The 230,686-nt window shown below is 43.5% G+C and carries 212 protein-coding genes, 2 tRNA genes, 9 pseudogenes and 1 riboswitch (2 of these 224 running past the window's edge); of the genes and pseudogenes, 136 read left to right on the forward strand and 87 right to left on the reverse strand.

Annotated features, from left to right (window positions below):
* Positions 1 to 423 carry the 5' portion of a PTS sugar transporter subunit IIA gene (locus P4S58_RS03640; RefSeq protein WP_102962746.1) on the reverse strand. Its footprint begins 21 nt before the window's first position, so only the first 423 of its 444 coding nucleotides appear in the window; its start codon is at positions 421 to 423; its stop codon lies beyond the left edge, outside the window.
* Positions 424 to 672: 249 nt separating this feature from the next.
* Between P4S58_RS03640 and P4S58_RS03645 the strand changes: the two genes are divergently transcribed.
* Entirely contained in the window at positions 673 to 1,698 is a 1,026-nt protein-coding gene (locus tag P4S58_RS03645; protein ID WP_102962745.1) for a LacI family DNA-binding transcriptional regulator, read from the forward strand.
* A gap of 166 nt (positions 1,699 to 1,864) precedes the next feature.
* On the opposite strand, the gene P4S58_RS03650 is transcribed toward P4S58_RS03645, so the two are convergent.
* Entirely contained in the window at positions 1,865 to 3,112 is a 1,248-nt protein-coding gene (locus tag P4S58_RS03650) for a hypothetical protein (protein WP_337162930.1), read from the reverse strand.
* Between the two features lie 323 nt (positions 3,113 to 3,435).
* On the opposite strand from P4S58_RS03650, the gene P4S58_RS03655 reads away from it, so the two are divergent.
* From P4S58_RS03655 to P4S58_RS03685, 7 genes and pseudogenes are all read left to right on the forward strand, one after another.
* The gene (locus P4S58_RS03655) at positions 3,436 to 3,825 is read left to right on the forward strand and encodes a helix-turn-helix transcriptional regulator (RefSeq protein WP_337162931.1); all 390 of its coding nucleotides are present in this window, start codon (positions 3,436 to 3,438) and stop codon (positions 3,823 to 3,825) included.
* Between the two features lie 342 nt (positions 3,826 to 4,167).
* Positions 4,168 to 4,848 (forward strand): inovirus Gp2 family protein, encoded by a 681-nt coding sequence (locus P4S58_RS03660; RefSeq protein ID WP_337162932.1) that lies wholly within the window; start codon positions 4,168 to 4,170, stop codon positions 4,846 to 4,848.
* Positions 4,849 to 4,908: 60 nt separating this feature from the next.
* Positions 4,909 to 5,583: an inovirus Gp2 family protein gene (locus tag P4S58_RS03665; protein ID WP_337162933.1), complete on the forward strand. Its 675-nt coding sequence runs from the start codon at positions 4,909 to 4,911 to the stop codon at positions 5,581 to 5,583.
* Positions 5,584 to 5,636: 53 nt separating this feature from the next.
* Positions 5,637 to 6,236 carry an inovirus Gp2 family protein gene (locus P4S58_RS03670; RefSeq protein WP_337162934.1) on the forward strand — a complete coding sequence of 200 codons (600 nt, stop codon included), beginning with the start codon at positions 5,637 to 5,639 and terminating at the stop codon, positions 6,234 to 6,236.
* Positions 6,237 to 6,310: 74 nt separating this feature from the next.
* Positions 6,311 to 6,511: an AlpA family transcriptional regulator gene (locus P4S58_RS03675; protein ID WP_024700457.1), complete on the forward strand. Its 201-nt coding sequence runs from the start codon at positions 6,311 to 6,313 to the stop codon at positions 6,509 to 6,511.
* Positions 6,512 to 6,592: 81 nt separating this feature from the next.
* A complete protein-coding gene (locus tag P4S58_RS03680) occupies positions 6,593 to 7,039 on the forward strand; it encodes a ribonuclease HI (protein ID WP_337162935.1) in 447 nt (148 codons plus the stop codon).
* A gap of 299 nt (positions 7,040 to 7,338) precedes the next feature.
* Positions 7,339 to 7,507, forward strand: a pseudogene (locus P4S58_RS03685) (RNase H family protein); the annotation flags it as partial.
* A gap of 210 nt (positions 7,508 to 7,717) precedes the next feature.
* Here P4S58_RS03685 and P4S58_RS03690 read toward each other — a convergent pair.
* Positions 7,718 to 8,140, reverse strand: a complete 423-nt coding sequence (locus P4S58_RS03690; RefSeq protein ID WP_277432910.1) for a MarR family winged helix-turn-helix transcriptional regulator — start codon at positions 8,138 to 8,140, stop codon at positions 7,718 to 7,720.
* 98 nt (positions 8,141 to 8,238) lie between these two features.
* On the opposite strand from P4S58_RS03690, the gene P4S58_RS03695 reads away from it, so the two are divergent.
* From P4S58_RS03695 to istB, 5 genes are all read left to right on the forward strand, one after another.
* The gene (locus tag P4S58_RS03695) at positions 8,239 to 8,748 is read left to right on the forward strand and encodes a DUF2798 domain-containing protein (RefSeq protein ID WP_337162936.1); all 510 of its coding nucleotides are present in this window, start codon (positions 8,239 to 8,241) and stop codon (positions 8,746 to 8,748) included.
* A 74-nt stretch (positions 8,749 to 8,822) separates the two neighbouring features.
* Positions 8,823 to 9,134 carry a DUF3861 domain-containing protein gene (locus P4S58_RS03700; protein WP_277432908.1) on the forward strand — a complete coding sequence of 104 codons (312 nt, stop codon included), beginning with the start codon at positions 8,823 to 8,825 and terminating at the stop codon, positions 9,132 to 9,134.
* Positions 9,135 to 9,358: 224 nt separating this feature from the next.
* Complete coding sequence (locus P4S58_RS03705) at positions 9,359 to 10,384, forward strand: hypothetical protein (RefSeq protein ID WP_337162937.1); 1,026 nt, start codon at positions 9,359 to 9,361, stop codon at positions 10,382 to 10,384.
* Between the two features lie 124 nt (positions 10,385 to 10,508).
* Positions 10,509 to 12,041 carry an IS21 family transposase gene (istA, locus tag P4S58_RS03710; protein WP_337162938.1) on the forward strand — a complete coding sequence of 511 codons (1,533 nt, stop codon included), beginning with the start codon at positions 10,509 to 10,511 and terminating at the stop codon, positions 12,039 to 12,041.
* A 10-nt stretch (positions 12,042 to 12,051) separates the two neighbouring features.
* Entirely contained in the window at positions 12,052 to 12,792 is a 741-nt protein-coding gene (gene istB / locus P4S58_RS03715; protein ID WP_337162940.1) for an IS21-like element ISVch3 family helper ATPase IstB, read from the forward strand.
* Between the two features lie 645 nt (positions 12,793 to 13,437).
* Here the strand turns inward: istB and P4S58_RS03720 are convergent.
* Positions 13,438 to 14,325, reverse strand: a complete 888-nt coding sequence (locus tag P4S58_RS03720) for a LysR family transcriptional regulator (protein ID WP_337162942.1) — start codon at positions 14,323 to 14,325, stop codon at positions 13,438 to 13,440.
* Between the two features lie 107 nt (positions 14,326 to 14,432).
* Between P4S58_RS03720 and P4S58_RS03725 the strand changes: the two genes are divergently transcribed.
* On the forward strand, positions 14,433 to 15,299 hold the full coding sequence (locus tag P4S58_RS03725) for an MBL fold metallo-hydrolase (RefSeq protein ID WP_337162943.1): 867 nt from the start codon (positions 14,433 to 14,435) through the stop codon (positions 15,297 to 15,299).
* Positions 15,293 to 15,946 (forward strand): DsbA family protein, encoded by a 654-nt coding sequence (locus P4S58_RS03730; protein WP_337162945.1) that lies wholly within the window; start codon positions 15,293 to 15,295, stop codon positions 15,944 to 15,946. Before P4S58_RS03725 ends, P4S58_RS03730 begins: the two co-directional genes overlap by 7 nt.
* 369 nt (positions 15,947 to 16,315) lie before the next feature.
* Here P4S58_RS03730 and P4S58_RS03735 read toward each other — a convergent pair whose 3' ends face one another.
* Positions 16,316 to 16,864 carry a DUF1349 domain-containing protein gene (locus tag P4S58_RS03735; protein ID WP_102281779.1) on the reverse strand — a complete coding sequence of 183 codons (549 nt, stop codon included), beginning with the start codon at positions 16,862 to 16,864 and terminating at the stop codon, positions 16,316 to 16,318.
* A 16-nt stretch (positions 16,865 to 16,880) separates the two neighbouring features.
* Positions 16,881 to 17,909 (reverse strand): radical SAM protein, encoded by a 1,029-nt coding sequence (locus P4S58_RS03740; protein WP_102281777.1) that lies wholly within the window; start codon positions 17,907 to 17,909, stop codon positions 16,881 to 16,883.
* Between the two features lie 246 nt (positions 17,910 to 18,155).
* Between P4S58_RS03740 and P4S58_RS03745 the strand changes: the two genes are divergently transcribed.
* The 3 genes from P4S58_RS03745 (at position 18,156) to P4S58_RS03755 (ending at position 19,255) form a co-directional block, all read left to right on the forward strand.
* On the forward strand, positions 18,156 to 18,446 hold the full coding sequence (locus tag P4S58_RS03745; protein WP_102281775.1) for a putative quinol monooxygenase: 291 nt from the start codon (positions 18,156 to 18,158) through the stop codon (positions 18,444 to 18,446).
* Between the two features lie 76 nt (positions 18,447 to 18,522).
* Positions 18,523 to 18,888, forward strand: a complete 366-nt coding sequence (locus P4S58_RS03750) for a TSUP family transporter (protein WP_337162946.1) — start codon at positions 18,523 to 18,525, stop codon at positions 18,886 to 18,888.
* Positions 18,863 to 19,255, forward strand: coding sequence for a sulfite exporter TauE/SafE family protein (locus P4S58_RS03755; RefSeq protein ID WP_337162947.1), 393 nt, complete (start codon positions 18,863 to 18,865; stop codon positions 19,253 to 19,255). The genes P4S58_RS03750 and P4S58_RS03755 overlap by 26 nt, the downstream gene beginning before the upstream one ends.
* 15 nt (positions 19,256 to 19,270) lie before the next feature.
* Here the strand turns inward: P4S58_RS03755 and P4S58_RS03760 are convergent, their stop codons facing one another.
* Positions 19,271 to 20,188, reverse strand: a complete 918-nt coding sequence (locus tag P4S58_RS03760) for a LysR family transcriptional regulator (RefSeq protein WP_337162948.1) — start codon at positions 20,186 to 20,188, stop codon at positions 19,271 to 19,273.
* 374 nt (positions 20,189 to 20,562) lie between these two features.
* Between P4S58_RS03760 and P4S58_RS03765 the strand changes: the two genes are divergently transcribed.
* The 6 genes and pseudogenes from P4S58_RS03765 to P4S58_RS03790 all read left to right on the forward strand — a co-directional run bounded on the left by P4S58_RS03765 (position 20,563) and on the right by P4S58_RS03790 (position 25,523).
* Positions 20,563 to 20,853 carry a putative quinol monooxygenase gene (locus tag P4S58_RS03765; protein WP_102281769.1) on the forward strand — a complete coding sequence of 97 codons (291 nt, stop codon included), beginning with the start codon at positions 20,563 to 20,565 and terminating at the stop codon, positions 20,851 to 20,853.
* Positions 20,854 to 20,924: 71 nt separating this feature from the next.
* The gene (locus P4S58_RS03770; protein ID WP_337162949.1) at positions 20,925 to 22,007 is read left to right on the forward strand and encodes an L-dopachrome tautomerase-related protein; all 1,083 of its coding nucleotides are present in this window, start codon (positions 20,925 to 20,927) and stop codon (positions 22,005 to 22,007) included.
* 202 nt (positions 22,008 to 22,209) lie between these two features.
* Positions 22,210 to 22,977 (forward strand): glycine betaine ABC transporter substrate-binding protein, encoded by a 768-nt coding sequence (locus P4S58_RS03775; RefSeq protein WP_337164500.1) that lies wholly within the window; start codon positions 22,210 to 22,212, stop codon positions 22,975 to 22,977.
* 144 nt (positions 22,978 to 23,121) lie between these two features.
* The gene (locus tag P4S58_RS03780; protein ID WP_337162950.1) at positions 23,122 to 24,147 is read left to right on the forward strand and encodes a zinc-binding alcohol dehydrogenase family protein; all 1,026 of its coding nucleotides are present in this window, start codon (positions 23,122 to 23,124) and stop codon (positions 24,145 to 24,147) included.
* A gap of 27 nt (positions 24,148 to 24,174) precedes the next feature.
* A complete protein-coding gene (gene grxB, locus P4S58_RS03785) occupies positions 24,175 to 24,810 on the forward strand; it encodes a glutaredoxin 2 (RefSeq protein ID WP_337162951.1) in 636 nt (211 codons plus the stop codon).
* A 15-nt stretch (positions 24,811 to 24,825) separates the two neighbouring features.
* A pseudogene (locus P4S58_RS03790) lies at positions 24,826 to 25,523 on the forward strand (nitroreductase family protein).
* 206 nt (positions 25,524 to 25,729) lie between these two features.
* Here the strand turns inward: P4S58_RS03790 and P4S58_RS03795 are convergent.
* A pseudogene (locus P4S58_RS03795) lies at positions 25,730 to 25,958 on the reverse strand (hypothetical protein).
* Positions 25,959 to 26,065: 107 nt separating this feature from the next.
* Between P4S58_RS03795 and P4S58_RS03800 the strand changes: the two are divergent.
* Positions 26,066 to 26,317 carry a hypothetical protein gene (locus P4S58_RS03800; RefSeq protein ID WP_337162953.1) on the forward strand — a complete coding sequence of 84 codons (252 nt, stop codon included), beginning with the start codon at positions 26,066 to 26,068 and terminating at the stop codon, positions 26,315 to 26,317.
* Between the two features lie 43 nt (positions 26,318 to 26,360).
* Here the strand turns inward: P4S58_RS03800 and P4S58_RS03805 are convergent, their stop codons facing one another.
* From P4S58_RS03805 to P4S58_RS03815, 3 genes are all read right to left on the reverse strand, one after another.
* The gene (locus tag P4S58_RS03805) at positions 26,361 to 27,881 is read right to left on the reverse strand and encodes an EAL domain-containing protein (protein ID WP_337162955.1); all 1,521 of its coding nucleotides are present in this window, start codon (positions 27,879 to 27,881) and stop codon (positions 26,361 to 26,363) included.
* Between the two features lie 23 nt (positions 27,882 to 27,904).
* Positions 27,905 to 28,567 (reverse strand): hypothetical protein, encoded by a 663-nt coding sequence (locus P4S58_RS03810; RefSeq protein WP_337162957.1) that lies wholly within the window; start codon positions 28,565 to 28,567, stop codon positions 27,905 to 27,907.
* A gap of 248 nt (positions 28,568 to 28,815) precedes the next feature.
* Positions 28,816 to 30,051, reverse strand: coding sequence for a sensor domain-containing diguanylate cyclase (locus P4S58_RS03815; protein ID WP_337162958.1), 1,236 nt, complete (start codon positions 30,049 to 30,051; stop codon positions 28,816 to 28,818).
* A 114-nt stretch (positions 30,052 to 30,165) separates the two neighbouring features.
* Between P4S58_RS03815 and P4S58_RS03820 the strand changes: the two genes are divergently transcribed.
* The 4 genes and pseudogenes from P4S58_RS03820 to P4S58_RS03840 all read left to right on the forward strand — a co-directional run bounded on the left by P4S58_RS03820 (position 30,166) and on the right by P4S58_RS03840 (position 33,791).
* Positions 30,166 to 30,327: an integrase core domain-containing protein gene (locus tag P4S58_RS03820; RefSeq protein ID WP_102969538.1), complete on the forward strand. Its 162-nt coding sequence runs from the start codon at positions 30,166 to 30,168 to the stop codon at positions 30,325 to 30,327.
* A 657-nt stretch (positions 30,328 to 30,984) separates the two neighbouring features.
* A pseudogene (locus tag P4S58_RS03830) lies at positions 30,985 to 31,204 on the forward strand (RNase H family protein); the annotation flags it as partial.
* A 578-nt stretch (positions 31,205 to 31,782) separates the two neighbouring features.
* Positions 31,783 to 33,333 (forward strand): sensor domain-containing diguanylate cyclase, encoded by a 1,551-nt coding sequence (locus tag P4S58_RS03835; protein ID WP_337162959.1) that lies wholly within the window; start codon positions 31,783 to 31,785, stop codon positions 33,331 to 33,333.
* A 224-nt stretch (positions 33,334 to 33,557) separates the two neighbouring features.
* Positions 33,558 to 33,791, forward strand: coding sequence for a hypothetical protein (locus P4S58_RS03840; RefSeq protein ID WP_337162960.1), 234 nt, complete (start codon positions 33,558 to 33,560; stop codon positions 33,789 to 33,791).
* Positions 33,792 to 34,048: 257 nt separating this feature from the next.
* Here the strand turns inward: P4S58_RS03840 and P4S58_RS03845 are convergent, their stop codons facing one another.
* The 11 genes from P4S58_RS03845 to P4S58_RS03895 all read right to left on the reverse strand — a co-directional run bounded on the left by P4S58_RS03845 (position 34,049) and on the right by P4S58_RS03895 (position 43,401).
* Entirely contained in the window at positions 34,049 to 35,710 is a 1,662-nt protein-coding gene (locus P4S58_RS03845) for a methyl-accepting chemotaxis protein (RefSeq protein ID WP_337162961.1), read from the reverse strand.
* A 731-nt stretch (positions 35,711 to 36,441) separates the two neighbouring features.
* Complete coding sequence (locus P4S58_RS03850) at positions 36,442 to 36,669, reverse strand: hypothetical protein (protein WP_337162962.1); 228 nt, start codon at positions 36,667 to 36,669, stop codon at positions 36,442 to 36,444.
* A gap of 47 nt (positions 36,670 to 36,716) precedes the next feature.
* On the reverse strand, positions 36,717 to 37,085 hold the full coding sequence (locus tag P4S58_RS03855; protein WP_193305669.1) for a hypothetical protein: 369 nt from the start codon (positions 37,083 to 37,085) through the stop codon (positions 36,717 to 36,719).
* A 30-nt stretch (positions 37,086 to 37,115) separates the two neighbouring features.
* The gene (locus P4S58_RS03860; RefSeq protein WP_337162965.1) at positions 37,116 to 37,850 is read right to left on the reverse strand and encodes a WYL domain-containing protein; all 735 of its coding nucleotides are present in this window, start codon (positions 37,848 to 37,850) and stop codon (positions 37,116 to 37,118) included.
* Positions 37,851 to 38,168: 318 nt separating this feature from the next.
* Positions 38,169 to 38,612: a DUF2787 domain-containing protein gene (locus tag P4S58_RS03865; RefSeq protein WP_332189008.1), complete on the reverse strand. Its 444-nt coding sequence runs from the start codon at positions 38,610 to 38,612 to the stop codon at positions 38,169 to 38,171.
* Between the two features lie 50 nt (positions 38,613 to 38,662).
* Positions 38,663 to 39,100 (reverse strand): DUF2787 domain-containing protein, encoded by a 438-nt coding sequence (locus tag P4S58_RS03870; protein ID WP_337162966.1) that lies wholly within the window; start codon positions 39,098 to 39,100, stop codon positions 38,663 to 38,665.
* Positions 39,097 to 39,570 (reverse strand): RadC family protein, encoded by a 474-nt coding sequence (gene radC, locus P4S58_RS03875; RefSeq protein ID WP_337162967.1) that lies wholly within the window; start codon positions 39,568 to 39,570, stop codon positions 39,097 to 39,099. The genes P4S58_RS03870 and radC overlap by 4 nt, the downstream gene beginning before the upstream one ends.
* 200 nt (positions 39,571 to 39,770) lie before the next feature.
* Positions 39,771 to 40,301, reverse strand: coding sequence for an ankyrin repeat domain-containing protein (locus tag P4S58_RS03880; protein ID WP_337162968.1), 531 nt, complete (start codon positions 40,299 to 40,301; stop codon positions 39,771 to 39,773).
* 19 nt (positions 40,302 to 40,320) lie between these two features.
* On the reverse strand, positions 40,321 to 41,778 hold the full coding sequence (locus tag P4S58_RS03885; protein WP_337162969.1) for a catalase: 1,458 nt from the start codon (positions 41,776 to 41,778) through the stop codon (positions 40,321 to 40,323).
* A 269-nt stretch (positions 41,779 to 42,047) separates the two neighbouring features.
* Positions 42,048 to 42,389, reverse strand: a complete 342-nt coding sequence (locus tag P4S58_RS03890; protein ID WP_337162970.1) for a carboxymuconolactone decarboxylase family protein — start codon at positions 42,387 to 42,389, stop codon at positions 42,048 to 42,050.
* A 31-nt stretch (positions 42,390 to 42,420) separates the two neighbouring features.
* Complete coding sequence (locus P4S58_RS03895) at positions 42,421 to 43,401, reverse strand: SLAC1 anion channel family protein (RefSeq protein WP_102969260.1); 981 nt, start codon at positions 43,399 to 43,401, stop codon at positions 42,421 to 42,423.
* 211 nt (positions 43,402 to 43,612) lie between these two features.
* On the opposite strand from P4S58_RS03895, the gene P4S58_RS03900 reads away from it, so the two are divergent.
* From P4S58_RS03900 to P4S58_RS03950, 11 genes are all read left to right on the forward strand, one after another.
* Positions 43,613 to 44,086, forward strand: a complete 474-nt coding sequence (locus tag P4S58_RS03900; protein WP_102969261.1) for a Dps family protein — start codon at positions 43,613 to 43,615, stop codon at positions 44,084 to 44,086.
* 73 nt (positions 44,087 to 44,159) lie between these two features.
* A complete protein-coding gene (locus P4S58_RS03905; protein WP_337162971.1) occupies positions 44,160 to 45,533 on the forward strand; it encodes a sigma-54 interaction domain-containing protein in 1,374 nt (457 codons plus the stop codon).
* A 196-nt stretch (positions 45,534 to 45,729) separates the two neighbouring features.
* Positions 45,730 to 46,164: a NifB/NifX family molybdenum-iron cluster-binding protein gene (locus P4S58_RS03910; protein WP_180980456.1), complete on the forward strand. Its 435-nt coding sequence runs from the start codon at positions 45,730 to 45,732 to the stop codon at positions 46,162 to 46,164.
* A complete protein-coding gene (locus P4S58_RS03915) occupies positions 46,157 to 46,492 on the forward strand; it encodes a DUF5320 domain-containing protein (RefSeq protein WP_337162973.1) in 336 nt (111 codons plus the stop codon). Before P4S58_RS03910 ends, P4S58_RS03915 begins: the two co-directional genes overlap by 8 nt.
* A 71-nt stretch (positions 46,493 to 46,563) precedes the next feature.
* On the forward strand, positions 46,564 to 46,896 hold the full coding sequence (locus tag P4S58_RS03920) for a NifB/NifX family molybdenum-iron cluster-binding protein (RefSeq protein WP_102969265.1): 333 nt from the start codon (positions 46,564 to 46,566) through the stop codon (positions 46,894 to 46,896).
* A gap of 64 nt (positions 46,897 to 46,960) precedes the next feature.
* A complete protein-coding gene (locus P4S58_RS03925) occupies positions 46,961 to 47,809 on the forward strand; it encodes an ATP-binding protein (RefSeq protein ID WP_337162974.1) in 849 nt (282 codons plus the stop codon).
* Positions 47,806 to 48,336 (forward strand): 4Fe-4S dicluster domain-containing protein, encoded by a 531-nt coding sequence (locus P4S58_RS03930; protein WP_337162975.1) that lies wholly within the window; start codon positions 47,806 to 47,808, stop codon positions 48,334 to 48,336. Before P4S58_RS03925 ends, P4S58_RS03930 begins: the two co-directional genes overlap by 4 nt.
* 41 nt (positions 48,337 to 48,377) lie before the next feature.
* A complete protein-coding gene (locus tag P4S58_RS03935; RefSeq protein ID WP_443089006.1) occupies positions 48,378 to 48,680 on the forward strand; it encodes a hypothetical protein in 303 nt (100 codons plus the stop codon).
* 20 nt (positions 48,681 to 48,700) lie between these two features.
* A complete protein-coding gene (locus P4S58_RS03940; RefSeq protein ID WP_102969268.1) occupies positions 48,701 to 49,039 on the forward strand; it encodes a NifB/NifX family molybdenum-iron cluster-binding protein in 339 nt (112 codons plus the stop codon).
* Positions 49,040 to 49,048: 9 nt separating this feature from the next.
* Entirely contained in the window at positions 49,049 to 49,915 is an 867-nt protein-coding gene (locus P4S58_RS03945) for an MBL fold metallo-hydrolase (protein ID WP_337162976.1), read from the forward strand.
* A gap of 69 nt (positions 49,916 to 49,984) precedes the next feature.
* Entirely contained in the window at positions 49,985 to 51,682 is a 1,698-nt protein-coding gene (locus P4S58_RS03950) for an FAD-dependent oxidoreductase (protein ID WP_337162977.1), read from the forward strand.
* Between the two features lie 126 nt (positions 51,683 to 51,808).
* Here the strand turns inward: P4S58_RS03950 and P4S58_RS03955 are convergent, their stop codons facing one another.
* Positions 51,809 to 53,206: an SLC13 family permease gene (locus tag P4S58_RS03955; RefSeq protein ID WP_337162978.1), complete on the reverse strand. Its 1,398-nt coding sequence runs from the start codon at positions 53,204 to 53,206 to the stop codon at positions 51,809 to 51,811.
* Between the two features lie 124 nt (positions 53,207 to 53,330).
* Here P4S58_RS03955 and P4S58_RS03960 point away from each other — a divergent pair, with 124 nt between their 5' ends.
* On the forward strand, positions 53,331 to 54,128 hold the full coding sequence (locus tag P4S58_RS03960) for an AraC family transcriptional regulator (RefSeq protein WP_337162980.1): 798 nt from the start codon (positions 53,331 to 53,333) through the stop codon (positions 54,126 to 54,128).
* Between the two features lie 207 nt (positions 54,129 to 54,335).
* Here P4S58_RS03960 and P4S58_RS03965 read toward each other — a convergent pair whose 3' ends face one another.
* Both P4S58_RS03965 and P4S58_RS03970 read right to left on the reverse strand, forming a co-directional pair.
* Positions 54,336 to 55,565: an integrase domain-containing protein gene (locus tag P4S58_RS03965; RefSeq protein WP_337162982.1), complete on the reverse strand. Its 1,230-nt coding sequence runs from the start codon at positions 55,563 to 55,565 to the stop codon at positions 54,336 to 54,338.
* Positions 55,566 to 55,730: 165 nt separating this feature from the next.
* Positions 55,731 to 55,806: transfer RNA gene (locus tag P4S58_RS03970), tRNA-Asn, on the reverse strand.
* A gap of 628 nt (positions 55,807 to 56,434) precedes the next feature.
* On the opposite strand from P4S58_RS03970, the pseudogene uvrB reads away from it, so the two are divergent.
* The 3 genes and pseudogenes from uvrB (at position 56,435) to luxU (ending at position 60,480) form a co-directional block, all read left to right on the forward strand.
* Positions 56,435 to 58,464 (forward strand): annotated as a pseudogene (uvrB, locus tag P4S58_RS03975) (excinuclease ABC subunit UvrB).
* Positions 58,465 to 58,723: 259 nt separating this feature from the next.
* A complete protein-coding gene (gene luxO, locus P4S58_RS03980; RefSeq protein WP_042486207.1) occupies positions 58,724 to 60,124 on the forward strand; it encodes a quorum-sensing sigma-54 dependent transcriptional regulator LuxO in 1,401 nt (466 codons plus the stop codon).
* A 2-nt stretch (positions 60,125 to 60,126) separates the two neighbouring features.
* Positions 60,127 to 60,480, forward strand: coding sequence for a quorum-sensing phosphorelay protein LuxU (luxU, locus tag P4S58_RS03985; protein WP_102962743.1), 354 nt, complete (start codon positions 60,127 to 60,129; stop codon positions 60,478 to 60,480).
* 99 nt (positions 60,481 to 60,579) lie between these two features.
* On the opposite strand, the gene yvcK is transcribed toward luxU, so the two are convergent.
* On the reverse strand, positions 60,580 to 61,470 hold the full coding sequence (gene yvcK / locus P4S58_RS03990; protein ID WP_102962796.1) for a uridine diphosphate-N-acetylglucosamine-binding protein YvcK: 891 nt from the start codon (positions 61,468 to 61,470) through the stop codon (positions 60,580 to 60,582).
* Positions 61,471 to 61,720: 250 nt separating this feature from the next.
* Positions 61,721 to 61,870, forward strand: a riboswitch (molybdenum cofactor riboswitch).
* On the opposite strand from yvcK, the gene moaA reads away from it, so the two are divergent.
* From moaA to udp, 7 genes are all read left to right on the forward strand, one after another.
* A complete protein-coding gene (gene moaA, locus P4S58_RS03995) occupies positions 61,858 to 62,847 on the forward strand; it encodes a GTP 3',8-cyclase MoaA (RefSeq protein WP_042486200.1) in 990 nt (329 codons plus the stop codon). (Overlaps the previous riboswitch by 13 nt.)
* 77 nt (positions 62,848 to 62,924) lie before the next feature.
* Positions 62,925 to 63,431: a molybdenum cofactor biosynthesis protein B gene (gene moaB / locus P4S58_RS04000; protein WP_337162983.1), complete on the forward strand. Its 507-nt coding sequence runs from the start codon at positions 62,925 to 62,927 to the stop codon at positions 63,429 to 63,431.
* 12 nt (positions 63,432 to 63,443) lie between these two features.
* A complete protein-coding gene (moaC, locus tag P4S58_RS04005) occupies positions 63,444 to 63,923 on the forward strand; it encodes a cyclic pyranopterin monophosphate synthase MoaC (protein WP_102962741.1) in 480 nt (159 codons plus the stop codon).
* Positions 63,920 to 64,165 carry a molybdopterin synthase sulfur carrier subunit gene (gene moaD / locus P4S58_RS04010; protein ID WP_102969275.1) on the forward strand — a complete coding sequence of 82 codons (246 nt, stop codon included), beginning with the start codon at positions 63,920 to 63,922 and terminating at the stop codon, positions 64,163 to 64,165. Before moaC ends, moaD begins: the two co-directional genes overlap by 4 nt.
* 1 nt (position 64,166) lies before the next feature.
* On the forward strand, positions 64,167 to 64,622 hold the full coding sequence (gene moaE / locus P4S58_RS04015) for a molybdopterin synthase catalytic subunit MoaE (protein ID WP_042486189.1): 456 nt from the start codon (positions 64,167 to 64,169) through the stop codon (positions 64,620 to 64,622).
* Positions 64,623 to 64,778: 156 nt separating this feature from the next.
* On the forward strand, positions 64,779 to 65,195 hold the full coding sequence (locus P4S58_RS04020; protein ID WP_042486187.1) for a CBS domain-containing protein: 417 nt from the start codon (positions 64,779 to 64,781) through the stop codon (positions 65,193 to 65,195).
* 266 nt (positions 65,196 to 65,461) lie between these two features.
* The gene (udp, locus tag P4S58_RS04025) at positions 65,462 to 66,220 is read left to right on the forward strand and encodes a uridine phosphorylase (RefSeq protein WP_042486185.1); all 759 of its coding nucleotides are present in this window, start codon (positions 65,462 to 65,464) and stop codon (positions 66,218 to 66,220) included.
* 83 nt (positions 66,221 to 66,303) lie between these two features.
* On the opposite strand, the gene P4S58_RS04030 is transcribed toward udp, so the two are convergent.
* Together P4S58_RS04030 and metG are read right to left on the reverse strand one after the other, a co-directional pair.
* Entirely contained in the window at positions 66,304 to 67,110 is an 807-nt protein-coding gene (locus P4S58_RS04030) for a hypothetical protein (RefSeq protein WP_042486183.1), read from the reverse strand.
* A gap of 263 nt (positions 67,111 to 67,373) precedes the next feature.
* On the reverse strand, positions 67,374 to 69,437 hold the full coding sequence (gene metG, locus P4S58_RS04035; RefSeq protein ID WP_102962739.1) for a methionine--tRNA ligase: 2,064 nt from the start codon (positions 69,435 to 69,437) through the stop codon (positions 67,374 to 67,376).
* Between the two features lie 159 nt (positions 69,438 to 69,596).
* On the opposite strand from metG, the gene apbC reads away from it, so the two are divergent.
* The 3 genes from apbC to P4S58_RS04050 all read left to right on the forward strand — a co-directional run bounded on the left by apbC (position 69,597) and on the right by P4S58_RS04050 (position 73,814).
* Entirely contained in the window at positions 69,597 to 70,670 is a 1,074-nt protein-coding gene (apbC, locus tag P4S58_RS04040) for an iron-sulfur cluster carrier protein ApbC (RefSeq protein ID WP_102969276.1), read from the forward strand.
* A gap of 208 nt (positions 70,671 to 70,878) precedes the next feature.
* Entirely contained in the window at positions 70,879 to 71,520 is a 642-nt protein-coding gene (udk, locus tag P4S58_RS04045) for a uridine kinase (protein ID WP_042486176.1), read from the forward strand.
* Between the two features lie 152 nt (positions 71,521 to 71,672).
* The gene (locus P4S58_RS04050; protein WP_337162987.1) at positions 71,673 to 73,814 is read left to right on the forward strand and encodes an AsmA family protein; all 2,142 of its coding nucleotides are present in this window, start codon (positions 71,673 to 71,675) and stop codon (positions 73,812 to 73,814) included.
* Positions 73,815 to 73,901: 87 nt separating this feature from the next.
* Here the strand turns inward: P4S58_RS04050 and cobO are convergent, their stop codons facing one another.
* The gene (gene cobO / locus P4S58_RS04055; protein WP_337162989.1) at positions 73,902 to 74,507 is read right to left on the reverse strand and encodes a cob(I)yrinic acid a,c-diamide adenosyltransferase; all 606 of its coding nucleotides are present in this window, start codon (positions 74,505 to 74,507) and stop codon (positions 73,902 to 73,904) included.
* Positions 74,508 to 74,592: 85 nt separating this feature from the next.
* Between cobO and P4S58_RS04060 the strand changes: the two genes are divergently transcribed.
* Positions 74,593 to 75,060 carry a low molecular weight protein-tyrosine-phosphatase gene (locus tag P4S58_RS04060; protein WP_337162990.1) on the forward strand — a complete coding sequence of 156 codons (468 nt, stop codon included), beginning with the start codon at positions 74,593 to 74,595 and terminating at the stop codon, positions 75,058 to 75,060.
* 47 nt (positions 75,061 to 75,107) lie between these two features.
* Here the strand turns inward: P4S58_RS04060 and P4S58_RS04065 are convergent, their stop codons facing one another.
* The 4 genes from P4S58_RS04065 to P4S58_RS04080 all read right to left on the reverse strand — a co-directional run bounded on the left by P4S58_RS04065 (position 75,108) and on the right by P4S58_RS04080 (position 79,483).
* Complete coding sequence (locus P4S58_RS04065; protein WP_102969280.1) at positions 75,108 to 76,397, reverse strand: outer membrane protein transport protein; 1,290 nt, start codon at positions 76,395 to 76,397, stop codon at positions 75,108 to 75,110.
* Positions 76,398 to 76,702: 305 nt separating this feature from the next.
* Positions 76,703 to 77,962: an outer membrane protein transport protein gene (locus tag P4S58_RS04070; protein ID WP_102969281.1), complete on the reverse strand. Its 1,260-nt coding sequence runs from the start codon at positions 77,960 to 77,962 to the stop codon at positions 76,703 to 76,705.
* A gap of 242 nt (positions 77,963 to 78,204) precedes the next feature.
* Entirely contained in the window at positions 78,205 to 78,927 is a 723-nt protein-coding gene (locus P4S58_RS04075) for a DUF3379 family protein (RefSeq protein WP_102962735.1), read from the reverse strand.
* Positions 78,920 to 79,483, reverse strand: coding sequence for a sigma-70 family RNA polymerase sigma factor (locus P4S58_RS04080; protein ID WP_102969282.1), 564 nt, complete (start codon positions 79,481 to 79,483; stop codon positions 78,920 to 78,922). Before P4S58_RS04080 ends, P4S58_RS04075 begins: the two co-directional genes overlap by 8 nt.
* A 643-nt stretch (positions 79,484 to 80,126) precedes the next feature.
* Here P4S58_RS04080 and fadI point away from each other — a divergent pair.
* The 3 genes from fadI to P4S58_RS04095 all read left to right on the forward strand — a co-directional run bounded on the left by fadI (position 80,127) and on the right by P4S58_RS04095 (position 84,279).
* Positions 80,127 to 81,434 carry an acetyl-CoA C-acyltransferase FadI gene (gene fadI / locus P4S58_RS04085; RefSeq protein ID WP_042486261.1) on the forward strand — a complete coding sequence of 436 codons (1,308 nt, stop codon included), beginning with the start codon at positions 80,127 to 80,129 and terminating at the stop codon, positions 81,432 to 81,434.
* On the forward strand, positions 81,434 to 83,557 hold the full coding sequence (gene fadJ / locus P4S58_RS04090; RefSeq protein WP_102969283.1) for a fatty acid oxidation complex subunit alpha FadJ: 2,124 nt from the start codon (positions 81,434 to 81,436) through the stop codon (positions 83,555 to 83,557). The genes fadI and fadJ overlap by 1 nt, the downstream gene beginning before the upstream one ends.
* Before the next feature lie 173 nt (positions 83,558 to 83,730).
* Positions 83,731 to 84,279, forward strand: a complete 549-nt coding sequence (locus tag P4S58_RS04095; protein ID WP_102953804.1) for an NAD(P)H nitroreductase — start codon at positions 83,731 to 83,733, stop codon at positions 84,277 to 84,279.
* Positions 84,280 to 84,351: 72 nt separating this feature from the next.
* Here the strand turns inward: P4S58_RS04095 and P4S58_RS04100 are convergent, their stop codons facing one another.
* A complete protein-coding gene (locus P4S58_RS04100) occupies positions 84,352 to 85,227 on the reverse strand; it encodes a LysR family transcriptional regulator (RefSeq protein ID WP_042486152.1) in 876 nt (291 codons plus the stop codon).
* Between the two features lie 237 nt (positions 85,228 to 85,464).
* Between P4S58_RS04100 and P4S58_RS04105 the strand changes: the two genes are divergently transcribed.
* The 7 genes from P4S58_RS04105 to recR all read left to right on the forward strand — a co-directional run bounded on the left by P4S58_RS04105 (position 85,465) and on the right by recR (position 91,266).
* Positions 85,465 to 86,568, forward strand: a complete 1,104-nt coding sequence (locus P4S58_RS04105) for a response regulator (protein ID WP_042486149.1) — start codon at positions 85,465 to 85,467, stop codon at positions 86,566 to 86,568.
* Positions 86,569 to 86,779: 211 nt separating this feature from the next.
* Entirely contained in the window at positions 86,780 to 86,911 is a 132-nt protein-coding gene (locus P4S58_RS04110) for a hypothetical protein (RefSeq protein WP_102940142.1), read from the forward strand.
* Between the two features lie 18 nt (positions 86,912 to 86,929).
* Positions 86,930 to 87,322 carry a YbaN family protein gene (locus P4S58_RS04115; protein WP_258006776.1) on the forward strand — a complete coding sequence of 131 codons (393 nt, stop codon included), beginning with the start codon at positions 86,930 to 86,932 and terminating at the stop codon, positions 87,320 to 87,322.
* Between the two features lie 137 nt (positions 87,323 to 87,459).
* Positions 87,460 to 88,005 carry an adenine phosphoribosyltransferase gene (gene apt / locus P4S58_RS04120; protein WP_042486144.1) on the forward strand — a complete coding sequence of 182 codons (546 nt, stop codon included), beginning with the start codon at positions 87,460 to 87,462 and terminating at the stop codon, positions 88,003 to 88,005.
* A gap of 89 nt (positions 88,006 to 88,094) precedes the next feature.
* Positions 88,095 to 90,239 carry a DNA polymerase III subunit gamma/tau gene (gene dnaX, locus P4S58_RS04125; protein WP_102969285.1) on the forward strand — a complete coding sequence of 715 codons (2,145 nt, stop codon included), beginning with the start codon at positions 88,095 to 88,097 and terminating at the stop codon, positions 90,237 to 90,239.
* A gap of 80 nt (positions 90,240 to 90,319) precedes the next feature.
* On the forward strand, positions 90,320 to 90,649 hold the full coding sequence (locus tag P4S58_RS04130; protein WP_042486139.1) for a YbaB/EbfC family nucleoid-associated protein: 330 nt from the start codon (positions 90,320 to 90,322) through the stop codon (positions 90,647 to 90,649).
* Between the two features lie 14 nt (positions 90,650 to 90,663).
* The gene (recR, locus tag P4S58_RS04135; protein ID WP_042486136.1) at positions 90,664 to 91,266 is read left to right on the forward strand and encodes a recombination mediator RecR; all 603 of its coding nucleotides are present in this window, start codon (positions 90,664 to 90,666) and stop codon (positions 91,264 to 91,266) included.
* A 53-nt stretch (positions 91,267 to 91,319) separates the two neighbouring features.
* Here recR and aqpZ read toward each other — a convergent pair whose 3' ends face one another.
* Positions 91,320 to 92,021: an aquaporin Z gene (gene aqpZ / locus P4S58_RS04140; RefSeq protein ID WP_102969286.1), complete on the reverse strand. Its 702-nt coding sequence runs from the start codon at positions 92,019 to 92,021 to the stop codon at positions 91,320 to 91,322.
* A 121-nt stretch (positions 92,022 to 92,142) separates the two neighbouring features.
* Positions 92,143 to 92,391, reverse strand: coding sequence for a YkgJ family cysteine cluster protein (locus P4S58_RS04145; RefSeq protein ID WP_102969287.1), 249 nt, complete (start codon positions 92,389 to 92,391; stop codon positions 92,143 to 92,145).
* A gap of 164 nt (positions 92,392 to 92,555) precedes the next feature.
* Here P4S58_RS04145 and P4S58_RS04150 point away from each other — a divergent pair, with 164 nt between their 5' ends.
* Positions 92,556 to 92,996 (forward strand): YcgN family cysteine cluster protein, encoded by a 441-nt coding sequence (locus P4S58_RS04150; protein WP_102969288.1) that lies wholly within the window; start codon positions 92,556 to 92,558, stop codon positions 92,994 to 92,996.
* Positions 92,997 to 93,205: 209 nt separating this feature from the next.
* Here the strand turns inward: P4S58_RS04150 and P4S58_RS04155 are convergent.
* Positions 93,206 to 93,631, reverse strand: a pseudogene (locus P4S58_RS04155) (phage integrase); the annotation flags it as partial.
* Positions 93,632 to 93,716: 85 nt separating this feature from the next.
* On the opposite strand from P4S58_RS04155, the gene P4S58_RS04160 reads away from it, so the two are divergent.
* Complete coding sequence (locus P4S58_RS04160) at positions 93,717 to 94,739, forward strand: hypothetical protein (protein WP_337162997.1); 1,023 nt, start codon at positions 93,717 to 93,719, stop codon at positions 94,737 to 94,739.
* On the opposite strand, the gene P4S58_RS04165 is transcribed toward P4S58_RS04160, so the two are convergent.
* The 5 genes from P4S58_RS04165 to rlmA all read right to left on the reverse strand — a co-directional run bounded on the left by P4S58_RS04165 (position 94,645) and on the right by rlmA (position 99,208).
* Entirely contained in the window at positions 94,645 to 96,198 is a 1,554-nt protein-coding gene (locus P4S58_RS04165; protein WP_102968113.1) for a DUF4041 domain-containing protein, read from the reverse strand. The two genes, P4S58_RS04160 and P4S58_RS04165, sit on opposite strands and share 95 nt — an antisense overlap.
* A gap of 56 nt (positions 96,199 to 96,254) precedes the next feature.
* Positions 96,255 to 96,755: a hypothetical protein gene (locus P4S58_RS04170; protein ID WP_102968114.1), complete on the reverse strand. Its 501-nt coding sequence runs from the start codon at positions 96,753 to 96,755 to the stop codon at positions 96,255 to 96,257.
* 31 nt (positions 96,756 to 96,786) lie between these two features.
* Complete coding sequence (locus P4S58_RS04175) at positions 96,787 to 97,485, reverse strand: hypothetical protein (protein WP_337162998.1); 699 nt, start codon at positions 97,483 to 97,485, stop codon at positions 96,787 to 96,789.
* A gap of 290 nt (positions 97,486 to 97,775) precedes the next feature.
* Entirely contained in the window at positions 97,776 to 98,132 is a 357-nt protein-coding gene (locus P4S58_RS04180) for a hypothetical protein (protein WP_102968116.1), read from the reverse strand.
* 257 nt (positions 98,133 to 98,389) lie between these two features.
* Positions 98,390 to 99,208 (reverse strand): 23S rRNA (guanine(745)-N(1))-methyltransferase, encoded by an 819-nt coding sequence (rlmA, locus tag P4S58_RS04185; RefSeq protein ID WP_102968171.1) that lies wholly within the window; start codon positions 99,206 to 99,208, stop codon positions 98,390 to 98,392.
* A 285-nt stretch (positions 99,209 to 99,493) separates the two neighbouring features.
* On the opposite strand from rlmA, the gene P4S58_RS04190 reads away from it, so the two are divergent.
* Positions 99,494 to 101,377, forward strand: coding sequence for a methyl-accepting chemotaxis protein (locus P4S58_RS04190; protein WP_102968117.1), 1,884 nt, complete (start codon positions 99,494 to 99,496; stop codon positions 101,375 to 101,377).
* Between the two features lie 101 nt (positions 101,378 to 101,478).
* Here the strand turns inward: P4S58_RS04190 and P4S58_RS04195 are convergent, their stop codons facing one another.
* Entirely contained in the window at positions 101,479 to 102,363 is an 885-nt protein-coding gene (locus P4S58_RS04195) for a D-hexose-6-phosphate mutarotase (RefSeq protein ID WP_337163000.1), read from the reverse strand.
* A gap of 131 nt (positions 102,364 to 102,494) precedes the next feature.
* Positions 102,495 to 103,490, reverse strand: a complete 996-nt coding sequence (gap, locus tag P4S58_RS04200) for a type I glyceraldehyde-3-phosphate dehydrogenase (RefSeq protein WP_042486118.1) — start codon at positions 103,488 to 103,490, stop codon at positions 102,495 to 102,497.
* Positions 103,491 to 103,826: 336 nt separating this feature from the next.
* On the opposite strand from gap, the gene msrB reads away from it, so the two are divergent.
* The gene (gene msrB, locus P4S58_RS04205) at positions 103,827 to 104,231 is read left to right on the forward strand and encodes a peptide-methionine (R)-S-oxide reductase MsrB (RefSeq protein ID WP_102968119.1); all 405 of its coding nucleotides are present in this window, start codon (positions 103,827 to 103,829) and stop codon (positions 104,229 to 104,231) included.
* A gap of 42 nt (positions 104,232 to 104,273) precedes the next feature.
* On the opposite strand, the gene P4S58_RS04210 is transcribed toward msrB, so the two are convergent.
* A complete protein-coding gene (locus P4S58_RS04210; RefSeq protein ID WP_042486112.1) occupies positions 104,274 to 105,095 on the reverse strand; it encodes a DUF2989 domain-containing protein in 822 nt (273 codons plus the stop codon).
* 192 nt (positions 105,096 to 105,287) lie between these two features.
* Between P4S58_RS04210 and P4S58_RS04215 the strand changes: the two genes are divergently transcribed.
* Entirely contained in the window at positions 105,288 to 105,572 is a 285-nt protein-coding gene (locus tag P4S58_RS04215) for a YeaC family protein (protein WP_042486109.1), read from the forward strand.
* A gap of 106 nt (positions 105,573 to 105,678) precedes the next feature.
* On the opposite strand, the gene ansA is transcribed toward P4S58_RS04215, so the two are convergent.
* Both ansA and sppA read right to left on the reverse strand, forming a co-directional pair.
* Positions 105,679 to 106,692, reverse strand: a complete 1,014-nt coding sequence (gene ansA / locus P4S58_RS04220; protein ID WP_042486106.1) for an asparaginase — start codon at positions 106,690 to 106,692, stop codon at positions 105,679 to 105,681.
* Positions 106,693 to 106,812: 120 nt separating this feature from the next.
* Complete coding sequence (sppA, locus tag P4S58_RS04225; protein ID WP_102968120.1) at positions 106,813 to 108,660, reverse strand: signal peptide peptidase SppA; 1,848 nt, start codon at positions 108,658 to 108,660, stop codon at positions 106,813 to 106,815.
* 207 nt (positions 108,661 to 108,867) lie between these two features.
* On the opposite strand from sppA, the gene P4S58_RS04230 reads away from it, so the two are divergent.
* Positions 108,868 to 110,871 (forward strand): NADPH-dependent 2,4-dienoyl-CoA reductase, encoded by a 2,004-nt coding sequence (locus tag P4S58_RS04230; protein WP_102962721.1) that lies wholly within the window; start codon positions 108,868 to 108,870, stop codon positions 110,869 to 110,871.
* A 60-nt stretch (positions 110,872 to 110,931) separates the two neighbouring features.
* On the opposite strand, the gene purU is transcribed toward P4S58_RS04230, so the two are convergent.
* Positions 110,932 to 111,765, reverse strand: coding sequence for a formyltetrahydrofolate deformylase (purU, locus tag P4S58_RS04235; RefSeq protein WP_102968121.1), 834 nt, complete (start codon positions 111,763 to 111,765; stop codon positions 110,932 to 110,934).
* A 197-nt stretch (positions 111,766 to 111,962) separates the two neighbouring features.
* Between purU and P4S58_RS04240 the strand changes: the two genes are divergently transcribed.
* The 8 genes and pseudogenes from P4S58_RS04240 to rnd all read left to right on the forward strand — a co-directional run bounded on the left by P4S58_RS04240 (position 111,963) and on the right by rnd (position 119,867).
* Complete coding sequence (locus tag P4S58_RS04240) at positions 111,963 to 112,172, forward strand: hypothetical protein (protein ID WP_042486091.1); 210 nt, start codon at positions 111,963 to 111,965, stop codon at positions 112,170 to 112,172.
* A gap of 159 nt (positions 112,173 to 112,331) precedes the next feature.
* Positions 112,332 to 114,263: an ATP-dependent DNA helicase gene (locus P4S58_RS04245; protein WP_102968122.1), complete on the forward strand. Its 1,932-nt coding sequence runs from the start codon at positions 112,332 to 112,334 to the stop codon at positions 114,261 to 114,263.
* 8 nt (positions 114,264 to 114,271) lie between these two features.
* The gene (gene tsaB / locus P4S58_RS04250) at positions 114,272 to 114,973 is read left to right on the forward strand and encodes a tRNA (adenosine(37)-N6)-threonylcarbamoyltransferase complex dimerization subunit type 1 TsaB (protein ID WP_102968123.1); all 702 of its coding nucleotides are present in this window, start codon (positions 114,272 to 114,274) and stop codon (positions 114,971 to 114,973) included.
* Positions 114,974 to 115,062: 89 nt separating this feature from the next.
* Positions 115,063 to 115,357: pseudogene (locus P4S58_RS04255) on the forward strand (chromosome partitioning protein ParA).
* A 37-nt stretch (positions 115,358 to 115,394) separates the two neighbouring features.
* Positions 115,395 to 115,958, forward strand: coding sequence for a Slp family lipoprotein (locus P4S58_RS04260; protein ID WP_102953859.1), 564 nt, complete (start codon positions 115,395 to 115,397; stop codon positions 115,956 to 115,958).
* On the forward strand, positions 115,955 to 116,815 hold the full coding sequence (locus tag P4S58_RS04265; protein WP_102962718.1) for an alpha/beta fold hydrolase: 861 nt from the start codon (positions 115,955 to 115,957) through the stop codon (positions 116,813 to 116,815). Before P4S58_RS04260 ends, P4S58_RS04265 begins: the two co-directional genes overlap by 4 nt.
* Positions 116,816 to 116,957: 142 nt before the next feature.
* A complete protein-coding gene (fadD, locus tag P4S58_RS04270) occupies positions 116,958 to 118,646 on the forward strand; it encodes a long-chain-fatty-acid--CoA ligase FadD (protein WP_102968125.1) in 1,689 nt (562 codons plus the stop codon).
* 103 nt (positions 118,647 to 118,749) lie between these two features.
* Positions 118,750 to 119,867: pseudogene (gene rnd, locus P4S58_RS04275) on the forward strand (ribonuclease D).
* Between the two features lie 76 nt (positions 119,868 to 119,943).
* Here rnd and minE read toward each other — a convergent pair.
* The 3 genes from minE to minC are packed head-to-tail and all read right to left on the reverse strand — an operon-like array spanning position 119,944 to position 121,713.
* Complete coding sequence (gene minE / locus P4S58_RS04280) at positions 119,944 to 120,207, reverse strand: cell division topological specificity factor MinE (protein ID WP_042486075.1); 264 nt, start codon at positions 120,205 to 120,207, stop codon at positions 119,944 to 119,946.
* Positions 120,208 to 120,216: 9 nt separating this feature from the next.
* Complete coding sequence (minD, locus tag P4S58_RS04285; RefSeq protein ID WP_102962716.1) at positions 120,217 to 121,029, reverse strand: septum site-determining protein MinD; 813 nt, start codon at positions 121,027 to 121,029, stop codon at positions 120,217 to 120,219.
* Between the two features lie 21 nt (positions 121,030 to 121,050).
* Positions 121,051 to 121,713, reverse strand: a complete 663-nt coding sequence (gene minC, locus P4S58_RS04290) for a septum site-determining protein MinC (RefSeq protein ID WP_042486069.1) — start codon at positions 121,711 to 121,713, stop codon at positions 121,051 to 121,053.
* A 191-nt stretch (positions 121,714 to 121,904) separates the two neighbouring features.
* On the opposite strand from minC, the gene P4S58_RS04295 reads away from it, so the two are divergent.
* Together P4S58_RS04295 and P4S58_RS04300 are read left to right on the forward strand one after the other, a co-directional pair.
* Positions 121,905 to 122,186, forward strand: a complete 282-nt coding sequence (locus P4S58_RS04295) for a YcgL domain-containing protein (protein WP_042486066.1) — start codon at positions 121,905 to 121,907, stop codon at positions 122,184 to 122,186.
* A gap of 20 nt (positions 122,187 to 122,206) precedes the next feature.
* Positions 122,207 to 123,178, forward strand: coding sequence for a lytic murein transglycosylase (locus P4S58_RS04300; RefSeq protein ID WP_042486063.1), 972 nt, complete (start codon positions 122,207 to 122,209; stop codon positions 123,176 to 123,178).
* A 67-nt stretch (positions 123,179 to 123,245) separates the two neighbouring features.
* Here P4S58_RS04300 and folD read toward each other — a convergent pair whose 3' ends face one another.
* The gene (gene folD, locus P4S58_RS04305; protein WP_102965506.1) at positions 123,246 to 124,106 is read right to left on the reverse strand and encodes a bifunctional methylenetetrahydrofolate dehydrogenase/methenyltetrahydrofolate cyclohydrolase FolD; all 861 of its coding nucleotides are present in this window, start codon (positions 124,104 to 124,106) and stop codon (positions 123,246 to 123,248) included.
* Positions 124,107 to 124,306: 200 nt separating this feature from the next.
* Between folD and P4S58_RS04310 the strand changes: the two genes are divergently transcribed.
* Together P4S58_RS04310 and P4S58_RS04315 are read left to right on the forward strand one after the other, a co-directional pair.
* Positions 124,307 to 124,383: transfer RNA gene (locus P4S58_RS04310), tRNA-Arg, on the forward strand.
* Positions 124,384 to 125,119: 736 nt separating this feature from the next.
* Entirely contained in the window at positions 125,120 to 126,370 is a 1,251-nt protein-coding gene (locus P4S58_RS04315; protein WP_102968126.1) for a dicarboxylate/amino acid:cation symporter, read from the forward strand.
* Between the two features lie 54 nt (positions 126,371 to 126,424).
* Here the strand turns inward: P4S58_RS04315 and P4S58_RS04320 are convergent, their stop codons facing one another.
* The 3 genes from P4S58_RS04320 to P4S58_RS04330 all read right to left on the reverse strand — a co-directional run bounded on the left by P4S58_RS04320 (position 126,425) and on the right by P4S58_RS04330 (position 129,649).
* Entirely contained in the window at positions 126,425 to 127,345 is a 921-nt protein-coding gene (locus P4S58_RS04320; protein ID WP_102968127.1) for a DMT family transporter, read from the reverse strand.
* A complete protein-coding gene (locus tag P4S58_RS04325) occupies positions 127,327 to 127,947 on the reverse strand; it encodes a LysE family translocator (RefSeq protein WP_042486858.1) in 621 nt (206 codons plus the stop codon). Before P4S58_RS04325 ends, P4S58_RS04320 begins: the two co-directional genes overlap by 19 nt.
* Positions 127,948 to 128,116: 169 nt before the next feature.
* Positions 128,117 to 129,649: a bifunctional GNAT family N-acetyltransferase/carbon-nitrogen hydrolase family protein gene (locus P4S58_RS04330; RefSeq protein WP_102940066.1), complete on the reverse strand. Its 1,533-nt coding sequence runs from the start codon at positions 129,647 to 129,649 to the stop codon at positions 128,117 to 128,119.
* A 500-nt stretch (positions 129,650 to 130,149) separates the two neighbouring features.
* On the opposite strand from P4S58_RS04330, the gene P4S58_RS04335 reads away from it, so the two are divergent.
* The 7 genes from P4S58_RS04335 (at position 130,150) to P4S58_RS04365 (ending at position 138,595) form a co-directional block, all read left to right on the forward strand.
* On the forward strand, positions 130,150 to 131,619 hold the full coding sequence (locus tag P4S58_RS04335; protein ID WP_102968128.1) for a protein adenylyltransferase SelO: 1,470 nt from the start codon (positions 130,150 to 130,152) through the stop codon (positions 131,617 to 131,619).
* Between the two features lie 140 nt (positions 131,620 to 131,759).
* Positions 131,760 to 132,488, forward strand: coding sequence for a response regulator (locus P4S58_RS04340; RefSeq protein ID WP_102968129.1), 729 nt, complete (start codon positions 131,760 to 131,762; stop codon positions 132,486 to 132,488).
* A 5-nt stretch (positions 132,489 to 132,493) separates the two neighbouring features.
* Complete coding sequence (locus P4S58_RS04345; RefSeq protein WP_102953867.1) at positions 132,494 to 133,948, forward strand: ATP-binding protein; 1,455 nt, start codon at positions 132,494 to 132,496, stop codon at positions 133,946 to 133,948.
* Between the two features lie 24 nt (positions 133,949 to 133,972).
* Complete coding sequence (locus P4S58_RS04350; RefSeq protein WP_102968130.1) at positions 133,973 to 135,220, forward strand: ABC transporter substrate-binding protein; 1,248 nt, start codon at positions 133,973 to 133,975, stop codon at positions 135,218 to 135,220.
* A gap of 276 nt (positions 135,221 to 135,496) precedes the next feature.
* The gene (locus P4S58_RS04355; protein WP_102962709.1) at positions 135,497 to 136,495 is read left to right on the forward strand and encodes a DctP family TRAP transporter solute-binding subunit; all 999 of its coding nucleotides are present in this window, start codon (positions 135,497 to 135,499) and stop codon (positions 136,493 to 136,495) included.
* Between the two features lie 72 nt (positions 136,496 to 136,567).
* Entirely contained in the window at positions 136,568 to 137,230 is a 663-nt protein-coding gene (locus tag P4S58_RS04360; protein WP_042486838.1) for a TRAP transporter small permease, read from the forward strand.
* Between the two features lie 3 nt (positions 137,231 to 137,233).
* Complete coding sequence (locus P4S58_RS04365) at positions 137,234 to 138,595, forward strand: TRAP transporter large permease (protein WP_042486833.1); 1,362 nt, start codon at positions 137,234 to 137,236, stop codon at positions 138,593 to 138,595.
* 88 nt (positions 138,596 to 138,683) lie between these two features.
* Here P4S58_RS04365 and P4S58_RS04370 read toward each other — a convergent pair whose 3' ends face one another.
* Positions 138,684 to 140,024 (reverse strand): sigma-54-dependent transcriptional regulator, encoded by a 1,341-nt coding sequence (locus tag P4S58_RS04370; RefSeq protein WP_102962708.1) that lies wholly within the window; start codon positions 140,022 to 140,024, stop codon positions 138,684 to 138,686.
* Between the two features lie 14 nt (positions 140,025 to 140,038).
* Complete coding sequence (locus P4S58_RS04375; RefSeq protein ID WP_102968131.1) at positions 140,039 to 141,832, reverse strand: sensor histidine kinase; 1,794 nt, start codon at positions 141,830 to 141,832, stop codon at positions 140,039 to 140,041.
* A gap of 524 nt (positions 141,833 to 142,356) precedes the next feature.
* Here P4S58_RS04375 and tig point away from each other — a divergent pair.
* The 13 genes from tig (at position 142,357) to pyrF (ending at position 156,885) form a co-directional block, all read left to right on the forward strand.
* Positions 142,357 to 143,661: a trigger factor gene (tig, locus tag P4S58_RS04380; protein ID WP_102968132.1), complete on the forward strand. Its 1,305-nt coding sequence runs from the start codon at positions 142,357 to 142,359 to the stop codon at positions 143,659 to 143,661.
* A gap of 107 nt (positions 143,662 to 143,768) precedes the next feature.
* Complete coding sequence (gene clpP, locus P4S58_RS04385; RefSeq protein ID WP_042486819.1) at positions 143,769 to 144,395, forward strand: ATP-dependent Clp endopeptidase proteolytic subunit ClpP; 627 nt, start codon at positions 143,769 to 143,771, stop codon at positions 144,393 to 144,395.
* Positions 144,396 to 144,478: 83 nt separating this feature from the next.
* Positions 144,479 to 145,759, forward strand: coding sequence for an ATP-dependent protease ATP-binding subunit ClpX (gene clpX, locus P4S58_RS04390; protein WP_042486817.1), 1,281 nt, complete (start codon positions 144,479 to 144,481; stop codon positions 145,757 to 145,759).
* A 150-nt stretch (positions 145,760 to 145,909) separates the two neighbouring features.
* A complete protein-coding gene (gene lon, locus P4S58_RS04395) occupies positions 145,910 to 148,264 on the forward strand; it encodes an endopeptidase La (RefSeq protein WP_042486814.1) in 2,355 nt (784 codons plus the stop codon).
* Between the two features lie 191 nt (positions 148,265 to 148,455).
* A complete protein-coding gene (locus tag P4S58_RS04400; RefSeq protein ID WP_042486811.1) occupies positions 148,456 to 148,728 on the forward strand; it encodes an HU family DNA-binding protein in 273 nt (90 codons plus the stop codon).
* Between the two features lie 154 nt (positions 148,729 to 148,882).
* The gene (ppiD, locus tag P4S58_RS04405) at positions 148,883 to 150,742 is read left to right on the forward strand and encodes a peptidylprolyl isomerase (RefSeq protein ID WP_102962707.1); all 1,860 of its coding nucleotides are present in this window, start codon (positions 148,883 to 148,885) and stop codon (positions 150,740 to 150,742) included.
* Between the two features lie 202 nt (positions 150,743 to 150,944).
* Positions 150,945 to 151,202: a ComEA family DNA-binding protein gene (locus tag P4S58_RS04410; RefSeq protein ID WP_258006726.1), complete on the forward strand. Its 258-nt coding sequence runs from the start codon at positions 150,945 to 150,947 to the stop codon at positions 151,200 to 151,202.
* 242 nt (positions 151,203 to 151,444) lie between these two features.
* Positions 151,445 to 152,125, forward strand: a complete 681-nt coding sequence (gene cmk, locus P4S58_RS04415; protein ID WP_042486803.1) for a (d)CMP kinase — start codon at positions 151,445 to 151,447, stop codon at positions 152,123 to 152,125.
* Positions 152,126 to 152,230: 105 nt separating this feature from the next.
* Positions 152,231 to 153,901 (forward strand): 30S ribosomal protein S1, encoded by a 1,671-nt coding sequence (rpsA, locus tag P4S58_RS04420; RefSeq protein WP_042486800.1) that lies wholly within the window; start codon positions 152,231 to 152,233, stop codon positions 153,899 to 153,901.
* Between the two features lie 307 nt (positions 153,902 to 154,208).
* Positions 154,209 to 154,487 carry an integration host factor subunit beta gene (ihfB, locus tag P4S58_RS04425; RefSeq protein ID WP_042486798.1) on the forward strand — a complete coding sequence of 93 codons (279 nt, stop codon included), beginning with the start codon at positions 154,209 to 154,211 and terminating at the stop codon, positions 154,485 to 154,487.
* 129 nt (positions 154,488 to 154,616) lie between these two features.
* On the forward strand, positions 154,617 to 154,904 hold the full coding sequence (locus tag P4S58_RS04430) for a LapA family protein (protein ID WP_042486796.1): 288 nt from the start codon (positions 154,617 to 154,619) through the stop codon (positions 154,902 to 154,904).
* A gap of 12 nt (positions 154,905 to 154,916) precedes the next feature.
* Complete coding sequence (gene lapB, locus P4S58_RS04435) at positions 154,917 to 156,086, forward strand: lipopolysaccharide assembly protein LapB (RefSeq protein ID WP_042486793.1); 1,170 nt, start codon at positions 154,917 to 154,919, stop codon at positions 156,084 to 156,086.
* A gap of 103 nt (positions 156,087 to 156,189) precedes the next feature.
* Positions 156,190 to 156,885, forward strand: a complete 696-nt coding sequence (gene pyrF / locus P4S58_RS04440) for an orotidine-5'-phosphate decarboxylase (RefSeq protein ID WP_042486789.1) — start codon at positions 156,190 to 156,192, stop codon at positions 156,883 to 156,885.
* A gap of 43 nt (positions 156,886 to 156,928) precedes the next feature.
* On the opposite strand, the gene miaE is transcribed toward pyrF, so the two are convergent.
* Both miaE and P4S58_RS04450 read right to left on the reverse strand, forming a co-directional pair.
* A complete protein-coding gene (gene miaE, locus P4S58_RS04445; RefSeq protein ID WP_042486786.1) occupies positions 156,929 to 157,699 on the reverse strand; it encodes a tRNA isopentenyl-2-thiomethyl-A-37 hydroxylase MiaE in 771 nt (256 codons plus the stop codon).
* 71 nt (positions 157,700 to 157,770) lie between these two features.
* Positions 157,771 to 158,535 (reverse strand): hypothetical protein, encoded by a 765-nt coding sequence (locus P4S58_RS04450; protein ID WP_042486783.1) that lies wholly within the window; start codon positions 158,533 to 158,535, stop codon positions 157,771 to 157,773.
* A gap of 313 nt (positions 158,536 to 158,848) precedes the next feature.
* Here P4S58_RS04450 and cysB point away from each other — a divergent pair, with 313 nt between their 5' ends.
* Positions 158,849 to 159,823 (forward strand): HTH-type transcriptional regulator CysB, encoded by a 975-nt coding sequence (cysB, locus tag P4S58_RS04455; RefSeq protein WP_042486780.1) that lies wholly within the window; start codon positions 158,849 to 158,851, stop codon positions 159,821 to 159,823.
* Positions 159,824 to 159,877: 54 nt separating this feature from the next.
* Positions 159,878 to 161,080 carry a methyltransferase gene (locus tag P4S58_RS04460; RefSeq protein WP_102968133.1) on the forward strand — a complete coding sequence of 401 codons (1,203 nt, stop codon included), beginning with the start codon at positions 159,878 to 159,880 and terminating at the stop codon, positions 161,078 to 161,080.
* 44 nt (positions 161,081 to 161,124) lie between these two features.
* On the opposite strand, the gene ald is transcribed toward P4S58_RS04460, so the two are convergent.
* On the reverse strand, positions 161,125 to 162,249 hold the full coding sequence (gene ald, locus P4S58_RS04465; RefSeq protein ID WP_042486774.1) for an alanine dehydrogenase: 1,125 nt from the start codon (positions 162,247 to 162,249) through the stop codon (positions 161,125 to 161,127).
* Positions 162,250 to 162,405: 156 nt separating this feature from the next.
* Here ald and lrp point away from each other — a divergent pair, with 156 nt between their 5' ends.
* Together lrp and P4S58_RS04475 are read left to right on the forward strand one after the other, a co-directional pair.
* On the forward strand, positions 162,406 to 162,900 hold the full coding sequence (gene lrp, locus P4S58_RS04470) for a leucine-responsive transcriptional regulator Lrp (protein WP_004726475.1): 495 nt from the start codon (positions 162,406 to 162,408) through the stop codon (positions 162,898 to 162,900).
* Positions 162,901 to 163,088: 188 nt separating this feature from the next.
* Positions 163,089 to 165,956 carry a DNA translocase FtsK gene (locus tag P4S58_RS04475; protein ID WP_102968134.1) on the forward strand — a complete coding sequence of 956 codons (2,868 nt, stop codon included), beginning with the start codon at positions 163,089 to 163,091 and terminating at the stop codon, positions 165,954 to 165,956.
* 71 nt (positions 165,957 to 166,027) lie between these two features.
* On the opposite strand, the gene dsbB is transcribed toward P4S58_RS04475, so the two are convergent.
* A complete protein-coding gene (dsbB, locus tag P4S58_RS04480) occupies positions 166,028 to 166,504 on the reverse strand; it encodes a disulfide bond formation protein DsbB (RefSeq protein ID WP_373279115.1) in 477 nt (158 codons plus the stop codon).
* A 140-nt stretch (positions 166,505 to 166,644) separates the two neighbouring features.
* A complete protein-coding gene (nhaB, locus tag P4S58_RS04485) occupies positions 166,645 to 168,237 on the reverse strand; it encodes a Na(+)/H(+) antiporter NhaB (protein ID WP_042486761.1) in 1,593 nt (530 codons plus the stop codon).
* Positions 168,238 to 168,877: 640 nt separating this feature from the next.
* Between nhaB and fadR the strand changes: the two genes are divergently transcribed.
* Positions 168,878 to 169,717, forward strand: a complete 840-nt coding sequence (gene fadR, locus P4S58_RS04490; protein WP_042486759.1) for a fatty acid metabolism transcriptional regulator FadR — start codon at positions 168,878 to 168,880, stop codon at positions 169,715 to 169,717.
* Between the two features lie 46 nt (positions 169,718 to 169,763).
* Here the strand turns inward: fadR and P4S58_RS04495 are convergent, their stop codons facing one another.
* Complete coding sequence (locus P4S58_RS04495) at positions 169,764 to 170,924, reverse strand: DUF1887 family protein (RefSeq protein WP_337163017.1); 1,161 nt, start codon at positions 170,922 to 170,924, stop codon at positions 169,764 to 169,766.
* Between the two features lie 177 nt (positions 170,925 to 171,101).
* Complete coding sequence (locus P4S58_RS04500; protein ID WP_042486756.1) at positions 171,102 to 173,093, reverse strand: methyl-accepting chemotaxis protein; 1,992 nt, start codon at positions 173,091 to 173,093, stop codon at positions 171,102 to 171,104.
* A 265-nt stretch (positions 173,094 to 173,358) separates the two neighbouring features.
* On the opposite strand from P4S58_RS04500, the gene hinT reads away from it, so the two are divergent.
* The 7 genes and pseudogenes from hinT (at position 173,359) to P4S58_RS04535 (ending at position 179,321) form a co-directional block, all read left to right on the forward strand.
* Entirely contained in the window at positions 173,359 to 173,709 is a 351-nt protein-coding gene (gene hinT / locus P4S58_RS04505; protein WP_042486751.1) for a purine nucleoside phosphoramidase, read from the forward strand.
* Between the two features lie 43 nt (positions 173,710 to 173,752).
* Positions 173,753 to 175,168 (forward strand): COG3014 family protein, encoded by a 1,416-nt coding sequence (locus P4S58_RS04510; protein WP_443089015.1) that lies wholly within the window; start codon positions 173,753 to 173,755, stop codon positions 175,166 to 175,168.
* Entirely contained in the window at positions 175,168 to 175,557 is a 390-nt protein-coding gene (locus tag P4S58_RS04515; protein ID WP_237292362.1) for a YcfL family protein, read from the forward strand. The genes P4S58_RS04510 and P4S58_RS04515 overlap by 1 nt, the downstream gene beginning before the upstream one ends.
* 20 nt (positions 175,558 to 175,577) lie before the next feature.
* The gene (lpoB, locus tag P4S58_RS04520) at positions 175,578 to 176,168 is read left to right on the forward strand and encodes a penicillin-binding protein activator LpoB (protein WP_102953885.1); all 591 of its coding nucleotides are present in this window, start codon (positions 175,578 to 175,580) and stop codon (positions 176,166 to 176,168) included.
* 35 nt (positions 176,169 to 176,203) lie between these two features.
* Positions 176,204 to 177,057: pseudogene (locus P4S58_RS04525) on the forward strand (phosphotransferase).
* A gap of 100 nt (positions 177,058 to 177,157) precedes the next feature.
* The gene (ycfP, locus tag P4S58_RS04530; protein ID WP_042486738.1) at positions 177,158 to 177,697 is read left to right on the forward strand and encodes an alpha/beta hydrolase YcfP; all 540 of its coding nucleotides are present in this window, start codon (positions 177,158 to 177,160) and stop codon (positions 177,695 to 177,697) included.
* 334 nt (positions 177,698 to 178,031) lie between these two features.
* A complete protein-coding gene (locus tag P4S58_RS04535; RefSeq protein WP_102965536.1) occupies positions 178,032 to 179,321 on the forward strand; it encodes an NAD(P)/FAD-dependent oxidoreductase in 1,290 nt (429 codons plus the stop codon).
* Between the two features lie 105 nt (positions 179,322 to 179,426).
* On the opposite strand, the gene P4S58_RS04540 is transcribed toward P4S58_RS04535, so the two are convergent.
* From P4S58_RS04540 to P4S58_RS04555, 4 genes are all read right to left on the reverse strand, one after another.
* The gene (locus tag P4S58_RS04540; protein WP_337163021.1) at positions 179,427 to 179,966 is read right to left on the reverse strand and encodes a GNAT family N-acetyltransferase; all 540 of its coding nucleotides are present in this window, start codon (positions 179,964 to 179,966) and stop codon (positions 179,427 to 179,429) included.
* A gap of 58 nt (positions 179,967 to 180,024) precedes the next feature.
* Positions 180,025 to 180,798, reverse strand: a complete 774-nt coding sequence (locus P4S58_RS04545; protein WP_337163022.1) for a peptidoglycan binding protein CsiV — start codon at positions 180,796 to 180,798, stop codon at positions 180,025 to 180,027.
* Positions 180,799 to 180,867: 69 nt separating this feature from the next.
* Entirely contained in the window at positions 180,868 to 184,329 is a 3,462-nt protein-coding gene (gene mfd, locus P4S58_RS04550) for a transcription-repair coupling factor (protein ID WP_337163023.1), read from the reverse strand.
* 8 nt (positions 184,330 to 184,337) lie between these two features.
* Positions 184,338 to 184,907 carry a PilZ domain-containing protein gene (locus P4S58_RS04555; protein WP_102940662.1) on the reverse strand — a complete coding sequence of 190 codons (570 nt, stop codon included), beginning with the start codon at positions 184,905 to 184,907 and terminating at the stop codon, positions 184,338 to 184,340.
* Positions 184,908 to 185,156: 249 nt separating this feature from the next.
* Here P4S58_RS04555 and lolC point away from each other — a divergent pair, with 249 nt between their 5' ends.
* Genes lolC through lolE form a run of 3 tightly spaced genes read left to right on the forward strand, consistent with a single transcriptional unit; the run spans position 185,157 to position 188,288 of the window.
* Positions 185,157 to 186,365 carry a lipoprotein-releasing ABC transporter permease subunit LolC gene (lolC, locus tag P4S58_RS04560; protein ID WP_180980280.1) on the forward strand — a complete coding sequence of 403 codons (1,209 nt, stop codon included), beginning with the start codon at positions 185,157 to 185,159 and terminating at the stop codon, positions 186,363 to 186,365.
* The gene (gene lolD, locus P4S58_RS04565) at positions 186,358 to 187,044 is read left to right on the forward strand and encodes a lipoprotein-releasing ABC transporter ATP-binding protein LolD (RefSeq protein ID WP_102965541.1); all 687 of its coding nucleotides are present in this window, start codon (positions 186,358 to 186,360) and stop codon (positions 187,042 to 187,044) included. Before lolC ends, lolD begins: the two co-directional genes overlap by 8 nt.
* The gene (lolE, locus tag P4S58_RS04570) at positions 187,044 to 188,288 is read left to right on the forward strand and encodes a lipoprotein-releasing ABC transporter permease subunit LolE (RefSeq protein ID WP_102968142.1); all 1,245 of its coding nucleotides are present in this window, start codon (positions 187,044 to 187,046) and stop codon (positions 188,286 to 188,288) included. The genes lolD and lolE overlap by 1 nt, the downstream gene beginning before the upstream one ends.
* Before the next feature lie 148 nt (positions 188,289 to 188,436).
* Here lolE and P4S58_RS04575 read toward each other — a convergent pair whose 3' ends face one another.
* The gene (locus P4S58_RS04575; protein ID WP_042486712.1) at positions 188,437 to 188,952 is read right to left on the reverse strand and encodes a DUF2062 domain-containing protein; all 516 of its coding nucleotides are present in this window, start codon (positions 188,950 to 188,952) and stop codon (positions 188,437 to 188,439) included.
* 8 nt (positions 188,953 to 188,960) lie between these two features.
* On the opposite strand from P4S58_RS04575, the gene P4S58_RS04580 reads away from it, so the two are divergent.
* The 5 genes from P4S58_RS04580 to kdsB are packed head-to-tail and all read left to right on the forward strand — an operon-like array spanning position 188,961 to position 194,917.
* A complete protein-coding gene (locus tag P4S58_RS04580) occupies positions 188,961 to 191,204 on the forward strand; it encodes a DNA internalization-related competence protein ComEC/Rec2 (protein ID WP_102968143.1) in 2,244 nt (747 codons plus the stop codon).
* A 32-nt stretch (positions 191,205 to 191,236) separates the two neighbouring features.
* Positions 191,237 to 192,985, forward strand: coding sequence for a lipid A ABC transporter ATP-binding protein/permease MsbA (gene msbA, locus P4S58_RS04585; protein WP_102968173.1), 1,749 nt, complete (start codon positions 191,237 to 191,239; stop codon positions 192,983 to 192,985).
* Positions 192,986 to 192,994: 9 nt separating this feature from the next.
* Entirely contained in the window at positions 192,995 to 194,002 is a 1,008-nt protein-coding gene (lpxK, locus tag P4S58_RS04590) for a tetraacyldisaccharide 4'-kinase (protein WP_102968144.1), read from the forward strand.
* Positions 193,983 to 194,162 (forward strand): Trm112 family protein, encoded by a 180-nt coding sequence (locus tag P4S58_RS04595; protein ID WP_102940655.1) that lies wholly within the window; start codon positions 193,983 to 193,985, stop codon positions 194,160 to 194,162. Before lpxK ends, P4S58_RS04595 begins: the two co-directional genes overlap by 20 nt.
* Positions 194,162 to 194,917, forward strand: coding sequence for a 3-deoxy-manno-octulosonate cytidylyltransferase (gene kdsB / locus P4S58_RS04600; RefSeq protein ID WP_102968145.1), 756 nt, complete (start codon positions 194,162 to 194,164; stop codon positions 194,915 to 194,917). Before P4S58_RS04595 ends, kdsB begins: the two co-directional genes overlap by 1 nt.
* A 141-nt stretch (positions 194,918 to 195,058) precedes the next feature.
* Here the strand turns inward: kdsB and P4S58_RS04605 are convergent, their stop codons facing one another.
* From P4S58_RS04605 to P4S58_RS04615, 3 genes are all read right to left on the reverse strand, one after another.
* Positions 195,059 to 196,615: a SpoVR family protein gene (locus tag P4S58_RS04605; RefSeq protein ID WP_102954697.1), complete on the reverse strand. Its 1,557-nt coding sequence runs from the start codon at positions 196,613 to 196,615 to the stop codon at positions 195,059 to 195,061.
* An 11-nt stretch (positions 196,616 to 196,626) separates the two neighbouring features.
* On the reverse strand, positions 196,627 to 197,898 hold the full coding sequence (locus P4S58_RS04610; RefSeq protein WP_102968146.1) for a YeaH/YhbH family protein: 1,272 nt from the start codon (positions 197,896 to 197,898) through the stop codon (positions 196,627 to 196,629).
* A 122-nt stretch (positions 197,899 to 198,020) separates the two neighbouring features.
* Entirely contained in the window at positions 198,021 to 199,955 is a 1,935-nt protein-coding gene (locus P4S58_RS04615) for a PrkA family serine protein kinase (protein WP_042486692.1), read from the reverse strand.
* 308 nt (positions 199,956 to 200,263) lie between these two features.
* On the opposite strand from P4S58_RS04615, the gene P4S58_RS04620 reads away from it, so the two are divergent.
* A complete protein-coding gene (locus tag P4S58_RS04620; RefSeq protein WP_373279114.1) occupies positions 200,264 to 201,034 on the forward strand; it encodes a MipA/OmpV family protein in 771 nt (256 codons plus the stop codon).
* An 86-nt stretch (positions 201,035 to 201,120) separates the two neighbouring features.
* Here P4S58_RS04620 and P4S58_RS04625 read toward each other — a convergent pair whose 3' ends face one another.
* The 3 genes from P4S58_RS04625 to pflA form a co-directional block, all read right to left on the reverse strand.
* Positions 201,121 to 201,621, reverse strand: coding sequence for a YfbU family protein (locus P4S58_RS04625; protein ID WP_102940650.1), 501 nt, complete (start codon positions 201,619 to 201,621; stop codon positions 201,121 to 201,123).
* A 123-nt stretch (positions 201,622 to 201,744) separates the two neighbouring features.
* A complete protein-coding gene (locus P4S58_RS04630) occupies positions 201,745 to 202,410 on the reverse strand; it encodes an energy-coupling factor ABC transporter permease (RefSeq protein WP_102962685.1) in 666 nt (221 codons plus the stop codon).
* A gap of 113 nt (positions 202,411 to 202,523) precedes the next feature.
* Complete coding sequence (gene pflA / locus P4S58_RS04635; RefSeq protein ID WP_042486918.1) at positions 202,524 to 203,264, reverse strand: pyruvate formate lyase 1-activating protein; 741 nt, start codon at positions 203,262 to 203,264, stop codon at positions 202,524 to 202,526.
* A 235-nt stretch (positions 203,265 to 203,499) separates the two neighbouring features.
* Here pflA and P4S58_RS04640 point away from each other — a divergent pair, with 235 nt between their 5' ends.
* Positions 203,500 to 205,380 carry a methyl-accepting chemotaxis protein gene (locus P4S58_RS04640; RefSeq protein WP_102968147.1) on the forward strand — a complete coding sequence of 627 codons (1,881 nt, stop codon included), beginning with the start codon at positions 203,500 to 203,502 and terminating at the stop codon, positions 205,378 to 205,380.
* A 24-nt stretch (positions 205,381 to 205,404) separates the two neighbouring features.
* Here the strand turns inward: P4S58_RS04640 and P4S58_RS04645 are convergent, their stop codons facing one another.
* The 3 genes from P4S58_RS04645 to P4S58_RS04655 all read right to left on the reverse strand — a co-directional run bounded on the left by P4S58_RS04645 (position 205,405) and on the right by P4S58_RS04655 (position 210,700).
* A complete protein-coding gene (locus P4S58_RS04645; protein ID WP_102968148.1) occupies positions 205,405 to 206,391 on the reverse strand; it encodes a lipid A deacylase LpxR family protein in 987 nt (328 codons plus the stop codon).
* A gap of 188 nt (positions 206,392 to 206,579) precedes the next feature.
* The gene (gene pflB, locus P4S58_RS04650; protein WP_042486678.1) at positions 206,580 to 208,859 is read right to left on the reverse strand and encodes a formate C-acetyltransferase; all 2,280 of its coding nucleotides are present in this window, start codon (positions 208,857 to 208,859) and stop codon (positions 206,580 to 206,582) included.
* 293 nt (positions 208,860 to 209,152) lie between these two features.
* Entirely contained in the window at positions 209,153 to 210,700 is a 1,548-nt protein-coding gene (locus P4S58_RS04655) for a DUF3360 family protein (protein WP_042486675.1), read from the reverse strand.
* A gap of 610 nt (positions 210,701 to 211,310) precedes the next feature.
* Here P4S58_RS04655 and P4S58_RS04660 point away from each other — a divergent pair.
* The 4 genes from P4S58_RS04660 (at position 211,311) to P4S58_RS04675 (ending at position 214,478) form a co-directional block, all read left to right on the forward strand.
* The gene (locus tag P4S58_RS04660; protein WP_042486672.1) at positions 211,311 to 212,081 is read left to right on the forward strand and encodes an ABC transporter ATP-binding protein; all 771 of its coding nucleotides are present in this window, start codon (positions 211,311 to 211,313) and stop codon (positions 212,079 to 212,081) included.
* Between the two features lie 83 nt (positions 212,082 to 212,164).
* On the forward strand, positions 212,165 to 212,941 hold the full coding sequence (locus tag P4S58_RS04665) for an ABC transporter substrate-binding protein (protein WP_042486669.1): 777 nt from the start codon (positions 212,165 to 212,167) through the stop codon (positions 212,939 to 212,941).
* Between the two features lie 125 nt (positions 212,942 to 213,066).
* Positions 213,067 to 213,798 carry an ABC transporter permease gene (locus P4S58_RS04670; protein ID WP_042486666.1) on the forward strand — a complete coding sequence of 244 codons (732 nt, stop codon included), beginning with the start codon at positions 213,067 to 213,069 and terminating at the stop codon, positions 213,796 to 213,798.
* A gap of 2 nt (positions 213,799 to 213,800) precedes the next feature.
* Entirely contained in the window at positions 213,801 to 214,478 is a 678-nt protein-coding gene (locus P4S58_RS04675; protein WP_042486663.1) for an ABC transporter permease, read from the forward strand.
* 97 nt (positions 214,479 to 214,575) lie between these two features.
* On the opposite strand, the gene xthA is transcribed toward P4S58_RS04675, so the two are convergent.
* Positions 214,576 to 215,382: an exodeoxyribonuclease III gene (gene xthA, locus P4S58_RS04680; RefSeq protein WP_102968150.1), complete on the reverse strand. Its 807-nt coding sequence runs from the start codon at positions 215,380 to 215,382 to the stop codon at positions 214,576 to 214,578.
* A gap of 251 nt (positions 215,383 to 215,633) precedes the next feature.
* Here xthA and P4S58_RS04685 point away from each other — a divergent pair, with 251 nt between their 5' ends.
* Complete coding sequence (locus tag P4S58_RS04685; protein ID WP_102968151.1) at positions 215,634 to 217,754, forward strand: methyl-accepting chemotaxis protein; 2,121 nt, start codon at positions 215,634 to 215,636, stop codon at positions 217,752 to 217,754.
* Positions 217,755 to 217,795: 41 nt separating this feature from the next.
* Here P4S58_RS04685 and rsmS read toward each other — a convergent pair whose 3' ends face one another.
* The 4 genes from rsmS to dinG all read right to left on the reverse strand — a co-directional run bounded on the left by rsmS (position 217,796) and on the right by dinG (position 221,592).
* Positions 217,796 to 217,966, reverse strand: a complete 171-nt coding sequence (gene rsmS, locus P4S58_RS04690) for a pleiotropic regulatory protein RsmS (protein WP_102968152.1) — start codon at positions 217,964 to 217,966, stop codon at positions 217,796 to 217,798.
* Positions 217,967 to 218,515: a primosomal replication protein gene (locus P4S58_RS04695; RefSeq protein WP_102965554.1), complete on the reverse strand. Its 549-nt coding sequence runs from the start codon at positions 218,513 to 218,515 to the stop codon at positions 217,967 to 217,969.
* A complete protein-coding gene (locus P4S58_RS04700; RefSeq protein ID WP_102968175.1) occupies positions 218,512 to 219,291 on the reverse strand; it encodes a TSUP family transporter in 780 nt (259 codons plus the stop codon). Before P4S58_RS04700 ends, P4S58_RS04695 begins: the two co-directional genes overlap by 4 nt.
* 198 nt (positions 219,292 to 219,489) lie before the next feature.
* Positions 219,490 to 221,592 carry an ATP-dependent DNA helicase DinG gene (gene dinG / locus P4S58_RS04705; protein WP_337163030.1) on the reverse strand — a complete coding sequence of 701 codons (2,103 nt, stop codon included), beginning with the start codon at positions 221,590 to 221,592 and terminating at the stop codon, positions 219,490 to 219,492.
* A gap of 483 nt (positions 221,593 to 222,075) precedes the next feature.
* Between dinG and P4S58_RS04710 the strand changes: the two genes are divergently transcribed.
* Together P4S58_RS04710 and P4S58_RS04715 are read left to right on the forward strand one after the other, a co-directional pair.
* Positions 222,076 to 223,065 (forward strand): porin, encoded by a 990-nt coding sequence (locus tag P4S58_RS04710; RefSeq protein WP_102968154.1) that lies wholly within the window; start codon positions 222,076 to 222,078, stop codon positions 223,063 to 223,065.
* A 154-nt stretch (positions 223,066 to 223,219) separates the two neighbouring features.
* Positions 223,220 to 223,873 (forward strand): DUF2057 family protein, encoded by a 654-nt coding sequence (locus tag P4S58_RS04715; protein WP_102968155.1) that lies wholly within the window; start codon positions 223,220 to 223,222, stop codon positions 223,871 to 223,873.
* 92 nt (positions 223,874 to 223,965) lie between these two features.
* On the opposite strand, the gene P4S58_RS04720 is transcribed toward P4S58_RS04715, so the two are convergent.
* From P4S58_RS04720 to P4S58_RS04735, 4 genes are all read right to left on the reverse strand, one after another.
* Positions 223,966 to 224,442 (reverse strand): YchJ family protein, encoded by a 477-nt coding sequence (locus P4S58_RS04720; protein ID WP_102968156.1) that lies wholly within the window; start codon positions 224,440 to 224,442, stop codon positions 223,966 to 223,968.
* Between the two features lie 66 nt (positions 224,443 to 224,508).
* Positions 224,509 to 225,723 carry an EAL and HDOD domain-containing protein gene (locus P4S58_RS04725; RefSeq protein ID WP_102968157.1) on the reverse strand — a complete coding sequence of 405 codons (1,215 nt, stop codon included), beginning with the start codon at positions 225,721 to 225,723 and terminating at the stop codon, positions 224,509 to 224,511.
* A 100-nt stretch (positions 225,724 to 225,823) separates the two neighbouring features.
* Positions 225,824 to 226,552, reverse strand: coding sequence for a UDP-2,3-diacylglucosamine diphosphatase (gene lpxH / locus P4S58_RS04730; RefSeq protein ID WP_102968158.1), 729 nt, complete (start codon positions 226,550 to 226,552; stop codon positions 225,824 to 225,826).
* Positions 226,553 to 226,614: 62 nt separating this feature from the next.
* On the reverse strand, positions 226,615 to 227,109 hold the full coding sequence (locus P4S58_RS04735; protein WP_042486635.1) for a peptidylprolyl isomerase: 495 nt from the start codon (positions 227,107 to 227,109) through the stop codon (positions 226,615 to 226,617).
* Between the two features lie 145 nt (positions 227,110 to 227,254).
* Between P4S58_RS04735 and cysS the strand changes: the two genes are divergently transcribed.
* The 4 genes from cysS to ruvB form a co-directional block, all read left to right on the forward strand.
* Positions 227,255 to 228,637 (forward strand): cysteine--tRNA ligase, encoded by a 1,383-nt coding sequence (gene cysS, locus P4S58_RS04740; protein WP_102968159.1) that lies wholly within the window; start codon positions 227,255 to 227,257, stop codon positions 228,635 to 228,637.
* Between the two features lie 103 nt (positions 228,638 to 228,740).
* On the forward strand, positions 228,741 to 229,262 hold the full coding sequence (gene ruvC / locus P4S58_RS04745; protein ID WP_102954752.1) for a crossover junction endodeoxyribonuclease RuvC: 522 nt from the start codon (positions 228,741 to 228,743) through the stop codon (positions 229,260 to 229,262).
* A gap of 123 nt (positions 229,263 to 229,385) precedes the next feature.
* Positions 229,386 to 230,003 carry a Holliday junction branch migration protein RuvA gene (gene ruvA / locus P4S58_RS04750; protein ID WP_042486627.1) on the forward strand — a complete coding sequence of 206 codons (618 nt, stop codon included), beginning with the start codon at positions 229,386 to 229,388 and terminating at the stop codon, positions 230,001 to 230,003.
* 84 nt (positions 230,004 to 230,087) lie between these two features.
* Positions 230,088 to 230,686, forward strand: the 5' portion of a protein-coding gene (gene ruvB, locus P4S58_RS04755) for a Holliday junction branch migration DNA helicase RuvB (protein ID WP_042486624.1). 406 nt of this gene lie beyond the right edge of the window; the window shows 599 of its 1,005 coding nt (coding positions 1–599); the start codon lies at positions 230,088 to 230,090; its stop codon lies off the right edge, out of view.

A 230,686-nucleotide genomic window follows, 5' to 3' on the forward strand; every position in this document is an offset into this window, starting at 1 on the left:
AAGTACTTCATCTTTGTTTTTGGCATTACAAATCTGTGCAACGTGCTCTTCATTCATAAACAGTTCCGCCAGTTGAGCGATGGCTTCTACATGGCTATTGCTGTCAGTTGCCGCTAGCGTAACGAGCATCTTAACTGGGTCATTTTCTTCAGCATGAAAAGTCACACCGTTCTGAATCACTGTAATTGCCAACGATAAGCGATTGACGCCATCTTCTGGCCTAGCGTGAGGCATCGCCATACCGGGTCCAACAACATAGTAAGGCCCTATTTCTTCATGCGAGCGGCATATTGCATCGACATAACTAGGTTCTATTGCTTTGCTTTCAAGTAGTGCTTCACAGGACTTGTGTATTGCGTCTTTCCAGTCCGTTGCTTCTGGATAAATACGAATAACGTCAGAGGTAATCAGTTCACGTAGCATTGGTGGGTCCAGTCAGTTTTATTATTTGTGGCTACTTTACCGATCAATATGAGAGAAAAATTTGAAATCAGTCACAAATGATAGCGCTATCTGATAGCGCTATCATTTAGTGTGACGATGATAATATTTTTCATCATCTCTTGAGCTTTATTCGTTTGTGCATGGAGCTTATGCGTTACTATCCAAAATATTAGTAATGTGCAGTGGTATCTTGCCCTGTTGCAACATCAAGAAAGTTAAACTGGAACTATGAGCGAACCTCGTAAACGAAGAAGTACTGGCAGTGTCACGCTAGCCGATGTAGCAAAACAAGCGGGTGTTGGTACTATGACCGTATCACGCGCGCTACGAACACCAGAAATGGTGTCAGACAAACTGAGAGAGAAAATTCAGAAAGTAGTTGATGACCTAGGTTACATACCTAATAAGGCGGCGGGGGCACTAGCTTCAGCTCAAAGCTACTCCGTAGCTCTAATTATCCCTTCTCTATTTGAAAATTCCTGCGCATTTTTCTTACCTAGCTTTCAGCATGCTCTGAACAAGGCGGGCTATCAGTTGCTACTTGGTTATAGTGACTACTCTCCGGTTCAGGAAGAGAAATTACTCTCAACATTTTTAGAAAGCCGACCTTCAGGAGTCGTACTTTTTGGACGTGAACATAGTCAGCGTACTCATCAGTTGCTTGAGTCATCAAATGCTGTGGTCATAGAGATAGCTGAAAAAAGTTCAAAAGATGATTACCTGAATATTGGCTTTAATTATTTTGAGGCGGGTAAATCTTGTACCAAACATCTTATTGATCAAGGTTTTAAAAACATCGGTTTTATCGGAGCAAGAGGTGATCATTTTACTCTGCAACACCAGTTGCATGGTTGGCAAAGCGCTATGATAGAAAACTATTTAACGCCAGACCATTTTCTGACCACACCAGAGGCGCCATCATCTAAACTGGGTGCGGAAGGACTGGCGAAGCTATTGTTACGTGACTCAACTCTCGATGCTTTGGTTTGTAGCCACGAGGATATTGCGATTGGTGCCTTATTTGAATGCCATCGTCGATTGTTAAAAGTACCGGGGGATATCGCCATCGTATGCCTTGAAGGTTCAGGGATGGCAGAGCATGCATATCCTAGCCTAACGAGCGCTGAGTTTGATTATGTTCGTATGGGGGAAAAAGCTGCGGAAATGTTATTGAACGCGATAGGTGGCGAAGAACTTGAAGCGTCAACTGTGCTTGAGTTTAAGCTTAAACGAAGAACAAGCACGGCAGTTTAGCTAGGTTTAGATACAAAAAAAGACGTCTTAGGACGTCTTTTTTCTTGAATTTGGCTCCCCCTGCAGGGGCAAAACCCAAACAGATAGATACTATGTCCTGCTTGGCCTAAGCCTATATTGGGATAGCTTAGGTTTAAGGCAAATGTACCTATCTGTGTACCTAAAGTCAATCGCTAGCCTTTTCCTTGTTTTTGATATTCTCTTCAGCTTTCCATAGCTTATGTTTTGCTCGGATCATTTTATTGAGTTCTTGTTTTATCTTTGAATGAGACTTAGAGTCAGCGATATCAACAAGCATGTTCCATTGTTTGTTAGAAAAATCTAGAGTGAAATCCTCACATTCGCTTTTATCTAGTGAAAATTTATCCCTTATGAGTTTGAATCGCTCTTGGAACTCATCCTTATTGGTCGTGATACAAAGAACATCTAGAAAAGCGACGATACAATCTTGTCTTATCTCAGGGTCTTCAACAGGGGGAAAAAATCTAAGGAGCTCAAATTGCTTAATCAGTCTCTCATAAGTTTTGTTGATTAACTCGTGGTTGTCATTTTTTATGATCCCTCGATATGAGGACAATTCACTGTAGGATTGTCTATAGAGTCGTTGTAAATTTTCTAAGAAGCGAGCGTTGTCAACTCGGTATGCCTCTTGAGTGAATGCAATGACATTGAAATAGTCAATGATTTTGTTTCTGGCATATTGGTCATTGACAGGATCGTAATTCTCCAACTCTGTTAAAGCGTCTAGATAAGGTGAACCTTCACTACGTATCTTTTCGATAGTTTTTTCTTCGTCTTTTAAATACTGTTCAACTTTCTCATCGGTAAGGTTTTCTTCTGTTAGATATGGCTGTTTGCCATCGTCTTCACGAGAATATGAATTTCGTTGTCTGTCTTCTTGACTCAACTCTCTAATGAACATATTTCGAATTTTCTTTTCATGTTCTTCTTTTCTTTCTTGCTGGCCACGTGAGTTTAACGTGGGCCATAAAAACTGTCCTATGTACACTTTAGAAAAACGGGTGTTTGTTATTAAAATGTTGCTTTTTATTGAAATTTTAATGATTAGATAAACAAAGAAAAGCGCTCTATAGCTGTTGATCCACGATGTACAATAATTTGGAAGCATGTATTTTTGAGTAGCTCTTTTTAGGTCATTTAATAGAGCGCGCATATCTCTTTTTTTCTCATCCCCAAGAATTCCGTTTTCTAAATTTTCTGCAGGTATCCTAAGACTTTCTGCAACAATCTCGGTGAAGTGATGTTTTAACCCACTGCGTTGTAGAACGGATAAGTCATAACCGTTTAATAGATTCCCATGTTTTTGGAAATACAGGTAACTGATGTAAAAGCGCAATTCACTTTCGTCAGAGTTATCTCGAATGAGAGTGAATCGATAGGTAGGACCTTTCATGATTTATGTGTTCTCATTAAATCTTTGTGGAAAAATAGAGTAAGTTTTTAGATTGAATATCGCAAACTTTTAACAAGAAAATTCGAAATATTTCGACGATTTTTTTATTGAAATTGAGGGCTATTGGGCTTTGTATGATGATTGAATGCTATAAAAGTAGTTTTTAGAAATCTTATGTTGTTAATTCGATTTTATTTCAAATAATTGTTGATGTTTGATCAAATCGGTTATTGATTTAGACGAGCAGTTAGAGCTTCTGTTGTTCTGCAAAAATTAACGGCGCTTGCCTTTGATGTGAACGAAATAACCAAAGGATTCACATCATGCAACTTATCAGACGTAAAGAGCTATCGGAGCTGACAGGCATCAGCCGAGCTCATTTATACTTATTGATTGGAGAGGGGAAGTTCCCAAGGCAAATTCACATTGGTAAACGTGCTTCTGCATGGATAGTGGATGAAGTACAAGCCTGGGTCGATGGTGTTTGGCATGAAGGTATGACAACGTCACCGAATCTCGAAAATTCAATGAAGTTGGTTGACCGGAAAACGTTGCTGAACATGATTGGCTTTAACAAAGATACCTTGTATCGAATGATTAAAGCTGGAGATTTTCCTCCGTGTGTCTCGAAAGACATTCCTCGATGGAAGTACAATGACATTGTTACTTGGGTCGCGAAGAAAATTACTATCCGCGATGCAAACTGCTTCTAAACACAACGGTATCCTCCCTTCTTTTTTCTCTCATTTCTTGTCCTTTAATTTGATAGTAAGTCAAATTTGCTTTTTGCCATGCAAGGCTGAATGTTTCTTAAATTTTGCGTAATTGTTAATCGTGATTCAATTTTGGTGTGTCTGGAAAGGGCTAAATGTTAACGGGATTAAGTGTCGTTAATGTCTGTCTGGTTAGTATTATTACAGTCATATCTACCATACCTATTCACCCATTACATCGGCATATTACCCTCTACTGAGTCACCCCTAGTGACTCACAGTACGCAATTAAAATTAACGACACAGGCCTATCTATGAACCTAAACACAGGAGTAGATAGGAATGAATGTACGTTCTCGCAAAAACAAAAACCTCAGACTGACCAACAAGAAAACGTTTCTGGGTAGACCTATCCAGACCGAGCACGGTCCACTCTATATCGACTACTTAGAGAAAATGCACAATACGATTGATCTAGCATTGGACGAGTATCCTCGGCTGATGGCTATTCGCGTGGATTTGAGGTTTCCTAAGCTCAGGAAAAATGAAAAGAGCGGTAATGTGATGACCGACTTTTTACGCTCATTACAGTCGCAGATTGATCACTCGGGAAAGAGAAAGAAAAGAGAAGGGAGTGTTAGAGTGCATCCCTGCAAAGTGCGGATTGCTTGGGTGAGGGAACGCTCTACCTCGATAAACGACCACTATCACCTAGTACTCATGTTCAACAAAGATAGATTTAACTGGCTGGGGAAAACTCAAACGCAACAGGAGAACTTAGGCTCTTTTATCGTAGAGGCATGGGCGAGGGTGGCCGGTGTCGATTACGAAGAAGCTAATGGACTGGTTCATTTTTCAAAGAGAAAGAATAGCGACAGTGTGGTCATCCACCGTTTGAATTGTAACTCTGATGACTTTGATGATGCGTTTGATGAGTTCTTCAAGCACATTAGCTATCTAGCAAAAGAGAACACTAAGCACTTTGGTAGCGGTAGACGAAATTTCGGCCATAGTCATAAGTAGCTTAAAAATTACGGTAGTTCCAGTTCCTGTGGGAATCACAACAAACCACAGGAACCAATCATGGCTCATCAACTCAACGTAGCTCATCAAAGAGCCCACACCATCACTCATGACCGAACCTTTAATGGGAAGCCACTCTACTACTTTGAGAATGGTCTCGTCCTCGAATACCTAGAGGAGATAGACCGAGTGCTGACTGAAGCACTAAACCAATATCCAAGAATCTTTGCTGTGCACATCAACCTAAACCTACCGAGTGACTTCGGGGGAGATTACCTAGCGGTGTTTGCCCATTTCTTTCGTATTTTGGAGTCGGAGACTAATGAGCTCTGTAGAGACAAATACACCGACAGAACTTATCAATACCAGCAAACGGTCATTCGCTATATCTGGAGGAAGGCGAGTGAGTCCACCAGCGATCACCATCATCTTATCTTGCTCTTTGATAGGGATCTCTTTCAAAACTTCGGCACTGGTCGAGAGGGTTGGGGGCGTTTTCTCTACAAAAAAGTGAGGAAGACATGGGATAGGGTGGTTGAAGCTAATTACAGTCAACCATGCTCAGGATTAGCTTATTCCCCTACGAATGAAGGTTTTGAGCTGTTGTCTGACGCTGAAGTGTTCCCGTTACAGTTAAACGAGTTCTTCTATCGAGTCAGTCGTCTCGCGAAGCCCATTGCTAACCAGAACGATCACTTCAACAAGAGCTTTGGTTGCAGTCACGACTCACCTTAAAAAATACAACGCGAGCAATGCCTATGTCATTCACACACAAAAAGGCATTACTCATGGCGAATAGAACCTACCTCCCAAGCATTACCCTTGATAGAACTTTTGAAGATTACCCGCTGTATTACAGCGACAAGGGGTTATACGAGTCAGCACTGACCTCGATGGTCGATGTCTTTGAACAGGCACTCAGTCAGTTTGACATCGCTCTCGCCACACGTTTGGACTTGTTTTTGCCAGAAGACCATCAAGATACCGACCTCAGTACCCTCCACGATTACTTTAATCTGCTTAAAGAAAAGCTTGATACGGATTCTCTGTTTTATGTATGGCGTAAGCGGGAAGACAAGGTGCCATCCCACAACTATCGCGTGATGCTGTTTACTGACTATAGCCAGAATTTTGGTCCCGCTATTTGTTGGGATAAGCGCAATGAAATGGTCGGGCACCTTAAAACGGCTTGGCAAGAAGCGATAGAAAAGCACTACAGCGGCGAAGCGCGTTCATTGGTGTTTCTCAATGACCGAGGCAATTATGGGGTAGGAACGCGTTGTCGTAGCAAAGACGCCAACATAAAGAACACTGTCTTCCACCGCATGAGCAGCCTTGCTGAAGCGTGGGAAGAAAAGCGTTACTGCTTTGGCTCTAGCTTGGAATAGACCGACTGCACTTTTTTACAGTGGCGGCTTATCTCATGGGTATATACAAAGCAAGGAGACGATTCCCAATGACAATGAGATTTCTACGACTTAAAGATGTGATGTCACTAACAGGACTAGGCCGCTCCACTATCTATAAATTCATGGCCGATGAAACCGACTTTCCTAAGAGTGTGCCACTCGGTGGACGAGCGGTGGCTTGGGTAGAAAGTGAAATAGAGGAATGGATGGAATCGCGTCTGAGTATGCGAGACAACGCAGAATCCTTTCAGTAACACAAACATCAGATAAACCATCAACGGGGCGCTGGCTAAGCAAAGTCATGCGCCCTTTTTGCAATTAGAGAGAGATAAAAAATGAGTTATTCAATTTACGTAGACGGCGCTGCACCAAACAACCAACACGGATGTACACGAGGTGGTATTGGGCTGGTGGTTATGGATGAAGACAATGAGATTGTTCATGAAGAGAGTTTTACCATCAATCGAAAAACCGACAATGCTGAGCTGGAACTACTGGCCTTAATTGAAGCATTGGAATACGCAGAAGATGGAGATGTTATCTATTCGGACAGTGATTACTGTGTGAAAGGTTTCAACATCTGGATGGACGATTGGAAAGACCGAGGTTGGCGTCGAGCGGATAAGAAACCGGTTAAAAACCGCCAGCTTTGGCAACAAGTGGACGAGTTGAGTTCTAGGAAGTATGTCGAGGTATTTAAGGTCAAAGCACATTCGGGCATTGAAGGGAATGAAAGAGCTGATTCGTTAGCGGTTGAAGCTGCTAGAAGCAATACAGACTGATATAAGTAAGGCGGCTTGTAGGTACAACCCTACAAGCCGCTATTGCCTGTAATTTACGTTTTTTTAGATAACATATATCTGAAGGTGGATACGGATACGAGATCGAGAGTTGTTGGGAACTCTGTCAACCGAGACTATCCTGATTTCTCCCCTTTGCCATCTTTAATTGTGACATTCACTTAGTGTTCTACGGATAAAGAATAGTGATGTAGAAAAAGCGAATTTGGTAACAGTTGTAGGCTATTAAACAAGTGATTAGAGAGTTCCTCTTATACTTGCTTGTAGAAAAAGGCTGACTTAGAGCAGATAAAAAACAGAACAAGAATCGACGCCTGTGGCAGACAGTCGATGCGCTTCGCTCAGACAAGTATGTCGAAGTCAAAAAGGTTAGAGCGCATTCTGGTGTCAGAGGAAATGAGATAGCGGATTCGTTAGCAGTTTATGCTTGCTAGAAGTGATATCGATTGATGTAATAATGCGGTTTGTAGGGGTGATGACTGCAAGCTGCTATTACCAGTTATTTGCATTTTTCTAGATAACATATATCTGAAGGTGGATGCGATGTGGGAGTGAGAACGGGCATTAGACCAACCGCTCTCTTAGCAAGTTTTTGCCCCTTTCCAAGCTAGAGCACGAAAAAGAGACTAATAATTCAATATCGAATCCACATCTTAAGGTTTAGTTTAAATTCTCTACCATCAAGCCCGCTACACGTTTAAAAGTCGCTAAATCATCAGCATTAATACCCGCTTTCATTTTTTCAAACATTACAATATCCACGCCATCAAGTTTATCGATGATCTCTTGACCGATTGGGGTCACACGTAAACATTGGCTGCGCTTATCTTCCGGGTTTGGCTCTTTTACGATCAGTTCTTGTTTAATCAAACTGCTTAATAGGCGAGTAACCTGAGCCTTGTCTCTATCCAGAAAGTTTGCGATGTCGACCGCAGTGCATTGTGGTTTCTTCGCGATGATCTTCAAAACGCGCACATGCATAGGTGCGATATCCAGATCTAATTTCTCAATATGTTCGTGCACATTTCGTTTGAGTGCGTGAACCAATTTAAACAGCGTATCTAGGGATTTAGGATCAGACATAAATTTCTCCGGCAAAAACTAGTTGACAATATCAACTAGCATGATTATGGTTGATATTGTCAACTTAATTGAAGGTCAATTCAAGACCGGAGAAGCGAATGGCTGTAGAAGCAGTGATAAATGAATCAACTCTTGTTAAAAAGAAGATTCAAGAGCAAAAGAAGACGCCAATCATTCAGAAAGTCTTGGTTATGTTGGGCATGGTTAGCCTTATGGGTGGCACGATCATCGGTACAATGACGTACCTTAACTTAGGTTTCACTGAGACATTCTTTTTTGATTGGGCAACGAACTTTTTTACCGCGCTAGTGACCGTGATTCCAGTGGGTTTCACCATGATGGCGCTGTTAACTAAAGGCGCAGAGAAGCTGCTACCAAATATGGCAGCAAAAGCACGAGATGCATTGGTAGGCGTGATCATGGCACTTATTATGGAATCAGGCATGGCATTTACCAGTGCATACAACAGCGTTGGTTTGGATAACCAATCAGAGTTTGTAACAGCATGGATGGACGGGGTACTAGGGGCACTTCCAGTGGCGCTAGTACTGATGATCACCGTATCGATGACAATCAAGCCAAAGGTAGAGCGCTTTCTTAAGAGTTAATGGCTTAAAAGCCAATCGTTGATTTACCAAAAGCACGACACGATACCAAAACCGATAATTTTAAGGTAACAGATATGATCCCGAAGATTCGTAAAGACAAACAATACCGCATCACAATCGAAGACGTGGGCATGGAAGAAGCAAGAACACTAGTGTTTGAATATCAAGATCGTGAAGATTTATTCAAAATCGTAGAAGGCCTAAAAAAGGGCAGTGGTTTAGAGCCTGAGAATGCGACAAAGGTAGCAGTGGCGCTTCGCTTACTTGGCCCAGTGATGATGAAGGATCGCAAGCATCCACTGTTCATCAACTTCATGCCGCACTTTAAATGTTTTATGCAAAACCTAAAAAGCACAGTTAAAAAATCAATAGAGAGTCCTCTTTAGCAAAGTAGTGAACTTAGAAATTGCCTCACTTTGGGTCAGTCGAATCTTGACTGGCTCACCTTTGCCCCGAAGTTTGCCAGCCTAAAATTTAGGACACATTTCTCTTGTCATAAATTGACCTACTTTCTCTAATGACTGACTATATAAATAGTTTGGTATGCCGATACCTATAATTCTCAGTGGTTATACAGTCCAGGTTATGGCGAAACTTAAAAGGTTTAAATATGGAATTACGGTACGAATTCTCCGAAGAAGAATTTCTTAACCTTTGCCTTAAAAATCTCAACCGAGAATATTCTACGGTAGCGGAAGATCTGTACGAAGCCCTTTGTCATTTTCTTAATACACCTAATTTAATACCTGTTTTTGATGTGAAGCATCGTTATAAGCAAGAATTTTATGATGAGCATTTGTCACTTAGGGAATACATAAATCGAGGTAGGCTGACACTCCCATACGTAGAGTTCGAGTTGAGTTGTAGCAAAGATATAGACTTAGAAGTGACTGAAATCTACCTACCTACGTTTATTCATTTGGGTAGCCATAAATATGGTGGAGGAGCAACTCAGCGTTACAAAATTAAGAACAGTAAGCTGAAGACAAAAAACAAGTCATCCACTACTTTGCTTAGTGTAGAGTTTCCTCATGCTCTTTTGAAGAAACTGAACTTGCTTGTAACGCCTGTAGAGTTGCTATTGCCTTCAAAATTGGGAGTCTGGGAGTGGAGACAAACCTTTTACAATAAAATTTCAGGTCATAGCTTTTTCTGTTCATGCTTTAAAGACGCACTCGCGAAGGATAAACAAGGATTGCCTGTAAAACATCCTCATATTAAAGACGCACTAATTAATCAATCATTTAGAGATTCAATTTGTCACTTATGTACTGAAAAAAACTCCGATCTTATGTTTTGCCATAAAATGTATGGGTCTGCGTTCAAAGTTAAATATGGTGCATATATTCGAAAATATGAGATTCAAGAAGGAATCGACGAAAAAGAAGCAGAAAATCGAGTCAGGGAGCTGAAAGGCGTGGCAAGAATAGGAGAAAGATGGATAAATGAAACCCTGCTCTTTAACTATATCGAAGTGTTATTTCCTCAATATGTAGTACAACGTGAGGCTTCTCCCTATTGGTTAGAGAGTGCATATTTCGGAGCATTCCGATCAGTCATTTCGGGGTTATCCGATCACCCATTTCGGTTTAAACCGATCACTGATTCCGCGATTATCCGACCACTTTTAGCCTAACTCCGAAATCGGTGATCGGAATAGCGAAAACTGCGTTCGGAATGCCCGAATCCCTTCCTTTTTCTCTTTTAAATCAATAGCTCGCTATCCTTTACTTCTTAAATTAGAAGGTAAGGAAGTGACCATGGCCAAAAAGAGAACTCCAATGAACAAAATCAAAGAGGTATTACGCCTAAAGTACGACTGCGGTCTCTCAAATCGCGATATTGCTTCGTGCCTGAAACTCGGCCCATCCACCATATCGGAACTCCTTACTCGCTTTAAACAAAGCCAACTTGGCTGGCCTCTACTCGAAAGTTGCAGCGACACAGAACTCACTCAAGCACTGTATCACGGTAAGAAAGCCAGTCGGGATAAAGTCATGCCAGACTTCACTCTATACGCTGTCGAACTTAGACGTAAAGGCATGACGAAGATGCTGCTCTGGCAGGAATATCATGAGCAATATCAAGAACAAGCTTACGCTTACACTCAGTTTTGCGAACACTTCACTCGTTGGTTCAAAACCCAAAAGCGCAGCATGCGCCAACTTCATGTGGCAGGTGATAAGCTATTTATCGACTACTGTGGGCCTCGGCTTCAGGTGGTCAACCCTGACACAGGAGAAGTGCGCGAAGCGGAAGTGTTCGTGGCGACTTTAGGTGCATCGAATTACACCTACGTTGAAGCCTTCCCTAGTCAAGGGAAGTCCTACTGGCTAGAGGCGCATGCTAATGCCTTCGAGCACTTTGGTGGTGTACCACAACTCTTGGTCCCCGATAATCTACGTAGCGCAGTTACCAAAGCTAACCGTTATGAGCCAAGGCTTAACGACAGCTATCAAAAGCTGGCGAATCACTATCAAACCGCAGTGATGCCAGCTCGCCCTTACAAACCGAAAGATAAAGCCAAGGCAGAGAATGCCGTGCTCCTCGTCGAGCGCTGGATCATGATGCGGCTGAGGCACCAAACCTTCTATACCTTCAAAGAACTGAACCTCGCCATCCGCGAGCTTATGAATGACTTAAACGACCGTGAGATGAAACAGTATGGCGCGAGTCGTAAAGCTCTGTTCGACAAACTCGATAAGCCTGCATTAAAGCCATTACCTAAGCAGCGTTACCTATATACCGAAACTAAACGAGCCAAAGTTGGCCCTGACTATCACATCGAATATCGTCGTCATTACTACTCGGTTCCTCATCAACTTGTTGGTCATCATGTCGAACTAGAAGCCTCTAATCGTCTGGTGCAGATCTACCATCAAGGTAACTTGGTCTCCCAGCACCCACGTAGCCAAAGAGAGCGCGGAAACAGCACCCAACCAGAGCACATGCCAAGCAACCATCAACATCAGAAGTGGTCGCCTGGACGCTTACTCAACTGGGGAGCCAATATCGGCCCAGCCACACGAGAAGTCGTCAATAAGATGCTGAACTCAAAACCTCATCCAGAGCAGGCATATCGTGCTTGTCTGGGACTACTCAGTCTAAGCAAATCCTATGGCGGGTCGCGCTTAGAGCAAGCCTGTAAAGACGCACTGATGCTGACAAAACCCAACTACACCTTCATCAACAATTTACTCAAGAACAATCGTGAAGGGCAACTGAGTAAAGATAAAGCGAGTACGCCGAACCTTGTTCACAGCAATGTTCGTGGCCCGAACTGTTATCACTAGGAGAAAGGATATGAACGCACTGAATGACCAACTTAAAACCCTTCGCTTGAGCCATGCGGCGAAAGCGTTAGAGCAGCAACAAGAACAACTGACCACTTACGCAGAGTTGAACTTCGAGGAACGGTTAAGCCTACTTCTGGAAAGCGAGATCTTGAATCGCAATCAGACCAAAATCCAACGCTTAAAACGACAAGCGAAGTTGAGAGTGGATGCTCAACCGAGCCAACTCATCTACAAGGAGGGGCGAAACCTCAATCGCAAACAGATGAGCGAACTTCTGACGGGTAGTTATCTGCACAAACACCAGAACATCTTGGTCACAGGCCCAACGGGCGCAGGCAAAACGTATCTTGGCTGCGCACTGGCCACCAGTGCCTGCGACCAACAACAAACGGTTAGGTACTATCGATTAACTCGCTTGCTTGATGACCTGACCGCAGGACGTTTAGATGGTAGCTATCAAAAGCAACTTCAATCGTTGGCTAAGAAAGTCTTACTGATCCTCGACGACTGGGGGATGGAAAAACTGACTCAAGAGCATGCGGGTCACTTATTAGAAGTGCTTGAAGATCGCTATCAAAACAGCAGTACAATCGTCATCAGTCAGTTACCAGTAAAGGAGTGGTACAACATGATCGGCAACGCCACCGTCGCGGACGCGCTAATGGATCGGCTGGTACACAATAGTCATCGAATAGAACTGGGAGGTGAGTCAATGAGAAAACTGGCACAATCCGATCACTTAGAGTAAAAATAAGAAGAGAGAAAAACGGCAGGATCAAGTGTTCGGAATAAACCGAAACGAGCGATCGCAATCACCGAAATACGCAAGAGAGGCAAAGATATGACGTTTTCATCCCTGAATTAGGTCTTGCTATCGAGTATCAGGGGCAGCAGCATTATGTTGCCGTAGAACTGTTTGGAGGGAGAGAAGGTTTACAAACTACTAAACAGAGAGACAAAGAAAAGCTACAACGAAGTAAAGATAATGGTATAGATATTATCTACTTTAATTATAAAGATAATTTGACTGAGAAACTGGTTCATAGCCGATTAAGGAATTATTTGAAAGAAAAGTAGTTTTAGTGAGACTTTTGCTGGCGAATATCTGACCATTAAGTCGATATATCAGCGTGATTTCTGCTGGCACAAAACTGCCCCATTGTAAGCTTGCGCAACAGAACGTTGGTAATTCTTACCAGAAAATAACCTGACTTTTACTAATGACAGACCGCACAGCACCGATGCGCGTAATCACCCAAAAGCTGTCACATTTTAACATTTCAATCTCTACATCACTTTTGCATGATAATTCGCTTGTGTGCTCTGACTGGCAGTGGGGCCAGTTTGAATAGAGCAGTTTAGTTTCTTGTAATGGCAAAAATCAGGCAAAACATTACCAACGAGTTTCGGCAAAATAGTCTGATAAATAATCAATCAGTGTACGAACAGTTGGTGACATATACTTTCTGGAAGAATAGAGAGCATAAATGGTAAGGTCATTTGGTTTCCAATTCGGCAACACCTGCCGAAGCTGACCACTTTTAACGTATTGGTTTGCGAGATAAGTTGGCTGAATAGCTATGCCTGCGCCACACAATACTGCATGCAGTAAGGTTGTCGTTTCATTTGCTGTCAGATTACATCTAACTTCTACCGATTGCTGCGAGTTGTCTTTTGTCAAATGCCAGATATGTTGTTCGAAATTTTTATACCCAAGACAAGTATGATTGGTTAAATCGCTCGGTTCAGAAATGGTACTATTTCTGGTCAAATATTGTGGCGAAGCTACCACAACTGACTCACATACCGATATTGGCTTACCTATAAGAGATGGGTCTGGTGCCGACGCGATTCGGATAGCAAGATCTATCTGCCTTTCAGTCAGGTCGGTTACTGAGTCTTGCAAGTCGATATCGATTTTTACTTTGGGGTTCTCCGCCATAAATTCTTGAATAGCTGGCATCAATTGGGAATAACCAAATGACATGCTTGTTGCTAACCGAACTGTACCCGATAGTTCACCACTGGTGTCTGATAGCCCGCTTAGGCTTTCTGCCTGCCCAATCCATTGTTTAACTTCTTCCAGACATGTTTCACCCGCTGTTGTCAAAGAAACTTTTCGTGTGGTTCGATGCAGTAGGCGTGTTTTTAGCCAAGCTTCCATAGCCTCAATGTATCTCGTCACCATGGGGCGAGACATATTCAGCCTATCTGCTGTGGCGGTAAAACTGCAAGTCGTTGCCACATCAACAAATACTTTTGCGGCTGTTAGCCTATCCATACATTCGCTCGTATAAAGAAACAATAATGCTCAGTTTGGTGTGTTTTTCTGAGCGCGTCAATTTCCTATTATCTTCTCCGTACCCAAACACATTTAAGGAGAACGGTATGAAAAAATTTACTCTAATGGCCACATCTGTCTTACTGGCTGCAAATGCAACCGCAGCAGAAAATACACCACTAACTTTTGATGTTTATAACGCTGACAAGAACAGCTTCCACGTAAACTCAACATTAGTAATCGGTGAAACTGAAGTCATGGTAGTCGACACGGGCTTTACCAAAGCAGACGCTCTGCGCATTGCAGCAAAAGTTCTTGATAGTGGCAAAGAGCTGAAAACTATTTTTATTAGTCAAGCCGACCCTGATTATTACTTTGGAGCAGAAGTACTACACGCATTATTCCCCAAAGCGCAAGTTCTGAGTACCCCGGCAGTCATTGAGGTCATAGAGAAAAAGCTCGCAGGAAAATTAGCGTTTTGGGGGCCTAAAATGGGGAGCAATGCTCCGGTTGAACCTTATCTACCACAAGCTATCGAAGACAATGTGTTGACAGTTGATGAACACAAAATCGAGATTCGTGGCACTCAAGGAGAATTGGCTTATCGTCCTTACTTGTGGATTCCTTCTAGCAAAACGGTTCTGGGTAATGTCGCCGTAAACGGTAATTTGCATCTTTGGATGGCTGACGCGCAATCTGAGGGTAGTCAGAAAGCATGGGTTAAACAATTGGAAGAACTACAGGCGCTAAATCCAGAGATAGTCATTCCGGGACACATGAAAGCTGGAACGAAACTTGATGCAAGCACTATCAGTTATTCGCAGCAGTATCTGGCAGACTTCCAGCAGGCGAAAAGTAGTAGCCAGAATAGCGCTGAATTGATAAACAAAATGTCTACAAGCTATCCCGAAGCACAACTGCCTATGGCTCTAAGTATTGGTGCTAAGGTACATATGGGTGAAATGAAATGGTAAAAGTACACTACTTTTTCGACCCGATGTGTGGTTGGTGTTACGGTGCTACTTCTCTGTTAGCTGCAATTGCAGCTAACACTGATATTATGCTGACTCTCCACCCTGGCGGTATGATAGACAACAAGGCTATCGAGCCCAATTTTCGGAGCCATATCCTCGCCAATGACGAGCGCATTGCCAAAATGACGGGAGCACAGTTTGGAGAAAAATATATCCAGCGAGTGAAAGGCAACGATGAAATGATTTTGGACTCTTTCATCACAGCACGTGCAATTCTAACTGCAAAGCAATTGGGTATCGCCCCTTTAGATATGTTGAAAGCCATTCAGCATGCCCATTATGTTGATGGTAAGCAGGTCAATCATCCCGAAGTCCTTGAGGAACTATCAGCAAAATTAGGATTAGAGGGCGCACACTGGCATAAAGCGATGAATGCAAATCTAGGTATTGAACAGGAAGAAATACAGAAAAGCCAACTGTTAATGCAGAAGTTACAGGTTCATGGGTATCCGACACTGATCCTTGAAATTAATAATAAGTTTATAGTACTTCCTCACACTGAATTATATGGCAAGCCTGATGAGTGGCGTAAGCTTGTTGATAGCTATATCCGCAGCGATTCCAGTACCTCACAAACCAATATGTAAAAATATTGAAGCCTGAGTTGAGGTACGAGTATTTGCAGAGACAGTATATTGCATATCTCAAGGAAAGCTTTTCATAAAGTGAATCTGACGCTACGGTTCTAGGATGGAAGGTTTTGTCCAGTTCAGCGCAAATCTACCACCGCGACCAACGGTGGTCTTTGAGGTTTTGGTATACGAAAAGTTATTCAAGGATCGTTAAATTAGCAAAGTCACTGGCAATCTTTTGTCCAGAACTGTTTCATTCGGCACTTTCTAGCACGAAAGTGCCCCGAAGTTTGCCAGCCTAAAATTTAGGACACATTTCTCTTGTCATAAATTGACCTACTTTAAAACTAATACAAAAAGTCAATTGCTATATACCAGATTGGCTCAACTCATTAGTTGAAATTCACTAAACTTAGCAAAATTAGGTGTGTTTGAACTACCACTAAAGGTATAAAGCATAAGTCCTTTTGCTTGGCCGTTTAATGTCTTCGCAGAGCCAATGACTTGCCAAGAGCGTTTTTGATTACATTCCAAGAACGCAGTGATAGTACCATCATTTTTTTCTATCTTAACTGAGGCTGTCGTGCCTTCAAATGTGCTAAGTTGTTTGATCTCTGGTTGACCATTTTGCTCTACAACAAACACAATGGAAGGCTCGCCCATGAACATTTCTTTACTAATTTTGATGTAGTTATCGTTGTCCCAGTAAATGCCTAGGCCAGCTTGTTCAAATGGCAAGGTTGGCTCTAAGGTGATGGTTACTTCTGCGCTATAATTGGGTTGAGATACTGGGTAGATGAAAATGTTATCCACGTCACTTGAACCCGCGCCAAAAATATTGCCCTCTTGCACTTGCATCGACAACAGCCCGTTATCAAATGACCAATGGCTTGGGTTCTCATTTTGAATGTACCAGTCGTTTAAATTCTTCATTTCGGACTCCTTGGGTTTAGATCATGCGTTGGCGAAGGCTATAAAAAATATCTTCAAGGTCGCCAAGTTTTTGCTGCTCTATGCGCTTTAGCTGTTGCTGCACCGTGTCATACATGAGCTTATTGTTCATGTCATTCAGTGTCGCATAGTGGTGGGTACGACGACCTAAAATAAAGTTATTTTGATCGTTTTCGTTCATCAACATGAAGTGATCAATGGTACGTAAAAACGCCTCTTTATCATGCGGAAATTGTCCATTGAGTTCCGTCAGCAAATTTATCCCATGATAATTACCGTAATTGCTTTTGATGCCATCTAATTGGCTGATCAATTGAAATTGTTCTTCCAACATCTCACGCTCTGAAAGTGGCGTAAACTGGCCGTTTTGAACCATATCATCCAACTCAGTACCAGGTTTTACCGCTAGCGATAATATTCGGATCTCCTCAGGATCAATCTGGTTTAATAGCTGGGCAGTCTGTGCGATATGGTGCTCGGACAACGCCTTCCCACCTAAGCCAAGAATGATGAATGTCATCATTTTCATACCCGCCTGCTTCGCGTACTCGGCTGATTTCAAAATTGACTTAGGGGTGATCCCTTTTTTCATCAACTTGAGTACCTCAAGCGAGCCCGACTCCATACCGCAATACAGCATGTTTAACCCTGCATCGCAGATAGCCCTCATCTCGGCTGGAGACTTTTTAGTCATGGTTTGAGCTCTGCCATATGAGCTAATTTGTGTGAGCTCCGGGAACGCCTCTTTTAGTGTATTGAGCACATCCAGTAAATCGTCCGTTTCCATTGCAAAGGAATCACCATCTTGCAAAAAACAGCTCTCAAACTGTCGGTTTTTATAGAAGGCTCGTGCCGCCCAGATATCACGTTTGATCTCTTCGACAGGACGAATAGAGAACTCCATCCCTTCAAACAGAGTACAGAACTTACATTTATTCCACGGGCAGCCTTGTGTTGTCCGTATCAGCAAACTGTCTGCTTCAGAGGGTGGGCGTATTGGACCTTGTTGAAATTGTATCTGTGTCATGGCTTATCTATCCATCAATGAAATCAATAAGCGCATGCTACGTAATTTAAAGCACAGTAAAAACTGGGGCTAGTTTGATTTATTATCAAATTAAAATAGACAATCCATTATCAATCTATTTTTGATAATAAATCAAATGGGAGGTTGTTTATGGATGTGAATGCGTGTCGTACTATACATCCAACCCAACAAGGCAGCGAAGGCATCGTTTGATAAGCTGCATAACGTTATGATGAGGAATACCCTATGAGCAAGTTAACTATCGTTGCAAACATCGTTGCTAATGAAGACAAAATTGAACTAGTAAAAGCAGAACTGCTAAAACTAATCGACATCACACGCGCTGAAGAAGGCTGCATTAACTACGACCTTCACCAAGATAACGAGAACCCAGCACACTTCATGTTCTACGAGAACTGGACTTCACGTGAACTTTGGCAGACACACATGGCAAACACGCACCTAGCCGAGTACATGGCAGCAACAGAAGGCTCAGTGGCAAGCTTCACACTAAACGAAATGACGCAAATCGCATAAATAGTTTTTGATTCTGTAGTGTTTGGAAGGAAGGTCATCATGACCTTCTTTTTTTCCTGTCGATGTAGTGAAAATAATGATTATTGATATCTGGTTCTATCTAGCTGCGATACCTGCTGTGTTCTTTTATGGGATGGGAAAAGGCGGTGTTGGAGGGATTTTGGGTATCCTCTCTGTACCACTAATGGCAATGAGTGTTTCGCCTGTCCAAGCCGCTGCTATTCTATTGCCACTTTTATGTGGAATGGATCTAATGGCGCTGTTTTATCATCGTAAAAATTGCAATTATGCCGAACTCAAAGTCATGATACCTTTTGCTGTGTTAGGGGTTATGGCCGCTTCTTGCTTCATGGGCAGCCTTCCGACACACATTGTTGAACTAATGATTGGCGCTGACTTTTTTGGGGCAAAAATTATTGTTGAAGCAATCAGGTTCACCTAACCGAATCAAAGGCTACGCATTAAACCTATTATCAGGTTTTTCGAGTACGATTGCTCATGCTGGGGGGCCGCCAGCAAGTATGTATTTGCTACCCAAGAAACTGCCTAAAGAGCAACTTATCGGCACCAGCGTTGTGTTTTTCGCTGGGCTTAATTTTGTTAAGTTAGTTCCATACAGTTATATGGGACAACTCGATACACAAAACTTGATGACATCACTCGTGCTTGTACCTATTGCATTTCTAGGAGTGAGAACCGGTGTTTGGTTGGTTAACATCATCTCTCAAGAGCTAATTTACAAAATCAGCTACAGCGTATTATTCATTACGGCGATAAAAATGTTGTATTCCGGAGTCGCTACGTTATAAACCATCGTCAGTATCTTATAGCGCTCCTTTTTCTGCTAATTGCTCAAGTATCACGTTCGTTTTCTCTCTAAATAAATCCCTTAACAGCCGAACTGTTGGTGTGATGGACTGACGGCTAGGACAAACCAACCAGAGTTCAGTCGGCGTTGGTTTGTACTCCTTCATAATATTAACTACACGACCGGCTAAAAGGTCATCAGACATATCAAGGCACGATTTGATTGCCACACCTTTACCTGCAACACACCAACGCCTCACCAGGTCCCCATCATTCGAAGCTCTATTGCCTTTCAGTTTTACCTTATGAGTCGTATCCTCATGGCTGAATAACCACTCATTTTGCAATACATCATGCAATTGATAAAACAACGCATTGTGCTCAAGCAAATCGTTTGGCTGAGTGGGTGCTTGATTTTCCGCTAAATAGCTAGGGCTTGCACACAACACTCTCGGTACATCACAGATTTTAAAGCCATACATATTGGCATCGGTTGGTGAGCCATAGCGCACAGCCATGTCGACAGAATCACGGTAGAAATCAATATTGCTATCGCTAATACTTGAACGCAGTGAGACATTCGGGTACTGCAATAAAAACTCATCTAACCAAGGAGTAATAAGGTTACGCCCCAAATCAGACGATAGCGCGATACGAATTTCACCATTAATAATGCCCAAGTCTTCATGCATATTCATTTTGGCCAGCTCAAGCATCTTTAGCGCCTCTTCACACTGAGGTAAATAACGCTCCCCAGCAGAGGACAATCGCAAGTGACGGGTTGTACGGACAAAAAGCTCCGTACCCAATGATGCCTCAACGCGCTTTACCGCTGCACTGGCTGTGGCGATACGCATATCTAAATTGGTTGCCGCTCCGGTGATGCTGCGAAACTCCGCGACTTTTAAAATAACCTGTAAATCTTCTAAGAGCATGATGAGACCTTCATTCGAAAAAGGGACTGCAGTATTTGCTGCGTTTCTACTATTTATAAAGCAGTCTTGACGACAGAACAATCTGTATTCAAATTATTTTTGATAATAATTCAAATTAAAGTCTGTTTTTCATTGTCAATAACTCGCCTATCATAACTTCATTCAAATAACCCCGGATAAACACAAGACCTAGCGCATAACGTTTATGATTATCAATTTGTTTTAGATAATTTTTAAAAAATAATTAGATAATCAATGACAATTCATTGTCTAAACTGATTGGTTTTGCCAGTACTTACGGCACCGCCCAGCAATAAGTTTTTGTTTTTTTAGGTTATTATTATTGTTAACAAGTAGAGAGATAAAGGGATTAAATGACTAAATTGACTATTGTTGCAAATATTGTTGCGAACGAAGATAAAGTTGAACTGGTTAAAGCAGAGCTATTAAAGCTGATTGATATCACGCGTGCTGAAGAAGGCTGCATTAACTACGACCTTCATCAAGACAACGAAAACCCAGCACATTTCATGTTTTACGAGAACTGGGTATCTCGTGAGCTATGGCAAGCACACATGGGGAATACTCACCTTGCAGAATACATGGCAGCGACGGAAGGGTGTGTTGCAAGTTTCACGCTAAATGAAATGACGCAAATAGCTTAACTTTACATTAGATGGGCATCAGCCATTTATTACGAACCAAAAATCAAGTTAATCCCACTAAGGTACATGAAATGAAAAACGTAAAATCATTTTTAGCTATTGCGGTAGCAACCCTCTTTAATACCGCCCAAGCAGCAGAGATCGAAGTCGTCGCTGAGCTTGACGGCACTCGCCCTGGAAACATCACTGTGACTGAACAAGGCCGCACATTCCTTTCAATGCAGCCTCTTGATGGCCCAAAATATCGCGTTGTTGAACTGATGAAAGATGGTTCAACTCAGCCTTTCCCAAGCGAAGATTGGGCGGATGGTCCAGAGACTGGTAAGGTTGGTCTATCGTCAGTCATTGGTATTGATAGTACCGAAGATGGTGTGGTTTGGATTCTCGACATGGGCAGTGCTGACGCTTCAGCGCAGATTGTGGCTTGGGATACAGTAAACAACAAGCTATTTAAACGCATCGAGATAAGCAAAGATGTTACTGTCGGCAACTCTTTCCTACAGGATTTCGCTTTAGATACCAAACGTAACCAGATGTACATTGCAGATACCAGCCTTGGTAACTTGTTCGGTGATCCAGCACCTGCATTTGTTGTGGTGGATTTAGAAACGGGGGAATCTCGCCGTGTTCTTGAGTCTTACAAGGCGCTGATATCACCAGAGCATGACGTAATTATTGATGGCTCACTGATGGGGGCAAAGCGTGAAGATGGTAGCTCTGATACGCTTTATCTTGGACTGAACCCAATCACGATTGATGCTGCGAACGAGTGGGTATATTTCGGCACGGTTAATGGCAGCGCGATTTACCGACTACCAGCGGGGGCACTTGCAAACGAGAAACTGACAGATAAAGAGCTTGCTCAATCTATCGAGTTCTACAATGAAAAGCGCCCAAGTGACGGTATGATCATTGCGGATAACGGTGATATCTATGTCGGCGATGTTGAGAAAAACGCTGTGAGCATTATAACGAGTGAGAGCTTCAAGACGTTTGCACAAGATGACAAATTGCTGTCATGGGCTGATGGCTTCTCAATTCAGGGTGGTTACCTCTACGTGACACAAAACTCTCTGCATCTAAATCCAGCCCTTAATGAAGGCGAAGAAGGTGCGAGCAAACCATTCCATGTGTTACGCATCAAACTAGATTAAGACGACAGTAGATAGACACGTCAATATAAAGCGTATGTATTTCATCAATGCATACGCTTTTTTATTAAGTGTAAACCGGTGTCTATCAATTTATTTTTGATAATAACTCAAACATTGGGCTATTTTTGATTGCTCTAGTGCCTTTTATTATCAATCTATCAGCAACGATAAGAGCGAAAGAACAATGAATAAAAAAATCACAATGGGTGTAACAGATTTATCATTTCATCGCACGACAGCTTCATTGGTTAGCAATGTATTGAAAAGTATGAGCTTCGAAGTTGAGCGAATCTTTTCCCCGCATCTGGAAAATTTTGAAAAACTGAAAATGGGTGAAATCGATATGCTCTCTTCTGCTTGGTTACCATCGAGCCATGGTATCTATAAGTCGGATGTTGAAAAAGTTGAGCCATTAATCGAGCTTGGACTTCATTATGAACCTTACGCATTGTGGGGCGTGCCGGATTACGTACCTGAAGAGATGGTCGCTGAAGTGGCGGATTTATTGAAGCCTGAAGTCGTCGAGCAAATGAGACCTAAAATTCAAGGTATTAATCCAGGAGCTGGGATCACTCGCTTCTCTATCCAGATGATGGAAGAGTACGGTTTAAGTAAAGCAGGCTATGAGTTTTTTACAGGCAGTGAAGACGACTGTTTTAGTGCTTTTGAAGATGCCGTCGCAAATAAAGAGTGGGTCATTGTGCCGCTATGGAAACCGCAATTTCTTCACTATCGTTATGATATTCGCGAGCTTGAAGAGCCGAAAGGCTTGCTTGGAATTGTAGACCGAGCTGTACTGTTACTGAGAGATGATAAGAAAAATCCATTTACTGATGAACAGCTTAAAACCTTAGATTCATTACGTTTCTCCAACGATATTATTGCCGAGCTTGATTATAAAGTGTGCCGTGAGGGTAAACCGCAAGATGAAGTGACGTATGAATGGTTAGTTGCACAAGGTGTTATCTAACTAGGTTAACAGATAAGAATCTCAACACAACACGGTCGAGTAGTGTGATTGTCAAAAATAAATTGAATGTAATTAAAAAATTAGGCGGTTTATCTAGGGTAAAAAATCTCTATGATGAGGGTGTCCAATCAAAGGAGAAAGAACATGTCAGCACCAACAACAATGAAAGCAATTGGTTTTACTCAATCACTAGCAATTACAGAGCAAGACAGCTTATTCGAGTTTGAAGCAAGCCTGCCAGAGTTAAAAGACAATGACCTGCTAGTAAAAGTGAGCGCGACCTCGATTAACCCAGCAGATGCAAAAATTAGAATCCGCAACGCACAAGATAAAACCCTAGAGCAGCCAAAAGTATTGGGCTATGACGCGGTGGGTGAAGTGGTTGATAAAGGCGACAATGTTTCAGGCTTCGAAATTGGTGACCGTGTTTATTACGCAGGTGATGTGACACGTATGGGTGCGAATGCTGAGTACCAAGCGGTCGATTACCGAATTACAGCTCATGCACCAAAAAGTCTTTCTGATGAATCAGCAGCCGTTATGCCCCTAGCGACATTGACAGGTTGGGAGGCATTGTTTGATCGCTTACGTGTTCGTCCAGAAGAGAAGAAGTCTATCTTGATTATTGGTGGTGCAGGTGGTGTTGGCTCGATTACGATTCAACTGGCGAAACAGCTTACTAACCTAACAGTGATTGCGACCGCTTCAAGACCAGAGACCGAGCAGTGGGTAAGAGATATGGGCGCTGACCATGTTGTGAATCACCGTAATCTGGTGGAGTCGGTACGTGAGCAAGGCATTCAGCATGTGGACTACATCTTCAACGTTGCAGATACCAAAGGCCACTGGGATGCAATGGTCGAGTTGATTGCTCCGCAAGGCATGATCAGTTCAATTGTAGAATTTGATGGTGGTGTTGACCTATCAAAACTACAAGGCAAATCAGCTGGCTTTATCTGGGAGCTGATGTTCACTCGCTCACTGTTTAACACTGACGATATCCAGAAGCAGCAAGATATCCTATTCCAAGCGGCGAACTTGATTGATGCTGGTCGCATTAAGTCTACACTCACTACAACATTAAATGGCTTTGGTGTTGAGACGTTAAAAGACGCACACCAGCGCATTGAAAGCAGCGCGTCAATTGGCAAAACTGCGATTAAATACTAATTCAGACTTATAAAAAGGGGATTTTTGATGAAACTGTATATCTACGAGCATTGCCCATTTTGTGCCCGTGTTGCTTATGTTGCTAATGATCTCAACCTTAACGTTGAATACCAGGTTGTGGATTATGCTGATGCGCAAACTCTGATTGATTTAATCGGTCAAAAAATGGTGCCAGTATTGGAGAAAGCTGATGGCAGCGTGATGGCGGAAAGCATGGATATCATTGCTTATTTTATCGAGCAAGCTGGTATTGATGCGATAGTTGCCCCTTCGGAGGAGACTTTGGTATTTCAGCGTGAGACTTTCCCATTGATTCAAAGAATTGGCTACCCTCGCTGGACGAAACTGAATCTAAAAGAGTTCGCTACTGAAGCAAGTGTTACTGTATGGCAAGCGAAGAAAGAGACAGAAGAGCTGAACTTTGTTCGTCTGTTAGAAAACACAGAGAAGATTGTTGCAGATGTGAACGCACAGTTGGTTAAAGCTGAAGCGTTGATCCAACCGAATGTGGGTAAATCGCCACTGCCTTTGGTTGATCAGGCTATCTACTTTTCGCTACTGCGTGGCTTCTTTGCAGAATCTACCATTAAGTGGCCACAAGAGCTTAAATTATGGCTGGAAACAAACAGTAATGACATTGGCGCTAGCTTGCTGAAGTCATAGCTTTTCGAACATTCGATGTCACTAACTTCCAATTCCTGTGAAAGTTGGAGGTTAGTCATCACTTTTCGGTACGACTCAAATAAACGCATTCCCAAAAAACACCTGAATGTTATTTATGAAGCCATTCGTTTGTCTGCATCATCGATAAATTCACAACTTTGGGAATTTATTGTTATTGAAAGTGATGAGGCAAAAGAACGTATGCACCGCACTTTTAGAAACAAACATCAGTTCAATCAGCCCCATATTAAGGCAGCCTCGCATATTATTCTGTTTGCACATAACCCTAGCTATACTCGTGAAGATTACGCGAAGGTTGTTGCTAAAGGGTTGCAGATGGACGAGTCTTGCCAGAAAATCGAGAGCAAACGTTTGGTAGCTTCGCATTTGCCGAGCTAAATACAAATGACTTTGGGGATACCTCTGCTTGGACCAAAGCACAAACTTATTTGGCATTGGGTAATACATTACATGTGTTGGCTCGATTAGGAATCGACTCTACCACAATGGAAGGGGTAGACTCTGAATAAATCAGCGAAGAGTTTTATGGAGAACTTGGTGGGTATCAATGTGATGTCGCACTGGCCATGGGCTACCACCATCAAGAAAAAGACTATAATGCACGATTACCTAAATCTAGGCTGGATCTTGATTCGGTTTTGACAGTTATTTGTATTTTGTACACCGTCACAGCCCAAGAGCATAATTATTAGCCCAGCCAAATTGAATACGTTGCGAATCGACCTTTCCATACCTGTGGTTATTCATTTGTTTCTAGTTTAGCCAAATCGCTGTCACACTTTTGTCCAAAAATGAGTTTAGAATGCTGGCTTATTGATTGTGCCGCTTGTGTATAGAAGCAAAAAAAGAATGGGGAGCGTGATTGCTCCCCATTGTCATTTTACTGTTGCTTATGGCATTACTTTTCTTTGACGGCTTCGCAATCTTCAGGAACTGTGATGCTAGATACATCCTTACCTTTTTGTTGCGCCGCTTTCACATCCATTTTGTATTGAGTACATTTGCCAACACTGACGTTAATTGCACCCGCATCTGCGGATGGATTGCCGCCCAGTCTTCCACCAGAAAATGCGAGAAGAGGTTGAGAAAACTAACGCTGTAGCGATGAGTAGAGTTGGCTTGTTCATAGTTGATCCTTACGAGTCGGTTGAGTGTGTTATTTGCAAATTGAAAGTTAGAAGGTGTAGACAAAGGTGCCAGCGCTTTATCTCTAATGCTCAACGAAAAGTTTAGAATGCCCGCTATCAGGCTGGGCAACCCATTTTTACCTTCGCCTGATGAAGTCTCAGAGTTTTTGGGACTCCCTGTTTCTCCAAGAGAAAAAATAAAGTGGTTAAATGCGTCAGTGGTAAAGAGCAAGCAGCCGACAGACCGCGCGCTGGATAATACTAGCAAGGAGGGAATACTATGGACATCGATACGTCAGTTTGCTTGGCAATTGGCGAAAGTGTTTGCTATACCAAGAGCGTTTAAGTTGTATGGCTAGCGAAGCGCTGATGTTTGCTATTTCATCTTAAGTTGGGAGCTTGCTAGGTCAATCTCCGGGCGTTCGCCTGTAAATAGCGTTCAAAGTCACACAGCGATAAAGGCGGACTATAGTAATAGCCTTGGTGCGTGTCACATCCGTGCTCTCGAAGAAAGGCGGCTTGCGCATGTGTCTCAACACCCTCAGCAATAACATCGATGCCCAATGCTTTGGCCATGGCAATGGTCGCGGTGACAATGGATTGGTCGTTAGGGTTATCTTCAAGCTCTGAGACAAAGGAGCGATCGATTTTAATCTGACTTATAGGCAGACGCTTGAGATACTGCAAAGAGGAATAGCCCGTACCAAAATCGTCTAATGAAAAAATGATGCCACGCACTTTTAAGGCCTGCATGTGGGCGATAGTCAGTTCAATGTCATCGACTAGCAGGGTTTCAGTGAGCTCGAGCTTTAACGTACCAGGTAAAATCGGATAACGTTCAAGAACCGATTCGACTTTCGTCACGAAATCTGGGTGCGTGAACTGTTTGTAACTCACATTGACAGACAAAGTCAGATATTGGAAGTCAGATTGCCAACGCGAGAGTTGAAGGCAAGCTTGTTCTAGTACCCAATCCCCGATACTAATGATCAGTCCCGTTTCTTCCGCAAGTGGAATGAAGTCATCAGGTGCGATAAGTCCATGTTCTGGATGGAACCACCGAATCAGGGCCTCCGCGCCAATAGTTAGATGGGTGCCATGGACTTGAGGTTGATAAAACAATGCCAGCTGATTGAGTTCTAGGGCTTGGCGCAGTGACGACTCGAGATGGAGTCTTTGCAATAGCTTGTCTTGTATCGTGCTATGGTACAAATGTGACACATTTTTTCCGTCGTGCTTGGCGTACATTAACGCCATCCCTGCTCGATCAATGAGCTCCTCAGCGCCAACGGAATTGTCATTAAAAAGCGCCATCCCGATACTGGCGCTGTTGACAAACTTATGTTCGTCGATGGTATAAGGTTGTGCCAACGTCTCTAGGAGCTGAGTGCTCCATTGGTCGACTTGTTCGAGGGCTAGAGGATATTTTTCAGGTAAGCCACAAAGCATCAACATGAATTCGTCATGTCCGATGCGCGCTAACGTATCTTGGGGGCGAAGAAGCGCACAGATACGCTTTGTGATGAGCATCAGCAATGTATCGCCACATGGGTGACCATAAAGGTCAATGATTTTTTTAAAATCATCGATATCAATGTGAAGAACTGCGCAGTAAGAGCGACGATGTGCGAGAGAGTCGCATTGCTGAGTTAACTTATCCAATAACCAACGCCGGTTCGGTAGTGACGTCAGTGGGTCAAAGTAGGCGAGTTGGGTAATGGTTTCCTCGCTCTCTTTACGACTCGTGATATCTTGAATGAAGCCGGACAATCGCTCAGGCTCGCCGGACTTGAGGTAATGCACCTGTCCACGACACTCAATCCAACGGCGCTCCCCATCGCTCTGGCGAGTGACTGGACACTCTAGGAAGAAGTCTTCGCCCGTCTCAAAGCAGCGCTGCCGAGCGGCTATGAAGTCGGGCATGAAGTCTTCATCGATGACGGATTTTAGGGTGTCAAGGCCTGGGGGCAGGTCCTTTCTAATCCGAGCAAGTCATAAATTTGCGGTGACCACTGAGAACGAGTGCCCTCATAAGGGGATGACCAGTGCCCGATTTGAGCGTAATCCATGGCATCGTGAAGCCGGCGTTCACTGTCTCTGAGTCGCTCGAAGGCATAGTGGTGTGAATGCAGTTCACTGAGCATTGGGACCGCGACGTCGGCGAGGCGTTGTGAAGCGAATACCACTAACGATGCCATGGGCTCGGTTGGTGTAGACGGCTTTTGCGACGCAGAAAGCCAGCGAATCCATAAAGTGAGCGCCGCCAACAGTTGCTGTTGCTCTGTGCTCTTTTCTATTAAGGTGTGAAAGGCACGTAACGTGGAGCGGAAATTTTGATAAGCGTCGGGGTTAAGCGCCATTGTATGCTCAGCATGGCTAAAAAAGTGAGTGAGTGCGTTTAAGAGCTTTTCATCGCGTTGCGCTTCGATAAGGCACCGAGCTACGTCATCAAAAGGGCGCGTTTGAGGTATCGTGGGGTAATCTTCAGCAGTAAGTCTGCCTTGTTGGCCCTCAAAACTTAACAAACGGTTACGATGGGGCTGCGTCATCACTGCGGGGAAAATCTCTCTTGCTTCATGTCTAACATCGCTCGTATTTATGTTAATCATACTCAGGTTGTGTTGACAGTCAACGCGTCACGGGTACACACCGATTGATATCACCTTATATTGGGTAAGTTTTATGCACGACGTTTCATTTTTGAGAGGTAGTAGTCTCATTAATCGATAGTGGTGTTAGATGATTGTCGAATGTAAATTGACCGCCTACGGTTTGTCGAAAGTAGTCAGTTTGGTACACCAAGCGAACATCGCTCGAACACATCGCTCTTACTAAGTGTAGACCATATTTGACAATATTATGGGCGGTCCACCTTTACTTGGTTTCGTCCGTTACGTTTTGCGTCATAGAGAGCGCGATCGGCTCTCTTCAGAACATCGGAGACTTGTGTGTCGTCAGTGTCTAGACTGGCGACGCCGATGCTGATGGTAACGGACTTCGTAACGTCTAGCGCTAGATTCGCGATACGTGATCTCAAGGTGTTGGCGAGGTGCGAGGCACCGGTAAGGTCAGTGGACGGGCAGACAATTAAAAACTCCTCCCCACCCCAACGGCCTAACACGTCAGTTTGGCGTAGGGTGTCACGAAGTGTGTTGGCAATGGCTCGCAATGTGTTGTCGCCCACATCATGTCCATACGTATCATTGATGACCTTGAAGTGATCGATGTCGATGAGGATAACCGAAAATGGGTGCCCATAACGTTGCCCTTTTTGAAATTCTTGGTTGAGTACACGATCGAGTTCCCGACGGTTATAGATATCGGTCAGTGGATCGGTCACCGACAGCTGTCTTAACTTGGCTTCGAGTATGACTCGATCGGTAACATCCTCGATGACGGCTTGAACAGCTGGCGCTCCATCCCATTCAATCAGGCTGTCGTAGACGCGAAAGTAACGAATCTCTCCATCAAAACATCGATTTTTCACAACCGTCTTGGCCCCGGATAAACGGCCACTAATGAGTGATTGATAACGTGACTGAGCGTTGGCGTGCTCTTCTTCAGGTAGTAAAGTGAGTAAGTTGACATCACGGAGTACGGCGTCGATGGAGGGGGCGTGCATCAAGTCAACCCAAGCTTGATTGACAAATATGGGTTTAAAGTCTCGGTGGACGCTAATGCCTTGCCCTGAATTGGTGATCAGCTGTTTAAATTTTTGCTCATTTTCCTGAAGTTGCTGTTGGGCTCGTTCTTGTGCTGAGAGATCGATAACCGTGACTTGTAAAGCGGGTTTTCCGTTCCACTCAATCACGTGATCGATGGCAAACACTGAGAATTCCCGACCGTTGCGATCGCGATTACGAAAGCTTCTCCCTCGGGGAAGAACGTCACCTTTGAGCGTTTGATAATAGTTGTCGATCGCTTTGGGATGGTCAGAGGGATCAATCAAGTCAAGAAAGGAGTCTATTGAGTTGAGGAGTTCAGAGGCGCTAGAGTAGCCATACAGGTGCGCGTAGTATTCATTGACGAATACGGTCTCTAAATCTTGGATAATGATGATGCCATATTGGGTATCAATGGTTAACTTTGGCATGGCTGTCCTCGTACTCATTGTGCACAAGCGTGCAAGTGAATATTTATTATACGATCGCACGGATAGCGGTGCTATAGCCCTAGCGGCACTTATTTCACGTATGTTGATAAGTATATAGTTGAACGCCTTATAATAACCATTAAAGAGCAGTATGTTTGGATGCATAACTTCGGCTCTTTAGGTGAAGCTCGCTTTGCCATCGTCTACAACAACGAGCGTCCACATCAGGCGCTTAAGATGAAAACACCTGCTGAGGTATATGCTTTAGCGGCTTAGATTGTCCAATTTTAACTGGGTCATTACATCAGCTCGAAAGGTGATCTCCCTAGATATCAGAGATACTTCCAAGAAGTGGACGATGCCGATTAGAAACTGGCGACAAGCTCTAAACCGCTTTATGATTATGTTCGAAGACCGACTGACTGAATACATGTAACCCCCGACAGTTACACAGAACTATTTACAGGGTCTAGTAGTTCTTTCTCTGATATCTACACGATAAGTCGTTACCAGCGTTACGCTCCCTAGGCTGCTATAGCAGCCTAGGTTTGCTTCTATTTTTTGCTTGGCGGGTTGTTGGTGCGCCCACCACCTGAAGGATTCGATGTGCCATTTTTAGTCGGCCATAGTGGACTATTGTTTCCTGATAGTTGTTTATTTCCCATGAGTACGAGTGACTAAGTGCTTTTTCGTTGATGTCCAATATAGATATGTATGGTACCAGCTTCAATAACCCCCTCTGTATTGACTGGTACTTGATATAGTTAACTCGCTTTTTACTTATAACATATACCTTCAAATAGATGCGTTAAGGCAAAAAAAGAATGGGGAGCAATCACGCTCTCCACTGTCGTTTTTTACTGCTGCTGTTGGCATTAACATTACTTTTTTTGATGATTTCACTGCCTTCGGGCATTGTGATGGCTGGAAAAGAAAGGCTGGCGTAGAGCCGATAAAGCAGATTAAGAATCGACGCTTATGGCAGGCAGTCGATGAGCTGCGTTCTGGCAAGTATGTCGAAGTCGAAAAGATTAGAGCGCATTCTGGTGTAAGAGGGAATGAGATAGCGGATTCGCTAGCTGTTGATGCAGCTAGAAGTGATATAAATTCATGTAACAGTGCGGCTTGTAGGTTCAATCCAACAAGCCGATAGTATTCGTTATTTGCGTTTTTCTTAATAACATATAACTGAAGACGGATACGATAAAGATAAAAATGAGGATTCAACGTTGCCTTCTATTAAACGGTTATCTATAGAGCTATCAAGTAGGGTTGTAATATAAGCACTTGATTTTATGACGCATACTCCTATTTCAATAAAAACCAATGCAGGTTAGGTCTATGCTCTACGTTGTGATCTGTATCTGGTCGTCCTTAAAACGTTAGATGCATGCAAAATTGGCTGTAATAGGACGTAATGAAAAAATATACGCTTCATATTGCATCTTTTGGGGAGAGAAGAATTTTGCCCAGCGTTTTAGCCATCAGGGTAGAAGACGTATCCGACTTTTGTCTATGGCGGGAATGTAGATAAAATGTTTCTCGATACTCCGTCACAATCATCAAGTAACGCTCAAGGCAAAACGCGATGATAGTTAGTCTGTTATACAGTTAGTCGCATTTTTTCATGAGTACGGTATAGTTACATCGTAATGCTTGCTATTACATATTTTTTAGTTCATTTAGAATGATTATTCTTCTCTTAAAAATAGGTACAGTAATTTGTCCAGAGTGGTTGATAAGTTGAATTTAAGAAAGTTGATACTTTTTTTATGCATGTTCAGTGTAGCTATTACTTTATTGAATGCCTTTTACACAGTTTATCGCGTTCAAAAAGAATTGATTCTTAGCAATACGATGGAATCCAATTGGGTTTATGCCGAAAAAATGGCGGACATGACCGATGCTTTTATTGATACCGCGATGTCTCAGTTGAACTTTAGTGCGAATATATTGAGTAAAAAGATTGGCGATACTCAACTGTTAGACAATGAAGTTGAACGTTTAAGACTACAGACGAATGCATTCAATTCAGTGGTAGTCGTGGATTCTAAAGGCACTATCATTGCCATATCACCTGAAACATTGGCATTGAAAGGCGTTACATTAAAACAAGACACTGCTCGCCAATCTTTAAACGCAAGAGCGCCTCTCATTACGGACCCTTTTGTATCACCAGCTGGCAACTATATTACGAGTATCTCCCATCCGATTTATTCTGAAGCTGGCGAATATTTAGGGTATGTCAGTGGTACTTTGTATTTGGAACGCCAAAATATCTTGACAAGACTTTTGGGTAAACATAGTCATCAAGATGGTTCGTATATGTATGTCGTCGACCGGAATAAAACCATCATTTATCATCCCGATAAGAGGAGAGTCGGGCAAGTGATACTCAATAATGAGGCTATCAACGCGGTTGTTAACTGGGAAGGTGGATATGGGGACATTGTCAATTCGCAAGGTGTTGATATGTTGGCTGGTTACGCGCCAGTAAAGAACTCTGGATGGGGCGTGATAGTCCAAAAGCCAAAGAATAATGCTTTAAACGGCCTTAATGAGTTAATGCTTCATGTTTTCTGGGAAGGTTTCCCGATAGGTGTGCTGACATTGATGTTTATTTGGGGAGCTTCAATTTTGATATCTCGGCCCCTTTGGCAGCTAGCCAGTGCTGTTACTAAAATTGGCAATCACAAGTCGACGATATCGGATTTAAACCGTATTCATGCATGGTACTTTGAAGCGTTGCACTTAAGACGGAGCTTTTTGAATGCTATGGGTGTCGTGTCAAATACCATTGATAAGCTCCATTCTGATACGTTAACGGATGCGCTTACTGGTATTTTAAATCGAAGAGGCTTAGATAAGGCGATTGAACAGTTTCAAGAGCAAAATAGGCCATTTTCATTGTTGGCTTTGGACATTGACCACTTCAAGAGGGTCAATGATACATTTGGTCATCATGTCGGGGACGAGCTAATAAAAAGTCTATCCAAGATAATGATGGATGAGGCTAGAGAACAAGATGTTGTGTGCCGCTCTGGTGGTGAAGAATTCATTATTTTTCTTGCCAACACTAACCCGACTAGAGCGTTTGATGTAGCAGAGCGAATTCGCCGATCAATAGAAGCCTATCATTTTGATACTGTCGGTAATGTGACAATTTCAATTGGTGTTTCGCACTGGACAGGACAAGGGGATTCTATACACGAGGCAATCAAAAATGCAGATAATGCTCTGTATAAAGCTAAGCGTAATGGTCGAAATCGAACTGAACTGTAATAGAAGGTTTTAGGTCATGGTCAGCCACTCTTGTCAGGCTATAAACTCTAGGGGAGGTAAGTTTTGTTTGGTAGCCTGACTCTGTAAGATTTCTAATAGCTCAAATGATTAAAGTTTCGATTACGCCTGGTATAGCTACTTTGTTGTATCGAGAATCGCTACTTTCAAGGCTATTTAGCTATATACTAGGTAAGTGAACTATAGGTGACATAGGGTTCGTGAGAGTGGTTAATACAAATCTTAAAGAATATGATGATTTAGTAGATAAGTACTCAGGTGTTCTACTATCTGAATTAACAGAAGAGCTTGGAGATGAACAGACTGCACTATATGTAACAGTTTTGACTTTTGAAACTCTCTGGTTATTTCTGAAAAATAATGCTCCCCCTAACAATATTCTCAGGTGGCTACACATTCGCGCAAAATACATACAGGCGGGGAAAGTTAACAGCCACTAATCCTCTAGTCATTTGATTGTTCAAAGGTGCGACTACAAAGAATTGATGCCATATTTGGATAAACTCCCTACGCCTTCCCTTAAGATGTTGAATCGAGTTGTTAAGTAATGTATGACAATAAGTGAGCGCAGAGTTTCTGTGTAAGTGCATCATAATCAAAGACACAAAAAGTCAGCAATTTGGATTGCTGACTTTGCATACCCTATTTAGCACGAGGGAGCCGTCGTACTCCCATTTAGATTCATAGAGCTAGGGAGCTATACTTTGAAACGTTCAACCAAAGAGGATAACTCTTTAACCTTGATATTTAAGTCTTCGCTACCACGCTTATTGTCCTGAGCTAGCTTGGAAGCATCATCACTTTGTTCTGATATAACCACGACCCTCTGAGATATTTCTTGTCCAACTACACTTTGTTGGCTGGTCGCAGTGGCAATTAGAGCGTTCATGTCTAAAATGTCTTGCACAGATTCTTGGATTTTGCGAAGAGCGGAAGTCGCTGAGTTAGCTTGAGAGACAGTATCGATACTGCGTTTATGACTCTTGCCCATTACGGTAACAGCATCATCTGAAGCAGCTTTTAGGCGCTGTATGATATCGTGAATGTCTCCAGTACTGTCCTGCGTACGACTTGCTAGTTTACGGACTTCATCTGCCACTACAGCAAAGCCACGACCTTGATCTCCAGCTCGGGCAGCTTCGATGGCTGCATTCAGTGCTAACAAGTTAGTTTGCTCAGCGATCTCCTGAATAATATCAAGCGATGATGAAATGTTCTTTACATCGCCCTCAAGCTTGGATATTACAATACTTGCTTGAGCTACCTCTTCTGATAAAGCTGATACAGAACTTGCTGTAGCCACAACGACTTGATGCGCAACACTAACATTATCTTCTGCTTCCCGTGCAGAATCAGCAGCTTGACCAGCATTATTCGATATCTCTGCCGCTGTCGCTGTCATTTCTGTCATCGCTGTCGCTACTTGTTCTGTCTCTTTTTGCTGACCAGCAGAAAGTTGAGCTGAATCCGAAGCTCTCTGATTCATCGCTTTGCTCTCTTGAACAACTTGCTGACTTACATTTCTAACTTGGTTGATAATCTCTTGAAGACTCGCTACAAATGTATTGAAATCTTCACTAAGAGCATTAAATTCCCTTGCTTTAAAGCTTTCCATGCGAGCTGTCAAATCAGCATCACCACTAGCGAAAGAACGGATAGAGTTACTAAAGAGTTCAAGTGGTCTCATAACGCTTCTATTCACTAGATATGCCATGAAAGCAACGCTCAGCATAACGACGACGCTAATTAGAATCAGTGTCCAAAGACTTTGATCTAATCTATCTAAAGCACTTTTTTCCATATGCATCAGTTCTTGTTCTACATCGTCGGTGTAGATACCGGCACCTAAAGTCAGATCCCATTGTGGAATATAAATAGAGTAACTAAGCTTGGGCAGTGGTGATGAACTGCCAGGTTTAGGGAAGTAATACGTTGTGAATTTTTCAGCCTTTGCATTCTTAATTAATTCTTGAACAAAATAGCTGCCATTCGAGTCCTTGAGATTATAAAAGCTTTGACCAATACCTACGTTACTTTTTCCTAGAAGTAGTCTTATGCCTTTTGAGTCATACCCAAATAGATACCCTGAATCACCGAACTTAACATTTCTCAAAAGAGAAATGGCATCTTCACGAGACGCTTTTGTTTGTTTTAGTGGAGCTAAGGCACTATCTGCGATTTCTAGGTAGGTTCGTAGCTCAGCCTTCTTCATTTCTATCATCGCTTCGTGGGCGCTAGCAATTTGATCTGAGCTTAAACGTCTGGCTTCAATTGAGGCCTCTAACATCATTGCGATAGATACAATGATCACTGGTAAGAAAGACAAAACATAAAGTCGATGTCTAATGGTCAAATTCATGACGTATTCCTTTCATTATTTGTATTCGTGCATACTAGATGAAAAGCTAACGGACATTAAAGCACTACTTGTAATGGCCGCAGTATAAAACAATGTGGTTACATGATTGGAAGCTTACAATACATGAAATATTCCGTGCAATTTAAGCTACTGACAATCTATCGCGTTAAATAAAGATCAACTCATTTTTGCTATATCTTCTCAAACATAAATTTTAAATAAGTGACGGTTAATTGTTGGTAAGAGAGACCTATGCCTGAAATTGAGTTGCTCTAACGGTTAACTTCATATGGGGCATTATTAGGAAGAACTTGTTAAGGCTGGTTATCTTGTAGTGATTTGTGAGTGGCCGTTTAAACCTAGAATAATAGATAGCTCGACTTACCTTGCTTATCATGAGGCCCGTTTGTTGCGATTGTAGTCGTTTAACTCAGATAGACGCTAAACAGAAGGTTATTGCCTAAGATTCAGCTTTCTAAGGTATTGTAAAAAATTGAGCACGTGAGGTCAGTGACGCAAAAGTGAGTGGTGAGCACTAGTCACGTCACCTCCCTCACGGTATTAAGCATAACTCAATTTGTATAAATAACCTACTTCACTATATTTGATTATCCAGCATCTGAATTATCAACCCTTGTCCAGATAACACGTTGATGGACGACAGAAGAAAAAAGAATGGGGAGCGTGATTGCTCCCCATTGTCGTTTTTTAATCGTTGCTGGTGGTAGGTATTACTTTTCTTTGGCTGCTTCACAGCCTTCAGGAACGGTGATGGTAGTTACGTCTTTACCTTTCTGTTGCGCCGCTTTCATATCCATTTTGTATTGAGTGCACTTGCCTACACTGACGTTGACGGCACCCGAATCCGCGGATGGGTTGCCGCCCAGTGTTCCACCAGCAAAGGCGGAAGAGGTTGAGAAAACTAGCGCTGTAGCAATGAGTAGAGATGACTTGTTCATAGTTTATCCTTACGAGTTGGTTTAGTGTGTTATTTGGGAATTGAAAGTTAGAAGTTGTAGACAAAGGTGCCAGCGCTGGAGGTGACTTCGATTTCTTTAACGCTGTCCACGGTGCAGTTGTTGCTGTATCCGGTGTACGTTTGGCCGAACTGCAACGAAACGTTTCTTGATAGCTCTGAGGTTGTTCCTGCGGGTAATCGGCAGTTGCCTCGGTTAATCACTACATCGCTTACTACGGTGTTGTCGGTGATGGCTTGTAGGTCAAAGACCAATGTTCCCCAGTGAGGGTTAGCTGATATCGACACCTCAATATCTGCGGTTGCTGCTTGAGTTTCTTCTTGGTCGCCACAAGCGGTGAGTCCGATAAACAGCACGCTCATAGCGACGTATCGGGCTAGGGTGTTGATTAATGTCATAACGGTGCTCTCCTTATCGGTGAGTGAAATTCAGGACGCACTGATTCCATCGTGTTCACGCATGAACCGCTCTAGATTGAAATCAGTGGGATAGATAAAAGAAAACGTCGATACACTGGCCTCATCAATCAAAGGCAAGGCTAGGGTGCGTATCGTGTGTTGGCCGGATAATCGAAAGAGCAGCAAGAGCGCGTCACACTGAACCGAGAGTCCCAGAGGCTCAATGAGCGCCTTCTCTTGCTGCAATACTTGGCTAGATATCTTGAGCATACGGTTGTGCAGTAATGCCGTGTGTATCGCATTCAACACTTGCCGTTGCTCGTCACTCCACTCGCGAATCGTGGGCAATGCCACATGTACTTTGGCTAACCATGCTTGCTCTTTTGAATGTGCTGAACCCTTATGGGGCAAGGGTTTGTCTCTCTCCGAGGAGCACCCTTGCCCATAATTCAGTGCATCAGGAACCAGCGGTAGTAAGTACTTGTTGGTCAGTTGCCAATAGAGCATTTCCTGCTTGTTGAGCTTCCATAATTGCTCTGAGGTTTTCCGATACACATGGGGCATGCTCATCGAATCACACTCCACGTTAAACACTTCCACAATGACTTCATCGAGGTAGCGTTTAATGCTGCGCGTGGTGCGGTGGATATCGAGTAGGGCTAACTGCTGCTGCAACTCCCTAACGGTAATCCATCGATGTTGAGGAATAAGCATCAGCGTGTGCAGCAAAGCGGATAACCCTTCAATGCTGGTTTTATTGCTCATGACTACGCTCTCAATACATCAAAGCTCCACACCGGAGTCGGACATTTAATGTCGGGAGAATAGAGGTGGGTCAGACACATAATGTCCAACGGTGAAAACAGCATCAATCGGCATCACCAAAGCGTGAGCCGATTAACATTAACGAGGCTTATGCTTATCACTGAGCTCGGCAATCACTACCAATAACCCAATCAACAGCACCACCAGAAACCCTAAAGTGGATAGGGCTCCTATGGCACCGAAGAACGGGGAAAGGGAGAACAGCGTGATGAGGGCAGTGACAAGTTTGATGGTTTGTAGAAGAAGGGAAGTCATGAGTTATTGCGGGGTGACGGCTATCTCGTTGTAAGCGTCCATATCGACATAGGCAAGAAAGTTATTCTCCCATAGCCGATACAGCTCTTTGGCATCACGGCTACCTTGCATTGGTAGCCAGCCACGATAGGCCACAAAGAACTGTCCAACCCGAAAATCAAAATCCAAGTTGCGCTCTAGCTCTGGATAGTAATTTCCCATGTAAGCAAAGTCGGTGATGTACTCAATACTCCATTCCCCTGTTGAGGTTTGGCAAATTGCCATCTCAACTGGATGAAAACCGCCTTCATCCGCGCTGTAACTTTTATCGCGAAAATTAAACACCAGATAACGGCTGGTGGTCAGTGCTTCATTACTCAGCAAATGAGCGGTGAGTTGCTCACTTAGCAGCTTGTGCAGTTTCTTTGACACAGGTAGTGTGGATGCCGTAAAGATTAATTTGGACATAGTGAGTCCTCCTTGTTTCAGGATTCAAATAAGAAATGAGAGATTAGGTTTTAGTGGAACGTGCCGACCATCGTCAGTTGCACATCATCAAAGACGTTTCTGGAAAGGTGGCGAGCGAAGGCTTTCATCCAGACCGAGAGCAGCTCTTGTACCTCTGGGTGGGATAAATCCGTGCTCCCCACATCGGGTTGATAGCACCAGCGATTAGCCAGATGAAAGTACAACTCAGGCTCAACGGTTGTACTGTTGTCATCGGGATAAGAGAAGCTGGCAAAGAACACCACCAGCCAAGGGCTTGAAGCTGACTCTCGTTTAAGCTGCACCTCAATAGGGTGTAAACCTTGTCGATGTCGGTAGTAACTCATTTGGCGGCAGTTCAGCACGAGTCGTTCAGCGTTCTCTGGAAGAGTGTACCGATTCAGAAGTGCTTCCAGTGACACATGTAAAGCATCATCAATAGAAAGCTCACCGTAATGTTGTTCAATCATAACCAACCTCTTTCAGCAAATGAGGTGCAAGTATCGCCTGTCACGATATGGTCGAGCACTCGCACATCCACCAGCGCGAGCGCGTCTTTGAGTCTTTCGGTTATGCGTCTATCGGCTTGTGATGGCGTAGAATCACCCGATGGATGGTTATGGGCAAATATCACCGCTGCGGCATTGACTTCCAGCACGGTTTTCACTACTTCACGTGGATAGATGCTGGCCGCGTCCACCGTTCCTTGAAACAGCTCTTTAAACTCAATCAGACGGTTTTGGTTATCCAGTAGTAATAAGGCAAACACTTCACGCTCATAGCTGCCTAGTTTACAGCGCACATACTCTTTGGTGGCATCAGGGTTGATTAGGGCATCACCGCGCACATAGCGGTTAGCCAGTATTTCAGCGGCATGCTCTAGGATTTCATTTTCCTGATAGCGTTGCTGCTTTTGGTAATCGGAAGTTTTGGGATTCATTTCAGGCTCCTGTCGGAATCAATGATGGGTTTCACATTGATGACATATGCCTGAAGATTTTTGGATTGAGAGATATGCGGGGAGCATATAGGTCTGCATCTCCCTTTGTAGATGGCAAAGCTAAGCTGTCGTTTGCTGAGATTTTCGTCACATAGCTAGTCTGGTTACCTGTATAGAAAATAGTTACTAACTAACAGATATTATTTTTTTATTAACATCATTGAACTCAGAGCAATGAACTTTACGATGCTCTTAAATTTGGAGTGAGCTTTCGCCGGATAGGTTTTATTTAAGTAATCAATAATTTTTTTTCGATTAAACATTAAAGCCCAATCACGCGCTGTCATATTGGTTTTGTTAGTTAGCTGTGGGTTTGAACCAAATTCTAATAGCAATTTAAAAATATCTAGATTGCCCTTATAGGCACTGGCCATGAGCACTGTATTACCTACATTATCCGCTGAGTTTACATCAGCACCGCATCTTAATAATGCTTCGCAGCAATCTTTTTCATTATTGTAGACTGCCAGCATCAAGGCAGAATACCCACTTGAGTTTGTTTCATTAATGTTTATATCCGAGGTGTTGGATAATAGATTAACCAAACTATAAAAATCACCTGAACGTGCACAATCAATCAGCGTAGTATCAACGCGGTAGGTTTTTTTATAATCGTCCCATTTCCTCATAATTCCCCCAAAAAAGGGGCTTTTATCAATCAACACAGCCACTGATAAAAGCCTTTCAATATTAAATGATGTCAGAAATTTTTAGCTTTAGAGCATCTGCAACCCCTTGGGCATAAGCAGGGTCTGCTTGGTGACAGTTTCTAATATGTCTATATTGAACTTCCAAAGACGCAGGACCGATGCTTCGAGCAGTATTTTCAAACAACACCGTCTTTTGTTCCGGCGTCATTAAATTAAATAACGCCCTTGGTTGACTAAAATAGTCATCGTCATCTTCGCGAAAGTCATAGCTATAGGCACCACCTTGAATTGCTAGTTCAGGCTCTTTAGTGTCGAGTTGTTCTTGCCATAAACCAAGGCTATTTGGTTCGTAAGCTTTTGTGCTTCCGTAGTTACCATCTACCCGCATTGCACCATCTCTATGGAAAGAATTCACCGGGCATTTCGGTTGATTAACCGGGATATGAGCATGATTGACGCCTAATCTATAACGCTGTGTATCTCCGTATGAAAATAATCGACCTTGTAACATCTTGTCTGGCGAAAAGCCGATGCCAGGTACAATATTGGCAGGGTTGAATGCCGCTTGTTCTACTTCGGCAAAATAATTGTCTGGGTTTCGGTTCAGCTCAAGAACACCAACATCAATTAAAGGAAAGTCATTATGTGGCCAAACCTTAGTTAGATCAAAAGGATGAATAGGATAGGATTTTGCTTCTTCTTCAGTCATTATCTGAACTTTCATATCCCAACGAGGGAAATCTCCATTTTCAATGGATTCATAAAGATCTTGTTGATGACTCTCTCGGTTTTTGCCAACAATTTCTTCGGCTTCTTGGTCCGTTAGGTTTTCTATTCCTTGCTGAGATTTAAGGTGGAACTTAACCCAACAACGTTCATTTTTATCATTGATGAAGCTAAACGTATGACTACCAAAACCATGCATATGGCGATAACTTTTTGGGATCCCTCTATCACTCATGACAACTGTGACCTGATGAAGTGCTTCAGGTAAAAGCGTCCAAAAATCCCAGTTGGTATTGGCACACCGCATATTGGTTCTCGGATCGCGTTTCACTGCGTGATTCAAATCGGGAAACTTGAGTGGATCTCTTAGAAAAAAGACTGGAGTATTGTTACCAACAAGATCCCAGTTTCCTTCATCAGTATAAAATTTTATCGCGAATCCTCTAATATCTCTTTCTGCATCAGCTGCTCCGCGTTCACCTGCTACTGTCGATAGGCGAACAAAAACATCCGTTTTTTTACCTACAGATGAAAAGATATTGGCTTTAGTGTACTGAGTAATATCGTGGGTGACAGTAAATGTCCCATAGGCACCAGAGCCTTTTGCGTGCATTCTCCTTTCAGGAATAACTTCGCGATCAAAATGGGCTAGTTTTTCTAAAAACCAAAAATCTTGTAGAAGCATTGGTCCTCTAGGACCAGCTGTTTGTACGTTTTGGTTGTCGTAAACGGGGCATCCGCTCGTTGTAGTAAGTTTATTTTTATCTTTCATTGCAGTCCCTTTTATTTGCTTACACTGTGAAAACTTAATCTCTTAAGCTAACAGATAGAATAATTATTGATATTTTTGCAACTTTGATTAGGGTGTTTATTCTAGTATGCAACCCTGTGTTAACAGCTTAGATATATGTAAACTATTTTTCCAATCACTCGCCTTCAATCAACCCGATATCCACAGTTTATTATTGGCTCGATTTTCAGTAGTAAACGCTTATTGGCGCCTCTAGTTGATGTAATTCGGTGATACATACATTGTTTTAATTATTCACAAAACTCGTCCACGGCAGCCAACGCTTGTGTGCCATAAATCACAGCAGGGCCACCTCCCATCAAAATTGCCACATTAATGGTCTCAATCAGTTCTTCTCTGGAAGCCCCAGCTTTTACTGCTGCTTCAACGTGGGAACCGATACAGCCATCACAACGAACATTGATGGCAATCGCAACGGCGATAAGCTCTTTATACTTAGTTTCCATAGCGCCCGGAGCAAAAGCTGCCTTGTGAAGGTTTAAAAAAGCGTTAAGAGTATCAGGGCTCGCTTTTCGAAAAGCGGAACCTAATTTGCGTTGTTGCTGATTAATGTCTGTATAATTTTTACTCATAATTTTACCTTAGTTGTATATTCAAATTTATTTACTCTGGCTTGCATATTTCACCAGCTCTTATGGCTTTGAATGTATTAAATGAAAGCCACAGAATTAAAAGGGTTAGGCATCCTAATAGCGCTATACCCGTATAGAAGCATTCAGGTGACTGAGCTAGCTCGGCATATCTAAACAGAGCGACATTAAAAGCTGCTACCGGAAATGAAAAAGCCCAGGATGAAAGATAAAACCCACCTTTTCGAAATTGATTGATATTGAGCACCAGCAAAATAGCGGTGAATAGTGCAACAGAAGCAAGTATTCTGGATAAGTCAGTCAGTTCTGGCACTAGTGAGCTGTAGGACACAAAGCCAATGGATGGTGGTGCTAACAAGATAAACAGCATCGGTTTAAAACGTGTTGGCAGAGCTTCATGAAAAATCAAACGGTTGGTAATGATGGTTAATAGCACCATCCAAAAAACAATGCCAACGCTGAAAAAGAACCAGCTTACCTCGATATATCCCAACTTAGCACCGGTGATTGGAGCAATAATGTTACCAACAACCGGAATAAACCAACTCGGGTTGGCGTGCTCTAGCCGGTAGTGATCGTGGTGTATCCAGCTATGCATAACCAGTAAAGTTAACGATAGCTGAACGATCGCTCCAACGCCCCATAAATAATAGGAAAGCAATTCAAACTTATGCCAAACGACGGAAAGGAGTAATAGGCTGATTGAGAAAGCAGCAAAGAAATTAATCTTAATTGGATGCTTTGTTTCTGCAATCACTGCATTTGGATAGCGAAAAAGTTTTAGTAGATAAAGACCACTCACCAGCAGCATAACGATACTTGCCAAAGCACTGGTGAATGTTGTCACCACAGGGAAAGACATACCCAGAGCTTTTTGCCATGCGATTGAAAATCCACTCAGACCCATAACGACAGAGAACATTGAAATAGGGAAATGTATTAATCGGTTTTCTACCTTTGCAGAGGATGAGTGGTTTATGGATAAATTGTTCATATCAAGCCTTTTCAGTTGGTAGCTTTTACCATTAGTTGGCTCTAATATATCCCTATCTGACTGACGTTTTTAGTTGCCAATATGACAAAATACATTCCTAACACGACAAATAGTTTTTTAGCAAAATGAACTGTTATAGAGTGGTTGTTATAGCCGCTATAGAATTTTCTATACTTATGTGCTGAATGTTTTAATCAATCAAGGAGTCACTATGGATACTATCGATATAGGAATTAATGAAGCTGACCGCATTGCTATTGCTGAAGGCTTGAAACGTCTGCTGGCAGACTCTTACACCCTTTATCTACAAACTCACAATTTTCACTGGAACGTAACCGGGCGACAGTTTCGCGATCTCCATTTGATGTTTGAAGAGCATTACACTGAGCTTGCAACAGCCGTCGATGATGTCGCGGAACGTATTCGTTCATTGAATATTGTTGCTCCAGGCACTTATAAATCGTTAGCGGCATTAAGCTCTATTGAAGAAGTGGAAGATATTCCGCCAGCAATGGAGATGGTAAAAATCTTGACGCAAAGTCATGAACAAGTGATCAGAACTTGCCGTGAGATATTAAAAACGGCTCAGGATGCCGATGATGAATCTTCCGCTGCATTGATTTCAGATCGAATGCGCGTGCATGAAAAAACGGCATGGATGTTAAGAGCTATGTTGGTCGCATAAAAACAATTCATTACTTATTGGGGTTAACGGGTCGTTAGCCCCATTTTTTAGCATCAATATTAAGTGAATGGTCATGAACAAAGTAAATCAGACATCTCTGCCTACACTCACCACCGATATTCTGGAGAGTATTTCAGACGGAGTATTTACGGTTGATGACCATTGGCAGATAAGTTTTTTTAACCGGGCTGCGGAAATGATAACAGGTATTCCCAGAAAAGAGGCTTTGGGCAAGCTGTGTTCCGAAGTGTTTAAATCCAGTATGTGTGAATCAGATTGTGCGTTACGTTGCACTCTGAAGAACCAGTCCCCGATAGTTAATAAGCCTTGTTTTATTATTGATGTAAATGGAGAACGAATTCCTATTTCTGTTTCCACGGCAGTGCTTAAAGATGCTAACGGTCAGGTTATCGGTGGTGCTGAAACCTTCCGGGATTTGAGCGAAGTGGAAGCGCTTAAATGTGCACTTCAGGGGCGTACCCAAGTCGGGGATTTTATTAGTCATAGCCCCATTATGCGTAATCTTTTTGAACTGCTTCCTGCTATTGCGCAAAGTCCGAGTACGGTTCTGATTCAAGGGGAAACAGGTACGGGTAAAGAACTGTTAGCGCGGGCTGTACACAATATGAGCAGCCGTTCTGATAAACCTTTTATTGCTGTTAACTGCGGGGCCTTACCCGATAATCTGCTTGAATCAGAATTGTTTGGTTATAAAAAGGGCGCTTTTACAGGAGCGACACAGGATAAACCTGGCCGATTTAAGTTAGCAGAAGGAGGTACTCTATTTTTGGATGAAATAGGAGAAATAAGCCTCGCACTTCAGGTTAGATTGTTGCGTGTGTTACAGGAACAAGTCTATGAGCCTTTGGGAGCTATTCGGCCGGAAAAAAGTACAGCAAGAATCGTAGTCGCGACTCACCGCAATCTGTATCAAATGGTTGCTGATGGTGACTTCAGACAAGATCTTTATTACCGCATTCATGTTGTGGATCTGAAATTGCCACCTTTGCGGGAACGAAAAGAAGATATCCCTTTACTTGTTGACCAGTTCATAACTAATTTCAACCGCCGACATCACCGCACGATTCAGCGTATTACCCCTGAAGCGATGGCTTTGCTTATGGCACACGATTGGCCGGGTAATGTGCGAGAGCTGGAAAACGTTATAGAGAGCGCATTCGTTTTATGTTCAAACGATGAAATTAGTCCGGCTTGTCTGAAAGCTGGATTAGGATTTGATTCTTTACAGAATGAATCAAGTGAACAGATAGGCGCGGTAAGACGTGTTGCTGAAAAACAGTCGATTCAGGCTGCACTGAAACGTAACCACTACAACAGAGCGGCAACGGCAGATGAGCTCGGTATACATAAAACGACGCTATACCGGAAAATGAAATCGTTAAATATTCCTTTTCCTGAGCAAAATGGCAGAAACCGAATTATTTAATTTGTAGCGTTGCAATAATTGCAGTTGTGATTCGATCTGTAATCACTATGGTTGCGATATCGCAACCATAGTGATTGCCTTTAATTTAATCCTTTCAAAATTATCCTTTAAAAACATAAAGATAAAATTTATCTGCTTTTGTTCTTAAAGTGGAATGCTTGTTGCTCTATATGGACTATCAGCAATGGAGTCCAGAATGAAAGTAGCATTGACGATTTGGAATAATCGTATCTCTCCGGTTTTTGATGTTGCACAGCAGGCATTGTTGCTGGAGGTGGAACAACGCGTTATCCAGCATCAGCAGGTATTTGATTTACCTGTGGATTCGGCAATGAATAAACTGACTTTTTTAATATCTCAGAATGTCGATTTGCTGATATGTGGCGCGATTTCCCGTTCCTTGCAGTTAGCCATTGAAGAACATGGTATCAAAGTCTATCCGTTCTGTTCCGGAGAGGTTTCGGAGCTCATTGAATGCTGGCAGAAAGACCAGCTTGATCAGGTGTCTTTTGCTATGCCTGGTTGCGGTAAGAGGCGGCGTATGGGGCAGAGGACACAAGGAAATGGCTGCTGGAATTCAGATAATCACTGTCGAAGACAAATTAAACATTTAGGAGGCAACGATGCCTAGATATGACAAAACAGGACCACAAGGTAATGGACCACGAACAGGTCGCGGTATGGGGTTGAGTCGTGGGGAAGATCAAACACGTATGAGTGATGGTGAATCCTGTAAACGCATCAGACGACGTCAACGAATGAGAAATGCCTGTGAAGCAGGACCAAATTGTAACCGAAGAGGTAATGCCGGGGCTGGAAATAGTCGAAGGGCTGGAAATAGTCGAAGAGCCGGACAAAACGTACAGGGTTCTCAGGGAGTGAGACGAAGAAACAATGTTCAAGAGCAGGGAAGAAATGCTGTGGGACAAGGCCGAATTGGCTTTGTTGACTTTGAATAGCACAGAGCACTTTCTACGGCTTAGTACGAATAAAGGCATTAACACTGGACAGTTTATAAAAGGGCACATACATGAAAATTGCTTTTACTACCGCATCATCCACTTTGAATGGTGAATTAGATCCGAAGTTTGGTCGAGCTCCAGGATTCCTGATTTACGATACCGATCAGAAAAACACTCAGTATCTGAATAATGACCTTAATTCAGATTCAGCTCAGGGAGCCGGTATTCAGGCCGCTCAGGAAGTTATCGCTGCTGGAGTCCAATATTTGGTAACTGGATCTTGTGGGCCGAAAGCCACTCAGGTGCTTAAAAGTGCCGGCGTTAAAATCTTTAAAAGTGATTCAGTCACGCTGAATGAGTGCCTTGAATTACTCAATAGCGGCAAGCTAACAGAAGCCTGATGTTTTAACTCAATCTCCGGAGGACAAGCCCGGAGGCTGAGCTCTTATCAAATTGAGGAGAGTCATGAAGTTAGCAATTGCTTCTGGTAAAGGTGGAACCGGGAAAACAACGGTATCTGTAGGATTGGCTCTGTCAGCAGAGAGTGCAGTGACTTATCTGGACTGCGATGTTGAAGAACCTAATGGAAAGTTATTTCTCCAGCCAGAAGTGGAATCGAGCCAAAACGTTTCCGTACCTGTTCCTGTCGTTAATCGCAATCGTTGTACAGGCTGTGGTGATTGCGCTGATATCTGTCAGTTTAATGCCATTGTTACTCAGGGGGAATACGCCATGGTATTTCCTGAGCTTTGTCATAGCTGTGGTGGGTGTGTTTATGTTTGCCCTGAAAGAGCAATTACGGAAGAAATGCATCCCATTGGCTTACTTAACAGTGGGCAAGCAGGAAATGTTCGTTATGTAGAAGGCTTATTGAATGTCGGTGTATCAATGGCGACACCTGTGATTGATGCCGTAAAAGATCATGTGTCAGATGGAGTGACTATTATTGATTCTCCGCCGGGGACGTCCTGCTCAATGGTAAGTACGGTGCGGGATGCAGATTTTGTTCTGTTGGTGACAGAGCCTACGCCATTTGGTCTGCATGACTTGAAGATAGCAATAAAAACACTTGAAGAGTTAAAGCGACCCTTTTCCGTCATTATCAACCGTTTTGAGGATACAGATAACTGCGTTGACCAGTATTGTGTGGATGAGGACATCGCAGTTTTACTTCGTATTCCTGACAACAGGAAAGTTGCTGAAGCTTATTCCAGAGGGGAATCATTACTCTCGGCATTACCTGAATTAAAAGACGAGTTTAGTCAGTTGTTGTCTGAGATAAAACTTGCATTGGAATCGGGAGAGAGTGCATGAAAGAAATTGTGATTCTTAGTGGTAAAGGGGGGACAGGAAAAACAAGTCTTACTGCATCATTTGCATCTCTAGCCAATAAGGCGGTATTAGCAGATTGTGATGTTGATGCTGCTGATTTACATCTAATCCTTAAACCGGATATCCAGACAACACACACCTTTACCAGTGGGCATGAAGCGGTTATTCGTACCCAAGATTGTTCGCAGTGTGATATCTGCACTGATTACTGCCGCTTCGGCGCCATTCAGCGTAACGAAGAAAGCGGTGAATACAGTATCGATCCGATAGCTTGTGAAGGATGTGGTGTCTGTGTCCGTTTTTGTCCGGATCATTGCATTGACTTCCCTATCAGGGAATGTGGTGAATGGTATCACTCAAATACGCGCTTCGGTCCTATGGTTCACGCTCACCTGGGAATTGCAGCAGAAAACTCCGGAAAGCTAGTGAGTCTGGTGAGGGAGGAGGCAAAGAAAAAGCCAGACAAGTTCAGGCTGACGTCTTGTTGGTTGATGGGCCTCCTGGGATAGGGTGTCCGGTTATTGCTTCCATTACCGGAGCGGATTTTTTGGTGTTGGTAACCGAACCAACGTTATCAGGCAAGCATGATATTGAGCGTGTTTTACAGTTGGCAAAGCATTTTAATCTACCGGTTTCTGTCGTGGTGAATAAATGGGATATCAACCCTGCCATGACAACAGAGATTGAAGATCTGGCATCCACTTATAGTGCTCATCTTCTTGGACGAATCCGATATGACAAAGCCATCACTCAGGCTCAAATAGAAGAGAAAAGCGTTATTGAGCTGGGTGAGAGCGAAGTATCAAAAGATATTCAGATTATTTGGAATCAGGTACAGGCAATAGCCTGTTAATTAAACAAAGGAAATACACAATGAAAATAGCTATCCCTGTAGCAGACGGAAAACTTGATCTACATTTTGGCCATTGTAAGAGTTTCGCATTGTTAGATGTGGATTTAGATAATAAACAAATTGTTTCACGAAATGATGTTGATGCACCTCCACATGAACCAGGATTATTGCCTGCATGGTTGGGTGATAAAAATGTAGAACTGGTTATTTCCGGCGGAATGGGACAAAAAGCGAAACAACTGTTTGAAGCGCGATCAATTCGGGTTGTTGTTGGAGCACCATCTGAAACTCCGGAATTATTAGCTCAAGCATATCTTGATGGTAGTTTAGCTTCTGGCACCAATGCATGTGATCACTAAGGTTTCGATGTGGTTAATAATCTAAAATTTTGCATCTTAATTGATAATACCAGTGATAAAAATCTCTTAACTGAACATGGCTTTTCTGTATGGATAGAGTGTGATGGGAAAACCATTTTATTTGACACGGGGCAAAATACCGACGACTCGGGAATTCTATTTAAAAATGCCAAAGCGTTAGGTTGTGACTTAACCACAGTCGATACATTAGTTCTTAGTCATGGTCACTATGATCATACTGGTTCGGTCAGTCAATTCTTAGCGGTCAATCCAAACGTTAATGTGGTCTGCCATCCTAATGCGCTTATGAAAGAACGTTACAGTATCTATCCGGATAAAGCCCCCAGACTAATAGCAATGCCTGATGAAGATCGGAATTTACTTCAATCTCTTCCACCTTCTCAAATGCAACTATTAACCGATGCACAAATGCTGTTCTCAGGCGTCGGTTATTCGGGCGCGATACCTCGTCAGCATCCGCTAGAGGATACAGGAGGCCCATTTTTTTCGGATAAGCGCAAAAGAGAACCGGACACGATTTATGACGATATATCTCTCTGGTTTGAGACATCTCAGGGGCTGGTTATTTTAACCGGATGCTGCCACTCGGGAATTATGAACACTGTCCTGCATATTCAGAATGTGACGGGAAAACAGAAAATACGAGCTGTTGTCGGTGGGTTGCACCTAAATAGGGCTTCTGAAAAAAGGCTAAAGGCGACTCGGGATGCCTTCGCTAAATGGCAACCACAAGCCATTATCCCATGCCATTGTACGGGAGAGCATGCCACTAGTTATTTAAAACAAACGAATCCAGTCATTTTTATGGCTGGAGGCAGTGGGACATGCATCGCTTTCGGAGCAGGGCGTAGTTAACTTTTGCGGTTGTCATTAAATATACAAAAAAATAATAATTTCTTCATTAAATAAAATTTAGGTAATTATATGAAAAAGAAAAAAATAGTTGTGATCGGCGGTTCTGCTGCGGGTCCCAAAACGGCAGCTAAAGCTCGAAGACTCGACGAACATGCCGAAATTATTCTTTTGCAGAAAGATAAAGATTTGTCTATGGCGTCATGTGGCTATCCTTATTATGTCGGCGGCGTTTTTGATAACCGGAATGAGTTAATCAGCACACCAACTGGTGTCGTTCGCGATCCTAGATTTTTTCTGAATGCGAAAGGTATTGACGCCAGAACGGAAACTGAGGTTATTGCAATTGATCCTCAGAATCATAGTGTCACCTGCAAGCATTTAGCTACCGGCGATGTGGACACTGTGAACTACGATAAACTGGTCATTTGTACCGGTGCCCGTCCTGTTATACCACCCATTCCTGGCAATGACCTGAAAGGTATTACTACGCTTCAGTCAATGAGAGATGCGGATTTCCTGCGTAAAGTACGTGATGAAAAGTCTATTAAGAAAGCCGTTGTTATCGGCGGAGGATTAATTGGTATCGAAACATGTGAAGCACTACATCTTGCCGGTATCGATATTACGGTTGTCGAATTGGCACCACAATTATTGACTTTCCTTGACTGGGAAATGGCAGAAATTGTTGAAAACCATGTTAGAGCCAAAGGGGCTAATGTGATCACTAATAACGGTGTCGCAGCTTTTCTTGGTGAAAACGGCCAGCTAACGGGCGTTAAATTGGCTAACGGTACTGAATTACCTTGTGAATTAGCGGTTGTTGCTATCGGTGTTAGACCGAATGTTGCACTAGCTCAAGAAGCCGGGCTTTCGATCGGTTCAACCGGTGGTATTGTGGTTAATGAGTTTATGCAAACTTCCGACCCTGACATCTATTCTGCTGGTGACTGTGTTGAATCCTACAATATGATCACAGGGAAAAAAGTGCACGCGCCTATGGGTGACTTGGCGAACCTACAAGGACGAGTAGCAGGCGAAAATATAATTTTGGGCAACAGCGTTTCTTTTCCTGGAGTTCTTCAAACCGGTATTTGCAAGGTATTTGATTTTTCGGCTGGCTCTACAGGCCTGACTGAAGCAACTGCGAAAAATCTTGGATATGGTACTTATGAAACCGTAGTTAATACGAGTCCGGATAAACCCGGCTTTATGGGCGCTGGTCTGCTGATTAGTAAAATGCTTGCGGATAAGAATACCGGTAAGATCCTGGGTGTTCAGTGTGTAGGAACCGGGGATGTTAGCAAGCAACTAGCTACAGCCGCCATGGCGCTTACGGGTGGGTTTACCGTGGAGCAATTGATTAATCTGGATATGCCTTATGCACCACCATTTTCACTCGCTATTGATCACTTCGTTGCCACTGCTCATTTAATGCAGAATAAATTGAAAGGGCGTTTACAGGGAATTTCTCCATGCGCGGTACATGAGAAATTGGAGCATAATGAAAAACTATTCATTCTTGATGTACGTGGCCCGGATGAATATGAGCAGATGCGTCTTGGTATTGGTGAAACGTTAATTCCTTCTGGTGTGCTAAGGCAGCGCTTGGACGAATTGCCACAAGATAAAGAAACGGAGATTATCTGCTATTGCAAAATCTCGTTAAGAGGTTATGAAGCTCAATTGGTACTTAATGCTTATGGCTGGCAAAATGTAAAAGTAATGGAAGGCGGCGTAATGGCTTGGCCTTATCCTCGGGAAAAATAGCTCAAAAAAGTAGCACGCTGTAAATGCAATCATAAGTGATTTAGTAAAAAGAGCCTGACCACATTGAAGTGGTCAGGCTCTTTTTATTTAACATATTGATTGTATAAAGTATTAGTGGCGGGGCTATTAACTAATCCAGCCTAGTAGTAGCCACCATAGGAAATCTAAAGGCATCAGCACAACAACAGTAATGGCTGTTAACGGTAGAGTGATTTTTAACAGCTTAGACAGAGGCTCTTTTGATAATTGCATTGCAACGACCAATGGTCCTACTTGATATGGGAAAATTACGGTCGAAAAACCAATTACCTGAGTCATTATGACGGCGGGTAGAGAGAACCCGGTTATTTGAGCGAAATCTCCGGCCATCGGTGTTAATACTGTTGGAACACCAGGGATTGTTGCGATTAATCCTGTGAGAGTTGAAATGATAGACAGTGCCATGAAGCTCAGGAATGAGCTGTTTTGGTCTGCTGGAAGTATATGTCCAAATAACTGCCCTAATGCTGAGCCAATCCCTGATTCATTAACCAGAGCTCCCAGCCCTAAAGCACCTGCTACAAAAACCACGGTGGCAAAATCAACGGAGCTATTAAACGCTTTTGGCTCTACAATTCCCCATTTAGGTAACAGAAGTATAATTGCGGTCACTAAACCTACCCAGGCTGGATTAATACCGTGAATGGTATCGGTTATCCAGAATAACAACGTGATAGCGAGCAACATACCCACTTTCTTCTGCATCTTTTGGTCGGAAACGAAACTTTCGTTACTGGTGTCTTTATTGGCTGATGGAGCTGAAACTTTGTCAGGGAAAATACGCAGTACTAGCCAAATGACGACCAAAGATTTAATGATACCTAATATGGGAAAGTGAAGTAGCAGGTATTCAGTGTAGCCAAAGGTAATATTAAAAAGGTTTTCACTGGAGCCAGCTAAAATCATGTTGGGAATATTGGCAGGTAACACTGCAAAACTGGGCATATTGCACGAAATTGCAAGGGCAGTAGCAATGCCAATTCGGCCATTACTGCCTTTTTTCAGTCCAATGGTGTCAGCTAATGCCATACCAATAGGAATTAACACCACCGCTCTGCCTACGGAAGAGGGCATGATAAATCCCAGTAACATGGCGCTAAATACCATGCCGGCGATAAGGCGCGGATAACTAACTGTTAAGTAGGGTGAAATCATTGTCGCAAGCTTTTGACCTAGCCCGGATTTGGAAATTGACGCGCCAATGATAAACCCCGAAATGATGAGCCATACTGCGGTAGAGCCAAAACCCGCGAATACTATCGATGGTGAAATCAGACCCAATATCGTGACTAAAGCAAAGAAGATCAAACTAGCCAGAAAGGGCGGAACGAATCCTGAGCTCCAAAAAACGAGTGTCACTAAGACAACTGCGGCACTCCGGGAAAATATCTCGGACTGACCTTGAAATGGGTAAATACTAATAACAAGTGCAAATACCAAAGCGATAATTACAGCGACTGACTTTACATTTAGCCGGTTGACCATGAGTGTTTTTCTCCTGAACTTTTATAATTATTAGGCTCTATTGACCCAAAAGCTCAACAGGCTCTAGATATATTGTTGAGTTATTTCTAAAATACCTTTTTTTGATACGTTTTAACGAGACAGGATGTCAAAATATATTCCTAACACGACAATGTTATCGCCCAGCGACGTTGCCTTTGTCTTAGATCCAACTCAACCCGTGCTTACCCACAATCGAAGTATGGTTGCTGAGTCTGCTATCGAACCGCATTCACATCCCAGAGGCCAACTACTTTGGGGCTGTAAGGGTATTTTGCGCATAACCAGTGAAAAAGCTATCTGGGTTGTTCCATCTACGCATGCTGTATGGATTCCGGGAGGGTATCCCCATCAGGTAAGTAGTGAAACTGCTACGCAAACCCGTAATCTATACGTTGATCCCTCGTATTGTGTTCGTCAGAACCCGCAGAAAGTCGTCATGTTGAAGATGAGCTCATTAATGCGGGAGGTCATACTTAGGCTTACAGAAAGTTCAGATTCCCTGACAAAAGAAAGGGTACATAACTTAGGCTTGGTTGCTCTTGATGAACTTGAATCTTTGGAAGCATTAGAGCTCTATATACCATCAGGACATGATCTACGCTTGCAACGTTTGATTAGCCTTATTGTCAATCAACCTGATCAATTACTATTGCTTGAACAGTTAGCCACTCAGGTAGGAGCAAGTGTCCGTACTATCGAAAGGTTGTTTAAATCAGAGACGGGACTCACATTCCGTCAATGGCGTAGCCGTTTTCGTTTGATGAATTCGTTGGAGAAGATTTCTCGGGGGTATAACACGACCTTGGTTGCGCATGAGCTCGGCTATAGCAGTGTAAGCAGTTTTATCTCTTCTTTTAAAAAATTGTTTGGTTGTACACCTCAGGAATATGCTCAAAGGTAATTGTTTTGTTTTATTACCCTTCCCATATCTACAATATGGGGCAGCAATTATCAGCACTCCCCCGACTATCTAGGTGTGCTTCCAATTATAAATCTGAAGATGCCGTGCAATCAGTCCAGAGTTAAAATATCCTATAGTAAGAGCTGTATGGAAGGAAATGAGTATGGTTGGAGCTGCTGGCTTAACTTCAGCAGCTCAATAATATGTTTACTGGTTTGTTGAACAGACAGATAAACTTCCCTTAGAAGCCTCCTCGATATAGTTACTCCACCAGCGTAGCATTTCTCTACGTTGATTAAGATATAAAGCCCGGTTGTAAATACCTCGAATTTGGTTTTTGTCCACGTGAGCTAGTGCTAGTTCAATGACGTCATTATGAAAGAGTTTAGTTTCATTTAGCGTAGTGCTAGCTAGAGCTCTTAGACCATGGGAGACCAAACGGTCCTTAAAGCCCATACGTTTAAGGGCAATGTTAGCTGTTTGGCTGTTACTCGGCCTCATCGGGTCTTTATATGAAGCGAATATGTATTCGCTTCCACCATTTATTTTTTTCATCTCATTCAACAGATTTAAAGTCTGCGGCGTTAGAGGCACTAGGTGATCCCTTCGTTTTTTCATTCTATCTGCTGGAATAACCCATAGATTTTCATTCCAATCAATCTCATCCCAACGAGCTTGCGCTGTCTCAATAGGTCGGGTCATGGTATGTAGTTGCCATTCAATCATACATCGAGTGGTATACATGATACTGGCCCGTCCTAGGGTTCTCATTAACTCAGGAAGTTCGTCGGCACTTATTGATTTCATATTGGTGACGGTAGGTTTCAAGAACGCAGAACTGATTTTGGCTAAAGGGTTGTACTCAATAAGTCCCTTATTCTGAGCAAAACTCATAATTTCGTTCACACGTTGGCAGATCCTTTTCAGTGTTTCTAGGTGTCCTTTAGCCTGAAGTGGCTGAAGGGTATTTATCACTAGAGGTGCAGTAAGCTCAGTGATAGGAGTATTGCCAAGCTTCGGTAGCAAATGAAGATTTAAAGCTCGCTGAAGGTTCACCTTTGTTTTTTCACTGATGGTTGCGCTCTTTACTGTTAACCAACTGTTTGTGACTTCAGCTAATGTGGATAGTAAGCGCTGTTGCTCTATCGTTTGTTGGTTCTTGAGTTTGACTTGAGGATCAATACCAGCTTGTAGCGTTTCTATCGCGCCTAGAGCCTTCTTTCGTGCATTTGTTAGGGAAAGGCTAGGGTAACTGCCAAACGTCATGTTAGCGCGTTTACCGTTGTGTGGACGTGTATAGTTGAATAGCCATGTCTTTGTACCGTTTGGTTTTACACGTAGACGAAGGCCGTTACCATCAAAGAGCGTATACTCTTTATCTTGTGGTTTAGCGTTAGAGATTTGTTTATCTGTTAAAGATTTAGTTGTTCTTGCCATGATTGGTACACCGTAAATTGGAACATACGGACAATGTACCTATTTGTGTACCTAAACTTCTAAGCTAGTACGAGTCAGGAAAAGACGTTAAGAGAATGCAATCCCTTGAAATAGCTAGGTTTAGATACAAAAAAAGACGTCCTGGGACGTCTTTCTTCTGGAATTTGGCTCCCCCTGCAAGACTTGAACTTGCGACATACGGATTAACAGTCCGCCGTTCTACCGACTGAACTAAGGGGGAATTGCTTAGTGCGGTGCGGATGTTACTTAGAGGGACGGGGAGTGTCAACCTTTACACTAAAAAATTCAGCTAATTTTTTTCAAAAAAAATAGTTTACTTTTCTGTACCCCTTATGGGTATTACGCTGGATTTACTTATCCACCAAATTTGTGGATAAGTGTGTTGATGAAACTTGAGCAATCATTTGAAGTGCTTCCATTTAAGTGAAAACTCTAAATGTAATCGATTGTATAATTTATCTAACTTAATGATTTTATTTTTATAAATCTTGTTATCCACTGTTTTTTCTAATGGATATAAACTGCGAGAGAAAGGTCAATTTAATGTCAAGATTGGAAATTTTGGGGAAAACCAGTGGATTATTATTTGGGTATTTTAGATGGGTATAACTCGGTGGGGCGACGATATTAACAAACTTTTTAGATTGATGCGAACGTTATTTTTTAGCCGTGGTAGATCTGAAACACAAGTTCGATTGGTAGTTATGAAACTGTTTCATGAGTGCTTATCAATGGGGGAAAGAATCGCATATAAAGTTTTCGCAATGGTAAATAACAATTATGACTTGCCATGCTGTAAGGCAAGCAGCGACAATAGTTCCTCGTTCAGACTGTAGGAAGAAAGCGTAATGAGTAAGGCGTTTGAATTGGTATCACACTATCGCCCATCCGGTGATCAGCCTAAAGCCATAGAGCAGCTTTTAGAAGGAATTGAAGCAGGACTTGCGCATCAAACCCTGTTGGGTGTTACAGGGTCTGGTAAAACGTTTACCCTAGCGAATGTCATTGCTCGATCACAACGCCCGACGATTTTACTTGCGCCGAATAAGACGCTTGCAGCTCAGCTTTATGGCGAGATGAAAGCTTTTTCCCTAATAATGCCGTCGAATACTTTGTTTCCTACTACGACTATTACCAGCCTGAAGCTTATGTGCCGACGACGGATACTTTCATCGAGAAAGATTCATCTGTTAACGCTCATATTGAGCAAATGCGTCTTTCTGCTACCAAAGCGTTGCTGGAGCGCAAAGATGCCATCATCGTGGCTTCTGTTTCCGCGATTTACGGTCTGGGTGACCCTGATTCCTACTTGAAGATGATGCTTCATTTACGCCGAGGAGATGTGATCAATCAGCGTGATATGCTGCGTCGCTTGGCGGAGCTTCAGTATTCCCGCAATGATGTAGCGTTTGAGCGCGGTCAGTTCCGTGTGCGCGGTGAAGTGATTGATATTTTCCCTGCTGAATCTGACCAAGATGCGGTGCGCGTGGAAATGTTCGATGAAGAAGTGGAATGCATCAGCTTATTTGATCCGCTCACTGGTACGATAAAACAGCGAGACTTACCGCGTTTTACGGTCTACCCGAAAACTCACTATGTCACACCGCGCGAACGCATTCTCGAAGCAATTGAGAGTATTAAAGTTGAACTCGAGTCGCGCCGTAAGTATCTGCTTGAAAATAATAAACTGCTGGAAGAGCAGCGTATTACTCAGCGGACGCAATTTGATATTGAAATGATGAACGAGCTAGGTTTCTGCTCGGGTATCGAAAACTACTCTCGATTCTTGAGTGGACGCAACGAGGGTGAGCCGCCACCGACACTTTTTGATTACTTGCCACATGATGGTTTATTAGTGATTGATGAATCCCACGTTACTGTTCCGCAGATTGGCGCAATGTTTAAAGGTGACCGTTCGCGTAAAGAGACGCTGGTGGAATTTGGTTTCCGTTTACCTTCTGCTCTGGATAACCGACCGCTTAAATTTGAAGAATTCGAAGCACTGGCACCGCAGACAATTTTTGTTTCTGCGACGCCGGGTAATTATGAGTTAGAGAAATCGGCGGGTGAAGTGGCTGACCAAGTGGTTCGTCCTACAGGGTTATTGGATCCTGAGCTCGAAGTTCGTCCTGTGGCTACTCAGGTTGATGATCTGTTGTCCGAAATTCGTATCCGCTCTGTAAAAGATGAACGAGTACTTGTCACTACGTTGACTAAGCGTATGGCGGAAGACCTGACCGAATATCTCCATGAACATGGTGTTAAGGTGCGATATCTTCATTCGGATATCGATACAGTGGAAAGGGTCGAGATCATTCGAGATTTGCGTTTAGGCGAATTTGACGTATTGGTGGGGATTAACTTGTTGCGAGAAGGTTTGGACATGCCAGAAGTGTCTTTGGTTGCGATCTTGGATGCGGACAAAGAAGGCTTCTTACGTTCAGAACGTTCTCTGATTCAGACCATTGGTCGTGCTGCTCGTAACCTTGAAGGTCGAGCCATTCTTTATGCTGACAGCATTACGAAGTCGATGAAGAAAGCGATGGATGAAACCAACCGTCGTCGCGAAAAACAGCATGCTTATAACGAGGCCATGGGGCTTAAACCACAGGCGCTAAAACGTAATATCAAAGATATTATGGAAATCGGCGATATTGCTAAATCTCGCAAACAGAAATCAAGTAAAGTGGTTGCACTGTCTAAAGTCGCAGAGGATGCTGCTAACTATGGGTCTTTAACTCCACAGCAATTGGATAAAGAGATCAGTAAGTTAGAAGGTCAAATGTACAAGTATGCACAAAACCTTGAGTTCGAGATGGCGGCGAAAACACGCGATCAGATTGAAGAGTTAAGAAAGCAATTTATTGCTAACTCTTAGCAGCTATAGTCAGATAAAAAAATAGCCAATAGAAATCGTCTCTATTGGCTGTAATTTCGTGAATATCGTATTCACTAACAACGTCAGTTGGCTAGGTGACCCGTTAGGGTCATTAAGTACCAAGCATTTAGCGTGCCAAGTATAAAATACCAATTTTGTTCAATTCTCATACTAGTTGTATGGTTTAGCCCCTGTTTGTTTGCAAAATGCAACTTCTAATGCAATCATGAAGCAAAATGCAAAAATAAATGGCTAGGTTATGCAACACAATTACACACCACAAAAAGCAAAATACTTATTGATGGTGGAAGATACGGTGTCCGTGGCGGCACTGTATCGTTCTTATCTCACTCCACTTGAAATAGATATCAACATAGTAGGGACGGGGCGCGAAGCAATAGAAAGCATCGCCGCACGTGAGCCTGATTTAATTCTTCTCGACCTTCGATTACCAGATATGACTGGGATGGACGTTTTGCATGCCGTAAAACAGAAATCACCTGATGTCCCCGTTATTTTCATGACCGCGCATGGTTCAATTGATACAGCGGTTGAAGCGATGCGCCACGGGGCTCAGGACTTCTTGATTAAGCCTTGTGAAGCGGATCGACTGCGTGTCACTGTGAACAACGCTATTCGCAAAGCCAGCAAGCTAAAAAATGATGCCGATGGCCTTAATAATCAGAATTATCAGGGCTTTATCGGAAGTAGTCAGACCATGCAGGCGGTTTATCGCACCATAGACTCGGCCGCGACCAGTAAAGCGAGCATTTTTATTACCGGAGAAAGTGGTACAGGTAAAGAAGTGTGTGCTGAGGCGATTCATGCGGCGAGTAAACGAGGTGACAAACCGTTTATCGCTATTAACTGTGCTGCGATTCCTAAAGATTTGATTGAAAGTGAGTTGTTTGGTCACGTGAAAGGTGCCTTTACAGGTGCCGCGGCTGACCGACAAGGCGCAGCCGAATTAGCAGACGGTGGCACACTTTTTCTCGATGAGTTGTGCGAGATGGATCTAGAATTGCAAACAAAACTGCTGCGCTTTATTCAGACGGGCACATTTCAAAAAGTCGGCTCTTCTAAGATGAAAAGCGTGGATGTACGATTCGTCTGTGCAACCAACCGTGATCCATGGAAAGAAGTGCAGGAAGGGCGTTTTAGAGAAGACTTATACTATCGTCTTTATGTTATCCCATTACATCTGCCGCCTTTGCGTGAACGCAGCGATGACGTCATCGAAATCGCTTATTCGCTGTTGGGTTATATGTCTAAAGAAGAAGGCAAAGGTTTTGTCCGTTTGTCTCCTGAAGTGGTAGAGCGCTTTAAGCGCTATGAATGGCCGGGTAACGTTCGTCAGTTACAGAACGTATTGCGTAACGTAGTGGTTCTTAATGAGGGTAAAGAGATCACTCAAGAGATGTTGCCTCCACCGTTGAACTTACCTCAGGAACGTGTTGAACCTGTTGATATGCCGATGAGCGGCCCTATTACCGTGCATGAAATCTTTCCTCTTTGGATGACAGAAAAACAGGCGATCGAAAAAGCGATAGAAGCTTGCGATGGCAACATTCCAAAAGCGGCGGGCTATTTGGATGTCAGCCCTTCAACGCTCTACAGAAAACTACAAACGTGGAATGAGAAAGAGAAGGAAAGCCGATAATTATGGACGTGTTAAACCAAAGCAAGATAGAGAAATTAGCAAGAGAAATTGGGGAAGAAAACGTACCAATGCTCCTTGAAATTTTTCTTGGTGAGCTAGTAGCCTATCAGCAAAGTTTAACCAGCAATGAGGTTGTTGATAAAACTCAATACCTTAAAGATATCAGCCATGCATTAAAGAGCAGTGCGGCGAGTTTTGGTGCCGATAGGCTTTGTGCTAAGGCAGTCGACATTGACGCTAAGGCAAAATTAGGTGAGCAATTTGATGAAGCAGTAGAAACGGCGAATATGGTTGATATTCTTAACCAGACTCACGGATACTATCAGCAGTTGATTGTCACAAGCAGTTGTGACTAATAACTGATTGTAAATTGCCACCGATTATCGGTAGTTAGTTAGCACCACTGCGACCAACAATCTTAGCTGCAGTGGTGTTTAACAAGACTGGTTGCCGAGTTAATCGTTCAACTGCTCTTCAATTGCAAGGCGCAACTTGTCTCGATCATGACGCCAATCGCGGTTTGGTGATGCCAAATCGCGAGTCACGCAGTTCCAATTGTCTTTTAAATCTGAGTGTTCTTTCGGTCCAATCACCACATCAATTTTACGATTTTTACAAGCGCGTTCGCACCATTCCAGCTTCTGTTTCAGGCTCATACGACCCGCAGGGCCGTATTCAGGTGATAAGTTCTCAATAAAAATCACCTTTGCCTTTTGGTTGTCAAAAATAGCCTGACCGATTTTAGGCAGAAGTAGTGGTGGCATTATGCTGGTAAGAAAACTGCCGGGACCAAGAATAATTGCATCGGCTGCCGCAATCGCCTCGACTCCCTCGAACGTTGCCGCAACCTTTGGTTCTAGGTCGAGTCGTAATAAGTCGTCTTCCATCTCATCTACGCTGGTTTCACCTGTTACCCATTTGCCGTTTGTTGCTAATGCGGTGAGATCGGATGGATGTTCTGACATAGGAATAATGTTCACATCAACTTTCAGCATGGTGCGGATAAGATTGATTGCGTCTAGTGGACGAACTGAGAGGTTATCCAGTGCCGTTAGCATCAGGTTTCCGAGGTTGTGACCATCAAGCTCACCACTGCCTTTAAAGCGGTATTCAAACATCATCGAGCTGATGGAAGGGTCGGTAATCAACTGGTTAATACAGTTACGCGTATCACCCCAGGCAATTCCGCCTTGGCAGTGGCGAATTCGCCCGGTCGAACCGCCGTTGTCCGTTGTGGTAACAATACCTGTTGCATTAGAGCCGAAATGCTTTAACGCTGCCAAAATTCGTCCTAAACCGTGGCCGCCGCCAATAGCGACCACTTTTTTATCTTTGTATAAGTTCATCATCTTTATTCTTCTAATATTTGATAAAACCTTAGCCGATGGAAGTTGAGTTGTGGATGTACCGCCCATCAACAACCCCAAGAGGCTTGGGTGTACTAGAATGTATAGGATATTGAAAACGACATATACTTATTTAGAGGTAAATTAGGACTTTGGTTTTCTTTTGCAACTGATTTACTAGAAAGATGATGCGTTTTTCAGTATTTTACAGCCAGTAGTCGCTGATTAGATAAGTGTTTAGCTTTCTAGCCGGCTGCCATAACTCCGAGCTTTTTCATCTAAGTTACTTGAAACTATTGATAGTGATATGGTTAAGAAGCCAGTGGCATATTGTCACGAGGGCATAAGTGGAAATGTTTATGCCTCCCGTATTTGGAAAGGTGTTCCGTGGCGCAACAATTCGAAGATAAATTCCAGCGTAAATTTTATTATTTGCGTCTGTCAGTTACCGATGTTTGTAACTTCAAATGTACTTATTGCCTGCCTGATGGTTATAAACCTTCGGGGAGCAAAAACTCGTCTTTTTTAACCCTTCCTGAAATCCGTCGCGTGGTAAATGCTTTCGCTGATTGTGGTACATCCAAAATACGTATTACAGGTGGTGAGCCTACATTACGTAAAGACTTTACCGATATCATCCGCTTGGTTTCCGATAACTCAAATATTAAGAAAATAGCCACTACTACTAATGGTTATCGGATGGAAAAGGGGGTTGCAGATTGGAAAGACGCAGGCCTCACGCATATCAATGTCAGCGTCGATAGTTTAGACCCGAGAATGTTTCATCAAATCACGGGTGAAAACCGCTTTCATCAAGTTATGGCTGGCATCGACCGCGCGTTCGAAGTCGGTTATAAACAAGTCAAAGTGAATGTGGTGTTGATGAAAGATCGCAATCACAACGAACTTCCTCTGTTTCTTGAATGGATCAAACACCGTCCAATCCAACTGCGTTTTATCGAACTGATGCAAACCGGTGAAATGGACGATTTATTCGCTAAACATCATGTCTCTGGAGTCACAATCCGTAATCAGCTTATTGCCAACGGATGGATTCTAAAAGCAAGAGAAAACAATGATGGCCCAGCTCAGGTCTTTGTGCATGCGGATTATCAGGGCGAAATCGGTCTTATCATGCCTTACGAAAAAAACTTCTGTGAGAGTTGCAATCGACTCAGAGTGTCTGCGCTCGGTAAACTGCATCTTTGTCTTTTTGGCGAAAAAGGTCTAGAGCTCAGAGATTTGCTTCAGGAAGATGCACAGGAAGCGGAGTTGATCGAACGTATTCAAATGCAGCTGCAGAACAAATCCGTCAGCCATTTTCTTCAGGAAGGAAATACAGGCATGACTCCGCATTTAGCGTCTATTGGTGGTTAAAGCCATTTCGAAGGCTAGTAATCATCGTGATTAATCAGATTTAAATTAACGAATAATAATTGAATTAAGGTGAGCAAATGGGTCACGCAGAAAGCAAATTTCAACCAGCGAACATCGCAGTGTTAACCGTTTCAGATACACGTACAGAAGAAAATGATACCTCAGGTTGCTACCTTGCTGAGCAACTTCAGGAAGCAGGGCATCACTTAGCAGACAAGCAAATCGTTATTGACGATATGTACAAAATACGTGCGGTGGTTTCACAGTGGATTGCGGATGAAAAGGTTCAGGCAGTATTAATCACAGGTGGTACCGGTTTTACTTCGCGCGATAGCACCCCTGAAGCGTTAAAGCCTCTGTTTGATAAAGAAGTTGAAGGTTTCGGAGAGTTGTTCCGCATGGTTTCTTATGAAGAAATTGGCACTTCTACTATTCAGTCTCGCGCGGTGGCTGGTTTCGCAAACCATACGGTTATTTTTGCGATGCCTGGCTCAACAGGAGCTTGCCGCACTGGCTGGACGAAGATCATCAAACAGCAGTTAGATGCCAGCCATCGTCCATGTAACTTTATGCCGCATTTATAAGAGTGAGGGACAATGACTCAATTCACTCACATTAACGCTTCTGGTGAAGCCAACATGGTGGATGTTTCTGCAAAGGCGGAAACGGTAAGAGAAGCGCGCGCAGAAGCTTTTGTTCACATGGCACCAGAAACGCTGCAACTGATCGTATCGGGTCAGCATCACAAAGGTGATGTGTTTGCCACGGCACGTATTGCTGGTATTCAAGCAGCCAAGAAAACATGGGATTTAATTCCGCTTTGCCACCCGTTACTGCTTTCAAAAGTTGAAGTTCAGCTAGAAGCGATTGAATCGGAAAACAAGGTTCGTATTGAATCCGTATGTAAACTCGCTGGTAAAACCGGTGTTGAAATGGAGGCGCTAACCGCGGCTTCGGTTGCAGCATTGACGATTTACGACATGTGTAAAGCTGTGCAGAAAGATATGGTAATTGGGCAAATTCGCTTGTTAGAAAAGACGGGCGGTAAATCGGGTCATTTTAAGGTAGATGTATGATTAGTATTTTGTTTTTTGCCCAAACAAGAGAATTAGTGGACTGTGATGGTTTGTCACTTGAGCATGAGTTTGATTCGGTTGAAGCATTGCGTGCACATCTTGCGGCTCAATCGGACAAATGGGCACTGGCATTAGAATCCGGAAAATTGTTGGCTGCGGTTAACCAATCAATTGTACCGATGGATTCTGAACTTAAAGATGGCGATGAAGTGGCTTTCTTCCCACCGGTAACTGGAGGTTAATATGAACAGCTATGTATCGGTTCAGGTAGAAGATTTCAGTGTCGCTCAAGAGTATGAAGCGCTTTCATCGGGCACAGATGCGGGTGCGGTCGTGACTTTCATAGGTAAAGTTCGTGACATGAACTTAGGTGACCATGTGACAGGACTGCATTTAGAGCATTATCCGGGTATGACGGAGAAATCTCTTAACGAAATCTGTGATGAAGCGAAATCACGCTGGCCACTATTGCAGTTGAGATTAATTCACCGTATTGGTGATTTAGATATCGGCGATCAAGTCGTCTTCGTCGGTGTCAGCAGCGCTCATCGCTCTGCCTCTTTTGAAGCCTGTGAATTTGTAATGGACTATTTAAAGACCAAAGCCCCTTTCTGGAAAAAGGAGCGTACAACCGATGGAACTCGCTGGATTGATTCAAGAGACTCAGATTCCAAAGCTGCTCAGCGTTGGGTGAAGTAGAGTTATCGCTGTTCCAAAGGTAAGAACGACAGATTTTTTACGTAGCCATAGGTTGCAACAATCAAAAAATTGGTGAATCCCATTTAGTAAAATCAAGAAATTAGTCAACACTTAGATTAACAGCTACCTTTAAATAAGGAACCTAAGGAGACTGAAATGGATTCACTAAAAGTAAAAGATTACATGACCGTTAAAGCGGTGACCTTTACTCCTGATATGCCTTTGTCTGCTGCGCTCGATAAAGTGATTCGTTCCGATCACTTGGGCGGGCCCGTTATTGATGATAAGGAACGCGTAATTGGCTTCCTTTCAGAACAGGACTTGCTCGATAAACTGGTCAAAGTGAGTTACTTCTGTCAGGACACACATATTGTCAGTGACTGCATGTATAAAGAAGTGCTTTCTGTCTCTCCGGAAATGTCGATCATTGAGTTGGCCGATATGATGAAAGTCGGAAAGCCTAAAGTTTATCCTGTTATAGATAATGGCAAGTTGGTAGGGATTATTACGCGGCGTGATGTGTTAAGAGCAATAGGTAAAAACTTAGCCAATTGTTTTAAACATCAAGTATAAAAAGCAACCTCCTTTTTCCATACCATCAATGTGATTTTCTCTCTTCAAAGCACAGTCAAGCGCTGTGCTTTTGAATTTTCCTATCAGCGCGCATATTAACCATTTAATAAATTTTAAGTGATCCGTGTCACTTAAATGTGAAACGAATACATGTCTTGCTTTTAATGGTGTGATTCCTATCACTCTATAGCTTTTAATACTGAGCTAAAGTTGTCCTGTACCTATTTATATTTATGAGCTGAATAAGCCGCATGAAGGAGCAACCTATGTCTCAAGCAGTATTCCACCTTGGTGTTACCGAAGCTGATCTTAATGGCGCAACGTTAGCGATCATTCCTGGTGATCCAGCGCGTGTACAAAAAATTGCAGAGTTAATGGATAACCCAGTATTTCTTGCAAGCCACCGTGAATACACGCTTTATCGCGCAGAACTTGATGGCAAGTCGGTTGTAGTTTGTTCTACTGGTATCGGTGGCCCTTCAACTTCTATTGCTGTAGAAGAGTTAGCTCAGCTAGGTGTTCGTAGCTTCTTGCGTGTAGGCACAACAGGTGCAATTCAACCACACGTTAATGTTGGTGACATGATTGTCACCACAGGTTCTGTTCGTCTTGATGGCGCAAGCCTTCACTTTGCTCCAATGGAGTTCCCAGCGGTTCCTGATTTCGATGTTGCGATCGCAATGAAACAGGCTGCGGAAGAGAGCGGTGCGACAGTTCACATGGGTATTACTGCTTCCAGTGACACTTTCTACCCAGGTCAAGAACGTTACGACACATTCACAGGTCGTGTTGTTAAGCGTTTCCAAGGTTCAATGAAAGAATGGCAGGAAATGGGCGTACTAAACTTTGAAATGGAATCAGCAACTCTGCTTACTATGTGTGCAAGTTCTGGTTTGAAAGCAGGTTGTGTCGCTGGTGTTATCATCAACCGTACTCAAAAAGAAATTCCAGATCATGCAACGTTGAAAGAGACAGAAGCTCGTTCAATCAAAGTGGTCGTAGAAGCTGCTCGTAAGATGCTTTAATTCTCTCTGTTCGCAGCTTAACTGCGTAGAGAATGCTTGAATTTAAACGCCATACTGTTTTCGCAGTATGGCGTTTTCGTTTATTAAGCGACGACCAGTTTAGGCAAAGGTATGTAAAGACTCTCACTGACATCCGCCAGCATTTGGTCATAAACGTGCGCAATGCTCAGCGAGACATCTGAAGTCAGTTGATATAGCTGCTCCTGAGGAATATCAAAGGCTGGATTCTCGTGCAGCTCGCTTAGTATATGCATTGCTTTTGAACAGGCCGGTGATGCAATGGACAACGGACTGATCAACGCCAGTTGATTCAGTTTGCGGCGCAATAGGTCACAGTAATGACGCAAACGTGCGGAACCATCTTGGGTATGCATATCTTCAATTGAAATACGTAGCTGGGTCAGAGTGTCCATAGAGTCAATCACTTGCTGCCAGTTCATATGGTACTCTTCACTCAAATCTTCTCGGTTTGATTCCACTAACCAAGCCAGCATTACTTCGTCCATCAAAAACATACAGTGTCGAATGGCTTTGCCGTGCATCATTTGGTTGCGGGCAATGCTTCTGTCCTGCCAGTTATTCATCAGAGCTTTCAATTTAAGCTGCAAAACACGATACATAGGCTTGCTATCGAAATGCGATGTGGAAATCAGATGGTTCGATTTCTCATGCAATAAATCTTGCAAATGACTAAGCTCTGCTTCTCTTTTTTCTCCGAACATCAGTGCATGATGAGTGGCACTGCGGTGTTGTCGGCTCAAATATAACAGCTGGCGAAGATCGATCAGAAGCTCGTACTTGCGCTGCAAAGTCGATTCTCTTTGCTTAGAAAAGTAGAACATCAAACCAAGTATGCCGATAGAGATCAGCATTGAGATAATGACAAACATAACCAACTCCTTGTTGCTACCTTGTCGTAGAGACGTGACAGTCGAAACTGTGCATCAACCAGTGAAAGGATTTTATTGTTTACTAAAGGAATTGCAGTTTTAATGCCAAGGGTTATTTGTATTTAAATCAATAACTTAGAATTTGACGGATTGAAATTTCGCACCATTGAAGTGCAAATTGAACTAAAAGTGTGAGTTGGTTCATAAAAAAAGCCCCAGCGCTTATCACGTTGGGGCTTTCTTAAAGCTGATTTTCTGAGTGATTACAGAACACGCATGCCAGGCTGAGCACCTTCGTGTGGTTCAAGAATCCATAGTTCGCTGCCACCAGGGCCAGCCGCGAGGATCATGCCTTCAGACATACCGAACTTCATCTTACGAGGTTTAAGGTTTGCAACAACAACCGTTAGTTTACCCACTAAGTCTTCTGGTTTGTAAGCGGCTTTGATGCCTGAGAATACTTGGCGCATTTCACCACCGATATCCAATTGGAATTTCAGTAGTTTGTCTGCTTTTGGCACAGCTTCGCATGAAACGATTTTGGCAATACGCAGGTCAACTTTTGCAAAGTCATCAAATTCGATTTCTTCTGCAATTGGATCTTTGCTTAGCTCAGTCGCTTGCGCAGCTTCTGCTTTTTGTTTCGCAGCGACTTCAGCGGCTGCATCTTCTTTCGATGCTTCAATCATCGCTTCGATGTTCTTAGGATCGATACGGTTGAACAGTGCCTTAAACGCTGTGATTTCATGGCTAGTTAGCGGAGTAGCGATACCTTCCCAAGTTAATTCTTGGTTTAGGAACGCTTCTGTGCGCGCTGCTAGCTCAGGCATGACAGGTTTCAGGTAAGTCATCAGCACGCGGAACAGGTTGATACCTACTGAACAGATATCTTGCAGTTCTTGATCTTTACCTTCTTGTTTTGCCACAACCCAAGGTGCTTTTTCATCAACGTATTGGTTTGCTTTGTCTGCCAGTGCCGTGATTTCACGGATTGCACGGCCAAACTCACGAGCTTCAAATTGCTCTGCGATACGGTCAGCGGCTGCAACGAACTCGTTATAAAGTTCTGGTTCAACAAAGTTGTCTGAAAGCTTGCCATCAAAGCGCTTAGCGATGAAACCTGCATTACGAGAAGCAAGGTTAACGATTTTGTTAACCACATCAGCGTTGACTCGTTGAGTGAAGTCTTCAAGGTTCAGGTCTAGGTCATCGATACGGCTGTTTAGCTTCGCAGCGTAGTAGTAACGCAGACACTCAGGATCTAAATGCTCTAGGTAAGTACTTGCTTTGATGAAAGTACCTTTAGATTTAGACATCTTAGCGCCGTTAACAGTTACGTAGCCGTGAACGAAAACGTTGTTAGGTTTACGGAAACCAGAACCTTCCAGCATCGCTGGCCAGAATAGGCTGTGGAAGTAAACGATGTCTTTACCTATGAAGTGGTAAAGTTCTGTCTTACTGTCTTTGTTCCAGTATTCGTCGAAATCTAGGTCATCACGCTTGTTACATAGGTTTTTGAATGAACCCATGTAGCCGATTGGTGCGTCTAGCCAAACGTAGAAGAACTTGTCTTTTTCGCCCGGAATTTCAAAACCGAAGTAAGGTGCATCGCGTGAGATATCCCACTGTTGCAGACCAGACTCAAACCACTCTTGCATCTTGTTTGCAGTTTCAGCTTGAAGAGAACCAGAACGAGTCCACTCTTTTAGCATGCTTTCAAACTGAGGCAGGTCGAAGAAGAAGTGCTCAGAATCTTTCATGATTGGCGTAGCGCCAGAAACTGCAGATTTCGGATTGATTAGCTCTGTTGGGCTGTATGTCTCACCACATGCATCACAGTTGTCGCCGTATTGGTCTTCTGACTTACACTTAGGGCAAGTACCTTTTACGAAACGGTCTGGCAAGAACATCTCTTTCTCTGGATCGAAAAGCTGAGAAATAGTACGGCTAGAGATAAAGCCATTCTTTTTCAGTTCTAGATAGATATGTGAAGCCAGCTCACGGTTCTCTTCTGAGTGAGTGCTGTGGTAGTTATCAAAGCTGATATCAAAGCCAGCGAAGTCTTTTTGGTGCTCTTCACTAACAGCGGCGATCATCTCTTCTGGTGTCATACCCATCTGTTGAGCTTTAAGCATAATTGGCGTGCCGTGGGCATCGTCAGCACAGATGAAGTTTACAGTGTTGCCGCGTAGACGCTGGTAGCGAACCCAGATGTCAGCTTGGATATGTTCAAGCATGTGACCTAAGTGGATTGAACCGTTAGCGTAAGGAAGGGCACAAGTTACCAGCAATTTCCTTGCGGTAGAGAGTCTTGGATCGTTTGCCATACTTAATATTCGCTTTCTTGATAGGTATAAAAATTTTGATGGGTAATACTACCCCATGAGCCATCTAACTCCAAGGTGTCAAAGGTGTGATTGCCTTAGTTTTTTCGGGGTTCTGTACAGGCTTAGCAGGTGGTAGCATAGGGTTAACAAGGAGGACCTATGCGTCAATTCAGTTCAAAGCAAGATTTTTGTGATTGGTTAAACCAATTTCAGCATCCTTTTCTTATTCAAGATTGGGCTTCGCAACCAAATATTGTTTCTGTGGAAGCTCAAGGCTTTAAGATAACACTCCCTTTTGCCGCACTCTCTTTGCCTGAAGAACTTTCAAGCTGGATTGCCCAACGGCAGCAGTCAGGTGAAGTACCTTCTTTCCACTATGAGGTTACTGTTAGTCCTAAAGCGCTAGAGACTCATGTCGCTTCAGAAGTGCGTGGCGTGAAAAACATTATTGCCGTTACATCTGCTAAAGGCGGGGTTGGTAAGTCAACCACGGCGGTCAACCTTGCATTAGCGATTGCAAAATGCGGCGCGAAAGTTGGTTTGCTCGATGCCGATATTTATGGTCCTTCAGTGCCTATGATGCTGGGCCAGTTAGATGCAAAACCAGAAGTTCGTGACAACAAATGGATGCAACCGATATCTGCGCATGGCATTTACACTCATTCAATTGGTTATCTGGTGGATAAATCAGACGCGACTATCTGGCGTGGTCCTATGGCATCAAAAGCATTGGCTCAGCTTCTTACTGAGACAGAATGGCCTGAACTGGATTATCTGGTTATTGATATGCCACCGGGTACGGGTGACATCCAGTTGACGCTTTCTCAGCAAATACCAGTGACCGGAGCACTTATCGTCACTACGCCTCAAGATCTGGCGTTGGCGGATGCTCGTAAAGGTGCGGCAATGTTTGAGAAAGTGGATGTGCCGGTGATTGGCATGGTCGAGAACATGAGCTATCACATCTGTAGTCATTGTGGTGAGAAAGAACATATCTTTGGTTATGGCGGTGCGCAGGCGCTAGCGAATGAATTTGGCTTGTCACTGCTTGCTCAAATTCCGCTCCACATCAGCATGCGCGAAGATATTGATGCTGGTAAACCAACGGTCGCCGCTCGTCCAGACAGTGAGCATGCCGCTGTTTATATCCAACTGGCTGAACGTGTTTGCGCATCGATGTACTGGCAAGGAAAGGCGAAACCAGAGTCAATCATGTTTACCATGGTTGAGTGAGTTGGGTCATTTTCTGCGATTTAAAAGACGATCGAAATGAATGGTCACTGAGTCAGGGTAGATGTAATCGTTTACTCTGACTTTTTATTGTTCAACATCAGAAATTACTGTCATTTAACGTTAATGCAAACTGGTATAACCCTTTTTAACTCCCTATAATCAGGCGGTTTAACTTAATTCCCAAAATACACGTATCGAGTGCACATACATGTCTGATAATAATCAATGCGTCATCGTTGGTATCGCCGGCGCATCAGCTTCTGGTAAAAGTCTTATAGCCAGCACAATTTACAATGAACTGAGTGCGAAAGTTGGTGACCACCAAATAGGTGTGATTACGGAAGATTGCTATTACAAAGACCAAAGCCATCTGAGCATGGAAGAACGTGTTAAAACGAATTACGATCACCCAAGTGCATTGGATCATGATTTACTGTGTGAACACTTAACACAGTTAATGAACGGTCACGCTGTTGAAGTACCAGAGTATAGCTACACAGAGCATACTCGTACCGCTAACACCACCACAATGACACCTAAAAAAGTCATCATTTTAGAAGGTATTCTGCTGCTGACTGACCCACGTCTACGTGAGCTTATGCAAGTAACGGTATTTATGGATACTCCATTAGATATCTGTTTGCTGCGCCGCGTGAAGCGTGATGTAGAAGATCGTGGTCGCACAATGGATTCAGTGCTGAAGCAATATCAAAAAACGGTTCGTCCTATGTTCCTCCAGTTTATTGAACCGTCAAAACAATATGCTGACATCATCGTACCTCGTGGCGGTAAAAACCGTATCGCGATCGATGTGTTAAAAGCACACATTGCGAAATTGCTAAAATCGTAATTTTGACTAATGCTTGGCATTAGCCGACTTTATTTTTTAACTGAAAAGTGGCACTTTAAGTGTCACTTTTTTTATATCTATATCGTTGATTAATTGATTGAAAATTATCGGTTAATCACAGGTGTTGATGTTTTCAAGCAAGGATTAAACAGATGAAAAAACTGTTGCTCTTGGTTGCTGTACTTGTGGTCGTCGTTTTAGGCGCAGTTGCAGCACTTGTTTTATTCGTGAACCCAAACCAGTTCAAGCCTTTAATTGTTGAACAAACGAAGAAACAAACCGGATTAGATTTAATGATTGAAGGCGACATTGGCTGGAAATTCTTCCCTTCAATTGGCTTTGAAATTGGCAAAACCGAACTGAAAAACCCACAGGGATTCACTAACCCAAATATGTTCAAAGTGGACAATGTTGGGGTGGATGTCTCCGTGATGCCTCTGTTGGACAAACAACTCGTTATTGGCAATGTTCAGCTTGATGGTGCTGAAATTTATTTAGAAACATTGAAAGATGGCCGAACGAATTTAGACAGTTTGACTAAAGCGAAAACCTCACAAGAAGTTGCTGACACTCAAGCACCAGCAGAAAGCAAAAGCCCTTCTCCAACTCCAGAGCAAACAAGCGGTGTTCAGGATTGGACAATTCAACTGGCTGGAGTCACTGTCAACAATGCGTTGTTGGATATTCAGGATCGTAAAGCAGGAACGCAAACCAAACTCTACGATGTTCAGTTAAAAGTGGATGAGTTCGAAGCGGAGAAGTGGACCTTAGTGAGCTTCGCTGCAAAAGGACGCAATGATCAGCAAAAAAACAATCCGCAGAACTTTGCAGCTTCAGGCAGTGCTGAAGTCAAACTGTCGAGTGATTTTACGCAATATGCGTTACGCAATATTAACGTGGACGCGAGCTTTAGCGACCAAGCAAACAACATTGAGTCTGCAAAGTTAGCGTTGGTAACTTTCGATTTTGATAAGCCAAATGCGCTCGAGTTTTCTGTAAAAGGTAAAGCTGCAGATATGATGTTAGAGGCGAAAGGCTCTAGCTCACTGGTTGTGAATAAAGAGATCACTAAAGTAGCGGCAAACGGATTTACTCTGGAAGCAAATCTGCAGGGCGCAGCTTTACCTCAGTCACCGATGAAGGTTGGCATGCAATCGGATATTGCTTTTGATATCAGCAAAAACACGCTCAATGTCGTTCTTGCGAAGTTAACGGCTAACGCATTGCAGTTTGACGGCAAACTCGATGTGGCGTTGGCGGATATCCCGAAAGTAAGATTCAGCCTGCATAGCCCAGATATTGATGTGGATGCCTTCCTTGGTAACGAGAAAGCGGTTGCAGCAAGTTCTTCAGAAACGGCTTCTGAGAAGCCAGCGTCGACAGAGACCAAACCTGCAACCACAAGCAAACAAGAGGTGGAGCCTGATCTATCTGCATTGCAAACACTCGACGTTGCTGGCGATATCACGATTGATAAGCTAAAAGCGAACAATGCGAAAATGCAGAACGTGAAAGCGGATGTTGTCGTGAACCGAGGTTTGGTGACACTGAAATCTTTTACTGCCAACTTGTATCAAGGTTCAGTATCAGCAACAGCACTAGTGGATACCAGAAAAACACCTGCCACTTATACGGTGAAGAAATCGGTTAAAGGTGTGAAGGTACAACCTATGCTAATGGATGTGCTTGATAACGATATGCTTGAAGGCACAGGTAACATAGAAGTTAACGCACAGGGTAAAAGCTTAACGCCTACAGGTATCCAAAAGAACCTTGTCGGTACAGTTGCAATCAACTTCGCCGATGGCGCTGTTAATGGTATCAACGTTGCACACTTGTTACGTACTAACTACGCCAAAATAACGGGTGGGGATGTCACTGAAGCTGACCATGTTAAGAAAACCGATTTCAGTGCGATGACAGCGACGCTCAAGCTTGATAAAGGCAATATCACGACCGATGATTTGCATATGCAGTCACCCGCTCTTCGCATCAGAGGGCAGGGTAAAGCGAACTATTTAGATGAAACGGTAGACTTTACACTCAGCACTTCAGTTGTGGGTTCGTTGAAAGGCCAAGGCGGCAAAGACGTTGATGAATTGCGCGATGTGACGATTCCGGTCAACATCTCAGGGAAATGGTCAGAGCCTAAATACAAACTAGTGTTTGATGATGTACTTAAACAGAAAGCGAAAAAAGAAGTAGACCGAGGTATCGAGAAATTGAGCGACAAGATCAAGGACGAAGATACTAAGAAAGCGGTTGATAGCTTACTGAAAGGTCTGTTTAACTAGCTTGATTCCTCTAATAAACAAAAAAGCGAGTGGGTGTAATGTCCGCTCGCTTTCTTTTATATGAAGAAAATGACTTCAACTAGAGCTTTACCAGTCGATACCTTGCAGAGCTTTAACTCCTGCTTCAAATGCGTGCTTGGTATTCTTGACTTCGGAAACGGTGTCGGCCATTTCAATTAAGGTTCGGTGTGCTGCGCGGCCAGTAATAATGACAGACTGCATATGTGGACGCTGGCTTAGTGCTTCAACCACTTCGTCTAACTCTATGTAGCCGTAGTTGACCATGTAAGTCAGTTCGTCGAATAAAATGACATCGATAGATTCATCTTTCAGCATTCGCTTGCACTCTTGCCATACAAGTTGCGCCGCAGCTGTGTCGCTTTCTTTATTCTGAGTATCCCAAGTGAACCCAGTTGCCATGACTTGGAATTCAACGCCTAACTTTTCAAGCAAGTTTCGTTCGCCATTATCCCAAGTTCCTTTAATGAACTGGGCTACGGCACATTTTTTGTTGTGTCCAACGGCACGGGCAATAGTGCCAAAACCGGAAGTAGACTTACCCTTACCGTTACCAGTAATAACCAACAATAACCCTTTCACTTCCTGAGCGGCTGCGACTCGCGCATCTACCTGTTCTTTCACTTTTTGCTGGCGAGCTTTGTGGCGCTCTTGTTTTACGTCATCGCTAGACATGACAATTCCTTTTTCAATCTGATTCTAGTGACTATGATAACTTAATGATGCTTTGGCAAACACAGACCAAAAACAAGGAATTACAATGACAAAAATTTTAGTGGTTTGCATGGGGAATATTTGTCGTTCACCAACCGGAGAAGCTGTCTTAAGAAGCAAGGCAGAGCAATTAGGTGTCGATATTGAAGTAGACTCAGCAGGTACAATTGGTTATCACCAAGGGGCGCTTCCGGATAAGCGAGCGAGAGCAGCTGGAGAGCGGAGAGGTTATTCATTTTCTGGGATGTTAGCTCGCAAAGTAACAAAAAGAGATTTTGAGGATTTTGACTACATATTGGCAGCCGATCATGAGAATTTGGAAGATCTTATGCTCATGTGCCCAAAGCAATTGCAGTACAAGTTGTCTTTATTCCTGAGCCACGGAGAATCGAACTATGAAGAGATTCCTGACCCGTATTACGGCGGAGATCAAGGCTTTGAGTTGGTATTGGATTTAGTAGAAGAAGCCAGTGAGCAGTTTCTATTGTTCCTAAAAGAAAGAGGCCAGTGGTAAGCACTGGCCTAATTAAGTAATCAAATAGCTCCTAGAAACAATAGCTTTTAGAAGCGGTAACTCGCTTGAACACCTAGCAACCAAACACTACCAGTCGTTTGACCTGTGAATTGTCCACCAACTTTTTGTGCCGAGTTATCTGACTCATAACCACGAGATTCTTTTATTGAAGCATCTTTAGCTACGATATAAGTAAAGCCCGCATCAACAGTGAACTGTTCGGTAACGTCGTAGCCTGCACCAATGCTTAACCAGATACGATCCGTTTCTGGAATCGTAATAGTTCGGTTTTGGTCACTAACCGCACCCATGTCATAAGCCACACCGCTACGTAGAGCAAGCTTTGAATCTAACTGGTAAGTCGCGCCGAGAGCGAAACGGTAGTTATCTTCCCAGTTTTCCTCTTTAACCATAACAGTTTTAAGTTTGTCTAACTGTGCTTCAAGTTTTTCAAAGCTGCTCCAGTCAGTCCAGTTGATGCTGCCGTGTAAGGCAAGTTTGTCCGTTACTTGATGGAAGCTGGCGATTTCGGCTGTTGCAGGCATCGTAAGAGACATATAGCCAGTATCATTAATTACACTCTTGTAATCTGTAACATACATGTTCGCTGTGCCAGTTAGCTTAAGGTCAACTTTTGATTTATAGGTTAAGCCAATACGGTTACTCGGGTTGATCTGCCATGCAGCACCCGCTTGCCAGCCCCAAGCCGTATCTTCACCTTCCATATATTTCAGAGTAGTGCCTTGAGGTAAACCTAATGCTTCTGTCTGTTTTGGTGATTTAGCACCAAAGTGACCTTCACCGATAACGTAACGAACACCACCACCGATGCTAACAGCATCTGTCAATTGATAACCAAGGTTGGCATTCGCTTCCATGGTTTTTACCATCGCTTCATCACCGAAGTGACTGGCTGCGAAGTTAGAGCCGAGTTCAGTCTCCATACCATAGTTTGTGCCTAGAGCAAGGCCGGCAACTAACTTGTCATTGATTTGGTGAGAAAGATAAAAGTTAGGAATAACAGCATCGTTTGCGTAGTCATTAGATTCAGCTCTGCGTGAAGAGTTACCTAAAGTCACATCTCCATGTACATCAACATTCGGGTTTACATAAATTGCGCCCGTTGAAACTTGAGTACCGTTTAGGTAAGTAAGCATTGCAGGGTTGCGCCATTGTGCGCTGGCATTATCTGCCATAGCGGCTTCACCTGCGTAGGCGCGGCCTAGGCCAGTTGCTGAGTATTCGGCAAGTTGAAAACCTGCAGCATGAGAAAGAGTTGGTACGCTAGCCAAACTAGCAGCCACCGCTAGAGTCAGGAAAGTCTTATTTGTTTTCATTTTAATTTAATGTTCGCTGAAATTTTAAAAAACTGAACGGTAAAGTCTAAGAACTAAAATCAGCCATGAAAAATGAAATCCAGCTTTTAATTGATATACAAAATAAAACGCTAAAAAAATTGGGTGTGCAAAATATATGACTGCTTTGTTTTCTCTATGAATGTATTTTCAGCGTACACGTGTAGGGAGTAGGGCGGGTTTTAAGACACAGCTGTGCGCTTAAAATAAAAATGATTATTCGGGAAATATGTAAAAAAGGGCTGGTAAACCAGCCCTTTAGCGTTTGTGTTGTTTCTAACTATTGATTAGAAAGAACGGCTGTATTGTAAGCCTACTAAGATTGCATCTGCGTGAGTTGTTGCTGTAACTGAAGATGCTGAAGTTTTCTCTTTAACGTTGATATCTTTACCAAGTAGATAAGTAAAGCCAAAGTCTACGTTAGATGCATCATCAATTGCGTAAGTAAAGCCCGCAGAGAACCATTGACGATCTGAGTCTGGTACTGAAATTGATGTTACAGAATCCTGAGCACTTGTGTCATACATGTAACCTGCGCGTAGAGTCCAGTCTCTATTTAGGTAGTAAGTACCACCAAGAGAATAGTGCCAACCATCTTGCCACTTGTAATCTTTTGAATAAACACCACCGTTTGAAGCAGCTAGTTGTGCGCCAAGAGGTGAGCGACTTGAGTTCAAGTTTTCAAAGTCAATCTTGTCGAATGCACTCCAGCCGATCCACTGAACGCTATAGTGTACAGCAAATGACGTATCTTCAATTTTGTGGAAACCAGAAAATTCTGCGATATCAGGAAGTGGTAGAGTGATTTTTTGGCCATAGTCATCTTCAGCCTCAAACTCTGGGCTGTAATGGTAGCCAAAACCAAAGCGGTTATTTTCATCTAACTCGTAGACTGTACCAAGGTTAAAGCCAACAGCCCAACCATCAGCTTTGTCTACATTGATAACGCTTGCGCCTTTAAATGAACCGAATGCAGCACCAGCTGTTCGTTTCATAGTTCCTTGACCATATATTAAGTCTAGGCCAGCACCAAAGCTTAGTTGATCATTTACTCTGTATGAACCAGCTAAACCAAAGTTAAAGCTTTTAACATCAGTAAGACCGCCGTATTCAGTAGCAGTATAATTGTCAGAAAATTCTGTTTTGGTACCAAAGTTAGTGTAAGCATTCACACCCCAAGCAAACTTGTCGTTTACCGGAACAACTAAGTGAATGTTTGGTGCTACTGAAGTACTACCTACATCATCAGTGTCACCTACTGGAAATGAACCAGCTTGTGTACCATAGCTAGCATCTTTCACTTCGATCATGGTCGTAATCGACTCGAAACCTAGAGAAAGTTCCATTTTGTCGAATAGTGCCATCGCTGCAGGGTTACGCGCCATTACTGAAGCGTTATCTGCGATTACGGCATCACCAGCAAATGCACGGCCTAGGCCAGTTGCTGATTGAGCGTTGAGCTGGAAGCCAGCAGCCATTGCTTGCTGCGTAGCTAGTGTTACTGTCACTGCTAACAGTGAACGTTTAAACAGACGCGTCTTGTTCATGTGTTTTTCCTTTTTTGTATAGCCTCTAGTGGGCTTTTTTGAGCAATTGCTCAGTTGGGGCTGATCCTAGTACCTAGTCTACAATATAGAAATCCGACCATTGTCTAATTGGACGAGAAAATTGCAGAAATGGTGGATAACTGACATGAATTTGTAAGAAATAATGATTTATTAGAGCTTTAACTCTAGTAAAAGTGCAATAAACCCACACTATTGGTGGGTTTATTGTCTATTCAGGTTGGTTATTTTTGAGGGCTTAGTAAAGGTAGGAGGTTATCTGCAATTTTACGGATGTTTTCACTACTGTTACCAACGATAATTAGACTTTTATCGCCGATTGACTCGACCATTCCAGACATTCCATCTTTATCAAAGTGTCCGCTAATATCGCTCTTAACGCCTGCAAGAAACAGTGTAACTTTGCCGCTATCACCTTGGAAAACCATATGCAAAGCGTTAGATTGTCCAAATCCGCAGTGATTTAGGTAGTAAACATGGTACGGGAAGTTCTCGGTGAACTTATAGGCAAAAGGCTGTAATTTTGCATTGATCTGTCTAGAGCTGACTTGTTCGTCAATATTTGACACAAAGCCTTCTTCATCGACCACATGTTTAATGGCAATATCAACCAAACTTGCCTGTGCTGGTGGAACGATAAGTTTCCCCCAGTTAACTTGTCCTGCGACCAAACCGAATGCAAAGGCGATAGATGCCGCCATTGCCATTGCTTTACGAGCAAAGTTAACGGTAGTTACATTATCCGCGTGAGAACTTTGATTGAATAAAATTCTATCGGCTAACCCTTCAGGTACATCAACCTTCATTGCATCAGTAATTTGTGCGTCGAGCTTTAACACATCATCCAAGAACTTTTGGTTAGCCTCCTTGGTTAACGCATCAGCGTACTCACTGTTTTTCTGTTTCGGTTCCGACATCACGCGGCGGCGAAATTCTAAATCATCCATTTTGCTGCCCTCTAAAGTTTTCGGAAGAATCCAACATTTCCTTTAATTGATTACGAGCTCGGAAAAGTCGAGTCATGACGGTATTTTGGTTGAGCTCGAGAATCTCGCTTATCTCTTCACCGCTAAAACCGCCAATGATCTGTAAAAACAGTGGTTCGCGATACTCATCTTCCAATTTCATGATTTGTTTTTGTAACCATTCTCTCTGGTGGTGAGCATCGTCTGAAATCTTTGCTTCATTTCCGTGTGTCTCAATATCTACTAAATCAAACTGTTTGCGCTCAAAGCGGCGCGCATTCTCTCGCCTCAGTATGGTAATGAGCCAAGACTTAGCGGCTTTTTCATCTTGCAAGCTTTCGAGTGATTTCCAAGCTCGTAAGCAAGTTTCTTGCACCAAATCTTCGGCCACACTTTGGTCTTTGCATAACCAATAAGCGTAGCGATAGAGATCGGTGTGATAAGCGCGCACAAGCGCTTCGTATTTTCTTTGTCTATCCATACCGTTATTGACCGGATGGTTAGCCGATTTCTTTCCAAATATTTTAATTATTGACACTCGAGTCTCCGGTGGCTTCGTAGTGTGATATTTCAATTCATTCCAAATTCGAAACTAAGGTGAGCACTTAGCAACTGAAATGGGCTTTCAGGCTCTTTTGGGTAACGATGTTTTAGCATTGATGTGGAAAATTATGCTCAAAACAACTTTTCAGCGAAATTAATTTCGTTCTGCTCAATAAATCACATTAAAATTGATCTATTTCAAAATCTGTTGCTCAGGAGCAGTTATAGTTGTTCACGTCATCTAGTTAGTCCTTGTGGCTAGCATGTTGAGCAAGATGACACTTCCTTTTGAAGGCTGACTTTACTTTCTCCTAATCAGGAAACTGATTATTTTCAATTGGCGTAAGTTAATTGTTTTACTATATATTCCGACCACACAGATTTGTGTGGTTTTTTTTTGCTTTCAATTCTGCTTTTTGAAAATATTTATTTCCTTTCTTTCTTCAATCACTTCTCTCTCAATCACTTGTAAACCATTCAAGACAAGCTGATATAAAGGTTAGCAGAGCTTAAGCAGGAATACTTGTTTCGCTGCTGATATCACGTTTTCTAAACGCTTGTTTGATTGTATTAACAATCTCGTTACAATGAGCAGGTCAGACCTCTTATTCTAAGGAAAAGTAATGGGTAAACAGATAATGGGCAAACAGGAAGTCAAAACGCGTTCGGGTGAACGTGTCGCTATCGTCGCAGGTCTAAGAACCCCTTTTGCACGCCAAAGTACAGAGTTCAGCCAAGTTCCCGCTGTTGATCTTGGAAAGATGGTAGTAAGTGAATTACTTGCTCGTACGAATATCGATCCCAAGTTGATCGAACAGGTTGTGTTTGGGCAAGTTGTTCAAATGCCAGCGGCGCCAAATATTGCGCGAGAAATTGTACTTGGTACCGGTATGGATATTAATACGGATGCTTACAGTGTGACGAGAGCATGTGCAACCAGCTTTCAATCAGCAGTGAACGTTGCAGAAAGTATTATGGCTGGCACGATCGACATCGGTATTGCGGGTGGTGCGGATTCTTCATCGGTACTGCCAATTGGCGTTTCAAGAAATTTAGCAGCGAGTTTATTGGCATTAAGTAAAACCAAAACAATCGGCCAAAAACTCAAAGTACTGAAATCACTATCGCTCAAAGACTTAATGCCTGTACCGCCAGCCGTTGCGGAGTATTCAACTGGGCTTTCCATGGGACAAACCGCCGAGCAAATGGCAAAAACCCACGGGATTTCTCGCGCTGATCAAGATGCATTGGCACATCGCTCACATACACTCGCTTCAACTGCTTGGAGTGAAGGCAAAATTCAGGGCGAAGTAATGACTGCTTTTCCTGAACCTTATAGAAAGTGGATCGAACAAGACAACAACATTCGCCATGATTCGACTTTGGAAGGGTACGCCAAATTGCGTCCTGCCTTTGACCGTCAATATGGCACAGTAACCGCAGCCAACAGTACTCCTCTTACTGACGGCGCAGCAGCCATTATCTTGATGCGTGAAGGTAAAGCGAAAGAGTTGGGGCTGGAGATTATGGGTTACATCCGTTCTTACGCGTTTTCCGCTATTGGTGTTCAACAAGACATGCTTATGGGGCCATCCCATGCAACGCCTATCGCGTTAGATAGAGCAGGCATTACGCTTTCGGATCTTACCTTGATTGATATGCACGAAGCTTTTGCTGCTCAGACTTTGGCGAACTTAAAAATGTTTGCCAGCGATAAATTTGCCCAAGAAGTGTTGGGGCGTAGCCAAGCGATTGGTGAAGTAGACATGGATAAATTTAACGTGCTTGGTGGATCCATTGCCTATGGTCACCCATTTGCGGCGACAGGTGCACGGATGATCACTCAAACACTTCGAGAGTTAAAACGCCGTGGTGGTGGTCTTGCATTGAATACGGCGTGTGCCGCAGGCGGACTGGGTGCAGCTATGATTTTGGAGGTTGAGTAATGAGTGAGTCGAAAGCGTTCCATCTTAGAATTGATGAAGACAGTATTGCTTGGCTTGCCATCGATGTTCCGGGAGAGAAAATGAATACTCTGCAATCTGCGTTTGCCGCGGAAATGCAAGAGGTGTTCACGGAACTGAATCAGTCAAAGAATCAAGTAAAAGGTCTGATCATCCACTCTTTGAAGCCAGACAACTTTATTGCTGGCGCCGATGTTCGAATGTTGGATTCTTGCACTTCTGCAAAAGAAGCGCAGGAGTTGGCGACCCAAGGTCAACAGATGTTCCAGCAACTGTCGGATCTCCCATTTCCTGTTATCGCTGCGATTCATGGCCCATGTTTAGGTGGCGGTTTAGAGCTTGCTTTAGCGTGTGATTACCGTGTGTGTAGCGATGATGACAAAACACGTTTGGGCCTGCCAGAAGTGATGTTGGGTTTACTTCCAGGATCTGGCGGTACACAACGTTTGCCTCGACTGATTGGCTTACTGCCATCACTAGATCTGATTCTTACAGGTAAACAATTACGTGCAGCGAAAGCGAAAAAGCTAGGTGTTGTTGATGCTTGCGTGCCAAACAGTGTTTTGTTGGATGTTGCAAAGCGTTTTGTGAATGAGAAGAGTAAAAAACGCAGCAAAGGCAAACTGACGACGAAAGAAAGACTGATTTCGCGAACTCAGTTTGGCCGTAAGTTTGTGTTCGAACAGGCCTCTAAGAAGACGGAACAAAAGACGCGCGGTAACTATCCTGCGGCGAAAGCGATATTGGAAGTCATTCAATTTGGCTTAGAAAAAGGCATGAAAGCAGGGCTTCAGTTAGAAGCGGAAAGATTTGGTGAGTTAGTGATGACGTCCGAATCGAAAGCTCTGCGTTCTATCTTCTTTGCGACTACAGAAATGAAGAAAGAAAACGGTAGCGATGCTGAGCCAAGAAAAGTCGAGCGAGTGGGTGTATTAGGTGGCGGTTTGATGGGTGCGGGTATCAGCCACGTCAGCGCATCAAAAGCTAAAGTGCCAGTTCGCATTAAAGATGTCTCGAATGATGGAGTGCTCAATGCACTCAAATACAACTACGGATTGTTCGAGAAGCAGCGTAAGCGCCGTATTCTGAGCAAAGCTCAGGTTCAGCACGAGATGATGAAGTTGTCTGGAGGCACTGACTTTACCGCGTTCAACTTGACTGATGTGGTGATAGAAGCGGTGTTTGAAGACTTGGAGCTCAAACAATCCATGGTTTCAGACATTGAAACTCATGCTAAGCCAACAACAATTTTTGCGACCAATACATCCTCGTTACCGATTCATCAAATCGCTGAAAAAGCAGCTCGCCCTGAAAATGTGGTTGGTTTGCATTACTTTAGCCCGGTTGAAAAGATGCCTTTGGTTGAGGTGATACCGCATGCAACTACTTCCGATGAAACAGTATCAACTGTAGTGGCACTTGCTCGCAAACAGGGTAAGACACCGATTGTCGTTAAAGATAAAGCAGGCTTTTACGTTAACCGTATTCTTGCTCCTTACATGAATGAGTCAGCACAAATTCTAATGGCAGGTGTGCCGATAGAAGAGATTGATACTGCGCTGCTAAACGCAGGGTTCCCTGTCGGACCTATTACCTTGTTGGATGAAGTTGGTATCGATATTGGCGCGAAAATTATTCCGATATTGGTTAAAGAACTTGGCCCTCGTTTCCAAGGCCCAGAGGTTTTCGACAAGTTGCTTAACGACAACCGTAAAGGTCGTAAGTCTGGCAAAGGCTTCTATATCTATAAAGGCAGTAAGAAAAAAGAAGTCGATAAATCAGTCTATAAGCTACTGAATTTGAAACCAGAGTCTCATCTCAGTGAGAGTGAAATATCATTGCGCTGCATGTTGCCGATGTTAAATGAAGCAGTACGCTGTTTAGATGAAGGCATCATTCGCAGTCCAAGAGATGGTGATATTGGCGCTATATTCGGTATTGGTTTCCCTCCGTTTTTAGGTGGACCTTTCCGCTATATGGACCATATCGGTCTTCCTAAGCTGGTGGAAATGATGAATAAGCATGCCGAAAAATATGGCGACAGATTTGCGCCTTGTGATGGTTTGCTAACTCGCGCAGGAGTTGGTGAGACTTTTTATTCATAACGTCTTCTATCTATAGACCTTCTATTTATAAGAAGGAAAACAACGTCGGCGAAGCAAAAACAGAAAGTGAGGTGAAAACCTCACTTTTTGCATTGATGAGAATAAAAATTTCTATGCTAGGATTGGTTTAAATTTATATCTTCAACAAATTAAGCACTTAAGAAGGACTTATCATGGATGCTCTTGAACTGCTGCTCAATCGCCGCTCTATGGCCAAGCTTGTTGCTCCGGCTCCAGAAGGCAAAGCTTTGGAAAACATTATCCGTGCTGGGTTACGCGCACCGGATCACGCAAACCTGACCCCTTGGCGTTTTGTTATTGCGCAGGGGAGTGGTCTTCATAAACTTTCGGATGTTTTGGTTAAAGCCGCGATTGCTGATAACAATGATGAAGCCGCGGTAACTAAGATGAAAAATGCGCCTTTCCGAGCTCCTATGGTAATTACTGTGATTGCCAAAGTGACGCCGCATGAAAAAGTGCCTGCGTTTGAACAGCACTTGTCTGCGGGTTGCGCTGTGCAAGCGATGCAAATGGCTGCAGTTGCACAAGGTTTTCAGGGAATATGGCGTTCAGGCAATCTAATGTTCCATCCTGAAGTGCGAAGCGCTTTTGGTTTGCAAGGGGAAGATCACGTAGTCGGTTTCCTTTATCTGGGGACTCCAGAAGGGAGTACGATGAAAGTGCCTGAGCGTGAACTCAGTAAGTTTGTCGAGTTTCTTTAATCTTTAATCTTTAATAACAGAAAGTAGAGATAAGCAAAAAGGGCCATTCGGCCCTTTTTTAATGCAAGTGTTTTAATGCAAGTGGTAGGCGATAACAAAATCGATAAAGAGACGCACTTTTTCTGGAAGGTGGTCTTTATGGTTATACAGCATATAGATATCGCGCGGATTCGCACTCCACTGGTCAAGTACTCGAACTAGACTGCCTTCGGCAATGTATTCGGTAATCATGACGTTCGGCATCAGGGTAATACCTAACCCCTCAGAGCAAGCAATACGAACCACATCTAGAGTGTTGGCTTGGAAACGACCTTTATCTAAGTTAATAACCGTTTCACCTTCGGTGTTGGTGAGTTGCCATTTAAGTAAAGGATGTCCTTTAAGCAGTGAATGTCGGCTCAGCTCTTCCGCATGTTTAGGAGCAGGGTTCTTAGCTAAATAAGTCGGGCTTGCAACCAAAATATCTTTTACTTCACTGATTTTGCGGGCAATTAAGCTTGAGTCGCGTTGTGGGCCAATTCTGAAAATGACATCCCACTCCGTTGGATCAAGTTGGTCTGCTTGATTGCTAGTCGTCAGTTCAATATTAATTTCTGGGTACTGCTTCATAAACTCATTGAACATCGGCATCATTAAACGCTTAGTCAGGTTTGAAGGTGAAGAGATCTTAAGTTTGCCAGATGCGCCACGGCACTCGTCAGTGATCTCTTCCGCCATTGAAGCCAAACGGTGTAAGAGAGGAGAGCAATCTTTGAAGAAACGCTCTCCAGCTTCTGTAAGAGAGAGTTTACGAGCGTGGCGATTAAGAAGTCTCAAATTCAATGAGTCTTCGAGTGCTTGAATGCGTCGAGTGATCGTAGCAACTGGAATCATCGTTTTGCGAGAAGTTGCCGTGTAACTTCCATTCTCGACCACCAGTCGAAAGAGATTTAGATCGTCTAGTTTCATTTTTCCTGACACATTATTTTACGAATTTGCTTAACTTATACGGATATCTGAAAGCAAAGGTTGAGTCATGTCAACTTGTTTGACGATTTTGAGACATTGCGTACATATAGTATGCAACTAGACCTGAAAGTGGAATATTTGTATAAATCCTTTTTACTGACTACTTTTTAAATAACGAATTCACCTGCTTTGAAGTCAACGTCATTGCATATAACAAACGCATAGTGGGGTTAGGCTATGTACAAAACTCATCCACGTATGGATCCGCAACCGATGGCGGAGTCTGTACACAAGAAGCTAATCATGTTGGTTGATGATGACCCCATTTTTAGACGTATTACGAGTGGCTATTTGTCGGCACAGGGTTATGAAGTGATGGAGGCCGAGAATGGTTTGGATGGACTTAGAAAGCTAAGAACCGTTGAGCCTGATTTGGTCCTGTGTGACTTGTCTATGCCTGTGTTAGACGGCATAGAGTTTGTGGAAGAAGTCAGTTTAGAGTACCCATCGTTACCATTGATCGTTGTTTCAGCAACTGATGAAATGTCGGATGTGGCAAAAGCCTTACGTTATGGGATTAAAGATTTTCTGGCGAAGCCGATTGGTAACCATGCTCACTTAGGTTGTGCAATAGAAAGCACTTTAGAAGATTCCAACAACCACATTGTTGACCAACGTGATTTTTCCAGCCAATGGTTCCGTGTTGACGGCGGTGGCGATGTGCCTGAAGAGCAAGAGTTGCATTGGCATCTGGACTTTCTACGTTCAAACCCAAATGCAGCCCGTGATTTGTTGCACGCTTTGCTGCCTGAAAACGACACTTCACAGGGTGTATGGAAGTGCAGTTATCGCCTTCTTCAGTCTACGGATACAATGCCGTTAGTCTTTGACTATGCGTGGCTGATGAATGGTCAGTTTGCTTTCTATTTGGTTGACTCAGCCACGAACGATGAAGACAACGTTGCCAGTACATTATTGGTGAGAGCACTATTTCATGACTACCTGCGTAACCTGCGCAGTTTCAGCGCGGATCTCAAAGACTTGGCTGACATCTTAGAAAAAGGGCTAGAGTGCTCGCCTTGCGCGCAACCAGTGTCGGCGCTGTTTGGTCTGGCAGACTTAACGGACGGCACACTGTCCATTTTGCCCGCAGGGTTAGATAGCCAGTGGTCAAATGGTTACATGACGCAACATATTTCTGCTGGTGTGAATCTTGGTGAAAATTGCATGAAAAATTTTATTACCAAAGATCTTCTGATTCACGGAGGATGCCAGCTTTCTTTGGGTAAGATTGGGGTAAGTAGTTTTTCTCTTGATATTCATCGTGGTGCCGAAGCATAAGGCTTCGGCACTTACACTTAGTAATTTCAGTTTACACTTATACATAGTGTGAGCCTTGTATCTGCCTGCCAATAACCACACAATTACTCTGTGTTTAAGTTGAATTGTTTAAGGTATAGTCTGCGCCGAAAACAATGATGCATCAATTCGTTTACTTGTCATTAACGAGATGCAATAACAAGACTCAACACACAAGCTCAGAGACGTACCCATGGCAGATAAAGATTTTAAAGAACCATATAACGTTTTATATTTTTTAGGTTTTATTGCAGCCCTATTGATCCCAACGCTTCCAGCAACATTAACTTGGATTCGCGTATTTAGTGGATACGAGGGTTTCTAACTATTCAGAGGTTTCACCATCAGTATTCGTCGGTACACCTATAATATTGTTGGTGCTGTGAGTGTATGCCTAGGCATTCTGGGCATCATCCTTCCTTTGCTACCAACCACACCATTTATCCTGTTAGCCAGTGCTTGCTTTGTCAGAGGAAGCCCACGCTTTCACACTTGGTTGCATCAACACGCCTTATTCGGCCCCATTTTAGAAAATTGGCATCAGAATCGAGCGGTTTCCAGAAAAGTGAAGATTCGGGGAACCCTATTTATCGTTGCCAGTTTTGCATTCTCTATCTGGTTTGTGCCTCATATTTGGTTAAAACTTCTACTGTTTTTTGGGCTTGTGGTATTGATCACTGGGTTTCAGCGCATACCTACCTACGAGCTGGTTGCTAACCAGCAAGAAAATCACTAGCATTAGCGGGAAGTGTGCCCACTCTTCGTAGTGGGCGTTTGTTTTTTCGGCGCTATGAAATATTAATTTAGGGTGTGCCGGAATTTTAATACCAGTACATAGATTCTTGTACTGAATGAACCGAAGTTAATTTAGTTATGACAACCGAAACTCTTTCACTGATCAAATCAAGCATCAAATCAATTCAAGACTATCCAAAGCCAGGAATCTTGTTCCGTGACGTAACGAGTCTGTTGGAAGATGCTCAAGCATATCAAGCAACTATTCAGTTATTGGTTGATAAGTACAAGGATATGGGATTTACCAAGGTTGTAGGTACAGAAGCTCGTGGTTTCCTTTTCGGTGCACCACTGGCTCTAGAACTAGGCGTAGGTTTTGTACCAGTGCGTAAGCCGGGTAAACTTCCTCGCCAAACCATCGCTCAATCTTATGAATTGGAATACGGTACAGATGTACTGGAAATTCATGTCGATGCTATTAAATCTGGCGACAAAGTACTTGTTGTTGATGACCTGCTCGCGACAGGCGGTACTATTGAAGCGACAACTCTTCTGATTCGCCAACTTGGCGGTGAAGTAGAACACGCAGCATTTGTTATCAACCTACCAGAAATTGGTGGTGACAAGCGTTTAGAAGGTTTAGGCTTAAACGTTTACAGCATTTGTGAATTTGAAGGCCACTAATACCTTTTCAGTTGTCGGACAGTTTGGTTTCTAACAGTCCAGTGGCTGAATAGACTAATTAGGTATAAACATCTACAACGGAAGGTTTCATGAGTTATCTTGCCTTAGCGCGTAAATGGCGTCCTACCAAGTTTAAAGAAGTGGTAGGGCAAGCCCATGTATTAACAGCTTTAGAAAATGCTTTGGCTCACAATCAACTTCACCATGCGTACCTGTTCAGTGGTACACGTGGTGTAGGTAAAACGACGATTGGACGACTTTTTGCAAAAGGGCTCAATTGCGAAACAGGAATTACATCAACGCCTTGTGGCGAGTGTGCAACCTGTAAAGAAATTGACCAGGGACGTTTTGTTGATTTACTAGAAATCGATGCGGCGTCGCGCACCAAAGTTGAAGATACTCGTGAGCTTCTCGATAACGTCCAGTATAAGCCAGCGCGTGGTCGCTTTAAGGTTTATCTGATAGACGAAGTTCACATGCTGTCGCGCCACAGTTTCAATGCATTATTGAAAACGTTGGAAGAACCGCCTGAGTATGTGAAATTCCTGCTTGCGACCACCGACCCTCAGAAGCTGCCGATGACGATTTTATCTCGTTGTCTTCAGTTTCATCTAAAGCCGATCAGTATCGAAAATATCCAGCAGCAGCTTGAGCATGTTCTTACTGAAGAAAGTGTCGCATTTGAGCACAAGGCGTTAGGTCTGATTGCTCATGCCGCTGATGGCAGTATGCGTGACGCGTTAAGCTTAACCGATCAGGCGATTGCGCTGGGTAACAATCATGTGGGCAACGATATTGTGTCGCACATGTTAGGTACACTTGATACTGACCAAGCGTTACATCTGTTGCAATCAATCAGCTCCAAACAACCTCAAATGGTAATGGAATCGATTGAGACATTTGCGCAGAATGGTGTTGAATGGGATGGACTGCTTCAGCAGTTGGCGAGCCAATTGCACCGCGTCGCCATGTTTCAGGCACTACCTGCAAGCTTAGATAAATCGGCTCCAGATGCTGAGAAAATTGAATGGTTAGCGAAGTCTCTGACACCTCAGGATGTTCAGCTTTACTATCAAATTGCGTTGAAAGGCAGAGCTGACCTTGCTGCTTCGCCGACTGGGCGTATCGGTATGGAAATGATCGCTTTGAGGATGATGGCATTCAGACCATCTCAAGTGTCGTTGACCTCAGCGATATCGACGCAAAGTGAACCTGCAACACCAGCAACAGTAGCTCAGCCAGCTGCTCAAGCAGCTGTAGCTCCGAGACCTCATGTTGCCCCTTCGGCTCCTGTAGCACCAAGTGCTCCGCAACATTCAGCGGCTCCGGCTCAAACTGTGCCACAATCAGCGCCAGTTCAGAGTCAACCTGCTCAGAATCATGCCGAGCAATATAACGCGCCGCGTGATGTCCAACAGGCGCCGATGAATCCTGTTTCTCAACCTGAACCTTATGTTCCAGAAGAAGAGCAAACTGTTGCAGAATCGCCTCAGCAAGAACGCAAAACATCTTCGCCTTTAACTGGGTTAAGACATCAGTTGCGTTCACAGCGTGAAGGTTTGAATCAGCAAGGAAATTCTGGTCAAGGAAACACTGGTCACGGATCAAAAAAGTCTGAAGCGGCATCTGCAAAACCTACTTCGGTGTTAGAGCGAGTGGCACAACGTGCTCAAAACGCTTCGCCGATGTCGCCAGCGTATGAGAGCAACGAACCTGAAGATCAAGAAGCATATCAATGGCGTCCAACTCAGCCAGTTGCTGAAGTTGAAGTAAAAAAAGAACTGACACCGACTCAAATTAAAAAGTCTCTGGAGCATGAAAAAACACCAGAGATGACCGCTAAGCTTATTGATGAAGCTTGCGCTCAAAATGAATGGGCGAGTTTGATTCAAAGCTTAGAAACGGCGAAGCTTGTTGAGCAACTGGCGCTTAACTCTGTGTATAAGAAACAGGGTAATGTTATCGAGCTGCTATTGCGCTCCAGCCATGCTCACCTGAATACGGATAAAGCTCAAAGCGAGCTGCTACAAGCGCTTAACGCAAAATTAGGTGAAGAGTGTGTACTTTCGGTCTCTTTAGGCGAAGAAGGTGAAACACCGCTCGAACTGCGCGAAAGGCTGTACCAAGAGAAACTTTCTCATGCCATGAGCCAACTATCGACAGATCCTAATGTACAATTTATTGAGCGTCGCTTTAGCGCCGAACTTGATAAAGACAGCGTAAGACCAATTTAACCGAAACGGTGGGGTTGAGATTTTAATCTTTTATCCCCACTGTATGTGAAACAATCAAAGATAAAACCAGAGAGATAAAGATGTTTGGTAAAGGCGGAATGGGCAACTTAATGAAGCAAGCCCAACAAATGCAAGATCGCATGCAAAAGATGCAAGAAGAAATCGCAAACATGGAAATCACCGGTGAATCTGGTGCAGGTTTGGTAAAAGTTACAATCACTGGTAGCCACAGTGTTCGCCGTGTTGACATCGATGAAAGTTTGATGGAAGACGACAAAGAAATGCTGGAAGATTTGATTGCAGCTGCGTTTAACGATGCTGCTCGTCGTATTGAAGAAGCATCAAAAGAGAAAATGGCTGCAGTTACTGGCGGTATGCAACTACCACCAGGCATGAAGATGCCTTTCTAAAAAGTAGGTGATTGATGCGTACCAGTCATATGCTGGAGCATTTGATGGAGGCCTTACGTTGTCTGCCTGGGGTTGGTCCCAAGTCTGCCCAACGTATGGCCTTTCATTTGTTACAGCGCGACAGAAAAGGTGGGTTACTTCTCGCTGAAGCTCTTGGTCAGGCAATGGTGGATATTGGCCATTGCAGCCAATGCCGAACATTCACTGAAGAAGAAACTTGTCATATCTGTAACAACCCTAAACGTCAGGAAAACGGCCAACTTTGTGTGGTTGAAAGCCCAGCAGACATTGCTGCTTTAGAAGCAACAGGCCAGTTTTCGGGACGTTACTTTGTTTTGATGGGGCACTTGTCTCCACTTGATGGCATAGGCCCAAGTGATATTGGATTAGATGTTCTGGATTTCCGTCTTCAAAAAGGCGGGATCAGCGAAGTTATTTTAGCAACCAACCCGACGGTAGAAGGCGAAGCGACAGCGCACTATATTGCTGAGCTATGCCGTGAACATCAAGTCTCGGCAAGTCGTATTGCCCATGGTGTACCTGTTGGTGGTGAATTAGAGCTGGTTGATGGCACTACCTTGTCGCACTCTTTATTAGGTCGCCAAAGGCTTTCCTAACATGCGCTTTAGCATCCAGAGCCGCTGCTTGCCACAGCGGCTTTTGTTTATCTTCAATCGATCTCTTTTATTTCGCCATCCACAATCTTATAGATAATCGCTCCGATCATTCCGCCCACAATAGGCGCTACCCAGAACAGCCACAACTGCGACATCGCCCAGTCACCGACAAATACAGCCACACCAGTGCTTCGAGCTGGGTTCACGGAAGTATTCGTTACCGGAATACTAATTAAGTGAATGAGGGTCAGACACAAGCCGATAGCAATAGGTGCAAAACCTTTCGGGGCTCTAGCGTCCGTGGCACCCATGATGACGAACAAAAAGACGCCTGTCATAACCAACTCGCTCACCAGAGCAGCCATGAAAGAGTAGCCACCGGGAGAGTGTTCTCCATAACCATTGCTGGCAAATCCAGACGCACCAATGTCAAAACCGGCTTGACCTGTAGCGATAACATACAACACGCCGCCAGCAATAACGCCACCAATGACTTGGGCAAGAACATAAGGGAGAATATCTTTACTTTCAAATCGACCGCCAGCCCATAAACCAAAAGTAACAGCAGGATTTAGGTGACAGCCTGAGATATGACCTATGGCATATGCCATGGTGAGAACCGTTAAACCAAAAGCGAGTGATACGCCTAGTAAGCCAATGCCGACATCGGGAAAGCCAGCAGCTAAAACTGCGCTGCCACAACCACCGAGAACCAACCAAAATGTCCCTACTAGCTCTGCGAGATATTTCTTCATAGTCACATTCCTATATGTAACAAAGACACATCTGAAGCGTAGTAGAAAAACGCAACTCACTTAGAGTAAAGGGAAATTATTCTGTTTCAAAAGTGGTACTTAGATCTAAAAATGGCTGAAACTAGGTTAACTGTTCGAGCTCGGTGAGATTTTGCAGAGCTTCTTGATTGGTTGACCCACAAACCACAGGGCAGGGTTTAAAATCGTGGCAGACATTTGGTCTCTCCGGCTTGCCAAACAACTTACATAAGTTATCGTCATTCAATTGAATGCATCGTACACCGGCAGGTTTTCCATTTGGCATACCCGGAATTGGAGAAGATATGCTAGGAGCAATACAACATGCACCACATCCAAGTCGACAATTCATCATGACCTACCGCAAGTAAAAGCAAAAAGAAGGGCGCAGATGTTAACAGAAAAACCAGTAGCGGTAGACATTTTACGACGTTTTTTTCAGCATATTTGCCCTTGAATTTTAAGTGGTGGGGCGGTATAACACGTCCCCCGGTTACAGACAGAAAGAATTCAGCAATGACAACACCATTTTGGGAAAGCAAAACACTAGAACAAATGACAGAAGCAGAGTGGGAGTCACTGTGCGATGGCTGCGGTAAGTGTTGCTTGCATAAGCTGATGGATGAAGATAGCGATGAGGTGTATTACACCAACGTTGCTTGTAGCTGGCTAAATAGTAAAACCTGCGCTTGTAAAGACTACCCTAACCGTTTTGAATCAGGCGAAGAGTGCTTGAAACTCACTCGCGACAAAATCGATGAGTTCCACTGGCTTCCAGATACCTGCGCATACCGATTACTGTCTCAAAATGAACCTCTACCGCAATGGCACCCACTTATCACTGGTTCAAAAGCCGCAATGCATGCAGAAGGTGAAAGTGTTCGCAATAAAGTCGTATATGAAATCGACGTTGTGGATTGGGAAGACCATATCTTGAACCATCCTTCACGACAGTAGGGATACCAAGGCGCGATAAGGGTTTAATCAATCCCTTATCGCCATAAATCGCCTCAAAACGCAGATCTTACTATTCTCTGCCGCCACTTTGTCGTTACTTTATGGCGGCAGAAATTAAATCGAATTTAACGGATTCTTCTTCACTGCATCTTCTAAATGATCTGGTGCCAGGTGCGCGTTGTGCATGGTTTGCTTGATATCCGAATGTCCAAATCTTGCTCGTTATTACAGGTGTGCAATAACACGGCGATTTTACGCCCCTTCAGATCTTCAACTTCACCAGCTAAACGACGAGTACGATATTCCGTGAACATAGCAGGAGTGAACTTGTGATAGAGCGGGTCACCAACGGCTAAGCCAATCACTTTCAGTTTGTTGTAGGTGTATTTCGAATGGGCAATCGACTGACCGTGGCGTTCTTGCCACAAATCAATCATATCTAACAGGCTGCGGGTTTGGGCTGTTTCACCAAGCCAAGGTTTATCGTCTGTTTCTCTCAGTACAAACTTCTTATAAGCAAGGGCTTCACCTTTGGTAGCAAAGCGTTTTCTTACTCGTTTACCGTTGCGACCGCTCGGGCGGACATCACAAAGCCAAGGCTTTTTATTGCCGTCTTTAAGATTTCTTATAGCCATAAATACACCGATATACTGTTTTTATATACAGCAAATCGGTGGGGGTGGAATCTTCAATGTTTAAAATCTGTGGGTGCGAACAATCATGCATATCGGTTTGTTGATAGTATATGAAATCAACTTAACAATTATTGGGCTTTGTATGGATGCAGAAACCTACGTTAAAGAATTATTAGAAAATCACTTTGGCTTAAAAGTAGAGAAGATACCTGCAGGTGAAACGAAAACTCCTGACTTTTTAGTTCAAGCTGAGAATGAAGAGTATTTAATAGAAGTAAAGGAGAAAGAAGCTCATCCGGAATTAGAAAAAGCTAAGGAAAAGGCTTTTCAACAAGAGGAGCTGTTTCAAGTTAGTGAATCTCTAAAGACAAAGTCAGTCCTACAAAATGTTGTGCGTGATGGTAAAAGGCAAATACAAGCTTTCGTAACTAACGAGGCTACTTTTAGAGTCTTATGGATTCATTGTACGGGTGTAGGGTATGACGCGACTGTAGAGCAAATTATTACCGGATTATATGGTAGTGAGACAATTGTAGATTTCAGCTCTGAGGATGCTTTCTCTGGCATCTGTTACTACTTTGGACATAGTCAATTTTTCAAATTCAAGGATTCATTAGATGCAGTGTTAGTTTCTAATGTAAAAAGCGAAGTTATTCTTTGCTTAAATAATCTTTCTCCTAGGTATGAACAAATAAAGAACTCTCAACTCGTCTTGAAAATGGAAAAAGGTGTAAGAGATCCAGTTGAAGAAGCAAAATCTGGTAAGGCTTTTTTGGTAGATAGTGAAGTTGATAGGGGAAAACCAGAAGAAGTACTGGAGTTCTTAAAAATGAAATATAAAAGCGAAAAACTTCAAGTTATGAAAATTACTCATTTTGAGGTTCATTCAATTCAATCGTTCCGCACAAATCAACAAAGTGAACAAATTAAATGCAAGCGCTCAACCTACAGCTGTATAGCGCTTGCAATCTACATTTTTGCCCCAAAACGCTACCCGCATTCAGTGGCAGTATTTAAGCGACAACTTTCTCTTCGAGACTTTTGGCTATTGCTAGGCTCTCTCTATATTCAGCAGCTTCCGCTTTTAGTGTCCAACGAGCATCACTAATACCATGCTGTTCTACCGCCTGTTTGACTTCCGCAATCGTAGTACTGAAAAATTCCTTTCTAGGGTTCACTTTGTTTACAGACTGAATGTCGAATTTCTTATGCAGCGCTTTTTCTAGTGCAGGAGCATCTTCACTGTAAATCATCGCGTGAACATCGAACGAGAATGGTACAGATGCATCACCTAGTTCTTTGACCCTGTCCATCGGTTCTAGTCTACGAGTCATACCAATCTTAAAGACGTTGTCACCGAAGCTGCCAATATTACTGATTACGTAGACATGACCACGGCGAGTTTGTTGTGCCATTGAAATTGCGCGCTGTCCTTTCTCTTCGGCTGCTTTAAGCTTCTCTTCCAATTCAGCTAGTTGGGCTTCGTATTCGGTTTTTTGGTCTTCGTTTGCAAGACCAAGTTCTTGGCGAGCTTTCTCAAGGGCTTTTTGCAGAATACGTTCTTCTTTCTCAGCTTCTTTGATAGCTTTTTCCATATCTCGCTGAGCACGTTCTTCTTCGCGCATTTGAGCTTTAATTGCAGCTTGTTCTTCTTTCTCAATCTGCTTCAGCTCGTTCGCTGCTACTGCCCACTTTAACTCAGTAAGTCTTGCGTCTAAAAACTCTTGGTTTATTCGGGCGTTGCGAAATGGTGCTCCGTTATGGTTAACAAGGGCAAAAGCGTCGATGATTTCTTGCTTAATTTTGCCGAAATTGTCGTGTTTAACTTTAGCCAAGGCACTGTCAACCTTACCGTTAAAGGCATCTACGGCAAAATGGATTGCGTACATTCTTCTGTTTGCTTCTGCGTAGTCACAAGTGCCAGCATATCCATTTTTAACCATGTCTCTCACGCGGCTACGAGCAGCTTTCAGTTCTTCTCCAGCTTCTTTATGTCCAAACTCTTCAGTTAAATCGTCTAGAACTGAATGGTTCGGAATGATGTAGTCATCTTTGTAGCCATCAATGGTATTACGCATCGCTCGAATTGCACTTTCGTAGGAATCGGCTTTGGCTTTAGCTTCATAAGCATTTCCTGCAATTTCTTTAGCTTGTGCTTTAGCAAAACTGATCACTTTATCTGCTTCAGCTCTCGCTGCACTTTCTATACTTGCGGCTTTGTCTTTTGAGGTTTGAAGGTAATGTCTTGCTTCTGACCGCGCTTCTTTTGCTTCTTCCACAATAGTGCCTGCTTCAGCTGTTGCTTCAGAAACGATTTTCTCGGCTAAGTTACGTTTAGCTAGAACTTCTTCCTCGGCCTCATCGGTGATTCTTTGATTGTGTAATTCAATATCAATGATGGAACCATATTTACTGAGTAAGCCGTTTACTTCTTGTGTTAACGACTCTGATTGCTTTAAAGAGTCTTCATACTTCTTCTTTAGAGACTTTGTCCGAAAATGGGAAATGATCAGTAGTAGTAAAGGTAAGAAAAAAATAATAATTACAATTAAACCGCCAGTATCCATCCTGATTCCTTATCTGTTTTTTATATTGATACTTGAAACACCATTTGAGCGTTAATTTATAGTTGTTCTGGCACTTCGCCAGTTTGTATCATCTCTTCAAACTGCTCTTTGTTCAGGATGAAGACACCTTGTTCCAATGCTTTAGCGAGTTTTGTTGGTCCAGCGTTGTATCCATAGCAAAGTATGTCTAGGTTCTTGGTTACACTAGTACGGACAAACATGTTGTTGTTTTCTGCTAGTTGAGTGAGAAACTCTTTGTCTGCTTTGACGAAACCAGTAAAGCAAACATCCATTGTTTCTGGTGAGGAATAACGATTTGATGATGACTTGTCATATTGTGGCAACTTGTAGTTTTCATCGCCGAATGTACTTTTAGCATCATCAAAGCTATCAAATACTTGAACGACACGGTCATACCGTAAGGTCTTTGGGTGATTAGCTTGTACGCAGAAACCTTGTACGTAATGCGGGTGATCCTCATCGTCAAATTTCGCATTCGTTAAATGTTGAACGCTACCTACTCCTGACGAGTTAACGTATGTGCATATAAAATCCATTTTTGCTCCAGCCATTTGAGTTGATTTAGTTTTATTTTTCTATTTGTAAGCCTTTTAAAAATTTGAAATCTTTAGTGTATTTATCAGTAGAGAAAATAAACGTCTCGCCATACATAGATTCGTATTCAATTTCTATGACATATCCTAGGTATATTCTTTGCTTTAACCTAGCCCTTCCGTCATGTTCGAGAGATTTGACGTGAATAGCGAGAAGCATATGACGGGCGTTTGCTGAAATACCTCCATCATCATGAAGATCTAGTGTATGAATTGACGAGATTTCATACCCAAGATGGTTTCTTAGTTCTTCTTCGAAATTTTCAATTTCAACATTTTCGTTATTAGTACCAGAGCGCTTATAAACTCTATGAGATCTAATGATTGCTGGGCCTAATCCATTATTTTGTACAAATAACGTATAAATTAAATTGTCATCTGTATGGGAAAACTTTTCATAAAAGTCTATGTGTGGTTTGACAGATAATCGGTCATGTTTACGCTGCCTGAACCCTTGCCATACAGTAAAACCAAGAGCGCAAAGAGCTATGATGACACTCGCCATCTCAGTTAAGCTAATGTTATCCCAAAAGTCGGGGGTGTTAGTCATAGTGAACCCACCATAAGAGACTTCTAACATGTCGTAATCATTCTTTTTCAGAGTTACCGCTACACACCCAACAACCGTGATACGTTCTTTTGTAACATCAACTGTTGAACCACCAAATACCATCGCGATCTTTAGAAAAAACAGAAAGTCAGTTTGTTGTATCCAACATGGTTAATAACTTATCCTATTGACTCATACCGCATGGTTTCTCTTATATATGCATGAGCTAGATTATCCTGTAGTGAGCTGATATTACTACTATATATCTAATAGACGCTGGCGAACGTGTGACAAAGAACATGGGGGCTTCGTGCTTTCGATAAGTAAAACTAAATCTCACATAACAAAAATCCCACAGTGTAGTTAAACATTGTGGGATTTATTAAAGCCTGAGAAGAATTGGGAGAGTGGGGTTAGGCTAATAAGAGTAATAGGCTACCAACGGTTGCCGCTGCGGAAAGATATTGCCCCGCAGAGAAGAACGAATCATCTTTGTCTTTTACTTTGTCTGGGTGTTCCATACCTAAAGCGCCATAGGTAAAGGCTTCCACCTTATCACTCATGGTTTTATCACCTTCAGGCATTTTGCCGTTCTGCTCGATATCTTGTAATGCGGCAAGCAACGCCTTTCCTTCGTCAGAAAGCGTTACTTTGTTTTGTTCGACTTTCAGTGGTGCTGGTGAAGCCGACTCTGTATTTGCTGAAGCTTGATTTTTTACCGGTTGAGTGGCATTCAGATTAGATACTGATCCTGCGCCTACTGGGTTCATGCTGCTCTCCTAAATCCATCCTCAATAACTATATCGACAGGCTTATGTCAAACTTGTGTTATTTTTTGAACATATTTTCACTGTTTCTTACAAAGCAATTAGCATGCCTATTTTTTATACTTCTCTAGGTTGGGATTTTGGAGAGGGATGCTTGGGGTGTTGTTGGAGAAAGAAGTTGTGTTTGTTATTGAAGTTACAGTGGTTTTTGTGGTTCCTGTAACTTCAAGTCACTAACGTTATTCGACAGGTAAGGATAACTAAGCTTTTCTATACACTCGAATCATAAAGTCTGCTTCGCATTGAACACTGGCTGAGTTTTTCAATTCCGCTTTGTAAGCTTCACTTGCGCGCCATGCAAACGGAGTCATCTGAAGTAGATCAAATGCATCATCTCCGCTTAGTGTCATCAAGTAATTCACTTTCTCTTCGTGTTCTAAGGTGAAGTTTTCAATGACTTCAGGCAGTTCTTCATGCAAGCGTACGTCTTGATAGATACCTTGTTTAAACTCGTATAAATGTCTTGCAGCTGGGGTGACTGTAATAACAACACCGCCTGATTTGATGCAGCGATTCAGTTCATCTGCTTTGCAAGGAGCATAGATGCGTAAAATTCCGTCGAGCGCTTCGTCGGCAAAAGGTAAGCGATGGCTTGAAGCAACGGTAAAATCACAGTTTGAGTAGCGTTTTGCCGCATATCGAATAGCCACTTTGGAAATGTCCAGCCCGAAGGTATTGGCTTGCGGGTTCTGCTGTTTTAGGCAATCTGCAATATAGGTTGTGTAGTAGCCTTCACCGCAACCGATGTCTAACAGCTGGTGGTCTGTGTTTATTAAGAAACGTTGGCACAACTCGGCGACTTTCTCACGCATAGGGTTGTAATGACCGCCATCGAGAAAACGACGTCTTGCTTGCATCATCTCTTTGTTGTCACCTGGATCTTTCGAGCGTTTATGGTGAGCAGGCATCAAGTTGACGTAGCCTTCTTTTGCCAAATCAAACTGATGGTTGTTTACACATGAATAGGTGCGTTGGTTAAGAGTGAGTGGATGCTGGCAAAGCGGACACTGGTAAGCCATGGTGTTCTCAAGGTAGTAAATGGAAGCGTAAGTGTAGCGGTTACTCCACCAAATAAAAAGCAAGTTAACAGGCAGGTGTTGCATGACTTTTGGAAGGGGAATCTTATTTTTATCGCGTTTGCACTGCTATACCGACAATAATTTGGTTTATGCCAATTTGTTGACATAAACCTTTGCATAACAATGAGTTATATATTGAAAGTTTTATATCTTTTTAGTGGATAGCCTATTGCAATGAGGTTAGTATCTCGCCTGTAAAAACAACAATATGAGAGCTGTTAAATAATGTCATTTTCGCTAAAGCAAAAGTTAATTGGTGCTAGCCTAACCGCAGTTGTTGTTATGGCCGGAGCATTAACATGGTTGTCTATAGACCGTATCTATGATCAGACGCAAAAAGCAATGTCAGAGCGTGTTGAATCTCTAACGACTGCGACTGCCAAAGGTATCTCGGATTGGGTTGCTGACAGAAAATCTATCACTTCAGCATTTAAAGCCTATGCAAGCGCTGCGGATCCAACGCCTTTTTTACAACAAGGCCGAGTTTCGGGCGGTTTTGATGAGCTGTATTACGGTACCACCGAAGGGGTGATGAACCGTTCTTATCCTGAGAGATATCAAGAAGGTTACGACCCTCGCAAACGTCCTTGGTATATTGATGCATCGACGGCTGGCAAAATGATTGTAACTACGGCGTATCAAGATGCAGTGACCAATGCATTGCTTATCACTATTGCTGAACCTGTTACTGTCAATGGACGCTTTTCTGGTGTTGTCGGCGCTGATGTGTTGATTGAACAGCTAGCCTCTGACGTGCTTTCATCCGATGCGGGTGAGAACGCTAGAACCATGCTTATTGATACTCAAGATGGCAACTGGCTAGCGCATCCAAATAAAGACTTCACACTAAAACCTGTATCTGCAGTGTCAAAAGTGTTAACTATCGACGCGATCAACAAAGCGGCGAGAGACAAAACCTTTATTCCTGTTACGTTGAATGGCATACAAAAGTGGTACTACTTCAAGTCTGTACCGGGAACTCAGTGGATCTTTGCGGTAGAGCTGGATAAAGACACTGAGCTTGCTTCAACGGACTCATTGCTTTGGGGATTAATTTCAACGGCAGTAGTGATTACGTTTTTAGTATTACTTGCTGTGTCTTGGTTGGTTAATTTCTTGATTAGAGATCTTTCTCGCGTGAGTAAAGCGTTGGAAGAAATTGCCTCTGGTGATGCGGACTTGACGCAACGCCTGACGATTCATTCTGAAGATGAAGTGGGTAAACTGGCGCAAAGCTTTAACCAGTTTGTGGGCAATATGCAGCAAATGGTAGCGAACTTAGGTAATGTGTCTGCTGAGCTTTTACAGCAATCCGCTCATGCTGCGAAGCAATCAGACCAAAACAATATGCGCATTCAGCAGCAGCAAGATGAAATCAACATGGTTGCGACTGCGATTAATGAAATGTCAGCTGCAACGCATGAGATTGCGGGTAACGCTGAGCAGACGGCTGGCAACTCTAATGATGCCGTTATTGCATGTGATGCCGGTGCTCGTCAGGTTTCTCAAACACAGGTTTCTATTGAAAATCTAGCGACCGAAGTGGAAGTGGCAACTGGCGTTATTACTGAGCTTGAAGGTCACAGCAACCAAATCAGCAATATTCTATCGACGATTCAGGGAATCGCAGAGCAGACAAACTTGCTAGCGCTAAATGCAGCGATTGAAGCTGCGCGAGCGGGTGAGCAGGGTCGAGGATTTGCGGTTGTTGCCGATGAAGTTCGAGTGTTGAGCCAACGTACTTACGCGTCGACAAAAGAAATTCAGCAAATGATTGATACGCTACAGAGTACAACGGGTAAAGCGGTATCGATCATGAATGACAGCCGCACATTGGCGACGACCAGTGTAAACGATGCAATCAATGCTTCTCAGTCGTTAGAGCAAATTAGAACGGTAGTGTCTGCGATTAGTGATATGGCAACACACATTGCGACTGCAGCGGAAGAGCAAGCTTCGGTGACATCGGAAATTACGCGTAATACTCAAGGTATCCGTGATGTATCGAACGAGTTCTCGATGGAAGCGAAAGATGCTGCAGAGCAGGCCGCGATACTCTCTTCACTCTCTCATGAGCTTGAATCTGAGATTCGCCGATTCAAAGTTTAATGTTGCTTAGACGCTTTATTTAAATACATAAACAAAAATCCGATAAACAGTGTTTATCGGATTTTTTCTTTTCGGGTTCGAACCACACTAAGACGAGATGGTTAGTTTGCCGAAATGGTCGTTGCTAATAGGTACTGTTCACCCGGTTGCAACGTTTGACCTGCAGAAAGGCATGGTGCATGGATGGTCGACTCAACACAGAACATGGTTTTGTAACCGTCATCAGACATGTCAGCCATTGCTTTTGAACCTTGAGACCAAGGGTTCCACAGCACTGCGCAATTGTGACCATTGTTTTCAACCAATAGCGCTCGTTTTAGCACTGGGTCTGTAACGGTGATTTTTGATTCCGGCATAGTGTAGACACGATCGATCGTATCAGTGAGTACCAGTGTCTCTTCACCTTGGCAGATTTTTGAATCTTGCAGCTTGTCGATGTATTCTGCGCCCATACCTGTTGTGGTAATTTGAGCTACATCGCCAACATTCAGGTAAGTATGAAGCGCACTTGAGAACGTCCAAGCTTTTTCATCCGTGTTGTTTACTTCCAGTGTCACTTTCAACTCATCGCCAATTTCGACAAACAAGCGGGTCTTAAACTTGTATGGCCAAATTGCCAGTGTTTCTTCTGACTCTTCAAGCTCTAGAACAACTACAACACCTTGTTCATTTTCTCTGTGTTCTGCCAATTTCCATTGGCTGATACGTGCAAAACCGTGTCCAGGTTCTGCAATTTTGCCAAACCAAGGCCAACAAACTGGAATACCACCGCGAAGTGCAGCTTTGCCGTCAAAAGGTGTGTTGCTACTCATCCAAATCAGGTCTTCTTTGCCAGCAGGAACATAAGAAAGAACATGAGCACCATGCAGAGCGATAGCGGCGGTAGCTTTATCATGGATGACACGAACGATTTTTACCTCGTCTTTTTCAACGATGGTCACGTTGTCAGAGAGGTAAGTAAGGGTAGGTAGAGAAAGTAGATCCATAAATATCATTCCTCGTTCAGTTTTTTGCTTAGACTGATTGTTATTAGGAAAATCAAATCTGTAGAAACAAAAAAGGCGACACATCGGCCGCCTTTTCAGATTCTCAACGAATTTCTTCGCTAATGCTTACATTACTTAGAGATGTGAGCGATTAGGTCTAGAACTTTGTTTGAGTAACCGATTTCGTTGTCGTACCAAGATACAACTTTAACGAATTTGTCAGTTAGAGCGATACCAGCTTTAGCATCGAATACTGAAGTGCATTTTTCGCCGATGAAGTCTTGAGATACTACTGCGTCTTCAGTGTAACCAAGAACGCCAGCCATTTCGCCTTCAGAAGCTTCTTTCATCGCTTTACAGATTTCTTCGTAAGAAGCAGCGTTTTTCAGGTTAACAGTCAAGTCAACAACAGAAACGTTAGCAGTTGGTACGCGGAAAGCCATACCAGTTAGAAGACCTTTAACTGCTGGAAGTACAACGCCTACTGCTTTAGCAGCACCAGTTGAAGATGGGATGATGTTTTGAGAAGCACCACGACCACCGCGCCAGTCTTTAGCAGAAGGACCGTCTACAGTTTTTTGAGTTGCTGTAGTAGCGTGAACTGTAGTCATAAGACCAGATTCGATACCGAACTTGTCGTTAAGAACTTTAGCGATAGGCGCTAGACAGTTAGTAGTACAAGAAGCGTTAGAAACGATGTCTTGACCTGCGTAAGTGTCGAAGTTTACGCCGTTAACGAACATTGGAGTTGCGTCTTTAGAAGGGCCAGTCATAACAACTTTCTTCGCACCAGCAGTGATGTGCTTACGTGCAGTAGCGTCGTCAAGGAATAGACCAGTTGCTTCAGCAACAACGTCAACACCGATTGCATCCCATTTTAGATCTTCTGGGTTGCGTTCTGCAGTAACACGTACAGTCTTACCGTTTACGATTAGGTTACCACCTTCAACTTCAACAGTGCCGTTGAAACGACCGTGAGTTGAGTCATACTTAAGCATGTAAGCCATGTAATCTACGTCGATTAGGTCGTTGATACCAACAACTTCGATGTCATTACGTTCTTGTGCTGCACGGAATACGAAACGGCCAATACGGCCAAAACCGTTAATACCTACTTTGATAGTCATTATAGTTGCTCCACAACTTAATTTCTGATTAAAGATAACTGGTAGTAAAATTACAAAATCCAGTAAACATCTGCAACAGATAATCCGACTTAACTTGTTTAAAGTCAAAAAAAACTGTCGCTTTTTTTCACAATCACTTACAACTGATTAGTTTTTAGACGTGCTACTGCTTTTCATCCCTACCAATTGACGTAAAATAATCAAGATACGAGGTTATTGATGCTCAAATAACCCGCAATACTATGGTGAAAAAGTATGTGCTACAAAATCATAGGTACGCAAGTTTTTAGCGAAAAAAGTCAAAAATAATTATTACAAAAAAGGAGAAGTCAAAGCGTGGTTGATAAAGCCCAAAATCTTGAGAAGCCTGACGAATACTGGAAAGACCAGTTATCGGAAGAGGAATATTACGTTTGTCGCCAGAGAGGAACTGAAGCGCCTTTCTCTGGCAAGCTACTGCATAACAAACTAACTGGTGATTACCATTGTACTTGCTGCAATGCGCTTTTGTTTAGTTCTGAAAACAAATACGACTCTGGTTGTGGGTGGCCAAGTTTTGATGCGCCTATTAATGATCAGGCCATCCGTTATTTAGAAGATCTAAGTCACGGAATGATAAGAACTGAGATTCGTTGTGCTGCTTGTGGCAGTCATTTAGGTCATGTATTTCCTGATGGTCCACAGACTACAGGTGAACGCTTTTGTGTTAACTCGGTGTCGTTAATTTTCAACAAAAAGTGAAAAAGTTGGTGGCAGACCACCAACTTTTGTTTGATAGCAACATTATTTCAAAGAGTTAGGGACGATGCTTTTTCGGTATTGTCCCTCTTTGATCGACTTAACAACCGTTTCTGCAATATCGTCAAGCTTCTCAAATTTCTCTTCATCAAATCCATACATCAATGCAAGTTCAGACTCGCTGGCGATAGGTACATCATATTCCTTACCGACCATAGCCCAAACATAGGCATGTTCTTTATCACCAGAAGCATGATAGTTGCTCGCCAGTGATTTAAGGATCTCGGTGTTGATATTGTCTGGCTTGCTTAACTCTAAAGCGTGATTAAGTAAGATGATGGTTTTTTCACGGTCTCGCGAGGTATAGAAGGTGGCTAATGCGTACTGTAACTCAGCGGTTTCGAGCTCAGGCTTGCCTTCCAATTGTAAAAACTCACGGCGAGCTTTATGGTCACCCTCTTGGCTCCATAAAAAATAAAGAGACTCTGGTGTGCGTTGGTTACGAAGTTCGGTCGCGATACGCTTTAAATCTTCACCTGCATTCACCAGTGCATTGACTCGTCTTTGCTTGAGATCTGCTTGGTCAATCGCCTGAATTTGAGACGCGAGCTCTAAACATTTTCGGTAAGCACTGGTTAGATTGTACTCTTCAATTTTGTTTACTGGAGTCGGGTCTTTAAGTACTTCGAAGCGATGCCAGATCAGGTCAGTTCTGGGGATACGGCATTGCCCGTCATTAACATTTAGTCTTTCACACTGCAGTGCTGGGTTGTCTGCACAAAGTTTATCGGTGTTCTTTTTATTTTCTAAACACCCAGATAGAGCCAAAGGCAGTGATAAAACGAGAATGGCTTTTATTGTGTTCATATTTTGGCCTGTTGACCTTATTTATAGAGATTCTTTTTTGTAACGGATTGAACTGAATAAATGCAGGAGCTATGCCACATCATGTTAGAAAAATGTTTAGCTTGTGATCCGATACACTTATTTATTTAGCTTGTCTTGACTCAATATGCCAGCAAGTTATTTTGGCGCAAATCGTTAAATTAGGAATGCACCATGGACGCAAATCAACTTGTTGCTGCTATCACACCGGAAGCTTATGAGCGCTTATTGTTTGCTGTTGAAACGGGTAAGTGGCCTGAAGGTACTTCACTTTCTCCAGAGCAGCGAGATTCTTGTATGCAAGCTGTGATGTTGTACCAATCAAAGCACAATAACAACGCTGACCATATGAGCATTGGCGTCGGTGGCGAGATGATCTTTAAATCAAAAGCAGAATTAAAAAAACGTTTTCAAGATAATCAAGAAGATATCGTACGTATTAATCCTAATCACGAGTAGTGGTTTGGGTCGGAAAAAGAAAACCCCGTATGTGAATACGGGGTTTTCTTACTTTATGAGGGTGTTCTTTTAAGCTTAAGCCGCTTTTGACTTTAGCCGTTGTAATTTACAGAGACATTTCGCCACGCAGCACTTGCTGCATCTTTTGCTTCACTTCTTCGTAAGAGAGATTTTGGCTCAATAAGTAGTGAAGTTTTGCCAACGCCGCCTCAGGCGTCATATCGTAACCACTGATAACACCTGCATCAGCAAGTGCACAGCCCGTTGCGTAGCCGCCCATGTTGACTTTACCTGCTAAACATTGGGTTAGGTTTACGACAATAACTCCACGTTCAGAGGCATCTTTTAGCTGTGCCAGTAGTTCTGGATTTTGTGGTGCGTTTCCAACCCCAAAAGTAAGCAGAATCATCGCATTTACGGGTTGCAACAGGGTGTTGCGAATGACCTCGTGAGAGATCCCAGGATACATGGTGATCACGCCGATAGGTTGCGGCGTAATGTGGTGTACGCGGAATTTACCTTCAGGCACCTGACCAATTTGCACGCCGTTGCTGACATGGATATTGATACCCGCTTCGAGCAGTGGTGGAATGTTTGGTGAAGTAAATGCGTTAAAGCCATCTGCATGAGATTTAGTACTGCGGTTACCGCGCATCAAGTGATTGTTGAAGAACAGCGTTACTTCATTAATCGGATAGTTTGCTGCGATGTGCAGTGCGTTCAGCAAGTTGGCCTGACCATCCGAACGTAATTCTGCAAGTGGGATTTGTGAGCCTGTCACAATGACCGGTTTACCTAAGTTCTCCAGCATGAACGACAATGCAGAGGCGGTATAAGCCATAGTGTCAGTGCCATGCAGAATAACGAAACCATCGTATTTGTCGTAGTTGTCTGCAATATCATCAGCGATTTTTTGCCAGTCTTCTGGCGTCATATCTGAAGAGTCAATCAGTGGTTCGTACTCATGAACCGTAAACTCGGGCATTTCGTCACGATGGAATTCTGGCATATTTGCCAATTGCTTTTCCATAAATCCAGCAACAGGAACGTATCCGTGTGAGGATTTCTTCATGCCGATAGTGCCGCCAGTGTAGGCGATATAGATATGTTTTCTTGCCATGATTACAACTACTAAAGGTGGTGGTAAATAGTGTGGCGATTATAACGAAAACGATTGTAATAAAAAGGGGCGCTGTGTATTTAGCGCCCCCTAAACGGAAATTTCGTGCTGCTAGTCTGACTATTGTACTTGGCAGGGCAGACAGAATGCGTATTGTCCTTTTGGATCGTTAAAACCGCTTAGCAGGTTCGCATCGTTAATCAACTGACTTGCTGCCGGTTGAAACGCTGCTGGAACCATACTGGAAACATCCAAACCGAGACTTGCTTTGATCTGTCCAAAGAGATCTTGCAGGATTTGCTGCGCCGGACTTAGCGGATCGGACACCCAGAACAGGTTGTAGTCTTCAACTTTGGCCAGTTCAGCCGCGAGCTTAACGGCGTCATCAAAGTCACCCAATTTATCGATCAAACCAAATTTCTGTGCATCTTGTGCTGTCCAGACTCGACCTTGAGCTACCTGATCAACCTGTTCAACTGACATACCTCTGCTTTCACCCACTAGCGAAATGAAACGGTGGTAACCATGTTCAATGCCCATTTGCAGCGCTTTTTGCGCCCCTTCGTTAAGGCCAGTAGTGATACCAATACCTGAGAATGGTGAAGTACCAACACCATCGGTAGAAATGCCAAGCTTGTTAAGACCTTTTTCAAAAGTCGTAATGACGCTAAAGATACCGATTGAACCGGTTAAGGTCGTTGGCTGAGCAACGATTTTATCTGCGCTCATTGAAATCCAGTAACCGCCGGAAGCCGCTAGGCTCGACATTGAAACAACCACAGGTTTACCTGCTGCTTTTAACGCATCAATTTCGTTACGAATCACTTCGGAAGCAAATGCGCTGCCCCCTGGGCTGTCTACTCGTAAAACCACCGCTTTGACGTTGTTATCATTGCGTGCTTGGCGAAGAAGAGCCGCTGTGCTGTCACCGCCGATGCTACCGCGAGGTTGAGAACCATCCATAATTGTGCCGCTGGCAACCACAATAGCGATATCATCGTTGGTTGCACTCATTTGAGGCGTTACCGTTTGTGCATAGTCGTAATAACTCACAGCGTTGTAGCTGCCTTTACCATCACTGCCAAAGGTTTTAGCAAGCTCAAGGCGAATTTGCTGACGAGTTGCCAATTCATCAACGAGGCCAATGTTCAGTGATAACTGAGCTAAGTCTCCCGATGTTTGTTCAAGAAGAGCAAGAAACTCATCCATGTTTGGCGTTAATGCGTCAGCATCAATGCCTCTGTTGGTGGCAACGTCATCGATGTAAGCTCCCCATAACTGAGTTAACCAACGCGACGCTGATTCACGCGCTGCATCTGACATATCGTCGCGGATGAAGGGTTCAATAGCTGACTTGTATGTGCCGACTCTGAATACGTGAGTGTTGACGTCTAGCTTCTCTAAAAGGGTTTTGTAATACATGTTGTAAGCACTGTAGCCATGTAACAGAACCGCGCCATCAGGAGCCATAAACACTTTATCGGCGTAACTTGCCAAGTAATATTGGCTTTGGTTGTACATGTCGCTCAGAGCAAAAACTGGCTTGCCAGAAGCTTTGAATTCATTAATGGCTTTCGCGATATAGCGCAATTTGGTTAGGTTGGTTTCTGGCATATTACGCAGTGCCAAAACCAAACCAGTAATTTTATCGTCGTCTTTAGCGTGACGAAGTGTTTCGACAATATCGAAGAGCACGTTTTCTTTTGGCAGATCTTTGCCTAACACTGAGCTCGTTACTGAATCCATCGGGCTTAAATAACTGCTTTGCTCAACGATGGGGCCAGATAGGTTGAGCACTAGGGCAGATTTTTTCTCAACCACAGGTGCTGGGGTCTCATAAGCGTAAAGGAAATACACTAACGCGATACTGAGTAGGAAAATGAGGTTGGTAAGAGCGATACGAATGAAAGTGATTAGTTTCCAAATCCCTTTAAAAAGCAGCCCAATAAATCGGAATATTGTTTTCATTGTGTCTCCAGCAATGCCATCGAAATGCTTGTTAATATCACCAAAACAACACCTTGGAATATTAATTAAGTTGCATCGTACGTGATCTAGTATACGCAAACAACCGCAAGATTGATCGGTGTTACAAAAATGTAAACACTTGTTTGATTTTTGTGTGAGTGAGGAATAGTGTGGTCGGAAAACAATAACGATAAAGGTTAACTCTCCATGTACCCAAATCTGCTACAGCCATTGGATTTAGGATTTACTCAGTTAAAAAACCGAGTTTTGATGGGTTCAATGCACACTGGTTTAGAAGACGAAAAAGAAGGTTTACATAAGCTTGCCGCATTTTATGAAGAACGGGCAAAAGGTGGTGTAGGCCTGATTGTTACGGGTGGATACTCGCCAAATCTTCGCGGGCGCTTACATCCTTTTGGTGCCGAGTTTAGTAGTGTGAAACATGCTAAAGCGCATAAAGTGGTGACTGAGGCGGTACATCAACATGGTAGTAAAATTGCGCTGCAACTTCTTCATGCTGGCCGTTATGCCATGCATCCTTTCTCACAGAGCGCATCTGCGATTAAATCTCCAATCAGTAAGTTTGTTCCTAGCGAAATGACTCCGCGTCAGATCCGAAAAACCATTCAAGCCTTTGCCAATAGTGCTGAGTTGGCTCAACTCGCAGGGTACGACGGCGTTGAAGTGATGGGGTCTGAAGGCTACTTGCTAAACCAGTTTATTTGTAAACGCACCAATATGCGTTATGACGACTGGGGTGGTAGTTATCTCAATCGAATCCGTTTCCCGCTTGAAGTGGTGAGAGCCATTCGTGAAGCGGTGGGTGAAGAGTTCATCATCATCTTCCGCTTGTCGATGCTGGATTTGGTTGAGCAAGGCAGTACATTTGAAGAAGTGTTGATGCTGGCTAAAGAGCTCGAAAAGGCAGGCGTGACAATCATCAATACGGGGATTGGCTGGCATGAAGCTCGGATCCCAACCATAGTGACGCAAGTTCCTCGCGCAGCATTCAGTTGGGTAACGGAGAAGATCAAACCTCATTTGTCGATTCCAGTGATTACCTGTAACCGTATCAATACTCCGGAAGAAGCGGAGAGCATTATCTCTTCAGGCAAAGCGGATATGGTTTCGATGGCTCGTCCATTCTTGGCAGACCCAGAATTTGTCAATAAGGCAGAGCAAGGTCGAGCAGCATTTATCAATACTTGTATTGGCTGCAACCAAGCCTGTCTGGATAACGTGTTTAAAGGTAAACGCGCATCGTGCATGGTTAACCCGCGCGCCTGTTACGAAACAGAAATTGTGGTTCAATCTGCAAGCGTTAAGAAGACTGTAGCGGTGATTGGTGCAGGTCCTGCGGGGCTGGCTTGTGCAACGACCTTGGCTGAGCGTGGGCATGATGTTGACTTGTTTGAAAGAAACGATCGCATTGGCGGTCAGTTCAGATTAGCGATGCAAATTCCGGGTAAAGAAGAATTTCGTGAGACGATTCGTTACTTCGCCAACCGTATAGATGAAACAGGCGTGCGTTTGCATTTAAGAACCGAAGCTGATTTCTCTATGTTGTCGGAGTATGACGAAGTCGTAATGGCATCGGGCGTTGAACCGCGTAAAGTCGATATTGCAGGCTTGGAAAACAGCGAAAAAGTGGTGGATTACCAAACGCTGATCCGCGAAAAGACACCAGTAGGCAATAAAGTCGCTATCGTTGGCGCTGGTGGTATTGGTGTTGATGTTGCAAGCATGATCACTGAGCCATCCGATCATGATTTGGATGACTGGTTACATGAATGGGGCATAGACAAAGAGATTACTTACCCTGGAGGTTTGTATCCTTATCCAGATTCACGCAGCGAAACTGAGGTGTGGTTACTGCAGCGCCGCAAAGGTAGCGTCGGTAAAGGGCCGGGCAAAACAACAGGCTGGGTTCACAAACGCACCTTAGAGAAGCGCGGCGTACACATGCTGGGCGGTGTTCAATATCAAGGTATTGATAGCCAAGGTTTTCACATCGGTGTCGATGGTGAATCAAAGCTTCTGGATGTAGATAAAGTGATTATTTGTGCAGGGCAGGTTTCTGTTCGACCATTTGAAGATAAATGGCCTGAACTGTCCGGCAAGCTCCATGTCATTGGTGGTGCTGAACTTGCGGGTGAACTGGACGCGGTACGTGCCATTCGGCAAGGGGTGAAACTGGCGGTGTCTATTTAATCGCTGGTTATCACTAAAGAAAATGGCGCTGATTCAGCGCCATTTATCATTCTCATAAACTTAAAGAATCACAGTCTTGTTGCCGTAGACGAACACGTGGTCATTGATCACTTTGTTCAGAGCTTTGCTTAGAACGTTCTTCTCTACATCACGTCCTGCCTGAGCCATATCTTGTGCACTGAAGGTATGATCCACAGGAATGACATCTTGCTTGATGATTGGGCCTTCATCCAAATCGTTGGTTACAAAGTGAGCCGTTGCACCAATGATCTTCACACCACGCTCATAAGCTTGCTGGTAAGGTTTCGCACCAATAAACGCAGGTAAGAAACTGTGGTGAATGTTAATGATTTTATGGTGAAATTTCTCAACAAATCCCGGAGTCAGAACACGCATGTATTTAGCGAGAACAATATAGTCCGGTTGATATTGTTCGATCACTTCCAACAGCTCTTTTTCATGCTCTTGTCGGTTAAGACCTTCGTGAGATACACAGTGATAAGGGATGTCGAATCTCTCTGTTAAGGTTTGCAGTTTGTCGTAATTACCCACCACTGCTGCGATATCTACATCTAAGCTGCCATCGTAGTTTTTCATCAGAATATCACCCAAGCAATGCGCTTCTTTGGTGACCAGTATCACAATACGCTTACGTGATGAACCGACCAATTTGCGCTTTGCACCTTGAGGTAAAGCTTGGTCTAAGTCTGCCAATAGAGTGTGGTCATTGAAGTAGCCTTCAAGCTCGGTACGCATGAAGAAGTGACCACTGGTATTGTCAACGAACTCATTGTTATGAATGATGTTTAGCTGATGTTTGTAACAGATGTTGGTGATTTTTGAGATAAGTCCTGGAGCATCACTGCAATGCGTTAGGAGAGTTTTCTTTTCCATTAAATACGACTTCCGGGCGTGCAAATTTTTCATTCTTAGAAGAAATAGATTGGCTTGAACGGCAAACCAATTCCGAATTTGGCTTCTATAATTAATCTATTCTCCTAATGGTTTCAACTAATATAACTAGGCTCAGTGAATCCTCGGCTATTGAAAGCGTCTCTTCTGTTGGTACTTGTTTTGCGAAGGTGGTATTTATGGACAAAGAATTACTTGCACGTAAATTGTACGTTGAACGTGTTATTTCATTGATGGGTGATCACAGTGTTGATGACGACATTTTAGAGTTTATGTGGGAGAGCAAAGCGTCACCGGAAGAGGCGGCGAAGGCGATGATGCCTCAAGTTGAGCTAACCTCACTCGAAGTGGGTTCTAAGTGGTTAAATCGCTATTTAAATAGGAAATAGTTCCGCTATGTCAGGTACGGCTTAGTTTCGTACCTGACACATTCTGTTTGGAATGTAAGTGCCTACCAACTCCTTCTCAAAGATCGGGGTTTAACTGCATTCGCTCCCGACCTAAAAACCTGCCATAATCGCGCCAAAGTTATTATTTTTTTGACGTGGATGATCCAAAAAACCTTTTCTCAACAAGGCGCATTAGGCAAAGCCATTCCGGGCTTCCAGCCTCGACAAGCTCAAATCGATATGGCTCAGGCAGTTGCAAAAGCAATTGCTGGCGAATCGCAGTTGGTCGTGGAAGCTGGAACAGGAACCGGTAAAACCTTCGCTTATCTCGTGCCTGCGCTATTAAGCGGAAAGAAAACCATCATCAGCACGGGTTCTAAAAACCTGCAAGAGCAGTTGTTTCACCGTGATCTTCCCTTAATGGTTGATGCTCTAGGCTTTCACGGCAATGTCGCATTGCTCAAAGGTCGTGCTAACTATTTATGTCTAGACCGTCTGAGCAGACAAATGGTTGAAAGCCACACCAATGATGCTGCTGACCCGCAATTGCTCACACAGCTGGTGAAGGTGAGGTCTTGGTCATCAGAGACCAGAAGCGGCGATTTAGGCGAGTGTGATGCACTGCCTGAAGACAGCATGATCATTCCCACCATTACTTCCACCAATGACAGCTGTTTGGGTAAAGAATGCCCGAGCTATACCGATTGCTTCGTTAATAAAGCAAGGCGTAAAGCGATGGATGCCGATATCGTGGTGGTTAACCATCACCTGTTCTTAGCCGATTTAGCGATTAAAGAAACGGGATTTGGTGAACTGATACCAGAAGCGGAAGTGTTTATCTTCGATGAGGCACATCAGTTGCCTGATATTGCCAGCCAATATTTTGGTCAGTCGGTATCGAGCCGACAAATCCAAGATCTCGCTAAAGACATTGAAATTGCTTATCGCACCGAAGCTAAGGATATGCGCCAACTGCAAAAAGTAGGCGATAAACTGGTTCAGTCTGCGGCGGATTTACGCATCGTGCTTGGCGATTCTGGGCACAGAGGTAACTGGCGAGAAGCGATGGCTTCGCCTTCTATTGCTCGTGAAATTGAGCGTGTTAAAGACAGCCTAAACTTTGCAATAGAAGTACTCAAAATTGCTTTAGGGCGTAGCCAGTTATTGGATGCGGCCTTTGAGCGCGCCAACCTGATTAAAGGCCGAATTGAAAGGGTATGTGATGTTTCCATTACGGGTTACTCGTATTGGTTTGATACCACGCCACGTCATTTTAGTTTGCATATTACGCCGCTTTCCGTTGCCGATAAGTTCCACGAACAGATAGAAATGAAGCAAGGGGCGTGGATTTTTACCTCAGCCACGTTGGCAGTGAATGACGACTTCGGCCACTTTACCCATCGTTTAGGATTGCAGCCCGGTGAACAGTTCTCGTTGCCGAGTCCTTTTGATTATCAAAATCAGGCAAAGTTGTGTGTTCCAAGGTATCTGCCAGAGCCAAACAGTCCGGGGCTTGCAGACAAACTGGTACGCATGCTTTCTCCGGTCATTGAACAAAACCAAGGGCGCTGCTTCTTTTTGTGCACCTCACACAGCATGATGCGCGAACTGGGCGAGAAATTCAGAGAAACGCTGACCTTACCAGTATTAATGCAGGGTGAAACCAGCAAGCAAAAAACACTGGCTGAGTTTATGGAGTTAGGCAACGCCTTGTTGGTGGCAACCGGTGCTTTCTGGGAAGGGATTGATGTTAGAGGTGACACATTAAGCTGTGTTATCATCGACAAACTTCCGTTTACCGCTCCAGATGACCCGCTGTTAAAAGCGCGTATTGAAGATTGCCGTTTGCGAGGCGGAGACCCGTTTGCTCAGGTCCAGTTGCCAGATGCGGTAATAACCTTGAAGCAGGGTGTTGGACGACTTATTCGAGACAAGAAAGACAAAGGAGCACTGATCATTTGTGATAATCGATTAGTGACCCGAGACTATGGCGGAATATTCCTTGCCAGTTTGCCTCCTATCCCGCGTACGCGAGATTTGGATATGGTTAAAAGCTTTCTTGCACAATTATCAGAAACAGAAACAATTTAGAGATATTCATGAGCGCAAAAATTCTTGCCTTAGATACAGCGACAGAGCAGTGTTCAGTCGCCTTAATGGTTGGTGAAAAAGTGTATTCCCGCAGTGAGTTTGCACCTCGCGACCATACAAAAAAAATTCTGCCAATGGTGGATGAGGTTCTAAAAGAAGCGGGCTTAGCGCTGAGTGATTTAGACGCGCTCGCTTTCGGGCGTGGTCCGGGTAGCTTTACAGGCGTTCGAATTGGTATCGGAATTGCACAGGGGTTAGCATTCGGTGCGGATTTACCCATGATTGGTGTATCAACGTTAGCGGCAATGGCACAGGGTGCGTACCGTCAACACGGTGTGACTCACGTTGCGAGTGCGATCGACGCACGAATGAGTGAAGTGTATTGGGGCCGTTTTGAGCGTCAAGAAGATGGCAGTTGGGATGAAATCGACGCGGAATGCGTGATTCCACCGTCTGTTTTAGTCGAAGACGTTCAGAAAGATGATAAGACTTGGGCAAAAGTAGGTACAGGTTGGGAAGCTTACGCTGATGATTTGGCAGCGCTGCCACTGAATTTGACCGAGAGTGAAATACTTTACCCAGATTCGCAAGACATTGTTTATCTTGCTCAGTTTGAATGGGCAAAAGGCAATACAACAGCAGTAGAAGACTCTAGCCCAGTGTATTTACGTGACACAGTGGCATGGAAAAAGCTACCGGGACGTGAGTAAGCGTAAGATCGCGGATAAGCTTTGAGTTGAGAACAAGTCACTTGCAAGGGTAAGGATGAAAACCTTACCCCACTTACTGTAGGAGCTTTATGGTTTCAATTAATGGATTGCCCGGCAATGTCTCGAATACCAACCGAACATCCAAGGCAAAAAAACAACGGGGTCAAAAAGGATACTGAAGTTGCGACTAGAGCGACGAAAGTGGCTGAAGCCGTCTCGCACTCTATTCGTCCCGTTGATGAATCTGAAATCCATCGAGCTCAAGTTGAGTACGATTTACCAGAAGGCCGCTCCAGAAAAGCCATGGAAGCTTATATGGATGTGATGAATCGTGCTAAAAGAGAGGAACTAGCCCAGCTGTTAGGGGTCGATATTTATATTTGAACCATTTGCATCTTAAAGCCTAGCCTGAGAGGCCATCATGAAACCATTCACTTTACGCCACTTATTCGCCTTGTCTGCTGTCTTTGTTATTTCCGCCTGTACCTCATTACCAACCGAACTGAACGCTTCCTCAGAAGAAACGGTTATTTCTGATTACAAAACATGGGTGGAATCCGGCACTGCGCAAGGTAGTGAAGTCCGTTTAGGCGGTGTTATCGCCAATATTACCAACCTCAAAGACAAGACCCGTATTGAAGTGGTTAATGTGCCGATTGATAGTGTCGGTAGGCCAAGCGTTAAGGTTGAGCCTCAGGGACGTTTCGTCGGTTACGTGAATGAGTTCTTAGATCCGGTCACTTTCGCAGAAGGTCGATTAGTGACGCTACTCGGCAATACGGCTGAACCTGAAACAGGCAAAGTGGGTGATTTCGAACATCAGTACCCTGTGATGACAGTCAAGGGTTACCACTTGTGGCGAGTCGAAGAGCGCATCATCATGCAAGACAGCGGCCCTTATTTATATCACCATTGCTTAAGTTATTTCTGTCGTGATAGAGATGACATGTATCGTGAAGGCAGAGTAATACAAGAAGTAAAATGATGTTCAAACAGACTCAATACTCAATCCATAGCGGCAGGATAGCCTCAGTGGAATTTGGAGATGCAAAAACGGCCGAAGTATCGGTCGTTTTTATTCATGGCTGGCTAGACAACGCTGCGAGCTTTTTCTCGGTCATGCAAGAGCTGGCAGAGGTTGCGCCTCAGTTACACCTTTGCGCAATCGATTTACCGGGGCATGGCTTATCTGAGCATAAAAATGGCAGCAATTTTTACCCTTTTCACGACTATATCGATGATTTTTGTCAGTTATCGCTTAATTTCTCAGCAAACAAACTGGTGATCGTAGGTCATTCTCTTGGTGCTTTGGTTGCAAGTTGCTATAGTGCCGCCTTTCCTGAACACGTGGACGGATTAATTCAGATTGAAGGCTATGCACCTTTAGCTGAATCAGCTGCCGAAAGCGTTGCAAGAATGCGTCAGGGAGTGATGAGCCGTCAGCGTTTACGCAAGAAGCCACAGCGTGGCTATTACGATATATCACAAGCGATAGAGCGTCGTTCGATGGCTAACAATATTGCTCCTGAGTTGATCGCTCCCATTGTCGAACGGGGTATCAAACAGGTCGATGGTAAATGGCACTGGCGCCATGACGTGAAGTTGAAAAGTGAATCTTTATATCGGATGTCACCGCAACATGCGGTTGAAATTATCAATGCGATTCAATGCCCTCATCGATTAATTCTAGGTGAGCATGGTTTTCAAAGTTTAAAGCAACATCGCAACATTTCGGAGCAAAATAGCCCTGAGACGTTCACTGTTTCTGGTGGTCATCATTGCCATTTAGAACAACCAGAGCAGGTTGCAGAACTAATTTTTGGCGTAGTTAACAAAATTTAAACAAGTGTTTGAGCCTTTTCGTGCTCAAGCACCGAGGCTGTGCTGTAATAAGCGCCATAAAAATAATGGCACGACATAAAGTCAATCCACCATGAGAAGGTCATTGACGACAAATTGCCAGCCAATAACGAGGAGTATTACTGTGGATAAACCTTGGCTTTCACGTTACCCAAGTGAAGTACCAGAGACCATAAATCCAGATCAATATCCATCATTGGTGGAAATGTTCGAACAATCGGTCAATCGATTTGCTGATCAACCTGCTTTCATTAACATGGGCACGGTTATGACTTATCGCAAATTGGAAGAGCGTAGCCGAGCATTTGCTGCGTATCTGCAAAACGATTTGAAATTAAAGAAAGGCGATCGCGTAGCGCTAATGATGCCAAACCTTTTGCAATATCCGGTTGCGTTGTTCGGTATTTTACGTGCGGGTCTTATCGCAGTTAATGTGAACCCTCTTTACACTCCTCGCGAGCTAGAACATCAGCTAAATGATGCAGACGCACGAGCGATCGTTATTGTTTCTAACTTTGCCAGCACGCTAGAAAAAATCGTTGCGAATACACAAGTTAAACATGTGGTTCTGACCAGCCTTGGTCAGATGTTGCCACGTGCAAAAGGCACAGTGGTTGATTTCGTAGTGAAGTACGTAAAAGGGATGGTACCGAAGTATCATCTTCCTGGTGCGATTTCTATGCGTAAGGCGCTGCATAAAGGTCGTCGTCAGCAGTATGTGAAACCTTTTATGGTGGGTGATGATATTGCTTTCCTTCAATATACCGGTGGTACTACGGGTGTAGCGAAAGGAGCAGTGCTGACACATAGAAATATGATTGCCAATGTCTTGCAGGCAAAAGGTGCCTACGGTGCGGTATTGCGTGAAGGGCGTGAATTAGTGGTTACGGCGCTGCCGCTTTATCACGTATTCGCGTTAACCGTGAACTGCCTGCTGTTTATTGAGATGGGCGGCAACAACTTGCTCATTACCAACCCGAGAGACATTCCGGGTTTCGTGAAAGAGCTACAAAGAACATCTGCGACCGCTATTACTGGGGTAAACACCCTGTTTAATGCGTTGGTGAACAATGAAGATTTCCATGAGTTGGACTTCAGCAATCTGAAATTGTCTGTTGGTGGCGGTATGGCTGTACAGCGCGCTGTTGCTGAAAAGTGGAAAAAGATCACCGGCATCCATTTGCTCGAAGGTTACGGTTTAACAGAATGTTCCCCATTGGTTACTGGCAACCCTCATAACCTCACTGAATATACAGGTGCGATTGGTTTACCTGTACCTTCAACGGAAGTTCGTATCGTTGATGATGAAGGTAACGTATTGCCAAATGATCAAGTGGGTGAGCTGCAAGTGCGTGGTCCGCAGGTCATGCAAGGTTACTGGCAACGTCCTGAAGCGACCAAAGAAGTGTTGGATGAAGATGGCTGGTTATCTACAGGTGATATCGTAAGATTTGACGAAAATTACTTACTGCATATTGTTGACCGTAAGAAAGACATGATTCTGGTTTCAGGCTTTAACGTTTATCCGAATGAAATTGAAGATGTGGTTGCTCTGCATGGAAAAGTTCTTGAAGTGGCCGCGATTGGTCAGGCTCATGAAATTTCAGGTGAAGTAGTGAAGATTTTCGTGGTTAAACGTGACCCAAGCTTAACCAAAGAAGATGTCATTGAGCACTGTCGTGAATACTTAACAGGCTACAAAGTACCTAAGTTAGTGGAGTTCAGAGATGAACTACCAAAAACTAACGTTGGTAAGATTCTACGTCGAGTATTGCGTGAAGAGAACGACTCAGCTTTAGCTAAAAGTGCGTAACCTTATATTTAATGATGTTACAATGCCGACCTAAACCGTCGGCATTTTTGTTCCCATGGAAATCATGCTGATGCCGAAAAGGGAAACTCATAGTGAGCCATTTGTGAATTATCAGATTATTACCCAGTTTAACGAACTAGAGCGTGTGTGCTTATTAGCACGAGACGCCGATGTTGTTATGCTCGATACCGAATTTGTTCGTACCCGTACTTTTTTCCGCAGTTAGGGCTTATCCAACTGTTTGACGGAGAAAGTCTATCCTTGATTGATCCGCTTACAATGGACGATATGTCGCCATTTACCGAATTACTCAAAGATACCTCCGTTCTGAAAGTGCTTCATGCCTGTGGTGAAGATTTGGAAGTATTTCAGAATGCCTTCGGTTGTGTACCATTTCCAATGGTTGATACCCAAGTGATGGCCGCTTTTCTCGGTTACGGCCTTTCAACAGGCTTTGCTTCTTTGGTGAAGGATCTGCTGGATATTGAGCTAGATAAAAGTGAATCTCGCACTGACTGGCTGGCTCGTCCTTTATCACAAAAGCAGCTTGATTACGCCGCAGCGGATGTTTTCTATTTACAGCCAATGTATGAGCAACTGCTAGAGAAAGTGACTCAAGCTGGCTGGTGGGATGCCGCGCAGCAGGAATCTGAATTGCTGGTAGAGAAGCGCATTAAGTCAGTCAATCCTGATAATGTGTATTTAGAGATCAAAGGCGCATGGCAGCTTAGCCCTAAAGAGCTAGCTATCTTAAAACCGCTGGCAACGTGGCGTTATCAGGAAGCGGTGAAACGCGATTTAGCCTTGAATTTTGTGGTGCGTGAAAATGAGCTGCTGACTATTGCTCGTCTGGCACTGCGCAGTTCTAAACGTATGATCGAAGAGGGTGTAGATCCACACGCTGTTCGTCGTCATAGCACTAAGCTGATTCAAATCGTGAAAGATGCAATGCAAACTCCGGAAGATTACTATCCAGAGAAGATCGTCCCTCTGATGGATTATCCAGGTTATAAGCAACTGTTTAAGAAGCTCAAAGATGAAGTGAAGGCGGTGTCTCAATCAACAGGTCTTGCAACGGAATTCTTGGCATCGAAAAAACAGCTGAATCAACTATTAAGTTGGGTCTGGAATAACGAGCGTGATCCAGAGCATCTTCCTGATGTGATGAGTGGATGGCGTCTTCCTATTCTTGGAGAACGTTTAGATAAGCTGGTGAATTAAGCGTGTAGCGCTTTTGCGAATAGAAATGAAACAGCCGACAGTGAAGTGTCGGCTGTTTTTTTATGATAATCGCGAATTATTTTTCGTCGTCTGGAAGCTTAACGTTCAGCTCTAGCACTGAAATATCATCATCTTTATGTTCGAAAGAGAGCTCGACCATTGATGGGTCTATTGCCACGTATTTTGCAATCACTTGAAGAATGTCTTCTTTCAGCTGTGGCAAATAGGTTGGCGCAGGATCATTCTGGCTACGACGTTCTGCCACGATGATCTGTAAACGTTCCTTCGCTAAACTTGCGGATGTTTTTTTCTGTGGTTTGAAAAATTCAAGTAAAGACATAGTCGCTGTTTAGCCCCCAAAAAGTCGTTTAAAGATGCCTTTCTTCGGCTCGGTTAGGAAACGGAATTCGATTTCTTCGCCAAGTAGGCGTGATACGGTGTCATCGTATGCCTGACCAGCATCAGACTGCTCGTCGAAAATAACTGGAACACCTTTGTTTGATGCGTTCAGTACTGCTTGGCTCTCAGGAATAACACCCAATAGAGGCACATGCAAAATTTCTTCAACGTCTTGTACGCTAAGCATTTCGCCTTGATTAACTCGTGTTGGGTTGTAACGTGTCAAAAGCAGGTGCTGCTTAATAGGATCCATACCTTGTTCTGCGCGCAGTGACTTAGAATCTAGAATGCCAAGAATACGGTCTGAGTCGCGAACAGAAGAGACTTCTGGGTTAGTCGTCACAATCGCTTCATCTGCATAGTAAAGTGCCATCAAAGCACCTTGCTCAATACCTGCTGGAGAGTCACAAATGATGAAGTCAAAGCCCATTTCTTTTAACTCATCGAATACGCGTTGCACACCATCTTTGGTCAACGCATCTTTATCGCGAGTTTGAGAAGCAGGAAGAATGAACAGGTTCTCGTTACGTTTGTCTTTGATCAGGGCTTGGTTCAGCGTCGCTTCACCATTGATAACGTTGACGAAGTCATACACAACGCGACGTTCACAGCCCATAATCAAATCAAGATTACGCAAGCCGATATCAAAATCGATAACCGCTGTCTTTTTACCTTTTAAAGCCAAGCCTGACGCAATCGCTGCGCTAGATGTGGTTTTACCCACACCACCTTTACCCGACGTTACGACAATAATGCGTGCCATTTTTATAATTTCCTTTAAAACTTAAATTGCGAGAGATTCGAACAGGAGTGAGTCATCATTCATACTCAGCATGACTTTCTGCTGCCAAAACTCACTTTCAATCTGATCGCTAAGCCAATAATTCCCAGCAATGGAGACTAGCTCAGCTTGTAAATCGTGACAAATAATACGTGCTTCTTTTTGACCGCTCGCACCTGCGATAGCGCGTCCACGCAGAGTGCCGTGAATATGAATGGAACCATCGGCAATCACTTCAGCACCCGCGCTGACATGGTTAAGAATCACCAAGTCGCCATCTTTGGCATACACTTGCTGACCGGAGCGAATAGGGGTGCGAACCACTTTGGTTGGTGCCATTTTCGCTGGCGCGTTAGTTGGGCTGTTACTGGCGGTCATCACGGCAAAACCCGCTTCAGACGCGAGCGTTTGGCTGCGTTTATCTTTGCAGCCGGAAATACCAACAGGAATTAAGTTTGCCTCGCTGATACCGTTTTTCAGTTGCACAAAATCGATGTCTCCGTCGACTTTAGCAATATTGATAACAACGGGAGCATTTGCAAAAAATGCAGGCGCTTGCGCGATTTTTTGTTTGAGAAAATCTATAGTGTTGGTGATGTGATTGTCAGAAAGGTGTAAAACTGACAAAGTAAAACTACTACCTTTTAGGTCAGGTGTATTAGACATTGAAACGTTGACCTCATAAACTCTTGGCTAGGCGTTGCCTGAGACTAGGGTTGTCATGTTATATTCAGCGCCCATGCGCAGCAAGTTATCTTGCGGTTAATTAAGTGATTTGGTCGCATTTTTATCGAATCTTGACCATTTCTAGACAAAACTCGTCATTAGTACGTGTTATTTACAATAAAAGGCTCATCATGCTTTGTTCTATCTACAAAAGTCCTAAGAAAGAAGGCACCTATCTCTATATTCCAAAAAGAGATGATTTCTCACAGATCCCAGAAGCGCTGATGCAAACATTCGGTAAACCGATATTTGTGATGTTGGTTAATCTGGAATCACGCCAATTAGCTCAGGTAAATGTGGAAAAAGTCAAAGCATCGCTGGATGAACAAGGTTTCTTCTTGCAATTGCCGCCACCACCAGAGAATCTATTAGAACAACATAAAGAAAGAAAAGCTCAGAACAATCCTGAGTGAGAATGCTCAAGGAGGCTAGGTTGAGAAAATTATTATCAGTGGTTTTGGGGTTAAGTCTTTCTGCGCCCGTATTGTCGAACGAATTGAGTTTCGAACAGTATGTCGAAGGACTGAAACAACAAGCCCGCGAAGAAGGTATTTCAGAGCAGATTCTTCAGTCAGCTTTTACCAACGTAGAATACAAGCCTCGTGCAGTTGTTGCTGACCGTAATCAGCCAGAGAAAAAGAAAACGCTGGATGAATATATTCCAAGTGCTGTGCCGGATTGGAAAGTAAAACAAGCTCGTGCCTTGTATGAAAAACATTACAAAGAGTTGAGCCGCATTGGCGAACAATACGGTGTTCAGCCTCGTTTCATTGTTGCCTTGTGGGGTGTGGAAAGTAATTTCGGTGCCAATATGGGGCGCTTTAGCGTTATTGATGCTCTATCAACCATGGCCTACGAAGGCCGACGTGAAGAGTTCTTCCGAAAAGAGACCATGGCTGCGCTGCAAATTCTTCAGCAAGGTCACATTAAACCTGATGCTATGAAAGGCTCTTGGGCTGGCGCAATGGGGCAATGTCAGTTTATGCCAAGTTCATTCTTAGCCTTTGCTGCCGATGGTAACAGTGATGGTAAGAAAGATATTTGGGGCAGTAAGTCGGATGTGTTTGCTTCAACGGCGAATTATCTGAGCCAGTCTGGTTGGGATGATAAATACACTTGGGGTCGCCAAGTCAAAGTGCCTCATGGTTTAGATAAAAACCTTGAAGGACGTCAGCCAGAGAAAGGCAAATACTTACGCGAATGGAACGAGCTGGGTATTACTCGATATGACGGCAAGCCACTTCCAGCCCTCAGCGATGATATTAAAGCGTGGCTGATTATGCCTGATGACGAAGACGGTCGTACGTATTTGGTTTACAACAACTACAACGTGTTGATGAAATGGAACCGTTCATACTACTTTGCGTTAGCGGTCAGCCATTTGGCGGATAGAATCGTGTATTAGTCTTAATCGACATGCATTGAAAATAGAAAAGGGCTCTTAGAGCCCTTTTTCGTATCTATTTGGTTACTTATTTTTTGGTGTGGAATTGTTCACACGCAATCATAGTATTCTCAATCAAACTTGCTACCGTCATCGGGCCTACACCACCCGGTACCGGTGTAATAAAGCTTGCATTGCTGCGAGCCACATCGTACTCAACGTCGCCCACCAGTTTGCCACTCTCTAGTCGGTTGATACCGACATCGACCACCACAGCACCTTCTTTGATCCAAGCGCCCGGAATGAAGTTTGGTTTACCCACAGCGACAACTAAGATATCCGCTTGGCGAACATGACCTTCAAGATCCTTAGTGAATCGGTGACAGGTCGTTGTTGTACAACCAGCAAGTAACAGCTCCAGTGTCATTGGGCGGCCAACGATGTTTGATGCGCCAACAACAACGGCGTGTTTACCGCGCATAGGGATGTTGTAACGGTCTAAAAGGGTGATGATACCTTTTGGTGTACATGAACGCAGTTTTGGAATGCGTTGAGCCAAACGTCCAACGTTGTATGGGTGGAAGCCATCCACGTCTTTTTCTGGGTGAATACGCTCTAGTACGTGAGTTGAATCGATGCCAGCTGGTAGAGGAAGCTGAACAAGAATGCCATCGATTTCTGGGTCTTGGTTAAGTTGATCAACCAAATCCAATAGTTCTGTTTCTGAAGCCGTTGCTGGTAAGTCGTAAGACTTAGAAATAAAGCCCACTTCCTCACAAGCGCGTCGCTTACTGCCAACATAAACTTGTGATGCAGGGTCTTCACCCACAAGCACTACTGCTAGTCCCGGAGCACGTAATCCAGCTTCTGTTCTAGCTTTTACTCGTGCTGCAACTTCTGAACGCACGGTTTTAGAAATAAGTGTTCCATCAATATTTTGAGCAGTCATGACTTTCCTTCACATTTAGAGCGAAAATTTTTGCGCGCATTGTCGCAGAAATTTTGATGAACATCTATAAGCAAACGTTTGCTTTGGTTTATTTTTCGGCGTTAGTGGGTTGAGTGGTAAATTTTTAGGCATTTAAATCAGAAACTAAGATAAAGCCGTTGATTTACCATCTTTAACTCGTATAATCCTTTCCCTGTAGCGCGCCCTTAGCTCAGCTGGATAGAGCACCTGCCTTCTAAGCAGGTGGTCACAGGTTCGAATCCTGTAGGGCGTGCCATTATTTTAGACCTCGGCATGTTAACTCTGTCGGGGTTTTTTATTTGTCTATATCTCATCTCTCTTTTCCTTCAGTGTCAATGGACTATCGCTAGTTACGGATTTTTTAAATCTGTCTTATTCTCAGTGACCATATTTATAGTGCTACCTTTTCCTCTATAACTGAAACCGAACTCCTTTGTTTTAAATGCGTGAGAGATTTGACGTATAAATTTAGGGAGGGATGTTTTCAATTGTGATGACGACTAAACCAAGTGAGCTGTTCTTTAGTGTTTTTCACTGCTTGTGGGTGCTGAAACGTGTTCAATCGAAAGTGTTGGTCGTAACTTCTTAAATATCAATGAATAGTATCAATTGTATTTCGTTGTTCATGGAGAGAGTCGAATCTATGTGGGTTTGTAAAGAGTCACAAGCCTAAATGTTATAAGAAGTCAGACCTGTTATTTATTAAACGTCATCGATTCCGTGACGGTTTTTATTGAGTCATCTTACCTTGTCGTTAGTCTCTGTGTTTGAATTTAACTCCTTGAAATTTATTGGTAAATTATTTTTACGATTAGAGTGTTTAGTGAGGGTTAGTAGTTTTCTGAAATCAAGTCCTCGTTAAGTAATCATTCATTCTAAAAATGACGTTGAGTTTGGCTATTTATACCTATTTACCTCACTTCTCTTTTGTTGTGTAATCCGGCCTTTGATTTTTTTATTTTCACTAGCACTTTTAAGAAACAAGGAATGAGATGAATACGCAAGTACAATCGCAACCCAAAGGGTTTTGGTCTGGTCTAGCACTGTGGAAAAAAATATTGATAGGTATGGTTGCAGGTCTCGTGGTCGGTACCATCATGGGACCTAGCGCTGCCATATTGAAACCTATTGGGACACTTTTTATCAACGCGATTAAAATGTTGATTGTCCCTCTGGTCTTTTGCTCACTTATTGTTGGCATCACCTCAATGAAGGACACTCGTAAGATGGGACGCATTGGTGTAAAAGCTATCGCTCTTTATATGGGTACAACGGCAGTGGCTATTGCAATCGGTATGGGGCTTTCTTCAATATTGGAACCGGGTGCTGGTCTAAATATGGTTGCAAAGAACCTAGAAGACAGTGGCAAAGCGGCTCCAGAACTTGTTCAGACGCTATTGGCGATGATCCCGCAAAACCCTGTGAACGCAATGGCGGCAGGTAATATTTTGCAAATTATTGTATTCGCTGTTGGTCTGGGTGTTTCTTTAGTTTTAGTTGGGGAAAAAGGCGAGCCCGCAGTCAAAATTTTTGAAAGCCTAGCTGAAGCGATGTATAAACTCACTGAAATTGTGATGACACTGGCTCCTTACGGTATTTTTGGCCTGATGGCTTGGGTTGCAGGCACATATGGCTTAGATGTACTTCTGCCTTTGATTAAAGTGATTGCGGCGGTATACATTGGCGCGTTAATTCACATTCTCGTTTTTTACTCTGGTTTACTGAGTATTTTAGGCCGCTTAAATCCTATCAACTACTTGCGCAGTATTACTAATCCAGCAGCCGTTGCGTTTACCACTTCTAGTAGTTCAGGTACTTTACCAGCCACTATCAAAGCATCTCGTGAAGAATTGGGTGTTTCTGAAGGCGTATCAAGCTTCGTGCTTCCTCTGGGTGCAACTATCAATATGGATGGTACTGCTTTGTACCAAGGCGTTTGTGCTCTATTTATTGCACAAGCGTTTGGCATTGATCTTGAAACATCAGACTACTTAACCATTATCCTAACGGCGACTTTAGCCTCTATTGGTACCGCGGGTGTTCCAGGTGCTGGCCTCATAATGCTGTCTCTAGTGTTGAGCACTGTTGGCCTGCCAATTGAAGGTTTAGCGATTGTTGCAGGTATTGACCGTATTCTTGATATGGCGCGTACGACAATCAATATCTGCGGTGACATGATGGTTGCTGTACTGGTGGCGAAGAGTGAAGGTGAACTAAGCGAAGAGACTTATCACGCTTCTTAAGTTCATTATTGTTGTGTAATAAAGAGCCAGCGGAGTGATTCGCTGGCTCTTTTTCTAGCTAAGAATAACTCCAAGGAAAATCAATATTATTCCCCAAAGGTGATAAATCTGAACAAACTCTCCGAGAAATATGGCAGAGAGCATAGCGCCAAACACTGGGATCAAGTGAACGGAAAGGCTGGCTTTCGCTGGACCAAGCAGTTTCACGCATTGCATATAAAGCAAGAAGGCACCTATAGAAGGGAAAATGCCGATATAGAGCAAGCTCATAATGGAGTGTGCGTTCCAAACCGGATATTGACCTGAATACACTTCCCATAAATAAAACGGCAACAGAGCCAGTATCGCCAATATCATTTGCACTGACATCAAACCGAGTCGATTGATACTCGGGGGCAATTGTTTAAGGCCGATGGTGTATATCGCCCAACAAACCATGGCTAAGAAAATAATAAAATCACCATGGTTGATGTTGAGTGCGAGAAGGTTGTTCCAGTCGCCAGCACTAACGATCGTCAGTATGCCGCATAGGGAAAGAGTAATCCCCAGACACAGCCGCCAAGTTATCGCGAGGCCAAAAAACAGAGCACCAAAGATGCTGATCAGAATAGGAATAAAGGCGTTCAGTAAAGTGCCGTTGGTTGCGGGTGTGGATTGCAAACCAAGATAGATAAATGAGTTAAACGCGGCAAAGCCTGTAATCGAGGTGAGCAGTGTTAAACGCCACTGCTCAATATAGAGCCTCCATTCCTTAAAAATGTACTTATAAGAAAAAGGCAGCAATAAGATGCTTGCCAGAACCCAACGGCTGAATGAAAGGGTTACTGGCGGAATTTCATCGCGAACCGCACGACCGACAATAAAATTGCCCGCCCAGAAAAGCGGTGGCAGCAGGAAGAAAAACACGATCACCGCTCGCGATTCAGAAAGTTTTCTGACGCCCGTATTTATACGACCTAACTCAAAAATAGCCATATACCGACACCCATCATTAGCGTTCCCGAAATACGGTTCATAAGTTTCACGTTTTGAGTTTTTCCAAGTGCGCGTTTCAGACCTTTACCGCCAGTTGCGTAAAGCGTCATACACACAAACTCGGACACAAGAATAATGGATACCAGAAAAATAAGTTGTGGTGTCAGGCTGATGGATTGGTCGATGAATGGTGGTAACAAAGAGATCATAAAAGCCCACCCCTTAGGGTTAGCAATAGCGGTAATAAAACCTTGAGCTGTCAACTCCCAGTTGCTGCCTTTATATGATTCTTCACTATCAACATTTAATGCAAGTTTGCCTCTTGAAAGCCACATTTGCACGCCGAGGTAAAAAAGATAGCAAGCACCGATAGATTTGAAGACGGTGAATAGCCAAGGGTAGGTAAGCATGACCGCTGCAATACCCACAACCGCTGAAACCGCGACAACAGCTACCCCTACCAATTCTCCTGCCATCATCCAAAGCGTACGCTTGTAACCGATGGTCATACCCAAAGTGAGTGCAAGTGTCATACACATACCCGGGGTGATAGAAACGAAGAAAAAAGTAGGAATAAACATTCCTAACAACGCGGTATTCATAGAGATATCCATATCTTGAAAGTAGGAGAATAACAATAAGCGTAGAGCGTATGACGATCAATATTTGTTTGATGTGGTTCGCAGAAAAATTAGGCTTAAATTGAGATTCAAACAAAAACGCACAGTAGTTACTGTGCGCTTCGAAGTTCTAATGAGCAGTATTCACTGACTAGGACTTAGGTTGTGTGAATCCGCCGTAGAGATCCATTCTGCGATGGCGAAGATTAGTTACCGAACCTTCGGTATTCAGTTGCTTGAGCTTATCTAAATCGACATCAGCAAAGATGATCATCTCGGTATTGGGGCTGGCTTCAGTGATAGTCGCATCGTGCGGGAAATAGACGTCAGATGGAGAAAATACTGCAGATTGTGCGTATTGAATATCGACGTTATCCACGCGTGGTAAGTTACCGACACTACCACCAATGGCCACGTAGCACTCATTCTCAATAGCTCTAGCTTGTGAGCACAGGCGAACCCGCTGATAGCCGTTTTTAGTATCAGTCCAGAAAGGAACAAAGATGATTTGTACATCCTGTTCTGCCATCATTCTGCCCAGCTCCGGGAATTCGCTGTCGTAACAAATCAGAATGCCGACACGTCCTGCGTCAGTTTCAAACACCTGTACTTTGTCACCACCGTCGATAACCCAATCTCGTTTTTCATGCGGAGTGATGTGGATTTTACTCTGTTCATCAATGGTACCGTCACGATGAAGCAAATAAGCAACGTTGTAGAGAATGCCATCTTCCAACACAGGCATACTGCCCGCAATGATGTTGATGTTGTAAGTAACGGCCAACTCAGAAAAACGCAGTTTAATTTCTTCACTGAATGACGCAAGAAAACGAATGGCCTCTACCGTATTTTGATCGTTTTTAAGTCCCATTAATGGGGCGTTGAAAAATTCAGGGAAGAGGGCGAAATCGGCTTTGTAGTTGGAAAGAGAATCAACAAAGAATTCTGCTTGATCCATTAAGTCTTCCACGCTGGTTACTGCGCGCATTTGCCACTGGACAATACCGATTCTGACCAGCGTTTTTTCAATGTCGTGAATGGAGATAATATCGTCTTCATAAAAGAAGTTGTCCCATTCCAACAAGGTGGCGTAACCGCGTGAGCTGTCATCTTCTGGCAGGTAATGACGCATGATACGTTTAACATCAAAATCATTAGAAAGCTGGAAAGAGAGAATTGGGTCGTGGATTTCGCGGCGTTTGATTTTCTCTATGTACTCGGTCACTGGCATGGTATTGGCGTAAGCACCGTATCCGGGAATTCTTCCGCCAGCGAGAATCGCTTTCAAATTTGTACTACGACAAAGCTCTTTGCGAGCCGCATATAAGCGCCGCCCTAAACGCAGACCACGATAGTCAGGATGCACAAACACATCTAGTCCGTAGAGCGCATCACCGTTGGCTTTGTGTTGAATAACATTATTTTCGTTGACTATGTCTGTATAGACATGGGGGAGAGAGAAGCGGTTGTAATCGACTTTGATTGTGAGAGCGGCGCCGATGATTTTGCCGTCATCTTCGATACAAATTTGTCCATCCGGAAACTGGTGAATCAAATCCATAATTGTCATGCGTGGCCAAGCTCCGCCCACGTCATGAAAAACTAAATCCATTAGCTCTGCTAATTCTGGATAGTCGCTTTTTTCAATCACGCGCAGCGTTAGGCGCGGCGTTGGATTTCTCATTCATCCTTATCCTTCTATTGCTGTCCTTTTTTCATACTGGACAATTTAAAGCTTCAATACAAGGGCTAATGCGGTAAAGGCTTTGCCGATAGGTAAGGTTTCTCTGTCTATGTTGCTAGGTTCAGGTCGCTACTTTTAGAAACGCATTTCAGTGTGTCACTTACGTTGTAACAAAAATTTAATCTGTCTAGTTATTGCTCATTAGCGAAATTTTCATCATATTGTCATTACATTGTCATATTTATCGAGGAGAGCATTATGCATGTAGAAATGATTCAACCAACTCTTTTGGGCGTTATTGGTCGCACGCTAGTGTTTTCCTTAGTTGCGGTAGTAAGCGTATTCGCTCTGATTTAACCGTTAATCAGCAAGTGACACTAAGAGCCCCAAACAAAGTTGGGGCTTTTTTATCTCTGTTTTATATAACCTAGTATTTAACTCAGGTATTTGCTAACGTTCGAACAAATAAATCAGCGCAATCGATCCTTGTGAGAAATGTTATGTCGTTCTGGGATATCGTCACATTGACGACTCGTTTTAGCGAGTTACCTAAAGCTTTTTACACACCTATTGACCCTCAGCCATTGAGTAACACTCGATGGGTGACTTGGAATAGCGATCTAGCCAAACACTATGGTTTTCCTGACAAACCGACTGACGAACTCTTACAGGCTTTTTCAGGGCAGGCTGTACCAAAGCAGTTTGCTCCGCTGGCGATGAAGTATGCTGGTCATCAGTTTGGCGTTTACAACCCTGATTTGGGTGATGGACGTGGATTGTTATTGGCAGAAGTTGCGTCGAAAAGTGGCCAAGTGGCTGATATTCATGTTAAAGGAGCGGGCTTAACACCTTATTCGCGAATGGGCGATGGGCGTGCTGTATTGCGTTCATCGGTGCGCGAATATCTGTGCAGTGAAGCGATGGCTGGGCTGGGAATTGCAACCACCAGAGCGCTCGGTCTAATGACCAGTGACACACCGGTTTATCGTGAAAAACAAGAGTACGGCGCGTTGTTGATTCGTATGGCTGACACTCATATTCGTTTCGGCCATTTCGAGCATTTCTTTTATACCAATCAGTTAGATCAGCAAAAACTCCTCGCTGACAAAGTGATTGAGTGGTATTTCCCTGAATGTGCCGGACAGGAAAATCCGTACGCCATGATGTTCAATCAAATCGTTGATAAAACAGCACTGATGATTGCGCAGTGGCAAGCAGTGGGTTTTGCGCATGGGGTCATGAACACTGACAATATGTCTATTCTTGGGCAGACTTTTGATTACGGCCCTTTTGGCTTTTTGGATGATTATCAGCCTGAATTTATCTGTAACCATTCTGATTATCAGGGGCGTTATGCCTTCGATCAGCAACCTAGAATTGCGTTATGGAATTTATCGGCTCTGGCACATTCTTTATCGGCGTTAATTGAGAGAGAAGATCTAGAACAGGCTTTGAACCAATACGAAGTTCAGCTCAATGGTTACTTTAGTGAAATGATGCGTAAAAAACTTGGCTTGTTCACGCGTTTACCTGAAGATGGCGCCATTTTCGATACCATGTTTGAGCTTTTGGCTGCCAACAAAGTCGACTACACCCGATTCTTCCGCCAGATCTCTATGTTGGATAAAGCTAAGCCACAAGAGGTGATTGACCTGTTTCTCGATCGCGAGCAAGCCACTCAGTGGCTTGACTCGTATATCGCTCGCTGTGAGCGCGAGTTAAATAGTGAAGGTGAACCTGTGAGCACGGCCCAACGCTGTGAGAAAATGCGTCAGGTAAATCCCAAATACATTTTAAGGAACTATTTGGCGCAGATCGCGATAGATAGAGCCGAAGAAGGGGATTTTTCAGAGTTAGAGCGCTTAGCCGAACTACTGAAAAAGCCATTTGATGAGCAGCCACACAACGAACACTATGCCAAGTTACCGCCAGAATGGGGTAAAACTTTGGAGATCAGCTGCTCTTCATGAGAACGTTTACAATAATTTGACTGAATAATGTGATCTTTATCCATGAAGAATTCAAGTTTTAGTGAAATAAGCGTAATAAAGAAAGCGCTACGGTTATAAAATCTATTCACTATTTGTTACATACGGAATATGGAAGAAACATGCTGGAAGATACTCGCATCCTCGTCGTTGATGATGATAAAGAAATATGTGAGCTGCTGGATGAGTATCTCAGTAAGTCCGGATTCAATGTCGCCGCTGTCGGTGATGGTGTAGAACTTCAGGCTTACTTAGATGACAAAGGGTATCCAGACCTTATCTTGCTGGACGTGATGTTGCCGGGGGATGATGGTTTCGATATTTGCCAACATATTCGCCGTGATTCTAATGTCCCTATCATTATGTTGACTGCGGTATCGGATGAAACCGACCAAATTATCGGTCTGGAAATCGGTGCGGACGATTATATCGCTAAGCCGTTTAGTCCAAGACAATTGGTGGCTCGTATCAAAGCGGTACTGAGACGTTTCAATGCCAACGAAGAGAAAGGCGAAGAAGTTTTGCCGAAACACGTGGTGTTTGGTGATTGGCGTTTAGATACCACTTCTCATCGTATTGTGCATGCTAATACTCGGGAAGAGCATGACCTGTCTGGTAGTGACTTCGCATTGCTGATGCTGTTTTTGACCAATCCGAACGAAGTGATCGACAGGGACACCATTTCTATTGCAACCCGTGGGCGCGAAGCCTTGCCTTATGAGCGCGGTATCGATGTTCAATTGAGTCGTTTAAGACAGCGTCTGGGTAGCAGTGAACAGTTTCCTAACTACATCAAAACCATGCGTGGCAATGGTTATAAGTTAGCCACTCCTGTTCAATATGAGCATTAATCTCTATGTCAGCTCCACGTTTTTGGAAAAGATTTAAGCCCAACTCGTTAGTGGCTCGTACTTTAATGTTGACGCTGCTGGCGGTGGTTATCGCTCAGGGTATTGCCACTTCAGTCTGGTATAGCCAATCAAAGGCCAAAGAACTGGAAGGTATTCATTCGGCATCAGCCAGTATGGCGGGTATGTTCGCCTCGACCGTGACGTTTTTCCAGTCTCTTCCTGTTCGTTATCGTCATATTATTTTGGATCAAATCCGAAATATGGGCGGTACACGTTTCTTTGTTTCCTTGAACAAGGAAAGCTTAATCGTTGAGCCGATAGAAGAAACGAGCCTGAAAAAGGCATCGGTGAAGGCGGTGAAAGAGGTCTTGAATGACAAACTGAACAATGTCGGTCAGGTGCTGGTGGATTTCTCTCGTCCTGAAAGACTACGTTTACTTAAGAACAGCATTTTCATGAATGATTTACCCAAGTCATGGGTTCATCACACGCTCACTTTGGAACCTTTGAACCCTCCGGTGATGGTGGTGCAGATTGAACTGGATGAAAAAGAGTGGATATATATAGCAGCCTTGCTGCCTTCACCATATATCACTTTGGATGACACCATCATAGGCAAAGAGCAGATTATCTATTTGTTCTTTTCGACCTCCATTTTGCTAGTGCTTACTTACCTGTTAATGCGCAGGCAAGTTAGACCTTTAAAAAACTTAGCCCGTGCTGCCAATGATATGAGTATGGGTATCGAACAGCGCCCTTTGAATGAAGAAGGTGCCAGTGAATTAATTACCGCTACCCGAGCATTTAATCTCATGCAACAGCGCATTCGTCGCTATGTATCGGACAGGGAAAATCTCTTTTCCGCGATTTCACACGATTTGAAAACGCCCATTACCCGTTTGAGACTGCGAGCTGAACTGCTTGAAGATGACGTTAAGCGCGAGAAATTTAACCGTGATTTAGATGAACTTGAAATGATGGTTAAAGGCGCATTGCAGTGTGTTCGTGACACCGACTTGCACGAAAACAACGACTTTATCGATCTCAACGAGCTGATTCTGTCGATTGCAGAAGGGCACAATCTAACGACTCAAACTGTCCACTTTAAGCCAATTGCCATTGAACCTATTGTCGCAAAACCGTTAGCGATGAAGCGGGCACTTACCAATCTGATTAACAACGGCGTTAAGTACGGTTATGAAGTTTGGGTGAGCATTGAAGAGACAGAAGACTGGATCACCATCTGCATTGAAGACCGGGGGCCGGGTATCCCTAAAGATAAACTGGAAACCGTTTTTGAACCTTACTTCCGCATTGCCAACGATGATGAAGGGCATGGGCTTGGTTTAGGGATCAGTCGCAGCATTCTTCGTGGACATGGCGGCGATATGGTCATAGAGAATCTGTTGAGTGGTGGTTTGCGCGTTAAACTGTTTATCCCGCCAACACTCGAAGTGTAAATTCCTTACTCACAAGGAAAAACAATGAAAATAACCAAAACTCTTCTTGCCGCTTCACTGCTTTCTGCTGCTACACCGACGTTTGCCGGTGAGGTAGAAGTGCTTCACTGGTGGACCGCCGGTGGTGAAGCCAATGCTATTTCTGTATTGAAAACTATGTTGGAGCAACAAGGATACTCATGGATTGATTTCGGTGTGGAAGGCGGTGGTGGCGAAAGCGCAATGAGAGTTCTCAAGACTCGTGCTGTCTCGGGTAATCCACCTTCAGCTGCGAATATCAAAGGGCTCGATATTCAGGAATGGGCTAGACTCGGTTTTTTAACCAGCCTAAATCAAGTCTCGGACAAAGAGAACTGGGATAACGTTATCCCCAACATCATCAGTAATGTGATGAAGTATGACGGGCAGTATGTCGCAGTACCCGTGAATGTTCACCGAATCAACTGGCTTTGGGCGAATGCTGAGGTTCTGAAGAAAGCTGGTGCGAGTGTGCCGACCACATTAGACGAGTTCTTTGTTACCGCAGATAAAATTAAAGCGATAGGGGTGATTCCTTTGGCTCATGGTGGTCAGCCTTGGCAGAATGCAACCCTGTTTGAAGTTATTGCTTTAGACGTGCTGGGTTCAGAAGACTATATAAAAGCGTTTGTCGATCTGGATATGGAGATTCTAGGCAGTGACAAAATGGTCGAGGCTTTTACTCAGTTTAAACGAGTCCTCAGTTATGTTGATGATGATGCGCCCGGAAGAAACTGGCTTGAAGCGACCTCGATGGTGATTAAAGGCGAGGCAGGAATGCAGATCATGGGTGACTGGGCAAAAGGTGAATTCTCTGCGGCTGGTAAGATACCTGGAAAAGATTATATCTGTGCACCTGCTCTGGGGACGTCTGGTAAATTCACTTATAACGTCGACAGTTTTGCGTTCTTTGAACTTCACGATGAGGAGAATTTTGAAGCGCAAAAAGCATTAGCGTCCACGATACTTAATCCAAAGTTTCAGGAAGTATTCAACTTGAATAAAGGTTCGATACCTGTGCGGGTCGATATGGATATGTCTCACTTTGACCAGTGTGCACTCGATTCAATGCAAGAGTTTAAATCATCGGCGAAAACAGGTGATTTGGTGCCAAGTATGGCTCATGGGATGTCGACCACCAGCTATGTTCAAAGTGCAATGTTTGATGTGATCACAAACTTCTTTAACGATTCAGATGAAACACCAGAACAGGCGGTGCAACGTCTTGTTAAGGTGGTGAAATCCTCAATGTAGCTTTATCGCTGTTACTAGGGGCGAACTCAGCTGCGCAGCTTCTCTTTCAATAGGCGGGAAATGACACAAACGTTAATTATTAATGTGTCATTTTCCACCCATTTCGACATTCTTCATTACCCGTCTTATCGATATGACATTTAGAAACTAAGTGTAACTAATTGTTTTTAAATGAATGTTAATTAATTGTTTCAACTTGGCTTGCTCTTTGCTCTATAGAGTTCATGCAGCGCTCATTGATGAGTTAGCTGATGATATAAACCAAGGAGAATAATAATGTTAAAGCCTCTTACCCTACTGACTGCCTCTATCCTAGCTGTTACAAGCTTCAATGCTGCTGCAAACTGTGACCCAGGTGAAATGGTGATTAAATTCAGCCATGTAACCAACACAGATAAACACCCTAAAGGCATTGCCGCTTCATTACTTGAAAAGCGTGTTAACGAAGAGATGAATGGCAAAGCTTGTATGCAAGTTTTCCCTAACTCAACGCTTTACGATGATGACAAAGTGTTAGAAGCATTGTTGAACGGCGACGTTCAGTTAGCCGCTCCGTCTCTGTCTAAATTTGAAAAATTTACCAAAAAGTTCCGCCTTTTCGACTTACCTTTCCTTTTTGAAGACGTAGACGCAGTAGACCGCTTCCAAAACTCAGAATCTGGTGTACAGCTAAAGAATGCAATGACTCGTCGTGGCGTGAAAGGTCTAGAATTTTGGCACAACGGTATGAAGCAAATCTCTGCGAACAAACCCATTATTGTTCCAGAAGATGCTAAAGGTCTTAAGTTCCGTGTTCAGGCGTCTGACGTGTTAGTTGCACAGTTTGAACAGTTGGGTGCCAACCCTCAAAAGATGTCATTTGCTGAAGTGTACGGTGGCCTACAAACCAAAGTTATCGATGGTCAGGAAAACACTTGGTCAAACACTTATGGTCAGAAATTCTTCGAAGTTCAAGATGGTATTACTGAAACCAACCACGGCATCCTTGATTACCTAGTGGTGACTTCATCGAAATGGTGGGACGGTCTACCAGCAGACATCCGTGATCAGCTAGCAACCATTCTTAACGAAGTAACGGTTGCTCGTAATTCGGAATCGAACAAAGTAGAAGAACAGAACAAGCAATACATCATTGAAGCGGGCGGTGTTGTTCGTCAGCTATCACCAGAACAACGCCAACAATGGGTTGATGCTTTGAAACCTGTTTGGAAGAAGTTTGAAAAAGATATCGGTAGCGATCTGATTGATGCTGCTTTGGCTTCTAACCAGAAGTAATGAAGTTTGCCCCTGCTCTTTACGGGTAGGGGCTTTTACAAAATAACGATTACAACAAGAGCTTAGTATCTTATGGAACAGTCATTTTTTGCCAAAGTCGGTCGTTTTACTGACAAAGCGGAAGAGACATTGATCGCCTTCTTCTTAGGTGCAATGACGCTACTCACTTTTGCCAACGTAGTGATGCGCTATCTGTTTAACGGCAACATTCTCTGGGCGTTAGAACTCACCGTATTTATGTTTGCATGGATGGTGCTCGTCGGAGCTTCCTATGGAGTGAAAAAGCACTTTCACATTGGTGTTGATGTGTTGATCAATTTGGCACCGCCTGCAGGCCGAAAAATTTACGCTTTGATCGCTATTAGCTGCTGTCTCGCTTTCTCAATTTTATTGCTGATCGGTTCGTGGAATTACTGGTACCCATTTGCGACTGAACGAGCTTGGTATGAAACCGACGATATTCCGATGCCGGAAATGCTGCAATTTCTAGCGGATTGGCTGAACGAAGGTGAGCGTTACGAGAAATTGCCTCGATTTATTCCTTACATGGCATTACCAGTAGGTATGGCTATGCTCACTTTCCGTTTTTTACAAATCGCGTATCAAATTCTAACTGGCAAGTTAGACCGAATGATTGCGGGTCATGAAGCCGAAGAAGACCTTGATGCATTAAAAGCGGAATTGGCTGACGTGGAAGATGTTATGGGCGTCAAAAATAAGACTAAGGAGCAGTAAGCCATGGCTATTTTGTTGTTATTCATACTAGTAATTGGCTTCATGCTGATTGGCGTTCCAATTGCTGTATCGCTTGGTCTGTCGAGTATTCTGTTCTTAATGTGGCACTCAGAGGCTTCACTTGCTTCGGTTGCACAAACCCTATTCAATGCGTTTGAAGGCCACTACACCCTTTTAGCTATCCCATTCTTTATTTTGGCTTCCAGCTTTATGTCTACTGGCGGTGTAGCGAAACGTATTATTCGTTTTGCTATCGCGATGGTAGGTTGGTTCCGCGGTGGTTTAGCGGTGGCTTCGGTTGTCGCTTGTATGATGTTTGCGGCGCTTTCTGGATCATCACCAGCTACGGTTGTTGCTATCGGTAGTATTGTTATTGCCGGTATGGTGAAAAATGGTTACAGCAAAGAGTTTGCAGCGGGTGTGATTTGTAACGCGGGCACCTTGGGGATTCTGATTCCGCCTTCAATCGTAATGGTTGTGTATTCAGCGGCGACTAACGTTTCTGTTGGCCGTATGTTCCTTGGTGGTGTAATTCCGGGACTATTGGCTGGTCTTATGTTGATCATTGCGATTTACATTACTGCCCGTATCAAAAACTTACCAAAACAGCCTTTTGTTGGTTGGAAAGAAGCGATGGCAGCAGCAAAAGATGCGAGCTGGGGTCTGTTGCTGGTGGTGATTATCCTTGGTGGTATCTACGGTGGTATCTTTACACCAACAGAAGCCGCAGCAGTTGCAGCTGTCTACTCGTTCTTTATCGCAAACTTTATTTATCGCGATATGGGGCCGTTCGCTGACAAAAATAATACCAAGAACTTCGTCGTCAAAGTGTTCGAGTCTTTTGTTCATAAAGATACGCAAAATACTCTTTATGACGCGGGTAAACTGACGATCATGTTGCTATTTATCATCGCTAACGCGCTGATCTTGAAACATGTTCTGACGGAAGAACGCGTACCACAGATGATTACAGAATCCATGCTTTCTGCTGGATTGGGACCAATCACCTTCCTAATTGTAGTGAACGTATTGTTGTTGATCGGTGGGCAATTTATGGAACCATCAGGTCTGCTAATCATCGTTGCTCCGCTGGTTTTCCCAATTGCAATCGAGTTAGGAATTGACCCTATTCACTTAGGTATCATGATGGTGGTGAACATGGAGATAGGCATGATAACACCGCCTGTCGGGCTCAATCTCTTTGTAACCGCAGGGGTCGCCAAGATGTCCATGATGCATGTGGTGAAAGCCGCTATGCCTTGGGTAGCGATCATGTTCCTGTTCCTAATCATAGTTACTTATGTGCCAATCGTATCGACATGGCTACCAACCTTACTCATGGGACCGGAAATCATTACCCGATAGAGAAGGATATTCTAGTCAACATAACAAAACGCCCAGCATTGCTGGGCGTTTCTTTTGTGTCTCTAAACCACTTTCATGAAAGTGGTTTTTACTCTTTGTAAGTGTCTTTATTTATCTGATATTTCTGCATTTTATCGTAAAGTGTTTTTCTTGGAATTTTTAGCAGTTCCATGGTGTCTTTAATACTGCCTGAGCACTCTATCAGTGTTTGTTCGATAAGAGACTTTTCATACTCAGCAACCTGATCGGCGAGACTGGTCAGCACTTTTGCATTTTTGCTCTGTTCACCAAGTTCTGAAAGTTTGCCCAGTAAAACGTAACGTTCCGCAGCGTTGCGCAGTTCTCTCACATTACCCGGCCAGTCGTGACTGAGCAGCGCTTGTAGTGCACTCTGAGGCAGAGCGGTCGCTGCTTTACCATAACGTGCTGCTGCCACAAGCAGGAAGTGGTGAAATAGGGCAGGGATGTCTTCGCGACGCTCGCGAAGCGGCGGAATATCCAGCGTGACAATGTTGAGTCGGTAATAAAGATCCTGACGGAAAGTCCCTTCTTGAGCCGCTTTTTTTAGATCCACTTTGGTAGCAGCAATCACTCGAATATCCAACGGAATCAGTTCATTGGATCCGACTCTCTCAATCACGCGTTCTTGCAGTACGCGTAGCAATCGAATTTGAGCCTGCATCGGCATCGATTCAATTTCATCAAGAAACAGCGTACCACCTTGGGCATGTTCAAACTTACCAATGCGTTTTGCATCTGCACCGGTAAATGCGCCTTTTTCGTGTCCGTAGAGTTCACTTTCGATAAGATTTTCTGGTACCGCTCCGCAGTTAACAGCAACAAAGTTTTTCTCACGTCTTGAGCTTTGTTCGTGAAGAGAGCGGGCGACAAGTTCTTTACCTGTGCCTGTTTCACCAAATAGCAGAATGTCAGCGTTGGTGTCGGCAACGTGAGTAATGGTTTCTCTTAATGCGATGATACTGTTGGTTTCACCGATAATCCGAGGGCCAAGTGTCTGGCTGGCTTTTAGGCTCCGTTTTAACTGTTGGTTTTCCAGCGTTAGTTTTCTGCGTTCAATCGCGCGATTTACTGTCTCTATCAATCTTTCCGGAGCAAAAGGTTTTTCGATAAAGTCATACGCTCCGTCATGCATCGCCTGTACCGCCATAGAGATATCACCATGGCCTGTAATGAGAATGACAGGGACATCGCTATCCTGATGGTGAATCGATGACAGCAGATTTTGTCCGCTTAAGCCGGGCAAGCAGATATCCGTGACGACCACCATAGGCAGTTTGTCCTGCTTAATGGCTAATAATGCGTCTTCAGCACTAGAGAAAAAACGCGCATCGATGTCTGCCAGTTCAAAGCTTTGCTCAATGGCGATTCGAATGTCGTTTTCGTCATCAATAAAAAATACATCGCACATACAACTTCCTTAACTTACTGCTCTGAACTTTGTTGGGGCTTGTTTAACGTAATAGTGAATCTCGCGCCTCCTAGCGGTGATGAGTGGGCTGTAAGATCGCCACCCATGCCATGCATAATTTGTTGCGAGATAGATAATCCTAACCCTAAACCATTTTTCTTGGTGGTAAAGAAGGGCTCAAACAGGTTTTTCATTTGATTCAAATGGAGCCCAGTACCCGAGTCGTCAACATGAATGCAAATGCTGTTTTGATGTTCTTCTAACGTCAGCACAACTTTCTTTATCTCCTGATCATCTACGGCCTGCATAGCATTAGTCAGCAAGTTAATGATTACTTGTTCTAGCTGGATTGGGTTAATACTGCATCGAATTGGAGACTCTGGCGCCTGAATGTCAAACTCTACATAATGGGATTTAAACTGAGGCTGCATAAGTTCCTTAGCGTTGATGATCAGAGGAAGCAGTTGCGCTTCTACCTGATCGCCAGTATCTGTTTTTCTGGCAAAAGATTTGAGCTGTTCACTTATCTTTGCCATACGCACCGTTAAAGCGGATATACGTTCTAGATTTTCGTCGGTCCGTTCTGGTTTTCCGTTGGCAAGAAATCGTCTGCCGTTATCGGCAAAGCTTCGAATAGCAGCGAGTGGATTGTTCAGCTCATGACTGATGCTGGCAGACATCTGTCCGAGTACCGCCAACTTAGCGGCTTGGATCAACTCTTCCTGAGTCTGTCTTAATGCCTGTTCGGCTCTTATCCGTTCGTCAATCTCGACATGAAGTTTCGAAGTTCGTTCCATCACCAAAAACTCAAGCTTTTGTTTGGCTTCTGCTTGTAGTCGTTCTATCTGGCGTTGGCGGACTTGTCTGTGATGCAACAGCAAAAAGGCGAGATAGATGATGGCGAAAATCATAGTAAGAATGATTAGGAAGCCAAAGGTATCCCAGAACACGTTTACTTTGGGCGATAAGACGTGAATGTTGAGCGCGAGATTATCGAGCTTGTTGGTTGAGACAATATAGTCGTCTTTAATCCAACCTTGCTTAGGCTTTATCCACTCGGTTTCTGCAAGATTCACATCACCATAAAAACCCAGGGAGGGAATCGCACTGTCTAGGTACTGGCGGGTCTCCTGTATTTTTTGTCGCGACTCTTCGCTCAGCTCGGAGACGCTGTGAAACAGCCAGTCTGGTCTGCTGGACATGAAAACAATATTGTTATCGTCTGTTGCAACGAAGTAGCTGTTCTTGCTTTGCCAGTTGTCCTCAATGGATGAAAGATCCATTTTTACCACCACGACGCCAATCACTTCTGCGGCATAAATGACGGGATAGGCATAGTAGTAACCGCGCTGACCGGAGGTAGAGCCGAGAGCGAAGTACTGACTTTTTTGACCGGAAATAGCGTCGTAGAAGTAGGGGCGCCACGCAAAGTTGCGGCCTATAAAGGAGCGGTCTAGGTTCCAGTTGCTGGATGCGATGGTATTACCTATTCCGTCAAGCAAGTAAGTATCAGCTGCCTGAATGACCTCGTTGACTTGTTCCAAATAGCGATTGGTTAAGTCAATTTGTGCACTGTTTTCTGGGTGGCTCAGTGCGTCAACCAGCTCTTTATCTTTAGAAAGCAGGCGAGGTATGTGCGCGTATTTGTCGAGTTTGGCTGAGATGTGGCTTGAAAAGCGTTCAAGTTCTGACTGTTGTTCTATCAATAGAGATTGATAGCTATAGCGCCAAACGAGATGAGCTGTCATGGCAGCGATGACACCATAAATTATCAAAAATAATACTGAGAGTTGGCGCACAGACAGCATCCTTGTCATACCTTTCTTTCCTCGTTTACTTCGCCACTAATGATAATGGGAACTTCAAATTATCTGTTTAAAAACATCTCGAATATGGGAGACAAAACAAGAGCCAGATCTCTTTTTGATTATTTGAGGAAAAAAATCCCTCGATTCTCTTGAAAAAGCCTATATTGTCCCCATTTCAGTGCCATCGAGTGAACCATTAATTGATGGATTTTTTAGCACTCAAAGAGTTTTTTAGGACATTGGCTTTTTCTTGCTGGGTATTCGCTCGACAGCTAAAGCTGAGATCGGTAGTATATCGCGTCTAATTTTTTAGTCCTGAGGCTAATCAGAGATACCTTTATTCGGCGCAAATCGACAAAAGATGTCACTCATTAGTTCGATATTTAGGTGAAGTTCACTGAGAGTATCGATGCTCAATATTTACAGTTAAGTGTTCTACCGAGCACAAAATAAGGATGAAGCCAAACAGAGATGTTGGCTCATGATGCTCAGGAATACTGAGCCAGTTTTGAGGTTTATATACAATGCAAGTTACTGTTGAAACGCTAGAAGGCCTAGAGCGCCGTTTGAATATTACTGTTCCTGCTGCAAACATCGAAGATGCAGTGGCAGCTGAGCTACGCAACATCGCGAAAAATCGTCGTTTCGACGGTTTCCGTAAAGGTAAAGTACCGATGAAGATGGTTGCTCAAATGTACGGCAAAGCAGTACGTCAAGACATTCTTGGTGAAGTGATGCAACGCCACTTCATCGAAGCAATCGTAAAAGAGAAAATCAACCCAGCTGGCGCTCCAACTTTCGCACCAGTAGAAGTTAAAGAAGGTGCAGACTTAGTATTTACTGCAACTTTCGAAGTGTACCCAGAAGTTGAACTGAAAGGTCTAGAAAACATCACTGTAGAAAAACCTGCAGCAGAAGTTCAAGATTCTGACGTTGAAGAGATGCTAGAAACACTACGTAAGCAACAAGCGACTTGGGCTGAAGTAGAAGAAGCTGCTGAAAACGGTAAGCGTGTTTCTATCGATTTCGTTGGTTCTATCGACGGCGTTGAGTTCGAAGGCGGTAAAGCTGAAGACTTCCCACTAGAAATGGGTGCAGGTCGTATGATTCCAGGTTTTGAAGACGGTATCGTTGGCAAAACTAAAGGTATGGAATTCGAAATCGACGTGAACTTCCCAGAAGATTACCACGCTGAAAACCTAAAAGGTAAAGCAGCTAAGTTCGCTATCAAAGTGAACAAAGTTGAAGCTCGTGAACTACCAGAACTGAACGATGAGTTCGTAGCTAAGTTCGGCGTAACTGAAGGCGGTGTTGACGCACTTAAAGCTGAAGTTCGTAAGAACATGGAACGTGAACTTAAGCAAGCAATCAAAGCGCGTATCAAAGATCAAGCGATTGAAGGCCTAGTGAAAGAAAACGCAATTGACGTTCCAGCGGCTCTAGTAGATCAAGAAATCGACGTACTACGTCAACAAGCTGCACAACGTTTCGGTGGCAACATCGAAGCTGCAAACCAACTTCCACGTGAAATGTTTGAAGAGCAAGCTAAACGTCGCGTAGTTGTAGGTCTACTTCTAGGTGAAGTAATCAAGACTGAAGAGCTAAAAGCAGACGACGAGAAAGTAAAAGCGCTTATCGAAGATATGGCGACTGCTTACGAAGATCCATCTGAAGTTATCTCTTACTACGAGCAAAACGAGCAAATGATGAACAACATGCGCAACGTAGCTCTAGAAGAACAAGCGATTGACGCGATCATTGCTAAAGCAACAGTTACTGAGAAAGCAATTAGCTTTAACGAGCTAATGAACCCTCAAGTTGCTGCTTAATAAGCAATCTATAGCGTAGAAGGTTGACGAGACATCAACTATTCTGCTAACAATGGTCCGCATGATATACATCATCCGGGCCATTTATTTTTAGGGATATTAAGACTATGAGCTACCAAGAAAAAAACGCAATGTCGCCGATTATTGATGCGCTAGTACCAATGGTGGTTGAACAAACTTCCCGTGGCGAACGTTCATACGATATCTATTCACGTCTTTTAAAAGAGCGAGTTATTTTCTTAACGGGTCAGGTAGAAGACCACATGGCAAACCTTGTCGTGGCTCAGCTGCTTTTCTTAGAGTCGGAAAACCCGGACAAAGATATTTTCCTATACATCAACTCACCAGGTGGTAGCGTGACTGCGGGTATGTCTATTTACGACACTATGCAGTTTATCAAACCAAACGTGAGCACAGTATGTATGGGACAAGCTTGTTCTATGGGCGCATTTCTACTAGCTGGTGGCGCACCTGGTAAACGTTATGTTCTACCAAACTCGCGCGTAATGATTCACCAACCGCTAGGTGGTTTCCAAGGCCAAGCTTCGGACATCCAAATTCATGCGCAAGAAATTCTATCGATTAAGAACAAGTTGAATCACTTGTTGGCAGAGCATACCGGTCAACCGCTTGAAATTATTGAGCGAGACACTGACCGCGACAACTTTATGTCTGCAGAACAAGCAGTAGAATACGGTTTGGTGGATTCAGTACTGACCCACCGTGGTGAGTAACAGTTCTGGTAATTGTTTAACGCAATTTAATTGAAATTGTTATACACTCAAACCATAAAGAGTAAAGGCTAAGAGGTTAGCGAATGACAGATAAAAGCAAAGAGGGTGGTAGTAGTAAACTGCTGTACTGCTCTTTCTGTGGCAAAAGCCAGCACGAAGTTCGCAAGCTGATTGCAGGTCCTTCTGTGTATATCTGTGACGAATGTGTTGATCTATGTAACGACATTATTCGCGAAGAGATTAAAGATGTGTTACCTAAGAAAGAGTCGTCAGCATTGCCTGCGCCTCGTGAAATTCGTGCACATCTTGACGACTATGTAATTGGCCAAGAACACGCTAAAAAAGTGCTCGCTGTTGCGGTATATAACCACTATAAGCGTTTACGTAATGGTGATACGACAAGTGATGGTGTCGAGCTTGGTAAAAGTAATATTTTGCTGATCGGCCCTACAGGTAGCGGTAAAACTCTCCTTGCTGAGACATTGGCTCGCTTCCTAGATGTACCATTTACGATGGCAGATGCTACTACGCTAACTGAAGCGGGCTATGTTGGTGAAGATGTTGAAAACATCATTCAGAAACTGCTTCAGAAGTGTGATTATGATGTAGCAAAAGCGGAACGCGGTATCGTCTATATCGATGAAATTGACAAGATTTCTCGTAAGGCTGAAAACCCGTCAATCACACGAGACGTTTCTGGTGAGGGTGTTCAGCAAGCACTATTGAAACTGGTTGAAGGTACGGTTGCGTCGGTTCCACCGCAAGGCGGCCGTAAACATCCTCAACAAGAGTTCTTGCAAGTAGACACTTCTAAGATCTTATTTATCTGTGGCGGCGCATTTGCTGGTCTAGATAAAGTGATCGAACAACGTGTTGCAACCGGCACTGGTATCGGTTTCGGTGCGGAAGTTCGTTCTAAAGATCAAAACAGAACAGTAGGTGAGTTGTTTACTCAGGTAGAGCCTGAAGATCTAGTGAAATATGGTCTGATTCCAGAATTCATTGGTCGTCTGCCTGTGACTGCAACACTGACTGAGCTGGATGAAGAAGCACTGATTCAGATTCTGTGTGAACCTAAGAACGCTTTGACGAAACAGTACGCAGCACTTTTCGAACTTGAAGATGTTGATCTAGAGTTCCGTGAAGATGCACTTCGTGCAATCGCAGCAAAAGCGATGGCTCGTAAGACTGGTGCTCGTGGCCTACGCTCAATTCTTGAGAGCGTATTGCTTGAAACCATGTACGAGTTGCCTTCAATGTCTGACGTTGAGAAAGTTGTGATTGATGAGTCAGTGATTAACGGCGAATCAGAACCACTAATGATTTTCTCAGGCAACGAGAGCCAAGCTGCTGGCGCTGAGTAAATTTGCCAAGTCTCTTGGGTTTAAAAGCCATTAAGAGTCAATAAATAATCAAAGGAGGTAATCATTACCTCCTTTTTTTATTCTGTTATTGAATCCAGTTAGTTAGCCCCCATATACTCCGATATATATCAAAGCGGAAGAGAGAATAATATGAACTTGGAGCGTTCCGAGCGTATAGAGATCCCCGTATTACCTTTACGTGATGTGGTTGTGTATCCACATATGGTGATCCCTTTGTTTGTTGGTCGTGAGAAATCGATTCAGTGCCTAGAAGCGGCAATGGACAACAACAAACAAGTTCTTCTGGTTGCACAGAAGCAGGCCGAAACAGATGAACCTACTATTTCGGACTTATTCGAAGTGGGTACGGTTGCTACCATTCTGCAATTGCTGAAGTTACCCGACGGCACAGTGAAAGTGTTGGTCGAAGGTCAACAGCGCGCCAAAATTAATGAGTTTCATGAAGGTGAGTTCTTCTCTGCAAGTGCTGAATTCCTGATCACTCCAGAGTTAGATGATAAAGAACAGGAAGTGATAGTACGCAGTGCTATCAACCAGTTCGATAGCTTCATTAAACTGAATAAGAAGATTCCACCTGAAGTTTTGACTTCATTGAATGGCATCGAGGAAGCTGCACGCCTAGCGGATACTATTGCAGCACACATGCCTCTTAAGTTAGTGGACAAGCAAAAAGTTCTTGAAATTTTAGATGTGACTGAACGTCTAGAGTTTTTAATGGGACAGATGGAATCTGAAATCGATTTGCTACAAGTTGAAAAGCGCATCCGCACTCGCGTTAAGAAGCAAATGGAGAAATCTCAGCGTGAGTACTACCTGAATGAGCAAATGAAAGCGATTCAGAAAGAGCTGGGTGAAACAGAAGATGGTGTTGATGAGTTCGAAGTTCTAAAACAGAAAATCGAAGAGTCAAAAATGCCAGCGGAAGCTCGCGAAAAAACAGAACAGGAGTTGCAGAAGCTGAAAATGATGTCTCCGATGTCTGCAGAAGCAACGGTAGTTCGCAGCTATATCGATTGGATGATCAACGTTCCTTGGACCAAGCGTTCTAAAGTGAAACGTGATTTGGCAAAAGCGGAAGAGATTCTTAATGCTGACCATTATGGTCTTGAGCGCGTTAAAGAACGCATTCTTGAATACTTGGCGGTACAAAGTCGTATTAGCAAGTTAAAAGGTCCGATCTTGTGTTTAGTTGGTCCTCCGGGTGTGGGTAAAACATCACTAGGTCGTTCAATTGCAGCAGCAACGGGGCGTAAGTACACGCGTATGGCGCTCGGTGGCGTTCGCGATGAAGCTGAGATTCGTGGTCACCGTCGTACTTACATCGGTTCTCTGCCGGGTAAACTGATCCAAAAAATGTCGAAAGTTGGTGTGAAAAACCCGCTATTCCTACTTGATGAAATCGATAAGATGGCATCGGATATGCGCGGTGACCCAGCTTCAGCACTATTGGAAGTGTTAGATCCAGAGCAAAACAACTCATTCAATGACCACTATCTCGAAGTGGATTATGACTTGTCTGACGTAATGTTTGTTGCGACATCTAACTCGATGAATATTCCGGGTCCACTGTTGGACCGTATGGAAGTTATTCGTCTATCAGGCTACACCGAAGATGAAAAACTGAACATTGCTAAGCGCCACTTGGTTGAAAAGCAAATAGAGCGTAATGGTCTGAAACCTTCTGAAATTACCATTGAAGATTCAGCGATTATGGGTGTGATTCGTTATTACACACGTGAAGCGGGTGTTCGTAGCCTAGAACGCGAAATCTCTAAGATCTGTCGTAAAGCAGTGAAAAACATCTTATTAAACAAAGATGTGAAACATGTCACTGTGAACCAAGATAATCTTAAAGAATACCTTGGTGTACAACGTTTTGACTTTGGTAAAGCAGACGAACACAACCGTATTGGTCAAGTAACAGGTCTTGCTTGGACAGAAGTTGGCGGTGATCTGTTAACGATTGAAGCTCAATCTATGCCTGGTAAAGGTAAGCTTACTCAGACAGGCTCATTGGGCGAAGTGATGCAAGAGTCTATTCAGGCAGCAATGACAGTTGTACGTTCTCGCGCAGAAAAACTGGGCATTAACCCAGATTTCTACGAAAAACGCGATATTCACGTGCACGTACCTGAAGGTGCGACACCGAAAGATGGACCAAGTGCTGGTACGGCTATGTGTACAGCATTAGTGTCTTGCTTAACAGGCAACCCTGTGAAAGCTGATGTTGCAATGACGGGTGAAATTACCCTTCGTGGTGAAGTTTTGCCAATCGGTGGTTTGAAAGAAAAACTACTGGCTGCTCATCGTGGTGGTATCAAAACGGCGCTAATTCCGAAGGACAATGAACGTGATTTGGAAGAGATTCCTGACAACGTAATCGCTGATCTTAAAGTAATTCCTGTACGTTGGATTGACGAAGTTTTGAAGGTTGCACTGGAAAATGACCCTACTGGTGTGGCATTTGAAGCCGAAAAAGAGTGATGTGCAGCAAAAATAAGTAAAAGATTACGCTGATAGGCTCAAAAAGGGCTTGTCAGCTTTTTTTTGGAGGCTACCGTTATTCACTATAGCTTTCAGCCCAGTTGTAACAAGGCTTTAGGTTATCTTTAAACATCAATGGAACGAATAGGCGCCGAACAAAATAATAAATTGGCGACCAAAGGGGAATCACAGTGAATAAAACACAATTAGTAGAAAAAATCGCAGCTAACGCTGATCTATCAAAAGCTTCAGCAGGTCGTGCTCTAGACGCATTTATCGAAGCAGTAAGCGATACTCTTCAGTCTGGCGACCAAGTAGCTCTAGTTGGCTTTGGTACTTTCCAAGTTCGTACTCGTGCAGCACGCACTGGTCGTAACCCAAAAACTGGTGAAGAAATCCAAATCGCAGAAGCTAAAGTTCCTGCATTCAAAGCTGGTAAAGCACTGAAAGACGCTTGCAACTAATTTCTTAGAATGACTTTTTGCTGCTTGCAGCAAAATTTATTCGAACCTTTTTTAATTATGCGCATCCTACTGATGCGCATTTCTTTTTCTGATATTATCGCGCTATTCATTTTTGGCTGAAGTCTAAACTTCAAATCCGGAGAGCAGTAAAACTATGATGGATCGATTACGCGAGGGTGTTAACAGCATCGCGGTAAAAATTATCCTAGGACTAATCATCCTTTCTTTTATCTTCGCAGGGGTAGGTAGCTACCTAGTCAGTGGCGGTAATAACGCGGCGGCTAAAGTTGGCAGCATTGAGATTGACCGTGGTCAGTTTGAGCAAGCTTATCAAAACGAAAGAAACCGTATGCAATCTCAAATGGGTGACTATTTTGCTAACTTACTAGCAGATCCAGCGTACGTTGCTTCTTTCCGTAAATCTGTTTTAGATCGCATGATCAACGATGTTCTCATTGAGCAGCATGCGAATTCATTAGGTCTAAGAATCAGTGACGAACAAGTTCGTAAACTGATTTTGGACATGCCTCAGTTCCAATCTGAAGGCAAATTTGATCAAGAAATCTACCAAGCAGCACTGCGTCGTGCTGGCTTCAATGCTGAGTCTTTTGCTGAGTATCTGCGTCGTGATCTACTACGTAGTCAGCTTACGTCTGCGCTACAAGGTAGTGAGTTTACTTTACAGGGTGAAATTGACGCTCAAAGCGCGCTGATTGCACAAACCCGAGACATTCGTACTGTTACATTGTCTTTGAAAGATTTTGCCAGCAATGTGGCAGTAAGCGACGAAGACGTACAGAAGTTCTATTCTGAGAATCCAGAGCGTTACACTCGTCCCGAACAAGTAAAAGTCTCTTATATTGAGCTATCAGCCGAAAAGTTGGCTGAGCAAGTGACTATCAGCGATGAGCAAGTGAAAGAGTACTATCAAGAGCATCTAGACAAGTATTCTACCGCTGAGCAACGCGAAGTTAGCCATATCTTAGTACAAGGCGATGACGAAGCTAAAGCTCAAGCGATTCTTGATGAGCTGAACGCAGGTGCAGATTTTGCAAAACTTGCTGAAGAAAAATCTGAAGATATTGGTAGCTCAGAAAATGGCGGTTCTTTAGGTTGGATTGAACACGATACAATGGATCCTGCATTTGAGGCGGCAGCGTTTGGCTTGGCTTCAGTCGGTGATGTATCTGGTCTTGTTAAGTCTGATTTCGGTTACCACATTATCAAATTAGATGGCATCAAAGCTTCAGTTGCGAAACCGCTGGAAGAAGTGGCGGCAGAAATTAAGTCTGAGTTGTCTTCTCAAAAAGCGGTAGACACTTTCTATGAGCTACAAACTGAGCTAGAGAAAGTCGCGTTTGAATATCCTGATTCGCTTGATGAAGCAGCTAAAGCGATTTCTGCGCAAGTAGCTAAGACAGACTTTATTTCACAATCAGATATGCCATCAGCTCTGCAAAATGCATCAGTTCAACAAGCGATTCAGTCTCCTGAAGTGAAAGAAGATGGCTTGAACTCTTCTGTCATTGAAGTGGCACCAGAACATGTCGTTGTTGTCCGTGTTGATGAGACACGTCCTGAAATGGTACTGCCTCTAGAAGAAGTCAAAGATCAGGTTGTTGCACAACTGTCTAAAGTAAAAGGTGAGCAACAAGCACTAGAACTTGCAGATAAGTTGATTGCAGGTCTTGAGCAAGGTGATAAGACTCTGCTTGAAGAGAACAAACTGGCATTCGGTGAGTTAGAAACGGTAGACCGTGGCTCTCAACTTGCTCAAACGGTTTACTCTATGCCTAAACCGCAAACAGACCAGGTCGTGTACGCTCAAGCGAAAGATCTGGACGGTAATATCGTTCTGATTGAACTAAGCAAGGTTGAAGCGAAGATTGAACCTCAATATCAAAATCAAATTGGCGCGCAGCTTTCTCGTATTGCAGTGCAACAAGATATTGCGGGCGTTCTGTCTGTGCTAAGAGCGAATACGGATATCGAATATTTTGCTGTGAGCCAATAAGCTCAAAAAATGTAATTGATATGTTTAACGAAAGGGGCTGCTATTGCAGCTCCTTTTATTTTGTTCAAACCTAAATCTGTCTCTCGTTGCAGCTTGTTTAAGATGGCTTCGTTTAATTAACAGAGAGAGCAGAAATATGGTGAAAAAAATCGGTTTGATAAATCAATGGCTACTGGCATGTCTATTAGCATTAGCGCTACCTATGACGAGTGTGTCCGCAGCAGATAACAGTACTAATCAGACAGTGAAAACAGATGATATTGTGATAACGGTGAATGTGAATACCGCATCAGCCGAAGAAATATCCACTTTACTAAAAGGTGTTGGACTGAAGAAAGCGCAAGCGATTGTTGAATATCGCGACCAGCATGGACCATTCGCATCTAAAGGTGATCTTACTAAGGTAAAAGGTATTGGTGCCTCAACAGTAAAGAAAAACGAAGACCGTATTCTTCTGTGATGTTGTAGGGCTCAATCTTTAACTATTTCGGTTTAAATACAGGCTCAAGCAATTACTTGAGCCTGTATATTGGTTGCATAACCACCTGTCGACAACGTGTTTGTTTATTAAAACGCGATAAATGGAAATCCTTCCTAGCACCTTTGCTTTATTCCCACTATAATTTTTCGCCGATGAAACGTGGATACTCTTTATCTACGGAAATAAAAGTTATCTTCGAATAACAATAAGTGGAGTAAAACATGCCCTCACACACTCCGGTGATCACTGTCGACGGCCCAAGTGGCGCAGGCAAAGGCACCCTTTGTATGCTATTGGCAAACAAACTCGGTTTTCATCTTTTAGACTCAGGTGCGATTTATCGAGTATTAGCACTTGCAGCTATCCATCACGGTGTGGATCTTGAGTCCGAAGACGCGTTAGTGCCTCTGGCTATGCATTTAGATGTTCAGTTCATCGCTGAAGGTGACTTAGTTAAAGTTATCCTTGAGGGCGAAGATGTTTCCAAAGAACTGCGCAAAGAAGAGACTGGCATGGCGGCTTCTAAAGTCGCGGCTCAACCTCGCGTGCGTGAGGCTTTGCTGCGCAGACAACGCGCATTTGCTGAAGGCAATGGCTTAGTAGCTGACGGTCGTGATATGGGAACGGTGGTATTCCCTAATGCTGAAGCTAAAATTTTCTTAGATGCTAGCGCTGAAGAAAGAGCTCGTAGACGATTCAAGCAGTTGCAACTGAAGGGGCTTGATGTTAAATTTGACGCCCTTTTAAGCGAAATCCAAGAGCGTGACGATCGAGATCGTAACCGCCCAGTGGCTCCATTACGCCCTGCAGAGGATGCGCTTGTGCTTGATTCAACCGAAATGTCTATCGACGAAGTTGTCGAAAAAGCACTACAATATATCGAATCGAAGTTGGCGGAATAAACCACGTTAGCTAAGAGCGTTGGTCGCAAGGATGATGACTGGCGAATTTAATAACCCCCATGCGGTAGGATGCCCGTGGACGTTTAATTATTGAAGATTAAATAAATGACTGAATCTTTTGCTCAACTCTTTGAAGAGTTCCTAAATGAAACTGAGTTCCAACAAGGTAGTATCGTTAAAGGTACTGTAGTAGCTATCGAGAACGGTTACGTTCTTGTAGATGCTGGCCTTAAGTCTGAGTCTGCTATCCCTGCTGAACAGTTCAAGAACGCTGCTGGCGAACTTGAAGTTGAAGTTGGTTCTGAAGTAGATGTTGCTCTAGACGCTGTTGAAGACGGTTTCGGTGAAACTCAACTTTCTCGTGAGAAAGCTAAGCGTCACGAATCATGGATCGTTCTTGAGAAAGCATACGAAGAAGCTGAAACTGTTGTTGGTATCATCAACGGTAAAGTTAAAGGCGGTTTCACTGTTGAACTAAACGGTATCCGTGCATTCCTTCCAGGCTCTCTAGTAGACGTACGTCCAATCCGTGACACTGCTCACCTAGAAAACAAAGAGCTAGAGTTCAAAGTTATCAAGCTAGACCAGAAACGTAACAACGTAGTTGTTTCTCGTCGTGCTGTTATCGAATCAGAAAGCAGCGTTGAGCGTGACGAACTTCTTGAAACTCTACAAGAAGGTACTGAAGTTAAAGGTATCGTTAAGAACCTTACTGACTACGGTGCATTCGTTGACCTTGGTGGTGTTGACGGTCTTCTACATATCACTGATATGGCATGGAAACGCGTTAAGCACCCATCAGAAATCGTTAACGTTGGTGACGAAATCCTAGTTAAAGTTCTTAAGTTCGACCGTGACCGTACTCGCGTATCACTAGGTCTTAAGCAACTAGGCGAAGATCCATGGGTAGCAATCGCTAAGCGTTACCCAGAAGGTCACAAACTATCTGGTCGCGTAACTAACCTAACTGACTACGGCTGCTTCGTTGAAATCGAAGAAGGCGTTGAAGGTCTAGTTCACGTTTCAGAAATGGATTGGACTAACAAGAACATCCACCCATCTAAAGTTGTTAATGTTGGCGACGAAGTTGAGGTTATGGTTCTTGATATCGACGAAGAGCGTCGTCGTATCTCTCTAGGTCTGAAACAGTGTAAAGCTAACCCATGGCAGTCATTCGCTGAAGCGCAAGCTAAAGGCGACAAAGTTACTGGTAAGATCAAGTCAATCACTGACTTCGGTATCTTCATCGGTCTTGACGGCGGCATCGACGGTCTAGTTCACCTATCTGACATCTCTTGGAACGTTCCTGGAGAAGAAGCTGTACGTGAGTACAAGAAAGGCGACGAGATCTCTGCAGTTGTTCTAGCAGTAGACGCAGAGCGTGAGCGTATCTCTCTAGGCGTTAAGCAAATGGAAAACGACCCATTCAATGCTTATGTAGCTGACAACAAGAAAGGTGCTCTAGTTAACGGTACTGTTACTGCAGTTGATGCTAAAGGTGCAACTATCGAGCTAGAAGAAGGCGTAGAAGGTTACATCCGCGCTTCTGAAGTTGCTCGTGACCGCATTGAAGATGCAACTCTAATCCTAAGCGTTGGTGACAGCGTTGAAGCGAAATTTACTGGTGTAGACCGTAAGAACCGCGTAATCAACCTATCTATCAAAGCTAAAGATGAAGCTGAAGAGCAAGAAGCAATGGCTTCTATCAACCAAGAAGATGGTGCTTCTTTCGGTAACGCAATGGCAGACGCTTTCAAAGCAGCTAAAGGCGAATAATAGCTATAGCTATCGCTAAATAAGAAGGAGCCGAAAGGCTCCTTTTTTTGCCTTAAAGCTTTCTAAGTTTAAAATTCTAGAATGTTTAACCCGCTGAACCTTATGCAATTAGTGGTCTTTTTCTTTAAAATAGAGTGTTTGAGCGGCATCTCTAACCTAGATGAGCTAATGTTTTAGTAAATAAACAGAAATTCTTTATAAAACTATTAGGTGTTTTGCTGGATCATTTTCTACAATACAAAGTAAGTGTTTGTTGGAATTGATATTACTCACTATAATGAGTAATAAAAAATCTGTGAGGGAAGTTATGACTAAGTCTGAATTGATCGAAAGGCTCTGTGCTGAGCAAACACATCTGTCGGCAAAAGAAATCGAAGATGCGGTAAAAGATATTCTTGAGCATATGGCCAACACTCTAGAGAGTGGAGATCGCATCGAAATTCGTGGTTTCGGTAGTTTCTCTCTTCACTATCGCGAGCCACGCGTTGGCCGTAACCCTAAGACAGGTGAAAAAGTGGAACTTGAAGGCAAATATGTGCCTCATTTCAAACCTGGTAAGGAATTACGCGAGAGAGTGAACGGTTAAATTCTCTAGCTTGATGAAATTGGCGGCATACTGATGAGGTGTGCCGCTTTTTTATGATATATAGACATGGTTTGTCAGGGCTTTTTCCTGCATAATCAGTAAAGCCGATTTATTGATAGGTGATGGACTATGAAAATTATAAAAATCGTTGTGGTACTCGCTCTCTTCTTGATTGCACTGGCTTTGGGTTCCCAAAACCAAGAAGTCGTGACTTTCAATTATCTACTCGCACAAGGTGAGTTTCATCTATCCACTCTCCTCGGTTCTGTATTTGTCACTGGTTTTGTCCTTGCTTGGATTATTTTTGGCAGCTTACATCTTAAATCTCAATTGAAAGTACGTAAGTTAAACAAACAACTTAAAAAAGCGACGCCAGCAGTTAAAGACTCATCTGAAAACAGAGTTAATATTGGATAAGGCTGTTTTTAGATGTTAGAAATTCTCTTCTTGTTACTACCAATCGCTGCCGCTTATGGTTGGTATATGGGTAATCGTAGTGCCCAGCATGACAAGCAGAAGCATTCTCACCAAATCTCACGTCAATATGTTACGGGTTTAAACCTGCTATTGTCTGATCAGTCAGACAAGGCAGTTGATCACTTTATTGAACTTCTTCAAGTAGATAACGAAACCATAGACACTCACCTTGCTTTAGGTAATTTGTTTCGTTCCCGAGGGGAAGTTGATCGTGCTATTCGCATCCACCAAAACTTAATCTCCCGCTCAGGGCTGACCATAGAACAGAAAAATCTAGCTCTTCAGCAGCTAGCGAAAGATTACATGGTCTCCGGTTTCTTGGATCGCGCGGAGAAAATTTTTGAACAACTTATCGATGAGCCTGAGCATCGCGAGTCCGCTTTACAGCAGTTGACATCCATTTATCAGCAAACACGTGAATGGCACAAAGCCATTGAATGTGCATCAGCGTTGGTAAAAATGGGACGTAAACGCATGAAGAGCAGCATTGCTCATTTCTTGTGTGAGTTGGCAATGCAGGAAAAAGCAAATGGTAGCGACAGCAAAAGTATTCAGCTTTTTAAACGAGCACTAGCAGAAGATCCTAAATGTGTGAGAGCAAGTATTGCTCTAGGCAAGTCTTACTTAGAAAGTGAAGATTATAAGCAGACTATCCATTACATGAAGATGGTTCTGGACCAAGATATCGACTTCATCGGTGAAGTATTACCCACACTGGCTGAGTGTTACTACCATCTTGGTCAAGAGCACGAACTGGTCGAGTTTCTGCGTAAGTGTATTGAAAACAAAGCGGGTGTATCTGCCGAGTTAATGCTGGCTCAGTTGGTTGCTCAGCATGAGGGTGTTGCAACTGCGCAAGAACTGTTAACTCGTCAGTTAGTGAAGAACCCAACGATGAAAGGTTTCTATCGTCTGATCGATTATCATATTGCTGAGGCAGAAGAAGGGCGAGCGAAAGCCAGTTTGTCTACGCTTAAGAAGCTTGTCGGTGAACAGTTAAAAGTTAAGCCGCATTATCGATGTCGGAAATGTGGATTTTCAACCCATTCTTTATATTGGCACTGTCCTTCTTGTAAAGGGTGGGGATCCGTCAAACCGATTCGGGGTTTGGATGGAGAATAGTAATAGGTCAAAAGGCCACCATTATTGGTTTGTCATCAGCCAATAAGACTTGCAGCTCTAATGGCTGCATTTTTTTAAGCTCAATCAATACTTAGGAGTAGAAATGAACGACCAGAAAGTGATCGTTGCACTGGATTATGATAATCAAGCGGATGCGCTTGCATTTGTCAGTAGAATCGACCCAACAAGCTGTCGCTTAAAAGTGGGCAAAGAGATGTTTACGCTTTTTGGCCCAGATTTCGTTCGTGAACTACATAAACGTGGCTTCTCTGTATTCTTAGATCTTAAGTTTCATGACATCCCAAATACCTGTTCTAAAGCAGTAAAAGCTGCCGCTGAACTTGGAGTTTGGATGGTCAACGTCCATGCTAGTGGTGGTGAGCGCATGATGGCTGCTTCTCGAGAAATCTTAGAACCGTATGGTAAAGACCGTCCATTGTTAATTGGTGTAACGGTATTGACGAGCATGGAGCAAAGTGATCTTGCTGGTATTGGCTTGGATATTAAACCTCAGGATCAAGTAATGCGTTTAGCGACCCTGACAAAAAATGCTGGCTTAGATGGCGTGGTGTGTTCTGCACAAGAATCTCAAATGCTCAAACAAAGCTTAGGTAAGGAGTTTAAATTGGTGACTCCTGGTATTCGTCCGGCTGGCGCTGATGTTGGTGATCAACGCCGTATTATGACGCCATATGAAGCCGTTAAAGCAGGTTCAGATTACCTAGTAATTGGCCGACCAATCACTCAAGCTGCAGACCCAGCCGTAGTACTTGCAGAAATTAACGCATCATTAGCGTAAGTAATTGAACTACAAAAAAGCCAGCGATACTCGCTGGCTTTTTCTATACCGGGGAACCGGAATGGAATCGAAACTCAGTGTCGTTGGAAGAGATAAGCTTGGCTTCTACTTCGCCAAAATACTTAACTCTGTCTGTAATATCTTGTGTAGATATTTTCTCAGCAAGTGCTAAGTAATCCTGATAGTGACGTGCTTCAGAGCGCAAGAGAGAAATATAGAACTTCTGAATAGATTCTTCTAAATAAGGAGCGAGCTTAGCAAAGCGTTCGCATGAGCGGGCTTCGATATATGCACCGATAATTAGCTTATCTATAAGAGCTTCTGGTTCATAAGTTCGGACGTGTTTTATCATGCCTTTCGCGTAACGACTCGCTGTAATAGGGCGATATTCTAAGCCTTGTTGTTCAATGATTTCCAAAACCTGATAAAAGTGATGCAGCTCTTCTTTAATAAGGAGCACCATTTTGTCAATCATGTCTTGTCCATAAGCGCAGCCTTCTTTGGCGCTAATTGATTTTGATAGCTGGCTTTTCCCGCACAACGTATCTAGGCTTCCTATGCCTTTGTAAGCAAATAGCTCATATGGCTCCACAAGCTGGGTTATCTGCTTTTTACCTTCTTCAGTAAGCGCATATCGCTTTAGTAAAAAAACAGCGCTCTGAGCCGCTTTCAGCTCACATAAGAGATGGTCGCGTAGGATTCTAGATAAGTTCGCAGGTCTTCTGGCTTCTTCAATCCAAGCATCAGGTGTCGGGCATTGTAGAAACTGATGGATTGGGACGAGCAGAGTATTGAAGGTTTGGTCTTGGTTCATAATTCTTATAATAAAAAAGGTTGCCGAGGCAACCTTTCATCAAACTGAGTGTTACGTTGGTAACAAGTATATTACCACTTTTTCTTTTCACCAAAGAGCGCTTCCATATCACTGTTACGTTCTTTTTCTTCAATCTCTTGAAGTTCAGTTGCGCTTTTTGATTGGCGTCTATGCTCGAGATCATCATACATTTGCTGTAGCTTATCTCGTGCTTGGTTTGAGTAGTTATCGTTCTTTGTGCTCAGAACATCTAAGCCTTTACGTAACAACTGAATCGCGGTACCCGGTTGGCCTCGAATGATCGAATCATTTGCTCGTTTAATAACGTTTTCAATGTTGATACGGACTTGAATATTTTCGAGACGAGCATTTTCAGTCACATAAGCTTGGGTTTCAAAGCGACCTTTATTATGTTCACTCTTGATCGTATCGCGTAAACGCTTGACCAGTTTAAGCATCACAATCGCTTGCTTATCACTGCTAGGAACTTTAAAGGTTGTACTGTCACCACCCGGATGATGTTCTTTCAAATGTTTAATTTGCGCATTCATATGTTCAATACGTTGTGCCAACTGTTTATTTTTTGGCTCAAGTTCAAGCATGTTTTGCAAGCAATCCAAAATTCGAATATTTAGGCAAAGCAATAATTCTTTACTAAAAGGCAGGTGATGAGCATTACCGATTAAATCTTCGGTAGCATCAATGATTGCCAAGTATTTTGAGGATTCTTGCTTTCTTGCCGCTTCAACTTTGACTTTATACTGCAACATAATGTTGTAGCCCAAAACCAAAACTAACAGTACTGCAACCAGCGCAATGATTAAACCTATATTCATAAATTCCGTGTCTTCATTTTTCAATGACTAGTGAATAGGATACAACAACATAACTTATCACTACACCTAGAAATTTACTAATTTCATTATGTTTTTTTTGAAGCAAAAAAACGCTCCTATCTATTTTTTTGTTTGAAGGTTCGCACAAAGTTTTGCCGCTAATACTTAAGAATAGAGTTAATTTTTCATCTTAAGCAGTATTTTCTTAAATTTATCTGTTTGCTGAGCTGTGAGACCTTGCAAATTCTATTAGTATGGGTATATAACTAATAATTATAAAGCATACTCATTTAGGCAAGGAATTAGGGCAGTTATGAAGTTGCAGCAATTAAAGTATATCGTTGAGGTGGTCAACCATAATTTGAACGTTTCTGCCACAGCCGAGAGTTTGTATACATCTCAGCCAGGGATCAGTAAACAAGTTCGTTTATTGGAAGACGAGCTGGGCATTCAAATATTTGAACGAAGTGGTAAGCACCTTACTCAAGTAACGCAAGCTGGCGAAGATATTGTACGTATCTCGACAGAAATACTTTCTCGTGTCGAAAGTATCAAAGCCGTTGCGGGTGAACATACTCATCCAGAAATGGGTACGCTTAATATTTCAACTACTCATACGCAAGCACGCTATGCTCTGCCTGAAGTTATTAAAGGATTTACTGCTCGTTATCCAAAGGTATCTCTTCATATGCATCAAGGGACGCCTAGTCAAATGTCTGAAGCAATTGCCAAGGGTGTAGCGAATTTTGCTATTGCAACTGAGGCATTGCATCTATACCAAGATGCAGTAATGCTACCTTGTTATCACTGGAACCGTTCAATTGTTGTCCCTAAAGATCATCCACTAACTAAAAAAGATCGCATCTCAATTGAAGATTTGGCTGCTTTTCCTTTAGTGACTTACGTGTTTGGTTTTACAGGGCGTTCTGAACTGGACACGGCTTTTAATCGGGTAGGGTTAACACCTAAGGTTGTCTTTACTGCTACAGATGCAGACGTTATCAAAACCTATGTTCGTATGGGGATTGGTGTTGGTGTGATTGCCAGCATGGCAATTGATAAAGAGCAAGACAAAGACCTTGTCGCGATTGATGCGAGCCATATCTTCGGCGCGAGCACAACCAGTATTGGTTTCCGCAGAGGTACTTTCTTACGCTCTTATATGTTTGATTTCATGGAGCGATTTGCGCCTCATTTGACCCGTCCGGTGGTTGAACAAGCTATCTCTCTGAAATCCAATATGGAGATTGAAGAGATGTTTAAAGATATTGAACTTCCGGTACGTTAAGGCTTTTACTTCATTTCTCTCTCCGTCTAAACTACAGCCTGTTTAGGGGGAGTCATGCAGTCCAAATTTCAAACTATCGATACTTTTTTAGTCACGCACCAATCTCTTTGGCGTTTTGAAGCATTTCTGCAATGCTTTGACGGTGTTTCTTTGTGGCAACAGCAATACCCTCAGTTGCATTACTGGCTCGAGAGTCTGAGCATAGAAGAGATCGAGCGTTTGAAGAATGACACTGATGAGTTGATTAATCAGTTGTCTAACTTGATTCCTGAACTTGGTCTTATTTCTCAACTGATCAGTTTGCCCTTTACTCAGCATTCTGTATTGGAACGAAATCTTGCACTTGAGGCGGGAATTCCGGGAAGAAAGCTGTCTCAGATTAAAGCGTTAGGACAAAGTGTACTGAATCAGCATCATGGACACGAGTGGTTAGAATGGTGTTCTGGAAAGGGGTATCTTGGTCGAATTCTTGCTTTCAATTCGAAACAACCCGTTGTGAGTTTTGAGTATCAGCAAGCGCTTTGTGAATCTGGACAAAGTGATGCTGAACATCTCAATTTGCCGATGACTTTCGTTCAAGGCGACGCATTTGAATCAAAAAGTGCGCAAGTTTTTCACTCTGAGCAACATGCGGTTGCGCTACATGCGTGTGGCGATTTGCATGTTCGATTAATGCAATACGCCGCAGCTGCCAAGACAAAAGCGGTTAGCTTTTCGCCATGCTGCTACCATTTGACTCACCATGATACTTATCAAGCTCAATCTTCTATGGGCCAGAACTCCGAACTCCGATTAACCAAGCAAGAACTGCGAATCCCACTTCAGGAAACCGTAACTGGTGGAGAGCGAGTTAAACGTCATAGGCAGCAGGAAATGAGTTTCAGGCTGGGGTTAAATGCTCTACTGAGAGAAGAGTTAGGGTTTAGCGAATATATGCCCGTTCCTAGCATCAAGAAGTCCATGTTGAGTGAAGGCTTTGAAGCGTTCTGTTTATGGGCAGCCGAGCAAAAAGGCATCCTTCTTCCAAAAGTGAATTTCGCACATTATGAAAAAGTGGGTACACAATATTTTTGGCAAATGGAACGACTTAGTTTAGTTCAGCAAAGTTTTCGCCGCTTATTGGAAATTTGGCTAGTTTTAGATAAAGCGATGTTTTTGCAAGAGACAGGCTATCACGTCGAGTTGAGCGAGTTTTGCAACAGAAAGGACACGCCGAGAAATATCCTTATTCATGCAGTAAGAAACGAGAGCTTATAGCGTCTAGGACACCGAGCTTAAACTCGGCGTCCTTTTGCTTGGGATCAATTAAACATTTCTATCGCTTGTCTAGGATCTACGTAGTCAAGCTGGAAGGCATCGGCGACTGCTTTACAGGTCACTTTACCGTGAATAACATTTAACCCATTAAGTAACCCTGAATCCTCAAGTAATGCTCTTTGATACCCTTTGTTCGCGAGTTTAAGGATATAAGGTAGCGTCGCATTGTTTAGCGCGTAGGTAGAGGTTCTAGCGACCGCTCCCGGCATGTTTGCTACGCAATAGTGGACCACATCATCGATAATGTATGTTGGTTCTGCGTGCGTAGTGGCATGAGACGTTTCGAAGCAACCACCTTGGTCAATGGCAACATCGACTACGGCAGAGCCTGCTTTCATCTGGCTAATGTGCTGCTTTGTCACTAGCTTTGGAGCCGCAGCTCCGGGAATTAAAACCGCGCCTATCACTAGGTCGGCATTTAGAACATTTTGTTCTACCGTATCTTTGGTTGAGAATAAGACTTTAGCGCTGCCCTGAAATTCTTCATCAAGCTTGCGTAATGTATCGATATTTTTGTCGATGATGGTAACGTCAGCCCTTAAGCCAACCGCCATTCTCGCAGCATTTGCGCCGACTACACCGCCACCTAGAACGACGACTTTCGCTGGTGCAACGCCCGGTACACCACTGAGCAATAAACCACATCCACCACGTGATTTTTCCAACGCCTGTGCACCCGCTTGAATAGACATTCTGCCTGCGACCTCAGACATTGGTGCTAATAGTGGTAAGCGACCCATATTATCTGTTACAGTCTCATATGCTATACAGACAGCTTTGCTCTTGATTAGCTCTTCAGTTTGTGGAAAATCTGGAGCTAGGTGTAAATAAGTAAATAATATTTGCCCTTCTTTGAGCAATGCTCGTTCTACAGCTTGAGGTTCTTTAACCTTTACAATCATCTCTGCTTTCGCAAATATGTCGGCAGCGGTAGGAAGAATGGATGCGCCCGACGCGATGTAATCGTTGTCGGAAATACCAATGCCATGTCCGGCATTTGTTTCTATCAATACTTGGTGGCCGTGAGAGACCAGCTCTCTCACACTTGATGGGATCATACCAACACGGTATTCGTGGTTTTTGATTTCTTTAGGTACACCAATGATCATCCTGACTCCTTAGTCTTACTTGGTTGTATTGACTGTGTCTTGAGTTTTATGGCGAGTTTATTGCTAGTATATGCGCTATTGTTTAAGATTTGAAACTGCATATTAAAAAGTTGTAGTATATTTTTTGCAAGGAAGTAATTAAGGTGGAATATAAAAATGGCAGACAACTATAAAAGGCCGTCCAAGGATCTTGATCGTATCGACCGCAACATCTTGAATGAGTTGCAGAAAGACGGTCGTATTTCGAACGTTGAATTATCTAAGCGAGTAGGTCTATCTCCAACGCCGTGCTTGGAGCGTGTACGTCGCTTAGAACGTCAGGGATACATTACTGGATATACAGCGTTATTAAACCCTCAGTACCTTGATGCATCACTATTGGTTTTTGTAGAAATTACTCTAAACCGTGGTGCGCCAGACGTGTTTGAACAGTTTAATACTGCAGTACAAAAACTGGATGATATTCAAGAATGTCATTTGGTTTCAGGTGATTTCGACTACTTGTTGAAAACTCGTGTATCAGACATGGGTGCTTACCGTAAGTTACTTGGGGATACCTTGTTGCGTTTACCTGGTGTAAACGACACTCGAACCTACGTAGTAATGGAAGAAGTTAAACAAACCAATCAGTTAGTCATTAAAACTCGTTAATCGTGCTGAAGCTCAGAATAGTGGTATTTCTTTCCGCATTCTGACTTTAGTTAATTGGGTTTTTGACCTTGATATGGTTAAATCTTCGAACAAACCGAGCGGCTTTTGCCGCTCGGACTGTTTTCACCTATCCAATATGAGTATAGTGTTACTCACGTTGGCCATAATAATCATATTCAAGTTGGTTTATGTTCAAAGAGAACAAAAATAAAGTCGAAACAATTATCAAAACGAGTGAAGAGTTTGACTCTGGACGTTTGGATGGTATTCAAAGACTTAAAGAGTGCGGGCTGATACTGGCTGTTCTGGCTTCTATTTTATTAGCAGTAGCACTGTTCACATTTAGTCCTGCCGATCCCTCATGGTCTCAAACTGCATGGGGTTCTGATATTCAAAACGGTGGCGGAATTGTCGGCGCTTGGGTCGCTGACACGTTATTTTTTGTCTTCGGTTCACTTGCTTACCCTTTACCCATTATTTTAACCGCTGGTGCGTGGGTGGTATTTCGTAAACGCCGTGAAGATGAAAGCATTGATTTAATGCTTTGGGGAACGCGCTTGCTTGGGCTAGTGGTCCTTTTGTTAACCAGCTGTGGGTTGGCGGACATTAATTTTGACGACATCTGGTACTTTTCGTCTGGTGGTGTTGTCGGTGACGTTCTTACTAGCTTAGCTTTGCCTACGCTAAACGTTCTGGGAGCTACGTTGGCCTTGCTTTTCTTTTGGGGCGCAGGTTTTACACTATTAACAGGCATTTCATGGCTGAGTATCGTAGAAAAACTAGGCGATTCTAGTATCGCAGGTCTTCATTGGGTACTTAATCGCATGCGTGGTGAAAAAGACGAAATCATTGAACCTCAACTAACGCCGCCATCGCTTATAGAACCTATTCAAACCCAAGCGTTAGAACCTGCAGATGAAACTCTCGATTCTGTTGAAAGCATTTCTGCTGTTCCTCAGGAGACAGAATACGAGTCTCAGCCAACAGAACGTCGCTTCAATATTCATATGCCGAAAGAAGAGCCAGTGAGCCGTTCTATAGCTGAAGAGGAAGAATCCTTATCAACGCCACTCTCTCCAGCTCCTAATTATAATTATGACGAGGATGAGGAAATTCCTCCTCGTAGTAAGCAACTGTCAGCAACAATTGAAGAGCTCGATATGGTTGCCCGTGAATCGGATGACTTTGCTCAAGATGATGTTCCCTCTAGCTCTGAGTCTGAACACGATCGATTCATTGACCAGATAGATATTGTTGACGAACCACCAGTAGATGCACGCCAACTTGAAAATGTAGTGAATGCCGTAGAGTTGGAAGATGACACTCACATTGAGCCCACAATTTCTAACTTTGATGTTCTCGATGATGACGAGGACGAATGGCAACCTCCGTCTGCGCAGTCTGAATATGACATTGATGATTATGAAGATGAAGACAGTAACGAGATAGAAGAAGACAAAGACCTCACGGCTTTCCAGAGTCTAGTTTCTGACGCTCAGGCAAATATGGCAGGGCAACAAAACCCATTCTTGATACAAAAAGACGTTAACTTGCCAAAACCGTCTGAACCAATGCCGACACTGGAACTGCTCTATCATCCAGAGAAACGTGAAAACTTCATTGACCGAGCAGCTTTGGAAGAGATCGCTCGCTTGGTTGAAGCGAAATTGGCAGATTATAAGATACAAGCAGAAGTGGTCGATATCTTCCCTGGACCGGTTATCACGCGTTTTGAACTGGATTTAGCACCGGGTGTTAAGGTTAGCCGAATTTCGAGCTTGTCGATGGATTTAGCGCGTTCTCTGTCTGCCATGGCAGTACGTGTGGTTGAAGTTATACCGGGTAAACCATACGTCGGTCTGGAATTACCGAATATGAGCCGCCAAACCGTGTATTTGTCTGACGTTATAAGCAGCCCTCAGTTTAAAGAGTCTAAATCTCCGACCACAATCGTACTAGGGCAGGATATTGCAGGTGAAGCTGTGGTCGCCGATCTTTCCAAAATGCCTCATGTGCTTGTTGCGGGTACAACAGGCTCAGGTAAATCGGTGGGCGTGAACGTCATGATTCTAAGTATGTTGTATAAGTCGACACCGGAAGATGTTCGTTTCATCATGATTGACCCGAAAATGTTGGAGCTTTCTATTTATGAAGGTATCCCGCATTTGCTGTCTGAAGTAGTGACAGACATGAAAGACGCATCGAATGCATTGCGTTGGTGTGTTGGCGAAATGGAACGTAGATACAAGCTTATGTCTGTATTAGGTGTGCGAAACATTAAAGGTTTCAATGACAAATTGAAGATGGCCGCTGAAGCTGGTCACCCGATTCACGACCCATTGTGGAAAGAAGGTGACAGCATGGATACGGAAGCGCCACTGCTTGAGAAGTTACCTTACATTGTAGTGGTCGTGGATGAGTTCGCAGACTTAATGATGGTGGTGGGCAAGAAAGTTGAAGAGCTGATTGCTCGTCTTGCTCAGAAAGCTCGTGCCGCGGGTATTCACCTGATATTGGCAACACAACGCCCTTCTGTTGATGTGATTACAGGCCTAATCAAAGCGAATATTCCAACTCGCGTAGCGTTTACGGTATCGACTAAGACTGACTCTCGGACCATTCTAGATCAAGGTGGCGCGGAATCGCTGCTTGGTATGGGTGATATGCTTTATTTGCCTCCGGGTTCCAGTCATACAATACGTGTGCATGGTGCATTCGCATCCGATGATGATGTACATGCTGTGGTGAACAACTGGAAAGCGCGCGGTAAACCAAACTACATCAACGACATTATCAGTGGCGATCAAAGCCCAGAGATGATGCTACCGGGTGAAAGAATGGAAAGTGATGAAGAGGTTGACCCTCTGTTTGATCAGGTAGTAGAACACGTTGTAGAAACGCGTCGAGGTTCTGTTTCTGGCGTACAGCGTCGCTTTAAAATTGGTTACAACCGAGCAGCGCGTATTGTCGAACAGCTGGAAGCTCAGGGAATAGTGAGTGCTCCGGGTCACAATGGTAACCGTGAAGTTCTTTCTCCAGCACCAATCAGAGATTAACAATCAACAAGTTGTGAGTATCGAAAAGGCGCCAATTGGCGCCTTTTTTAATGACATTCAGTGAATTATCGTTAGCTGAAGAATCGTCTTTTCTCTTTAAAAAACTGGGAGATAACAATGACCGCAAGTACAAACAGGTTAGCGGCAAAGATAACGACTAGCCATTGAGGCATTGATAAATCGAAGAACTGCCAAACGATCTCACTACAGTCGCCATAGGCTTCGAACATCCAAGGGAACCATTGGTTTAGTGGTGCCCCGCTCGGGAATTGAACAAACACATCGCAGGTGGCAAAAGGAGACGGGTGGAACTGATATTGAACGTGCTGGAGCGAAAGCTTTAAACCTTTGTAGGCGCTATAACCCCAACCCGCAAAGCCTAACCAACGAAACAGTGGATTCTTAGGTGCAATTAATCCCACAATTGCAGCACCACCGATTCCCAACATCGCAACGCGTTCATAAATACACATCACGCATGGTGCTAACACCAACACATGCTGGAAGAAAAGCGCACACGCTTCAAAAAACAGCACAAATCCCAACAACAACATCCATGAGATTCGGCTTTTAGAAAATGTGTGCAATTTAGAAAAGAAATTCACAGTTGATCCTTACCGTTTAAATAAAAAAGCTCTGAGTTATCAGAGCTTTTTATCTTGAAATAGTTTCCTATTCAATACAAATTTTAGTGTCCTTCTGGAGCAAGGCTACCAACGGCACTAATAGGATGATGAGAAAGCCAGCCTAAATCGTAGAACATATGCGTCATTGGCTCGGCTAGGAAGATTATGCCAGCTAGGCCTACCAATGTAAGTACTATGGTATATGGCAGCGCCATCACTACCATTCGACCGTAAGATAGACGAATTAGCGGAGCCAGTGCTGAAGTTAGCAAGAACAGGAACGCGGCTTGACCGTTTGGTGTCGCAACAGATGGTAGGTTAGTACCAGTGTTAATAGCAACGGCGAGCAAATCGAATTGATCGCGGGTAATAATTCCCTGAACCATGGCTTCTTTAACTTCGTTGATGTACACAGTACCAACAAACACATTGTCCGAAACCATGGATAGCAGACCATTTGCTACATAGAACAAGGCTAGCTGTGTGCCACTGTCTTCAATGTGAAGCACTGCATCGATGATTGGCTTGAACAAGTGTTGGTCAATGATTACCGCAACAATCGAGAAGAACACGGCCAGTAGGGCGGTAAATGGCAATGCTTCTTCAAACGCCTTACCCATTGAGTGTTCTTCGATAACACCAGTAAATGCAGTAGCAAGAATAATTACAGAAAGTCCAATAAGACCAACGGCTGCTAAGTGAAGAGCTAAACCTACAATTAGCCAAACAGCGATGATGCCTTGTACCCAAAGTTTAGCGACATCTTGATTAGTACGCGTTTTACGCTCTTCTGTGTCAAAATCGATAAGAATTTGTCGAACGTTGGCTGGTAGCTCACTGCCGTAGCCGAACACTTTAAATTTCTCGACTAATACGCAGGTAATAATACCGCAGAAAAATACTGGGACAGTGACAGGAGCCATGCGGATTAAGAACTCACCGAAGAACCAGCCAGCCTGATCTGCAATGATAAGGTTCTGAGGTTCACCAACCATAGTCATTACGCCACCTAAAGCGGTACCTACACCAGCATGCATTAATAGTGAACGCAAAAAGCCACGGTAGTTCTCTAAATCATCACGAGTCAGTTCTGAAATGTGTTCATCATGAGTGTGGTCATGTGATGAGTTGAATGTCTTCCCTGAAGCAACTTTATGATAAATAGAGTAGAAACCGACAGCGACACTAATAATCACAGCAATAACGGTTAGAGCATCTAAGAAAGCGGACAAAAATGCCGCAGTAATGCAAAACGCAACGGAAAGGGCAACTTTTGAACGGATACCAAGCAGTATTTTAGTGAATATAAACAGCAGCAGGTTCTTCATGAAGTAGATACCTGCAACCATAAATACCAGTAGAAGCAGTACTTCAATATTGGCAACTAATTCGTGTTTTACTTGACCTGGGCTAGTCATCCCAATCGCAATTGCTTCTATTGCCAATAAACCGCCAGGTTGAAGCGGATAGCACTTAAGTGCCATTGCCAAAGTGAAAATAAATTCAATGACAAGTAGCCAGCCGGCAATAAACGGATTGATAAAAAAGAAAACGATTGGATTAATTATAAGAAAGGCAATTATGGCAACTTTGTACCAATCAGGTGCTTTTCCTAGGAAATTCTTGATAAAAGCGTTTCCAAGGGACATCGGCATGGTAATTACTCTCACTGTTATAAAAAAATTAACAAGGATATGTGCAAGCTTTGATTTGAACCTCAATAGGTTTGGAATCAAAGTCTTTCAACAGTGACTTAGAGAGGCAATAATGAAATTTGCCTATTTAGAACCTTGCCAAGTCACTCCCTGATCAAAACAAGCACTCTAGACTTCGACCGCAACTCTACCTGCATAAGTTATTTAGTCAACAATCTGCTTGAAAGTGTTGAAGCTAGGATTATTTATTTTTTAGCTGGATATTGTGGCTTCATTTATAACCTGAAGCTAATTAAAAAGTTATTTTCAAGCCTATAGGATTAATAAATGTGCGTAAATACTACAAAGCTCACGTAAATTACTCTATTTAGGTAAGTTTATTTTGCTATTTGTTCAATTATTATTGTGATTAAACTCTCTTTTTTTATGTGGTTTTTGTGCATTAAAAGTTACCAATTGAAATATTTTGAAACATATTTTAAGCACTTAAATAAGGTGAGGAATTGGTTCGTCGGAGAATTCTTTTTTCATGCGTTAGCTTTGTGACAAGTTTAGGGCTGCTTTGTTTCCGCTTGGTGATAACTAGTGGTATGATGAGTCACATTTGAATCTAATAAATAGAAAACTGGATAAGTACTTAATGGTTATTAAGGCAAAAAGCCCAGCAGGTTTCGCAGAAAAATACATCATCGAAAGCATTTGGAACGGTCGTTTCCCACCAGGCTCCATTCTTCCTGCAGAGCGTGAACTCTCTGAACTTATAGGTGTTACTCGAACAACGTTACGTGAAGTTCTTCAGCGTTTGGCACGAGATGGTTGGTTGACTATTCAACATGGTAAGCCAACGAAAGTGAACCAGTTCATGGAAACATCTGGTTTACATATTTTAGATACGTTAATGACGTTAGATGCAGACAATGCAACCAGTATTGTTGAAGACCTACTAGCGGCTCGTACAAATATCAGCCCTATCTTTATGCGTTATGCCTTTAAGGTAAATAAAGAGAATTCAGAACGTACAATTACTAATGTGATTGAGTCGTGTGAAGCGCTTCTGGCTGCTGAGTCATGGGATGCATTTATGGCATCTTGGCCATTTGCAGAGAAGTTACAGCAGCATGTTAAAGATGACGGTGAGAAAGACGAAGAAAAGCGTCAGTCAGTGTTGATTGCTAAGACTTTTAACTATTACGACTACATGTTGTTTCAGCGTTTAGCATTCCATTCTGGTAACCAAATCTACGGTTTGATTTTTAACGGTGTGAGAAAGCTTTACGACCGTGTGGGAAGTTATTATTTCTCGAATCCAGAAGCTCGAGAACGCTCTCTGGCGTTTTATCGAGAACTATTGGCGATTTGCTGCTCGGGCGATCGAGAACAGCTACCGGGTGTGATTCGTCACTATGGCATTGATAGTGCTCAGATCTGGAACAAGATGAAAGATACTCTGCCATCGAACTTCACTGAAGACGATTCCTAATAGAAAAGCCCGCTGGAAAGCGGGCGTTTTTAATCGCGCTATATATCTAAATGTTTTCTCTGCCACCGGCTTGTTTAAACCAAGCTGTAAGGTGTGTTTTGAGATCTTTTAACTCTTCAGGGCCGATTAATGCGAGCCCAAGATCTTCCGCTCGAGTAATATCGTTATGGCGTAGAGGTCTGAAGCTTACTAACATCGCTCGTGCTTGTAACCCTCCGAGCAAGTCTCTTAGAGATTCCAGTTTATACAAGGTGTCATCGCCATCATCACGCATACCTTTGGTTTTGCACTCAATGATATACAGCTTGTTGTTAACAACGGTTGCGATGTCCAGCTCGTTACGAACTTCTTTCTCACCCAACTGACGGTAAACCTGAACGTTTAAAGAACGATCCTGAATGGTCGGTAAGTCATCTTGAATCTGCTTAACAGTGCTGTGTACAAGAGTTTCTAACCATTCGCCGTTCGAAAATCGACGTGCATCTTCGTTTGCAAACGTGAGAACACCATTTTCATAGGTGGCAATCTCTGTTTCAACCAAGTCATTCAATAACATGTTCAGTTCACGATAGCCTTGCTGTTTTTCAGAAAGCTCTACATCTAACCGCTGCTCTTTACGACATGTTGTTGCTAGATAGTTCAGTGTTGCTAAGCCAGGACCAAGTTCTAAAGCATTACCCGCCCAACGTTCACCCAAGTTATACAGTTTTTCATCCAACTGAGGTGGGATGTTATGTTCACTGAACTCACCACGAGCACTGAATATGGTCAGGTAATCAGAGATGGTGATGTGGTCTTGTACCTGAGTATCCGTATTGCCATCTGGATAAAGCCAGCATAAACAATCACTGTTAGGTTCCACGACGAATATTGGCCAGTGATAGGTGCGGAATACTTCGTAAACACAAAGAAGTCTGTGTCTGAGACCGCAACTTGCATTCAGTTTGATCGGCAGGTTGCGTTGCTTTAAGTCATCAGCAAGAACATTTACCGCTTTCTTGATCTCGGCAACGTTAGAACCTGCCGGAATTTCGAAAAACTCGGAAGTGATATCTCGCTGGCTCAGTACTTTATTCAGGCGAAGATACATTGCTTCTTGCGAGCTATCCCCAACAAAAACAATATGACGACTTGCAGTTCTGTTATCTAAAAGTGGGGTAACCAGACGGACGGGGTCTTGGTCAATAATGCCAACATGAACAGCCATAGTTTTTCCTCATGTTTGGCTTGCAAAAAGAGTTAAGTATGAAAGGTTTGCCGCAAGCCATAGCTATCATATAACGGTGCGAGACGTAAAAAACAAGGGTGACCTTATAGAAAAGGTCACCCTTATGGTAGTTTTTACTCAATGATTACAATCTTGAGCTTAAAGTGCACAGTAAAATTACAATTTAAATCTGTGTACTAACGAACTTTGCTGTGCTGCTAGTTGGGTTAAGTTCGTGCTGTTATCTGCAATTTCAGCCATTGCACGATAGCTCTCATCAGAGATCAAGTTGATGTCCTCAATACTGCGGGCAATACTTGTTGTTGTCTCGTTTTGTTCTGCTGCTGCTTGTGAAATATGCGTACTCATCTGACTGATTTCTATGATGAGTGCTTGTATCTCTTCCATTGCGCTGTTGGCATTTGACGCTTGCTCAACAGATTGCTCCATATCTTTCATACAGCTTTCGATCACTTTACTTGCTGAAGTAGAGCTTGATTGAAGGTTACTGATCATATTCTCGATTTCAGCGGTTGATTCGGTCGTGCGTTGTGCAAGAACACGTACTTCATCAGCAACCACAGCAAAACCTCGACCTTGCTCACCCGCACGCGCTGCTTCAATCGCGGCGTTTAGTGCAAGTAGGTTGGTTTGCTCTGCGATGTTGCGAATTACATCGAGAATGCTGCCAATTTGGCTGCTCATTCGGCGTAGATCGTTAGTAGCCTCCACTGATTCATTCAATCGAGCTTCCAACTGGTTAATGGTCGAAATGTTTTGGCTCATGATTACTCGACCCGATTCAGAGGCGGTTTCAACTTGCTGAACCATCTGCAGAGAGCTTTGAGCACTATTTGCTACTTCACCCACTGAATGCGCCATCTCTGTCATTGCTGTTGCAACGCTCGCCGTTTGTTCACGTTGATTGTTTAGCTGAGACTGTGCGCCTTGTGATGTTGCTTGGTTGTTGTTTGCTGTAGACGTTAGGGCATCTGATGCTTGGTTGAGCTTTTTCAGAATGTCATGCAGGCTATCTGCGAGGGTATTGATATGACCACTCACACGACTGAATTCGTTGTTGTAACGAATATCGATACGTTGCGTCATATCACCATCAGTTAAGCTTTCTAGTGTGGTAAGAATGCGTTTCAGAGGTTCACGTACACTTTGAGCTAAGTGGTAGCCAATAGCGATGGCAACAACAAGTACAGCAATACCAATACCAACTGCTTTGTAGAGACCTTGTTGATAAACATCACCCGCTTCAACCAATGAGCCGTTTAGATCGTTGGTCGCGGCTTCGTTAAATGAATCCAAAATGGTCATTGCGTTATCGATTTCTGCCGCAAGGTTACCAATGTTTTCATAGAGTGCAGCACGAGCTTTAAGATATTCGTTGTGTTGGTCGAGTACGCCGCCTTTCTTGCCGATGTCTTGAGTAAATTGCTCAACTTTCTTTTCAAATACACTTTTAAGACCTGGAAGTTGAGTTACCAGACCGCGATATGCGTAGTTCAGATGAGTAACCGCTTTTTTGTTCAGTGCTACAGCTTTTTCAACAAAAGCGACATCACTACTTGCCAACGCATCTGAAGTGATTACCTCGGCATCGCGAAGTTTAATGAAGTAACTTTTCGCCATCACTTTGACTGAAATATTGTTTTCACCGTCAACGGCTTCTTTCATGCCAGCGCTCAGCTCTGCCTGTAAGCGTTGGAACTCTCGAGTTGATTTTTGTACCTTAGCTTGCGCATCAAACATTGCCTGATAATTATTCATCGCTTTATCGGCTTCGGTGAAATAACGGTCTTCTAATTGTTTAAGCGTTTCGACGCGCTCAATCAGATCGGAGTGTGAAACACTGGCTTCCTGTAGCTGATTTAATGTTTCGCTGAACTTGTCCTTGGCAGAAACAAACGAACTGCGAATTTCGTCCATTCGTTCAAGGTTCTGAGTGGTCAGAAAGTCCTTAAATGATTTGTCTGCAGACAATAACTGAACGCTAGTTTGATTGGATAAAGAAACAAGCGGAAGAGCTGTTTTCGATACACTTTCAAAATTAGAATGAATTTGGTTCATTCCGCTCATCATGATGGCAACTGTTACAGCGAACATGACGATAATTAATGCAAAACCAGCATACATCCGTCTTATTACGGAACCTTGCATACTTCTACCCCCAATAAATACATTCTCAAAAAATAAAAAAACTAAAAGTTGCTCTATGGCAAATGGCTCAACGACTAGACAAGCAAGTGATATTCTATGAATGATTAATCGACAGTTTTTAGAGGAAAGTTACAAAATTGTAATTTAGCTGGCGTGAAAATTGAATTCTGTTAACTGGATAATGTTTTGTATTGAGGTTTGAAGCACCTTGACGCATACTCAAATGCACAATGATTTATACAAAATGCCTACTACGGAGCACTTTATGGCTGAGGAAACCATTTTCAGTAAAATTATTCGCAAAGAGATCTCAGCAGATATCCTCTATCAGGATGATTTAGTTACTGCATTTCGAGATATCAATCCTCGCGCTCCAAGCCACATTTTAATCATTCCTAATAAGTTGATTCCTACTGTGAATGATGTGGAAGAGAGTGACGAGCTTGCTTTGGGTCGTATGTTTACTGTGGCTAAGAAATTGGCGAAAGAAGAGGGCATTGCAGAAGACGGCTATCGTCTACTAGTAAACTGCAACTCACACGGCGGCCAAGAAGTCTACCACATCCACATGCATCTTGTCGGTGGTCGCCCTCTAGGTCCACTATTGATGAGTTAAGTATGAATAATGCCCTGTTAACCAACGGGGCATTATTGTTTCCATCCTAATTTTTGCGGAGTGTGTGGTGAAGGCCAAAAAGCGACACATTACGGTTCCCATAGCCTGTTTGCTGTTAAGTGCATGTGCCAATATGACGGCAGGTAACCTGTTCAGTCATTACAGCGCCCAGAACCAAGAGTTATATCAAACGGTCAAGCAGGGGCAATACTCTGAAGCTACCGATTTATTTGAAGATTATGTTGCGGGCGATATTCTGGACAATCTGGAAAAAGGTCGCGTCTATTTTTTAAATCAGCAGTATACCGAAAGTAAAGCAACACTAGAGCTTTCAGATCAAGCGATAAAACAGCAGCAGAGCAAGGCGATCATTTCAGTTTCAGACACAGCGACCAGCGTAGGTTCGCTCGCGGTCAACGACAACTTAAATGATTATCAGCCTGCGGATTATGAATTAGGTTTCCTGCATCTCTACCTTGGCCTGAACTACGTGAAAGCCAATGATCTCGATGGTGCTTTAGTTGAAATGCGCCGAGCGAATCAGGTTCAGGAACAGGCTCGCGCAAATCGTGAAGCTGAACTTGAACGTGCTCAAAGTGAGCTGCGTGAAAACGGCGTCAGTGCCAATCTGGGCAGTGTTCTTTCTCGATATCCAGATGCAGGCAAAACATTGCAGGCTGTGCAAAATGGCTATCTACTCTATCTTTCTGCACTCCTTTACGAAGCTTCAAACGATCTTAACAGTGCTTATGTCGATTACAGACGAGCATTAGCGGTTGCTCCTAAAAATAAAGCCGTCATCGACGGAACTTTACGGGTCGCTAAACGTCTTGGTATGAAAGAAGACTTAACTTTATTGGAAAAACAGTACGGTTCGGCACAAACTCTGCAAGAAGGCCAAGGGCGAGTTATTATTTTAGATGAACAAGGTGTTGTAAAGGCGATGGAAAGCTGGCGATTATCTTTACCTCTTTATGACAGCAGAGGTAATAGCGCGCTGTATTCTTTAGCTTTACCGTACTATAACAACAGCGTAGTGCAGCAGAAGTTTCATATTCAATTGAATGATAAAGAGGTAGCCTCTTCTGCACTAACTAACGTAGATTTAATGGCACAGCGGAATTTGTCTGAAAAGATGCCGGCAATCGTTATTCGACAAGCCTTACGTGTGGTGGCAAAAGAACAATTGCGTAAAGAAACCACCAACGGCAATGATGTTGGCAACTTAGTGTTGAATGTATGGAATACTTTGACAGAACAACCAGATACACGCAGTTGGATTACGTTACCAGCGTCGGTTCACGGTACTACTGAAATCGTGCCATCAGGTGAGCAGACCTTGCATGCTGCTGGTAGGTCATACAGCTTCAATGTTCCTGACCAAGGAACCACTCTTGTTTGGGTCTCCCAACAAGGGTCGAACGCAACTATGTGGCACAAGCAACTAGGGAAATTGTGATGAAAAAATGGCTTGTAGCTTTACTGTCGACGCTGGCGATAGTGGGCTGTAGTAAAAACACAGCAGGATTAAGTGTTGAAGGTGAATCGCAAAGAGTATTATTTGCTGACAACGTACTAGGTAATCGACTTGTTATTGATGATATATCAACGATAGACGTTGATGGACACGCGCGAGGCGTGGTTCGTTTAGTCAGTAATTACATAGGCGACCAACATATTCAGTACCGATTCTACTGGTATGACGATAACGGTTTGGAAGTGAATACTCGTCTTGCGCCTTGGAAGCAAGCGATCGTTCGCGGCATGGAAAGTATCTCTATCTCAGAAGTGTCGGTAAATCCAAATGGAAAACAATTTCGTGTTCAGATCCGCGAATCTGACGACTAGGCAATTTTAGAGGAAGCCAAATGAAAAAGAGTGTTATTGCGTTGCTTGGATTAGCTGTGATTCTTGGTGGATGTTCAAACAAAGTCAGTTACGGTGATGCGCAAGCCGTAGAAACGGTTAACGTTGATTTTGGTTCAACGGATTTGCAAAAGATCGCTGGTGAGATGGTAGATAGCATGATGATGTCCGGCTCTGTGGCGGCGATTACTCGTGACTCTCGTCCAATCGTTTTTGTTGAGCGCATCAAGAATAAAACCAGTGAGCATATTGATACTGAATCGATCACTGACACCATCAGCACCAAAATGCTGAATTCAGGCAAGTTCCGATTTGTTGACATGGACCGTGTAGAGTCAGTTCGTGAACAGCTTAACTTCCAGAACAACGATGAGCTAGTAAACCAAAGCACCGCAATTCAGTTCGGTAAAATGGTGGGTGCCCAGTACATGCTCTATGGAAACCTAGCCAGCATCGTGAAGAATGCGGGTAGCGATAAAGATGTTTACTACAAGATGACAATGCGCTTAATGGATCTGCAAACTGGCTTGATTGAATGGGCAGATGAAACGGAAATCCGTAAGCAAGAGTCTAAAAGTTTACTTGGTCTTTAATCCCATCTAATGTGGAAAATTGAATGAGGTGAGCAATGGCTAGAATGTCTTGGCATGAAGCGTGTCAGTTAGACCCCACGTTGCAGTCTGTTGCTCATTTTTTTCTTTTCCGCCCGAATACGCACAAACCCTAACGGGTGGATTAACCAATCGCTGTTGGAAAGTGGTTTGTCAGAAAGGCAAAGCCTATGTTTGGCGACCTAATACCTCCATCACCAAAGCCTTTTCTATTTCTCGTTTTCAGGAATATCAGATTCTTAAGGCGATTGAGTCGACACATATTGGCCCTGCACCGATATTCATTAGTGATCAAGGGCTGTTAGTTGAATGGGTGGAAGGGGAATCACTGCACAACGGGGTGAATTTCGACTCGTTACTCAAAATACAATCTAGAATCCACGCTATTGATACAACCAAAATTCCAGTTGTTCCTTTCTCATTCTTAGCTCGAGTTGACCATTACTGGTTTCAAATTAAAGAGAGCTTAAAAACTCCCGAATTTGAGAAACTTTACCGAGACTGGCGAAATCCACCAAGTTTGCCCAATGTTGGCTATTCGTTGTGCCATTTTGATTTGGCCGGATATAACATGGTGAAAACTGAACATGGCCTCAAGGTTATCGATTGGGAATACGCTTCTATTGCTGATCCAAGATTGGATCTCGCTTTGAGTATTGATGTAGCAGGCGAGAACCCAGTGGAAGCTATTGCTCGCTACTGCCAGTTGAGAGAAATAGAAGATATCGATACTTGGATTGAAGGATCGAAAGCGTGGTTACCGAGAACAGCAGTGATGGCAATGCTCTGGTACTTGCTTGCTTTTCAGCTTTGGGGAGATGAGCACTATTACCATCAGGCTCTTAAAATAAAAGAAACATTTTGCTGTTAGGATCACTGTTTGTTGTTTATGTCTCATTAGTTTTTGTACGATTTACTTTAAAACCTTAGCGTTCGTGGTAGATTAAAACCTCAAGGAGCGGGGGAGTATTATGATTATTTATTTGCACGGTTTCGACTCAACCAGTCCAGGGAACCACGAAAAAGTTCTGCAACTGCAATTCATTGACGACGATGTTCGTTTTATCAGCTACAGCACGCGACACCCTAAACACGACATGCAGCACTTACTGAAAGAAGTCCATAAAGTGATTGAGCATTCTAATGATCCAAACCCAATCATTTGTGGCGTAGGGTTAGGGGGATACTGGTCTGAACGTATCGGCTTTTTGTGCGGTATCAAACAAGTGATCTTTAACCCGAATCTCAACCCAGAAAGTAACATGACTGGCAAAATTGACCGTCCTGAAGAGTATGAGGACATCGCGACCAAGTGTGTTGAACAGTATAGAGTGAAGAACAAAGGTCGCTGCTTGGTGATACTGTCACGTAACGATGAGATGCTTGATAATCAACTCACGGCGAAAGCATTAGAAGATTATTACGACATCATATGGGATGATACCCAGTCGCATAAGTTCAAGAAAATCTCTCAACATCTTCAAGCGATAAAAGCCTTTAAGATGGCTTGATTTGATTGGTTCTGAATATGAATAACGGCCGTACAGTGGGCCGTTTTTTATTATGTAACATACGGTTTATTTCCCTACATTTTGAGTGAATATAAGGTTGCGTGAAGGATTTAGCTCTATATAATGTGAGCCTCGAAATAAATTTGATGTATATCAAAAAAACGATAAAGAGCAAGAGATAAAACTTGCCTAGAATTTAGATTGAAATCCATTTCTGTCCCAAAACATTAATAATTAGCCTCAAATCGTTGAGCTTAGTACGAATTTAAGAATTTCTTCAGTGTGAATTTTCATGCTGAACTTTGATTTTTCATTATTTTTGAGGAATGTTGTTGTGACACGCATTATTGTAGTTGGTGGTGGCGCTGGTGGTCTTGAGCTTGCAACTAAGCTTGGACGTACCTTGGGCCGTAAAAACCGAGCTGATATCACTCTGGTAGACAGAAAATCCAGTCACCTGTGGAAGCCGCTATTACATGAAGTTGCTACAGGCTCACTGGATGAAGGTGTTGATGCACTGAGTTACCGTGCGCACGCAAAGAACCACAGCTTTGATTTCCAGCTAGGAAGTCTTGAGTCCATTGATCGTGACAGTAAAAAAATCGTACTAAGCGAATTATGTGACGATCATGGTGAGTTGTTGATGCCAAAACGTGAACTGGCGTATGACATTCTGGTCATGGCGATCGGTTCAACCTCAAACGATTTCAACACTCCTGGGGTTCGTGAGAACTGTATTTTCCTTGATAGCCCAGAACAAGCACATCGTTTCCGTACTGAAATGAACAACGAGTTTTTGAAGCTGCATGCGAAAAATGGTCACGGTACGGTAGATATCGCGATTGTTGGCGCAGGTGCGACCGGTGTTGAGCTGTCAGCAGAACTGCACAATGCGGTGAAAGAACTTCGTACCTATGGATTCGGCGATCTCGACTCAAGCAAACTGAATGTAAACCTGATTGAAGCGGGTGAGCGCATTCTTCCTGCATTGCCTCCTCGTATCTCGTCTGCGGCGCACAGTGAGCTGACTAAGCTTGGCGTTAACGTACGCACAGCAACGATGGTAACACAGGCAGAAAAAGACGGTTTAACAACCAAAGATGGCGAAAAAATTACTGCGCAAATCATGGTTTGGGCTGCGGGTATTAAAGCGCCAGATTTCATGAAAGATATCGCAGGCCTTGAGACTAACCGTATTAACCAGCTCGTGGTGAAAGGCACGCTGCAAACCACTCGTGACGACAATATCTTCGTTATTGGTGACCTTGCGCAATGCACGCAGGCTGATGGTTCGTTTGTACCGCCTCGTGCTCAAGCTGCTCACCAGATGGCCTCACAAGCGTTTAAGAACATTGTGGCAATGATTAATGGTCGTGAGCTAAAACCCTATGTGTACAAAGATCATGGCTCTTTAGTTTCGCTAAGCCGTTTTTCTACCGTGGGTAGCTTAATGGGCAACTTAACCAAAGGCTCTATGATGGTTGAAGGTCGTATCGCACGCGTTGTGTACATTTCGCTGTACCGTATGCATCAGATGGCGCTACACGGCATTTTCAAAACCGGTCTGATGATGTTGGTTGGGCGTATTAACCGAGTGCTACGTCCTAACTTAAAACTGCACTAATCGGCTTTGATTCCAATTTAAAAATCCCACTATCTAGTGGGATTTTTTATGTCTGGCAATTTGATTATTGGTTCTATCGGTTTTGCTCGTTTGTTTAACCAGTATTCAGTCAGGAATTAAAGAGAACACAATCCCGTCTTTGGGCTGGTCATTAAACATGAATCGGTTGCGGGCAATGTGCTCTTTCAATGCGCCACACGCTAATGCCAGCTTTTGGCTCGGTAAGTTTTCAGGATCACACACAATCTCTATTCTGGTGAGCTTTAGCTGACTAAAACAGAATTCAATTAATGCATCGACGGCTTCTTTTCCATAACCTTTGTGCTGATGATTATCGGCAATCCAATAACCTAAACTCGCCATATTAAATACGCGATAGAATTCGTTGATTGCGACCATTCCGACTAATGTCTGCGTCTGTTTGTCAAACACTCCAAAGCCATAAGCATCCGCTTTTACCCAGTTTAGACGGTTCGCTAAGATGAACTGCTCGGCATCTTTCGCGGAAAACTGGTCGTGACACCAGTCAACCCACTGATGAAGAGATAGGGAGTGACGAATGCAGCCGGATAAGGCTTCGGCTTCCTCTAACTTAAGCAACCTTAGCTGTAGTCGCTGAGTCACAATCTGAAAGTCTGGCAGCATGGTGTAATCTCTTGGTTTTATGAATACAAAAAAGCGCCCATAGGGCGCTTCAATATATTTACTGCTCTGCTACTTTTCGCACCTGGATAATCATGCCCATCAAAGGGTGGTCCAAATAGTGTGTTTCGCTACTGCGCATACGTCTTTTCTGGTCGATGCGATAGCTTTTCAAGAAGCTTTCTACTTTTCTTGTTGGAGAAACAGGCGCTAAGTTACCCGCCTGAACCGTGCCGTCGGCTTGTTCCTCAGTAGCTGTCAGCTCTAGCGGCGTATCCTGTATCAACACTTCACGAACACTCGGCTCTTTTAAGTCCATCATCACTTCAGCGTAGAGATAATGCTGAACGTAAATCTGTAAGGTACCGTCTAGCTCATAAAATGGTTTAGCAATACTTTGTTCTGTCACACCATCAATCGATGTTTGTGTGGTAGCGCTATTAATGGCGCTGCCATCAGGACGATATTGACGCGAGTAATCTTTACCTGCCTGAATATGGAATACAGGTGCAGAACTTCTTCCTTCATCACCCTGACGCCATGCTGTGTGTAGCAAGACGTTAAAGCCAGCGTGCTTTTTCAACTCTTGGACTTGGTCATTAAGTTGATAATCTGAATAGGCAAGCATCTTAACGCCTTTTGATTGACGATAAGCAGAATCAGAAAAGCTGCCAGCTCGAGCCATGTTAATTTCAGGCAGGTTATCTGGCCAAGATTCGCTGATTTTTTCTGCATCTACTGCTCTTTTGAAGATGATGACTTCAATATCAAACTGTCTCTGAGCCAAGCTAGGCATAGAAACTAGTAAAAGCAGTAATGGGATCAGTTTTTTCATTATGACTCCGTCATTCGGTGCTTCGCACCTTACATCATTTTTAAGGCTTCACTCTTTTCAGAGAGGCCTTTACGCTGTTGGAAGTAGATTTTGCTGGAATTCACCCAGCATGTCTGCAACAAACTGAATTCGTTCTCTTCTGTCGACTAATGGTAACGCATACTTAAATTTGGTTGGACCATCCATCGCAAATTTTTTCGGTTGAGACTGCAACAGTTTAACCAAAAACATAGGGTTAATGTCAGCATTTGGATAGAACTCGATATAGCCGCCTTTCTCGTGGGCTTCAATTTTACGAATTTTAAGTTGTGCAGCATCAAGCTTAAGCTGTGCAAGAGCAAGCAGATTTAAAGCCGCATCTGGCAATTTGCCGAATCGGTCAATCAGTTCTACTTTCAGTTCGGCAAGTTCGCTTTCATCATGGACGCTGGCAATTTGTTTATACATAGACAAACGCGTATTGATATCAGGGATATAGTCTTCCGGTAACAGCGCTGGTAAACGCATTTCTACTTCTGTTTGTTCGCGGAGTAAGTCATCCAAGGATGGTTCTTTACCCGATTTCAATGCTTCAACAGCTTGCTCCAGCATCTCCATGTAAAGCGTGAAGCCGATAGATTGGATCTGACCACTTTGCTCATCGCCCAACAGTTCACCAGCTCCTCGAATTTCCAAGTCGTGTGTGGCTAACGTAAAGCCTGCACCTAGGTCTTCCAACGAAGCGATAGCTTCAAGACGTTTGACTGCATCTTTAGTGATTGCTTTTGGTGGCGGTGTTAACAAGTACGCATAAGCTTGGTGGTGCGAACGGCCTACACGACCACGCAATTGGTGTAACTGTGCCAAACCTAATGAATCCGCGCGATTCATAATAATGGTGTTGGCGGTCGGAACGTCGATACCTGTTTCAATAATGGTAGTACACACTAACAGGTTGAAGCGCTGATGGTAGAAATCATTCATCACGCGTTCCAATTCACGTTCGCGCATTTGCCCGTGAGCAGTGGTAATTCGAGCTTCAGGAACCAGCTTGGCTAAGTCTTCCGCCACTTTTTCGATGGTTTCGACTTGGTTATGCAGGAAGTAAACCTGACCACCACGCATGATTTCACGTAGAACAGCTTCACGAACTACACTGTCTTCACTTTGGCGGACAAAGGTTTTGATTGCCAAGCGACGAGCAGGTGGGGTCGCGATTATCGACAGATCTCGCATTCCACTCATTGCCATATTCAATGTGCGCGGTATTGGCGTTGCTGTGAGAGTCAGGATATCCACATCCGCACGCATTGCTTTCACTTTTTCTTTCTGACGAACACCAAAACGGTGTTCTTCATCAACAATCAGCAAGCCTAAATCAGCAAACTTAATATCGTTAGAAAGCAGCTTGTGCGTCCCGACTAAGATGTCGACTTTGCCTTCAGCCACATCTTGTAGAATTTGCTTTTGCTCTTTGGCGGATTTGAAGCGAGAGAGCACTTCGACACGAATTGGCAGGTTGGCAAATCGGTCACGGAAGTTCTCAAAGTGTTGCTGCGCCAACAGGGTAGTCGGAACTAATACCGCAACTTGTTTGTTGTTATCCGTACACAAGAACGCCGCGCGCATCGCCACTTCAGTTTTACCAAAGCCCACATCACCACACACCAGTCGATCCATTGCTTTGGCTTGGCACATATCAGACAGTACCGCATTAATTGCCATTGCCTGATCATCGGTTTCCTCAAATGGGAATCCCGCTTTGAATGTTGCGTACTGGTCTCTGTCCAGAGTGAACTTAAAGCCTGGTTTGAGTTCGCGTTTGGCGTAGACATCCAACAATTCAGCCGCGACATCACGAACCTTTTCAGCGGCTTTGCGACGAGCTTTAGTCCATGATTCACTGCCCAGTTTGTGTAACGGCGCACTCTCTTCCGCGCCGCCTGAGTATCGGCTAATCAGATTCAGTGATGAAACCGGAACATAGAGTTTGGCTTCATTCAAGTACTCCAGTGTTACGTATTCTGTGGTTAAACCACCGGCTTCCAATGTTTGTAGACCGACGTAACGGCCGATACCGTGGTCAATATGAACCACAGGTTGACCCGGCTTGAGTTCAGCAAGGTTGCGAATTACGGCATCGCTATTGGTGGTTTTACGATCTTTTTTGCGGCGTTGAATGACGCGGTCACCCAATAAATCGCTTTCACAGATCAGTGCGACCTTGTCGGTTCCAAAAATAAAACCATGCTCTGAGGAGCCTAGAATCAGCGCAAATCTATCGCTGCTTTGTAGCGCTTCACTAAATGAGCCTTTGCTGAGTGGGCGAAGCTTGATCTGCTGTAACAGTTCAAGCAAGGCTTCACGTCGACCTTCCGATTCTACGGAGAAGATGATCTTGCCAGTAAATTGCTCGCTGAACTGACGCAGTGCCGCCATCGGTTCTTTGTTTTGGTGCTGAACGGCAAGCGTAGGAAGAGCGCTGATATCAGGATTCGTGCGACCGGCTTTTTCAGCCACAGGGTCGATACTCATCACGGTATGAGGCAAATCCTTGAACTGTGTAAACAATTCGTCTTTCTTAAGCCACAGTTCTTCTGGTGGAAGCAGAGGACGCAGTGGGTCTACTTTGCGCTGATCGTATCGGTAGTCGACGTCTGTTAAGAATTGGTCGATGGATTTTTCTAAATCCCCAACAGAAATAAGCTGACTGTCCGCTGGCAAATAATCAAACAGAGTCTCGGTTTGTTCGAAAAACAGTGGTTGCCAGTATTCAATACCAGCAGGCCAAGTGCCTTTTGAAACCTGCATGTAAACCGACTCAGGCTCGCGACGCGCTTCAAAGCGTTGACGCCAGCGAGTTCGAAAATCTTCAATCGCACTTTCTGTTGTTGGAAATTCGTGCGCCGGAAGCAGACAAATCTCCTGAATTTCTTCAATTGAGCGTTGGTTCTCTGGATCGAACGTGCGGATGGTATCAATTTCATCGTCGAAGAAATCAATACGATACGGATCTGAGCTGCCCATAGGGAACAGGTCAAGAATCGAGCCTCTGCTCGCGTACTCACCCGGGCCAAACACTTGGTCTACATGGCGATAACCAGATTTTTCCAGCTGTATTCTCAGTTTTTCTAACGAGAAAAGATCACCGCGTTTTACCATCAAGGTGTGCTGAAGCAAAAAGTCACGCGGCGTTTGGCGTTGAAGCAGTGTGCTTACCGGTACAATAGTAACGCCTGACTTCAGCGTAGGCAGCTTATACAGTCGGGAGATACGGTCAGAGATAATTTCCTGATGAGGCGAGAAGTTATCGTACGGTAAGGTTTCCCAGTCAGGGAAAAGAGCGACTTCGTGCTCGCTGAACTGTTCAATTTCATGAAGCAGTTTCAGTGCGGTTTGTGGGTCAGGCACCGCTAACAATGTGTGTCCTGAATGACCATTCGCTATTTCAGAGATGGCTAATGCCAAACTGGCACCTTTCAGGTTACCTATGTGCTTTTTGTCTCCGGCAGTGGATGCCGGATTCAAAGAAAGTAGTGTATTTTTAGTCATGGAAACGCTTATGTTTTATCTCTATCCAAAGAGCGCTGACGCAGAAGTTTTTGCTGCTGATAGAGGGCAGCTTTGATCAGCAAGTCTTGGTCAGTGTCACGCAGCAAATCGTATTTTACAGTGACGACTTTTTCAGCATCGTGTTCTTCAATGCTATGGACAGTGGCATAGCAATAAATTGCCGCCGCAGGATGTTCTATAAATAGCTTGATGCGCAGCTTAGTGCCCACCGCTGGCGTTTTATCGGTCAAGTAGGATAACTGGCTTGCCCCAAAAGAAGTGGTTTGGTGGCGCAGCTCTGGTTCATCTTGTTGGGACAACATGAAGGTTAATAACAGATTCAGCTTTGAGTTCTGAGTATCCAGCAACTGGACAACATGTTTGAAGTCACTGTTTTTGAGCTCCAACTTCGCAGCATCATTGAGTTGGTCCAACTGACTGAACTCGCTGGCAACGACAAATGGCGCGGGGATCTCAGCAACGAAATGCTCATAAGAAGGAAAAACGAAATCGTCCGACATTGGCTCGACATTGATAGTGAGTGCATGATGTACAGTGAAAAATTCTTGATCTGTCATATAAGTTCCTTCTTTTCTCTGTTGATTATCGCCATACCGACCAAGTAATCAAGTTATGCCTGTCCATCGGGCGCAATTAATTGTTTTTCTCGTAAATGTTGGCTTTTGTTAGCAGAGATAGGTTCGAAGCAAGAAAGCTTTTCTTCCTCATCAATAATTTGCGCTCTTACATAGATTTGGCAAAGAAAAGCTACAACCTTGGCGGGTTTATAGTTACAGTATCGGCATCTTATTTTATTGGTTTTTATTATGTTTCATCCGATATCGACCTTTATCGGCCTGCGTTATCTCAGAGGACGCTCCGGTGATAGGTTCAGTCGATTCGTGTCTTATATGTCTACTGCTGGTATTACGATAGGCGTGATGTCTCTGGTTACCGTTCTTTCCGTCATGAATGGCTTTGAGGCACAGCTTAAAAGTCGCATTCTTGGCGTGTTGCCACAAGCCGTTGTTTCTCAAGCTCAAGATAAAACGACGCTAACAGAACAAGCTCCTGAATTTATTACTCAGCTATCTACTCAGCGTAGCCCTGAACCCATTGTCCGCAGTGAAGCGGTCATACAGAGCCCGTCTCAATTAGCTGCTGGGCTCATGGTTGGGATTGAGCCTAGTGACAAAGATCCAATCATGGATTATCTGATTGCTGGAAGTCTTTCGGCGCTTAAAGCGGGAGAGTACCAAGTGTTTTTGGGCCATACACTGGCTCGCAATCTCAACGTATCACTGCACGATAAAGTCAGATTAATGGTCACCAGTGCCAGTCAGTTCACTCCTCTGGGACGTCTTCCAAGCCAGCGCAATTTTACTGTTGCGGGAATTTTTAACACGGGTTCCGATGTTGACGGGCAATTAATGATTACCCATATCAGTGACGCCGGAAAACTGCTGAGATTTAACCAAAACACGGTATCGGGATGGCGTCTGTTTTTTGAAGACCCATTTGTCGTCGGTGAGCTTGCGAACACCAAGCTACCAGAAGGCTGGCATTGGACAGATTGGCGTGAGCAGCGTGGTGAACTTTTCCAAGCCGTAGGGATGGAAAAGAACATGATGGGCTTAATGCTTGGACTGATTGTCGGTGTAGCGGCTTTTAATATTATTTCAGCCCTGATTATGGTGGTGATGGAGAAACAGGCCGAAGTTGCGATTTTGAAAACACAGGGCATGACAGACCGCCAAGTGTTGGCGATTTTCATGGTTCAAGGAGCCAGCAGTGGTGTGATTGGTGCCATCGTAGGTGGAACCTTAGGCGTGTTGCTGGCGAGTAACCTGAATACCATCTTGGATAGCTTGGGTGTAGCTCTGTTCTCGCTGGGTGGCGAGCTGCCAGTGGTGATCAATCCAACCCAAATTTTTATTGTGGTGGTATTGGCGATATGCCTAAGTCTTCTAGCGACTTTATTCCCGTCTTACCGTGCATCATCTGTTAAACCCGCTGAGGCTTTACGTTATGAATAACCTTTTACGTTGTCACCAAGTTTGCAAAACTTACCAAGAAGGCGAACTACAAACTCAGGTATTAAAAGGCGTCAGCTTCGATATTCAGCGTGGGGAACTCGTCTCAATTATCGGTTCTTCCGGCTCGGGTAAAAGTACCCTATTACACATTCTCGGTGCGCTTGATGATGCATCCGAAGGAAGTGTTGAGTTTCTTGGGCAAGATCTGACGAGTTTACATTCCAACAAGCAGGCGAAAATTCGCAACAAACACCTGGGGTTTGTGTATCAGTTCCATCATTTGTTGGCAGACTTTTCTGCTTTGGAAAACGTGGCTATGCCGCTTCTCATTGGTGGGATGAAAGTTTCTGAAGCGAAAGCATCGGCGCAAGCCTTGCTGGAACGAGTAGGGCTGAGTCATCGTTTAGAGCATCGTCCTTCGGAATTGTCTGGTGGCGAACGTCAACGTGTTGCGATTGCTCGAGCATTGGTCAACAAACCTGATCTCGTGTTGGCTGATGAACCAACGGGTAACTTGGACCACACAACGGCATTGTCTATTTATGATCTGATGCGTGAACTGAACAGAGAATCGGGAACCGCTTTCCTAGTCGTAACCCATGACGGAGAACTTGCGGCGAAAATGGATCGCCAGATGCACATGAAAGATGGATTGTTGCTTGATGTGGAGGAGGCGTAGTGTTCTCTTCACTATCAATGTTCATTGGCGGCCGTTTTAGTCGCGCAAAACAGCGTAATAAAATGGTTTCCTTTATTTCTCTTTCTTCAACCATCGGTATTGCGGTGGGTGTCGCGGTTATTATTATCGGTCTCTCTGCAATGAACGGCTTTGAGCGCGAATTGCAAAACAGAGTGCTGTCTGTGATCCCACACGGCGAGTTTGAAGGTGTACGCCAGCCGATTAATAACTGGCAGGACATCGTTAAAAAAGCTAATGAAAATTCTGAAGTAGAGGCTGCTGCGCCTTATGTGAAGATGACAGCGCTGGCAGAAAAAGGTGCTCAGCTCAAAGCCATCGAAGTTCGAGGTATTGATCCTCAGATGGAGCGAGCGGTATCCAGCCTTTCTCAATATGTGACTGATAATGCTTGGCAAGCTTTTACGCCTGGTCAGCAGCAAGTGATTTTGGGCAAAGGTGTAGCCGATAAATTGGATGCTAAGGTTGGCGATTTCATCACCTTGATGATCCCTAGCTCTAACAGCGAAAACAGAGTTCAAGCACCAAAGCGGGTTCGAGTAAAAATTGCAGGGCTTTTGGCCTTGAATGGGCAAATTGATCACAGTCTGGCACTCCTGCCGATTGAAGATGCGCAGCAATATTCAAACTTGGGCGCTGCGGTTACCGGTGTTTCAATCAAAGTGCGTAATGTGCTGGCAGCAACGAATGTGGTGCGAGAAGTGGGGACGACGCTAAATGAATACGTCTACCTTCGAAGCTGGCAACAAAAGTTCGGTTTCCTTTATCGAGATATACAAATGGTACGCAGCATCATGTATCTGGTGATGGTGCTAGTTATTGGTGTGGCCAGTTTCAACATCGTTTCGACACTGATGATGGCAGTAAAAGACAGAGCTGCAGAAATCGCGATTCTTCGCACCATGGGCGCGAGCGATGGTTTGGTTAAACGTATTTTTGTATGGCAAGGCGTGTTTTCTGGTGTGCTTGGCGGTGTTGTCGGCAGTGTGTTAGGCGTGCTGGTGGCTTTAAATCTCACACCTATGGTGAAAGCTCTAGAGTCATTGATTGGTCATCAATTTTTATCTGGAGATATCTACTTTGTGGACTTCTTACCGTCGCAAGTGATTGTCGGAGATGTTTTCTTAGTGTCAGGGACTGCAATTGCCTTAAGTTTGTTGGCAACTTGGTATCCAGCCTCCAGAGCGAGTAAGCTCAATCCGGCCTCTGTTCTGAGCAGCAAATAAAACGCCAGCGTTAGCGATTTTAGCTAGATGATGGAAAAGCAAAAAAAGGACCGTAAGGTCCTTTTTTCATGTTCGCGCTACATTCATTTCATTGCTGAGCAATAAGTTCATCTCAAGTTAGAACGTCCGTTATTTTCTCTTTAGGTTTTCAGGTTATTTTCGTACGTCGTCTCTGCCAGCTTCTTACTACAGAGTAACGCCATAAGCCACGAATACCGAAATAGCCAACCACTGATGCCACAACTGCGCAAACCGCGCATCCTAACAGGAATGGTGGAGCAATAGTGCCCATTTGGTGTGCCAGAAAATCCCAAGACAGTTCAAAATGAAAATTCTGTGGCGGGATATTGAGTAACCAAGCGCCAAGCTTATAGGCGATATAGAAAATAAACGGCATGGTAATTGGGTTTGTAATCCAAACCAAAGCAACAGATAACGGTAGATTAACACCCAAAGCGATGGCTATACCGGCGGACATGATCATCTGACTCGGTAATGGAACAAACGCCATGAAGAGACCAACAGCAAACGCACCCGCTGCTGAGCGTCGATTAAGACACCACAAGTTAGGGTTATATAGAACATTGCCAAAAATTTTTAATGCCTTTTGACGCTTAATAACGTCATGGTTAGGCATAAATTTTTTGATGAATTTTCTTGGCATAGGGAACCATGACTCTCTTATCGAAAAATTGGACGCTTGCTTCGCTTTCGCTCACTGTTTTGTCATCGCCCTATTGGCCTTATATGCCAGATTTGGGTTTTGCGCTATTTTGCCCACTTTTTATCATTCTTAGTGTCCGATTCACTAAGCTTAGAAGATGGGGCGGGATCGTACTCGCTTTGCTAGTGATAATAACACATGGCAACGTAGTAAAAACTCAATCCAGTAGCATTTTTCAAGCAGGGCTGGATATTACCATAAAAGGAAAAGTTGACAGCTTTTTTAAACAAATAAGTTATGGATACGAAGGTTCTGTTGCCGTACATCAAATAAATGACCATGTTGTCACTACATGGTTCCCTCCGCGTATTCGCTTAATATCACCTTTGCCGTTGCAAATTGGCGAACACTTTGAATTTTCAGTCAAAGTGAAACCTGTTGTTGGCAGATTGAATGAAGTTGGATTTGATGTCGAACCCTACTCTTTAAGCCAAGGTTGGGTAGCTAGGGCATCGGTCGTTAACAAATCCCGCTTTCAGATTAGCTCCGGATTAAGCCTGCGAAACTGGATTTACGACTCGGTTCAAAAACAAATATCAGATAGCCCATTTAAGGGAATGATCACCGCTTTAATGTTCGGCGAACGCTCTGGGTTGAGCCAAACAGATTGGATGCAACTGAGAAACAGCGGGTTGATTCATCTGGTGGCGATTTCAGGTCTGCATATAGGTATTGCATTTGGGATAGGGTATGTACTTGGCCTAGGAGTATCAAGACTCCATCCTATGTTCGTATGGTTTCCTTTTATTTTGGGCGCATCCTTCGCGGTGTGCTATGCGTGGCTTGCTGGCTTTACGCTCCCGACGCAGCGAGCATTGATTATGTGTCTGCTCAATGTGCTGCTTATTGCCTTACGGATTCATGTATCTGTATCTCGACGAATTTTACTTACGTTAGCGGCAGTCTTGATGATTGACCCGTTTGCTTCATTAGCGAGCAGTTTCTGGCTTTCGTTTATTGCCGTTTGTATTGTGATTTATCTCTGTTCGATCACTGCACAATGGAAACAGTGGTGGACGCGATTTATCGCAGGGCAGGTGATGTTGGTGCTGATGATGGCACCTGTAAGTGCTTACTTCTTTGGTGGAGTAAGCTGGGTATCAACCCTATTCAATATGGCTTTTATTCCTTGGTTCTCTTTTCTCATCATTCCTGTACTTTTTGTGGCGGTAATTGCTACTTGCCTCGATTTCCCTTACAGCGACGGTTTGTGGCAACTCGTCGACTTTTCCTTTCAACCACTGGCGTATGCGCTTCCTTACGCGACTTCAGGTTGGATTAACATCAGTGAATGGCTTCTTCATTTGATGCTGATTTTGACCCTAGTTTGGCTACTACGGATGGTTGTAAGCCGTCTTAGCCAGATGTTGCTAGCGATAGTTCTGATCTCAACCTTGTTGTTTAGATCTCCGTCTTATGACTGGCGGATGGATGTGCTCGATGTTGGTCACGGTCTGGCTGTTTTGATCGAAAAAGACGGTAAAACCTTGCTTTACGATACAGGAAGCAGCTGGGAGAACGGCAGCTATGTTCGTTCTGTGATTGCACCGCTGCTTGCAAAAAGGGGAACAGACACGATTGATGCAGTGATATACAGCCATTTTGATGATGATCATGCCGGTGGCAGAAAGGATCTCGACCGGCTACTTCTACCTCGTAATGTCTATTCCAGTCAGTATATCGAAGACGCTTTGGCATGCGTGCGGGGAGAAGAGTGGCAGTGGCAAGGTCTGCATTTCTCTGTGCTATGGCCGCCAAAGCGAGTCGAGCGAGCCTTCAATCAGCATTCATGTGTAGTCCGCATTTCAGATATGAAACATGCTCACAGCGTGTTGCTTTCTGGGGATGTTACTGCTGTTGGTGAATGGTTATTGGCTCGAGATAATGCAATGTTGCAAAGTGATGTCATGATCGTTCCTCATCATGGCAGCAAAACGTCTTCTACAAAGGCATTTATTGAGCGTGTGTCACCCCAAATAGCGATTGCATCGTTAGATAAAACGAATCGATGGAATCTTCCTCACCCTGATATCGTCGACAGGTACACCAGTTTGGGCTCTGAATGGTACGACACAGGAGAGAGCGGCCAGATAACCTTGAAATATAGAGCAGAAAGTCGTCACTTATCCACTCTTCGGCAGGATGGGATTATCCCTTGGTATAGGCAGATGCTGCGTAAAGAGGTAGAATGACGACCAATATTGAAATAAGAATAAGCACTTATATGTCACTGAATACCGACGAAACAACATGGCAAACATTTAAACGCTTGTGGACTTACATCCGCCTTTACAAAACAGGGCTATATGTCGCTGTCATTGCTTTAATTGTGAATGCTGTTTCTGATACCTACATGATTTCTCTACTGAAACCTCTTCTTGACGAAGGTTTTGGTGACGTTGAATCTAATTTCTTACAAGTAATCCCGTTTATTATTCTTGGTGTTATGGCTGTTCGAGGCCTGAGTGGATTTGTTTCTTCCTACTGCCTAAGTTGGGTTTCCGGTAATGTGGTCATGCAAATGCGCCGCGCTATTTTCCACCATTTCATGCACATGCCAGTCACTTTCTTTGATAAAGAACCAACCGGTAGCTTATTGTCACGTATTACGTACGACTCTGAACAAGTTTCTGGTGCAACTAGCCGAGCTTTAGTGAGTATCGTGCGTGAGGGTGCAAGCATTATTGGTTTGCTCACACTGATGTTCTGGAACAGCTGGCAGCTTTCGTTAGTACTGATCGTTGTTGCACCGATAGTTGCTATGGGTATCCGTTTCGTTTCTAAGCGTTTCCGCAAGATTTCTAAAAATATGCAAACCACGATGGGTGATGTTACCTCGTCGGCCGAGCAGATGCTGAAAGGCCATAAAGTCGTATTGAGCTACGGTGGTCAGGCTGTAGAACGTGAACGTTTTGATGAGGTGAGTAATCGCATGCGTCAGCAAACCATGAAGATGGTTGCGGCACAATCGATCGCTGATCCTGTGATTCAAATGATTGCGTCGTTAGCGTTAGTGACAGTGTTACTGCTTGCCAGTAATGACAGCATTCGTGCTGAACTGACTCCGGGTACTTTTAGTGTGGTTTTCTCAGCAATGTTTGGTTTGATGCGTCCTTTAAAAGCATTAACCAACGTGACTTCAGAATTCCAACGCGGTATGGCGGCAAGTGCAACACTTTTCAACCTTATGGATCTCGAAACCGAACGCGACAGCGGTACTTTCGAAACGGACAAGGTTCGTGGTGAGATTGCAGTGAAAGACGTGACTTTCACTTATTCTGGTAAAGAGAAGCCAGCGCTATCACACGTCAGTTTTGAGATCCCTCAGGGTAAAACGGTCGCTCTGGTGGGGCGTTCTGGTTCGGGTAAATCGACCATTGCCAACCTGTTTACACGTTTTTACGATGTGGACTCTGGTTCTATTGAGCTTGATGGCCACGATGTTCGTGACTTCAAATTAACGAACCTGCGTAAACACTTCGCTTTAGTGTCGCAGAACGTGCATTTATTCAATGACACCATTGCGAACAACATCGCTTATGCAGCAGAGGGTGAATACACTCGAGAGCAAATTGAAGAAGCTGCTCGTTTAGCTCATGCAATGGAGTTTATTAAGGGTATGCAGCATGGCCTAGATACCATTATTGGTGAGAACGGAACAAGCTTATCCGGTGGTCAGCGTCAGCGTATTGCTATTGCGCGTGCACTGCTGCGTGATGCCCCAGTGTTGATTCTGGATGAGGCAACATCAGCGTTGGATACCGAATCTGAGCGTGCTATTCAAGCTGCGTTGGATGAGCTGCAAAAGAACAAAACCGTACTGGTTATTGCTCACAGACTTTCTACCATCGAACAAGCAGACGAAATCTTGGTTGTTGATGAAGGTGAAATCATTGAACGCGGTAAACACGCTGAATTGATTGAAAAAGATGGTGCTTATGCACAACTGCACCGAATTCAATTTGGTGAGTAGGTTCAAACTGTGATTGAAAAAATCTGGTTTCAACATCATCCGATTCATTTTCTCTTATGGCCACTTTTGTGGCCATTAAGCCTTGTGTTTAAAGCGATAAGCCGCTCTCGCAGAAAGGCATTTCAATCCGGAAAGAAACAGAGCTACAAGGCACCAGTGCCTGTTGTTATCGTCGGCAATATTACTGCTGGTGGTAATGGTAAAACGCCCGTGGTTATCTGGTTGGTCGAAACGCTTCAACGGCTAGGTTATAAACCCGGCGTGGTTTCCCGAGGCTATGGAGCGAAAGCGCCTTCTTATCCGCTGATGGTCTCAGATAACACGTCGACAGCCCACTGTGGTGATGAACCCAAGCTTATTTATCAACGCACCAAAGCGCCTGTTGCCGTTGACCCCATTCGCTCCAGTGCTGTGAAAGCTCTGCTGAAGGAAAACATCGATATTATTGTTACCGATGATGGCTTGCAGCATTACGCACTGGATCGTGATATTGAATTTGCCGTTGTTGATGGCGTGAGACGATTTGGCAATGAGCAGCTACTGCCTTTGGGCCCACTTCGTGAGCCTGTGTCACGTTTGAAAGAAGTGGATTTTACGATTACTAACGGCGGAACGCCTCTCGCGGGTGAAGTGGCTATGACACTGCAACCTGACTTGGCGGTAAATATGGTCACGGGAGAAAGAGTGCCTGTGAACACATTGTCAAACATCGTTGCTTGGGCGGGTATTGGTCATCCTCCACGCTTTTTTAATACCTTAAAAGAGCTCGGAGCTAAACCTGTAGTAGAACATGGATTCGCTGACCACCAAGATTTTGATTCCTCGCAGCTGTTTGCATTAGCAACACGTGGGGATCATGTGGTTATGACAGAAAAAGACGCTGTAAAATGTGCTGCGTTTGCCAAAGAGAACTGGTGGTATCTGCCAGTCTCAGCGCAGATCTCTCATCATGATGAGCAGCATATTGTGGAAACTATTAAAGAGGTTATGGAACAGTATGGATCACCGTCTGCTTGAAATCGTTGCTTGTCCTTTATGTAAAGGCAAGTTGACTTACGATAAAGATAAACAAGAACTCATTTGTAAATTTGACCGTCTTGCTTATCCAATCAAAGAGGGCATTCCTGTTCTCCTTGAACCAGAAGCTCGCACTATGTCAATGGACGAGGGACGATAATGTCATTTACCGTTGTTATTCCTGCTCGTTATCAGTCGACGCGTTTACTGGGTAAACCGCTCGCGGATATTGGTGGTAAACCAATGATTCAATGGGTTTATGAGCAGTCTCTCTTGGCGGGCGCTGAAAGAGTGATTATCGCAACTGACGATGCTCGCGTTGAACAGGCGGTTAAAGCGTTTGGCGGTACGGTGTGTATGACTTCTCCAGACCATCAGTCAGGCACTGAGCGTTTGGCTGAAGTGGTTGCATTAATGGGCATTGAAGATGACCACATCATAGTCAATGTGCAAGGTGATGAACCCTTGATTCCACCCGCTATTGTTCGTCAGGTTGCGGATAATTTGGCGGCGAGCAACGCTCCTATGGCAACACTGGCGGTTGAAATTGATCACGAAAGTGAAGTGTTCAACCCCAATGCAGTGAAAGTGGTGACAGATAAAGACGGTTACGCACTCTATTTCAGTCGTGCATCGATTCCATGGGATCGTGATAACTTTGCTTCTGAAGACAAAACCATAGTGCAACCTTTAATGCGCCACATTGGTATCTACGCTTATCGTGCTGGTTTCATTAATACCTATATCAACTGGCAGCCTAGCCAGCTTGAGAAAATTGAATGTTTAGAGCAGTTACGCGTACTTTGGTATGGCGAGAAAATTCATGTTGCAGTCGCGCTGGAAGCGCCTCCTGCGGGTGTCGATACTCCGGAAGACTTGGAGTTAGTACGCAGTATTGTGGCAAAGCAGTCGTAGGCTAAAAGCAATCAGAATAAGAAAAGCCCCAGATGAGAGTCTGGGGCTTTGTTCGTTATATAGAACTATTTACTTTTACAACTACTTACTTTTTACAACTAATTGTTAGGTTAGATGTTTTAGTTGTCGCAACGATAATCACTATTCGTGATCACCTTTTTTAGGACAGGTTGCGAGGATTTCTCTTCTTCCAGTGTCTTTTACCTCCTCCAATTTGACTTCAAAACCCCATAGGCGATGCATGTGTTTTAGTACCTCCTCGTAGCTTGGGTCTAAAGGAATTCGGTCGTGGGGGACATACTGCAGTGTGATGGAACGGTCTCCACGAACGTCGACGCTGAATACTTGGATGTTCGGTTCCAAGTTACTCAGATTGTATTGAGCAGCGAGCTTCTCTCGTATCTGTTGATAGCCGCTGTCATTGTGGATGGCGGTGACTTCAATGAAGTTCTTCCTGTCGTCGTCTGCAATGGCGAACAGTTTGAAATCACGGATAAGTTTCGGTGATAAATATTGGCTGATAAAGCTTTCATCTTTGAAGTTGTGCATAGCGAAATGCACCGCTTCTAACCAGTCTGTCCCTGCCAGTTCAGGGAACCATTCGTAGTCTTCGTCGGTTGGGTTTTCACAAATTCGTTTAATATCGGTAAACATTGCAAACCCTAGCGCATAAGGGTTGATACCACTGAAATAGCGGCTGTTGTATGGCGGTTGTGCCACAACACTAGTATGGCTGTGCAGAAACTCTAGGATGAATTTGTCAGACACTAATCCTTCATCATACAAGTGATTCAAAATGGTGTAGTGCCAGAAGGTAGCCCAACCTTCATTCATTACCTGTGTTTGTTTTTGAGGATAGAAATACTGGCTAATTTTACGCACGATACGGACGATTTCACGCTGCCATGATTCAAGCAGTGGCGCGTGTTTTTCGATGAAATAGAGAATGTTCTCTTGTGGCTCACTCGGGAAACGCGGTTGGTCGTCTTCCGCTCTCGCTTTCTGTGGGACGGTGCGCCAAAGGGCATTCACCTGAGACTGCAAATACTCTTCACGTTCTTCTTGGCGCGCTTTTTCTTCGGCGATGGAAATTTTTTCTGGACGTTTGTATCTGTCGACACCGTAATTCATCAATGCATGGCACGAGTCTAATAAGCGTTCTACCTGATCAACGCCATATTTTTCCTCACATCCGGCAATGTAATTTTTAGCAAACAGCAGGTAGTCAATAATTGAACTTGCGTCGGTCCATGTTTGGAATAGGTAGTTTCCTTTAAAGAAAGAGTTATGTCCGTAGCAGGCGTGAGCCATGACCAACGCTTGCATGGTTACGGTGTTTTCTTCCATCAGATAAGCTATACAAGGGTCGGAGTTGATGACGATCTCGTACGCCAGTCCCATTTGTCCATGCTTATAGTTTTGTTCGGTATGGATAAACTTCTTACCAAATGACCAGTGGTTGTAATTGATAGGCATACCAATGCTGGAATAGGCATCCATCATTTGTTCAGAAGTGATGACTTCAATTTGGTTCTCATAGGTATCCAGTTTATAAAACTCAGCGACACGTTTTATCTCTGTGTGGTACTGCTCTAGGATGTCAAAGGTCCAATCCGGCCCATCAGGCAGAATTTTCGATTTGGTTGCGCGTTTCTTCGGCGCAGCATTTGACTTATTTTTTGTAGCATTGGTTGTCATACGCGCTCCCCCTATGCGGTTTCCTTCTGGAATAGTTCCCTAAAGACAGGGAAAATATCCTCCATACTGCGAATGTTCTTCATAGCAAAATTACCAAAGGCTGGCTGCAGTTTTTCATATTCGTGCCATAAGGTTTGATGCGAGCGACGGGTAATCTCGATATAGGCATAGTACTGACAGTAAGGTAGCAGTTGTTTGGTGAGCAACTCTTTACAGCGTGGCGAATCATCCGCCCAGTTATCACCATCGGAAGCTTGTGCACCGTAGATATTCCATTCACCAAGCGGATATCGTTCTTCAATGATCTCATGCATCAGCTTAAGTGCACTGGAAACAATGGTGCCGCCAGTTTCTTGGGAATAGAAGAATTCTTGTTCATCCACCTCTTTCGCTTGAGTATGGTGACGAATGAATACTACTTCGACGTTTTTGTATGTTCGAGTCAGGAACAGATAGAGCAATACGTAGAAGCGTTTCGCAATGTCTTTGGTGGCTTGGTCCATAGAGCCAGAGACGTCCATCAAACAGAACATAACCGCTTGGCTAGATGGAATAGGGCGTTTTTCGTAATTTTTGAAACGCAAATCGAAGGTATCAATAAAAGGCACGCTTTCAATTTTGGCGCGCAGTTCTTCAATCTCTTTTTTGATCCGTTTTTCTTCTAGAAGCAGAGCAGGTTCCGCGACTTTAATTCGTTCTAACTCTTCTTCCAATTCTTTCATTAAACGACGTTTATTGGCGGTCATCGCCGTGCGGCGTGCCAATGATTGTTGTAGCGAACGAACAATAGCAATGTTGGAAGCTGAACCCGCAGTCTGGTATCCAGCTCGATGGGTTTTCCACTCCGTTATCTTATTGATTTGGTTTTTTTCGAGATTCGGCAGTTCGAGGTCTTCGAACAGAATATCCAAATATTCGTCTTTGGAAATCTGGAATACAAATTCGTCCTCGCCTTCACCGTCTTGGCTGGCTTCTCCTTCACCTGATCCGCCGCCTTGACCACCTCCGCGAGGGCGTTCTATCTTGTCACCGCGTATGAATTGGTCATTGCCTGGGTGTACACGCTCACGCATGCCTCCCTGACCTTGATGAAAGACAGGCTCTTTGATGTCTTTATTTGGTATAGAGACATCTTCCCCAGTTTCTGTGTTCGTGATTGAACGGCGGTTTACCGCATCGGAAACCGACTCTTTAATCTGTTCTTTATAACGGCGTAAAAAGCGTTGTCGGTTCACCGCGCTTTTGTTCTTACCGTTTAATCGTCTATCGATGAATTGCGGCATGAGTCTTCCCCCGTATACGTCACCTGAATAGCTCCTCCAACGAGGCATCCTGTCCTTGGATGCCTGCTTAGTTGGATTTCAGATATACCCTTTACAACAAGTTCTTTGGGTACAGACAGTGTTTAAGAAGATTTACGTACGCGTAAATACCACTCAGACAATAGTCTCACTTGTTTTTCGGTATAACCTTTCTCCATCATGCGAGCGACAAAGTTGTCGTGTTTTTTCTGATCTTCAGAAGAGGTTTTCGCATTAAAGGAGATAACAGGTAGTAGTTCCTCAGTATTCGAGAACATTTTTTTCTCGATAACGGTGCGCAATTTTTCGTAGCTGGTCCAAGCTGGGTTGTTACCATTATTATTCGCACGTGCACGTAATACGAAGTTGACGATTTCATTTCGGAAATCCTTCGGATTACTGATTCCAGCGGTTTTTTCGATTTTCTCCAGTTCTCCGTTGAGTGAAGCTCTGTCAAACAGTTGCCCAGTTTCCGGATCGCGGTATTCCTGATCCTGAATCCAGAAATCCGCATAAGTGACGTAGCGGTCGAAAATGTTTTGACCGTACTCTGAGTAGGACTCCAAATATGCGGTTTGAATTTCTTTACCGATGAACTCGACATAACGCGGTACGAGGTAGCCCTTCACAAACTCTAAGTAACGGTCAGCTGTTTCTTGCGGGAACTGCTCACGTTCTACTTGTTGTTCAATTACATAGAAGAGATGTACAGGGTTTGCCGATACTTCACTGTGGTCGAAGTTGAATACGCGAGAGAGAATCTTGAACGCAAAACGAGTGGAAAGACCCGACATGCCTTCATCGACACCTGCGTAGTCACGATACTCTTGGTAGCTTTTCGCTTTTGGATCGGTGTCTTTGAGTGTTTCACCATCGTAAACCCGCATTTTCGAAAATAGCGATGAGTTTTCAGGAATTTTCAAACGCGAAAGTACGCTGAATTGAGCAAGCAGATCAAGTGTACTTGGTGCGCATGGCGCTTTGGAAAGCTCACTGTGCTCAAGCAGTTTTTGGTAAATTTTAACTTCTTCGGAAACACGCAGACAGTAAGGAACCTTGACGATATAAACACGGTCTAGGAATGCCTCATTGTTTTTGTTGTTACGGAAAGCCTGCCATTCAGATTCGTTAGAGTGGGCGAGTATCATTCCGTCAAACGGTAAGGCTGAAAGACCTTCTGTACCGTTATAGTTCCCTTCTTGTGTCGCGGTGAGTAGAGGGTGAAGCACTTTGATTGGCGCTTTAAACATCTCTACGAATTCCATTAAACCTTGGTTCGCGCGGCACAATGCGCCTGAATAGCTATAAGCATCAGGATCGTCTTGAGAGAAGTGTTCTAACTGACGAATATCGACTTTACCTACCAGTGAGGAAATATCTTGGTTGTTTTCGTCACCCGGTTCGGTTTTCGCTATTGCGATTTGATCCAAGATTGAAGGGCGAACTTTAACCACTTTAAACTTGGTGATATCACCACCAAACTCGTGTAAGCGTTTTGCTGCCCACGGTGACATGATGGATTTAACATAGCGTTTTTCGATACCGTATTCTTGTTTTAGAAGTTCTCCATCTTCGTTGACATCAAATAAGCAGAACGGGTGATCGTTCACTGGACTGCGTTTGCCATTTGCCGAAAGGACATAAATAGGCATTTGCTGCATCAGTGCTTTGAGTTTTTCAGCAAGAGAAGACTTACCACCACCCACAGGGCCGAGTAAGTAAAGAATTTGTTTACGTTCTTCTAAGCCTTGAGCGGCGTGTTTTAAGTAAGAAACGATTTGTTCTATGGCATCTTCCATACCGTAGAAGTCTTGGAAAGTTTTGTATCTGGAGATAACTCGGTTTGAAAAAATACGGCTTAATCGAGGGTGTTTTGAAGTATCTACCATCTCGGGTTCACCGATGGCGAGCAACAGGCGTTCGGCCGCATTTGCGTATGCGCTTTTGTCTTCTTTACATAGATTTAAGAACTCTTGAATTGTTAGCTCTTCATCCTTGGCTGCTTCATAGCGTGCCTGAAAGTGGTCAAAAATACTCATAGTAAGTCCCCTCTAAAAATGTCACACAGACATACAACCGCTTTAAAACATAAATCCCTAACAATTTAAGACTAGTTTGCTATTCGCGATTTTGCTTAGAGATTATGCATTTATTTCAAATTAGTGATGATAAAAAGAAATTTCGAATTTGATATTTGCAGAAGAAATGTTTTGTGCTTGTCGCGTCAAATGTGGTTCATGTATGAGACGTTCAAACGGTTTTAAAGGTTAAAAATCACAATAGTTCTCATCTTTATTGTCAATGGGTGCATAGGTTCGTATGATGTCACTCAATGGATTGCATACCAATGGACATAACTATCACTATGAATAAGTTCTACTTTTCTGCGCTTGTTGCTCTCTCTTTGACAATGGCACTTCCTGCTCAAGCGCAACCTGATCAATGGTCGTTAGGCGTCGCGGCGGCGTATTCACCAGCGGTTTATAAAGAAACGCCATCGAATCAAACGGTAATTCCTGTTATCGGTTATGAAGGTGAGCACCTGTTTCTGCGTGGCTTCAGTGCGGGCTACCGAGTTCTGCCGATGAGTTCTCCGCAAAACTTCGTTTTCAAACTGATGTATGATCCGAGAACTCTCAAACCGGGAGACTCAGACAATGCGCAAATTCAAATGTTGGATAAACGTTCCTCAACGATTTTAGGCGGTGTCAGTTATCAATTGAGAACTCCGGTTGGTTTACTCGAAACCTCTGCTGCGACAGACATCGGTGATACACATAATGGTTTATATGCAGAAGTAGCGTTGCGTTTCCCACTACGTTTTAGTAACTGGGGAGTGACTCCGGGTATTGGTTACTCATACAACTCAGATAAGCTGAATAACCATCTTTATGGTGTTTCTAGTGAAGAAGCGGCACGTAGCGGATTGCCTGAGTTTGAAGCGAAGTGGGACGGCCAGTACTTTATTGGCGCGTCAGCCTACTGGAATATCATTGATACAGTGAGAGTGAACGGCAACGTTCGCTATACGAATCTGGAAGGGGATATAGAAAAAAGTCCGATCATAGAAAGTGGTATTAGTACTACCGTTTCTTTTGGTATTGCTTACCTTTTCTAAGCCCAAAATTTTGATATAAGTAAGGCGGACAAAGTCCGCCTTACTGCATTTTAAATTAGTATTTTTAACCGATGGTTAGCTCTTAACTATGCGTTAAAGATCTGACGCAATTCATTTGCAGACAAATGGTATTGACGAGGGCAATGACGCCATGTCGCCAGCATGCGACGATATTTGTCAGCCATTGGCATTTGACTGTTGAAATGGTGGTCGCCTTTGTCAAATTGAGGATAAAGACCTTCAGAATCGACTAGGAAGCGAACGTAGTTAACCAATTGGCCTTCTGTTGCAATGTCGTAGCCTAAGAAATTCAAACGACGTACATCAACGTCTTTTCTCGCTTCTTCACTGAGCATTTTGTGTGATTCTTGCATTGCGTGATACATTTCCATGATGTCGATAACTTCACGACATTGGGCATCACTTAAACAGCCAAACTCTTTATTTAATTCACACATTTGGAGTTCATAACCGCGCTCAACAATGGTTTGCATACGCTTGTATTTTGCTGAGTTTGAAGGGTCAAGCTGAGACATTAAGAAGTATTGGTTTGAAAGAATAAGACGTTGAGCGTTAGTCATTTCCATAGCTGGCCTCACTAAAATTGATTATTTTTTTGCTGAGGTTAGGTTAACAGTAATGCATTAATCTGAAACATGATCTCAACACTGTTTTAATAGAGATAGTACATAAAATATGCAGAGGTGTGACTATTTTTTGTGATGATGATTGTAGATATAGTCCCGATCAGAGAACACTCTCAGCCACTCAGGCTTAAACACCGAAAGTATTGCCAGAGCCATACCGTTAAGCAGCCCTTCAGGGAAGGCAAGTAGAGGTACAAAGATAAGATAGTTGTCCAATATGGTTTTCCAGTCGTGGTTACCCAGATTGAGTTGATAACCCGCATTGATGGCGAGGTGTAAACTTCCGGTCAAACCGCCGTTGAAAAATCCTGCGACAAAAATGAATACAAAAATGTTGCGTGGCAGATAGTGATAGCTTAACGAGAATACGGCATAGGAGATCAAAATCGGAACCAAGCTGGAGAGCAATAAAAATTCCGGTAGAGCAAACAGCGCCAGTTTCCCCACGATGACCAGAGCAAAACTGACCGGAATGGTCAGCATGAAAGCGCTTCTCCAACCGAACATCATGGTCAGTGTCGTGAGTGCTAAGAAATGGATTTGGAGACCATCTTTGACACTGGCCTGCGCTGACCAGAGTAACACAAGGGCAAACATCACGGCATAGGTCAGATGCTGAAAGGATTTTTCAGTTTTAAACTTCGGCAAAAAAGCGTGCTGTACATCTTTGAGTGAGATGGTGAAGAAGATAACAACGATAGCTAGCGCGACAAGTTCTTGTAACTGCAAAATAATCCCTCAGTGTTGAATTTATCCTTTAATGCATTTCATCGTGTGAGACAGATATTAAAATGCCAACCGGTTATGGTTGGCATTTTTAACGAATCGTCACCGAGTTTGAATCAGTATTTTACGTTTGAGTGATATTGCTCAAGGATAGATACAATTCTATCCATGGTTTCCTTACTTGGAGGCTCTACACCTTCAAGTGGGTACTCTTCTCCCATCGCTTCCCACTTGTGAGCACCAAGTTTGTGATATGGAAGCAGCTCAATCTTCTCAATGTTGTCCATATCCTTAATGAACTCACCCAGTTTATGGGCTGATTCATCATCGTCGGTATAGCCGGGAACAATCACGTAGCGCAACCAGGTTGGTTGATTAATCTTGTGCAGGTATTGAGCAAAATCGAGAGTACGTTTGTTGGATACACCCACTAAATCTTGGTGGATGTCATCATTGATCTGTTTGATATCGAGCATCACAAGATCAGAGACTTCAAGAACTTCATCGATCACAGGCGTAAATTTACGGATATAACCGTTGGTGTCTAGGCATGTGTGTATGCCCTCTGCTTTCGCCGCTCGGAAGAAGTCTCTGACAAACTCAGGTTGAAGCATGGCTTCGCCACCAGAACACGTAACACCACCGCCAGAAGCATTCATAAAATGACGGTAAGACTTCGCCTCGTTGATGATCTCTTCAACAGTAACCACTTTGCCTTCGTGTGTGTCCCAAGTGTCACGGTTGTGACAATACTTACAACGGAATAAGCAACCCTGAAGAAAAACGATGAAACGAATTCCTGGGCCATCAACCGTACCGCAAGATTCGAATGAGTGAATTCGACCAGAAGTAGACATGTGTTGCTCTCGATTGTGTAATTTAGTCGTCATTTTATTACAAATAGTGTGGATTAAATAGGTTTTCCTTATTCCATTCAGAGTTGTAATAAATAGTTTAAAAAAAATCGAAATTGCTGAAGATGGGTGTTATAAAAAAGATATAAGTGACAAAAATGTAAACGAAACATTACGACACTTTAGCCCGTAGTATCTTGAAGTCTAAAGTCACAGGATGGTGACAAGGAAGATTAGCATGGATGTACTGAAATTATCTCAGAAGCAAAAAATCACACTTTTTATTATTGTTCTATGTATTGGCTTTGTTAGCCTTGGTCTTTATACCGCAATGAGCTTGTCCGGTATGGGCTCACAATATAAGCAGAGTTCGGACATTACGTCTGGAGCATTGGCCATGCACTCAACCCAAGCCGATCTTCTTGCTTTGGCCTCCGAAAAAGAAAGTCTCACCGCAGATCAGGTTTCTCAAGCTAAGGAAAAGTTAAAAGGCTTGATGGAACATGTTCAGACAGATATCACTTTTCTTCAGCAATTAAACTTCAATGAAGAGTCTCAGCAACTGCTACAAGTCACCTCACAATTTGAACAGTCACTCTTACCTTGGATGGAGCTCAAATCTGAATTGGGTTTCAACGTCGAAGAGGGCAAACTGGGTGAGCTAAAACAACTGGCGACCACCATAGAAGCGAAAATCGCTGAAACAGGGATGGTGACCATCAACTCGGATTTCCAAGCCGTAGTCAAAGCGCAACAAAACTATCTTCTTCAGCCAAGTGAACAAAACCTAAAGCTATTTAATCGTGCTATGGCTGGCTTTATAAATATGTCGAAAAGCTACTCAATGCTTTCTCTCTATGAAAAAGAAGTGGCGAATTTCAAAGAAACTTTTTTACGTGTCAGTGAACTTTCACAATTGGTTAATGAGCAGCAAGAGCAATTGTTTACCAGTGAGTCTCAAGCGAAAAGTCTTATAGAAAACTTATCAAAGCAAATTGGTGACATTAGTGAGACATATCAGCGTCAAGCCGAGCACGCAGGAGTTCAAACTCAGTGGTCTGTGCTGGTGGCTTGTGCCGTCTTAGCGGTGATAACTATTTCGATTTTTGTCATGCTAAGTATCTCTTTGACTCGTTCACTATCGCAAACCAAAGCGGTGATGGAACGCCTGTCGCAAGGTGATTTGTCACAGCGAATGCCTATATCGAATAATCCTAATGATGAGTTTAACCAATTGGCGGTAGCGATTAACCAGAGTTGCGAACATTTAGGGGAGTTGGTCAAAGCTGTTCAGCAGCGAAGTGAAGCTTTATCAGGAGATGCGGCACAACTAAACTCTGGCATTGACGACCTTGTGAACGGGCAGTCTGATGTTTTAGGGCAAACTCAGTTATTGGCTTCTGCCACTGAAGAAGTCAGTGTTACTACTCATGAAGTGTCTAATTCTCTGGCGTTTGTTTCTGATGTGAGTAAGTCATCGACAGAGGCGGCGGAAAATGGTGCGAAAGTTATTGCGGCCGCCATTGGTTCACTAGAGGATGTAGGCAAAATTCTAAGCTCTGCGACGACTAATATTCAGCAACTGGAAGAAGCTTCGACTAAAGTTGACTCAGTCATGGATATCATCAATAGCATTGCTGAGCAAACTAACTTGTTAGCGTTAAATGCGGCTATTGAAGCTGCGCGAGCAGGGGAGCAAGGACGCGGTTTCGCGGTTGTGGCAGATGAAGTTCGAAACTTGGCTGTACGTACGGTGAATGCGGTTGCGGAAATCTCAGGGACGATCGAGACGATGAAGAAAGAGAGTTCTGAGGTTATTCAGAAATTTAGCCAATCTGGGCAAACCATGCAGGTTGGTCAAGAGCGGGGCCATGAAGCGATGGAGGCTTTGGCTCAGATAACCAATAAAGCAGGAGAGGCAGCGCACCAGACGGAAATCATCGTCAGTTCCATTAAAGAGTTGGCGACCACCAGTCAATCCATGGCTGACAATATGACGCAAATTTCTGTGGCAATGAAAGAACTCGAAGATAACAACGAGCAGCTGCGTTCAATCAGCCGCGTCGTAGACCAACGTTCTTCAGAGCTAAACTCTGATTGCCAACGCTTTAGTATTTAAGCGATAGGTACCCAACAATCGCGTCTAGAAAAACGCGTAGAAAGAAACGCCGCCAGTACCATGTAGAGATTTCTTATCTTGCTTGTATTCAGAAGTATTGGCGGTTGTTGTAAAGGTAAAACCGAAGTGGCGGCTGTACCATGCAGCGCCTGCTACAGCCGTAGCTTGCCAAGGTTCTAAAGTCACGTCGTAATAACTTGCCGGATGCTCTAGGCCTTCTAGTGGTCTGTTTCCTTCAATTGTGATGTCGTTAAAACGATAGCGCCCTTCAATACCACCAAAAAGAAACCAACCATAGTCAGATGCGCCAATCATGCCCGCCTTAAATGGGTTTTCCACAGAAATTTGCGCGCTACCAAAGTTACTCGCCAAATCTTGTCCCCAACGAACCATAAATCCTGTTGCGGCATCGCTACGGTAGTTACCGATATTTACTTCTGAAATATTGGAGATTTCAAAGTCTGTGCTCATTGTGAAGCGCTGGCGAATTAAGTTGAAATGAGAAAGATAGCCGACACTGCCCACCACTTTGTCTTCAACCTGATAAGCCCAGCCGTTCGGGTCATCTGATTTTGTAATGGCATGCACAACACGCTGTGCCTCTTCAGAAAGAGAGCTTTCACCTGTTGTACCAACTAGAAGATTAAAACGTTGCGCCTGTTGCGGGTGCAAGCTGATGTAGCTGAATTCACCGTGTAGTAAGCCTGCATAGGGGCGTTCATTCGGTTGTGGTGTATCAAGCGTGATATCTGAAGGTGTCCACATTTTATGACCCAAGCTGACCTCCCACTTATCTAAACTGGCAGCTCCCCAAGCGGAAAGACTAAGTGGCCTTGACCACCAGTTTGGACGAACGGCACCGGACGTGTAAGAGAGGAAAAGGCCACTGGTGTAGTCTTGGTCTATCCCGTAAATACCATCGTTATCAACGTTGAGAGTTACAGTCGGCGTTTGAGCAGCAAGAGCAGAAAAACTGCATGTTAATAAAAGGAAAAAGCGGGATACGGACATTTGATTACAGCTCGAATACAACAGAGCCGTGAGTTTAACTGATTGAAAAGGCTAAGACGAGTAATGATAAATGTTGGATTTAAATATTTGAGTCTCATTAAGCATTATTAACGCTTTGATAAATTTACTGAATAAATAAAAAGCCCCCGCAAAAGCGAGGGCTTGTAGCTCATTATTTAAGCGAAGTCTTACATAGATTCAGTAAATGTACGAGCGATAACGTCAGCTTGTTGTTCAGCAGTCAGAGAGTTGAAACGAACAGCGTAACCAGATACACGGATAGTTAGCTGAGGGTATTTCTCTGGGTGTTTAACAGCGTCTAGTAGAGTGTCGCGGTTAAGCACGTTAACGTTTAGGTGTTGACCACCTTCTAGTTTGCCAGCTTCGTGGTGGAAGTAGCCATCCATTAGACCAGCAAGGTTAGCACGTTGGCTTGCTTCTTCTTTACCTAATGCGTTAGGAACGATAGAGAAGGTGTAAGAGATACCATCTTGAGCGTCAGCAAACGGTAGTTTCGCTACTGAAGTCAATGATGCTACCGCACCTTTCTCGTCACGACCGTGCATTGGGTTTGCACCAGGTGCAAATGGAGTACCAGCACGACGACCGTCAGGAGTGTTACCAGTTTTCTTACCGTATACCACGTTTGAAGTGATAGTAAGGATAGACTGAGTAGGGATCGCATTACGGTAAGTCTTAAGCTCACGGATCTTGTTCATGAATACAGATACAAGTTCACAAGCGATGTCATCTACGCGAGAATCGTTGTTACCGAATTTAGGGTAATCGCCTTCGATTTCGAAGTCGATTGCTAGACCATCTTCGTCACGAATTGGTTTAACTTTCGCATATTTGATTGCAGATAGTGAGTCAGCTGCAACAGATAGACCAGCGATACCACATGCCATAGTACGGATAACGTCACGGTCATGTAGAGCCATTAGAGACGCTTCGTAGCTGTACTTGTCGTGCATGAAGTGGATAGCGTTTAGTGCAGTCACATACTGCTTAGCTAGCCAATCCATGAAGTGGTCCATTTTTTCCCAAAGTTCGTTGTAATCTAGGTATTCACCAGAGATCTTGTCCATTTTTGGACCAACTTGGATTTTCAGTTTCTCATCGATACCGCCGTTGATGGTGTAAAGCATCGTTTTAGCAAGGTTCGCACGAGCACCGAAGAACTGCATTTGTTTACCAACAACCATTGGTGATACACAACATGCAATTGCGTAATCGTCAGAGTTCATGTCTGGACGCATTAGGTCATCGTTTTCGTACTGGATAGAAGAAGTATCAATAGATACTTTTGCACAGAAACGTTTGAAACCGTCTGGTAGCGCTTCAGACCAAAGAACAGTGATGTTTGGCTCTGGAGAAGGACCCATAGTGTATAGGCTGTTTAGGAAACGGAAGTTAGAACGCGTTACTAGCGTACGACCGTCAAGACCCATACCACCCATTGATTCTGTTGCCCAAATTGGGTCGCCAGAGAATAGCTCATCGTACTCAGGAGTACGTAGGAAACGAACCATACGTAGTTTCATTACGAAGTGGTCGATCATTTCTTGAGCTTGAGCTTCTGTGAGCTTACCTGCAGCGATATCACGCTCGATGTACACGTCTAGGAACGTAGAAGTACGACCTAGAGACATTGCAGCACCGTTTTGAGACTTAACAGCAGCTAGGTAGCCGAAGTAAGTCCATTGGATTGCTTCTTGAGCTGTTTCTGCTGGACGAGAAATATCGCAGCCGTATTTCGCAGCCATTTTTTTGATTTGACCAAGAGCGCGGTGTTGCTCAGCAATTTCTTCACGAAGTTGCATAGTCATGTGAAGGTCTTCACCGTTCTCAAAACGCTCTTGTAGAGACGTGAATTGAGCCAGTTTGTCCTTCATTAGGAAGTCGATACCGTATAGTGCAACACGACGGTAGTCACCGATGATACGACCACGGCCGTATGCGTCAGGAAGACCCGTTAGTACACCAGATTTACGACATGCAAGGATGTCTGGAGTGTAGATGTCGAAAACACCAGCGTTGTGAGTTTTACGGTATTCTGTGTAGATTTTAGAAACCATAGGATCAAGTTCACGATCATATGCTTTGCATGAACCTTCAACCATACGGATACCACCGTTAGGGATGATTGCACGCTTAAGTGGAGCGTCAGTTTGAAGACCAACGATAGTTTCTAGATCTTTTTCGATGTAGCCTGCATCGTGAGCAGTGATGGTAGAGATAACTGAAGTGTCAAAATCCACAGGAGCGTGAGTAGAGTTCTCCTGTTTGATGCCTTCCATTACCTTAGCCCAAAGCGTTTTAGTCGCTTCAGTTCCTTCAGAAACTAGGAAAGATTCGTCACCCTCGTATGGAGTGTAGTTCTTTTGAATGAAATCACGAACGTTTACTTCATTTTGCCACTCACCTGCAGCAAAACCTTCCCAAGCTTTAGCAAATTGCTCTGCCATGACATACCTACCTTTTTAGTAGAAAAAACACGTACTGTTTCGCCGTTGAGCCAGCTATCTCTTTAGTTAAAGAGAGGCAGTACACTCTATTTAATAACAATATGTATAGTTCATAATCTCAGACTAATACTATAGATATTGTTACTTGTTCTTACAGTGAAATGTCCGTTTGATGAAATTACATTACACTAAAAAAAATTGCAAAACTTAAACTAAATCAATAAAAGTTGAAAAAGCCAATAATAAAAGAGGGTAGCGTTTTGCGCTACCCGTCTAAAGTTTAACCTTTTAGCTTATAACCAAGCTTTAAGACCATATTGAGCTTCTAGCATACCAACTGCAAGCATAGCAACAAGACAGATAATAAACACGGTTACAGGGATAACAATTTTATCCATAAATGACAAACGTGAAGCACGTTCTTTGTCACCGATTAGGCCGTTGTTGTCCAGGAACATGGTTAGAGCCCAAGCCAATACTGGGTTCGCAACAATAGAAGCGAAGATACAGATACCAGCCGCTTGTGAGTCTTTAGTATCGCGAACCATTTGCATACCTGCTTCTAGTAGAGGTAGAGATACACCTACTAGTAGCGCAACACGCATTACTGGTGGCCATACTGCAACGTCCATTGGGAAACCAAGTACCGCAACAGTCATTACGATCAGACCAAGCAGAATTGCACCAGCAGGAATTGGACGTTTAGCGATGGCCGCAGGGATCATGTAAGTACCCCAAGATGAAGTGATGTTACCACCACCTACTGCAGTACCAACCATTTGGCGGAATGAACACATAGTCATAGTGTCATCTACGTCCATTAGTACTTTCTCAGTACCTCTAGGGTAGTTCATCTCTTGGAAAATACGGTGACCAAGGAAGTCTGGTGACCACATTGCCACTGCAAGAATTGCGAATGGTAGAGATGCGATGAAGTGTTCCATGTTAGGAAGACCTAACATCCAACCTTCTTCAGTGCTGCCCCACCAGTAAACTGGGTTAAGGTTTGGAAGGCCCATTTGTGTTTCGAATTTGATGTCAAAACCTGCGCCGAATAGCAATGCGATAGCTAGACCAGTAAACGCACACACAGGGATTGCAAGCCAACGCTTGTTGATTTTCGCTAGGTAAGCGTAGATAGCAACGGTCACACCAAGTACAACTAAACCGACATAACCCATGCTTCCCGCGGCTACGTCTGCGGATTGTAAACTCACAGCCCAAGCTTGGATGGAGTTAATCTGACTGATTGTACCCGTTAAACCTAAGAAGATAAGTAAACCGCCAGCAGTGCCTTCAGAAGTGAGGTTAACAAGCTTAGAACCACCTTTGAAAAAGCTAAGTAGCAGACCAAAGACACCGATAAGCAATGCTAATGCAAGAGGGTGAGCACCGGCTAGAGCGATAGTACCGATAAGTGGAATCATCGGACCGTGGTTACCTGCTAAGTTTGCTTTAGGGTTGAATACACCAGAAGCAAGCACACAGAATAAGAGTGCAGGAATCAACATTTCCACACGAGCGACTTCGATGGCGAACTCTTTCGTTAGATGAACGTGATCCCAAGCTTGAGTTAAACCTTCCGCCCAAGACATCATAACTGCTGAGTACATCGCGATTATGCCGATAGTACCAGCAAGAGCAGGAACGAAATCTTCTAGTTCGAAACGGAAATCGCGACCCGGCAAGTTTAAACCAAAGCGGCGAGGCTTCATGATTTGTAGTTCATGATCTAAGTAATCTGAACGGCTGTCGAACTCAGACGCTGGACGATGAAGCTCACTGTAGCTCTTAGTCTCGATATCTGAATCAGAATGCGCTTTATTCACTGCTTCTGACATAGATTCCTCATTATATAAAGTTATTAATTCTGAATTGAATTCTGCTTAAGTGTCCGCAATAGCGAAAGTTTCGGCTGAATATGTAACACGTTTCTATTGTGCTTTATAGCATAGCCAACGAAATAATAATGGGCATTAGAATAGCCTTATAAGTGGTGGCGAGTTTAACGTGCTAACCCTTTATAGTGATTGATCTTGATCACTTTAGTTTGGGAAATGAAAGAAAACTACATCGTCATAATAAAATCAGGCAGATAGTGGTTTTTATGGTTGAAATTAATTTTCAAAGTGTGATGTTTATTACCCCTTTTGAACTTGCCAAAACGTGAAAACCTATGCGTGGTGGTTATGATTCAAAATTTGCTATAAGTCTTGCTTTTAGCATTTTTGTTAAATTGGCTTGGTTGTGTTAAATAGGGGGAGAGTGTTTTAATATGCGTGCTTTGAAGAAGAAATAGCCATTTTATGAATTAATACTCACATAAAATAACTAAATATTTCATTTTTGTAGGTTAATAATTTGTTGCATGTTATAGCGTCGAGTGATACTTTGTAGCGAAATTGAGCTGGAATGCTCTGCAGTGTCATAAAATACAGGGAGTTAAAGCGCATGAATGAAGTACCAGCGCTCGATATAAAACAACTGCACAAAACATTTGGCCAGAATGAAGTTCTGAAAGGCATTTCACTTCAAGCACATAAAGGGGATGTTATCTCTATTATAGGCTCCTCCGGTTCTGGCAAAAGTACCTTTCTACGTTGCATCAATTTACTCGAAACACCGACAGATGGCGAAATCTGGGTTAATGGTGAATTGATTCAAATGAAAAAGAACCGTCAAGGTGTCTCTCTTCCTGCCAATGAAAAACAAGTGCAGCGTATCCGTTCGCGCTTAGCTATGGTTTTTCAAGGATTCAACCTCTGGTCACACATGACAGTGCTGGAAAACGTGATTGAAGCACCTGTTCACGTTTTAGGTGTTCCTAAAGCTCAAGCAATAGAAAATGCTGAACTACTATTGAAGAAAGTGGGTCTTTACGAGCGAAAAGATTACTACCCTGGGCACCTCTCTGGAGGTCAGCAACAACGCGCTGCAATTGCAAGAGCTCTCGCTGTTGAACCAGAAGTATTATTGTTTGACGAGCCAACATCCGCTCTTGACCCCGAGTTAGTGGGTGAAGTGCTGGGAGTTATGCGCTCGTTAGCTGAAGAAGGGCGAACCATGTTAGTGGTTACTCATGAAATGGCTTTTGCTCGTGACGTTTCTAATCATGTATTGTTTTTGCATCAAGGAGTGGTGGAAGAGCAAGGTGATCCTAAAAAGCTGTTTAGTAATCCGGATTCAGAGCGTCTTAAGCAGTTTATCTCTTCAATCTATTAATATCTTTCGGCCCTTCAGTTTCTTAAAGATGGGCTGAGAAAACTAAAGTAAAAATAAAACACAACAATCACAGGAGTATGGAAATGAAAAAGTGGTTATTAGTTGCGGCAATAGCTGCTACAGCTGCGACCGGTGTTGCCCAAGCGAAAGAGTGGAAAACTGTACGCTTCGGTATTGAAGGCGCTTACCCTCCGTTTAGCTGGACAGAATCAGATGGTTCTCTGAAAGGCTTTGACGTTGATATGGCGAACGCGCTTTGTGAAGAGATGGCAGTAAAATGCCAAATCGTTGCTCAAGACTGGGATGGTATTATTCCTTCTCTACTTGCTCGTAAATACGACGCAATCATCGCAGCGATGTCTATCACTGAAGAGCGCAAGAAGAAAGTCGATTTCACTAGTAAATATGCACTGATTCCTAACAAATTTATCGCTAAGAAAGGCGCGGGTTTAGATTTCTCTAAAGAAGGTCTTAAAGGCGTTAAAATTGGTGTGCAACGTGCAACCACTCACGACAAGTACCTGACTGACAACTACGGTGATTCTGTAGAAATCGTTCGTTACGGTTCGTTCGATGAAGCTTACCTTGATCTTGCAAATGGTCGTATTGCTTCTGTTCTAGGTGATGCGTCTGCACTAGAAGATGGCGTACTAAACAAACCAGGTGGCGAAGGCTATGAATTCGTTGGTCCTTCGTTGACTGATCCTAAATGGTTCGGTGACGGTTTTGGTATTGCAGTTCGTAAACAAGATAAAGACCTGACTGAAAAGCTAAATGGCGCTATCGCTTCACTTCGTGAAAAAGGCGTTTATCAACAAATCGCTGCCAAATACTTCAAATACGACGTATACGGCGATTAATAAGCCTCAAATGTCTCTGTCGTGCTGAACGACAGAGACGTAACAATAATAAAGGCATTCTTGGTTGTTGGTTCCTAGTTCGTAGCAGTACCCAGCAGCCAAGCTTTAAGGACTAGGAAGTTTTTATGCTGGATCTACAGGGATATGAAGCCTCTATCGCAAAGGGGGCTGTACTCACCATTGAAGTTGCAATACTTTCACTATTGTTAGCCGTTGTGCTTGGCATGTTAGGCGCTCTAGCGAAGTTATCTCCTTACGCTTGGGCTAAAGGTATCGCGACTCTTTACACCACCATTATTCGTGGCATCCCAGACCTTGTTCTGATGATGCTGATTTTCTTCGGTGGCCAAATCTTATTAAATAACAGTCTTTACTCAATCAACGAATCTCTAAATAACTGGCTTGGTACTGCCGATGAATGGGTTCAGTATGTGCCTGATTACATCGATGTGAGCCCATTTATTGCTGGTGTATTAACGATAGGGTTTATCTTTGGTGCATACATGGCAGAAACCTTTCGCGGCGCAATCATGGCGGTGGATAAAGGCGAAATGGAGGCGGCTAAAGCTTATGGTATGAGCGCTGTATTGTCGTTCAGACGCATACTTCTACCGCAAATGATTCGTCACGCGCTACCGGGGTTTGGTAACAACTGGCTGGTACTGCTGAAAACGACTGCGCTGGTTTCTATCATCGGTTTAGAAGATATGGTTCGCATGAGTTCATTGGCTGCTGGTTCGACGAAAATGCCATTTACCTTCTACATGACGGTTGCAGTCATATTCCTTGTTTTTACCAGCATTTCGACCGGCCTGCTTAAGCTAGTTGAGCGTAAATTTAGTATTCATACGAGGTAGATATGGACTTTTCACTGATTATTGAAAGCCTTCCAATTTACTTTCAAGGCTTATGGACAACAGTATGGTTAGTGTCTCTCTCTCTGATCATCGGTATATGTATTGCAATTCCTTTAGCTATCGCACGTAACAGTAAAAACTATGCGCTGAATTTGCCTTCTTGGGGCTACATCTATTTCTTCCGAGGTACGCCATTACTGGTGCAGCTATATCTGATTTACTACGGTATGGATCAGTTTTTCCCTGTAAAAGGAACCCTTTGGGAAAATGCGTGGTTCTGTGCTTTGGTGGCGTTTATTCTCAACACTTCTGCCTACACCGCAGAGATTGTGCGTGGTGCAATTAATGGCTTGCCAAAAGGTGAAGTGGAAGCGGCTAAAGCTTATGGTATGAGTGTATTCCAAACTTATCGCCGAATTATTCTGCCAAGTGCGCTTCGTCGTGCATTACCAGCTTACAGTAACGAAGTGATTTTCATGATTCACGGCAGTGCAGTGGCAGGTATCGTTACCATTATGGATTTAACAGGTGCTGCACGTTTGGTGAATTCACGTTATTACGCACCATTTGAATCATTCTTAACGGCTGGTCTGTTCTATATGAGCTTAACCTTCATTGTACTTTGGTGCTTTAAAGGTGCAGAGAAACGTTTCTTGCGCTATTTGCGTCCACTTAGCTAATAATTCTGAACAACCACATCTGCGGTTTAGGTATGAAATAAAAAAAGCCCCTGAGTAGGGGCTTTATCATATTAAGAAAGAGACATAACTGGGATGGCTAGTTGAATACCGACCAGATAGGTGCGTGGTCAGAAGGTTTGTCGATGCCGCGAAGTTCATAGTCGATATCCGCCTCAACACATTTTTGAGCCAGCGATGGCGTAGCCAAAATGACATCAATACGCAGACCTCGGTTGTCATCAAAGCCACGAGAACGGTAATCAAACCACGAGAACTTATCATTAACGCTTGGGTGAAGTTTACGGAATGTGTCTTCGAAGCCCCAATCGGTGAGTGTTTTTAGCCACTCGCGTTCTTCTGGTTGGAATGAACATTTACCGGTTTGTAGCCAACGCTTGCGATTTGCCTCGCCAATGCCGATATCTGAATCGATTGGGCTGATGTTAATGTCACCCATAACAATAAGCTGTTCATCACTACTGTGGTGCTCAGTTAAATACGTCATTAAATCTTTATAAAACTGGCGCTTGTATGGGTATTTAATTTCATGTCCGATATTGTCGCCTTGCGGGAAGTAGCCGTTAAGAACAGTCACTTTTTCGCCGTTGTCATCCAAGAATGTCGCCATGATCATACGCTTTTGATGATCTTCGTTGTCGGTAGGAAAACCTTTCTTAACTTCAATAGGTTCTTTCTTGCAGAGCATAGCCACACCGTAATGTGCCTTTTGCCCGTGAAAATAGACGTGATAACCCATGGCTTCGACATCTTCGATAGGGAACGCTTCATCGTGAACTTTGATTTCTTGTAAGCCGATAACATCAGGCTGATGTTTATCAATCAGTGCTTTGAGTTGGTGAAGCCTTGCTCGTAACCCATTGATGTTAAAGCTGATAACTTTCATTGGTTAGTCCTTAATTTGATGTTTATTAAGTCGTTACTAATTGAATTGATTACATAAAAAGGTAACAACGAACGAGAGTGATGTTACCACTTAGCTTGAACAGAACAAACCGAAGAACTCGCTCAAACTGATTGTGTCCGAAAATGGTGAGTTTTGTGTCAGATTTGTATTGATATATCGATAGATTGTGGTCTAATTTCGAGTTATCTCATTCGATTATATGAGTTTAAACGCTAGCATAAGGATGTTGTATGCGAACATTATCAGTCCAGTGGAAAATTACACTGTTGGCAGGTTTTTGCCTGCTCGTAACCTCGTTATCTCTTATCGGGTTCTCGGTTTACAATGCTGTGACTAATCAGCAGGTCATTAAAAATCAGAGCGCTGAATCCGTTATCAATAAGTCTCAACAATTACTTAAAACCCGCGCACAGTTAAATTCTACTGAAATATCGGAATATCTCAGTGAAGCGATTTATCGCGCAGAAATGCTCTCTTCAACGGCTTTGTTCCTAAAGAAAAACTCGGAAGACAACTTCGGTGAAAGTGAAGCGCTGCGTACAGCGCTTAACGAAATGGTTCGCAAATCCGTACTAGATTTCCCAACCATCGAAGGCGCTTACCTAGTATTCAAACCTAACGCTCTCGATTCTGAAGACAGTAATTATGTGAATGCCGATTATGTTGGTTCCAACGATATCGGACGTTTTGCTCCATATTGGCGATCTGCCGATGATGGCCAGAATGCAGTAAATGAAGTTTTAACTGAGAAACAGCTGTCTGATAACGAAAATAGCGAGCGTTTTGCCTGCCCGATTAATGACGGAAACGCTTGTGTCACTTCACCACGATTAATTAGCCAAGGAACAGAGCAGTTTTTGGCGACTTCTATTTCAGTTCCAATCGTGGTTGATGAGGAAGTAATTGGCTTTTACGGAATCGATTTAAAATTAGATACTTTATTAGTTATCGCGAAAGACTCTGATAGCAGCCTATTTAATGGTGAAGGCAAAATTTTCATTATTAGTTTGGATGGAACGCTTATCGCCAGCGATGATCAAGCTCTGACTATTGGACAACCATTTGGCGGCTCAAGTGTTTCTAAAGACAAGGTTTCAAGTCTGCTATCTGGTAAAAAAGTCGAATCATTGTGGAGTGAAGACGGGCAGTGGATGACGGTGTTTGCACCGATTACCGTTGCTAATCAGACTTGGGGCGTGATATTCGAGATGCCCCGTAGTAGCGTACTTAAAGATGCAGACGAACTCGATAAAGTTATTACCGCACAAGTAGAAAGTGGCGTAAAAGTAGAGCTGCTTGCCGGGTTATTGTTTGCTGTTCTGGGGTTAACGGTGATTGCTTACACAGCGTCACGCATAGTAAAACCAATTCGTGAAGTCGTCGTGCGTTTGAATGACATTGCTGATGGCGAGGGCGACTTAACTCAGCGTTTAGATGTTCAATCGCAAGATGAAATCGGTCAGCTGGCTCATGGATTCAATAAGTTTCTAGACAAACTCCAATCCACCATAAAGCAAGTGATTGAAACCACACATTCTGTTGCGGACACCACTGAGCAAGCAAAGATCACCGCTGGTGAGACAAGACGTAGCAGTGAAGCGCAGTTTAAAGAAGTCGACCTTGTTGCGACCGCTTCTGAAGAGATGACGCAAACAGCGAGCTTAGTTGTCCACAATGCAGAAAATGCGGTGCATGCAGCAGAGCAAGCAAATGAGTCCGCCCGTATCGGTCAGGAAGTGATTAAAACTTCGGAAGCTGAGATGCTTAACTTGGTCAGTACCATGAACCGCGCCGTGCCTATTGTTGAAGATCTCGCGCGTAACAACGTCAATATCACCGATATTCTTGAGGTGATTGAAGGCATTTCAGAACAGACGAACTTACTCGCACTCAATGCTGCTATTGAAGCGGCTAGGGCAGGAGAGCAAGGAAGAGGCTTTGCAGTGGTTGCAGATGAAGTTCGCAACCTTGCTAGTCGCACACAGGCGTCGGTTGGTGAAATCCGAACAGTGATTGAGAAAGTTGAAAAAGGCACCCGTGATGTGGTGAACGCTATTCAAGAAGGCAACAGTTTGGCGAATGGAACGGCGTCGCATGTACAGCAAGCAGTGTCTGAACTGAATAAGATTTTCGATGCCATCTCAGCGATTAACGATATGAACTCTCAAATTGTTAAAGCCGCAGAAGAACAGCAAACAGTTTCCGCTGAAGTGAATCAAAACGTAGCGAATATTCGGGATCTGAGTGCCCAGATACTAGAGCAAGCTGGGGAATCTGAAGCCGTGGGTGCAGAAATTAGCTCGCTTTCAAAACAGCAGCAAGCACTGGTGAATCAGTTTAAAGTGAGTTGATGGCTTCTAAGTGGTTTATTTAAATAAAAAAAGAGCGCTAGTTAAGCGCTCTTTTCCTTTTCTAACTTAGCTTGAAAATCGGACTTTACGATTTCTAACGCAGCGAGAGCAACTTTGGTGTCGACGTTATTGGATTCCAGAAGATAAATAAGATCAACGGCAAGCTTGATTTCATCGGGTGCATTTTCTAAAGAGGATCTGGTGTCGTTCATTTATTGATTCTTCTCTCTAAAGGTAATCTGTTTTTCAATTTTTGTTTTCGCTTCCTGACATCGTTTAAGCCTCTGTTCCGCTGCGAGCAACGCTTGCTGAGCACTTGTTTTATCAGCTCCAAACGTGCCTTCAACTGCCATTTGCTTATCTTGAACAAGAAGCATCAGTCTTCGTTCCCAGTCTTGGTGCTGTGCAAGATCTTGATACAAATCGCTGATTGGCTTCCTTGTGTCTCTGTAATGTTTTGGTTCTTTCTTGCGAATAGCCTGGGTCGACATTTCGCGCTGAATCGCGCCAATCTGCGCAAGCAGACGTTCTGTAAGATACTCTGCCCGAGGTTGAGTCAGCTTTCCCGCTTTTTGCTCTCGGAGAATGGCATTCAATGTGCTCTCTGTTTCTATAACACACGGAGTCAAAAGCTTACCGTGACAGTGGAACAAGGTGTCATCAAACAAAGGGCGGTAGTGTTCACCTCGAGTTCGGTCAATCAGTGCAGCAGTTGATTTAAGTTCTTCAATGATCGAATTTAATCTGGATAAGTCTTTCATAGCGTCACAAACCAAGCGTCATAAGCAAGTTTTACCGCAAGTATACTGACTACGGTGACAAATACAGGGCGAATAAATTTAGCACCGAAGCGAATAGCGGAATGCGCACCGACAAAAGCGCCGGCCATTAAACAAATACCCATGGTTAAACCGAGTACCCAGTCAATATGGCCTAAAATCGCGAAGGTGATCAACGACGTCAGGTTGCTGGTGAAATTCATTGCTTTGGCTAAGCCTGATGCCAGCAGGATGTTTAAACGATAAAGCGCCATGGAGCTCACTGTCCAGAATGCCCCTGTTCCTGGGCCAGCTAGGCCATCGTAAAACCCTAAGCCAAAACCTTGTAGATATTGCTTAGTATTGAATTTCTTACATCCGGCAGGCATTTCATTTTGTACCGTTGTAGGGGCTTTGTGCCAAACGGTATAAATTGCAGCAGCAAGAATGATTAACGGGAGCACTTTTTGTAACCAGTCGGTGCTGATAGCATCAACGACAAGGGTACCCACAGTTGCACCGATTAGAGTCATCACGAACGCTCGCAGCCAGTACTTCGGCTTAAAGAGCTTCTTTCGGTAATAAGTAAATGCAGCAGTGGAGGATGCAAAAGTCGCAGCAAGTTTATTTGTACCCAGCGCAATATGTGGAGGCAGCCCTAAAGAAAGCAATGTAGGGACAGTCAGCATGCCACCACCGCCGGCGACAGCGTCTATAAATCCAGCAATAAAAGCTACTAAAGCCAACACGACCAACATGGTTGGTTCGACAAATTCAATCAAAAATACGTTCCTGATTTCTATTTTTTAAGTGATAAGTAGGGGAGGATCAACCCAAACTATTGGGGCTGCAGTCAAGCAGCAAGCGAATGAGACCTCATGAACATAGTTAACTTTTTCTTTAATGATAGTGATTGGCGCAAATGAACAGCATCAACTCCCTTGCAGTATCAAACAGCAAGGGAACTAGCACGTTTATTAATATTCGATGGTTCGCTTAAACGGAGGAAGGGAGTCTAACAGCGCCTTTCCGTAACGTTTTGATACCACTCTGCGATCAAGTATCACGACTCTACCAGAATCCTGCTCTTTACGCAGCAAACGTCCTACAGATTGAATCAGCTTTTTACTTGCTTCTGGTACCGATATTTGTAAAAACGGATTACCGCCACGATGTTCAATATACTCAGCATGCGCTTGCTCAACAGGTGAGGTTGGGACAGCAAACGGTATCTTGGTAATAATCAGGTTTTCTAATAAGTCTCCTGGTAAGTCTAATCCTTCCGAAAAACTTCCTGTACCAAATAGCACGCTTGTTTTTCCGCACTGAACGAGCATTTTATGTTTTTTTAGAATTTCTCCGCGAGATTTTTCACCTTGAATCTGAAGCGTCCAACCCTTTTGAGTGATAGTTGACGACAACTTTTCCGCGACTTCTTTCATCTGCCAATAAGAAGCAAACAAGACAAGGTTGGCTTTATCAGCAACAAGATACTCTTTTACCTTATCGGCGAGATAAGGAGTAAAATCTCTCGCTGGTGGTTCAAGTTTCATTGCAGGAACCAACAGTTCTCCCTGCTCTATATAGTTAAACGGTGACGCCAGTGAAAGAAATTGAACACCATCTTCAGGTTTTTCACTGATGCCTGCTTGGCGGCAGAAAAAACTGAACGAGTTGAGAGCCCGTAATGTCGCGGATACCAGAATAGCACCGATACAACGGCTCCAAATTTGTTGATCTAGCTGCCAACCGATTTCTAAAGGAGAAACGTGAACGGTAAAGTCGCCTTCACGTTCAGTATGGGTTTGTAGCCAACGAGCGAGCGGAGCGCCTTTTTCTCGTTTAGGTTCAGCCATTAGGTTCCATACTTGGTATAAATTGTCTAAACGTTGAATATAGAAACCCAGCTCAGTCAGCGTAGGCTCAGCTAAGCGAGAAGCCAGTTCTCCTTCCTTTACTTTTTCTGCTATCAAATCTGCAATTTTCGCAACACTTTGATTAGCCTTCTGGCTCTGGCGTTTTAGATGCTTTGATTCTTCTTCCAGCCACTGAGGCAAATCGCCGTGCTCAAAGCGATAAATGTTTTCTTCAAAAGAAGCGGGATCAAAGCGCTGGGTCAGTTGGCTTAATCCCGGAATTAACTCTTGGATTGCGGTTTGTGCTTCATCTAAAAAGCGCGATGCCCGTTTTGCTTCAGCGAGATTGCTCAATTTAGGTAAAGAGCGGTTGAGACTTTCAAGCCAGGAGGCTGCCCCTTTTAACGAAGTAGCGGCTGAAGCGTGATCCCTAGCAACATGAGGAAGGTGGTGTGCTTCGTCGAAGATATAAATTGTATTTTCAGGCTCAGGTAAGATAACACCGCCACCCAATTCGGCATCTGCCATCACTAAACTGTGGTTTGCAATAATCACATCCGCTTTATCGAGTTCTGAACGTGCTTTTTGGAATGGACAGTGTCTGTGTGCCGGAAAGCTGCCATTACAGCTGTGTTTGTCGCTGACAATAGAATTCCAGATTTCATCGCTGATCATTTTAGGCCAGGAATCTCTGTCTCCGTCCCACTTTCCTCTATTAAAGGAGTCAAACATGGTCTCTAACATGTTGATGTCAGCAGCCTTGGGCTTGGTTTCAAACATTGCGAGTTGAGCACCATCTGCGCCTGAAGCTGCAGCCAATTTTTCCGCACAACAATAGCGTTGGCGACCTTTAGCAATAATAAAAGTAAAAGTTTGATCAGTGATTCGTCTATATAGTGGCAAATCTTTATGAATCAGCTGCTCTTGCAATGCAACCGTGGCGGTGGATACCACAACTTTACGATTATTGGAGATCGCGACAGGAATCACTCCCATTAGATAGGCGAGTGATTTACCAATTCCGGTGCCAGCTTCGGCTACCATCATTCGGGTCGACTTGTGATAACTGCCACACAATGTCTTTGCAATTTCTGCAACAAGAAAGTTTTGTGCTCGGCGAGGAACGAAATTATCGAGCTGATTTTGCAGGTTTTGGTAACTACTGCGGATCGATTGTTGGATTTTTTTGTAAGCATAACGAGCCCTGCGTGACCGGAATCGCATGTTAGCACAGTTTACAAATCCTACGTAGCTCACGAATTTGCATCATTTTAAAAGGAATATAGATCTCCTTCACAAAAAAAAACTGAACCTTCAGGAACTTAAATTTAATTTACAAAATAAAAAATATAAAACTTAACAATATTGATAACGAGTTTATTTAATTCTAATTAATTGGTTTTTAAATGCATTTTTTAGAATTAAATTCCAATCTAGCTATTTGTGAAACGTTTACATTTTTATGAATATTTCAATACATCTTGTTCGATAAATGTTCATTTTTTATATTAAGTTAATGATTTAAAATGATTTTATTTATTTTTATGCGACCAATTTAGAGTATTTGACACGCAGGATATTCTTTTGCAATCTAAACCTCGAAATTTAGTGGAGGTAGGAACTAACCGAAGAGTTGGTCACTACCATCAAAAATAAAAGGGAACCGGACAAGGATTTCCCACACTTAAGAAAAGGCAGTGGATTATTATGAAAAAGACTCTATTAGCATTAGCAGTTGCAGCGGTATCTACTTCTGCGCTTGCAGCAGGCAATATCTACGATGACGGTACTACTTCGTTCAACGTTAAAGGTGAAATCGATACTTACCTAAGTACTGCTGACGTAAAAACAACTAAAGCTGGTGTAACAACTAAAGAAAGTGCTGATCCTGATGTTAATCTATGGGCAAAAATCCAAATCGATGCAAAACATAAGCTGAACGATAGTGTAACTGCATTCGGTTCTTTCGAAATCGAAAACGGCAACGGTTTCGATAGTTGGTCTGGCTTAACTTCTGACTCAAATACTACGAAGACAGATGACCTTTACTTTGGTTTCAATTTTGGTGAAAACTTCGGTATCGCTATGGGTGAAATCGGTGACTTCGGTGATTCACTAGACGCAATCACAATCGATAACACTAACGAAGGTATCGGTTACATGGATGACTTCGCAAAATCTCTTGAGTCTGCAGGTCATGCAGTTTCAGCGAAGTACACAACTGGCGGCCTTAAGCTAATTGCTGATACTTACCTAACTTCTGATGAAGATGAAGACGTGGCATACGGTGCATCTGCTCAGTACGCATTTAGCGAAATGTTCACTCTAGGGGCGACTTACCAAGATCAAGGAAATCGCGGTTCTGAAATCATGGGTGTAGCAGCACGTATGAACATCGCTGGCTTCGGTGCAGCAGTGAACTACGTATTAGAAGACAAAGTCAGTGGTGAAGAGTACAGTGTCGTTTCAACTGCTCTAGATTACCAAATTGACAAAGTGCGTCTTTACACTTCATTAGGCTTCGCTGAAGATGACAACAGCGACAAAGAAATCACTTACTTCACTGTCGGTGCAGACTACGCAGTTTCTAGCAACATCTCAGCGTTCATTGAATACTCTGATGCTGAACAAGAAACAGACAGCAACAACAAAGTTGAAGGTAACGGTGCTGTTGCAGGTTTCTACTACACATTCTAATCACTTGATTTCAAGTTGAATGTCATTCAAAGGTCGCATTTATGCGACCTTTTTGATCATATAGCGTTATACCCAACTGAGCTTAAATGGCATGATGATATCAAGGCTTCGAGGTCATTTGGGTATAAATCTTAATGATAAAAAGGGTTAAATCATGAAACGTACAATTTGGACTTCGATTGCAATGGCGCTATCTGCGCTGAGTATGAGTTCCGCTCATGCGAATGTCGATGCGGTGACGACGAAACTGGATGCAGCCCAAGGCGTCGAGGTGCTATTTATTAATACCCAAGACGCTAAGCAGCTAGATGAACCATTTACGCTTGCGACGGGGGCGAATCAAATCGTATTACGTATGAATACGATGTTAGGTCGAGGTGAAAAGCGTGGTAACTTCACTTCAGCACCTTACATTCTTACCTTGGATGTTAATGGTGGTGAATTGGACATTGATGGTCCGCAACTGAATGATGTATTACAAGCTAAAAAAGTGTTTGCGGGCGATAAGATTGATTGGAATGTTAGTCTCAATGACAGCGATATAGATTACGATCAAGTCAAAATGGTGGGGAAAAAGGGTACTTTCCCTTATTCAAACCTTGACGAACAACTTGCTATCTATAACGCATCCAAAGGTATTACTTTTGCGGGCGGTACCATTGCACCTGTTGCCGAAAACGGTACGCAGCAGACAACGAAGCCTGCTGGCCAAGATAGTCTAGAAATGCAAAGAGCAAAAATGCATTATTTTAAATTGTCGCCAAACGAGCGAAAAGCCTTTCGTAAATGGTTAGTTGACCAGCAGTAATCGCATTGGTATCGTTCTTTCCCTAGTATCAGGCGTATTATCTACTGCTCAATTCTTGTTCCCATGCTTTAGCATGGGAACAAAGTAGCTGCCTACTGAAATTTCCCACAGCACTTTTTATACTTCTTACCACTGCCACATAGACACGGGTCATTGCGGCCGATTTTCTTAGCTTCAGAAGATTTTGGAAACTCGCCGTCTATGTAAAACCACAAACTATCTTCACGAACAAAGCGCGAACGCTCTTCTAAACACAGCTCTTTGTCTTGGTCCATCAAATATGCTTTGAAATGGACAAAGCCTTCGTTGGCCGTTGCCCCATTTTCGCTGTTGATCACTTCTAATCTGCACCAATCACTATTAATGGAATCTGCAATCGCTGTTCGGTCGTTTTCAGCATTGCAAGAAGGGTGATAGGTATTCACAACGAAATCGACTAAGCCGAGTACATGAGCGCTATAGCGAGCTCGCATCAGTTGCTCAGGAGTATGAGCTTGAATATGGTCGTTGTGGATAGGTTGGCAGCATTCCGAATAGGATTGTGTATTTCCGCAGTAGCAACTAGTCATTAGGTATTGGATATAAAAATGGCTTCAAAAAGTGAAGCCAAGTTTAGGGATGTGCAGAGAGAAAGTCTATATATCGACTTGCAGTAGATCTGCGCTCCATTGAAGAGCTTCATCATAACACTGACTTAATACTTCATCGCTGAGTTCTAAACTGATTCCCAACTCAGAAACTTGTTCCCAATCTGCGTGCTCATAGGCCTTTGACAGTGATAAAATTTTACCTAATGCGCCTTCACCTTTGGTTAACGCCAGTTTCACCGCTTCGTCGATGGGAATGAGCTCAACGATACTTTCTAGAGGCTGATCCAACAGACAGTCGAGCAACGAAAACATTCCGGTAAGGAACGCAAGATCTGCATCACTACGTTGTCCGCTTTTGCACCACGCCAATTGACAAAAACGAGCGCGTTGAATGGAAAGACCATAGAGATAGTTAGGCTTAGAGCTGTCTGTTGATGCAATAGCCACTAGCGAAATAAACTGACGCAGGCGTTGTTCACCTAAATACACCAGTGCTTGCTTAAATGACTGAATCTTTGAGCTAACGATAGCTGAAGCATTAACAAAAGTGAGCAGCTTATAGGATAGTGACAGATCTCGAGCTATCAAGGATTCTAATTCTTTGTAGTCTATCTCTTCTTTCGCTATCTCTTTACACAACTGGACTATGGTTAAAAACGTTGGCTGCAAAGCTTTGCGTTGGATGATCTCAGGCTTACTAAAGAAATAACCTTGAAAATAGTCAAACCCAGCTTTTTTCGCTTGCTCAAATTCATCATAGGTTTCAACTTTCTCGGCCAAAAACTTAATTTTTGAACCTCGCAGTTTACTGATGAATATACCCGCTTTTGCGATAGGGACGATGCGAATATCAAATTTGATGAAAGAGACATAAGGTAAAAAAGGCTGCCACTCTTTACTTGGTACAAAATCATCTAGAGCGATTCTATAACCTTGTGTAGCCATCTTTTTAATTGCATCTAACAACTCTGAGGTTGGCTCGCAATCTTCTAGAACTTCAACCACTAAACTGTCTGACGGGAAGAGAGTTGGTACAAGGTTCACTAAACTTTGATAAGGGAAGTTCACAAAGCCGACGTGATTACCCAGAGTTTGATAATGGGTCGAAAGGAAATGATCCGAAAGCAGCCTGCTGGTTGCTTTATCGGGGTCAATTTCTGGAAACGTGTTCTTCGGCCCATCTCTGAATAGCAATTCATAACCGAAAGTTTTTCGGTCGCTATCTAATATAGGCTGTCTAGCGATATATGAGTACTTCAAGGCTTTACCCTAACTCCATTTTTGGTGTGCCAATTATATCAATATAAAATCGATTTATTGTGCACATCCTCAAATCCCTCTGAGACATCGGTCACCAATTTTATGATGCAAATTTTTTGTTTTGCAATTCATACCCTTGGTGCGAATAAACAAGTAGAGAGCCTTGTGTGTACCAATCGCCTAAAACAATGCGAGTCTTTTCCTCGCCTTCCGCTGAAATCTTATGGATGTTTGGCCGATGGGTGTGTCCGTGAATCATGGTATTTACCTGATGCTTTTCCATCACGGCTAAAACTTCGCTGGGTGTCACATCCATAATAGACATTGATTTGTTGCTTTTATCGCTGCTGGTATCAGATTGGATCTTTCTTACAATTCGGGTTTTGATACAGAAAGGTAGGCGATTGAAAAACCATTGTAACCACGGTTTATGCACTTTCTCTCTGAATGCTAAATAGCGCACGTCTTCTGTGCACAATGTGTCACCATGAAGTACCACGACTTTATCACCATAAAGATCAATGACTTGTTCTTCATCGAGCAGAGTGACACCTGTTTGTTTAGCGAATCTTTTCCCAACCAGAAAATCACGGTTGCCGTGTGAGAAGAATACGGGAATGCCTTTGCCAACTAGTGTCTTAAATTCGCTTTTAATCTGCTCGGCAAAGTTGGTTGGGTCGTCATCACCAATCCAAAAATCGAAAAGATCGCCTAACACATAGAGAGCGTCTGCCTTGATGGCATCTTCACGCATAAAAGAGATAAAACAATCGGTAATATCTGGGCGCTTAGGAGTGAGGTGGAGATCTGAAATAAATAATGTATGCATAGGAAGAGTATTTTATGTTGGGTTATAGACAGTGGAGCGCATATCGCGCCCCACTTTAAAGATTACTCTTCGATAGTTGTGCCAGTGATGACAACATCTTCTAGTGGTACGTCTTGGTGCATACCGTAAGAGCCAGTGCTTACACCTTTAATTTTGTTTACTACATCCATGCCTTCTACAACTTCAGCAAAAACACAGTAACCCCAACCATCTAGGCTTTCTGAACGGAAGTCTAGGAATGTGTTGTTGTTTACGTTGATGAAGAATTGAGAACTTGCAGAGTGTGGTTCCATAGTACGAGCCATTGCAAGAGTGCCTACTTTGTTGCTTAGGCCGTTGTTTGCTTCGTTACGGATAGGTGCGCGAGTCTCTTTTTCACGTAGACCAGAAGTCATACCGCCACCTTGGATCATGAAGCCGTCGATAACACGGTGGAAAAGTGTGTTGTCGTAAAAACCGTCACGGCAGTACTGTAAAAAGTTTGCGCTAGTTTCTGGCGCTTGCTCTGTATTCAGCTGAACTTTAATGTCACCAAAGTTTGTATGAAGGGTGATCATGTGCATTACCTTTGCTTGTTTTGTATGAGTATTGGATTTTAACTTAACTTTTTGCTCATTCAAAACATCAAATGGATGACCTAGCGATAACAGAGTTGTTATACTGCACAACTATTTTGGTTTTAACGGTAATTAGATAGAGATCATGCTGAAAATATATAACTCACTAACAAAACAGAAAGAGGAATTTAAACCCATTACTGCTGGTAAAGTCGGCATGTATGTCTGTGGAGTGACCATATATGATCTTTGTCATATCGGACATGGCCGTACATTCGTTTCATTTGATGTGGTTGCTCGTTACCTTCGCTACTTGGGTTACGATTTAACATTCGTTCGTAATATCACTGACATCGACGACAAAATCATTAAGCGCGCCTCTGAGAATAAAGAGTCATGTGATTCACTGACTGAACGCTTGATTCAAGAAATGTACACAGACTTTGATGCACTAAACATCAAACGCCCTGACATTGAACCTCGTGCAACGGCTTATATCCAAGAAATCATAGAACTGGTTGAACGTTTAATTGAGCGTGATTTTGCTTATGTTGCGGACAACGGTGACGTGATGTTCGAAGTAAGCAAATATGATGAATACGGTAAGTTGTCTCGCCAAGATCTAGACCAACTGCAAGCCGGCGCTCGTGTAGATATCGAAACAGCAAAACGTAGCCCATTAGACTTTGTACTTTGGAAAATGTCTAAGCCGGGAGAACCGACTTGGGAATCGCCATGGGGACCGGGTCGCCCAGGTTGGCATATTGAATGTTCAGCGATGAACTCTTCAATCTTAGGTAATCATTTCGATATTCACGGTGGTGGTTCTGACCTTATGTTCCCACACCACGAAAATGAAATTGCACAGTCTTGTTGTGCGCACGGTACTCAATATGTAAACACGTGGATGCACAGTGGCATGGTGATGGTAGACAGAGAAAAAATGTCAAAATCACTAGGCAACTTCTTCACCATTCGTGATGTATTGAACCACTACGACCAAGAAACTGTACGCTACTTCTTGATGTCGGGTCATTACCGTAGCCAGCTGAACTACAGCGAAGAGAATTTGAACCAATCGCGTGCTTCTCTTGAGCGTTTATATACTGCACTTCGTGGTTTAGACATGAACGCGGCTGCGGCGGGTGGTGAAGAGTATGTTAGCCGCTTTACTGCTGCGATGAATGACGACTTCAATACACCTGAAGCTTATTCTGTGCTGTTTGATATGGCTCGTGAAGTGAACCGCCTTAAGAATGAAGATATGGCCAACGCGAGTGCTCTTGGGGCATTGATGCGTGAACTTGCAGATGTGATTGGTATTTTGTACCAAGACCCAGAAGCTTTCCTAAAAGGTGGTCAAGGTGACGATGATGAAGCAGCAGAAATTGAAGCTTTGATTAAGTTACGTAATGACTCTCGCGCTGCGAAAGATTGGGCAAATGCGGATTTGGCTCGCGACAAGCTTAACGAAATGGGTATCGTTCTAGAAGACGGTCCAGCAGGAACAACTTGGCGTCGTAAATAATTCGTTTTAGGTTTTAGAAAGTGGGCGTAAGCCCACTTTCTTTATCTAGAATATTTTCGTTTTCTAGATTCTTTTTGTGTTTTTCAAACTTAAATGGCACTGAATGTCGATTATTTTAGGGATTGACCCCGGCTCTCGTATAACGGGCTATGGCGTAATCAAACAACAAGGTAGGCACCTCTATTATTTAGGCAGTGGCTGCATTCGCACCTCCGAGAAAGATCTTCCCACGCGCCTAAAGCAAATCTATGCAGGTGTCACCGAAATCATTACCCAGTTTCAACCGGATGTATTTGCTATCGAGCAAGTCTTTATGGCGAAGAACGCTGACTCAGCACTTAAGTTAGGGCAGGCGAGAGGTAGTGCTATTGTTGCAGCAGTAAATGCAGACCTTCCGGTTTACGAGTATGCAGCACGTCTAGTTAAACAAGCGGTTGTCGGCACTGGTGGTGCAGATAAATCCCAAGTTCAGCATATGGTTCAACAAATGTTGAAGTTACCTGCAAAGCCGCAAGCGGACGCCGCCGATGCGTTGGGTGTTGCTATTTGTCACGCCAATACCAATAAAACATTGGTAGCTCTGGCTGGTAAAGCAACAGGGGCTAGAAAAGGGCGCTACCGATAGGTTTGAACTCTCCGTAACACAAAAGAAGTGTGAGAATTTCCTTACCTATCTTTTACTGGCTATATATCCAGTTATTTATTATCATCTTTTCCATTACAAATTTCCCAACCAAAGGAATCTCAAGTGATTGGACGTCTTCGTGGCACTCTAATAGAAAAGCAACCACCAGAACTATTAATTGAAGTTGGCGGCATTGGTTATGAAGTGCAAATGCCAATGAGTTGTTTCTATGAACTACCAAACATCGGTGAAGAAGCCATCATTTATACTCACTTTGTTGTCAGAGAAGATGCACAGCTTCTTTACGGTTTTAATACTGTTAGTGAACGAGCATTGTTCCGTGAAGTGATTAAAGCAAATGGGGTGGGTCCTAAAATGGGCTTGGGTATTCTGTCTGGTATGACGGCATCTCAATTTGTCTCTTGTGTTGAGAGAGAAGATATTTCAACTCTAGTTAAACTGCCAGGGGTCGGTAAGAAGACGGCCGAGCGTCTAGTGGTTGAAATGAAAGACCGATTGAAAGGCTGGGGGGCAGGAGATCTGTTTACGCCTGCAACTGACGCTGCTCCAATCGATTCTCGACCGAATGTACAAGAGCAAGGTGCAGAAGACGAAGCGGTAAGTGCTCTGCTCTCATTAGGCTACAAAGCACCACAAGCGGCTAAAGTCGTGTCTCAAGTTGCTAAACCGGGAATGACCAGTGAGCAGCTTATCCGTGAAGCATTGAAATCTATGGTTTAGAATGTTTGGTTTATTGCGGACGTGTTTTATCTTAGAAGTGTTGATACATAAGAACGACGAAGAGCAGACGTTAGGAAACTATATATGATTGAAGCTGATCGCCTCATTGCTCCAATGAACCCTTCATTTAAAGATGAAGAGGTGATTGATCGTGCGATTCGTCCTAAGAAATTGGCCGATTATCAAGGTCAGGATCACGTTCGTGATCAAATGGAAATTTTTATCAAAGCTGCGCAAATGCGTAGTGAAGCTCTCGACCATCTGCTGATATTCGGCCCTCCCGGGTTGGGTAAGACCACACTAGCAAATATTGTTGCTAATGAGATGGAAGTGAATATCCGCACCACTTCTGGCCCTGTGCTTGAAAAAGCGGGTGACTTAGCGGCACTGCTCACCAATTTGGAAGAGAACGATGTGCTCTTCATTGATGAAATTCATCGCCTCAGTCCTATGGTTGAAGAGGTTCTGTATCCGGCAATGGAAGACTATCAACTGGATATCATGATCGGTGAAGGGCCTGCGGCTCGTTCTATCAAGATAGATTTGCCTCCATTCACGTTAATCGGGGCAACAACCAGAGCGGGTTCCCTGACCTCTCCGCTAAGAGACCGTTTTGGTATTGTTCAACGCCTCGAATATTACAAAATTGCTGACTTGCAACATATTGTGCAGCGCAGTGCCAA

Origin of the sequence: Vibrio sp. Hal054 (assembly GCF_037162405.1) — a bacterium.
Classification (GTDB): Bacteria; Pseudomonadota; Gammaproteobacteria; order Enterobacterales; family Vibrionaceae; genus Vibrio; species Vibrio diazotrophicus.

Excerpts from the sequence above, each read along its gene's own strand:
- P4S58_RS03810 (WP_337162957.1), bottom strand. The coding sequence starts at position 28,567 with ATGATTAACATAAATACGAGCGATGTTAGACATGAAGCAAGAGAGATT.
- apbC (WP_102969276.1), top strand. The coding sequence starts at position 69,597 with ATGCGTCAATTCAGTTCAAAGCAAGATTTTTGTGATTGGTTAAACCAA.
- nhaB (WP_042486761.1), bottom strand. The coding sequence starts at position 168,237 with ATGCCGATGTCCCTTGGAAACGCTTTTATCAAGAATTTCCTAGGAAAA.
- cysB (WP_042486780.1), top strand. The coding sequence starts at position 158,849 with ATGAAGTTGCAGCAATTAAAGTATATCGTTGAGGTGGTCAACCATAAT.
- P4S58_RS04640 (WP_102968147.1), top strand. The coding sequence starts at position 203,500 with ATGGATGTACTGAAATTATCTCAGAAGCAAAAAATCACACTTTTTATT.
- P4S58_RS04095 (WP_102953804.1), top strand. The coding sequence starts at position 83,731 with ATGGATGCTCTTGAACTGCTGCTCAATCGCCGCTCTATGGCCAAGCTT.
- P4S58_RS04595 (WP_102940655.1), top strand. The coding sequence starts at position 193,983 with ATGGATCACCGTCTGCTTGAAATCGTTGCTTGTCCTTTATGTAAAGGC.
- lapB (WP_042486793.1), top strand. The coding sequence starts at position 154,917 with ATGTTAGAAATTCTCTTCTTGTTACTACCAATCGCTGCCGCTTATGGT.
- P4S58_RS04060 (WP_337162990.1), top strand. The coding sequence starts at position 74,593 with ATGACAAAAATTTTAGTGGTTTGCATGGGGAATATTTGTCGTTCACCA.
- mfd (WP_337163023.1), bottom strand. The coding sequence starts at position 184,329 with ATGACTAAAAATACACTACTTTCTTTGAATCCGGCATCCACTGCCGGA.
- P4S58_RS03800 (WP_337162953.1), top strand. The coding sequence starts at position 26,066 with ATGCCCGCTATCAGGCTGGGCAACCCATTTTTACCTTCGCCTGATGAA.
- sppA (WP_102968120.1), bottom strand. The coding sequence starts at position 108,660 with ATGAAAACAATATTCCGATTTATTGGGCTGCTTTTTAAAGGGATTTGG.
- lolC (WP_180980280.1), top strand. The coding sequence starts at position 185,157 with ATGTTTCATCCGATATCGACCTTTATCGGCCTGCGTTATCTCAGAGGA.
- P4S58_RS04180 (WP_102968116.1), bottom strand. The coding sequence starts at position 98,132 with ATGAACCCAGTAGGCGCAGGATCAGTATCTAATCTGAATGCCACTCAA.
- P4S58_RS04240 (WP_042486091.1), top strand. The coding sequence starts at position 111,963 with ATGGACAAAGAATTACTTGCACGTAAATTGTACGTTGAACGTGTTATT.
- P4S58_RS04575 (WP_042486712.1), bottom strand. The coding sequence starts at position 188,952 with ATGCCAAGAAAATTCATCAAAAAATTTATGCCTAACCATGACGTTATT.
- P4S58_RS03660 (WP_337162932.1), top strand. The coding sequence starts at position 4,168 with ATGAATGTACGTTCTCGCAAAAACAAAAACCTCAGACTGACCAACAAG.
- P4S58_RS04430 (WP_042486796.1), top strand. The coding sequence starts at position 154,617 with ATGAAAATTATAAAAATCGTTGTGGTACTCGCTCTCTTCTTGATTGCA.
- P4S58_RS03910 (WP_180980456.1), top strand. The coding sequence starts at position 45,730 with ATGAAAGTAGCATTGACGATTTGGAATAATCGTATCTCTCCGGTTTTT.
- cysS (WP_102968159.1), top strand. The coding sequence starts at position 227,255 with ATGCTGAAAATATATAACTCACTAACAAAACAGAAAGAGGAATTTAAA.
- P4S58_RS04500 (WP_042486756.1), bottom strand. The coding sequence starts at position 173,093 with ATGCAAGGTTCCGTAATAAGACGGATGTATGCTGGTTTTGCATTAATT.
- P4S58_RS03700 (WP_277432908.1), top strand. The coding sequence starts at position 8,823 with ATGATCCCGAAGATTCGTAAAGACAAACAATACCGCATCACAATCGAA.
- P4S58_RS04165 (WP_102968113.1), bottom strand. The coding sequence starts at position 96,198 with ATGGATACTGGCGGTTTAATTGTAATTATTATTTTTTTCTTACCTTTA.
- P4S58_RS04350 (WP_102968130.1), top strand. The coding sequence starts at position 133,973 with ATGAAAATAACCAAAACTCTTCTTGCCGCTTCACTGCTTTCTGCTGCT.
- P4S58_RS04110 (WP_102940142.1), top strand. The coding sequence starts at position 86,780 with ATGGCAGATAAAGATTTTAAAGAACCATATAACGTTTTATATTTTTTA.
- P4S58_RS04105 (WP_042486149.1), top strand. The coding sequence starts at position 85,465 with ATGTACAAAACTCATCCACGTATGGATCCGCAACCGATGGCGGAGTCT.
- recR (WP_042486136.1), top strand. The coding sequence starts at position 90,664 with ATGCGTACCAGTCATATGCTGGAGCATTTGATGGAGGCCTTACGTTGT.
- lpxH (WP_102968158.1), bottom strand. The coding sequence starts at position 226,552 with ATGCATACATTATTTATTTCAGATCTCCACCTCACTCCTAAGCGCCCA.
- P4S58_RS04265 (WP_102962718.1), top strand. The coding sequence starts at position 115,955 with ATGATGTTCAAACAGACTCAATACTCAATCCATAGCGGCAGGATAGCC.
- P4S58_RS04075 (WP_102962735.1), bottom strand. The coding sequence starts at position 78,927 with ATGGATGATTTAGAATTTCGCCGCCGCGTGATGTCGGAACCGAAACAG.
- pyrF (WP_042486789.1), top strand. The coding sequence starts at position 156,190 with ATGAACGACCAGAAAGTGATCGTTGCACTGGATTATGATAATCAAGCG.
- P4S58_RS03745 (WP_102281775.1), top strand. The coding sequence starts at position 18,156 with ATGAGCAAGTTAACTATCGTTGCAAACATCGTTGCTAATGAAGACAAA.
- P4S58_RS04735 (WP_042486635.1), bottom strand. The coding sequence starts at position 227,109 with ATGATCACCCTTCATACAAACTTTGGTGACATTAAAGTTCAGCTGAAT.
- fadR (WP_042486759.1), top strand. The coding sequence starts at position 168,878 with ATGGTTATTAAGGCAAAAAGCCCAGCAGGTTTCGCAGAAAAATACATC.
- ansA (WP_042486106.1), bottom strand. The coding sequence starts at position 106,692 with ATGGCAAGAAAACATATCTATATCGCCTACACTGGCGGCACTATCGGC.
- P4S58_RS03870 (WP_337162966.1), bottom strand. The coding sequence starts at position 39,100 with ATGATTGAACAACATTACGGTGAGCTTTCTATTGATGATGCTTTACAT.
- P4S58_RS04100 (WP_042486152.1), bottom strand. The coding sequence starts at position 85,227 with ATGAAACTAGACGATCTAAATCTCTTTCGACTGGTGGTCGAGAATGGA.
- udk (WP_042486176.1), top strand. The coding sequence starts at position 70,879 with ATGTCTGATAATAATCAATGCGTCATCGTTGGTATCGCCGGCGCATCA.
- tig (WP_102968132.1), top strand. The coding sequence starts at position 142,357 with ATGCAAGTTACTGTTGAAACGCTAGAAGGCCTAGAGCGCCGTTTGAAT.
- P4S58_RS04605 (WP_102954697.1), bottom strand. The coding sequence starts at position 196,615 with ATGACAACCAATGCTACAAAAAATAAGTCAAATGCTGCGCCGAAGAAA.
- clpP (WP_042486819.1), top strand. The coding sequence starts at position 143,769 with ATGAGCTACCAAGAAAAAAACGCAATGTCGCCGATTATTGATGCGCTA.
- P4S58_RS04655 (WP_042486675.1), bottom strand. The coding sequence starts at position 210,700 with ATGTCAGAAGCAGTGAATAAAGCGCATTCTGATTCAGATATCGAGACT.
- istB (WP_337162940.1), top strand. The coding sequence starts at position 12,052 with ATGAACGCACTGAATGACCAACTTAAAACCCTTCGCTTGAGCCATGCG.
- P4S58_RS03735 (WP_102281779.1), bottom strand. The coding sequence starts at position 16,864 with ATGAAGAATTTAAACGACTGGTACATTCAAAATGAGAACCCAAGCCAT.
- P4S58_RS04160 (WP_337162997.1), top strand. The coding sequence starts at position 93,717 with ATGCATATCGGTTTGTTGATAGTATATGAAATCAACTTAACAATTATT.
- dinG (WP_337163030.1), bottom strand. The coding sequence starts at position 221,592 with ATGCGATTCCGGTCACGCAGGGCTCGTTATGCTTACAAAAAAATCCAA.
- P4S58_RS03850 (WP_337162962.1), bottom strand. The coding sequence starts at position 36,669 with ATGAACAAGTCATCTCTACTCATTGCTACAGCGCTAGTTTTCTCAACC.
- P4S58_RS04170 (WP_102968114.1), bottom strand. The coding sequence starts at position 96,755 with ATGGATTTTATATGCACATACGTTAACTCGTCAGGAGTAGGTAGCGTT.
- radC (WP_337162967.1), bottom strand. The coding sequence starts at position 39,570 with ATGAATCCCAAAACTTCCGATTACCAAAAGCAGCAACGCTATCAGGAA.
- P4S58_RS04715 (WP_102968155.1), top strand. The coding sequence starts at position 223,220 with ATGAAACGTACAATTTGGACTTCGATTGCAATGGCGCTATCTGCGCTG.
- P4S58_RS03930 (WP_337162975.1), top strand. The coding sequence starts at position 47,806 with ATGAAAGAAATTGTGATTCTTAGTGGTAAAGGGGGGACAGGAAAAACA.
- minD (WP_102962716.1), bottom strand. The coding sequence starts at position 121,029 with ATGGCACGCATTATTGTCGTAACGTCGGGTAAAGGTGGTGTGGGTAAA.
- P4S58_RS04545 (WP_337163022.1), bottom strand. The coding sequence starts at position 180,798 with ATGAAAAAACTGATCCCATTACTGCTTTTACTAGTTTCTATGCCTAGC.
- P4S58_RS03965 (WP_337162982.1), bottom strand. The coding sequence starts at position 55,565 with ATGGCAAGAACAACTAAATCTTTAACAGATAAACAAATCTCTAACGCT.
- P4S58_RS04645 (WP_102968148.1), bottom strand. The coding sequence starts at position 206,391 with ATGTCCGTATCCCGCTTTTTCCTTTTATTAACATGCAGTTTTTCTGCT.
- P4S58_RS03770 (WP_337162949.1), top strand. The coding sequence starts at position 20,925 with ATGAAAAACGTAAAATCATTTTTAGCTATTGCGGTAGCAACCCTCTTT.
- minE (WP_042486075.1), bottom strand. The coding sequence starts at position 120,207 with ATGTCTTTACTTGAATTTTTCAAACCACAGAAAAAAACATCCGCAAGT.
- P4S58_RS04695 (WP_102965554.1), bottom strand. The coding sequence starts at position 218,515 with ATGAAAGACTTATCCAGATTAAATTCGATCATTGAAGAACTTAAATCA.
- P4S58_RS03960 (WP_337162980.1), top strand. The coding sequence starts at position 53,331 with ATGTCAAAATATATTCCTAACACGACAATGTTATCGCCCAGCGACGTT.
- moaD (WP_102969275.1), top strand. The coding sequence starts at position 63,920 with ATGATTAGTATTTTGTTTTTTGCCCAAACAAGAGAATTAGTGGACTGT.
- lpoB (WP_102953885.1), top strand. The coding sequence starts at position 175,578 with ATGAAAAAGAGTGTTATTGCGTTGCTTGGATTAGCTGTGATTCTTGGT.
- moaB (WP_337162983.1), top strand. The coding sequence starts at position 62,925 with ATGGGTCACGCAGAAAGCAAATTTCAACCAGCGAACATCGCAGTGTTA.
- ruvC (WP_102954752.1), top strand. The coding sequence starts at position 228,741 with ATGTCGATTATTTTAGGGATTGACCCCGGCTCTCGTATAACGGGCTAT.
- P4S58_RS04720 (WP_102968156.1), bottom strand. The coding sequence starts at position 224,442 with ATGACTAGTTGCTACTGCGGAAATACACAATCCTATTCGGAATGCTGC.
- P4S58_RS04355 (WP_102962709.1), top strand. The coding sequence starts at position 135,497 with ATGTTAAAGCCTCTTACCCTACTGACTGCCTCTATCCTAGCTGTTACA.
- istA (WP_337162938.1), top strand. The coding sequence starts at position 10,509 with ATGGCCAAAAAGAGAACTCCAATGAACAAAATCAAAGAGGTATTACGC.
- P4S58_RS03675 (WP_024700457.1), top strand. The coding sequence starts at position 6,311 with ATGAGATTTCTACGACTTAAAGATGTGATGTCACTAACAGGACTAGGC.
- P4S58_RS03650 (WP_337162930.1), bottom strand. The coding sequence starts at position 3,112 with ATGAAAGGTCCTACCTATCGATTCACTCTCATTCGAGATAACTCTGAC.
- P4S58_RS04245 (WP_102968122.1), top strand. The coding sequence starts at position 112,332 with ATGATCCAAAAAACCTTTTCTCAACAAGGCGCATTAGGCAAAGCCATT.
- pflA (WP_042486918.1), bottom strand. The coding sequence starts at position 203,264 with ATGTCTACTTCTGGTCGAATTCACTCATTCGAATCTTGCGGTACGGTT.
- P4S58_RS04175 (WP_337162998.1), bottom strand. The coding sequence starts at position 97,485 with ATGGTATTTGGTGGTTCAACAGTTGATGTTACAAAAGAACGTATCACG.
- P4S58_RS04625 (WP_102940650.1), bottom strand. The coding sequence starts at position 201,621 with ATGGAAATGACTAACGCTCAACGTCTTATTCTTTCAAACCAATACTTC.
- P4S58_RS04375 (WP_102968131.1), bottom strand. The coding sequence starts at position 141,832 with ATGCTGTCTGTGCGCCAACTCTCAGTATTATTTTTGATAATTTATGGT.
- kdsB (WP_102968145.1), top strand. The coding sequence starts at position 194,162 with ATGTCATTTACCGTTGTTATTCCTGCTCGTTATCAGTCGACGCGTTTA.
- udp (WP_042486185.1), top strand. The coding sequence starts at position 65,462 with ATGTCTCAAGCAGTATTCCACCTTGGTGTTACCGAAGCTGATCTTAAT.
- P4S58_RS03740 (WP_102281777.1), bottom strand. The coding sequence starts at position 17,909 with ATGACACAGATACAATTTCAACAAGGTCCAATACGCCCACCCTCTGAA.
- luxU (WP_102962743.1), top strand. The coding sequence starts at position 60,127 with ATGGACGTGTTAAACCAAAGCAAGATAGAGAAATTAGCAAGAGAAATT.
- P4S58_RS04710 (WP_102968154.1), top strand. The coding sequence starts at position 222,076 with ATGAAAAAGACTCTATTAGCATTAGCAGTTGCAGCGGTATCTACTTCT.
- P4S58_RS03705 (WP_337162937.1), top strand. The coding sequence starts at position 9,359 with ATGGAATTACGGTACGAATTCTCCGAAGAAGAATTTCTTAACCTTTGC.
- P4S58_RS04670 (WP_042486666.1), top strand. The coding sequence starts at position 213,067 with ATGCTGGATCTACAGGGATATGAAGCCTCTATCGCAAAGGGGGCTGTA.
- dnaX (WP_102969285.1), top strand. The coding sequence starts at position 88,095 with ATGAGTTATCTTGCCTTAGCGCGTAAATGGCGTCCTACCAAGTTTAAA.
- P4S58_RS03680 (WP_337162935.1), top strand. The coding sequence starts at position 6,593 with ATGAGTTATTCAATTTACGTAGACGGCGCTGCACCAAACAACCAACAC.
- P4S58_RS03695 (WP_337162936.1), top strand. The coding sequence starts at position 8,239 with ATGGCTGTAGAAGCAGTGATAAATGAATCAACTCTTGTTAAAAAGAAG.
- cmk (WP_042486803.1), top strand. The coding sequence starts at position 151,445 with ATGCCCTCACACACTCCGGTGATCACTGTCGACGGCCCAAGTGGCGCA.
- miaE (WP_042486786.1), bottom strand. The coding sequence starts at position 157,699 with ATGAACCAAGACCAAACCTTCAATACTCTGCTCGTCCCAATCCATCAG.
- P4S58_RS04580 (WP_102968143.1), top strand. The coding sequence starts at position 188,961 with ATGACTCTCTTATCGAAAAATTGGACGCTTGCTTCGCTTTCGCTCACT.
- clpX (WP_042486817.1), top strand. The coding sequence starts at position 144,479 with ATGACAGATAAAAGCAAAGAGGGTGGTAGTAGTAAACTGCTGTACTGC.
- P4S58_RS03940 (WP_102969268.1), top strand. The coding sequence starts at position 48,701 with ATGAAAATAGCTATCCCTGTAGCAGACGGAAAACTTGATCTACATTTT.
- P4S58_RS04260 (WP_102953859.1), top strand. The coding sequence starts at position 115,395 with ATGAAACCATTCACTTTACGCCACTTATTCGCCTTGTCTGCTGTCTTT.
- P4S58_RS04335 (WP_102968128.1), top strand. The coding sequence starts at position 130,150 with ATGTCGTTCTGGGATATCGTCACATTGACGACTCGTTTTAGCGAGTTA.
- P4S58_RS04360 (WP_042486838.1), top strand. The coding sequence starts at position 136,568 with ATGGAACAGTCATTTTTTGCCAAAGTCGGTCGTTTTACTGACAAAGCG.
- P4S58_RS04145 (WP_102969287.1), bottom strand. The coding sequence starts at position 92,391 with ATGAATTGTCGACTTGGATGTGGTGCATGTTGTATTGCTCCTAGCATA.
- P4S58_RS03920 (WP_102969265.1), top strand. The coding sequence starts at position 46,564 with ATGAAAATTGCTTTTACTACCGCATCATCCACTTTGAATGGTGAATTA.
- pflB (WP_042486678.1), bottom strand. The coding sequence starts at position 208,859 with ATGGCAGAGCAATTTGCTAAAGCTTGGGAAGGTTTTGCTGCAGGTGAG.
- P4S58_RS04215 (WP_042486109.1), top strand. The coding sequence starts at position 105,288 with ATGGACGCAAATCAACTTGTTGCTGCTATCACACCGGAAGCTTATGAG.
- P4S58_RS04210 (WP_042486112.1), bottom strand. The coding sequence starts at position 105,095 with ATGAACACAATAAAAGCCATTCTCGTTTTATCACTGCCTTTGGCTCTA.
- P4S58_RS03765 (WP_102281769.1), top strand. The coding sequence starts at position 20,563 with ATGACTAAATTGACTATTGTTGCAAATATTGTTGCGAACGAAGATAAA.
- xthA (WP_102968150.1), bottom strand. The coding sequence starts at position 215,382 with ATGAAAGTTATCAGCTTTAACATCAATGGGTTACGAGCAAGGCTTCAC.
- ihfB (WP_042486798.1), top strand. The coding sequence starts at position 154,209 with ATGACTAAGTCTGAATTGATCGAAAGGCTCTGTGCTGAGCAAACACAT.
- P4S58_RS04515 (WP_237292362.1), top strand. The coding sequence starts at position 175,168 with ATGAAAAAATGGCTTGTAGCTTTACTGTCGACGCTGGCGATAGTGGGC.
- P4S58_RS04070 (WP_102969281.1), bottom strand. The coding sequence starts at position 77,962 with ATGAACAAGACGCGTCTGTTTAAACGTTCACTGTTAGCAGTGACAGTA.
- luxO (WP_042486207.1), top strand. The coding sequence starts at position 58,724 with ATGCAACACAATTACACACCACAAAAAGCAAAATACTTATTGATGGTG.
- P4S58_RS03665 (WP_337162933.1), top strand. The coding sequence starts at position 4,909 with ATGGCTCATCAACTCAACGTAGCTCATCAAAGAGCCCACACCATCACT.
- cobO (WP_337162989.1), bottom strand. The coding sequence starts at position 74,507 with ATGTCTAGCGATGACGTAAAACAAGAGCGCCACAAAGCTCGCCAGCAA.
- P4S58_RS03655 (WP_337162931.1), top strand. The coding sequence starts at position 3,436 with ATGCAACTTATCAGACGTAAAGAGCTATCGGAGCTGACAGGCATCAGC.
- ppiD (WP_102962707.1), top strand. The coding sequence starts at position 148,883 with ATGATGGATCGATTACGCGAGGGTGTTAACAGCATCGCGGTAAAAATT.
- P4S58_RS04370 (WP_102962708.1), bottom strand. The coding sequence starts at position 140,024 with ATGTGCGATGTATTTTTTATTGATGACGAAAACGACATTCGAATCGCC.
- rlmA (WP_102968171.1), bottom strand. The coding sequence starts at position 99,208 with ATGGCTTACCAGTGTCCGCTTTGCCAGCATCCACTCACTCTTAACCAA.
- P4S58_RS03855 (WP_193305669.1), bottom strand. The coding sequence starts at position 37,085 with ATGACATTAATCAACACCCTAGCCCGATACGTCGCTATGAGCGTGCTG.
- P4S58_RS03725 (WP_337162943.1), top strand. The coding sequence starts at position 14,433 with ATGAAAAAATTTACTCTAATGGCCACATCTGTCTTACTGGCTGCAAAT.
- P4S58_RS03845 (WP_337162961.1), bottom strand. The coding sequence starts at position 35,710 with ATGAATTTGACCATTAGACATCGACTTTATGTTTTGTCTTTCTTACCA.
- P4S58_RS04030 (WP_042486183.1), bottom strand. The coding sequence starts at position 67,110 with ATGTTTGTCATTATCTCAATGCTGATCTCTATCGGCATACTTGGTTTG.
- P4S58_RS04620 (WP_373279114.1), top strand. The coding sequence starts at position 200,264 with ATGGACATAACTATCACTATGAATAAGTTCTACTTTTCTGCGCTTGTT.
- lolD (WP_102965541.1), top strand. The coding sequence starts at position 186,358 with ATGAATAACCTTTTACGTTGTCACCAAGTTTGCAAAACTTACCAAGAA.
- yvcK (WP_102962796.1), bottom strand. The coding sequence starts at position 61,470 with ATGAACTTATACAAAGATAAAAAAGTGGTCGCTATTGGCGGCGGCCAC.
- P4S58_RS04325 (WP_042486858.1), bottom strand. The coding sequence starts at position 127,947 with ATGAATACCGCGTTGTTAGGAATGTTTATTCCTACTTTTTTCTTCGTT.
- P4S58_RS03750 (WP_337162946.1), top strand. The coding sequence starts at position 18,523 with ATGATTATTGATATCTGGTTCTATCTAGCTGCGATACCTGCTGTGTTC.
- P4S58_RS03645 (WP_102962745.1), top strand. The coding sequence starts at position 673 with ATGAGCGAACCTCGTAAACGAAGAAGTACTGGCAGTGTCACGCTAGCC.
- P4S58_RS04615 (WP_042486692.1), bottom strand. The coding sequence starts at position 199,955 with ATGAGTATTTTTGACCACTTTCAGGCACGCTATGAAGCAGCCAAGGAT.
- P4S58_RS04460 (WP_102968133.1), top strand. The coding sequence starts at position 159,878 with ATGCAGTCCAAATTTCAAACTATCGATACTTTTTTAGTCACGCACCAA.
- P4S58_RS03690 (WP_277432910.1), bottom strand. The coding sequence starts at position 8,140 with ATGTCTGATCCTAAATCCCTAGATACGCTGTTTAAATTGGTTCACGCA.
- P4S58_RS03915 (WP_337162973.1), top strand. The coding sequence starts at position 46,157 with ATGCCTAGATATGACAAAACAGGACCACAAGGTAATGGACCACGAACA.
- P4S58_RS03865 (WP_332189008.1), bottom strand. The coding sequence starts at position 38,612 with ATGTCCAAATTAATCTTTACGGCATCCACACTACCTGTGTCAAAGAAA.
- P4S58_RS04495 (WP_337163017.1), bottom strand. The coding sequence starts at position 170,924 with ATGGCTGTTCATGTTGGCATTATTGACCAAGACCCCGTCCGTCTGGTT.
- rsmS (WP_102968152.1), bottom strand. The coding sequence starts at position 217,966 with ATGAACGACACCAGATCCTCTTTAGAAAATGCACCCGATGAAATCAAG.
- P4S58_RS03670 (WP_337162934.1), top strand. The coding sequence starts at position 5,637 with ATGGCGAATAGAACCTACCTCCCAAGCATTACCCTTGATAGAACTTTT.
- P4S58_RS03895 (WP_102969260.1), bottom strand. The coding sequence starts at position 43,401 with ATGAACAATTTATCCATAAACCACTCATCCTCTGCAAAGGTAGAAAAC.
- P4S58_RS04050 (WP_337162987.1), top strand. The coding sequence starts at position 71,673 with ATGAAAAAACTGTTGCTCTTGGTTGCTGTACTTGTGGTCGTCGTTTTA.
- apt (WP_042486144.1), top strand. The coding sequence starts at position 87,460 with ATGACAACCGAAACTCTTTCACTGATCAAATCAAGCATCAAATCAATT.
- P4S58_RS03775 (WP_337164500.1), top strand. The coding sequence starts at position 22,210 with ATGGGTGTAACAGATTTATCATTTCATCGCACGACAGCTTCATTGGTT.
- P4S58_RS04555 (WP_102940662.1), bottom strand. The coding sequence starts at position 184,907 with ATGACAGATCAAGAATTTTTCACTGTACATCATGCACTCACTATCAAT.
- ald (WP_042486774.1), bottom strand. The coding sequence starts at position 162,249 with ATGATCATTGGTGTACCTAAAGAAATCAAAAACCACGAATACCGTGTT.
- purU (WP_102968121.1), bottom strand. The coding sequence starts at position 111,765 with ATGGAAAAGAAAACTCTCCTAACGCATTGCAGTGATGCTCCAGGACTT.
- folD (WP_102965506.1), bottom strand. The coding sequence starts at position 124,106 with ATGACTGCTCAAAATATTGATGGAACACTTATTTCTAAAACCGTGCGT.
- P4S58_RS03815 (WP_337162958.1), bottom strand. The coding sequence starts at position 30,051 with ATGCCAAAGTTAACCATTGATACCCAATATGGCATCATCATTATCCAA.
- P4S58_RS04365 (WP_042486833.1), top strand. The coding sequence starts at position 137,234 with ATGGCTATTTTGTTGTTATTCATACTAGTAATTGGCTTCATGCTGATT.
- P4S58_RS04540 (WP_337163021.1), bottom strand. The coding sequence starts at position 179,966 with ATGCTGCCAGACTTTCAGATTGTGACTCAGCGACTACAGCTAAGGTTG.
- P4S58_RS04065 (WP_102969280.1), bottom strand. The coding sequence starts at position 76,397 with ATGAAAACAAATAAGACTTTCCTGACTCTAGCGGTGGCTGCTAGTTTG.
- P4S58_RS04660 (WP_042486672.1), top strand. The coding sequence starts at position 211,311 with ATGAATGAAGTACCAGCGCTCGATATAAAACAACTGCACAAAACATTT.
- moaE (WP_042486189.1), top strand. The coding sequence starts at position 64,167 with ATGAACAGCTATGTATCGGTTCAGGTAGAAGATTTCAGTGTCGCTCAA.
- P4S58_RS04230 (WP_102962721.1), top strand. The coding sequence starts at position 108,868 with ATGTACCCAAATCTGCTACAGCCATTGGATTTAGGATTTACTCAGTTA.
- P4S58_RS04610 (WP_102968146.1), bottom strand. The coding sequence starts at position 197,898 with ATGCCGCAATTCATCGATAGACGATTAAACGGTAAGAACAAAAGCGCG.
- fadI (WP_042486261.1), top strand. The coding sequence starts at position 80,127 with ATGGGCAAACAGGAAGTCAAAACGCGTTCGGGTGAACGTGTCGCTATC.
- lon (WP_042486814.1), top strand. The coding sequence starts at position 145,910 with ATGAACTTGGAGCGTTCCGAGCGTATAGAGATCCCCGTATTACCTTTA.
- P4S58_RS03950 (WP_337162977.1), top strand. The coding sequence starts at position 49,985 with ATGAAAAAGAAAAAAATAGTTGTGATCGGCGGTTCTGCTGCGGGTCCC.
- P4S58_RS03780 (WP_337162950.1), top strand. The coding sequence starts at position 23,122 with ATGTCAGCACCAACAACAATGAAAGCAATTGGTTTTACTCAATCACTA.
- P4S58_RS03900 (WP_102969261.1), top strand. The coding sequence starts at position 43,613 with ATGGATACTATCGATATAGGAATTAATGAAGCTGACCGCATTGCTATT.
- P4S58_RS04665 (WP_042486669.1), top strand. The coding sequence starts at position 212,165 with ATGAAAAAGTGGTTATTAGTTGCGGCAATAGCTGCTACAGCTGCGACC.
- P4S58_RS03885 (WP_337162969.1), bottom strand. The coding sequence starts at position 41,778 with ATGAAAGATAAAAATAAACTTACTACAACGAGCGGATGCCCCGTTTAC.
- P4S58_RS03720 (WP_337162942.1), bottom strand. The coding sequence starts at position 14,325 with ATGGATAGGCTAACAGCCGCAAAAGTATTTGTTGATGTGGCAACGACT.
- gap (WP_042486118.1), bottom strand. The coding sequence starts at position 103,490 with ATGACTATCAAAGTAGGTATTAACGGTTTTGGCCGTATTGGCCGTTTC.
- P4S58_RS04315 (WP_102968126.1), top strand. The coding sequence starts at position 125,120 with ATGAATACGCAAGTACAATCGCAACCCAAAGGGTTTTGGTCTGGTCTA.
- minC (WP_042486069.1), bottom strand. The coding sequence starts at position 121,713 with ATGTCTAATACACCTGACCTAAAAGGTAGTAGTTTTACTTTGTCAGTT.
- P4S58_RS04195 (WP_337163000.1), bottom strand. The coding sequence starts at position 102,363 with ATGGATCTACTTTCTCTACCTACCCTTACTTACCTCTCTGACAACGTG.
- grxB (WP_337162951.1), top strand. The coding sequence starts at position 24,175 with ATGAAACTGTATATCTACGAGCATTGCCCATTTTGTGCCCGTGTTGCT.
- moaC (WP_102962741.1), top strand. The coding sequence starts at position 63,444 with ATGACTCAATTCACTCACATTAACGCTTCTGGTGAAGCCAACATGGTG.
- fadJ (WP_102969283.1), top strand. The coding sequence starts at position 81,434 with ATGAGTGAGTCGAAAGCGTTCCATCTTAGAATTGATGAAGACAGTATT.
- P4S58_RS03890 (WP_337162970.1), bottom strand. The coding sequence starts at position 42,389 with ATGAGTAAAAATTATACAGACATTAATCAGCAACAACGCAAATTAGGT.
- P4S58_RS04475 (WP_102968134.1), top strand. The coding sequence starts at position 163,089 with ATGTTCAAAGAGAACAAAAATAAAGTCGAAACAATTATCAAAACGAGT.
- P4S58_RS04340 (WP_102968129.1), top strand. The coding sequence starts at position 131,760 with ATGCTGGAAGATACTCGCATCCTCGTCGTTGATGATGATAAAGAAATA.
- tsaB (WP_102968123.1), top strand. The coding sequence starts at position 114,272 with ATGAGCGCAAAAATTCTTGCCTTAGATACAGCGACAGAGCAGTGTTCA.
- metG (WP_102962739.1), bottom strand. The coding sequence starts at position 69,437 with ATGGCAAACGATCCAAGACTCTCTACCGCAAGGAAATTGCTGGTAACT.
- P4S58_RS03860 (WP_337162965.1), bottom strand. The coding sequence starts at position 37,850 with ATGAGCAATAAAACCAGCATTGAAGGGTTATCCGCTTTGCTGCACACG.
- P4S58_RS04130 (WP_042486139.1), top strand. The coding sequence starts at position 90,320 with ATGTTTGGTAAAGGCGGAATGGGCAACTTAATGAAGCAAGCCCAACAA.
- P4S58_RS04450 (WP_042486783.1), bottom strand. The coding sequence starts at position 158,535 with ATGAATATAGGTTTAATCATTGCGCTGGTTGCAGTACTGTTAGTTTTG.
- P4S58_RS04675 (WP_042486663.1), top strand. The coding sequence starts at position 213,801 with ATGGACTTTTCACTGATTATTGAAAGCCTTCCAATTTACTTTCAAGGC.
- P4S58_RS04150 (WP_102969288.1), top strand. The coding sequence starts at position 92,556 with ATGACAACACCATTTTGGGAAAGCAAAACACTAGAACAAATGACAGAA.
- P4S58_RS03760 (WP_337162948.1), bottom strand. The coding sequence starts at position 20,188 with ATGCTCTTAGAAGATTTACAGGTTATTTTAAAAGTCGCGGAGTTTCGC.
- msbA (WP_102968173.1), top strand. The coding sequence starts at position 191,237 with ATGTCACTGAATACCGACGAAACAACATGGCAAACATTTAAACGCTTG.
- P4S58_RS04685 (WP_102968151.1), top strand. The coding sequence starts at position 215,634 with ATGCGAACATTATCAGTCCAGTGGAAAATTACACTGTTGGCAGGTTTT.
- P4S58_RS03730 (WP_337162945.1), top strand. The coding sequence starts at position 15,293 with ATGGTAAAAGTACACTACTTTTTCGACCCGATGTGTGGTTGGTGTTAC.
- hinT (WP_042486751.1), top strand. The coding sequence starts at position 173,359 with ATGGCTGAGGAAACCATTTTCAGTAAAATTATTCGCAAAGAGATCTCA.
- aqpZ (WP_102969286.1), bottom strand. The coding sequence starts at position 92,021 with ATGAAGAAATATCTCGCAGAGCTAGTAGGGACATTTTGGTTGGTTCTC.
- P4S58_RS04345 (WP_102953867.1), top strand. The coding sequence starts at position 132,494 with ATGTCAGCTCCACGTTTTTGGAAAAGATTTAAGCCCAACTCGTTAGTG.
- P4S58_RS04020 (WP_042486187.1), top strand. The coding sequence starts at position 64,779 with ATGGATTCACTAAAAGTAAAAGATTACATGACCGTTAAAGCGGTGACC.
- ycfP (WP_042486738.1), top strand. The coding sequence starts at position 177,158 with ATGATTATTTATTTGCACGGTTTCGACTCAACCAGTCCAGGGAACCAC.
- lrp (WP_004726475.1), top strand. The coding sequence starts at position 162,406 with ATGGCAGACAACTATAAAAGGCCGTCCAAGGATCTTGATCGTATCGAC.
- P4S58_RS03955 (WP_337162978.1), bottom strand. The coding sequence starts at position 53,206 with ATGGTCAACCGGCTAAATGTAAAGTCAGTCGCTGTAATTATCGCTTTG.
- P4S58_RS04190 (WP_102968117.1), top strand. The coding sequence starts at position 99,494 with ATGTCATTTTCGCTAAAGCAAAAGTTAATTGGTGCTAGCCTAACCGCA.
- P4S58_RS04295 (WP_042486066.1), top strand. The coding sequence starts at position 121,905 with ATGCTTTGTTCTATCTACAAAAGTCCTAAGAAAGAAGGCACCTATCTC.
- P4S58_RS04330 (WP_102940066.1), bottom strand. The coding sequence starts at position 129,649 with ATGAGAAATCCAACGCCGCGCCTAACGCTGCGCGTGATTGAAAAAAGC.
- P4S58_RS04410 (WP_258006726.1), top strand. The coding sequence starts at position 150,945 with ATGACGAGTGTGTCCGCAGCAGATAACAGTACTAATCAGACAGTGAAA.
- rpsA (WP_042486800.1), top strand. The coding sequence starts at position 152,231 with ATGACTGAATCTTTTGCTCAACTCTTTGAAGAGTTCCTAAATGAAACT.
- P4S58_RS04320 (WP_102968127.1), bottom strand. The coding sequence starts at position 127,345 with ATGGCTATTTTTGAGTTAGGTCGTATAAATACGGGCGTCAGAAAACTT.
- P4S58_RS03925 (WP_337162974.1), top strand. The coding sequence starts at position 46,961 with ATGAAGTTAGCAATTGCTTCTGGTAAAGGTGGAACCGGGAAAACAACG.
- P4S58_RS03805 (WP_337162955.1), bottom strand. The coding sequence starts at position 27,881 with ATGCCCGACTTCATAGCCGCTCGGCAGCGCTGCTTTGAGACGGGCGAA.
- P4S58_RS03905 (WP_337162971.1), top strand. The coding sequence starts at position 44,160 with ATGAACAAAGTAAATCAGACATCTCTGCCTACACTCACCACCGATATT.